The sequence below is a fragment of the Maribacter spongiae genome, assembly GCF_047345125.1.
In the GTDB taxonomy this organism is placed as follows: domain Bacteria; phylum Bacteroidota; class Bacteroidia; order Flavobacteriales; family Flavobacteriaceae; genus Maribacter.
Genome location: NZ_JBLFEQ010000004.1, coordinates 140,640 through 356,723, shown reverse-complemented (window position 1 = coordinate 356,723; position 216,084 = coordinate 140,640). Strand labels below are relative to the sequence as shown.

The 216,084-nt window shown below is 40.2% G+C and carries 183 protein-coding genes, 4 tRNA genes and 1 riboswitch (1 of these 188 cut by a window edge); of the genes, 109 read left to right on the top strand and 78 right to left on the bottom strand.

Going from position 1 to position 216,084, the window contains the following annotated elements:
* Positions 1–758: 758 nt before the first annotated feature.
* From ACKWB9_RS08145 to dnaE, 13 genes are all read right to left on the bottom strand, one after another.
* Positions 759–959 (bottom strand): hypothetical protein, encoded by a 201-nt coding sequence (locus ACKWB9_RS08145; protein ID WP_414002517.1) that lies wholly within the window; start codon positions 957–959, stop codon positions 759–761.
* Positions 960–968: 9 nt separating this feature from the next.
* Positions 969–2,444 carry a hypothetical protein gene (locus ACKWB9_RS08140; RefSeq protein WP_414002516.1) on the bottom strand — a complete coding sequence of 492 codons (1,476 nt, stop codon included), beginning with the start codon at positions 2,442–2,444 and terminating at the stop codon, positions 969–971.
* A 61-nt stretch (positions 2,445–2,505) separates the two neighbouring features.
* On the bottom strand, positions 2,506–2,955 hold the full coding sequence (locus tag ACKWB9_RS08135) for a DUF6730 family protein (protein ID WP_414002515.1): 450 nt from the start codon (positions 2,953–2,955) through the stop codon (positions 2,506–2,508).
* 10 nt (positions 2,956–2,965) lie between these two features.
* On the bottom strand, positions 2,966–3,823 hold the full coding sequence (locus ACKWB9_RS08130; protein WP_414002514.1) for a relaxase/mobilization nuclease domain-containing protein: 858 nt from the start codon (positions 3,821–3,823) through the stop codon (positions 2,966–2,968).
* Entirely contained in the window at positions 3,820–4,428 is a 609-nt protein-coding gene (gene mbpA / locus ACKWB9_RS08125) for a mobilization protein MbpA (protein ID WP_414002513.1), read from the bottom strand. Before mbpA ends, ACKWB9_RS08130 begins: the two co-directional genes overlap by 4 nt.
* Positions 4,419–5,081 carry a toprim domain-containing protein gene (locus tag ACKWB9_RS08120; RefSeq protein WP_414002512.1) on the bottom strand — a complete coding sequence of 221 codons (663 nt, stop codon included), beginning with the start codon at positions 5,079–5,081 and terminating at the stop codon, positions 4,419–4,421. Before ACKWB9_RS08120 ends, mbpA begins: the two co-directional genes overlap by 10 nt.
* Positions 5,082–5,479: 398 nt before the next feature.
* On the bottom strand, positions 5,480–6,685 hold the full coding sequence (locus tag ACKWB9_RS08115; RefSeq protein WP_414002511.1) for a VapE domain-containing protein: 1,206 nt from the start codon (positions 6,683–6,685) through the stop codon (positions 5,480–5,482).
* A gap of 10 nt (positions 6,686–6,695) precedes the next feature.
* Entirely contained in the window at positions 6,696–7,016 is a 321-nt protein-coding gene (locus ACKWB9_RS08110) for a helix-turn-helix transcriptional regulator (protein ID WP_414002510.1), read from the bottom strand.
* Between the two features lie 140 nt (positions 7,017–7,156).
* Positions 7,157–7,801, bottom strand: a complete 645-nt coding sequence (locus ACKWB9_RS08105; RefSeq protein ID WP_414002509.1) for a hypothetical protein — start codon at positions 7,799–7,801, stop codon at positions 7,157–7,159.
* A gap of 122 nt (positions 7,802–7,923) precedes the next feature.
* Positions 7,924–7,997, bottom strand: a tRNA-Asp gene (locus ACKWB9_RS08100).
* A gap of 74 nt (positions 7,998–8,071) precedes the next feature.
* A complete protein-coding gene (locus ACKWB9_RS08095; RefSeq protein WP_414002508.1) occupies positions 8,072–9,001 on the bottom strand; it encodes a DUF58 domain-containing protein in 930 nt (309 codons plus the stop codon).
* A 188-nt stretch (positions 9,002–9,189) separates the two neighbouring features.
* Positions 9,190–9,507, bottom strand: coding sequence for a thioredoxin (trxA, locus tag ACKWB9_RS08090; protein WP_414002507.1), 318 nt, complete (start codon positions 9,505–9,507; stop codon positions 9,190–9,192).
* A gap of 106 nt (positions 9,508–9,613) precedes the next feature.
* Complete coding sequence (dnaE, locus tag ACKWB9_RS08085) at positions 9,614–14,011, bottom strand: DNA polymerase III subunit alpha (RefSeq protein WP_414002506.1); 4,398 nt, start codon at positions 14,009–14,011, stop codon at positions 9,614–9,616.
* A gap of 248 nt (positions 14,012–14,259) precedes the next feature.
* Between dnaE and ACKWB9_RS08080 the strand changes: the two genes are divergently transcribed.
* The 4 genes from ACKWB9_RS08080 (at position 14,260) to rimM (ending at position 18,214) form a co-directional block, all read left to right on the top strand.
* Positions 14,260–16,188: a sensor histidine kinase gene (locus ACKWB9_RS08080; protein ID WP_414002505.1), complete on the top strand. Its 1,929-nt coding sequence runs from the start codon at positions 14,260–14,262 to the stop codon at positions 16,186–16,188.
* The gene (locus tag ACKWB9_RS08075; RefSeq protein ID WP_414002504.1) at positions 16,178–16,948 is read left to right on the top strand and encodes a LytR/AlgR family response regulator transcription factor; all 771 of its coding nucleotides are present in this window, start codon (positions 16,178–16,180) and stop codon (positions 16,946–16,948) included. Before ACKWB9_RS08080 ends, ACKWB9_RS08075 begins: the two co-directional genes overlap by 11 nt.
* A 124-nt stretch (positions 16,949–17,072) precedes the next feature.
* Positions 17,073–17,660, top strand: coding sequence for a 30S ribosomal protein S16 (locus ACKWB9_RS08070; RefSeq protein ID WP_414002503.1), 588 nt, complete (start codon positions 17,073–17,075; stop codon positions 17,658–17,660).
* Between the two features lie 26 nt (positions 17,661–17,686).
* Positions 17,687–18,214, top strand: a complete 528-nt coding sequence (gene rimM, locus ACKWB9_RS08065) for a ribosome maturation factor RimM (protein WP_414002502.1) — start codon at positions 17,687–17,689, stop codon at positions 18,212–18,214.
* On the opposite strand, the gene ACKWB9_RS08060 is transcribed toward rimM, so the two are convergent.
* From ACKWB9_RS08060 to ACKWB9_RS08020, 9 genes are all read right to left on the bottom strand, one after another.
* Entirely contained in the window at positions 18,207–21,533 is a 3,327-nt protein-coding gene (locus tag ACKWB9_RS08060; RefSeq protein WP_414002501.1) for a VCBS repeat-containing protein, read from the bottom strand. The genes rimM and ACKWB9_RS08060 overlap by 8 nt on opposite strands.
* 138 nt (positions 21,534–21,671) lie before the next feature.
* Positions 21,672–23,393: a SusD/RagB family nutrient-binding outer membrane lipoprotein gene (locus tag ACKWB9_RS08055; RefSeq protein ID WP_414002500.1), complete on the bottom strand. Its 1,722-nt coding sequence runs from the start codon at positions 23,391–23,393 to the stop codon at positions 21,672–21,674.
* An 11-nt stretch (positions 23,394–23,404) separates the two neighbouring features.
* A complete protein-coding gene (locus ACKWB9_RS08050) occupies positions 23,405–26,545 on the bottom strand; it encodes a SusC/RagA family TonB-linked outer membrane protein (protein WP_414002499.1) in 3,141 nt (1,046 codons plus the stop codon).
* 205 nt (positions 26,546–26,750) lie between these two features.
* Complete coding sequence (locus tag ACKWB9_RS08045; protein WP_414002498.1) at positions 26,751–29,021, bottom strand: GH92 family glycosyl hydrolase; 2,271 nt, start codon at positions 29,019–29,021, stop codon at positions 26,751–26,753.
* Between the two features lies 1 nt (position 29,022).
* Entirely contained in the window at positions 29,023–31,356 is a 2,334-nt protein-coding gene (locus ACKWB9_RS08040; RefSeq protein ID WP_414002497.1) for a GH92 family glycosyl hydrolase, read from the bottom strand.
* Positions 31,357–31,361: 5 nt separating this feature from the next.
* A complete protein-coding gene (locus ACKWB9_RS08035) occupies positions 31,362–32,477 on the bottom strand; it encodes a putative glycoside hydrolase (RefSeq protein WP_414002496.1) in 1,116 nt (371 codons plus the stop codon).
* Positions 32,467–33,555, bottom strand: coding sequence for a carbohydrate-binding family 9-like protein (locus tag ACKWB9_RS08030; protein ID WP_414002495.1), 1,089 nt, complete (start codon positions 33,553–33,555; stop codon positions 32,467–32,469). The genes ACKWB9_RS08035 and ACKWB9_RS08030 overlap by 11 nt, the downstream gene beginning before the upstream one ends.
* Positions 33,556–33,561: 6 nt before the next feature.
* Positions 33,562–34,527 (bottom strand): glycoside hydrolase family 130 protein, encoded by a 966-nt coding sequence (locus ACKWB9_RS08025; RefSeq protein ID WP_414002494.1) that lies wholly within the window; start codon positions 34,525–34,527, stop codon positions 33,562–33,564.
* Between the two features lie 54 nt (positions 34,528–34,581).
* The gene (locus tag ACKWB9_RS08020; RefSeq protein WP_414002493.1) at positions 34,582–36,459 is read right to left on the bottom strand and encodes a sodium:solute symporter family protein; all 1,878 of its coding nucleotides are present in this window, start codon (positions 36,457–36,459) and stop codon (positions 34,582–34,584) included.
* A gap of 188 nt (positions 36,460–36,647) precedes the next feature.
* Here ACKWB9_RS08020 and ACKWB9_RS08015 point away from each other — a divergent pair, with 188 nt between their 5' ends.
* The 5 genes from ACKWB9_RS08015 to ACKWB9_RS07995 all read left to right on the top strand — a co-directional run bounded on the left by ACKWB9_RS08015 (position 36,648) and on the right by ACKWB9_RS07995 (position 41,990).
* Entirely contained in the window at positions 36,648–37,739 is a 1,092-nt protein-coding gene (locus ACKWB9_RS08015; protein ID WP_414002492.1) for a sensor histidine kinase, read from the top strand.
* Entirely contained in the window at positions 37,736–38,452 is a 717-nt protein-coding gene (locus tag ACKWB9_RS08010; RefSeq protein ID WP_414002491.1) for a LytR/AlgR family response regulator transcription factor, read from the top strand. Before ACKWB9_RS08015 ends, ACKWB9_RS08010 begins: the two co-directional genes overlap by 4 nt.
* Before the next feature lie 141 nt (positions 38,453–38,593).
* A complete protein-coding gene (locus ACKWB9_RS08005) occupies positions 38,594–40,045 on the top strand; it encodes a sulfatase family protein (protein ID WP_414002490.1) in 1,452 nt (483 codons plus the stop codon).
* On the top strand, positions 40,042–40,755 hold the full coding sequence (locus ACKWB9_RS08000; protein WP_414002489.1) for a tRNA1(Val) (adenine(37)-N6)-methyltransferase: 714 nt from the start codon (positions 40,042–40,044) through the stop codon (positions 40,753–40,755). Before ACKWB9_RS08005 ends, ACKWB9_RS08000 begins: the two co-directional genes overlap by 4 nt.
* A gap of 56 nt (positions 40,756–40,811) precedes the next feature.
* A complete protein-coding gene (locus ACKWB9_RS07995) occupies positions 40,812–41,990 on the top strand; it encodes an acyl-CoA dehydrogenase family protein (RefSeq protein WP_414002488.1) in 1,179 nt (392 codons plus the stop codon).
* A gap of 529 nt (positions 41,991–42,519) precedes the next feature.
* Here ACKWB9_RS07995 and ACKWB9_RS07990 read toward each other — a convergent pair.
* Genes ACKWB9_RS07990 through ACKWB9_RS07980 form a run of 3 tightly spaced genes read right to left on the bottom strand, consistent with a single transcriptional unit; the run spans position 42,520 to position 45,132 of the window.
* Entirely contained in the window at positions 42,520–43,119 is a 600-nt protein-coding gene (locus ACKWB9_RS07990) for a precorrin-2 dehydrogenase/sirohydrochlorin ferrochelatase family protein (RefSeq protein ID WP_414002487.1), read from the bottom strand.
* Positions 43,120–43,177: 58 nt separating this feature from the next.
* Positions 43,178–44,257, bottom strand: coding sequence for a phosphotransferase enzyme family protein (locus tag ACKWB9_RS07985; protein ID WP_414002486.1), 1,080 nt, complete (start codon positions 44,255–44,257; stop codon positions 43,178–43,180).
* Positions 44,248–45,132, bottom strand: a complete 885-nt coding sequence (locus ACKWB9_RS07980) for a nucleotidyltransferase family protein (protein WP_414002485.1) — start codon at positions 45,130–45,132, stop codon at positions 44,248–44,250. The genes ACKWB9_RS07985 and ACKWB9_RS07980 overlap by 10 nt, the downstream gene beginning before the upstream one ends.
* A 138-nt stretch (positions 45,133–45,270) precedes the next feature.
* Here ACKWB9_RS07980 and ACKWB9_RS07975 point away from each other — a divergent pair, with 138 nt between their 5' ends.
* From ACKWB9_RS07975 to ACKWB9_RS07965, 3 genes are all read left to right on the top strand, one after another.
* Positions 45,271–46,623: a Gfo/Idh/MocA family protein gene (locus ACKWB9_RS07975; protein ID WP_414002484.1), complete on the top strand. Its 1,353-nt coding sequence runs from the start codon at positions 45,271–45,273 to the stop codon at positions 46,621–46,623.
* Positions 46,624–46,705: 82 nt separating this feature from the next.
* Positions 46,706–48,067, top strand: coding sequence for an oxygen-independent coproporphyrinogen III oxidase (gene hemN, locus ACKWB9_RS07970; RefSeq protein ID WP_414002483.1), 1,362 nt, complete (start codon positions 46,706–46,708; stop codon positions 48,065–48,067).
* Between the two features lie 24 nt (positions 48,068–48,091).
* Positions 48,092–48,913, top strand: a complete 822-nt coding sequence (locus ACKWB9_RS07965; protein ID WP_414002482.1) for a universal stress protein — start codon at positions 48,092–48,094, stop codon at positions 48,911–48,913.
* A 62-nt stretch (positions 48,914–48,975) separates the two neighbouring features.
* On the opposite strand, the gene ACKWB9_RS07960 is transcribed toward ACKWB9_RS07965, so the two are convergent.
* Both ACKWB9_RS07960 and ACKWB9_RS07955 read right to left on the bottom strand, forming a co-directional pair.
* Positions 48,976–50,373 carry a Gfo/Idh/MocA family protein gene (locus tag ACKWB9_RS07960; protein WP_414002481.1) on the bottom strand — a complete coding sequence of 466 codons (1,398 nt, stop codon included), beginning with the start codon at positions 50,371–50,373 and terminating at the stop codon, positions 48,976–48,978.
* 235 nt (positions 50,374–50,608) lie between these two features.
* Positions 50,609–51,040, bottom strand: a complete 432-nt coding sequence (locus ACKWB9_RS07955; protein ID WP_414002480.1) for an RrF2 family transcriptional regulator — start codon at positions 51,038–51,040, stop codon at positions 50,609–50,611.
* Between the two features lie 125 nt (positions 51,041–51,165).
* On the opposite strand from ACKWB9_RS07955, the gene ACKWB9_RS07950 reads away from it, so the two are divergent.
* From ACKWB9_RS07950 to ACKWB9_RS07880, 15 genes are all read left to right on the top strand, one after another.
* Positions 51,166–51,669, top strand: coding sequence for a c-type cytochrome (locus ACKWB9_RS07950; RefSeq protein ID WP_414002479.1), 504 nt, complete (start codon positions 51,166–51,168; stop codon positions 51,667–51,669).
* 96 nt (positions 51,670–51,765) lie between these two features.
* Positions 51,766–52,347 carry a fasciclin domain-containing protein gene (locus ACKWB9_RS07945; RefSeq protein WP_414002478.1) on the top strand — a complete coding sequence of 194 codons (582 nt, stop codon included), beginning with the start codon at positions 51,766–51,768 and terminating at the stop codon, positions 52,345–52,347.
* Between the two features lie 27 nt (positions 52,348–52,374).
* Positions 52,375–54,336, top strand: a complete 1,962-nt coding sequence (gene nosZ / locus ACKWB9_RS07940) for a Sec-dependent nitrous-oxide reductase (protein ID WP_414002477.1) — start codon at positions 52,375–52,377, stop codon at positions 54,334–54,336.
* Positions 54,337–54,567: 231 nt separating this feature from the next.
* A complete protein-coding gene (locus tag ACKWB9_RS07935) occupies positions 54,568–55,194 on the top strand; it encodes a hypothetical protein (RefSeq protein WP_414002476.1) in 627 nt (208 codons plus the stop codon).
* A gap of 11 nt (positions 55,195–55,205) precedes the next feature.
* Positions 55,206–55,637 (top strand): nitrous oxide reductase accessory protein NosL, encoded by a 432-nt coding sequence (locus ACKWB9_RS07930; RefSeq protein WP_414002475.1) that lies wholly within the window; start codon positions 55,206–55,208, stop codon positions 55,635–55,637.
* 21 nt (positions 55,638–55,658) lie between these two features.
* Positions 55,659–56,111, top strand: coding sequence for a pyridoxamine 5'-phosphate oxidase family protein (locus tag ACKWB9_RS07925; RefSeq protein ID WP_414002474.1), 453 nt, complete (start codon positions 55,659–55,661; stop codon positions 56,109–56,111).
* A gap of 36 nt (positions 56,112–56,147) precedes the next feature.
* Positions 56,148–56,441 carry a cupin domain-containing protein gene (locus ACKWB9_RS07920; RefSeq protein WP_414002473.1) on the top strand — a complete coding sequence of 98 codons (294 nt, stop codon included), beginning with the start codon at positions 56,148–56,150 and terminating at the stop codon, positions 56,439–56,441.
* A gap of 6 nt (positions 56,442–56,447) precedes the next feature.
* Positions 56,448–57,836, top strand: a complete 1,389-nt coding sequence (locus ACKWB9_RS07915) for a nitrous oxide reductase accessory protein NosL (protein ID WP_414002472.1) — start codon at positions 56,448–56,450, stop codon at positions 57,834–57,836.
* A 13-nt stretch (positions 57,837–57,849) separates the two neighbouring features.
* Positions 57,850–59,088: a nitrous oxide reductase family maturation protein NosD gene (locus ACKWB9_RS07910; protein ID WP_414002471.1), complete on the top strand. Its 1,239-nt coding sequence runs from the start codon at positions 57,850–57,852 to the stop codon at positions 59,086–59,088.
* On the top strand, positions 59,085–59,795 hold the full coding sequence (locus ACKWB9_RS07905; protein ID WP_414002470.1) for an ABC transporter ATP-binding protein: 711 nt from the start codon (positions 59,085–59,087) through the stop codon (positions 59,793–59,795). Before ACKWB9_RS07910 ends, ACKWB9_RS07905 begins: the two co-directional genes overlap by 4 nt.
* Entirely contained in the window at positions 59,788–60,570 is a 783-nt protein-coding gene (locus ACKWB9_RS07900) for an ABC transporter permease (protein ID WP_414002469.1), read from the top strand. Before ACKWB9_RS07905 ends, ACKWB9_RS07900 begins: the two co-directional genes overlap by 8 nt.
* 123 nt (positions 60,571–60,693) lie before the next feature.
* The gene (locus ACKWB9_RS07895) at positions 60,694–61,149 is read left to right on the top strand and encodes a c-type cytochrome (protein ID WP_414002468.1); all 456 of its coding nucleotides are present in this window, start codon (positions 60,694–60,696) and stop codon (positions 61,147–61,149) included.
* 29 nt (positions 61,150–61,178) lie between these two features.
* Entirely contained in the window at positions 61,179–62,519 is a 1,341-nt protein-coding gene (locus ACKWB9_RS07890; protein ID WP_414002467.1) for a cbb3-type cytochrome c oxidase subunit I, read from the top strand.
* A 100-nt stretch (positions 62,520–62,619) separates the two neighbouring features.
* Positions 62,620–63,447, top strand: a complete 828-nt coding sequence (locus ACKWB9_RS07885) for a CbbQ/NirQ/NorQ/GpvN family protein (protein ID WP_414002466.1) — start codon at positions 62,620–62,622, stop codon at positions 63,445–63,447.
* Between the two features lie 17 nt (positions 63,448–63,464).
* On the top strand, positions 63,465–65,282 hold the full coding sequence (locus ACKWB9_RS07880) for a nitric oxide reductase activation protein NorD (protein ID WP_414002465.1): 1,818 nt from the start codon (positions 63,465–63,467) through the stop codon (positions 65,280–65,282).
* Between the two features lie 94 nt (positions 65,283–65,376).
* Here the strand turns inward: ACKWB9_RS07880 and ACKWB9_RS07875 are convergent, their stop codons facing one another.
* Together ACKWB9_RS07875 and ACKWB9_RS07870 are read right to left on the bottom strand one after the other, a co-directional pair.
* On the bottom strand, positions 65,377–65,640 hold the full coding sequence (locus tag ACKWB9_RS07875) for a hypothetical protein (protein WP_414002464.1): 264 nt from the start codon (positions 65,638–65,640) through the stop codon (positions 65,377–65,379).
* Complete coding sequence (locus ACKWB9_RS07870) at positions 65,633–65,875, bottom strand: hypothetical protein (protein ID WP_414002463.1); 243 nt, start codon at positions 65,873–65,875, stop codon at positions 65,633–65,635. Before ACKWB9_RS07870 ends, ACKWB9_RS07875 begins: the two co-directional genes overlap by 8 nt.
* A 465-nt stretch (positions 65,876–66,340) precedes the next feature.
* On the opposite strand from ACKWB9_RS07870, the gene nrdG reads away from it, so the two are divergent.
* Both nrdG and nrdD read left to right on the top strand, forming a co-directional pair.
* A complete protein-coding gene (nrdG, locus tag ACKWB9_RS07865; protein ID WP_414002462.1) occupies positions 66,341–66,790 on the top strand; it encodes an anaerobic ribonucleoside-triphosphate reductase activating protein in 450 nt (149 codons plus the stop codon).
* A gap of 4 nt (positions 66,791–66,794) precedes the next feature.
* On the top strand, positions 66,795–68,681 hold the full coding sequence (gene nrdD / locus ACKWB9_RS07860) for an anaerobic ribonucleoside-triphosphate reductase (protein ID WP_414002461.1): 1,887 nt from the start codon (positions 66,795–66,797) through the stop codon (positions 68,679–68,681).
* Between the two features lie 46 nt (positions 68,682–68,727).
* On the opposite strand, the gene ACKWB9_RS07855 is transcribed toward nrdD, so the two are convergent.
* On the bottom strand, positions 68,728–69,174 hold the full coding sequence (locus tag ACKWB9_RS07855; RefSeq protein WP_414002460.1) for an RrF2 family transcriptional regulator: 447 nt from the start codon (positions 69,172–69,174) through the stop codon (positions 68,728–68,730).
* A 119-nt stretch (positions 69,175–69,293) separates the two neighbouring features.
* Here ACKWB9_RS07855 and nadA point away from each other — a divergent pair, with 119 nt between their 5' ends.
* Both nadA and nadB read left to right on the top strand, forming a co-directional pair.
* A complete protein-coding gene (gene nadA / locus ACKWB9_RS07850; RefSeq protein WP_414002459.1) occupies positions 69,294–70,223 on the top strand; it encodes a quinolinate synthase NadA in 930 nt (309 codons plus the stop codon).
* Between the two features lie 2 nt (positions 70,224–70,225).
* On the top strand, positions 70,226–71,797 hold the full coding sequence (gene nadB, locus ACKWB9_RS07845) for an L-aspartate oxidase (protein WP_414002458.1): 1,572 nt from the start codon (positions 70,226–70,228) through the stop codon (positions 71,795–71,797).
* Between the two features lie 69 nt (positions 71,798–71,866).
* Here the strand turns inward: nadB and ACKWB9_RS07840 are convergent, their stop codons facing one another.
* Positions 71,867–73,678, bottom strand: a complete 1,812-nt coding sequence (locus ACKWB9_RS07840) for a hypothetical protein (protein ID WP_414002457.1) — start codon at positions 73,676–73,678, stop codon at positions 71,867–71,869.
* Positions 73,679–74,081: 403 nt separating this feature from the next.
* On the opposite strand from ACKWB9_RS07840, the gene ACKWB9_RS07835 reads away from it, so the two are divergent.
* A complete protein-coding gene (locus ACKWB9_RS07835) occupies positions 74,082–75,287 on the top strand; it encodes a hypothetical protein (RefSeq protein WP_414002456.1) in 1,206 nt (401 codons plus the stop codon).
* A 4-nt stretch (positions 75,288–75,291) separates the two neighbouring features.
* Here ACKWB9_RS07835 and ACKWB9_RS07830 read toward each other — a convergent pair whose 3' ends face one another.
* The 10 genes from ACKWB9_RS07830 to ACKWB9_RS07785 form a co-directional block, all read right to left on the bottom strand.
* On the bottom strand, positions 75,292–75,684 hold the full coding sequence (locus ACKWB9_RS07830; RefSeq protein ID WP_414002455.1) for a group III truncated hemoglobin: 393 nt from the start codon (positions 75,682–75,684) through the stop codon (positions 75,292–75,294).
* A gap of 99 nt (positions 75,685–75,783) precedes the next feature.
* Complete coding sequence (locus ACKWB9_RS07825; RefSeq protein WP_414002454.1) at positions 75,784–76,278, bottom strand: GTP-binding protein; 495 nt, start codon at positions 76,276–76,278, stop codon at positions 75,784–75,786.
* A gap of 8 nt (positions 76,279–76,286) precedes the next feature.
* Positions 76,287–76,991: a sulfite exporter TauE/SafE family protein gene (locus tag ACKWB9_RS07820; protein ID WP_414002453.1), complete on the bottom strand. Its 705-nt coding sequence runs from the start codon at positions 76,989–76,991 to the stop codon at positions 76,287–76,289.
* Positions 76,992–76,993: 2 nt separating this feature from the next.
* Positions 76,994–77,440, bottom strand: a complete 447-nt coding sequence (locus ACKWB9_RS07815) for a FixH family protein (RefSeq protein WP_414002452.1) — start codon at positions 77,438–77,440, stop codon at positions 76,994–76,996.
* A gap of 76 nt (positions 77,441–77,516) precedes the next feature.
* Positions 77,517–78,935 carry a cytochrome c oxidase accessory protein CcoG gene (gene ccoG / locus ACKWB9_RS07810; protein WP_414002451.1) on the bottom strand — a complete coding sequence of 473 codons (1,419 nt, stop codon included), beginning with the start codon at positions 78,933–78,935 and terminating at the stop codon, positions 77,517–77,519.
* Positions 78,936–79,061: 126 nt separating this feature from the next.
* Positions 79,062–79,949 (bottom strand): cbb3-type cytochrome c oxidase N-terminal domain-containing protein, encoded by an 888-nt coding sequence (locus ACKWB9_RS07805; protein WP_414002450.1) that lies wholly within the window; start codon positions 79,947–79,949, stop codon positions 79,062–79,064.
* Positions 79,946–80,137, bottom strand: coding sequence for a CcoQ/FixQ family Cbb3-type cytochrome c oxidase assembly chaperone (locus ACKWB9_RS07800; protein WP_414002449.1), 192 nt, complete (start codon positions 80,135–80,137; stop codon positions 79,946–79,948). The genes ACKWB9_RS07805 and ACKWB9_RS07800 overlap by 4 nt, the downstream gene beginning before the upstream one ends.
* 3 nt (positions 80,138–80,140) lie before the next feature.
* Positions 80,141–82,342 (bottom strand): cytochrome-c oxidase, cbb3-type subunit I, encoded by a 2,202-nt coding sequence (gene ccoN, locus ACKWB9_RS07795; RefSeq protein WP_414002448.1) that lies wholly within the window; start codon positions 82,340–82,342, stop codon positions 80,141–80,143.
* 6 nt (positions 82,343–82,348) lie between these two features.
* The gene (gene ccoS, locus ACKWB9_RS07790; protein WP_414002447.1) at positions 82,349–82,552 is read right to left on the bottom strand and encodes a cbb3-type cytochrome oxidase assembly protein CcoS; all 204 of its coding nucleotides are present in this window, start codon (positions 82,550–82,552) and stop codon (positions 82,349–82,351) included.
* A gap of 72 nt (positions 82,553–82,624) precedes the next feature.
* Complete coding sequence (locus ACKWB9_RS07785) at positions 82,625–85,021, bottom strand: heavy metal translocating P-type ATPase (protein WP_414002446.1); 2,397 nt, start codon at positions 85,019–85,021, stop codon at positions 82,625–82,627.
* Between the two features lie 117 nt (positions 85,022–85,138).
* On the opposite strand from ACKWB9_RS07785, the gene ACKWB9_RS07780 reads away from it, so the two are divergent.
* From ACKWB9_RS07780 to ACKWB9_RS07770, 3 genes are all read left to right on the top strand, one after another.
* Positions 85,139–85,825, top strand: coding sequence for a Crp/Fnr family transcriptional regulator (locus ACKWB9_RS07780; RefSeq protein WP_414002445.1), 687 nt, complete (start codon positions 85,139–85,141; stop codon positions 85,823–85,825).
* Between the two features lie 75 nt (positions 85,826–85,900).
* Positions 85,901–86,605, top strand: a complete 705-nt coding sequence (locus tag ACKWB9_RS07775) for a Crp/Fnr family transcriptional regulator (protein ID WP_414002444.1) — start codon at positions 85,901–85,903, stop codon at positions 86,603–86,605.
* 92 nt (positions 86,606–86,697) lie between these two features.
* On the top strand, positions 86,698–87,600 hold the full coding sequence (locus ACKWB9_RS07770; protein ID WP_414002443.1) for a universal stress protein: 903 nt from the start codon (positions 86,698–86,700) through the stop codon (positions 87,598–87,600).
* Here the strand turns inward: ACKWB9_RS07770 and ACKWB9_RS07765 are convergent.
* The 5 genes from ACKWB9_RS07765 to hutH all read right to left on the bottom strand — a co-directional run bounded on the left by ACKWB9_RS07765 (position 87,593) and on the right by hutH (position 94,992).
* Entirely contained in the window at positions 87,593–88,786 is a 1,194-nt protein-coding gene (locus tag ACKWB9_RS07765; protein WP_414002442.1) for a hypothetical protein, read from the bottom strand. The two genes, ACKWB9_RS07770 and ACKWB9_RS07765, sit on opposite strands and share 8 nt — an antisense overlap.
* A 352-nt stretch (positions 88,787–89,138) precedes the next feature.
* Entirely contained in the window at positions 89,139–90,104 is a 966-nt protein-coding gene (gene hutG / locus ACKWB9_RS07760) for a formimidoylglutamase (protein ID WP_414002441.1), read from the bottom strand.
* Positions 90,105–90,112: 8 nt separating this feature from the next.
* Positions 90,113–92,113 carry a urocanate hydratase gene (locus ACKWB9_RS07755; RefSeq protein ID WP_414002520.1) on the bottom strand — a complete coding sequence of 667 codons (2,001 nt, stop codon included), beginning with the start codon at positions 92,111–92,113 and terminating at the stop codon, positions 90,113–90,115.
* 29 nt (positions 92,114–92,142) lie between these two features.
* Entirely contained in the window at positions 92,143–93,390 is a 1,248-nt protein-coding gene (gene hutI, locus ACKWB9_RS07750) for an imidazolonepropionase (RefSeq protein ID WP_414002440.1), read from the bottom strand.
* A 27-nt stretch (positions 93,391–93,417) separates the two neighbouring features.
* Positions 93,418–94,992 carry a histidine ammonia-lyase gene (hutH, locus tag ACKWB9_RS07745; RefSeq protein ID WP_414002439.1) on the bottom strand — a complete coding sequence of 525 codons (1,575 nt, stop codon included), beginning with the start codon at positions 94,990–94,992 and terminating at the stop codon, positions 93,418–93,420.
* 73 nt (positions 94,993–95,065) lie between these two features.
* On the opposite strand from hutH, the gene ACKWB9_RS07740 reads away from it, so the two are divergent.
* Positions 95,066–95,962 (top strand): LysR family transcriptional regulator, encoded by an 897-nt coding sequence (locus ACKWB9_RS07740; protein WP_414002438.1) that lies wholly within the window; start codon positions 95,066–95,068, stop codon positions 95,960–95,962.
* A gap of 34 nt (positions 95,963–95,996) precedes the next feature.
* Here the strand turns inward: ACKWB9_RS07740 and ACKWB9_RS07735 are convergent, their stop codons facing one another.
* Complete coding sequence (locus ACKWB9_RS07735) at positions 95,997–96,506, bottom strand: DUF456 domain-containing protein (RefSeq protein ID WP_414002437.1); 510 nt, start codon at positions 96,504–96,506, stop codon at positions 95,997–95,999.
* Between the two features lie 219 nt (positions 96,507–96,725).
* Here ACKWB9_RS07735 and ACKWB9_RS07730 point away from each other — a divergent pair, with 219 nt between their 5' ends.
* The 20 genes from ACKWB9_RS07730 (at position 96,726) to ACKWB9_RS07635 (ending at position 115,376) form a co-directional block, all read left to right on the top strand.
* Positions 96,726–97,088 carry a BlaI/MecI/CopY family transcriptional regulator gene (locus ACKWB9_RS07730; RefSeq protein ID WP_414002436.1) on the top strand — a complete coding sequence of 121 codons (363 nt, stop codon included), beginning with the start codon at positions 96,726–96,728 and terminating at the stop codon, positions 97,086–97,088.
* Positions 97,085–98,596 (top strand): TonB family protein, encoded by a 1,512-nt coding sequence (locus ACKWB9_RS07725; RefSeq protein WP_414002435.1) that lies wholly within the window; start codon positions 97,085–97,087, stop codon positions 98,594–98,596. The genes ACKWB9_RS07730 and ACKWB9_RS07725 overlap by 4 nt, the downstream gene beginning before the upstream one ends.
* An 11-nt stretch (positions 98,597–98,607) precedes the next feature.
* Positions 98,608–99,750 carry a tetratricopeptide repeat protein gene (locus tag ACKWB9_RS07720; protein ID WP_414002434.1) on the top strand — a complete coding sequence of 381 codons (1,143 nt, stop codon included), beginning with the start codon at positions 98,608–98,610 and terminating at the stop codon, positions 99,748–99,750.
* Between the two features lie 41 nt (positions 99,751–99,791).
* Positions 99,792–100,271, top strand: coding sequence for a hypothetical protein (locus tag ACKWB9_RS07715; RefSeq protein ID WP_414002433.1), 480 nt, complete (start codon positions 99,792–99,794; stop codon positions 100,269–100,271).
* Position 100,272: 1 nt separating this feature from the next.
* Entirely contained in the window at positions 100,273–100,827 is a 555-nt protein-coding gene (gene ruvC, locus ACKWB9_RS07710; protein WP_414002432.1) for a crossover junction endodeoxyribonuclease RuvC, read from the top strand.
* 180 nt (positions 100,828–101,007) lie between these two features.
* Positions 101,008–102,147, top strand: coding sequence for a radical SAM family heme chaperone HemW (hemW, locus tag ACKWB9_RS07705; RefSeq protein WP_414002431.1), 1,140 nt, complete (start codon positions 101,008–101,010; stop codon positions 102,145–102,147).
* A 163-nt stretch (positions 102,148–102,310) separates the two neighbouring features.
* Entirely contained in the window at positions 102,311–103,063 is a 753-nt protein-coding gene (locus tag ACKWB9_RS07700) for a cyclase family protein (RefSeq protein WP_414002430.1), read from the top strand.
* Complete coding sequence (locus ACKWB9_RS07695; protein WP_414002429.1) at positions 103,060–103,419, top strand: DUF4260 domain-containing protein; 360 nt, start codon at positions 103,060–103,062, stop codon at positions 103,417–103,419. Before ACKWB9_RS07700 ends, ACKWB9_RS07695 begins: the two co-directional genes overlap by 4 nt.
* Positions 103,412–104,035 (top strand): DUF4230 domain-containing protein, encoded by a 624-nt coding sequence (locus ACKWB9_RS07690; protein ID WP_414002428.1) that lies wholly within the window; start codon positions 103,412–103,414, stop codon positions 104,033–104,035. The genes ACKWB9_RS07695 and ACKWB9_RS07690 overlap by 8 nt, the downstream gene beginning before the upstream one ends.
* Positions 104,036–104,108: 73 nt before the next feature.
* Positions 104,109–104,504 carry a Dabb family protein gene (locus ACKWB9_RS07685; protein ID WP_414002427.1) on the top strand — a complete coding sequence of 132 codons (396 nt, stop codon included), beginning with the start codon at positions 104,109–104,111 and terminating at the stop codon, positions 104,502–104,504.
* A gap of 41 nt (positions 104,505–104,545) precedes the next feature.
* Positions 104,546–104,905, top strand: a complete 360-nt coding sequence (locus ACKWB9_RS07680) for an MmcQ/YjbR family DNA-binding protein (protein WP_414002426.1) — start codon at positions 104,546–104,548, stop codon at positions 104,903–104,905.
* Between the two features lie 84 nt (positions 104,906–104,989).
* Entirely contained in the window at positions 104,990–106,762 is a 1,773-nt protein-coding gene (locus ACKWB9_RS07675) for a MutS-related protein (RefSeq protein ID WP_414002425.1), read from the top strand.
* A gap of 115 nt (positions 106,763–106,877) precedes the next feature.
* Complete coding sequence (locus ACKWB9_RS07670; RefSeq protein ID WP_414002424.1) at positions 106,878–107,279, top strand: response regulator; 402 nt, start codon at positions 106,878–106,880, stop codon at positions 107,277–107,279.
* Between the two features lie 77 nt (positions 107,280–107,356).
* Positions 107,357–107,899 (top strand): heme NO-binding domain-containing protein, encoded by a 543-nt coding sequence (locus ACKWB9_RS07665; protein WP_414002423.1) that lies wholly within the window; start codon positions 107,357–107,359, stop codon positions 107,897–107,899.
* Complete coding sequence (locus tag ACKWB9_RS07660) at positions 107,892–109,484, top strand: sensor histidine kinase (RefSeq protein WP_414002422.1); 1,593 nt, start codon at positions 107,892–107,894, stop codon at positions 109,482–109,484. Before ACKWB9_RS07665 ends, ACKWB9_RS07660 begins: the two co-directional genes overlap by 8 nt.
* Before the next feature lies 1 nt (position 109,485).
* Complete coding sequence (locus ACKWB9_RS07655) at positions 109,486–109,806, top strand: Hpt domain-containing protein (RefSeq protein ID WP_414002421.1); 321 nt, start codon at positions 109,486–109,488, stop codon at positions 109,804–109,806.
* Position 109,807: 1 nt separating this feature from the next.
* Positions 109,808–110,515 (top strand): LytR/AlgR family response regulator transcription factor, encoded by a 708-nt coding sequence (locus tag ACKWB9_RS07650; protein ID WP_414002420.1) that lies wholly within the window; start codon positions 109,808–109,810, stop codon positions 110,513–110,515.
* 433 nt (positions 110,516–110,948) lie between these two features.
* Positions 110,949–113,450: a DUF4114 domain-containing protein gene (locus tag ACKWB9_RS07645; RefSeq protein WP_414002419.1), complete on the top strand. Its 2,502-nt coding sequence runs from the start codon at positions 110,949–110,951 to the stop codon at positions 113,448–113,450.
* Positions 113,451–113,643: 193 nt separating this feature from the next.
* Positions 113,644–114,624, top strand: a complete 981-nt coding sequence (locus ACKWB9_RS07640) for a DNA cytosine methyltransferase (RefSeq protein WP_414002418.1) — start codon at positions 113,644–113,646, stop codon at positions 114,622–114,624.
* Positions 114,624–115,376, top strand: a complete 753-nt coding sequence (locus ACKWB9_RS07635; protein WP_414002417.1) for a hypothetical protein — start codon at positions 114,624–114,626, stop codon at positions 115,374–115,376. The genes ACKWB9_RS07640 and ACKWB9_RS07635 overlap by 1 nt, the downstream gene beginning before the upstream one ends.
* A gap of 69 nt (positions 115,377–115,445) precedes the next feature.
* Here ACKWB9_RS07635 and ACKWB9_RS07630 read toward each other — a convergent pair whose 3' ends face one another.
* Entirely contained in the window at positions 115,446–117,512 is a 2,067-nt protein-coding gene (locus ACKWB9_RS07630; protein WP_414002416.1) for a tetratricopeptide repeat protein, read from the bottom strand.
* Between the two features lie 225 nt (positions 117,513–117,737).
* Here ACKWB9_RS07630 and ACKWB9_RS07625 point away from each other — a divergent pair, with 225 nt between their 5' ends.
* From ACKWB9_RS07625 to ACKWB9_RS07615, 3 genes are all read left to right on the top strand, one after another.
* Positions 117,738–118,040, top strand: a complete 303-nt coding sequence (locus ACKWB9_RS07625; protein WP_414002415.1) for an STAS domain-containing protein — start codon at positions 117,738–117,740, stop codon at positions 118,038–118,040.
* Complete coding sequence (locus ACKWB9_RS07620) at positions 118,027–119,265, top strand: MATE family efflux transporter (RefSeq protein ID WP_414002414.1); 1,239 nt, start codon at positions 118,027–118,029, stop codon at positions 119,263–119,265. Before ACKWB9_RS07625 ends, ACKWB9_RS07620 begins: the two co-directional genes overlap by 14 nt.
* Before the next feature lie 198 nt (positions 119,266–119,463).
* A complete protein-coding gene (locus ACKWB9_RS07615; RefSeq protein WP_414002413.1) occupies positions 119,464–120,693 on the top strand; it encodes a glycosyltransferase in 1,230 nt (409 codons plus the stop codon).
* Here ACKWB9_RS07615 and ACKWB9_RS07610 read toward each other — a convergent pair.
* Genes ACKWB9_RS07610 through ACKWB9_RS07600 form a run of 3 tightly spaced genes read right to left on the bottom strand, consistent with a single transcriptional unit; the run spans position 120,683 to position 126,586 of the window.
* Positions 120,683–122,269, bottom strand: coding sequence for a cellulase family glycosylhydrolase (locus ACKWB9_RS07610; protein WP_414002412.1), 1,587 nt, complete (start codon positions 122,267–122,269; stop codon positions 120,683–120,685). The two genes, ACKWB9_RS07615 and ACKWB9_RS07610, sit on opposite strands and share 11 nt — an antisense overlap.
* 2 nt (positions 122,270–122,271) lie before the next feature.
* Positions 122,272–123,456 (bottom strand): hypothetical protein, encoded by a 1,185-nt coding sequence (locus ACKWB9_RS07605; protein ID WP_414002411.1) that lies wholly within the window; start codon positions 123,454–123,456, stop codon positions 122,272–122,274.
* Positions 123,457–123,499: 43 nt separating this feature from the next.
* A complete protein-coding gene (locus ACKWB9_RS07600) occupies positions 123,500–126,586 on the bottom strand; it encodes a hypothetical protein (RefSeq protein ID WP_414002410.1) in 3,087 nt (1,028 codons plus the stop codon).
* Between the two features lie 222 nt (positions 126,587–126,808).
* Between ACKWB9_RS07600 and ACKWB9_RS07595 the strand changes: the two genes are divergently transcribed.
* Complete coding sequence (locus tag ACKWB9_RS07595; protein WP_414002409.1) at positions 126,809–127,948, top strand: response regulator; 1,140 nt, start codon at positions 126,809–126,811, stop codon at positions 127,946–127,948.
* A gap of 286 nt (positions 127,949–128,234) precedes the next feature.
* Here ACKWB9_RS07595 and ACKWB9_RS07590 read toward each other — a convergent pair whose 3' ends face one another.
* Complete coding sequence (locus ACKWB9_RS07590; protein ID WP_414002408.1) at positions 128,235–129,335, bottom strand: DUF4407 domain-containing protein; 1,101 nt, start codon at positions 129,333–129,335, stop codon at positions 128,235–128,237.
* Between the two features lie 156 nt (positions 129,336–129,491).
* Between ACKWB9_RS07590 and ACKWB9_RS07585 the strand changes: the two genes are divergently transcribed.
* The gene (locus ACKWB9_RS07585) at positions 129,492–130,070 is read left to right on the top strand and encodes a PhnA domain-containing protein (RefSeq protein WP_414002407.1); all 579 of its coding nucleotides are present in this window, start codon (positions 129,492–129,494) and stop codon (positions 130,068–130,070) included.
* A 63-nt stretch (positions 130,071–130,133) separates the two neighbouring features.
* On the opposite strand, the gene ACKWB9_RS07580 is transcribed toward ACKWB9_RS07585, so the two are convergent.
* Complete coding sequence (locus tag ACKWB9_RS07580) at positions 130,134–131,525, bottom strand: dipeptidase (protein ID WP_414002406.1); 1,392 nt, start codon at positions 131,523–131,525, stop codon at positions 130,134–130,136.
* Positions 131,526–131,740: 215 nt separating this feature from the next.
* Between ACKWB9_RS07580 and ACKWB9_RS07575 the strand changes: the two genes are divergently transcribed.
* Positions 131,741–131,822 (top strand) — tRNA-Leu (locus tag ACKWB9_RS07575).
* Positions 131,823–131,995: 173 nt separating this feature from the next.
* On the opposite strand, the gene ACKWB9_RS07570 is transcribed toward ACKWB9_RS07575, so the two are convergent.
* Together ACKWB9_RS07570 and ACKWB9_RS07565 are read right to left on the bottom strand one after the other, a co-directional pair.
* Entirely contained in the window at positions 131,996–134,371 is a 2,376-nt protein-coding gene (locus tag ACKWB9_RS07570) for a S8 family serine peptidase (RefSeq protein ID WP_414002405.1), read from the bottom strand.
* A gap of 126 nt (positions 134,372–134,497) precedes the next feature.
* Positions 134,498–134,860: a hypothetical protein gene (locus tag ACKWB9_RS07565; protein WP_414002404.1), complete on the bottom strand. Its 363-nt coding sequence runs from the start codon at positions 134,858–134,860 to the stop codon at positions 134,498–134,500.
* Between the two features lie 631 nt (positions 134,861–135,491).
* On the opposite strand from ACKWB9_RS07565, the gene ACKWB9_RS07560 reads away from it, so the two are divergent.
* The 10 genes from ACKWB9_RS07560 (at position 135,492) to ACKWB9_RS07515 (ending at position 145,751) form a co-directional block, all read left to right on the top strand.
* A complete protein-coding gene (locus ACKWB9_RS07560) occupies positions 135,492–135,779 on the top strand; it encodes a helix-turn-helix domain-containing protein (protein WP_414002403.1) in 288 nt (95 codons plus the stop codon).
* Positions 135,780–135,784: 5 nt separating this feature from the next.
* Positions 135,785–137,041, top strand: coding sequence for a type II toxin-antitoxin system HipA family toxin (locus tag ACKWB9_RS07555; protein WP_414002402.1), 1,257 nt, complete (start codon positions 135,785–135,787; stop codon positions 137,039–137,041).
* Positions 137,042–138,411: 1,370 nt separating this feature from the next.
* Positions 138,412–138,504: riboswitch (TPP riboswitch) on the top strand.
* A 123-nt stretch (positions 138,505–138,627) separates the two neighbouring features.
* Positions 138,628–138,831 carry a sulfur carrier protein ThiS gene (gene thiS, locus ACKWB9_RS07550; RefSeq protein ID WP_414002401.1) on the top strand — a complete coding sequence of 68 codons (204 nt, stop codon included), beginning with the start codon at positions 138,628–138,630 and terminating at the stop codon, positions 138,829–138,831.
* Positions 138,832–138,872: 41 nt separating this feature from the next.
* The gene (gene thiC, locus ACKWB9_RS07545) at positions 138,873–140,732 is read left to right on the top strand and encodes a phosphomethylpyrimidine synthase ThiC (RefSeq protein ID WP_414002400.1); all 1,860 of its coding nucleotides are present in this window, start codon (positions 138,873–138,875) and stop codon (positions 140,730–140,732) included.
* Positions 140,732–141,337: a thiamine phosphate synthase gene (locus ACKWB9_RS07540; RefSeq protein ID WP_414002399.1), complete on the top strand. Its 606-nt coding sequence runs from the start codon at positions 140,732–140,734 to the stop codon at positions 141,335–141,337. Before thiC ends, ACKWB9_RS07540 begins: the two co-directional genes overlap by 1 nt.
* Positions 141,334–142,104 carry a hydroxymethylpyrimidine/phosphomethylpyrimidine kinase gene (locus ACKWB9_RS07535; RefSeq protein ID WP_414002398.1) on the top strand — a complete coding sequence of 257 codons (771 nt, stop codon included), beginning with the start codon at positions 141,334–141,336 and terminating at the stop codon, positions 142,102–142,104. Before ACKWB9_RS07540 ends, ACKWB9_RS07535 begins: the two co-directional genes overlap by 4 nt.
* A gap of 1 nt (position 142,105) precedes the next feature.
* Positions 142,106–142,756, top strand: coding sequence for a thiamine phosphate synthase (thiE, locus tag ACKWB9_RS07530; protein WP_414002397.1), 651 nt, complete (start codon positions 142,106–142,108; stop codon positions 142,754–142,756).
* Positions 142,757–142,760: 4 nt separating this feature from the next.
* On the top strand, positions 142,761–143,534 hold the full coding sequence (locus ACKWB9_RS07525) for a thiazole synthase (RefSeq protein WP_414002396.1): 774 nt from the start codon (positions 142,761–142,763) through the stop codon (positions 143,532–143,534).
* 4 nt (positions 143,535–143,538) lie between these two features.
* Complete coding sequence (gene thiH, locus ACKWB9_RS07520; RefSeq protein WP_414002395.1) at positions 143,539–144,651, top strand: 2-iminoacetate synthase ThiH; 1,113 nt, start codon at positions 143,539–143,541, stop codon at positions 144,649–144,651.
* Positions 144,652–144,656: 5 nt separating this feature from the next.
* Positions 144,657–145,751 (top strand): ThiF family adenylyltransferase, encoded by a 1,095-nt coding sequence (locus ACKWB9_RS07515; protein WP_414002394.1) that lies wholly within the window; start codon positions 144,657–144,659, stop codon positions 145,749–145,751.
* 574 nt (positions 145,752–146,325) lie between these two features.
* Here ACKWB9_RS07515 and ACKWB9_RS07510 read toward each other — a convergent pair.
* Genes ACKWB9_RS07510 through kduI form a run of 3 tightly spaced genes read right to left on the bottom strand, consistent with a single transcriptional unit; the run spans position 146,326 to position 149,174 of the window.
* The gene (locus tag ACKWB9_RS07510; protein WP_414002393.1) at positions 146,326–147,498 is read right to left on the bottom strand and encodes a DUF4861 family protein; all 1,173 of its coding nucleotides are present in this window, start codon (positions 147,496–147,498) and stop codon (positions 146,326–146,328) included.
* A 19-nt stretch (positions 147,499–147,517) separates the two neighbouring features.
* A complete protein-coding gene (locus tag ACKWB9_RS07505; protein ID WP_414002392.1) occupies positions 147,518–148,312 on the bottom strand; it encodes a gluconate 5-dehydrogenase in 795 nt (264 codons plus the stop codon).
* A gap of 19 nt (positions 148,313–148,331) precedes the next feature.
* A complete protein-coding gene (gene kduI / locus ACKWB9_RS07500; protein ID WP_414002391.1) occupies positions 148,332–149,174 on the bottom strand; it encodes a 5-dehydro-4-deoxy-D-glucuronate isomerase in 843 nt (280 codons plus the stop codon).
* Positions 149,175–149,298: 124 nt separating this feature from the next.
* On the opposite strand from kduI, the gene ACKWB9_RS07495 reads away from it, so the two are divergent.
* The 8 genes from ACKWB9_RS07495 to ACKWB9_RS07460 all read left to right on the top strand — a co-directional run bounded on the left by ACKWB9_RS07495 (position 149,299) and on the right by ACKWB9_RS07460 (position 164,312).
* Positions 149,299–150,510, top strand: coding sequence for a glucuronyl hydrolase (locus tag ACKWB9_RS07495; RefSeq protein ID WP_414002390.1), 1,212 nt, complete (start codon positions 149,299–149,301; stop codon positions 150,508–150,510).
* Between the two features lie 117 nt (positions 150,511–150,627).
* Positions 150,628–151,650, top strand: a complete 1,023-nt coding sequence (locus tag ACKWB9_RS07490; RefSeq protein WP_414002389.1) for a LacI family DNA-binding transcriptional regulator — start codon at positions 150,628–150,630, stop codon at positions 151,648–151,650.
* 46 nt (positions 151,651–151,696) lie between these two features.
* The gene (locus tag ACKWB9_RS07485) at positions 151,697–152,290 is read left to right on the top strand and encodes an RNA polymerase sigma-70 factor (RefSeq protein WP_414002388.1); all 594 of its coding nucleotides are present in this window, start codon (positions 151,697–151,699) and stop codon (positions 152,288–152,290) included.
* A gap of 41 nt (positions 152,291–152,331) precedes the next feature.
* Entirely contained in the window at positions 152,332–153,507 is a 1,176-nt protein-coding gene (locus tag ACKWB9_RS07480) for a FecR family protein (RefSeq protein WP_414002387.1), read from the top strand.
* Positions 153,508–153,736: 229 nt separating this feature from the next.
* Positions 153,737–157,075 (top strand): SusC/RagA family TonB-linked outer membrane protein, encoded by a 3,339-nt coding sequence (locus ACKWB9_RS07475; protein ID WP_414002386.1) that lies wholly within the window; start codon positions 153,737–153,739, stop codon positions 157,073–157,075.
* A gap of 9 nt (positions 157,076–157,084) precedes the next feature.
* Positions 157,085–158,836: a RagB/SusD family nutrient uptake outer membrane protein gene (locus ACKWB9_RS07470; protein ID WP_414002385.1), complete on the top strand. Its 1,752-nt coding sequence runs from the start codon at positions 157,085–157,087 to the stop codon at positions 158,834–158,836.
* Positions 158,837–158,937: 101 nt separating this feature from the next.
* Complete coding sequence (locus ACKWB9_RS07465; RefSeq protein WP_414002384.1) at positions 158,938–162,822, top strand: FG-GAP-like repeat-containing protein; 3,885 nt, start codon at positions 158,938–158,940, stop codon at positions 162,820–162,822.
* 299 nt (positions 162,823–163,121) lie between these two features.
* Positions 163,122–164,312 (top strand): glycoside hydrolase family 172 protein, encoded by a 1,191-nt coding sequence (locus ACKWB9_RS07460; RefSeq protein WP_414002383.1) that lies wholly within the window; start codon positions 163,122–163,124, stop codon positions 164,310–164,312.
* Between the two features lie 175 nt (positions 164,313–164,487).
* On the opposite strand, the gene ACKWB9_RS07455 is transcribed toward ACKWB9_RS07460, so the two are convergent.
* The 3 genes from ACKWB9_RS07455 to ACKWB9_RS07445 all read right to left on the bottom strand — a co-directional run bounded on the left by ACKWB9_RS07455 (position 164,488) and on the right by ACKWB9_RS07445 (position 166,691).
* The gene (locus tag ACKWB9_RS07455) at positions 164,488–164,610 is read right to left on the bottom strand and encodes a hypothetical protein (protein WP_414002382.1); all 123 of its coding nucleotides are present in this window, start codon (positions 164,608–164,610) and stop codon (positions 164,488–164,490) included.
* A 514-nt stretch (positions 164,611–165,124) separates the two neighbouring features.
* Complete coding sequence (locus tag ACKWB9_RS07450; RefSeq protein WP_414002381.1) at positions 165,125–165,436, bottom strand: hypothetical protein; 312 nt, start codon at positions 165,434–165,436, stop codon at positions 165,125–165,127.
* Between the two features lie 19 nt (positions 165,437–165,455).
* On the bottom strand, positions 165,456–166,691 hold the full coding sequence (locus ACKWB9_RS07445) for a 3-deoxy-D-manno-octulosonic acid transferase (RefSeq protein WP_414002380.1): 1,236 nt from the start codon (positions 166,689–166,691) through the stop codon (positions 165,456–165,458).
* Positions 166,692–166,782: 91 nt separating this feature from the next.
* Between ACKWB9_RS07445 and ACKWB9_RS07440 the strand changes: the two genes are divergently transcribed.
* The 6 genes from ACKWB9_RS07440 (at position 166,783) to odhB (ending at position 174,652) form a co-directional block, all read left to right on the top strand.
* Positions 166,783–167,937, top strand: a complete 1,155-nt coding sequence (locus tag ACKWB9_RS07440; protein WP_414002379.1) for a DegT/DnrJ/EryC1/StrS family aminotransferase — start codon at positions 166,783–166,785, stop codon at positions 167,935–167,937.
* Between the two features lie 41 nt (positions 167,938–167,978).
* Positions 167,979–168,995 (top strand): UDP-glucose 4-epimerase GalE, encoded by a 1,017-nt coding sequence (galE, locus tag ACKWB9_RS07435; protein ID WP_414002378.1) that lies wholly within the window; start codon positions 167,979–167,981, stop codon positions 168,993–168,995.
* Between the two features lie 127 nt (positions 168,996–169,122).
* On the top strand, positions 169,123–169,479 hold the full coding sequence (locus tag ACKWB9_RS07430) for a hypothetical protein (protein ID WP_414002377.1): 357 nt from the start codon (positions 169,123–169,125) through the stop codon (positions 169,477–169,479).
* Positions 169,480–169,637: 158 nt separating this feature from the next.
* Positions 169,638–172,439: a 2-oxoglutarate dehydrogenase E1 component gene (locus tag ACKWB9_RS07425; RefSeq protein ID WP_414002376.1), complete on the top strand. Its 2,802-nt coding sequence runs from the start codon at positions 169,638–169,640 to the stop codon at positions 172,437–172,439.
* A gap of 3 nt (positions 172,440–172,442) precedes the next feature.
* Positions 172,443–173,408: a DUF3887 domain-containing protein gene (locus ACKWB9_RS07420; RefSeq protein ID WP_414002375.1), complete on the top strand. Its 966-nt coding sequence runs from the start codon at positions 172,443–172,445 to the stop codon at positions 173,406–173,408.
* A gap of 26 nt (positions 173,409–173,434) precedes the next feature.
* A complete protein-coding gene (gene odhB, locus ACKWB9_RS07415; protein WP_414002374.1) occupies positions 173,435–174,652 on the top strand; it encodes a 2-oxoglutarate dehydrogenase complex dihydrolipoyllysine-residue succinyltransferase in 1,218 nt (405 codons plus the stop codon).
* A 78-nt stretch (positions 174,653–174,730) separates the two neighbouring features.
* On the opposite strand, the gene ACKWB9_RS07410 is transcribed toward odhB, so the two are convergent.
* A complete protein-coding gene (locus ACKWB9_RS07410; protein ID WP_414002373.1) occupies positions 174,731–175,177 on the bottom strand; it encodes a retropepsin-like aspartic protease in 447 nt (148 codons plus the stop codon).
* A 37-nt stretch (positions 175,178–175,214) separates the two neighbouring features.
* Here ACKWB9_RS07410 and ACKWB9_RS07405 point away from each other — a divergent pair, with 37 nt between their 5' ends.
* The 10 genes from ACKWB9_RS07405 to ACKWB9_RS07360 all read left to right on the top strand — a co-directional run bounded on the left by ACKWB9_RS07405 (position 175,215) and on the right by ACKWB9_RS07360 (position 181,746).
* Positions 175,215–175,982 (top strand): TatD family hydrolase, encoded by a 768-nt coding sequence (locus ACKWB9_RS07405; RefSeq protein WP_414002372.1) that lies wholly within the window; start codon positions 175,215–175,217, stop codon positions 175,980–175,982.
* Between the two features lie 10 nt (positions 175,983–175,992).
* The gene (locus ACKWB9_RS07400; protein WP_414002519.1) at positions 175,993–177,027 is read left to right on the top strand and encodes an asparaginase; all 1,035 of its coding nucleotides are present in this window, start codon (positions 175,993–175,995) and stop codon (positions 177,025–177,027) included.
* Positions 177,028–177,096: 69 nt separating this feature from the next.
* A tRNA-Ser gene (locus ACKWB9_RS07395) sits at positions 177,097–177,184 on the top strand.
* A gap of 168 nt (positions 177,185–177,352) precedes the next feature.
* On the top strand, positions 177,353–178,102 hold the full coding sequence (locus tag ACKWB9_RS07390; RefSeq protein ID WP_414002371.1) for a MotA/TolQ/ExbB proton channel family protein: 750 nt from the start codon (positions 177,353–177,355) through the stop codon (positions 178,100–178,102).
* A 24-nt stretch (positions 178,103–178,126) separates the two neighbouring features.
* Positions 178,127–178,558 carry a hypothetical protein gene (locus ACKWB9_RS07385; protein WP_414002370.1) on the top strand — a complete coding sequence of 144 codons (432 nt, stop codon included), beginning with the start codon at positions 178,127–178,129 and terminating at the stop codon, positions 178,556–178,558.
* Between the two features lie 18 nt (positions 178,559–178,576).
* Entirely contained in the window at positions 178,577–179,197 is a 621-nt protein-coding gene (locus ACKWB9_RS07380) for an ExbD/TolR family protein (RefSeq protein ID WP_414002369.1), read from the top strand.
* A gap of 20 nt (positions 179,198–179,217) precedes the next feature.
* Positions 179,218–179,700 (top strand): ExbD/TolR family protein, encoded by a 483-nt coding sequence (locus tag ACKWB9_RS07375; protein WP_414002368.1) that lies wholly within the window; start codon positions 179,218–179,220, stop codon positions 179,698–179,700.
* A gap of 77 nt (positions 179,701–179,777) precedes the next feature.
* Positions 179,778–180,464, top strand: a complete 687-nt coding sequence (locus ACKWB9_RS07370; RefSeq protein ID WP_414002367.1) for a porin family protein — start codon at positions 179,778–179,780, stop codon at positions 180,462–180,464.
* Between the two features lie 190 nt (positions 180,465–180,654).
* On the top strand, positions 180,655–181,251 hold the full coding sequence (locus ACKWB9_RS07365; RefSeq protein WP_414002366.1) for an ExbD/TolR family protein: 597 nt from the start codon (positions 180,655–180,657) through the stop codon (positions 181,249–181,251).
* A 12-nt stretch (positions 181,252–181,263) separates the two neighbouring features.
* Positions 181,264–181,746, top strand: a complete 483-nt coding sequence (locus ACKWB9_RS07360) for an ExbD/TolR family protein (RefSeq protein ID WP_414002365.1) — start codon at positions 181,264–181,266, stop codon at positions 181,744–181,746.
* A 32-nt stretch (positions 181,747–181,778) separates the two neighbouring features.
* Here ACKWB9_RS07360 and ACKWB9_RS07355 read toward each other — a convergent pair whose 3' ends face one another.
* The 6 genes from ACKWB9_RS07355 to pyrH form a co-directional block, all read right to left on the bottom strand.
* Complete coding sequence (locus ACKWB9_RS07355; protein ID WP_414002364.1) at positions 181,779–182,384, bottom strand: hypothetical protein; 606 nt, start codon at positions 182,382–182,384, stop codon at positions 181,779–181,781.
* Positions 182,384–183,841, bottom strand: a complete 1,458-nt coding sequence (gene rpoN, locus ACKWB9_RS07350) for an RNA polymerase factor sigma-54 (protein WP_414002363.1) — start codon at positions 183,839–183,841, stop codon at positions 182,384–182,386. The genes ACKWB9_RS07355 and rpoN overlap by 1 nt, the downstream gene beginning before the upstream one ends.
* 38 nt (positions 183,842–183,879) lie before the next feature.
* Positions 183,880–185,313, bottom strand: coding sequence for an asparagine--tRNA ligase (asnS, locus tag ACKWB9_RS07345; RefSeq protein WP_414002362.1), 1,434 nt, complete (start codon positions 185,311–185,313; stop codon positions 183,880–183,882).
* Between the two features lie 96 nt (positions 185,314–185,409).
* The gene (locus ACKWB9_RS07340; protein WP_414002361.1) at positions 185,410–187,797 is read right to left on the bottom strand and encodes an efflux RND transporter permease subunit; all 2,388 of its coding nucleotides are present in this window, start codon (positions 187,795–187,797) and stop codon (positions 185,410–185,412) included.
* Positions 187,798–187,924: 127 nt separating this feature from the next.
* On the bottom strand, positions 187,925–188,479 hold the full coding sequence (gene frr / locus ACKWB9_RS07335; RefSeq protein ID WP_414002360.1) for a ribosome recycling factor: 555 nt from the start codon (positions 188,477–188,479) through the stop codon (positions 187,925–187,927).
* Positions 188,480–188,518: 39 nt separating this feature from the next.
* Positions 188,519–189,226 (bottom strand): UMP kinase, encoded by a 708-nt coding sequence (pyrH, locus tag ACKWB9_RS07330; RefSeq protein WP_414002359.1) that lies wholly within the window; start codon positions 189,224–189,226, stop codon positions 188,519–188,521.
* 161 nt (positions 189,227–189,387) lie between these two features.
* Between pyrH and ACKWB9_RS07325 the strand changes: the two genes are divergently transcribed.
* Complete coding sequence (locus ACKWB9_RS07325) at positions 189,388–189,588, top strand: hypothetical protein (RefSeq protein ID WP_414002358.1); 201 nt, start codon at positions 189,388–189,390, stop codon at positions 189,586–189,588.
* A 56-nt stretch (positions 189,589–189,644) separates the two neighbouring features.
* Here ACKWB9_RS07325 and tsf read toward each other — a convergent pair whose 3' ends face one another.
* The 4 genes from tsf to rplM all read right to left on the bottom strand — a co-directional run bounded on the left by tsf (position 189,645) and on the right by rplM (position 192,791).
* On the bottom strand, positions 189,645–190,469 hold the full coding sequence (gene tsf, locus ACKWB9_RS07320; RefSeq protein ID WP_414002357.1) for a translation elongation factor Ts: 825 nt from the start codon (positions 190,467–190,469) through the stop codon (positions 189,645–189,647).
* Between the two features lie 108 nt (positions 190,470–190,577).
* On the bottom strand, positions 190,578–191,681 hold the full coding sequence (gene rpsB, locus ACKWB9_RS07315) for a 30S ribosomal protein S2 (protein WP_414002356.1): 1,104 nt from the start codon (positions 191,679–191,681) through the stop codon (positions 190,578–190,580).
* 266 nt (positions 191,682–191,947) lie between these two features.
* Positions 191,948–192,334, bottom strand: coding sequence for a 30S ribosomal protein S9 (gene rpsI, locus ACKWB9_RS07310; protein ID WP_414002355.1), 387 nt, complete (start codon positions 192,332–192,334; stop codon positions 191,948–191,950).
* A gap of 1 nt (position 192,335) precedes the next feature.
* Positions 192,336–192,791: a 50S ribosomal protein L13 gene (rplM, locus tag ACKWB9_RS07305; protein ID WP_414002354.1), complete on the bottom strand. Its 456-nt coding sequence runs from the start codon at positions 192,789–192,791 to the stop codon at positions 192,336–192,338.
* 179 nt (positions 192,792–192,970) lie between these two features.
* Between rplM and ACKWB9_RS07300 the strand changes: the two genes are divergently transcribed.
* Both ACKWB9_RS07300 and ACKWB9_RS07295 read left to right on the top strand, forming a co-directional pair.
* Positions 192,971–193,126, top strand: coding sequence for a hypothetical protein (locus ACKWB9_RS07300; RefSeq protein WP_414002353.1), 156 nt, complete (start codon positions 192,971–192,973; stop codon positions 193,124–193,126).
* Positions 193,127–193,136: 10 nt separating this feature from the next.
* Complete coding sequence (locus ACKWB9_RS07295; protein WP_414002352.1) at positions 193,137–193,637, top strand: hypothetical protein; 501 nt, start codon at positions 193,137–193,139, stop codon at positions 193,635–193,637.
* Between the two features lie 47 nt (positions 193,638–193,684).
* Here the strand turns inward: ACKWB9_RS07295 and ACKWB9_RS07290 are convergent, their stop codons facing one another.
* The 3 genes from ACKWB9_RS07290 to ACKWB9_RS07280 form a co-directional block, all read right to left on the bottom strand.
* Positions 193,685–194,014, bottom strand: a complete 330-nt coding sequence (locus tag ACKWB9_RS07290) for a T9SS type A sorting domain-containing protein (RefSeq protein WP_414002351.1) — start codon at positions 194,012–194,014, stop codon at positions 193,685–193,687.
* 104 nt (positions 194,015–194,118) lie between these two features.
* Positions 194,119–196,953 (bottom strand): DNA polymerase I, encoded by a 2,835-nt coding sequence (gene polA / locus ACKWB9_RS07285; protein ID WP_414002350.1) that lies wholly within the window; start codon positions 196,951–196,953, stop codon positions 194,119–194,121.
* A gap of 143 nt (positions 196,954–197,096) precedes the next feature.
* The gene (locus tag ACKWB9_RS07280; RefSeq protein ID WP_414002349.1) at positions 197,097–198,095 is read right to left on the bottom strand and encodes an isoaspartyl peptidase/L-asparaginase family protein; all 999 of its coding nucleotides are present in this window, start codon (positions 198,093–198,095) and stop codon (positions 197,097–197,099) included.
* Between the two features lie 180 nt (positions 198,096–198,275).
* On the opposite strand from ACKWB9_RS07280, the gene ACKWB9_RS07275 reads away from it, so the two are divergent.
* From ACKWB9_RS07275 to ACKWB9_RS07265, 3 genes are all read left to right on the top strand, one after another.
* Entirely contained in the window at positions 198,276–198,998 is a 723-nt protein-coding gene (locus ACKWB9_RS07275) for a copper homeostasis protein CutC (protein ID WP_414002348.1), read from the top strand.
* Between the two features lie 54 nt (positions 198,999–199,052).
* Positions 199,053–200,282 carry a metallophosphoesterase gene (locus tag ACKWB9_RS07270; protein WP_414002347.1) on the top strand — a complete coding sequence of 410 codons (1,230 nt, stop codon included), beginning with the start codon at positions 199,053–199,055 and terminating at the stop codon, positions 200,280–200,282.
* A gap of 92 nt (positions 200,283–200,374) precedes the next feature.
* Positions 200,375–200,671, top strand: coding sequence for a thioredoxin family protein (locus tag ACKWB9_RS07265; protein ID WP_414002346.1), 297 nt, complete (start codon positions 200,375–200,377; stop codon positions 200,669–200,671).
* A gap of 141 nt (positions 200,672–200,812) precedes the next feature.
* On the opposite strand, the gene ACKWB9_RS07260 is transcribed toward ACKWB9_RS07265, so the two are convergent.
* Positions 200,813–204,136 carry a glycosyltransferase family 117 protein gene (locus ACKWB9_RS07260; RefSeq protein ID WP_414002345.1) on the bottom strand — a complete coding sequence of 1,108 codons (3,324 nt, stop codon included), beginning with the start codon at positions 204,134–204,136 and terminating at the stop codon, positions 200,813–200,815.
* Positions 204,137–204,411: 275 nt separating this feature from the next.
* Between ACKWB9_RS07260 and ACKWB9_RS07255 the strand changes: the two genes are divergently transcribed.
* Positions 204,412–204,482, top strand: a tRNA-Gln gene (locus tag ACKWB9_RS07255).
* Positions 204,483–204,709: 227 nt separating this feature from the next.
* Positions 204,710–205,048 (top strand): hypothetical protein, encoded by a 339-nt coding sequence (locus tag ACKWB9_RS07250; RefSeq protein WP_414002344.1) that lies wholly within the window; start codon positions 204,710–204,712, stop codon positions 205,046–205,048.
* A 78-nt stretch (positions 205,049–205,126) separates the two neighbouring features.
* On the opposite strand, the gene ACKWB9_RS07245 is transcribed toward ACKWB9_RS07250, so the two are convergent.
* Positions 205,127–206,437, bottom strand: coding sequence for a cation:proton antiporter domain-containing protein (locus tag ACKWB9_RS07245; protein ID WP_414002343.1), 1,311 nt, complete (start codon positions 206,435–206,437; stop codon positions 205,127–205,129).
* Between the two features lie 217 nt (positions 206,438–206,654).
* On the opposite strand from ACKWB9_RS07245, the gene rimP reads away from it, so the two are divergent.
* The 3 genes from rimP to infB are packed head-to-tail and all read left to right on the top strand — an operon-like array spanning position 206,655 to position 211,110.
* Positions 206,655–207,116 carry a ribosome assembly cofactor RimP gene (rimP, locus tag ACKWB9_RS07240; protein ID WP_414002342.1) on the top strand — a complete coding sequence of 154 codons (462 nt, stop codon included), beginning with the start codon at positions 206,655–206,657 and terminating at the stop codon, positions 207,114–207,116.
* 12 nt (positions 207,117–207,128) lie between these two features.
* On the top strand, positions 207,129–208,361 hold the full coding sequence (gene nusA, locus ACKWB9_RS07235; RefSeq protein ID WP_414002341.1) for a transcription termination factor NusA: 1,233 nt from the start codon (positions 207,129–207,131) through the stop codon (positions 208,359–208,361).
* 43 nt (positions 208,362–208,404) lie between these two features.
* Positions 208,405–211,110 carry a translation initiation factor IF-2 gene (gene infB, locus ACKWB9_RS07230; protein WP_414002340.1) on the top strand — a complete coding sequence of 902 codons (2,706 nt, stop codon included), beginning with the start codon at positions 208,405–208,407 and terminating at the stop codon, positions 211,108–211,110.
* A gap of 37 nt (positions 211,111–211,147) precedes the next feature.
* Here infB and ACKWB9_RS07225 read toward each other — a convergent pair whose 3' ends face one another.
* A complete protein-coding gene (locus tag ACKWB9_RS07225) occupies positions 211,148–211,546 on the bottom strand; it encodes an SPOR domain-containing protein (RefSeq protein WP_414002339.1) in 399 nt (132 codons plus the stop codon).
* A gap of 204 nt (positions 211,547–211,750) precedes the next feature.
* On the opposite strand from ACKWB9_RS07225, the gene ACKWB9_RS07220 reads away from it, so the two are divergent.
* Positions 211,751–213,097: a cytochrome c3 family protein gene (locus ACKWB9_RS07220; protein WP_414002338.1), complete on the top strand. Its 1,347-nt coding sequence runs from the start codon at positions 211,751–211,753 to the stop codon at positions 213,095–213,097.
* A gap of 33 nt (positions 213,098–213,130) precedes the next feature.
* A protein-coding gene (locus tag ACKWB9_RS07215; RefSeq protein ID WP_414002337.1) for a TAT-variant-translocated molybdopterin oxidoreductase crosses the window boundary here: on the top strand, positions 213,131–216,084 show its 5' portion. 178 nt of this gene lie beyond the right edge of the window; 2,954 of the gene's 3,132 nt are visible here — the first part of the coding sequence; its start codon is at positions 213,131–213,133; the stop codon falls past the right edge of the window.

Sequence of the window (216,084 nt, the reverse complement as noted above, 5' to 3'; positions counted from 1 at the left end):
CAGTATTCTTTCGTAAATTTCATCAAAGTTGTGCATCTTAATTGTTTTGTCGTTATTACAATTTACTGCCATTGAGCAGTTTGCACAACTTTTTATATCTCAATCAAAATGCACAACGGGTTACTATAGATTATGTATAAATAGTATACAGATTTAAATTTATAAGATTTAAATCAAATTGACCAGTTTTTATTGTAAGAAAAATTACACGTGTTAAAAAAAAGAAATCTCGTCATATGAAAACCACATATTTTTGGAGGTTTTACTTTTATTTTTCTTGTTTTTTGCAATATGTTTCATCTTATTTAAAATTATGATTGATAATAAAGAACACTTTTAAGCTTTTGTGGTGTTGATGAAAATAAAAGGAAATTAAAAATCTGATTTTGATATATTCATCTCTAGTGAAGATTTCTCCAATACCACTTATCCAAGTAGAAACATAAAAGTCTTAGAAGAAAAAGTGACAACCTAATAGTTTAATGAATTTCCCGAAGGAATTAATATTAGTATAGCTTGAGAATTAATGAAATTTATTGCCCCAAATCTTACCCAAAAACTTTGCGCGTGGATCCTGTCCGGTTTTTGTAGTGTTCCGGTAGATAAACGTTAAGCAAAAACCGGATAGGGCGCATCTACTAATGCTAAATCAAAAGTGTTATTTAGATTTTGGAATAATAACTTGTTTAAATAGGGAGTGATTGAGTATCACATCAGCAAATAAAAAAAGCCGCAATTAGCGGCTTTAGTTTTTTCTTTTACGCTGTGAAAACAACGTTTGAAATGTCTTCTTGGGAATCTTTAATTCGCTGTTGATTTTCAAATCTATATCCTTCTAGGTCTTCTTCAATACTATCGAATATAATTTTTGTAGTAGCCTCATCTACGATTGTTACTTCGGCTTCGGCTTTTAACTCTTTAATCAACAACTCATAATACTCTTTGATAGATTGTGTCATATTACTCTACTATCTTAAATTATTGTTGAAGTTCTTAAACGGTGACAAAGGTACATTTATTTGCACAATTTCATTTAAATTTTCTGTAAGGTAATAATTTCCTACCAATCCAGCAATCAAGCCCTGACGATTAGTCTCTGTAGCATCCAAGATAAAAACACCGTTTACATGGTTCTTTTTAATCAATTCTTTAGTACTTAGTTCAGCTACCCATATAAATTTTGGCATAGGTAAACGTAATAAAAGTTCTCTCGGTAATGTTTCTAAAGAGTCATTAGCTGTTAGCTCATTCTTATAAGACCTAGATGATGCTAAAAACACTTTTAGTATCACATCAGTATCCTTAAGCACATTCAACTGAGTTATATATCTTTTAAGAACAGACTTCGCAAATGCCCTAGCCTCACCTGCATCCATATAAATTTTTGAATACAAGGGAACGATAAAACTTTTTATTTCACAGCCAGCCCAATTCGCTTGTGGATAAAAACTAGAAGGTGTCTCTAACTTACTATGCATGTAAGGAGGATGATTATCATCCATAAAAACATAATCCACTTTAATATCCTCAAAATCATATACTAGAACATTATTTCCATAATCTTCAGGATTTGCCAAAGCATCTACATCAGCATCTGAAAAACGTGACCTACCAATTATACTTTGAGCATGCCCTATGCCTTGAGTGTTTTGTATTGCACTTACCACAGGAATACCTGATTCGATATACATTTTTAACAACTTCAAAAATTCACCACCATAAGCATCTCTTGAATAAATCTTGACACCAAAACCTAATTCCCTAAGAGCAAATGAAATTTGCTGGGCAGTAAGCCCTTTCGATGGCAACAAACGCTCAAAAGATTGTGAAGCAAGAATAGCTCCTATCTTAGAGGGTAATGTCGGTCTATATTCCGGATAGCGCATGCCAAAATATTCCATTATACACCATATTGTGGTTTCTGCACAAGTAATAGTTTCTGAATTTTGAGATGCATGTGGAAAGCCAGTAACTGAAGTTTTCAAGCTATTAGCAGTCACATCTACAGTTACCGAACAAATTCTAAAATTATTTCTCTTTATTGCCTGAGGAGATATTACTGACCTCCCAATTACTTGAGGAAACGTGGGTCTTATAATAGTGAAACCTAAATAACTTTCTCTTATTTCGCCATGTAATTTGACATTTCTAAAATCTTCAAGCTTTAGCTCTTTTGAAAAAAAAGAAATACGCGCACAGTCCCTATGATATTCTTGATTTTTTGAAGAGTAATAGTGATAGTACGAATCTCTGTAGACCTTGTCTACATAAGGGTGTTCCACTAAAACATAGATATCATCTTTTAGATGATTTAGATAACTGTTTAAAACACTTATACTGGAAGTTCTAGGATACTGATGAAGCTGATACTGTTTCTCAAAAAGCTCATTGAGATAAATACCTACTTTATTTATCGGTAAAAACTGTGTTGTGATTAATTGCATATAGCTAAACTCTTACGCTAAAATGAGTAAAAAAAGACAAATTGCCAACTTTTGTGTTTAATTACTCGTTCTTGTTTTGCCATGCTTCAAACTGTTTTTTGGCATTTGGGTACTCCTTAAAAAAATCAATCATATAGTTTCCATAGGTATTAATACCTTTTTGATGAGCTTCTTTTTCTGATGCTAATGCTTCTGTTTTTATTGTATAGGCATAAAACGAGATGAAGCAACACATCAAAATCATGCTCATAAAAGTGATGATAGCCCATTTAGGATAAAAGCTAGCACCCTTAACAACTGATTGTAATCGATATAAATAAGATTCTTGCACACTCTTACTTTCGCTAATAGCATTCTCTTGGGCTTGCAGTAAGGGTTTGAGTTCTTTTAAATTCAGTTCCACTTTCGTGTTGCTTATTTTCGTTTCCAAAGCTTCTAGCTTGGTTATTCCTTTTTCAAAACCTTTTAATTCTGAGACCAATAGTTCGGCCAATTGTTCAATTTTTGTCATGTTTTCTATTTTAGTATCCGATTCCTCGGGTTATTGTTTTCTTAATAACTGTTTTTGCTATGCTTAATAGCATATTGGCTGATAGCTCAATTGATTTGCCCACCAGGTTGAGATTTTTACTTTGCTTGATAAACTTTTCTACTCCAGTATTTTGAGCTAGTTCCTTGCCAATATTCGAACCCCTCATCGAACGATGAACTTCACTTCCTTTTAAATTATGCCCGTCAAACTCAAATCGGAATCCTTGTAATTTATTTGCTTTGTTGATAGACGGAATTACTTTTACCCCATTGCTTGCCATAGCATCCATATATTGCTGAAAAGATTTTGGTTTCATTTGGCTTATAATCACTTCATGTCTTCTTTTCATCTCCATTCGAACTGCCTTTAGATTAAACTCCTTTTCAAACTGCACTTGTTTTACTGTTGTCAATTGCATTTTCTCCGCAACAGCTTGAGCTGCTCTCTGACTACGAATACCAATAAGCCTGTCTTTAAATGCAACTCCTTTGAAATCAATACGATTCACATACAAGTGAATATGTATATGTTTTTTGTCACGATGTACAAAGGCAATTGCTTGCCGTTCTCTTAAATTAAGTTCCTTCATAAATTTTTGGCAAACGGTATTGAGTTCTTTATTACTTAGCTTTTGACCGTCCTTAATAGTGGGGCTGATAACAAAAGAAAATGTGTTCTTTTTACAATGGTAATTTTGAGCTTGCACCAATTCAAATTCCTTGGTAATTTCCTTTGGGTTCTCTCCTACCAAATGCTGTTTAAAAACTATCTCTGCATTTTTCTCTTGATTCCATCCATACGCAATTGATGCGCTTGTATGTGATATCGCTTTTCCTTTTCCAATCATGGGTCAAACTTTTTTAACTGTTCTTTGATTTGTCTGGCGACTTCCAATACTTCCTCACTAAGGTTTGGGTTTTTCTTTTTAAACAGATTGCTTATAGCTTTAAAATTGTTGTGGTATTTCACCAACATCTGGTAGATTTCAATTTCTGAATCTGATAGACGTTCTACAATTTTTTGCTCAAAAGCTACACGTCTGAAATATTCGCTTAAGGTCAATCCTGCAGCTTTTGCTTTTAGCGTAAGTAACTTCTTTTCATAAGTGGTACATCTAAACTTTATGATTTCATCCTTTATGATAAGTTCCTTTTTTTTGCTGTGACCATCGGGAGTAGCCAAGATTGTGTCCACAGACACCCATCTTGACTTACCTCCCGCCGATTCATTCCGCTCCATATGGTCCGGTCCTATTTGCAAAGTCAAACAATCTTGTTCTAAAAGGAGTTCATTTGAAAGGTGTATTGTATGCAGCTCTTTATATCTAGCATCTTCCTCTAGTTTTAACTTTCGTTCCAAATGCCTTTTTCGTTCACCTTCACGTTCCAATTTCAAATCACGTTCTCTTTTCAAACCTCTATTTCTTGGGTCAAATCCTCGTCCTAGTTCCATGCCATTAATTTTTCATTTAAATCTTTGTAGCCTTTATACTCATCCCTGAAATCAACTGCAGTATTATGTTGATGCATCAAAGTTTCAGTTGCTGAATCACCCGCATTGTCATTATCTAGATACAATCTTACTTCATCATAATTGGATAGTAAGATTTCGACATCAGGGAGAAACGCAACGGAGTTTAAAACCAAAATATCCGATTCATAAACGGCAATGGGGCTAATGGTTGCTATTGATAGAAAATCGAACATCCCTTCCGTAAGTATGAGCTGTTTTTTATCTCTTTTAAGCCATGTATACGATTTTGGAGAGCTAGATGTTTTTTGAAACTTATTTCGAAGTTCCCAACCACCTAAATGGTTTTCAAGGCCTAAAGCAAAAAAGGTTTTATCATTACGCTTATAGGTTACTTCTTTCAAATGCTGCTTTCCGATAGCTAATGGTATCTTCCTTGCTTTTAAATAACCAATCATTGCAGGGTGAATTATTGTTTGAATCTCCATTATGTGATTGTTTTTAGGTTTATTAATTCTGAGAGGTGGCTTATGAAAAGAAAAAGCTAAATCATTGCTTAAATATGCCAGGACTTCTTTTACCGATAAGTTCAAAAGCTGGACCAATAGGTCAATGCTATTTCCTCCTTTTCCCATTCCGTGGTCGTACCATCGATTGAGCGCCAGAGATATCTTAAAAGAGGCTTGGGTTTCTGACCTGAAAGGACTCAGAAACCCAAGCTTCTTTTTCCGTTTTCCTTGTGGGGAAGTGACCTAAATTTTCTAGTATTTTCACTAGACAAAAATTTCGGGCGCTTCTGCACGTTATTATTTTTGTTTTCATCAGCGTTTTATTTTTATGATATTCTCCTACCTTCTTACCTAAGTCACTATTTGTAAGGGCTTGTGCTTTAGGTAAACTTTAAAAACATCTTACCCATCTTATACTAAAAGGTAGGTTAGGTAATACCTAGGTAGCATAAGGGTTATACATCTTACCTAAAGGGTTAGCCCTGTTCTTAGGGTATTTAAATTAATAGGTAGTTAGGTAGGTACTATTTCTTCTTTTTAGATAATTCCATTTCCCAAGGAGTGTCCTCAAACAGCGATTTTGCCAAATATCCATAGACCTGTCGCTTGGGATGTTTCACCTTTTGGTAGTTGAATCCAGACAAGGCTCGTCCAAGGTTTATTTGATTCAGTCGCAAGTTCAAACAGGACAAGCTAATTAGCACATCGGACGCAGTAACAAAGTCCTTTATATCATTCGACTTCTCATAATACTTAGCAACCAACTCCTGTTCCGTTGTGAGCTTTGTATACTTCTTGTTGCGCTCCTCATTTTCCATGATATCCTTTAGCGTTAACTCAGGATTGAAATTAGGGTCGTGGTAGGCTAGATGATACGCTTGTGCCCAAACATTTTTGATTTCGATTTCTTTGGAATAGGCAAAATCGATTTTATCCATCAGTTCAAAACACAACCAACGCACCGAACCCGTTTCGTCATTCAAAAAAGAAGACATATTCGTGGAACCTAAAAAAGAACAGATTCTAGGGAGTGTCGTATTCTTTTTATCATAGGGCAAACGCTCATTAATAAATGTCTTAGAAAAGAATGACTTTAATGCATTTACATCCTTCTTAGAAAGTACAGCGAGCTCATCCAGATTGTAGAGAAAGTTCCGGCACAATTGAATACGGGCATCCTTATCATTACTAATATCCTCAGCCATATATTCCGATAGCTCAGGCGGACAAATAAATCGACACCAGGTAGACTTTCCAGAACTCTGCCCTTTATGACTAATGATAAGAGCCTGTTTATTAAAGTAAGTGGTTTCCAATCCACATTTGATGGCTCTTACCAACCATTTTCTAAAATGATACAGAAAGGCTTTGTTGTCATATGTCGGCACATAGGAAACCAACTTAGCAATGTAATCCTCACCATCCCATTTGTCAAGTGATTCGAAGTACTCCTTTACAGGGTTGTATTTTAGAATCAATTCCGACTTCAGCAAAATTTCTAGTTTGCTAGTGCTTACTTCAATTCCAGCTTTCGCCAACTCAATGATTAAGGAATTCAGATTAAGATAATGCCAACTCTTTTGATTGAGAACTGAAATCTGAAAGTCGTGGGATATCTCATTGTACATGATGTTGTACTTTTCATCCAAGTACTCAATCGTATAATCATAGATAGTTTTCTTCTTAGGGTCTTTAACATGGTAAAGCCCTTTTTTATCTTCAGTAGCCATATCGAAAAACTTATCGTTTGTTTTTCAATAGCTTCTCGTTGAACAACTCCTCAAAGTATTCATCAGAAACATCTGGCTTACCCAATAACCAGGCATCAATTCTATCTTTTTCAAAAAAGAGTTTACGGATTCCCTTATTATCTCCTTTGGGAATCATATCTAACCTAGACAGTTTGTAAATGGTGCTTTCAGATAAACCTGTATACAATACAAGGTCTTCCACGTTAAGTACCTTCTTATTAAAAGCCATTAATGACTTTATGTCTTTAAGTATTCGCAGGACTGGTGTGTCCACATTTAAATCGGACAATGATTTTGTTTGCTCATTCATGTTTTCGTGTATTAGAAATTAATGATGAGTAAAAGGCCTTTTACAATTTTGAATTCGAAGACCAAAGTAGCCAGATAGCTTTAGATAACAGAGTGGATAGGGATATACACCTCTTTTATTTTCAAATATCCCCTTTCATTTTAAGGAAGACATTTATCGATTCTTTCGATGAAGTAATCTTCAGGGTTTGTTCTTAAACCATTATTTGAAATTGCCTTTGCAGTAATTAATTGTTCATTTCGATATATCTTTTCTGAAGCTTCAAAGACAGCATAACCAATTCCGAATCTTTTTTTAAACGTTTCAAGCACATAGCGTAACTCTCCCCATGTTATTGAAATAAAAAATATTTCTGAATTATGGTTCTCAAATGGAAGTGTTAAAACATTATAGAAGTCATTTATATCAGTTTTCTCAATATCGATTTTATCCATATTCTTTAGAGCATGAAATAAATTATCTAAGATTGGACGATTAAAATTAACTCCTATTGTTTTTACTTCATGAACTTGCTCTTGGGCTTTAGTATTGATTTTCCTTTCTTTCTGGGTGATTTTGCCAAGTATTAAGAATACAAGAAACACAATCAATATGACGGGTACAAAATACCAGTACCATGAAAATCCAGCTTGATATAGATTATTAAGGACAGCAGATAGTAAGATAAAAAACATCACCACTACTATTATCTTTTGTGTGTTTTCGCTCAAATACCAACTCTTTGAACGATTTTTTAGTTCGTCAAAGGTATCAAGCCAATCTGCTATTTTATCTACTATCTTCAAATCTCTAGAAGTTGAGTTGAAAATAAAGATAATGAAAATGAAAAATAGATTTGTTGTACCTATGTTGTACCCGTAAAAAAGAAAAAGCCCTTCAATTACTTGAAAGGCTTATCTTTACTTAGCGGTCTGGACGGGACTCGAACCCGCGACCCCCTGCGTGACAGGCAGGTATTCTAACCAACTGAACTACCAGACCGTGGCGTTTAGCGTGTGCAAATATACATCGCTAATCCAATTCCACAAACAATTTTCTTTAAAATATCTTTGTGCCTAAATGAATTTCTGTCGTTCTACCAAAAACGTATTTAAAACCGTGGAAAAATCCGAGTGTACATCCACATCTACATATTTAATTCGGTATTGTGCGCATTTGAGTTGTATGGCTTTCAGATATTTTGAAACTTCCTTTTTATAAGCTTCCTTTATGTTGTCCGAATACAGGTCCAGATACTCACCCGTTTCTACATCCAGATATCGTTTTGGGGCGTTTTTAAAATTAAATTGTATTTCCTTTTCCTTATCCAATACATGAAATAGCACTACCTCGTGCTTGTTGTATTTTAAATGCCGTAAAGCATCAAAGAGTGCTTCATCCGTTTTTTCGGTCTGGAGCATATCGGTGAACAAAAAAATAAGGCTACGTCTCTTTATTTTTTCCGCAATCTGGTGTAAATAGGTATATGTGGCGGTCTTTTTTGAAGGCTGCGAGACCGTATATATCTCGTTTAACTTGGCCCGCAACATTTGAAAATGGCGTTCGCTTCCTTTTTCCGGGGCATAATAATTATAATGATCCGAATAGATGCTCAGCCCAACGGCATCCCGTTGCCTTTTGAGGACGTTCATTAATGCGGCCATGGCCAGGACCGAAAAACCGATTTTGTTCAAATTTTCTATTCCCAGACTCCCAACTTCGGGATAATACATAGAAGCGGAATTGTCCAAGATCATATGGCACCTCAAATTGGTCTCTTCCTCGTAACGTTTGGTGTATAGTTTATCTGTTTTGGCGAATAGCTTCCAATCTATATGTTTGGTGCTTTCTCCGGTATTGTATATTTTATGTTCCGCAAATTCCGCAGAAAATCCATGAAACGGGCTTTTATGGATACCGCTGATAAAACCTTCTACCACTTGATTGGCCAGAAGCTCCAGGTTCTGAAAAAGGACGGATTTATTTAATTGCGATTGGATGTTCATCGTATCTAAGATAGGAAAGTAATTTTGAGTCTATGTTAAAAGACCCCCAAAGTCCTGTTTCAACAAGTGCGGGATATTGCCTCAAGGGAAAAATTTAATAGTTCCCTAAAAAGCTTTAAATAAAAAATCCTGCTATGTTGCAGGATTTTTTATCGTTTTTATTTCCTTATAGGGAAGGAATAACGGGCTTACAATAGCGCATCAATAGCGTCCGTATATACCTGCTTGGGAGAAACCCCTACTTGTCTGTTCACGATTTCACCGTTCTTGAAGACCAATACGGTCGGAATATTACGAACCCCGTATTTTGCCGCAAATTCTTGATTGGCATCAACATCTACTTTGCCAACAACGGCCTTTCCTTCATATTCATTGCTTACTTCATCTATAATTGGGCCGACCATTCTACAAGGTCCGCACCATGCCGCCCAAAAATCTACGACCACAGGTTTATCACTTTTTAAAACTACTTCGTCAAAAGTAGCATCTGTTATCTCTAATGCCATTTTAATTTACTTTAAATTGATTATGCAAAGTTAGTCAAATATTCTACGGTTTCCTTACTAACGCCATATACATTCTATCTATTGTTATATTGACAAATTTTATGTTTTAATTTAGTTTGAAATGTACTTGATTTTCTTCCAGTTGCTGTAATAATTCACTGGAAATCTGCACTTTTTGTTTTCTGCTGGACAGGTTTACCTTAATTTCCTCTTGCATTTCATAGACTACAAAATTTAAGGAGTGGTTTCCTTTGTGCGATACCAAAGTATCCTTGAGCTTTCGGACATTTTCTTCCTTTAATTTATCGATATTCAATTTAATGGTCAACTTTTTAGCATAGGCTTCCATGACTTCCTGTAGTAGCATAAAACTATTGAACTGAATTCGGGGTTCCCCTTTCTTGCCCGTTTCACGGTTTACCCACCCATCCCTAACGAATGCCTTGACATAGGCAAAAGAGTTGATCATTAGGAAATGCCTGAATTTTAAATATTCCTCCCCAAAGATTCTGAATTCATAGGAATCCGTATAATCTTCCAGGGTAAAAGCGGCCCAGCCCTTTCCGTTTTTTGATATGCGATGTTGTACGTCCGTAATGACCCCTGCAAAAGAAAGTTCGCGGTTCACGTAGTTTTCCAGTTCATTGGCACATGAAACATTGGCATTGCAAAAAGTACTCATTTCGATCTTAAAATCGTCCAGGGGGTGCCCGGAAATATAGATGCCGACCACTTCTTTTTCCCGGCGAAGTTTTTCCATGGTCCCCCATTCCCCGCATGGAGGGACGATAGGTTCGGGAATCTGGGCTTCGCTCATGCCTCCGAACATATCCATCTGGGACGAGTTTTTGTTTTCCTGATATTTGGATGCCGATTTGATTACTTTCTCCAAAAAGGTTATTCCATCACCCTCGTCATGAAAATATTGCGCTCTATGGGTGGCCCCAAAAGAATCGAATCCGCCCGCTACGGCCAGGTTTTCAAATGCCTTTTTGTTTGCGGCCCTTAAATCTACCCGCTTTGCCAAATCGAATACGGATTTAAAGTTCCCTTCTTTTTTTCGATGCGCCACAATGGTCTCCACAGCGGCACGTCCTACCCCTTTTATGGCTCCCATACCAAAACGGACGGCACCTTCTTTGTTTACGGCAAATTTGTAGTATGATTCGTTTACATCTGGCCCCAACACCTTTAACCCCATCCGTTTGCACTCTTCCATGAAGAAAGTGACCTGTTTAATATCGTTCATGTTATTGGATAATACCGCTGCCATATATTCGGCAGGGTAGTGGGCTTTTAGGTAAGCGGTCTGGTAGGCAATATAGGCATAACAGGTAGAGTGGCTTTTATTAAAGGCGTAGGCCGCAAATGCTTCCCAGTCTTTCCAGATTTTTTCAAGAATTTCTTCAGGATGCCCATTAGCAGTTCCACCTTTCAAAAACTGCGGTTTCATCTTTTGTAGTACTGCAAAGATTTTTTTTCCCATTGCTTTTCGCAGTACATCGGCATCACCTTTAGAGAAGCTGGCCAACTTTTGCGACAAAAGCATTACTTGCTCTTGATATACCGTAATACCATAGGTTTCTTTCAAATACTCCTCCATCTCAGGAAGGTCATATGAAATTTCTTCCTGTCCATGTTTACGGGCTATAAAGCTTGGTATGTATTCCATTGGCCCAGGTCGATAAAGGGCATTCATCGCAATAAGGTCATCAAACACGGTAGGTTTTAGGTCCTTCATGTGCTTTTGCATTCCCGGGGATTCGTATTGGAATATTCCAACGGTATCTCCTCTTTGAAAAAGCTCATAAGTTGCCGGATCGTCCAATGGAAAATCATCCGGAACGAGTTCGATACCGTGTTTTGCCTTTACAATTTTGACCGTATCCTTAATAAGTGTCAGTGTTTTCAATCCCAAAAAATCCATTTTGAGCAGCCCGGCACTTTCCACAACGGAATTGTCAAATTGGGTCACGTATAAATCGGAATCCTTTGCAGTGGCTACGGGAACAAAATTGGTGATATCGTCCGGGGTGATGATGACCCCGCAAGCATGGATGCCTGTATTTCTTAACGAACCTTCCAGGACGCGGGCCATTTTCACGGTTTGCCCTTCCAGGTCATCGCCTTCGGAAATATTCAATAGTTGATGGACTTTTTCCAAATCGTCCGCCCTGAACTTCTTTTTTAAATCGGTTTCCGAAACCCCGAAGATTTTCCCGAGTTTGGACATAGTGGGAATCAATTTGGCGATCCGATCGGCATCGCCCAGGGGCAGGTCCAAGACCCTGGCCGTATCCCGGATGGAAGATTTTGCTGCCATGGTACCATAGGTGATAATTTGTGCTACCTGATTGGCCCCATATTTATTGATAACATAGTCCATTACCCTTCCGCGTCCCTCATCATCAAAATCAATATCGATATCGGGCATGGATACCCTATCCGGATTTAGGAAACGTTCAAAAAGTAAGTCATACTTTAACGGATCTATATTGGTAATGGTCAAACAATAGGCCACTACCGAACCTGCTGCCGAACCACGTCCCGGCCCTACGGAAACCCCCATGTTTCGAGCTTCGCGTATAAAATCCTCTACGATCAGGAAGTATCCGGGATACCCGGAATTTTCAATGGTCTTTAGCTCAAAATCGATACGTTCCGTAATCTCGTCCGTAATTTGGCCGTAGCGCTTTTTGGCACCTTCATAGGTAATATACCTTAAATATGCATTTTCTCCATCCCGATAACTATCGCCCCCCCCATCGGTAGTATCCTCGGCTACTTTAAATTCTTCGGGGATGTCAAATTTGGGCAAGAGTACATCACGGGCCAGTTCAAAAGGTTCAATTTTATTTACGATTTCCTGGACGTTCAAAACAGCATCGGGCACATCTTTGAACAGTTCCTTCATTTCCTCCTGGGACTTAAAGTAATATTCTTGGTTGGGCAACCCATAACGATAACCACGCCCACGCCCTATGGGAGTAGCCTGCTTTTCCCCGTCTTTTACGCACAATAAAATATCATGCGCCTCCGCATCTTCTTTTGCACAGTAATAGGTGTTGTTCGTCGCCACCAATTTAACATCGTGCTTTTTGGCAAATGCGATCAAGACCTGGTTTACACGGTTTTCATCTTCCTGATCGTGGCGCATCAGTTCAATATATAGGTCGTCCCCGAACACCTCTTTCCACCATAACAGGGCCTCTTCTGCCTGGTTTTCTCCCATATTCAATACTTTTCCCGGAACTTCGCCATAAAGGTTTCCGGTGAGGACGATAATGTCTTCCCTGTATTGCCGGATAATTTTTTTATCGATTCGGGGAACGTAATAAAATCCATTCGTATAGGCTATGGAAGACATTTTGGCCAAGTTGTGATAGCCATTTTTATTTTTTGCCAGAAGGACGATCTGGTATCCATAATCCTTTACATTTTTGTTGGTATGGTCTTCACAAACAAAAAACTCGCACCCGACAATGGGCGTAATTTCCTTTTCTGTAGGTTGTTCCCCTTTTTCTAAGGCCTCGGCGTTCCTTTCTTTAACGGATTTGTTGTGGGTACCTATTTCCTTTACAAAGTGAAAGGCCCCCATCATATTTGCATGATCCGTTAAGGCTACTGCCGGCATTTGGTTTTTGGCAGCGGATTTTACAAGAGATTTAATATTGATGGTGGACTGCAGTACGGAGAACTGGGAGTGGTTATGAAGGTGTACGAATGTGGCGTTCTCCAGGGTTTTGATATTCTCTTTTAGCTCCTCTTGGGAAACCCCGCCCGTATCCTTTTCCCATAGGGCATCCGCAATTTTTTTGGAAGCTTTTTTTAGATTGATGTGTTTTAGGCCAATGAGCTCGATCGCCTGTGGATTGGATTCCGAAAAATTTTGAAAATAATCCGGTTGAACATCCAATTGCGCTGTGGTGTACTGTTGCTGGCGCACCAATTCCAAAAAACATCGGGTAGTGGCCTCAACATCGGCCGTTGCGTTATGGGCCTCTGCAAAAGGTGCCGCAAAAAGATATTCATGTAGTTCCGTAAGTGTAGGTAGCTTGAATTTTCCGCCACGCCCTCCGGGTATTTGGCACAATTGGGCCGTATGTTCGGTACAGGTATCCAAAACGGGTAGTTCCTGTAGTGGGTTCTCCACGTTCATCCTATGGAATTCGGCACCCATGATATTCACATCAAAACCTACGTTCTGCCCCACGATAAACTTGGTCTTGGACATGGCGATATTGAATTTCTCCAGAACTTCTGATAACGGAACACCATCCTGTTCTGCCAAAGCCGTGGAAATACCATGTATTTTTTCCGCATCGTATGGGATGTTAAAGCCATCCGGTTTTACCAGATAATCCTGATGCTCGATCAAATTTCCCATATCATCGTGCAGTTGCCAGGCTATTTGGATGCAGCGGGGCCAGTTGTCTGTATCGGTAATGGGGGCATCCCAACGTTTGGGAAGGCCTGTAGTTTCGGTATCGAAGATAAAATACATACGATCAAATTCTATTGGTTCGGGCTTTTTGACCTATTCAGGACACACTACGTATAGGAGTGGGCTAAAAGCCAATGGATAAAATTACTTAAAACTGGTATTGGGACGAAATGGAGTTTTGAGGAGTTATTAACGGTCATGAAAATGCATTTTGTCACCCCGAAATGCATTCGGTCGGAAACGGCTAGAATTTAAAGTCTTTAGGTTTGACATTTGGGGCAATAAACAACTTTGATACCTTTACCGTAATGAAAAAATTGAGCTTCCTTGTACTACTTTGCTTAAGTATTTTTACTGGCACTTGTACACATGCGCAAAAAGAGCCTATTGATTTAACCCCTGAAAAAGAAGTCGAATATTGGGCGTATTTTGTCAAGAATTTTTTTCCGAAGGGTGCCCAGGGGGGCAACCACCCCGGTAAATTTTATGACGATATAAGAATTCAGTTGATCAATGCCTCCGGAACCGACAGTTTGGCGGCATTCCAAATCATTGGCTCCCTTGATTCCCTAATCCCGAACAACATTGGATTGGAAAGCACCAAGGAAAATGCCAATCTGATCATAGAAATCCTTCCCGAAAATTATCTGGAGACGGGCCTTAAGATTCAGGGACCCAACGGTAACATACACGAAGGGGCGTTACACCGCAAGCAAAGTTTCACGGTTCAGAGGAAGAACGACAACAGGCCCGAGATTAAACAAAACTACTTCTCCACCATTTTAAGCGATGCGGTAACCCCGGAAGAAAGAGGCAAGATCTTGCGGTATTTTATTGTTTTTGGAATTACCCATAGAAAACACATTGTACATTCATCCGGTCAATGGGACATGTTTACACCGGACATGTACCAGGAGGTGACCGACAGGCCGCAACTTTATATGTACTTTACCCCAAAAGACCGATTTTGTGTTGCAAAATTATATGCGCCAGACCTCGGCAAGCAACTTAAGGAGTACGTGCTCCAGCATCATGGCCTTTGGTATTACATCAACCTTACCGTTGACGGGGGAATTGTAGTGGGGGTAAAGATCGTTCTTTTTATCCTCTGTTTTTTGTTGCTGATCGCCCTTTCCTATGCCACCGTGCTATCCAAAAGGTTCAAATATCCGTATTTGGGATATCTGGCCAATGCCTTATTGTTGGCGGTGGCCTTGGCTTTGGCCCTTTATATAAATCGGTCCCTACCCCTGATCAAGGATTTTACCATTAACTTTTCTCCGGTCCGTTTTCCTCTCACTCCTTTGGAAACGATCATGATTTCCCTATTTTTTGCCGTGGTGGCCAGCCTGCTCTTCTTTCTGGAGAAATACCTGATCAAAAACAGTTACAGGCTGCTCCATCGCATCATCCTTAAAACATGCCTTACCTTGGTGGCCCTCGCCCTGACCCTGTTCCCTTTGTTGTTGTCCGAACGTATCAAGACCGGTAATATGCCCTTCTTTGCATTACTGGTCTCATATGGCTATGGCCTTGCCGTGGCCCTGTTCCGGGGCATATTCCTCTATTTTAAAGAGCGTTCCGATGCCCTTTTGCGTCAAAAAGATGTAGAACTTAGCAAACTTAAAGAGTTAAAGGCAAAAGCAGAGGTTGCCTCGTTACATGCGCGCATCAATCCCCATTTTTTGTACAATTCGTTAAACTCCATTGCGGGCCTTGCACATAATGATGCAGATAAGACCGAAAAAATGGCTTTGTCCCTTTCCGATTTGTTCCGTCACAACATTAATCGAAAAAATAAGACCACGAGTACCTTAAAAGATGAAATGGATACCATTAAAGCCTATCTGGAAATTGAGCAGATACGTTTTGGGGAGCGTATGCAGTTTTCCATTGAAATGGATAAGGAATCCGAAGCATTGAAAATTCCAAGGAACCTTATACAGCCTTTGGTTGAAAATGCCATAAAACATGGTGTTTCCCAAATACAGGGAAAGGGAACTATCGCGGTGTCCGCTAGAAGAAATGCAAAGGGCCTTACCATGGCCGTGCATGACAATGGCCCCGAGTTTCCCGAAGGATTGGTAAGTGGTTACGGCCTTCAGAGCATCCATGATATTCTTAAACTCAGTTATAAAGACGAAGCCCTGTTCAATATGGAAAACAGCCCCAAGAAACGAATCTGGATCAACATCACCGAAAAAGGATTGCAAAAAGATATTGAAAATGAACAATAGACCCTATAAAACCTTGATTATCGACGATGAACCTCCCGCACGCCAGCGGCTCATGGATTTATTATCCCACTTTAAATCCATTTTTGAAATCATTGGTGAAGCGGCCAATGGTACCGAAGGACTTAAAAAGATAAGGACGTTACAGCCCGATATTATTTTCTTGGACATACAGATGCCTGGAATGACAGGTTTTGAAATGCTGCGCTCACTTAAGGAACCTCCCATGATTATTTTCTGTACTGCATACGACAGTTTTTCCCTGAAAGCCTTTGAGACCAATAGCTTGGACTATCTTTTAAAACCTGTAAAAAAGGAACGATTGGCACTTACCGTTGAAAAACTGAAGTTTTTTAAAAAAGAACACCAATCAGAACATCTGATGAATCTTTTAGAGCAACTTAAGGATACCACGACCTTTAACAAAAAACCAACTTCCATTACTGTTCGTAATGGAAAAAAAATTACATTCATCAAATTAGAGAGCATTGTCTATTTTAAAGCTAACGATAAATATGTGAGCTTGTTTACCGTAAATGGACAGGAATACTTGACCGATCTCACATTAACGCAATTGGAAATACAACTGTCCGACCATTTTTTACGGGTACATCGCTCCACTATAATCAATACCGATATGGTCAAAGAAGTACAACCGTATTTCAGTAGTCGATATGCTATTGCTATGAACGATCGCAATGGCACCAAAATAATCAGCGGTAGAAGTTATCTTTCGAGCCTAAAATCCTGGATGGGTCTATAGAGTACCTGTTTTTCTGAAAAATGCTTGTCCAATCGGATAGAAGTCATATATTTGCAGCCCTTTTTAAAAGGAAAAATGTAGAATTAATAATCAAGGGTCGGGCACCCTACAAAATTAATGTGATATGCCAGTTAAGATTAGATTACAGAGACACGGAAAAAAAGGAAAACCTTTTTATTGGGTAGTAGCTGCGGATTCCCGCGCTAAAAGAGACGGTAAGTTCTTGGAAAAATTAGGGATCTATAATCCTAATACGAACCCTGCGACCATAGAGATCAATGTTGACAACTCCGTTAAATGGCTGCAAAATGGCGCACAACCTACGGATACGGCCAGAAATATCCTATCTTATAAGGGAGTATTGTTGAAGCATCACCTTTTAGGAGGTGTCCGTAAAGGAGCTTTGACCGAGGAGCAGGTAGAGGAAAAATTCAACGCCTGGTTGGCCGAAAAGGAAAAATCCGTTGCTTCTAAGGTGGAAGGTCTTGATAAAGTTAAGGCAGAGGCAAAAGCTGCCGCATTGGCCGCTGAAAAAGAGGTGAATGAAAAGAGGGCCGCCGAAGCTGCCGCGGCCGCATTGCCGGAAGCGACCGAAGGTGAGGAAAATGCAGGGGAAATAGAAACTGTTCCGGCCGATGAGACCGCTGTTGCCGAAACTCCTGCTACGGAGGAAGCCCCGGAAGCAGAAGCTACATCTTCTGAGGAAGAATAACCAAATTAATTAATATTGAGGAAGCGATGGACAAGTCAGCTTGTTTCTACTTGGGCAAAATCGTTTCAAAATATAGTTTTAGGGGAGAAGTACTGGTAAAGCTGGATACGGATGACCCTGAAATTTACGAAAATATGGAATCGGTATTTGTTTCGTTAGGAAACAATCTGGTTCCATTTTTTATTGAACGATGCAGGTTGCATAAATCGAATTTACTTCGAATAGATTTTGAAGAAGTAAAAACGGAATCCGATGCCGATCGGATCATGGGTTCTGAACTGTATCTTCCGCTCACGCTTTTACCAAAACTTACGGGAAACAAGTTCTACTTTCATGAAGTGATCGGATTTACCATTATTGATGCGCACCATGGGGATATTGGAATTATTACAAGTGTTAACGATGCTACCTCACAAGCCCTATTTGAAGTATTAAAAGAGGACAAACAGCTTCTTGTTCCTATCAATGATCAGATTATCACCAAAGTGGATAGGGAGGCAAAACGAGTATATGTAACTACCCCGGAAGGGTTGGTGGATTTGTATATTAATTAGATCGTATTTTAAATATACCTAGTCTATCATTGTTGTTGCCAACTAAAATATGGGGATTTCCGTTAATTGTTATAGTCGTTAAGACTTTAACGTCATTAGGTAAAAAAAGACCTGATTTTTCCGCATTTAAATATGAAAATTCTCCCATACCTTTATTTAAGAGAACCATCCCATATCCGGCATCGTTTCTAGGGGTTTCAATTTCCGATACAAATATATTTCCGGCTATTATTAAATCTTTTAGGCCATCTTTGTTCAGGTCCTGTAAAAGAATGTCATTAATGGACGATATTTGAGCAATATCCGGAAAACCCATAAAATCAAAATTTCCATTTCCATTGTTTTTTAGTATCCCGCTCTTAAAATTATAACTGGACAAATGCAAGGCATTTTTTAGTTTGCCCACCCCATAGATATCCATGAGAGTTGACTTGCCGAACTGATCATATGTAGGCGTTATTTTTTTTATACTGGGCATTTGTTGTGAGGAACATTCCCTACCCCGAACAGGGAACAACTCCCCAAAATTGTAATACCCCAACACCAAATCTTTTTTTCCATTATCGTCAAAATCGGAGTAATACACTTCAAAAGGTTCATCTTTACTGGCCTTGTATTTATAATTTTCCCCTAGATTGCCCAATAGATAATCATCGTCACCATCTTCATCAATATCAAGGGGCGTAATGGAAAAATACCACCCGGTAAGGCTATCCAGGGGTTTTGAAACTATTTTTTTGAAGGTGTTATCGTTGTTTTCAAAAAAGGTGGGTGCCATCCATTCACCTACTACGGAGATATCCATATCACCATCGCTATCAAAATCGGTCCATCTGGCATCCGTCACCAAACCAAGATCAATTAACTCGGGAGCGGACGTCTTGGTAATATCCTTAAATATGCCTTTCTCGTTTTTTAACAAGTAACTTGTCTGGGGAGTAGGATAATCATGGGGTTTATGTCTTCCTCCTACAAAAACATCCATATAACCATCATTGTCAAAATCAATTGTACGTATTATAGAACTGCTTATGTTCAAATCTTTAGGAAGTAAATCCATTCTCTTTTTATACTTACCTCCTTTATTTTCATACAAGCGATCTGCATAGTTTGAAGAATTCGGGTCAAATTCATTTCCGCCACTTGTTACAAATAGATCCAGATCCCCATCATTGTCAAAATCGAAGAATTTTGCATTTACATCTTCATATATGGCATCTTCTTCAAAAGATTGATGTTCAATAAATTCCCCGTTGGATTTTTGAATATAAATAATAGATGTTTCACCGGTACTCTGGCCAAAATAGATATCTTCTTTTTTATCGCCATTTACATCTCCTACCGCTAGAGCAGGGCCAAATTGGGACATTTTATGAGGCAATAGCAGTTGTACCCCATAATCATCAAAATAATTTTCACGATGGGCAATGCCCAAGGGTTTATTTGTAGGAATGAAAAGCTTTTTTTGAGATTCATGGGTCTTGCCTTTAGGATATGTTTCCTCATTGTAATCGACGGTTATTGATCTATTGATTTTAGGGTCTATAATTTTTTGGGCCTTTCCGTCCGGCCAATGTACGATCAACGAATCTACTTTGCTTTTCTCTCCAAGTCCTATATGTATTTTTGGTGGTATGGATGATTGATAGCCCCTTACCATATAATTTTCAAAAACTTGTATTTCATCATCGTAGTGGACGATTACTTTAGCACCAATACCTTTACTATTGTTAGTAGGGCCATTAAATTGTAAACTTATAAAGTTCGAGGAAAACGTATCGGAATTGTTTTGAAGTATCATAGCTTCTTCATCCACATTGTTTATGACCAAATCCAAATCCCCGTCATTATCCAAATCGGAATAAGCGGCTCCGTTAGAAAATGTGGCGTAATTCTTTGGAAACCATTCCATGGATCTATTCGTGAAATTTAAACCTCCTTCATTTTTATAGAAATAATTTTTATGCGGTCTTTTCGGGGTTTTTGCCACTAAAGAATTTATCTTCTTTTTATTGGTCAAAGCATCGGAATTTTCTTTTCTGAAAAGCTTCATTTCAGCAAAAAAATCTTTGTTCCTAAAATCTTTCTTAATTCCGTTTGTTATAAAAATATCTTTTAGGCCATCATTGTCAAAATCCGCTAGTAAGGGTCCCCAACTCCAATCCGTATTGGAAACTCCAGTTATTTGGGCCACATCTGAAAAAAAGGGAATACCCGTGCTGTCTATATAAGTGCTATGTTTTTGCAGACCGTTGTACATGTATTGAAAATGGCGACCCTTCTCAACGTTTCTTCTAAACTTTTCAGGATTCATGCTGGCCATACTTGTTTTCATGCCATAGTTATCCTCTGAGACCATATCCAAGGTCATTATGTCCATAAAACCATCATTGTCAAAATCCGCAATATCATTTCCCATTGAAAAATTTGAAATATGATTCGTGGCTTTTTTTATGACTTCCTTGAATGTGCCGTTTTTTTGATTTATGTATAAATAATCCCTTTCGTCATAGTCATTGGAGATATAGATGTCGGGCCATCCATCCATATTCAAATCACTTATACCAATACCGAGTCCATAAGAAATGGCATTGCTATAAATGCCGACTTCTGCTGTACGGTTTACATATTTACCGTTTTCATTAACATAGAATTTATCCCCTAAGGGTGAAACGGTCTCTGTTCCTCCTGCTCCAAAAGATTTTGGATTATGATTCATTAAATACATGTCCAAATCTCCATCCAGATCAAAATCAAGAAAGGCGGATTGAATGGAATAACTGGCATCATTTAAGCCATAGGAACGAGCCGATTCTTCAAAATGAGGAATTCCTGAACTATTGAAACCTTTGTTAATGTACAGCTCGTTTTCAAGTAAAGATCTTTTTTCATAAGGTCCGGACTTGCAGATATAGATATCCAATAAACCATCACTGTTAATATCTACCATATTCACTCCTGTTGTCCATCCTCTTTTGCCCTTGGTATTGGAATTTTTGGTAATATCCTCAAACTTTAGGTTCCCTTTGTTCAGGTAAAGTGCATTGGAACTTAGGTTAGAGGTGAAATAAATATCATCTAAACCATCGTTATCTATATCTCCAACGGCAACACCCGCACCATTGTAAACATATTCATAGATAAATGAATTGGTCAATTCATTTTCGGTTATCTTATTGATAAAGTGAATATTGGTTATATCACTATTCAGGTTTTCAAAAAGGGGAGATGGCCCCGATTTTTCTGTTTTACATGAAATGGCCAGCATAATGGCAGCCATAAAAGAAACTTGTGTTTTAATTGTGGCTTTTCTTTTCATTGATTAAACAATAAGCGATCCGTGATTAAGATGGTCAAATATTATGAAATGTATTTAAAAGAGTAAAGGAAGAATTGCTCTTCCTTTACCCAACTTAACTACTTAAAACTAACTTAATTTAAACTATAAAATAATTCATTATTGTGCAAACCATAAAGTGGTTCCTTGTCTGTCTTCTCCTTGGATAGGCTCTACGGCAGAAAAATTAGGGTTGTCCTGAGCTCCTGAACCATAACGTAATCTTTGAGGATAATCTCCATCTAAAGTTCCAAGCCCAAAAATAATAGGGTCGGACACTCCCGCTGCCAAGTCACTTGGATAACCGGTATCCCGTACTACAGTCCATGCTTCGAACCCATCAGTATAGCTTACCAACCAACGTTGTAAAGCTATTTTTTCAAGCTTTTCATCTACAGTGCCCGTTGAAATATCGGCGATAGTTTCAGTAGCTATATAGGTTTCTGCATCTCCATCTGGAATACTCCATAACTTCATGGCTTCCCTTATTCCGTCTGTAAATAAAGCTTGGGCATCACCACCCGATAATCCTCTTACTGCTGCTTCAGCCTGTAAGAAATAGGATTCTGCACTTGTGAGAACAATTTCAGGATAGGCGTCTACTTGAGAACCCTTAGGTTGAATCACCCGATCACTGGGTGTACTGAACAAATCATAACGTACATAAGGATAAGTGTCTCCATTAATTCTTGTGGGTTGTCCAATAAACTGTCCTGCAGGGACTTCTAAAAAAGTAGTATCTGCGACTGTGGAAGTTGTATAAGTCGCACCGGCAGTATCAAGTGTTTCAAGAATAAAATCAAGACGTACTTGGAAATTTGGATCAATTCGAGAACCATCATCAGGGTCTGTGGCATCAATAAATCTAAACTCTCCTCCTTTTGCTGGTTTTGCATAAGCTGATAATCGGGGATCATTATAATCTTGTAATAAATTGATAAGAGTAGCTCCTATTGTCCAATCAGAACCTCCTCCAAAATTGTGCCAAACATCTCCATAGGCAGCTGCTGCCCATTGGCTAATGACAAAATCTTTTTTCATAACTACATTTCCTCCCCATAAATCTAAGTCACTTCCACTAATCCTATCCAAAAGTGGTGCTGATAAAGCCTCAGAAATTGTTTGAGAGGCAAAATTTTCACCTGGAGCTCCCAACGCACGCATACCGATTCTAAGTTTAAGTGTATTGGCCAATTTTTTCCATTTTTGCAAATCACCTCCCAAATAAATATCATTTTCTCCAACATCATCGACCCCAACTCCGGTTCTTTCTGTGGAACCTATGATATCCATGGCCTTATTCAAATCAGCTATAATACCTTGGTAGATTACAGACTGTTCGTCATACTTTGGCGTTAAGATTCCATCAACACCGGCTTCGGTAAATGGTACCATTCCAAAGGTATCTGTGTACATTTGATAATACAATCCTTTTATAATCAATGCCATGGCGAACATAAATTCATTCTCCAGTTCTGCTCCTTCTTCCACTTGCCGACTAAAATCCAAGACATTACCAAGATAACCGGACAACCAACCAAAAGAAGCATCAGTGAATCCAGCACTATAACTATATGCTAGTTCATCTGGCCACCAAGAAGAATTGTGGCCAAAAGTAAAATGACCGGCATAGCGATCCGAATGAATCAAATGTGCTCTCCAATACGGAAAACGATCAGGAGAATATAATCGGAACTGAGTGTCCGTTAAAAAGAATTTGGCACTTACCTCTTCGGTAAGAAATCCATTCTGGTCCGTGTTCAATTCATCAAAATTTTCGGTACAGGACGATATCAAAATCAGACATAATAGTCCAAATACCATTAATTCAATTTTTTTCATCATACAATTTTTTAAAAGTTAACATTTAAGCTAAGTCCAAAACTTCTGGTTGTTGGCAGGGCATAAAACAAAACTCCTTGGCTGAAGTTGGATGTAGAGTAACTCGATTCCGGATCGAAATTTTCAGCGTCTTTATATAAAAATAATAAATTTCTTCCAACAGCGCTCAAAGATGCACTTTGTATAAATGTATTTTCTAAGAACTTTTGCGGTACATTATAAGTCAAACTTACTTCACGTAATCTTACATTAGTTTGGTCAAAAACATATTCTGATCCAATATTACTGACCGCACCCCAGTAGTCCTGAGCACTTATAGTAGTGGTATTTGGCGAAAAAGTACCATCATCATTTTCCACGACACCATCGACCAAAATACCACTTTCACGGAATTGTAATGATCTTTGGGATACCCCTGAAGCATCCAATGCAGCATCTGTAAACGAATATACCTCACCTCCTATACGGAAGTCAACGAGGGTATTCAACGTGAAATCCTTATAGCGGAAGGTATTGGTAAACCCTCCTGAAAAATCAGGTTGGTAATTGCCAGATTTTTCCCGTTGCGAAGTGGCCTGTGGACGGCCTTCGGCCGTAACGATCAACTGCCCGGCATCATTGCGCAACCATGTAGTCGTTTCAATATCACCAAAGCCTTCCCCGGCTCTACCTACAACGGCAACGGTACCTCCATTATCAGAACTAAAATTAAATAGATCTTGTCCTTCAATCAAGCTCACGAGTTTATTTCTATTTCGTGAAATGTTTCCAGAAACATCCCATGAGAAGTTTTGAGTACGGATCGGAGTTCCCCCAATCAATATTTCAAAACCTTTGTTGGTAATCTCACCCACATTTGTTCTAAATTCATCAAACCCAGTTCCGGGATCTACGGGCACATCAAAAATCAAATCCTTTGAATTGATATCATAATAAGAGATATCGGCAAAAAAGCGATTCCCAAAGGCTCTAAGTTCCAATCCTATCTCTGATGAAGTCACGTCTTCAGGGCGAAGATCTTCACTAAAAAGTATTCTTTCCCTATTAACTACAACATTATCTAAAAACCCGTTGGCAGCAACCCTAAAAACATTTACCAGTTGTTGGGGGTCGGTATCGTTACCAACTGTTGCCACACTACCTCTTAGTTTTAATAAATCTATAGAATTGCCCAAATCGAACATTTGGTCGAGCAGTACACTCAAACTTGCAGAACTATAAAAATAAGAACGATTGCCGGCAGATAAAGCGGATGACCAGTCATTTCTTCCTGTTATATCCAGATACAACATATCATTATAGGACAAAGAAGCTGAACCATATATTGAGTTTACACTTTTACGGACTCTAGCGTCTTGACTGGCAAATAAATCTTCAGTATTGTCTAAAAATGTCCTTCCAGGTATTTTGAAATTCTCTCCTCTAGTAGTTGATCGCAATGCTGAAAACCGAAGTGCATTGGCTCCTACATTAGCCGTTAAATTAAATTTGCTGCTTAAATCTTTATTGAACATTAACAAGAAATCATAGTTGGTCTCTGTTCTGTCGTTTCTTTCAAAATCAATATTACCACCCTGAAAGAAATGATGCCCTACTTGGGTTACTTTTTCAACATCCTGGGTAATATCATCTGTACCTGCTCTTACAAAGATGGACAACCAATCATTAAATTCATATTGTAATTTAGCGAAACCGGTGACACGGGATCTTCTATCTTCATTGGAATCATGGTTTAAAATCCAGTATGGATTACCTCCTGCTGAAGTAGGGGCGATTACCCTATATATGGCTAAAGGATTGTTAGGGTCTACGGGTCGAATCGGGCTTTGCAAATCCTGGAACACCTGTAGGTCCGAGAGTCTTACATTTCTTGCCAGTGGCCATAGATAAGCCGCCACCCCTTCTGTTCCTTGATTCGGCCGATTACGTGCCGTCTGTTTAAAATAGGTAACTCTGGCATCCAAGGTCAATTTGTCCGATAAATTGGTAAATGCCCTTAGATTGAAATTATCTCTTTGGACCCCTGAATTGGGCAGAATAGATTCGATATCCGAGTTGGTATAAGAGAATCGAATGGATGATTTTTCAGTGCCGCTACTCAATGCCAAAGTATTTACAAAACTAGTTCCTGTCTCAAAAAAGTCTTTCACATTGTTTGGTTGGGCCACATACGATCTTTGTTCTCCATTGTAGGCCAATTGCGAAGACCCATCAAAACGTGGCCCCCAAGAACCTGCACCGGCCACTGTATTTGCCTGTACCGATAACGGATCACTTGCATTAATTTGAGGAAAAACACCATCAGTACCTCGTCCATATTCATTTTGATATTCCGGTAATACCAAAGGGGTATCGAAAGTGGCATTAGAGGTAAATGAAATCCCCAGACCTTTTCCCAAGGTTCCTTTCTTAGTAGTGATAATAATGACCCCGTTACTGGCTCTTGAACCATATAAAGCGGCTGCGTTAGGTCCTTTTAAAACAGATAATGATTCAATGTCATCTGGGTTAATATCTGAAATACCCGAACCTAAATCACCAATATTAAACTGTCCTGCACCCGTTGGAGCTCCCAAAGCGGAATTGTCGATCGGCACACCATCGATAACATAAAGGGGTTGGTTGTTTCCCGTAATGGAGTTATTACCCCTGATTACCACACGGGTACCTCCACCAGGGCCCGATGTTCCTTTTGAAACCACTACTCCTGCAACCTTACCGGCCAAAGAGTTGACCACGTTAGCTTCTTTTGCCAAGGAAACGGCATCTCCATCAACTTTGGTAACGGCATAACCCAAAGATTTTTTCTCTCTGCTGATACCCAAAGCGGTAACCACCACTTCATCCAATTGACTGGCATCCTCTTCTAAAGAAGTGTCTATTGTGGATTGCCCGTTTACCGCAATTTCAATGGACTTATATCCCAATGAAGAGAAGACCAAAATTGCGTTGTCGCTTACATTGATGGCGTAGTTTCCATCAAAATCCGTGGAAGTTCCGTTGGAAGTTCCTTTTTCAATAACATTGACACCCGGCAAGGGAATGCCGGACTCATCCGTTACAGTCCCTGTAACGGATCCATTTTGCGCTATTATACCCTGTGTAAAGAGCAATAATAGCACAGTCAAAATACTAAAGACTTTTTTGTTCATAAATTTTGAGTTTAGTTAGGTAATATAAATATGACAGTGAAAATCCTGACTGTAGAAGGGATATGAAAAATTATTCGACTAATAACTAGCGTGAAAAGCTAAATAACAATTTCTTAAAAATGTTTTAACTTCTTTAACTGAACTTATTGGTAATGAAGGGTTGTGGTGCTAAGACGAGAAAAGAACGGATACACGTACAAATTCCTTAAGGTCTTAAATAGAATTTTAATGCATTTGAATTCACCAAATCTTGATGGCTTATAAAAAAAATGGGTAGCTTTTGATCTCCCGCAGTAATCTGTTTTATTTGGCCCTTACCATTTTTTGAAATTACTATTTTATCCTTATGGTAATACTTTTTGTTCAGATGTAGGGTAATTTTGTTAAAACTAGGTGTTGTCAAGGCATAAACGGGGTTTGCCGGGTTTATAGGATATATGCCCATCATGGAAAATACTGCCCAGGCACTCATTGTTCCCGTATCGTCATTTCCGGGTAAGCCCTCAGGTAGATTTTGATAATGCTTGGTCAAAAGTTCCTGAACTTTTTCCTGGGTCTTGAATTCTTGCCCGGGAACATAATTGAAGAGGTACGGGTACATAATGTCCGGTTCGTTGGCCATGTCGAACTGTTCGGAATCAAAAACTTTTTCTAGTTGCCGAACAAACTTCTTCTTTCCGCCCATAAGCTTTATAAGGCCAGGTATGTCATGGGGTGCCATGAAGGTATATTGCCAGGCATTGCCCTCAATAAAGCCTAAATTTTTAACAAAGTTGGCACCGTTATTCGGATCATAAGGTGTAACCCAACTGCCATCTTCATTTTTAGGCCTTAGTAAATTTAAGTCCTTATCCAATAATTTACGATAGGAGATGGAACGCTTTGAGAAATGTTTGAAATCATTTTTCTTTCCCAATTTTTTTGCGAGCTGGGCAATGGCGTAATCACTTATGTTGTATTCCTGGGTGGTGGAAACGGAGCCGCTGTTTGTGGTGGCCGTGGTAAGATATCCATATTTTAAATAGTCTTCCAATCCGGGCCTGAGAGGGTTGTTTCTGATTTGTTTTGCACTTTTCAACATAGCTTCATATGCTTTTTCAACATCGAAATCCCGTATTCCCTTGAGGTACGTATCCGCTATAATGATTCCTGCCGGATCCCCGACCATAGTAGTTGTTTCCGTAGCGTTCAGTTCCCATTTGGGGAGCCATCCCGATTCGTCATAAATCTGTAACATGCTTTTGATCATGTTGGATTGTTGTTCGGGATATACCAAGCTCATTAGTTGGTGTAAATTTCTATAGGTGTCCCAAAGCGAAAAAACGGTATATCTGGTCCCGTCCGTCTTTAATGTTTCCCTTGTACCCATTTTGGGATATTCCCCATTGGCATCGTTTAATGTATTGGGATGTATCAGGGTGTGGTAAAGTGCGGTATAAAATTTAACCTTATTTTCTTCACTCCCTCCTTCAACTTCTATCTTGGCCAAATGCTCGTTCCATTCTTTTTCCGTATTTTTTAAAACTTCATCGAAGGAATTGCCATCGGTCTCTTTTTTAAGGTTTTTCCGGGCGTTTTCTATGCTTATATAGGAAACCCCTATACGCATTTCTATCGTAGTGGGAGCATCGAAGTTGTAGTGTACAAAGGCCCCGATGCTATCACCGACTACTTCTTGCATGAATCCTTTTTTGATGAGCGGTTCACCATTATAATTTTTTCCATGGGACTGCATCCATTGTGATTCTACTCCGGTAATTTTAGACGACTTTTTCCAAGTGCCATATTCGGTCGCCGGCTTTGAAAATTTAGCCACAAAATAAACAGGATAGGCTTCTTCGGGTTTGTAATAACAAAAAGAACCTACGGTTCTGACACCTTCAATTTCAGTAGGTGATATGACCCTGACCCTCGCACCCTGTTCATTGGTAAGCCCCAATCCTAAATTTAAAAGAATATTGGCCTTGCCTTTGGGAAAGGTGTATCTGCTTATTCCTGTGCGTGTAGCTGTGGTAGTCTCGACTTTTACATCATACTTGTCCAACCGATTTGAATAATAGCCTACTTTGGAGATTTCATCGGAATAGGTCGAACCGTATTTCAAATGATCTATTTCCAATTCCCCGGTCGTAGGCATGGCTAAAATAACGCCTAGTTCCGGGCAACCAACACCACTTAAGTTTACATGACTGAATCCCGTTAAAAATTTATTTTCATGAACGTAAGGAGTGGATAGCCACCTGCTATCTTTTTCCAGAGGCAGATTCTGATCGCCGGCAACATTAAAAGGGGAAATGTTTACCATTCCCCTTACGGCGATGGGACCGGGGTTGGTAGTTCCAAAGTTGGAAGTGCCAATAAAGGGATTCACATATTGTATATAATTTTTGTTCTCAACAGATTGAGCTTGAACGTTGTTTGTGGCCAGGATACATAAAAATAGAAACCAGGGTATGAGGTTGAATCGTAATTCCATATTAATTAAGGTTTTTGGCGAGGCTCAGGGAATAGGGGATGTCTTTTTCTCCAGAGGCCCAATTCTTGTTGGGGTCGGAATCCATTGAAAAATAGAGTTCACCGCCATTTTGTATGCTATCGTATTTCAGAAAGGTTTTGCTATAATCCTTCCCATTTAATTTAGCTGAATTTATGTAAAAGTTGTCCTTTGAATTTTTAGGAGCTTTGATCGTAAAAGTATTTCCATTATTCAAGTTTATGGTCGCTTTTTTGAACAGGGGACTGCCGATTACATATTCATTAACGCCCGGGGTCACCGGATAAAAACCCAAAGCACTAAATACGTACCATGCGGATGTTTGCCCATTGTCTTCATCGCCACAATAGCCATCTGGATCGGGGGCATATAATTTGGTCAGTACGGTTCTGATTTTTTCTTGCGCCTTATGGGAACTATTTACGTAATTGTAGAGGTAGATCATGTGTTGAATGGGTTGATTTCCATGGGCATAGTTCCCCATGTTCATTATCTGCATTTCCCTGATTTCATGAATGGTGAACCCATAATAGGAATTGTCAAAATCCGGGGGCATATCAAAGACGGAATCCAATTGGTTTTCAAACTCTTTTTTTCCGCCCATTAAATGTATGAGGCCATTAATGTCATGAAAAACGGACCATGTATAATGCAGGCTGTTCCCTTCGGTAAAAGCATCGCCCCATTTTAATGGATTAAAGGGACTTTGAAAGCTACCGTCTTTATTCTTTCCACGCATCCATTTGGTAACGGGGTCAAAGAGGTTTTTGTAGTTAAGGCTTCTAACATAAAACTTTTCGGCTAGTTGCGTATCTCCAAGTTTTTCGGCCATTTGGGCAATGGTGAAATCCGCATAGGCATATTCCAGTGTTCGTGCTGCATTTTCATTGATACCTACATCATAGGGCACATAGCCCAATTTATTGTAATAGTCTATTCCTTCCCTCCCAACGGATCGTATAATAGTGCCATTGGAGGTAGGCCTGTTTGCCGAAGTTTCTGCATTTTTGACCATGGCTTCCAGTAAGATGTCCCGATCTTTTATAGAAATCCCTTTTGCGTAAGCATCCGATATTATGGGGGCCGAATTGGAGCCGATCATACAATCCCTGTGGCCGGGACTGGCCCATTCCGGCAGCCAACCGGACTCTTTATAGGTATTTGCCAGACCTTCCATGATATTGGAGTTCAACTCCGGGTAAACCAAGTTGAAAAATGGGAAAACGGCCCTAAATGTGTCCCAAAACCCATTGTCCGTAAACATATATCCGGGTAAGACTTCCCCGTTGTATGGACTGTAATGGACTATTTCATTGTTCCGGTCGTATTCATGGAGTTTTCTGGGAAATAATAAAACACGATAAAGACAGGAGTAGAAGGTTCTTATGTTGTCAACATTATCATCTTCAATTTGAATTTTACTTAATTCATTTTCCCAAACCTTTGTGGCTTTGGACAACGTTTCATCAAAATTGTCCGAGCCTATCTCCCTGTCCAAGTTCAATTGAGCCTGCTCTGGACTTATAAAAGAAGAGGCAACTTTTACATGTACCTGTTCCCCTCTTTCTGTATTGAAACCAACGATGGCTCCTGAGTGTTCTCCTCTATTCTCGATAGTATTAGGGTGTAATGCCCAGTTATCTCCCCAAGTATGCGTCAATTCAAAATCCTTATCAAATTCGGCCACAAAATAATTATGAAAATTTTCTGGAACACCTCCACTGTTATTTCTGCAATAGCCGATAATTTTACGTTCCTCGGGAATGATTTTTACCATGGAACCCTTAAAAAAACCATCCAATAGAATGTATGAGCTATCTTTTGGAAAGGTGAATCTAAAATGTGCGGCCCGCTCCGTTGGCGTAACCTCTATTTCGGTATCATAGTCCGCAAGATAAGCTTTGTAATAATTGGGTTTAACGGTTTCCGATTTATGTGAAAACCACGAGGCCCGCTCGTCTTCCTGAAATTTAAGCTCACCGGTAACGGCCATGAGCGAAAAGGCGGCATAATCATTTATCCAAGGGCTTGGCTGATGCGTTTGCTTAATGCCCCGTATTTTATTGTCATCATATTTGTAGGTCCAACCGTCTCCCATTTTTGAGGTCATGGGTGTCCAAAAATTCATGCCCCAAGGCGTTGCGATCGCCGGATAGGTATTTCCGTTTGATAATTCAAACGAGGAATCGGTGCCCATTAGTGGATTTACATGGTCCAGCAAAGAAACGTCTTGATCTGATGTTAATCCGATGCTCTCCGTTTTACATCCTTGGAAGCATATCAAAATTAAAAGCAGATGAATAAATGACCGGTGCATAATTGTTAGTTGTTAAAATTCTTGATAACACCCCATTGTTCATCGGTAATGGCAGGTCCATCAAAAAAGGAAACGCCTTTTGCCCCGTTCTTTTTGGCCAGCATCATGGCGGTCCTTAGTTCATCTGCTTTCATGTCGGGAACATAAATTCCAGTATGTAGTTCTGTATTTTTCCCCTTTAAATCCCTTACACCTTGCCCCGTAGCATAACCGATCCAGTCTATTTCTTCATTATAAAAATTGTGATAGATCATAGGTAGCACCACGTCAATATTCCATTTGTCCCATCGTTGACGTACCATATGGTCGGCCATCTCCGGATATGGAAATACTGCTGCGGTCAATATTTTTCCATTTTTATGGGCAATTTTATGGGCATCGTCCACAATGGCCTTTATTCTATTCAACCTAAAATTTTTCCATTCCATGTCTATGGATGGATTTTTTGATTCTTTTGGACTTTTATGATGTATTTTTTCGAACTCGGAAACACAGACATCACAATAGCAAAAATCAAATTCTGGCAACTCCGTATCCTGGGTAAGATCATATTTGGGCAAAAGGCCAATAGGCAAGAATATGTCCGAATAACGAATGTAATCCAGATGTACGCTGGCAACGCCCTTTACTTTTGCCAAGCCTTCGACCAGGCTTAATATGTGTTCACGAGATTCTTTTCTGGTAGGGCAAAGCCATTTGTAATAATCCACGTAGGGAGGTTCATCATGACAGGATTTGCCTTCTTCCCTGCTTACGGCATACCAGTCCGGATGTTGCTCGGCCACCTTATCTCCGGGCCTGTTAACCGTAAACATCCAAGCGTGTACCTCTAACTTGAATTTTTTGGCAATGGGTGCCAATCGTTCCAATAGCTTTGGATTGGCGTAGGTATTGATCAGAACGGCATCGACTCCATTGGCCGCATACTTGGCAAATTCCTCCGAGAAAGAACTGTCCGTTCTTTTTTCATCAGCCGTGACCCATGTCCAAATTTTAAATTTTGATTCAGTTTGCTCTACAACGGAAGTTGATGTTGTCGCTTTTGTATTCTTTTGATTTTGACAGGAGGTCAAAGAAATGACCGCAAATAGGCAAATCGTTTTAACGAATTTACTGTTCATAAGTTTCAAATTTTCCATCATTGTGAATTACTAATTTTTTGTTGGTGAACGGGCTTTTTGCCCAAATATCAAACCCAAAGGCGTTCTTTTCCAAGATGGGGAAAACCGATTTTCCCAATATAATTTTAGCATCGCTTTGTAGCCGGCCATCTATGGATTTCCAGATTGTTTTCCTTTGGTTTTCATCCCTGTAATCCCTAAACAATTTATACAAATACCATTTTATGTGTTCGTCCTCGGGAATTTTAAAATTGGAATCCGCTCCCACCTTGTCCGAAGAGAAATACACATAACCCCAGTGCTCCGGCTCATGCATATTTATGACCCCTTGTGGTGACCATACCCAATTATGTTCATGCAGATACTTTCCGGAACTATCCTTTTTTCTGGAGTATCTGCCATTTTTTAGATCAAAGTCCCAATTTACCCGGGAAAAGTTTATCCTCCAATATTTATTTTTAGGGATAACGGTCTTTCCACCAGGTTCGGTTACAAAGGACCAGGGTATGGCAATTTCCACTGTCCACCCTTCGTCAATGTCAGATGGGTTATTTAAAGTCCCATTAATATGAACGGCCGATCGTAAGCCCTTAAAATCCCATCCGCCCAAAATTCTTCCTTTATTCCGATAGGGTTTGGAAAGGAACAGGTCCCAAATAGTATTCAGGGCGTTCATTTCGTATTCAAAATAATTATGTGTATCGCCTTCGGGGTCTATGAAAATTTCAAAATCGTTATTGTAAAAAATAATGGTGTCCCTTTGTTTTAAGGTCGCCCAAACATGCGGTTCTTTAATTTCGGCGAGAAAATAGAGATATTCCGTATCCCACACCATCTTAACACGTGTTTGATAGGTAGCTGCCTTATCCCCTTCAATATCCTTAAAAACTTGGGACCATTTGGCCTTTTTCCAGGAAGTCTCCTCCATTTTGCCATCGATTTGTATCGTTTCAATCGTGTTTTGGGCAACGTAGCTTCTGGGAACGTTCTGGGCATATAAAGAAATACAGCCAAAATACAAGGCAAACAGAAGGAATAAGGTTGTGCTATTTTTTAATTTTGAGTAAGGACTTTTCATACTATACTAAATACTATTTTTCTTTGTGAAATCTATAATTTCCGAGAGCCTTCCAAAGGCTATTCCGACTACTGTATCCGCGGCACCATAATAAATGGCCACTTTGTCCTCTTCATGGGAGTGTAGGGAGGCACAGGGGAAAACTACATTGGGCACGTCGCCCATACACTCATACGGAGTCTGGGGCGATAACAGGTATTGCCGTGTTCTGTATTTTACCTGATTAGGGCGGTCTTTGTCCAATATGGCCGCACCCATGGAGTATCTAAAGCCGTTACAGGTATTTATAACACCGTGGTAGAACATAAGCCAACCTTCATCTATGCGAATGGGCACGGATCCCGCACCTATTTTTGTACACTGCCAGGCACTATCCGTAAATGGGGTTACTTTCATAACACAGCGGTGTTCTCCCCAATACTTCATATCCGGACTGTAGCTTATATAGATATCTCCGAAGGGGGTATGCCCATTGTCACTTGGTCTGCTTAACATGGCATATTTTCCATTTATTTTTTCGGGAAACAGTACACCGTTCCTGTTAAAGGGCAAAAAGGCATTTTCACATTGAAAAAACTCCTTGAAATCAAAGGTATATCCTATGCCAATGGTAGGCCCGTTATAACCATTACACCAGGTAATCCAATAACGGTCCTCAATAAAAGTGACCCTGGGATCGTATTTGTAATCCGAGTGGATCATATTGGTATTCCCTTCTTGGAAAATTATGGGTTTATGCTCAATATCCCAATGGAGCCCATCTTTGCTAAATCCTGCAAATACGTTCATTTGCACTGCTTTGTTATCACATCTAAAAACTCCGGCATAACCATTGTTAAAGGGTACTACGGCACTGTTGAAAATACTGTTGGAAGTTGGGATGGCATCTCTTTTGATAATGGGATTTTCAGAATACCGCCATAGAACTTCCGAATGGTCTTTTGGTTTTTCTTGCCAGGGAATAGAAATCACTTTACTATTTTTTTAAGTGTTAATGAATTGAAAATGGAATTTAAGTCAAAATAATTAATCCGGGATTTTCCTTATTTGATCCAACCATGTATACTTAAGCAGTATTGATGTGCCTAAAAATATAAATAGGGCGATAAGGGTTTTTGGATAGTCCCGTATCATGAAATAAATAGGTAAAACGATCATACTGGATTGCCATACGATTCCAATGATACAGTTCATCATGTCCCCATAGAATTTTTTATTTGGTTTTATCCGGTCGTCATCTTGTTTTAATCGTTTGTAAACCGGTTTCCAAAACCCCCAGGGGCGGACATTTTTATAAAAAGACTTGAGTACGTCCATTTCCGTAGGCTGTGTTAAATAAGTACCTAAAAAAGAACCTAAAAGGGAGAAACCAAAAATAATGGGGAACAGATAAATGGCATGCATATGGCATAGATCGAACAATAGTGTTCCCTCTGCAATATTTCCTTTGTTCTGATCCAATATAAATTGTAGTGTGGCAATGAGCAGCCCTGCCAGCATTCCCCAAAAGTACCCCCATCCATTAAAACGCCACCAAATCCATTTTAAAAAATTGGAAGCTACATAGCCCCCAAAAAGGGCACTCGTGATCCATAGGGTCAAAGAATTGATGGATTCTGCAAAGAACCCCATAAAAACCCCTAAGAAAACTACTAAAAAAGATGCTATGTGGCTTACTTTTATATAATGCTTGTCAGAGGCTTCCGGCTTAAAATATTTTTTATAGATATCATTTACGATATAGGCGGGACCTGCATTTACAAAAGCCGAAAAAGTAGACATGAAAGCTGCCAGTAATCCAGCCAGGAGCAATCCTTTGATGCCCACGGGTATATGGTTGTTGATTACTTTGGGGAGAATTATTTCCAGGTCGGCACCTTTTAGATCGGGGTTGGCCGCCATTTCAGGCCCCAATACGATCAATGCAATGACTACGATTCCCGTTATAAGAAGGTATCTGGGAATAAAAAGCACCAAATTGGTGAATCCGCTCATATAGGCCGCTTCTTTTACGGATTTAGTGGATAAAATCCGTTGCAGGTCATAACTTGGGGTAGGGCCCGCCACACTGGCAAAAAAACCTTTAAAAAGTGTCATGCCTATTAAGGCTCCGAACATTTTATAACCTTCGGAATCAATAAGGTCATTAAAGGCCTGAAATTTTTCGCCCCAATGTGTGCCGAGTTCTTTACCAAAAAAAACGTTTTTCCATTCGGCAGATACAACCGCATTTAATTCGACATCCGATATTGTAAAAAAAGCATAACCGGCCACTAATAAACCCGCTACCACCATAATCGCATACTGTAAGACCTCTGTGGCTACAACAGAGAACATGCCTCCTTTTATCGTATAAACGGTCGTTAAAAAAATAATGATCAGTGCGTAACTTTGTTCGGAATCCAGGAGAACGGTATTCCCTATCTCCAATGCCAAGTCCCATGGAAGGATAACGGTCATAAATTTACCGATCCCCTCAAAGAAATACGCAATAAAACCAACGGCGGCAACTATGGCGAAAACAGCAACGATACTATGTGAGGCCCTGCCGGCCCTATCATCCCCAAAACGTGTTAAGATCCATTCCGATCCTGTCATAATATTTGAACGCCTTATCCATACGGCCAGGAACATCATTACGAATATTTGATTCCAAATAGGCCATAACCACATGAACATAAAGCTTTTGGCCCCATATAAGAATAGTAATCCTACCATCCATGCCGTTCCGGAAACATCGAACATGCCCGAACCATTGCTCAACCCCAAATAATACCATTTGATGTTGTTGCCCCCCAAAAAATAAGACTTAAGGCCTTTAGAGGCTTTTTTAGAAACCCAGATACCCACTGTTAGGGTCAATAGTATATAAACAAGGATAATAAAGACATCGATTAGATTCATTCCTGCCGGGCTAAACTTTTTTTCTAAGGTTTTTGACTACTTTAGTGTCTATAACATCTCCTTTATATTATTTGGAGCGGTATGTTAACAGTTGGAAATGTTAATAAATTTAACTTTATAAGGAATAAAATTAGACCAACAACTAATGGTCAAGGCCAAACGTCATAAAAATAGAAAAAAGCAAAAACATGTATGTGAATAGTAAAATCGAATATTTTTTAGGAAAGGACAAAGATTCTGATAAGTATCGTATAAGCTTTTGGCATCATGTTATTTTCTGGGGATTTTATTTTGTGTTCAATACGATAAGATGGAGTAGTGTACATGATGATTTTATATATTCCTTGAAAACGAATTTGATCGGATTTCCCATCCATATTCTGCTGACTTATTTTAATGTTTATTATTTAATGCCCAGATTTGTATATACCAGAAAATATTTTACATATGCTTTTCTCGTCTTGGTGTCTCTTTTCGTCATGTTGTTGGCAAAATATAACCTAACGTATTATTTGGTAAGCACAAATGTATGGCCGGAAGGCCCCGAAAATATAGATAGTTTAACTTTTGATTATGCGTTGCAGACCATGATAGGGGAACTCTACGTAGTATCTTTCTTTACCGCTATTAAGTTGACTATAGACTGGCTAAGGGAAAACAGTAAATTGTATGACCTGGAAAAAAGGCAGCTGACCACTGAGTTGAGGTTCTTAAGGTCTCAGGTATCACCACATTTTTTCTTTAATACGCTCAACAATATTTATTCATTGACCTTGGAAAAGTCCGACGAGGCACCGGAAGTTATCCTTAAACTTTCCGATTTAATGCGGTATCTTTTGTATGCCACCAAAAAGCGTCGGCAGGACCTGAAAAGCGAAATAGAGTGTATACGAAATTATATAGATTTGGAAAGGATCAGGTTTGACGATACTTTAAAAATTGATATGCGTATTTCCGGTGACTTGGAGAATTATAAAATAGCTCCAATGCTATTGGTTCCTTTGATAGAGAATTGTTTTAAGCATGGTGCCAGTAAGAATATCGGGGAAATGTTCATAAATATCGATCTGGCCGTTTCCGATGGTTTTATGACCTTTGAAGTGGCAAATACGATTCCCAATGCAAAAGCAAAAAAAGAATTGCCCACCAGATCTGGAGGAATCGGTTTGTCCAATGTTAAAAAGAGGTTGGAACTGGGCTATAAAAAAGAAGATTATAAACTGTCTATTTTTGAGAAAGATCAGATGTTCAATGTTATATTAAAACTTAAGGTCATATGAAACTTAAAGTAATAGTGGTAGATGATGAACCGTTGGCGATAAATGTGCTTAAAAACTATATAGGCCAGGTCAAGGAACTTCAATTGGAAGGCACTTTTTCCAATGCTATGGAAGCATCGTCCTTTCTAAGGGACCATGTAGTGGATATTATATTCTTGGATATTAATATGCCCTATTTGAACGGATTGGAGTTTTTAAGTACGCTTCATGTAAAACCTTTTGTAATTATGATTACGGCACATGAAGAACATGCCTTGGAGAGTTTTGATCTGGAGGCCATAGATTATATGGTAAAACCCGTCTCCTTGCCCCGGTTTTTAAAATCCGTGGACCGGGTTATCGGTCTAAAGCAGGGAAGTATCGTATCTGAGGAGAATGTTAAGAATGAAAAACCCAGCATTTTTGTCAAAGTAGATAAAAAAAGGCTTCAGAAAATTTTTCTGGACGAAATTATGGTCGTGGAGAGTCTAAAGGACTACATCCGTATAATTACGCCGACGGCAAAATATATCGTTCATAGGACCCTAAGCAGTTTTACGGAAGAACTTCCATCGGAACACTTTATAAGAATACACAGGTCATATACCATAGCAGTTGGTAAAGTAAACGCAGTAGAAGGTAATAGTGTAGAAATAGGCGGTATTAGGTACACTATAGGACGAAGTTATATAGAGGATGCAAAAAGTAGGATCCTAACGAACTTGAAAAGGTGAGATGAACATGAATTTTTTAATCAAAAACCACATAGCGATATGATCAAAACAAATTTATGGGAGAGCGGGTTCAGCATATAATTGCATGGGTTCTTAAGTTTTTAGATAGCTTGTTCATAAATGGTTAAAAAATTCAAACACATGAAAACTATCGTTCTTTATAAGATAAATATTGAAAGGTTATTGCCGTTACTTCTTTTGGTTCTGTCATCCTGTGGAAACAGGGAACAAAATAAAAATACAGAAAGGGTGCCCAATGTTGTACTGATTTTTACGGACGATCAGGGCTATAATGATGTTGGTGTTTTTGGAGCAAATGATATTGCTACCCCCAACTTGGACCAAATGGCCCGGGAAGGTGCTATGTTGACCAGCTACTATTCCGCCCAGGCGGTTTGCTCGGCTTCAAGGGCGGGTATTTTAACAGGTTGCTACCCAAACCGTATCGGTATTCATAATGCCCTGGGGCCGGACAATACCCATGGTATAAACGCTTCCGAGACTACATTGGCCGAAATGCTCAAGTCAAAAGGCTATAAAACAGGCATATTCGGTAAATGGCATTTAGGACATCACCCGAAGTTTCTGCCCACTAGACATGGGTTTGATGAATGGTTCGGGATACCCTATTCAAATGATATGTGGCCTTATCATCCGCAGCAAGGGCCAATTTTTAATTTTCCAGATCTGCCCCTGTACGAAAACGAGACGGTTGTAGATACGTTAACGGAACAATCACAATTGACCACCCGGATTACCGAACGTAGTGTCGATTTTATCCATCGCAATAAGGATGAACCATTTTTTTTATATGTGCCGCATCCGCAACCACATGTGCCGTTATTTGTGTCGGACAAGTTCAAAGGGAAATCCAACAGGGGGTTGTATGGTGATGTAATCATGGAACTGGACTGGTCCGTAGGGCAGATTATGGAGGCGTTAAAAAACAATGGATTAGAGGAAAATACGATTGTTATGTTTACCTCGGATAACGGCCCGTGGCTATCTTATGGGAACCATGCCGGGAGCGCATTGCCCTTTAGGGAAGGAAAAGGAACCGCCTGGGAAGGTGGACAGCGAGAACCGTTTATCATTAAATACCCGAAAGCGATTCCGGCCGGGAAGACCATTGCCGTCCCGATCATGGCCATAGATATATTGCCCAGTATTGCCGAAGTAACCCAGGCAGAACTACCAAATAGAACCATTGATGGTAAGAGTGTGTGGAAGGTGCTTACGGGAGAAAGTAATGAAAGCCCCCAAGAAGCTTATTTCTTTTATTATAGGGTGAACGAGCTTTTTGGTGTACGTTATGGAGAATGGAAATTGTATTTTCCACACCGGTATAGAACGATGATCGGACAAGAACCGGGTAAGGATGGATCGCCGGGAAATTACAAAATGATAGACATGGAGGAAATTGAACTATATAATGTGGTCAATGACGAGAGTGAGATCAAAAATGTGGCCGCAAAATACCCTAAGATAGTTGCCGAGATTAAGTTATTGGCAAATAATATGCGCTCACGTTTGGGGGATTCGCTTTTAGAATTGGAAGGCTCGGAGACCAGACAAGCGGGGCAATTGGAATGAGCGAATCGTTTAAATTCAAACAATTCAGCATACATCAAGATCGTTGTGCCATGAAAATTGGTACGGACGGGGTGTTATTGGGTGCATGGGCTTCTTTGGATAAAAAACCCAATACTATTTTGGATATTGGTGCAGGAACCGGACTCATTGCCTTGATGATGGCACAACGAAGCGATGCCGAAATAATTGATGCCATAGAAATAGAAGAAGCGGCCTACGAACAATGTGTGGAAAATTTGGAAAACTCCCCATGGGGTGATCGGTTGTTCTGCTATCATGCTGGCCTGGACGAATTTGTTGATGAGGTAGATGATAAATATGATCTTATTATTTCCAACCCACCTTTTTATTCGGAAGATGTTTCAAGCGGAGATAAAGCAAGGGACAGGGCAAGACAAAATAATTCTTTGCCTTTTGATGAGCTTTTGGAAGGTGTTCGGAGACTCTTGTCCAAGAACGGTGTCTTTTCGGTCATTGTTCCCCATAAAGAAGAAAGGCTGTTTATTACAGTGGCTGAGAAACAGGGTCTTTATCCGAAACGGATTACCCGTGTAAAGGGAAATTATGAATCGCCCGTGAAACGAAGCCTATTGGAGTTCGGTTTTGCGAGGATCAATCTAACGACAAACGAACTTGTTATCGAAATAAGCAGGCAAAAATACACTTCTGAATATATGCGATTGACAAAGGCATTTTATTTAAAAATGTAACTTTTCAAGGTGTCATCGTTATATTTCTTTAATTACCTTTGGTAAAATTTATTGCTATGCGACCGGATTTATTCGAAGCTCCCGATTATTATCTTTTAGACGATCTACTGTCCGAAGAACACAAATTGGTGCGTGGTGCCGCCCGCCAATGGGTAAAACGGGATATCTCCCCCATCATTGAGGAATATGCCCAAAGGGCTGAATTCCCAAAACAAATCATTGGTGGTTTAGCAGAAATCGGGGCTTTTGGTCCCTATATTCCGGAGGAGTATGGAGGGGCCGGTCTGGATCAGATAAGCTACGGCCTTATCATGCAAGAAATTGAGCGAGGCGATAGTGGCGTGCGTTCAACTGCTTCCGTGCAATCTTCATTGGTTATGTACCCCATTTTTACTTATGGGACAGAAGAACAACGCAAAAAGTATTTGCCCAAATTAGCCACTGGTGAATGGATGGGGTGTTTTGGGTTGACTGAACCTAATCATGGTTCAAATCCGGGTGGAATGGAAACCAAGTATAAAGACATGGGTGACCATTATTTGCTAAATGGCGCCAAGCTCTGGATATCAAATTCCCCTTTTGCAGATGTTGCTGTGGTATGGGCAAAAAATGAAGAAGGACGAATACATGGTCTTATTGTTGAACGTGGTATGGAGGGTTTTTCTGCCCCGGAGACCCATAACAAATGGTCTTTGAGGACCTCTGCCACAGGAGAGCTTATTTTTGATAATGTCAAAGTTCCAAAAGAAAACCTTTTGCCGGGAAAATCCGGTTTAGGTGCTCCGTTGGGTTGTTTGGATTCTGCGCGTTACGGTATTTCTTGGGGAGCTATAGGTGCCGCAATGGACTGTTATGATACGGCACTAAGATATGCCAAGGAACGTGTACAGTTTGGAAAACCCATTGCCGCCATGCAATTGCAGCAAAAGAAGCTTGCGGAAATGATAACGGAAATTACCAAAGCACAGTTGTTGGCCTTTCGGTTGGGGCAATTAAAGAACCAGGGGAGGGCCACTACGGCACAAATCTCCATGGCCAAGCGCAACAATGTAGAAATGGCCGTTAAAATAGCCAGAGAGGCAAGGCAGGTTTTGGGAGGAATGGGGATTACCGGGGAGTATAGTATTATGCGCCATATGATGAATTTGGAAAGTGTAATTACCTATGAAGGTACCCATGACATTCACTTACTGATTACAGGTGCGGATATTACAGGGCATCAGGCATTCAAATAATTTAACCTATTCCTTAGATTGGCTTAACATTAATACAGAATCGGCAATCTATTTTTGCCGTGTTCTTATGGAGCACGTGTTAGTATTTTTGAGTTAGTTAGTTTAAGCCGATAGGAGTATCGGCTTTTTTTATTTTTTTGCAGAGAATAAAGTTATGGCTTTTTGATCTGTATTTTGCCGTACTTGGGTTGCGTGCGTCTTAAATTATACCTGTAAAACATAAATCGTAACCTTTACCACATATTCTCTGGTGTTCACAACAAACCTTTTTAGGAAAGGCATTGCTTTTCTATTTTTACAGTGTTAGAAAAAGAATTAAATTTTTTCATTTTCATATAGTGTTCTCGTAAAAGAGTCCGATCTTGATTGATCGGGCTCTTTTTAGTTTTAAAGAATGGTCAGGTATCGAACCGGTACTTGTGAGTGGGATAATTGTCCGGTTTGTTTTCTGTGGTATCATCTGGACAACTAAAATCTTTTGTCCGGTGTTATGGTGGATGGAGACTTTTCCCGATTTTATGAAAAGTAACTACTTCTGATTTTTATTTTCCCCGGTTTTGTTGACCAAACCTTTAGTGAATTCGTTTAAGGCTTCTACTTTTTCCTCAAAATTCCCTTTGATGGTTTTTCTGTATTCGTTCAGGTTTTGGACAAGATCATCAATATTTTCCGGAATTACATCTTCAAAAAACTGTCTTAGACGTTTTGCCGTGGTCGGTGATTTTCCATTGGTGGATATGGCTACTTTTACATTGCCTTTTGTGACGATCCCACCCATATAAAAATCGCAAAAAGGAGGATTATCGGCTACGTTCACTAAAATGCTTTGTGCCCTACAGTCATAATAGACCTGCTCGTTAACGGCTGCCTTGTCCGTAGTGGCAATAGCAATATGTTTCCCTTTTAGATATTTCTTGTTATACACATCCGTATGCATAATGATTTTATACTCTTTGGCGAGTGCAACGGTTTCTTTCCGAAACATGGGAGATACTATTTCTACCTGTGCATTGGGGCTGGATTTCAATAAAAAAGTAAGCTTTTCCAACGCAACATTTCCGCCCCCTACGATCAATACATTTAAATTACTGACTTTTAAAAAAACAGGATATAATTCGTTCTTTTCCATAAGCTTATTTTCTAAAGAATAAAGATACGTGATATTCCCATGGTGGTTTGGATCTATGCTAATCTGTCTCCAATCTGTTTTTAAAGACTTCTTTCATAAAATCCAGCTGATCCAACGCTTTTTTTGTAAAATCGAATAAGCTCAGTGCGCGATCCAGGTTTTGGTTTTCATAGGATACCTTGTAATAGATGTTATTGTTGAGGTAATCCGTTAATGCCCTTAACCCATGGATAAAAGGCATAAAAGCAGTGCCCAGGGGAAGGGATTTTAATTCCCGTTCGGTCAAAAAAGGGCCATTATGCGCCAAACCTTCAACAAAGGCATTAAAAAGGGTTTGATCAAAGGTTATTTTGTCGTGATCTTGTTCATCCTCTGGAGCAGTATTCACAATAGTTCTGATGGCATCGCCAAAATCATAAAAGAAATACCCGCCCATAATGGTGTCCAGATCGATCAGGCACAGTGCCCTGTCCGAAGCCTTGGAAAACAAAATATTGTTGAGTTTGGTATCGTTATGGCATATACGGAACGGTAGGTCGGACGTATTGATGCCTTCCAGTTTTTTAAGGGTTTCCTTTGCAAAATCCAAAGTGTTTTTTGCAAGGTCAAGCTTGGATTTTTCGGCAGATCCTAATGCTTCGTGAAATTGTATTTTGCGGAGGTTCAAATCATGGAACTGCGGAATGGTGTCTACAAATACCGAAGATTTTTCATTCTTTAACAGCAAATGGAATTTTCCGATGATCCTTCCCGCTTCAAAAGCGATTTTGGTATTTGTAGTAGTATTGAAAGTGGTACTTTCCGGAATATAGCTCATAAGCCGCCAATAACTTCCAGAATGTTGCACGTAGGTTTCCCCCATGCCTGTCTTTTGGAGCTTTATAGTGTTGTAATCATTTGCCATTAACGCATCCAGGGCTTTTGCAATATTCTGCATTAACCCTTTAACGTCTTTAAAGACATTATGGTTTATTTGCTGCAAAATATACAGGGGCGTATGTTCTTTAAAGACCAGAAAAGTATCGTTTATATAACCTGCCGTCAAAGGCTGTAATGAAAAATGACCCTGTTCAATGGAAAAATACCCCAGAATATGTTGAAGTTCTTCCGGGGTATATTTACTGTTTTTTAATCCCATAAGGGTGAGGTATATTGACCTTCGTTTGTTTTGTCCTGAAGGCTTTTCATTGCTTTTTCCTTATCGCTTGCGTAGGTAACCCCGAACCACTCTCCGCCAGAAGGAATGCATTTTACGGCAACTTCATTGGCCTGGAGCATTTCTTGGATGGTAATGGGCAAATAAAGTTCGCTGTTGGCTATGCGATCGTCATCGTTCAAAAATATCCTGAATTCCGATTCGATTTTATCAAAGACCGATGGTCTGCAAACCCAAAAGTTCATGCTCGCCTGTTCGTCTCCCGTAAATCGCAATCCGGTATCTTCGTCTATGATGGCCTCTTCCTTTTGTATTAGCTTTAACCGTTCCTCTACGGAAAGCAGGTCCTCGCCGTCTACCTTGCAAACCCCTCTTGAAACCGAACCGTGTTCAGAGAGTGTATCCTTTAATGTATATCCCAATAGGGCATAGACGTCGTCATTGCCGTTGGAGTTCATAAACGCTGCAGCGTTCCTGTATGCGGATTGTCCGTAGAAATCATCAGCGTTGATTACAACAAAAGGACCATTGATAACGTTTCTTGCGGCCCAGACCGCATGTGCCGTTCCCCATGGTTTCTTGCGTTCCCCAGTAAAGGTAACACCATCGGGTAAATCCGTTAGTTCTTGCGCCAATACGTCCAATTGAATATTTTTTGGAAGTCTTTCGTTCAAATATTCCTGTAAAAAGGAAACATTTTCGGCTTTGGTAATGATAACGATTTGTTGAAAACCATTTTTAATGGCATCATAAATAGCAAATTCCATTAAAAATTCGCCCCTTGGTCCCAATTCATCAAATTGTTTTAGCTTTCCGTATCTACTGCCACTACCGGCAGCCATTAAAAGTAGTGTCATGGTTTTGTTTTAAGGCCCAAAAATAATGATTGTCTTTAAATTTTTTAGGGTAATCGGTCATATGATTATTAAATCCGATAAGAACTTATCAGGTTCGCCGACTTTTTCATATATTTCCTTCAATAATTATAGATTTTCATGACTACAAGAAGAAATTTTATCAAAAATACGAGTCTGGCCGGTGCCGGACTTTTTACTGTACCTGGTTTTGCGACAAAAAGATTTGGTGCGAACGACAAATTGAACATAGGGATGATCGGTGTAGGTTTACGAGGCACCAACCACCTTAACAACCTGTTGTTAAGAAAGGATGTTTCTATTACGGCCATTTGCGATATAGACCCTGCACGGATAAACCTGGCAAAGAACCTTATTTCAAAAGCAGGATTTAAAGCTCCTCAGGTTTTTGGAAAGGACGATTATGACTATCGAAATCTTTTAGAGCTAAAAAATGTGGATGCCGTTATTATATCCACGCCCTGGCTTTGGCATACGCGCATGGCGGTAGATACCATGAAAGCGGGAAAGTATACGGGAGTGGAAGTCTCGGCTTCCAATACTTTGGAAGAATGTTGGGATTTGGTGAATACGCATGAGGCCACCGGAACGCATATGATGATTTTGGAGAACGTAAATTACAGAAGGGATGTTCTTGCGGTATTGAATATGGTAAAGCAGAGCGTATTTGGAGAGCTGGTACACTTTAGGTGTGGATATCAGCATGATCTGCGCCATGTAAAATTAAATGATGGAAAAACAGCGTATGGAAAGGGAGTGGAGTTTGGGGAAAAAGGAATCTCGGAATCCAAATGGCGTACAGAACATGCCGTTAAAAGGAATGCGGACGTATACCCGACCCATGGTCTGGGTCCTATTGCCGTAATGGCGGACATAAATAGGGGCAATCGTTTTGTTTCCCTTACATCACATGCAACAAAGTCTATCGGTCTCCATAATTATATCGTTGAGGTAGGTGGAGAGGACCATCCAAACGCCAAGGTCAAATTCAGGCAAGGGGATGTTATCACTTCAACGATCAACACGGCCAATGAAGAGACCATAATCATAACCCTTGATAGTAATTTGCCAAGACCATATTCGTTGGATTTTAGGGTGCAGGGAGCTAAAGGTCTTTGGGAAGTTAATGGCAACAGAATCTATGTAGAGGGAAAATCGGAACCGCACAGATGGGACAAAGCCACCGAATGGCTTACCAAATACGACCATCCGCTTTGGAAAAAATATGGGGAATATGCCGTAGGTGCGGGTCATGGTGGTATGGATTTCTTTGTCCTCAATTCCTTTGTAGAGTCGGCAAAAGCCAATATAGCACCGCCATTGGATGCATATGATGCTGCGGCATGGAGTGCCGTAACCCCTTTGTCAGAAGCCTCTATAGCCAATAATGGCGAACCCCAGGATTTTCCGGATTTTACACGCGGGAATTGGATAAAAAGAAAACCCTATAATTGGATGAAAGAGACCTACTAAAATTACGGTGGTCTTCATAAGCTGATATTTATCATATTTTTTTAGGATATAGAATTATAGGTTTGTACAAACCTTATAATCTATGTGCAGTCTTGTTCAAAAGTATAATGTAGCCGGTCCCAGGTATACGAGCTACCCCACCGTTCCCTATTGGGATATCCCATCCTTTTCGGGAAAACAATGGGAAACCAGTGTTCAAAAAAGTTTTGCCCGAACCAATGGGAAAGAGGGGATAAGCCTCTATGTTCATCTGCCTTTTTGCGAGAGCATGTGTACTTTTTGTGGCTGCCATAAACGTATTACCAAACGGCATGAAGTGGAGTTGCCCTATATCCAGAACTTGTTAAAGGAATGGGAACTTTATTTAAATCTTTTCTCGGAAAAACCGATTATCAAAGAATTGCATCTGGGTGGCGGAACCCCTACTTTTTTTAGTCCGGATAACCTAAAACATCTGATTCATGGGTTGCTCGGCAAAGCGATAATGGCCGAGGATCATGAGTTTAGTTTTGAGGGCCATCCGAACAATACCACAAAGGCACATTTACAGGCTTTGTATGATGTTGGTTTTAGGCGTGTCAGCTATGGTGTTCAGGATTATAACGAAACCGTTCAAAAAGCCATACATAGGGTGCAACCTTTTGAAAATGTGAAACGTGTGACGCAATGGGCAAAGGAAATAGGATATACCTCCATCGGACATGATATTATTTTTGGACTGCCGCATCAAACTATGGAAAATGTTGAGGCCACCATTCAAAAAACAAAGGAATTGATGCCGGATCGATTGGCATTTTATAGTTACGCCCATGTACCCTGGTTAAAAGGAAACGGCCAGCGTGGTTATAAGGATACCGATCTCCCTTCCGGTGCAGAGAAAAGAAGGCAATATGAAAATGGCAAGATACTGTTGGAGGAGGCAGGATATACGGAAATAGGAATGGATCATTTTGCCCTGGCAACGGACGAGCTTTATAAAGCCATGAAAGAAGGTGGGCTGCATCGGAATTTTATGGGATACACGGCTTCCAAAACACAATTAATGATCGGTTTGGGCGCTTCGAGCATAAGCGATAGTTGGTATGGTTTTGCCCAGAACGTAAAAAGTCTGGAAGAATACCAACACTTGGTAAAAAACAATATCATCCCCATTTTTCGTGGACACATGCTTACCATGGAAGATGAAATTGTTAGAAAACATATTTTAAACCTTATGTGCCATATGGAAACTTCATGGTCTACAGGAGAAATGCTGTTTGAGAACCTGCCCGATGTTTTGGACAGGCTATCTGAAATGCGTCAAGATGGTTTGTTGGAGATAACCGAAGATCAAATTAAAATAACGGAAAAAGGAAGGCCTTTTGTACGGAACGTATGTATGGCCTTTGATTTGAGATTGCATGAAAAAGCACCGGAAACACGGTTGTTTTCCATGACTGTTTAACTAAGAACATCTAAATCCGCTAAAATGAAAAATATTATTGTTCCCATAGATTTTTCAAATCAATCCGAATATGCCATACAAGTAGCGGCTTCGATTGCAAAAAAGAATAAATCCACCCTGTTCGTATTGCACATGTTGGAGCTGAACCAGGCTATATTAAGTTCCAGCCAGGGCGCACATCCGGAGCAAACGGTCTTCTTTATAAAATTGGCGGAAAAGCGGCTAAAAGAGTTCCTGGATAAACCTTATTTAAAGGGAATCAAAGTAGTCTCGGTCATAAAACACTTTAAGGTCTTTAGTGAAATAAGCGAGGTTGCGGAGGAACATGATGCGGATTTGATCGTTATGGGTAGCCATGGAACAGAGGGAGTCAAGGAGCTATTCGTGGGATCCAATACGGAAAAAGTAGTTCGTAACTCGAATATACCCGTTTTGGTCATTAAAACAAGGTTCAAGGATTTCAACCCGCAGCAAATGGTTTTTGCATGTGATTTAAAAGAAGAACATATACATGCATTCCAAAGGGCAAAATTTATAGCGGACGCCCTTTCCATGGAGCTAAAATTGATTTATGTTAACACCCCTGGGGCCGGCTTTCTTAATACCGCCGAAATTCAGGAGAAAATTGAGGCATTTTGCAGTACGGTAGGGTTTGATCCGCTCATTGCCATCTACAATGATTATTCCGTGGAAAACGGGATTCTGAATTTTGCGGAAGAAATGGATGCGGATGTTATCGGTATTTCTACCCATGGACGTAAAGGACTGTCCCATTTCTTTATGGGCAGCATAGGGGAGGACATTGCCAATCACTCCATACTACCGGTAATTACCTTTAAGATTTAGGTGAGTCCATGAATTTCGTCATTAGTTGAAATCCACCTTATTTTAATCTTTAACGGTTCAGTTTATGATTGGATCAATTTCATGGTCTTTGGATTCCATAGGGCCGGTTTTTCCGTAAAATAACTCTCGTTGGCCAATAAGGCCGCTCCCGATGCCCTTAATCCAAATGTTGGGTCTTGGATCACTTTTTTATTTTCCCTGATAGCGGTAAAGAAATTATAGAAATGATCATAATGGCCACCTTTATAATCGTTAGGGGCTTCCCATGTGGTTATGCCCGTATTCAAATTGGATGCCCGTGGTTCCAAATTTTGTTCTTTATATATAGCATTGATTTTTTCCTGTGTAGCCTCGGTATATGCAACCATGGCATAGGCACTCGGAAGCCTGCCCAATTTAGAACGTTTTAATTTGACCCGGTTTTGGCCTACTTCCATTTCTCCCTCGGTTCCGATCAATTTAAAGCCACCGCCACCACCGTTCCCGGCAATGAAATTTATTCGGAACGCTGCATTAAAAGCGGCATGTGTATCTGTCTTCGGATAGTCGTACAAGGTCATGGTGACATCGGGAACATCACGCCCATCTTTCCAATAGCGCAACCCTCCGGTAGATAAAGCCCGGTTGGGACCATGGGAACTTAAGATATGGTTAAGGGTAGAAAAGGCATGTACGAAAAGGTCCCCGGCCACTCCGGTACCATAATCCTGATAGTTTCTCCACCGGAAAAAACGGTTTAGTTCATAAGGAACTTTAGGGGCGTTGCCCAAAAATTCATCAAAATCTATGGTATTGGGATTGGCATCCGGTGGAATGGGATATTGCCATGCGCCTTGGGCCGAATACCGATCGTTGTACATATCTAACATCACAATATCTCCAATGGCCCCTTCTTCATAGAGTTGTTTCGCTTTTTCATTGCCCAGGGAGGACATTCCCTGGCTCCCGACCTGACATATTTTTCCACTTTTCTTCTGGGCTTTAATAATAGCCTGGCCTTCTCCGAACTTTTGGACCATCGGTTTTTCACAATAGACATGCTTTCCGGCCTTTAGGGCATCTATGGTGATTTTTTGATGCCAATGATCGGGAGTGGCCACGATTACGGCATCTATATCTTTTCGTTCCAGGATTTTACGATAGTCCCTGGTTGTATATAAAGATGTTCCCCATAATTCCATGGCGCGATCTAGTCTGCCCTCATAAAGATCGCAGACCGCTACCAGTTTTACACCGTCTACACGTAATGCTGTTTGCGTATCATAAATTCCCTGGATACCAGAACCGATAAGGGCCAGGTTGATATGGTCATTGGCCAAATAGTTTTTGGGGGTATAGGTACGGGATAAAATTATTTTTTCCTCAAAAGAAGCTCCCATAATCATTGGTGCCGTAGTAAGGGCGGCCGAGGTAAGCGTAGCTTTTTTTAAAAACGACCTTCTTGTACTTTTCTTTTTCATTTTTACAGTTTTCCTATGGAAATAAACGAAGGGCCAATTTACGTTTTTCCATTAGACTAAGTAGCTGCGCTATTAAAATAAATAAAGCTGTATTTGTTATATTTTGATCAAAAGCCAAGTCTGTTTCTTGCATTGGTTTTCTAAAAGTTCATTTTCCTTTCTCATTACATTGAAAGAGTATAAACGATTTCATTATATAGGTTAGATGGAAGTAAGCACTATTTGTCCATGAATACTAAATAGGCAAAAATGCCTTTTTATCCCTTAATTCATGGGATAGATCTTCTATTGTCTTATTTTCCAGGCCATTGATCAGTTTTGACCGTGCGGGCACGAATAATTGGTGCAACGGGCATGGTTTTTCTTGGTCGCAATCTTCCAGACTCAACAAACAGGATTCCAAGCGCTTCTTGCCATCGATAATGTCAATGATCCTCGATACGGGCTGCAACTTATTCTTTTTACTGATATAAAAACCGCCTTTTGGCCCCTTGATGGAAGAAACGATACCGTGCCTGGCGAGTTCTTGTAAAAGTTTTGCCAAATAGGTCTTGGGAACGTTTATGGGCCCATGAATATCCTTGACCATTAATCTTTTTTCCTCGTTGGAATGTAATGCCAGATAAAGAATAGCTTTCAGGGCATATTTTGCAGAATTTGAGAACATTTTTTCATTTTAAAAATCCAAATATAATATTAAAAAGATTTTTTTATCCTAAATATGATAAATATCATATTATAAGACTTGTAGCGATTATATTTTTGATCAATAAACATGTAAACCAACATATAATGAAAATAGTAATTAGAAGTTTAGCAATCATTTTTTCCGTGTTTTTAATAGGCTGTGGAGGAAAGGAAAAAAAGAAAGAGGAAGGGTTTAGCGTGAATCGTGCCAAAACGACCGAAAAATCCGAAGTTGCTCCTACAACCGATGAAGTTCCGGCCTCTGAACGTATCACCTTGGATAATAAAGGGGTGGGTCAGATAACGTCCATCACATTAGATCCGGAAATTGATACCGAGATGGCCGCTGCCGGGGAGGCACTTTATAAGACCAATTGTACAGCCTGCCATAAACTGGACAAAAGATTTATTGGACCTTCCCCAAAGGGTATTATGAAAAGAAGAAGCCCGGAATGGATCATGAACATGATCTTGGATCCAAAGTTGATGACGGAGCAGGACCGTTGTGCCAAGGATTTATTGATAGAATTTAATGGTGCCGCAATGGCCAACCAAAATCTTACGGTAGAAGAGACCCGATCAATTTTGGAATATTTTAGAACCCTATGAATAGTTGGCATAGGGCATAGCAATTTTTGGATACTTGCTTAGATTGTTAGGGCGAACCCTGTGAACATCATTTAAAAATAATTAATACATGACACTATGAAAACAAACAGATTGAAGTTACTATTGGGTTCCTTTGTGTTACTGTTCTTGATCGGCAGTTGTAAAAATGGAACCAAAACCGAGAATACGACGGCTACCGCTACGACTTCTAAGACAGCGGACACGGAAAAGAAAGGTCAGGCCTTTATAAAAGATGATGGGTCAACACCCAATATACTTCAGATCGCCATTGGCTCTCCGGACCATACCACTTTAGTGGCAGCGGTACAGGCGGCAGAATTGGAAAACGCCTTGGTCAATGCAGGCCCATTAATGGTCTTTGCTCCTACCAATGCCGCTTTTGAGGCATTACCTCCGGGAACGGTCGAAGATTTACTGAAACCCGAAAACAAGGATGCCTTGGCAAATATTCTAAAACACCACGTTACCCCTGGTAAATACTCCAAGGATTTTTTAAAGAAGTTTAAAAAATTGGGCCAGGCCAATGATCAGAACACAATAGTTGAAACTAAAGGTGATGATGTATTTATAGGCGGTGCCAAAATTATGGCAAGCATTTCTGCCGGGAACGGAATTATACATGTTGTGGACAAGGTAATCTTGCCACCATCCGAATAATCAAAATAACCAATTAAAACAGAACAAATGAAAAAGTATAGTTTTTACGTATTAATGTTTATCGGCCTTGGTGCGCTCTTGGGCAGTTGCGGTAATCAGGGGGATGGTAAATCTTCCAGTGGTGCCTTATCTTCCAGTGCCGCTGAAAAGGCTTATGTACCACCTGGGGAGCATGACGAGTTTTACGCCTTTATGTCGGGGGGCTATAGTGGTAATATAACCGTTTATGGCCTGCCTTCAGGTAGAATGTTCAAGGAAATCCCGGTGTTTTCACAATTTCCGACCTCGGGATTTGGATATTCCGAAGAAACAAAGCCTATGTTGAATACCTCTTTTGGGTTTGTCCCCTGGGATGATGCCCACCATCCCGATATTTCCCAGACCAATGGTGAATTGGATGGCAGATGGATTTTTATCAATGCGAACAATACACCCCGTATTGCCCGTATAAGTTTAAGTACTTTTGAGACCGAAGAAATTATTGAATTGCCCAATAGTGCAGGTAACCATAGTTCTTCTTTCGTTACTGAAAATACAGAATATGTGGTGGCCGGAACCCGTTTTTCGGTTCCTATTCCACAGCGCGATATGCCCATTAAGGATTACAAGGGCAATTTTAAAGGCTCACTTTCCTTTATTAGCGTGGCTCCCGATAGTGGCCGTTTAAATTTGGAGTTTCAATTGATGATGCCCGGTTTCAATTACGACCTTGCGCACCCGGGGCGTGGAAAATCCCATGGATGGTTCTTCTTTACAACGTATAATACCGAAGAGGCCAATACATTAATGGAGGTGAACTCTTCCCAGAACGATAAGGATTTTATCGCTGCCGTAAACTGGAAAAAAATTGAGGAGTATGTGAAAAATGGGGGCGGTACAAAAATGGCTGCCGAATATGCCCATAATGTATATGATGAGCATACCCATACCGGGACCTCTACCATGAAAAAAGAAGTGTTGACAGTAGATCCATTGGATGTACCTGGAGCTGTTTTCTTTATGCCTACGCCAAAATCACCACATGGTGTCGATGTAGATCCCAGTGGCCAATACATCATAGGTAATGGTAAGTTGTCCGCCGATTTGACCATACATTCCTTTGACAATATGTTAGCTGCAATCGAAGCTAAAAAGTTTGATGGAGAAGCCTATGGCATTCCGATATTAAAATTTGAAGATGTATTGGGAGGTGTTGTAAAAAGTGGTGGATTGGGCCCGCTGCATACTGAATTTGATGGAAAGGGAAATGCCTATACGACCTTTTTCATTTCTTCCGAGGTCGTAAAATGGAAATTGGATACATGGGAAGTGTTGGATAGAAAACCTACATTTTATTCGGTTGGTCATTTGATGATTCCAGGGGGCAACTCTGCCAAACCCTTTGGGAAATATGTAGTGGCCCTGAACAAGATTACCAAAGACAGGTATCTGCCCACAGGTCCCGAAATGGAGCATTCTGCCCAGATCTATGATATTTCCGGTGACAAGATGGAGTTGATCTATGATTTCCCGACCCATGGCGAACCACATTATGCCGCTGGTTGTCCGGCCGATCTGTTGGCACCAAAATCAAAGAAGATCTACCGTTTAACGGAGAACAAACATAAATATGCCGTGCTGAGTCCGGATCAAGCCAAAGTAGTACGTGAAGGTAATGAAGTCCATATATATATGTCGACCATCAGAAGCCACTTTACACCGGATAATATTGAGGGTATAAAAGTGGGAGATAAGGTGTATTTCCATATTACCAATCATGAACAGGATTTTGATGTACCTCACGGATTTGCCATGATAGGCCAAAATACTTCGGAGCTGCTGATTATGCCCGGACAGACCAAAACATCACTTTGGGAGCCTAAGAAACCGGGGGTATGGCCATTTTATTGTACGGATTTCTGTTCGGCATTGCATCAGGAAATGCAAGGTTATGTGAGGGTTTCCCCTGCAGGATCCAATGTACCACTTACCTATACCTTGGGCGAATAAATTTTTAGCGATTGTTTTTTTCAGATAAAAGCGGGCTGTGCCCTGTGCCGGCCCACTTTTTTTAGGAAACCTGAACAGTGTCGATGCCATTGAAAGGCACTGGAAGATGAGATCGGTATGATCGGATAATCCTTAAATACGACACCGTAACTATATAAAGTTGTCAAGCCCGCTCAAAATATCTGGGGGATAGATAGATTATGGTCATTGAAAAGCACTAAAAATAAACGCATGAAAAAAGCAAGTATCTTAATGATATTAGGGCCATTGTTCTTGTTGGGGCTGTTCTTCTTCCCGTTATGGAACATAATGTTGGGCGCTCCGCAATATCCGGAACCTTTGGGAATGAACATCCATATTAATGGGATTAGGGGAGCCAGCGAATTCGACATTCAGAACATAGACGGCCTTAACCACTACATTGGTATGCGCAAACTGCCAAAGCCTGAGGAAATGTGGGAGTTTAGCACCTTTCCCCTGATCATAGGCGGAATGATTGCCTTGGGGGTACTAATTGGGATGCTCGGTTTTTTTAAAAAAATAAGTTACAAATGGTACATGGGCTGGTTTGTACTGATGAGTGTTCTGGGAATCCTGGGAATGTATGATTTTAATGCCTGGATGGTGGATTATGGCACCAATTTAGATCCCAATGCCATTATGAAACTGGCCAATCCGGACGGAACGCCCATGACCTATAAACCGCCTTTGTTCGGTCATGCCAAAATGTTGAATTTTGATGTTACCTCCCTACCGTCTACAGGTGCATGGATGATGTTTATAGGGATGATGTTGACCGTGGCGGCCTATTTTATGGGATGGAAAAATAACAAGTCCCAGAAACCTAAAATCAATTAAACCAATACCCTATGAAAAAGATTTCATTTGTGTTGCTCTTTATTATGTGTTCCCTTTTGGGGTGTACCCATAGCCCCAAACCGGTTGCTTATGGTTCGGATGGCTGTCATTTCTGTAGCATGACCATAGTGGACAAACAACATGCCGCCCAGTTTATGACCCAAAAAGGCAGGACGTATTCTTTTGATGCTACGGAATGTATGTTAAACCATCTAAAGGAAATAGCTATAGAAACCGTTGCCCTTTACATGGTCAATGATTACAATATGCCCGGAGAATTTATAGATGGCGAGCAGGCCGTATATCTTATCAGTGAAAATATACCAAGCCCTATGGGAGAATATTTGACCGCTTTTGCTACCGAACAAGATGCAAAAAATGCCCAAATGAAAAACGGAGGGGAAATTTTTACATGGCAGGAACTACGGGAAAGATTCAAATAAACATTTAACAGGAAACCTATTATGCCACAATACCTATCAAAAGAAGAAAGTATTCAACTTGCCAAAGAGAACTATATCGGTAGGCTGGGATTCATTTCCGGTCAAAGTCCCTTCATAGTGCCCATAACCTATTATTATGATGACGAGGAGAATAGCATTATCGGTTTTACTACCGAAGGCCATAAAATTGATAGTATGCGCGAGAACGGATCGGTTTGTCTGTTGATAGAAGAAATCAATTCCTTAAAAAGATGGAAATCGGTATTGATCCATGGTACGTTCGAGGAGCTTCAAGGTATTGATAGCAAGTATTTTTTAAACCGGTTTACCAAAGGGGTCAAAAATATTCTGAAAGCCGAAACGAAAAAAGCGGTTACGTTCATAAGTGACTTTTCCAACAAAAAATATTCAAGGAACAACGCTATAGTCTATCGCATTAAGATATGGGATGTTATAGGGCGATTTATGGAATAGGAAATCATTGTTCAAATCTGTTTAAACAAGAATGTTATGTATGAAATAAACGATCAGATCAATACACAGGAATACGATCAACTCAAAATACACAAATTTAAAAAAATAGGGGCCATAGAAGTCTTGAGTATCAGTTTAGAGAAAGATGCCATATTCCCTGAGCATACCTCCCCAACGGATGCCCAACTGATCCTATTGGAAGGGGCAATCGATTTTCATATCAATGGGGAAACCTTTCATCTAAAAAAACAACAGCATTTTAGCTTTCCCCAGGAAGAAGAACACTGGGTAGAGGCCATTGAAAATTCCAGGTTTTTAATCATTAGATAACCAGGCATGAAGTGTATAAAAAGAATGTATGTGCTATACCTATGCCTAATTTTTACACAGTTGAGCTATGGCCAGATTTTCTCGTGCGGCCAGTGTAAAATGGATATAAACGATCAGGCTTTTAAGGCACAGCTCGTATCGGATTCTGAAAAAATAGTACAGTTTGATGCCATTGAATGTTTGGTTAATTTTTTAAAGACAAAGGAAGAGGCCAATTTTAAAAAAATATTGATCACCGATTACCATAGTGGAGAATTAATCGATGCCATAGATGCGTATTATGTAAAGAGTAAGGCCGTACCCAGCCCAATGGGAGCCAATCTGTCCGCATACAAAAGTAAAACGGATGCACTGGCCGTAACAAAAAAGAACGGGGGCGAGGTCTATACGTGGACAGTACTTAAATCCAGGTTCGTTTCGTCCAATTTTGGTGGCGTACACCATAAGCATCACAACCGTCCGGATGCCTATGCACCGTCAGGTATTATGGGCGATCATTTACACCCAAAAGGAGGATTGATGGTTTCCGTACGTTACATGAATATGGGTATGGAGGGCAACCGTGATGGCAGGGACAAAATTACGGATGAAACCATATACCGGCGTTTTATGGTCGCCCCACAGGATATGACCATGCAAATGTATATGCTGGGAGTAATGTATGCGCCATCGGATAGGCTGACACTCATGTTGATGCAAAATGTGGTAAAAAAAGATATGGATTTAACGGCACGTATGATGATGGAGAACGGTATGCCCATGTTACGCGATTTTTCAACCTCCTCCAATGGTCTGGGCGACTTAAAAATGGGAGTGTTGTATGGCCTTCTGGCCAATGAAAAGATCAACCTCCATACAAATATCAAGCTCAATATACCCGTAGGAGATATTAAGAACAGAGATGCAACTCCCATGATGGCCAATGCCAAATTGCCCTATGCCATGCAATTGGGTTCCGGTACTTTTGATATTACCATCGGGGGTACATTAAAAGGAACGATAGCGGATTTTTCCTGGGGAATCCAACAGTTAAACACTTTTAGGACCGGTGGGAATAGTCAGGGTTACCGTTTTGGAAACCTACATGAACTGCACATTTGGGGAGCTTATGCATTATCCCAAAAAGTGAGTGCTTCCCTAAGAACTAGTGGCAGTAGTGAAGGTAGGATAACCGGTGTCGATCCAGAATTGAACCCAATGATGGTAACCACCGTCGACCCCGATAATTATGGAGGGGAACTGTTGCGGGGTGCAATTGGCATAAATATATTATTGGCAAAAAATAAACTTGTCCTTGGCACAGAACTGGGTACCCCGCTTTATCAAAATTACAACGGTATCTTCATGAACGAAACCGTTAATTTTAGCGGAAGCTTAAAATATACACTGTTATAAACGATACAGAACAATGAAATTAGCCTTTGCCCTTATTTTAGTTTTCAATTTCTCGCAATGTGTTGCAGGGCAAAGTAAGGTTATTGCCATTTGTCAAAAATGTGAAATTAAAACAATTAAAGAGGGAGTGGCAAAGGCTTCTGATTTTGACACCCTATTAATAAAAAAGGGGACATATAAAGAATTCAATATCCTTATTGATAAACCCTTGGTCCTGGTGGGGGAAAACTACCCGGTAATAGATGGAGAAGATCAGGGTGAAATTATAAGGATCGTATCCGATAATGTTACTATTGATGGCCTGTTCATTGTTAACGTGGGTACAAGTTACACCACGGACCATGCAGCGATCCGTGTGGTAAAAAGTGAAAAATTTCTCATACAGAACGTGGTTTTGGAAAAGTTGTTTTTCGGTATTTATTTGGAAAAATCGAGCAAAGGCCGTGTATATCATAACAAAATCATTGGAGATGCCATAGACGAATATAATTCCGGAAACGGTATTCAATTGTGGTACTCAAAAGATATAGTGGTCGAAAAGAACATTGTACAGCATGTACGGGACGGGATTTATCTGGAGTTTTCGGACAATATCAATATCAAGGATAATATCAGTACCGATAATTTGCGTTATGGGCTACATTTTATGTTTTCCAATGACGACGTTTATTCCCATAATACTTTTGAAAACAACGGGGCCGGTGTTGCCGTAATGTTCTCCAAACGCATAAAAATGGTTGGAAATACGTTTAAAAAAAATTGGGGAACAGCAGCTTTTGGCATGCTCTTAAAAGAAATCAATGATGCCGAAATAATGGATAATACCTTTGAGGAAAATACCATAGGTATCAATATAGAAGGGTCCAATCGAATTACGTACACCAACAATAACTTTATTAAAAACGGATGGGCCGTAAAGATCTTAGGTGCTTGCTATACCAATAGGTTTACAAAGAATAACTTTTTGTACAACTCCTTTGATGTTTCATACAACAGCAAACTGAACGACAATGTATTCGATCAAAATTTTTGGAGCGATTACACCGGGTATGATCTAAATAGGAACGGTGTGGGCGATGTACCGTATAGACCCGTAAAACTCTTTTCATATATCGTAAACAAAACCCCCGAGACCATTGTATTGTTACGCAGCCTGTTTATGGATATTATTGATTTTTCCGAAAAAGTATCTCCCGTATTTACTCCGGACAATCTTCTGGATGCGAACCCGCTAATGAAAAAAACACGATGATCAAGATAGAGAACCTCCATAAAAAGTTTGGAAAGAACAAGGTGCTTTCCGGTCTGGATTTAAGTATAGAAAAAAGCGGGATTTTTGCCGTATTGGGACCTAATGGATCCGGTAAGACCACATTGATCAAAACCATTTTAGGAATGGTCGTACCCGATGAGGGTAGGATTATGGTAGGGGACAAGCCCATTAAGGGAAATTGGAAATACCGTCAAGAAATAGACTATCTGCCACAGATCGCCAACTTTCCGGGAAACTTGAAAGTAAGGGAATTGATCCGAATGATCAAAGACCTTCGCCAAGTGCCCAGTGAGGCAGAAAAATTGATTTCCCTCTTTAAATTAGAACCTTTTTTGGATAAAAAACTGGCCACGCTCTCCGGGGGAACAAAACAAAAAGTGAACATTGTACTGACCTTTATGTTCGATAGTCCCTTACTTATATTGGATGAGCCTACAACAGGATTGGATCCGGCTTCTTTAATACATTTAAAACAATTGATAAAACGGGAAAAAGATAACGGGAAAACCATTTTGATCACATCCCATATCATGCACTTTGTAGCTGAGGTGGCCGATACCATTATATATCTACTGGAAGGGGAAATATATTTTAATGGCAGTATAGCGGCATTACAGCAGAAGACCCAACAAACCGATCTTGAACATGCCATTGCGGCCATAGCAACCTCACCGACCGATGTTTAAAATATTAAAATACAGTTTTTACGATCTGATACGAAGCCGTTGGAGCTACATCTATTTCTTGTTTTACCTCATACTGGGTTTTGTGCTCCTGTTCCTGAACAATGATGTTTCCAAAGCCGTCATTACCCTAATGAACATTATTATAGTGCTCGTACCGCTTATCGGTACCATTTTTGGGGTAATGTATTTTTACAATGCCAAAGAATTTACGGAACTCTTATTGGCACAGCCTATAAAACGTTCTTCCATCTTTTTGGGACAATACTTGGGGGTGGCCGGTTCGCTGACCATGAGTTTGGTATTGGGCCTGGGCATTCCCTTTGTACTTTACGGACTTTTTAAAAGTGATGCCATTTTCAACTTTTCGTTGCTGCTGGTGACCGGTGGATTTTTAACCCTGATCTTCACGGCCCTGTCCTTCAATATTGCGCTTTCCAATGAAAATAAGATAAAAGGTTTTGGCTACGCCGTATTGTTGTGGTTGTTCATGGCCGTAATCTATGACGGACTTTTTTTGATGTCGCTCATTGTTTTTAAGGAATATCCATTGGATAGTTTTTCTCTGGGAGCTACCATGTTGAACCCTATAGACCTGTCACGCACCTTGATACTTTTAAAACTGGACATTTCTGCATTGTTAGGATATACGGGGGCTGTTTTCAAACAGTTTTTTGGAACGGATCAAGGGTTTTTGGCTTCGATGGTTATGCTGGTCTTGTGGACGGTCTTTCCCATTTGGCGGCTGGTATACAAATCAAAACGAAAGGATTTTTAAAGAAAAATTTTAAAAAATGATCTTGGAATTATGACCGATATCATAGATTAAGGGAGGAAACATATTTAATTTTCAAATGAAAGATAAAAAAATCTTTTTATACTAATTTAAACAACAACCAATATGCTATCAAAAAAACAAGCACGTGCGTTTTTTCTTGGGGGAACGTTGGTCACTTTCCTGGTATTTATAGGATTGACCATCTATTCGTTCAGTAAAGAACAAGATCAGTCCAATTATGGGAACATTACCGAGCAGGTGGTGAGAGGAAAAGAAATATGGGAAGCCAACAATTGTATGGGGTGCCATACCATTTTGGGAGAAGGGGGTTACTACGCCCCGGAATTGACGAAAGTCTTGGATCGTAGGGGTCCCGGTTATGTAAAAGCGGTACTGATGAACCCCATTCCCTGGGAACCGAACGGAAGAAAAATGGTAGCCTATGGCTTCACCGAAGAGGAAGCCGATGATGTCATTGCCTTTTTTGATTGGATCGATGACATAGACCTTAATGGTTTTGACCGTGTCGTATCCCCTTTGGCCAAAGGAGAGGATCCATTGGCAACGGATAAGGAATAACTAACTAATCAACTTTATAAATTACTATTATGAAATATAAATCACAAAAAGTAGCCTATTGGTTTTTTGCCTTATCCATGCTGCTATTGGTTCTTCAGCTTACATATGGCTTTATCATGGGTTTTGCCCGTATAGGGATGGATGGCCTGCATGATTTTATTCCTTTCAATACGGCCAGGGCCGTTCATACCAATCTATTGGTGGTCTGGCTTTTGTCCGGTTTTATGGGAGCGGCCTATTATATTATCCCCGAAGAAGCCCAGCGGGAACTGGTCAATGTAAAACTGGCATATGTACAATTAATTTCCCTTGCACTGGTAGGCGTTGCGGCCATAATCGGATACCATTTTAATTGGTGGGAAGGTAGAAAGTTCTTAGAAATCCCCAGACAACTTGACTTTTTGGTGGTCGTTAATGTACTGTTGTTTCTCGGATTGATTTTAATCACCCTTTTTAAGGGGAAACGGAAAACCACTACTGCCCTCGTACTTTCCATGGGGCTGTTGTTTGCGGCATTGCTCTACTTGCCGGGCATGTTGCCATTTGACAGTCAGGTGATGGATTCCTTTTTCCGTTGGTGGGTGGTCCACTTATGGGTAGAGGGTGTATGGGAATTGATCATGGGCGGTATTCTCTCTTTCCTATTGATCAAACTCACAGGGGTTGATCGTGAAGTGATCGAGAAATGGCTCTATGTTATTGTAGGCCTGACCTTCCTTTCAGGGGTATTGGGTACTGGTCATCATTACTATTATATAGGTGTCAATAAAATCTGGCTGATCGTTGGGGGCATATTTTCCGCCATGGAACCTTTGGCTTTTTTGGCAATGGCCCTTTTTGCCGTGAACATGTACCGAAAAGGAGAAAAAAAACATCCGAACAAAATGGCATTGTTCTGGACCTTAGGTTCTGCCATACTTTCTTTTGTAGGGGCCGGATTGTTAGGTTTCGCGCATACATTGCCCCAGACCAACTTATATACCCATGGTACCTTGGTTACCGCCATGCATGGCCATTTGGCCTTTTGGGGAGCTTATGCCATGATCGTTTTTGCCATTATAAGTTATTCCCTGCCCAACATGACGGGGAGAAAGCTCTATGATGGTACAACAGGACGGGCGGCGTTCTGGTTATCCAATATTGGAATGATAGGTATGACCATAGCCTTTGGGGTCGCCGGGGTCGCTCAGGTGTATATGGAACGCAAGCTTAAAATGGATTTTATGATCGTGCAGAACGAAATCAGTATCCATTTTGTAGTATTGATTATTTGTGCACTGTTATTTACGACCGGAATCATAATGTATATTATAGACTTTGTAAAACATGGTCGTCCTACCGATGAGGCTATGGAAGTTTCGGAAGTATGACCATAAAATATACGGAGCCTGAAAAGGATAGGATATTCAAAACACCAAAGGTGAGTGAGACCTGCCCTTTTCAGGCTCTATTAAAAATTAGGATAAAAGAATGAATATATTAGAGGATACATCGTCCAGGACATTTAATAATATTCCGGACAAAGAAGGCATCCCTTTTTATAAACCTGTTTCCAAAGAAATAGAGGTTTTTAGACATGCCTACAAGAATAAATTGCCCATACTTTTAAAAGGCCCTACGGGTACCGGAAAAACCAGATTTGTGGACTATATGGCCCATCAATTGGGGAAAAGATTGATTACCATTGCCTGTCATGAAGAAACTTCTTCTACCGATTTAATAGGTCGTTTCATTATTAAAGGAGCGGAAACGGTTTGGATAGATGGCCCCCTTACCCAGGCCGTAAAACATGGTGCTATTGTATATTTAGATGAAATAGCCGAGGCTAGGCCGGATATTGTCGTTGCCATCCATTCTTTAACGGACCATCGCAAAGAGCTGTATATTGATAAATTGGGAGAGACCATTAAGGCACATCAAGATTTTATGCTGATCGCCTCTTTCAACCCCGGTTACCAGAAAGGGTTTAAAGAACTAAAACCATCTACCCGGCAACGGTTTATTGCCTTGTCGTTCAATTATCCAAAGCCAAAGGATGAGGCCCTTATTTTAGCTGCCGAAACGGGAATAGATGAAGGCGTGGCAAAGAAATTGGTCAATATTGCCAATAAGATCCGGAACCTGACCGATCTTGGTTTAACGGAGACCGTTTCTACACGTCTTTTGGTAGATGCGGCAAAATTGATCCATTCAGGCTTGCCCAAACGATTATCCGTTCGGGTAGCGGTAGTGGAACCTTTGACAGACGATCCCGAGATTATCGAGGCCCTTGCAGATCTTTGCGATCTAATGATATAAAAAGATGTTCTTTACTATTGACCCTATCATTTCACGGAATACGAACCATTGTTTACCAAGAGGCCATGTTTGAACCGGATGAATATATCTTCGGCAAATTCGTAAAATTCCTAAAAAGGCGAAGACAAGATGCCCAGGAGGCTATAGCCCATACCGTAAAATTGTCAGACATAAAACCGCACCTTACCATATTTGCGAGGGCCATAACGGGTAAGCCCATTGAAATTTTTGAAGCGGAACGTGAAGGGGGCTATAAGAACGATAGTTTTTTTCTTCCCTCCCGGTTTTCCGAATTTACCGATATCGATAAAAACCACTCCTTTTACTTGTTCAGGATCCTTTACCTGTCCGTGCAAAAAAACCTTGGATTTAACTATGTCAAGGGGGATGAATATACGTTAGAACAGGCAAGGGAAAAGGCCCTGGAGTCATCCGATAGCATTTTGAAAGAAGTTTTTGATCAATTTCCTATCGCTAAGGATATCCATTATCAATTAACTTCTCTTTTTTTTGGAAAATCTACAGAAAAAAAACCGGTAGACTACTCGTTTATTTATGGGAAATGGATGCGTAATGATACCTCTGCCCCTGAAAAGAACAAGCTTAAAAATATTTCCGAATTGGCCAAAAAAGCCATCCAAAACGAAATCAATACCATTCTAAAAGCCAATGCCGTTGAGGAGCTGAACGCTCTACAAATAGATAAAAAAGCGCAAGAAGATTACGTACTCACCCATAATTTTGAAAAAGCGGAAACCGCAGAGGAGTGGGAGGGAGGTTGGCGCGATTTTGATGGGGACGATGATTTGGAAGACCATGCCAATGCCTTGGAAGAACTGAATATGAAACATGCCGTTCGGGTAGATGACCCGGTACACTCGGTATATCAGGCGGATTTTATAGAGAATGCCACCATAGCGGAAAGTGAGGAGATAAATACGGAGGAGTTCCATTTAACATACGATGAATGGAATTTTAGCAAACGAGCCTACAGACCGGATTATTGTAAAGTTTATCCAAGAGAACAGGTCAAGACCAATACCGATTATTACAAAAAAACCTTGAGACAGAATGCTTCTACCTTAATGGGGCTGCGAAAAATGCTGACTTCGGTCAACAACAAATACCAACAACAACGCAGACAGGCGGAAGGTGGGGAGTTTGATCTGGATGCCATTACAAATCTGTACGTTGATGTACACTCCGGGCATACCCCTTCCGAAAAGATATACCTGAGCAAACGTAAAAAAGAAAAAGACCTTTCCATTTTAATAGTATTGGATGTTAGCTTGTCCAGTGATGGCTACGCCGCCGGGAATAGGATTATAGATGTTGAAAAACAGGCTTCTATTATTTTTGGGGAGATATTGGATGAATTCAATGTAGATTTCTCCATAAATTGTTTCTATTCCAAAACCCGGAACTATACCACCTACTTAAAACTAAAGGGTTTTGATGAAGATTGGAACAAGGCCAAACATAAAATAGGTGGAGTAGAACCCAGTGGTTATACCCGTATTGGGGCCGCTCTGCGCCACTCTGGCGCATTGTTGGATGAAAGGGACACCAAGAATAAATGGGTCATTTTAATTTCGGACGGTAAGCCCAATGATTATGACAAATATGAAGGCAAATATGGAATCAATGATGTAAAACAGGCCTTAAGGGAGCTTAACCAACGCCAGATCAATTCCTATGCGCTGGCTATTGAGGCGCAGGCAAAATATTACCTGCCACAGATGTTCGGACAGAACCATTATCAAATTTTGACCACACCGGTGGAGCTGTTACAGTCCCTGGTTAAATTATACGAGAGAATTAAATATCAGAGTTGATAAAATTCTGGTCAATTTAAAAGAGTTCATCAAGGCTTGCCCCGGATAGTCGGGAAATAATGATTCAGAATAAGAACCTGAAGAGAATTGATTCTTAACTTGGTTTCTTTTGCCTATTATCTTTCATAGCGATTACAGTCGCCGTGTTTTTATGGATGACCGCTCTTCGTATTGCTTTCTTAGCTTTGGACTCCGGATATAGGGTGGGAAAGTTTGATATCGTAATCTCAAACTCTTTAAGTGATTGTTCAAACTTAAGAACCTCTTTTTTGCTAAATTTGGTCAGGATATATTTTTTAATTCCAATTGCATTTGATAGTGATTTTCTGGTCCATTTAACTTTAACAGGTTTATGCATTGGCAAGCCTGTTCCAAAAATCCTTTGAGTCTAATGTCTCATCCTGCTCATAATCTCTGATTCCACTTAGGATATTAACCCTGTCACTTTCGGTAAGTTCTTCCCACCAAGCAGAAGATTTACCTTCACTTGACAATTTTACAGAGTTAAGCAATCCTAAAATTGAACCGTCTGTAAGCGACTGGATCCATCCTACCAACTCTTTCCTGGTATTGTCTAGTTCTGTTGTGCTCATTTCTTCGTCGTATTTATGATTAAAGTTACAAAAACCGTGCTAAAGCTTTCTATGTGCTTCCAATTTAGATCCGATCGATTAAATTATCAGGGTTATTGTTACCTGAAAAAGGAATATTCATTTTCTTTACTCGTGTAACGGCCAATTCTTTCCATTGATTATGTTCGTGCCCGAGAGCGTTCACTTAACCTTTTTAACTCGAGCAATATTGAGTTTAATGCTTTTATTTCATCCTCACATTCTTTCTCTCTTTTTTTAAAACCGTATTCGTACATTTTTCAACGATTGGAGAATTGCCCGATTAAGATGTATTGCGCAAAGTCGAGAACTGTTTCCCCTCTGGACCTTACCATTTCCCTCAATTGTTAATAAGATCTTTGACAACTAGTTTTTCAAAATGAAAAGATTGGTTTAGAACATAATAATTTTATAAATGATAAAAAGGTCTTTTAATAATCATAATTGATGAATTGCCATAATTTTCAGATTGTACTGCAAGAAGTGCCCGGGGAAATAAGCCTCTGTTTTAGTATATCTGGCTGTTCCCTGCACTGTGAAGGGTGTCATTCCCCATTTCTATGGAAAAAAGGAAGTGGAACAAAACTGGACCATAACATTTATGCCGGTTTACTCCATAAATATCATGGGTTTGCCTCCTGTGTACTCTTTATGGGCGGTGAATGGCATGAACAAGAGTTGATACAGAAGCTAAAATATGCCAGGAGAAAAGGCTATAAGACATGCCTCTATACGGGTGAGGAAGAGGTAGTTCCAAAAATAGGGGAACAATTGACCTGGCTCAAAACAGGAAGATGGATCAAACCTTTGGGCGGCTTGGACCAAAAAAGGACCAATCAACGGTTCATAGAAGTGAAAACGAAGAAACAACTTAATCATTTATTCATAAAAACCTAAAACCATGATACGACTTTCAGAAAATCAAATCGCAAAAAAAATTGATTTTATTCAGCATTACGTAAATTCCGGGAATGCCGCAGATGGCTCCAAGGTAGATGCCAATGCCAATGTTACCTCCAAAAATATCGCGACCATGGAGGCCGAACTCAATAAAGACATCAATATTCAGGTCAATAGGGCTTTGGTAAAGCAAAAAATAGCGACCCTTTTCGGTGAAGATCTGGCCCTTGAATATATACGGCAGATCGAGTCCCATGAAATCTATGTACATGATGAAACTTCGTTAAAACCCTATTGCGTATCCATAAGCATGTACCCTTTTTTATTGGACGGTCTTACCAAACTAGGGGGCGAAAGCCGAGCTCCCAAGCATTTGGAGAGTTTTTGCGGAGAATTCGTCAACCTTGTCTTTGCCATAAGTTCACAATTTGCCGGAGCATTGGCCACGGTAGAGTTTCTAATGTATTTTGACCATTTTGCGGCCAAGGATTACGGGAAGGACTATTTGGAACACCATGGAAAACTAATAGCCAATCACTTGCAACATGTAGTGTATGCCATAAATCAACCCGCGGCCGCAAGAGGCTATCAATCTGTATTCTGGAACATCTCTATATATGACGAAATCTACTTTAACAGGATGTTCGGGGATTTTGTATTTCCGGATATGACCAGGCCACAATGGGAAAGCGTAAGGAAATTACAGGCATTCTTTATGAGTTGGTTCAATGAAGAGAGGAAAAAGGCCGTACTTACCTTTCCAGTAGTAACGGCGGCCATGTTGGTAAAAGAAGGCGCCCCCGTTGATACGGAATTTACCGGGATGTGCGCCCAGGAATTAAGTGAGGGCAATTCGTTCTTTATCTATCAATCCGAAAATGCGGATAGTTTGGCCTCTTGTTGTCGTTTACGGAATGAAATAAATGATCATACCTTCAGCTATTCATTGGGTGCCGGGGGTGTGGCGACAGGTTCCATAAACGTAATCACACTTAATTTGAACAGGCTGGTTCAGAAAAAGGCCAACATTGTAGAGGAGGTTCGGAAAATACATAAATATCAAGTAGCCTATAGAAAACTTATGGACGAGTATCACGGGGCGGGATTACTGCCGGCTTATAAGGCAGGTTTTATAGCACTCGAAAAACAGTTTTTGACCATAGGGATCAATGGAATGGTGGAAGCAGCGGAAAGCCAGGGTGTCGAGGTGGGCAACAACGATCGGTACAAGCAATTCGTAAATGCGCATTTAAAACAGATCTATAATGAGAACAGGGTGGCCAAAGAAAATTATGGCTATATGTTCAATACAGAATTTGTTCCCGCAGAAAACCTGGGCGTAAAAAATGCCAAATGGGACCGGGAAGACGGTTTGTTCGTACCACGTGATTGCTACAACTCCTATTTTTATGCGGTAGAGGATAACAAAACAAACGTTTTGGATAAAATAATCCTGCATGGGGAAGAAACCATAAAATACCTGGACGGCGGATCGGCCCTTCATTTAAACCTGGAAGAAACCCCCAATAAGGATGGTTTTATAAAACTTATCCATAATACGGCCAGGGCCGGATGCAACTATTTCTGTTTCAATATCAAGATTACTATTTGCAACAAATGTGCCCATATAGATAAGCGTACCCTGCTTAAATGTAGTAAATGCAAATCTAGGGACATAGACCATGCCACCCGTGTTATCGGATATCTAAAAAGAATATCCAATTTTAGTTCCGGGAGACAGGATGAGCATGGACTAAGGCATTATCATTTTTCTTATGGCCGAACGAACGAACTTATGGATAAAAGGGCATGCACATTGAGACAGGCACAAATACCTAGCAAAGTAAAAAACCCGACCATATCCGATTTAAAAACAATAGAACTATAGGTGGAATCACTTTTAAAAGGAGATTGTCCATACTATGCGGTAGAATTTATAGATCAAAACCCTTTAAGGAAATTACGGTTCCTTTTGTTTTAATTTCCTTGACCAACATGGTAATGGTTTTGTCCCTAAAATCGCCCAGAATCTTTTTTTTAAAGGGGGAAACGATATAATGGGCGGGGCAGGGATTATCGTCGTTGCATTCGGCTAATCCCATAAAACAGGCATCGAATTTATAAGTACCGTCAATGCATACAATTACGTCCCAAATGGATTTTTCCCTATTGGCCTTGTCAAGGAAAAACCCTCCATTGGGACCCTTGGTAGACGATATTAGCCTATTAGTGGCGAGTTGCCTTAATAATTTGGCTAAAAAAGGTGGAGGGGTTTGCAATTCCTCGGCTATTTTAATACCTCCTATTTTATGGGTTTCATCCGTATGGATCGCAAGATAGAGGATGGCCCTGATTGCATATTTACTGGCGTTTGATAGCATGTTCAACTGTAAGGAAGTAAATATAACAAAAAGATTATTTTATCTTCTAAACTGACAAATATCATATAATGTGCTTTTGGATAGTAGTAATTTTGCCCTCTTTTATGAACTAGATCATTATGGACCTAAAACAGGACATACTACAATTAAAACGTGAAAAAAATGCGGTGATCCTGGCACATTATTACCAACGGCCGGAAATACAGGAAATTGCCGATTATGTGGGCGATAGTCTAGGGTTGTCACAAAAAGCTGCCGAGACCCATGCGGATATTATTGTCTTTGCAGGGGTACGTTTTATGGCAGAAACGGCAAAAATACTTAATCCGGATAAGAAAGTGATCTTGCCCGATCTGGATGCAGGTTGTTCATTGGCCGATTCGTGTGTCCCGAACGATTTTGCCACTTTTGTAAGAGCACACCCCGATCACACGGTAATTACCTATATCAACTGTTCGGCAGAAATCAAGGCGATGAGCGATTTGGTGTGTACCTCTTCCAATGCGTTGAAAATTGTTGGATCGGTGCCAAAGGACCGTCCTATTATTTTTGCCCCGGATAAAAATCTAGGTAAGTATATTGAAGAACGAACAGGGAGGAATATGGTACTTTGGGACGGTAGTTGTGCGGTGCATGAGGCCTTCTGCATAGATAAATTGATAGAAGTACACCAAAAACATCCCGAAGCATTGATCATAGCCCATCCGGAATCGGAAGAACATATCTTAAAAACGGCAAAGTATATTGGTTCTACTGCAGGGATGATACACTATGTGGAGCAGCATCCCGATAAGAAATTCATTGTGGCCACAGAAGTGGGGATCCTGCATGAGATGAAGAAAAAAGTGCCCGGAACTGAATTGATTCCCGCCCCTTCAAAAGAGGATAATACCTGTGCTTGCAGTGAATGTGGTTTTATGAAACTGAACACCTTACAAAAAGTGTACGACTGTTTATTTTATGAGACCCCCCGAATTAATGTTGCCGAAACAATTCGAAAAAAGGCCTTGATCCCGATACAACGTATGCTAGAACTCTCTAAAGCTTAAAAGTGATATCGACAGATTATTTGATAATCGGTTCGGGAATCGCAGGACTCACTTTTGCCGTTAAAATTGCGGAAAAATTTACAGATAGGACCGTTTGCATTATAACCAAGGCGGACGATAGCGAATCAAATACCAAATATGCACAGGGTGGGGTAGCCGTTGTACAGGATGCCCTCGAAGATTCTTTTGAGAAGCACATTCAAGATACCCTAAATGCCGGGGCCGGCCTATGTGACGGGCAAGTCGTTGAGATGATCGTGAAAGAAGGCCCTAAAAGACTTAATGACCTGATTGTCTGGGGTGCTAATTTTGACCTGAGCCCTAACGGGAAATTGGACTTGGGCAAGGAAGGTGGGCATTCGGAATCCAGAATAGTACATCATAAAGATGTTACGGGCCTTGAAATAGAGGAAGCACTCCTAAACCGTGTTGGACAATTGTCCAATATTAATTTTTTAGACCATCAATTCGCGATGGATCTAATAACGGAATGTCACGCATTATCACCTCAGCATCAGGGCCAAACGTGTTTCGGGGCTTATGTGCTAAATAAAAAAAATGAAAAAGTAGAAACCATAAGAGCGGGTGCGACAATATTGGCTACCGGGGGTATAGGAAAAGTTTATGGACATACGACCAATCCCGATATAGCAACGGGAGACGGTATTGCCATGGCATCCAGGGCCGGGGCGCATATCCAGGATATGGAATTCGTTCAATTTCATCCAACGGTGCTATATGATGGTAAAGGAGGGCGGTCCTTTCTTATTTCAGAAGCGGTACGCGGTTTTGGTGCCTATCTGAAAAATAAAGAAGGGCATAGATTCATGTTGGATTATGATACCCGAGCAGAACTCGCCTCACGGGATATTGTTTCAAAAAGTATAGACCAAGAATTAAAAAAATCAGGAAATCCATGTGTATACCTGGATTGTACACATCTTGATATTGACGATTTTAAGACCCATTTTCCAAATATTTTTAGCGAATGCGAAGCTCGGGATATTGCTATTGACAAAGATTGGATTCCCGTAGTCCCCGCCGCACACTATATATGTGGAGGTATAACGGTAAACAAAGAAGGGAGGACCTCTATCGGGAACCTTTTTGCTTGTGGCGAATGTACAAGGACCGGACTGCACGGAGCCAATAGATTGGCTTCAAACTCTTTGTTGGAAGCATTGGTCTATGCACACAATATATACGAATATCTTGGCCAGCAGCCTGTTCCGTCGATTACTTCTACTACCCGTCAACATAATATGGAAAGCCGTCCGGTTTTAACGTATGATATTGTGAAATGGAACACTACATGGAATAGGGCAAAGTTACAAGCTTTAATGCGTAGTTATGTGGGTATTGTTCGCAACGATGACCTGCTCAGGGCAGCAACTGAACGATTGGCGGAAATGTATGAAGAAATCGAGGAATTATACGAAAAATACAAATTGGATACCTCTTTATGCGAATTGAGAAATATGATTACCATAGCACGCTTAATCGTTGCACATTCTTTGGAAAGAAAAGAGAATAAAGGAGGGTTCTTCAATATAGACAATGAACCATCTACCTAAAAACAAAGATGATCGAAGGTGAAACATTGGGAGGGGAGGTCAATATGGCTTTCATTTCCCCTTTTTCTTTTATAGGTCTTTGATTTTCAGTTTTTCTATTTCCCCATGCAAATCGTTCAACGTAATCATATTTTGTTGTAGGTCGTGGAGCATTCGATCCAGGGTATTTTTAAAATATTCATTACCGGTATTGAATAAATTTTGATAATAGGAAATCCCTTCTTTAAGATTGTTTGTAAAAGCGGTCAAGTATTGCTTTTGTTTATCGGTTATCTCTTTTTTGGTTTCTGCTATTCTACATTTTAGAAAATCGATGTAAATGCTAAGCTCCTTTATGAACATATTGGGCCGATCCGTTCGTGAAATCATATTGGTTTTTCCATAAATATGATCTGTAATTTCCCTTAAGGACATGATTTTAGAGAAATAGGCCATATTTGGACCTGGACAAATGGAGACCCCTTCTCCTTCGGTCTTTGTATCCAGACCATAAGCTAAAAGGGCGGATGTTCCCAAACCTACACAAGTACACGATTTTTCGGTTATTTTATTGTATTGAGCGGTATATTCTTCGGCAGAGAGTGCCATACCCTCTAGCTCTTTAAGCTTTAAATGCTGATATTGTCGTGATGCCGTGCAGATACCTTTATCCGTGAAGACCTTGTTAAGGGCAACAAATTTTTTGGGACAGGAACTGCCCGGCCTGCCCTTACTGATCAGGGCGAACTTCTCATCATCTTTGGTATTGCCCTTAAGGCTGTGGAAAGGAATTCCCAACGGGGAGATATCGCTTAGGTATAGATCTTTTTCTTTGGCATGGACCAATTGGTCACGGGTATGATCGTCTACCGTTGTTGCTTCGGGGACCAAAAGGAACGGAGTGCCCCAACCTACGGAATCCACATCGTAATGGTCCAGTATGAATTGATGTTCCTCTGCCGTACCTACCCCGCCCTGTGCCGTAATCTTAAGGGGTAAGGTCATATTGGGAACGTGGCGTTCTTTTTGGGCAAGTGCCCTTACCAATACCTCATGTACCGATCGTATAAGTTCTTCTCTGTTTTCCTTAAATTGCTCCAGGATGGGACCCATTAAATAACCATCTGTAGCAAAGGCATGGCCGCCACAGTTAAGTCCCGATTCAATTCTGTACTCGGATACCCAAAGCCCTTTTTTGGCCAGGAATTTACCTTGGATCATGGCGGAACGGTAATCACTTACCTTTAGGACGATTTTCTTTTTGATTACGTTGTTCCTATCCGGATAAAAATCTTCGAACCGTTCCAAATAACTATATAACCTTGGGTTCATTCCTGCCGAAAGTATTACCGATGAACGCAGGTTGCTGTTCGCATAACCCCTGAGTGCGGCATGCGCATCATTGTATTCGGCAGGGAGTTTTTCCGTTTTAAGGTAATTGTCCTTGTCTACCTTGGTCATGATGTTTACATCTATGCTGCCCATAGACATTTGTTCCTTTGCCCAATTTCTAATTTCATCCAGGTTAAAGTAATCCTTGGTCAATTTTTTGAACTCTTGTTTTGCGGCAGAAGAATCCGGCAACATATTAAAATATTCCTTGATCCCGTTGGCCGTTTGAATGGTCGTATTTTTAAATTCTTCAAATTTCTTTTGGGCAAGATCATGCATCAGGTCCAGATAAGAGGTAATTCGTTTTGCCCTAAAATCCTCTATTTTTTCAGTGATTTCAGTATAAGTGATTTCAAACTTTTCACAGTACATCTTCCTCAATTTTTCAAGAAGGATATCGTCCACCAGAGAAATCACGGAGTCCATACCAAAATGTGAAACCTTTAATGGAGTATCTATGGTGAACCCTATTCCCATCACGGGAATATGGAAAGAATGTGCATGAGCCATATTTAAATTAATTTAAAGTCATTCGATAACGATCGTTTATACACTGAACTTGGATAAATATTTGTTTTTATAGCCAGCATTCAAACAGATTCCTTTGAAGAAAACAAAACAGGCGAGTATAACGTTGTTGGAAGATGTCTTGAAACCATGATGGTATTCAAGATAAGGGCCTGGTCTTGTATCTACGGTTATTTGTGCATTTAAACGCACGACAAACAGGATAAATAATAGAAACAGAATCTTTTTTGCCGTCTTCACAGAATCCGTTTGAAATTTGGACGAGGCAAAATACGGGCTAAAAAAACTGCCATACTATGACATTTGTCATGTATTTGGGAATGGTTGATTAGCAGACCATACCCGGTATTTTAGATTAAATTAGCGTTTGTAAAAATAACTGGCCATGAGTCCTATAAAATTACATGCCAAGACGGCGTTGATCTATTTTTTACTGGCCGCTATCTTTGGTGTAGTACTAAGGTCTTTTGGCTTGTTGGAGCTTCCTGTCAACTATAAATTCCTAATTCATACCCATTCGCATATTGCGCTATTGGGATGGGTGTATGGTGTGCTTGCTACCATATTGTACAAATTGTATTTGAGCAAGTTGGGTCTTGATAAAAAATATGGCAATATTTTTTGGTTTACCCAATTAACATTGGTGGGGATGTTATTGACCTTCCCTTTTCAAGGATATGGTGTATATTCCATTATTTTTTCTACGCTGTTCCTGTTCGCTTCATATAGATTTGCATGGTTCTTTTTTAAGAACGTTCCTGCATCGTTTAAAAAAAATGCTTCCTATAAATGTATACGGGTTGCCCTATGGTATCTTATTATTTCCAGTCTGGGGCCATGGGCCTTGGGAGCTATAATGAATACCTTGGGGGCGGCATCCGTTTGGTATCGTTTGGCTATTTATTTTTATTTGCATTTTCTCTATAACGGATGGATGATGATGATTCTGTTCGGGTTGTTTTTCTATGTCCTGGAACAAAATCAAAATGAGCTATCCGATAAAATGTTCCGACGGTTCTTTTGGACCGTCAATTTGGGCATACTGCTTTCCTTTTTCTTATCTGCCCTATTTGCGCATCCACCCCGGGTTTTAAACTTTTTGGGAGGATCGGGAGCTCTTTTACAATTGATGGCTTTTGGGATATTGTTGAAAACCATAAAAAATTTTGGAAAAACATTCAAAACGTCATTTTCCTTATTTCAGAAAGAACTGTTAAGGGTCATTATGGTCTTATTGATCATTAAACTAGTATTCCAATTGTTGACGGCGTTTCCCTATTTTGCCCATTTGGCCGCTACAATACTAGATTTTACCATAGGGTACCTGCACCTGACATTTTTGGGAGTGGTTACTCTGGGTATTTTCTTTTTTCTGGATTACTTTAAGCTGATCCACATTTCCAGAAGGAGCTATTATATTTACCTAGGTTCCTTTTTGGGAACGGAATCGTTAATTTTTTACAAAGCGATAATGGCCTGGAAAGGGGCTTTGTTGTTCAGTGGATATTTTGATCTATTGCTAATTCTGAGTGCCGGTATTCCCCTGGCCATACTACTATTGTTGATCGGTAATTTAAAACTTAAGACTTAGGAGTTTACTTCTTCTTTCGCTGTTGATATATATGCATGAACAACATGGTACTCATCTTTTGGGCACGGTTTTTTGCTATCCAGGCCGTTTCACCTAAAAAAAGTTCATCTATGGTGGCGAACCACAGGTTTAGCCATAGTCCAAAATGCTCCGATGTAATGGAACCCTCTATTTTTTCGTCTACATGCTGATGGGCGATGACGGGGTTCCCATGGTACTTGCGCTGTAAGAAAAGCTGGGTTTCCCAGAAATCGGTAAGCAGCTCTAAATGTTGGCCCCAATTAGAAATAATACTATTGAAAATAGGGCCAAGAATTTCATCCTTTCGGATTTTTGCATAGAATGTTTCCACTAAAAGTTTTACATCCGATCTATTTTTTATATCCTCTTTTTTCAATTTTCCGTATTTAATTTATAAATCCTGCATGGGTATTTTTTTTAAAATATGATGTTTTTTACCTTTTTCTGATAACCTTTCCCGAGGAAAATAAAGGAGTCAATCATCATTGAGGGTTTCGATCATAAAATCGTACAATTGTCTCATTTGAGGTTTTCCTTTATGTTTTCCCGCCCTTCCAAAGGCATAGAGTATAAACCAAACAACGATCATAAATACCATAAGGCCCATTTGAACACCATATGGTTTGTTTAACGAGGCACTGGAATACGCCCATATTCCCAAAATGATGAAAAGGGTGGCAACACCAAAATGGAGGAACATAAAGAAAGTCCATAATGTTGGATTTGGTCCGAAAAGCCCATAAAGTTTACAGCTTTTATCATCAATTTCATTGATTTCCAAATGCAATTGTGGGGACCAGAAGTGGAGTTCATTTTTATTGAACTTGATAAAAACATGGTCATCGATCCGATGGGTCAAAAAAGGGGAACGTACAGATTTTTCAAAAGCCTCCAGAATGGATTCCTTGTTGCCCGGTAGTTCAAACTGGAACCGGGGCCTAAGGACGATATCATTGGGCAGTACTTTCATAAACTACATCATGGATGACATTCCATTTGTGGGGATATTGTTTCTGTGGCCGGTTTTGGCGACACATACGGGATTCCAAGGCCAAGACCGCGGAGAATGAACAATGTTCCCATAAGCACAACAAAAACCGGAATAAGTCTTTGCATTTTTTGTTTGGTGACATTTTTCAATAAACCGCTAAAATAAATAGTCAATGTCATCAATGGAACGGTACCCAGGCCAAAAAGGGCCATAAACAAACTTCCTTCCCACGGATTGCCCATGGCAATTGCCCCAAAAAGGGCCATATAGACCAGGCCACAAGGAAGAAACCCATTTAAAAAACCTATGGTCAAGAAGGTATCGGGAGTTTTCTTTTTCAGTTCCCGTCCTAATCTGTTCTTTAGTTTTGAAATGATACGATGAATAGGTTTGGAACCGTTATATTTATTAAAGACCCGATAAGGAAGCAACACGATTAAAATCATCAATATTCCAATACCGATAGAAAGTTTTTGTTGCATTCCAAAAACGTACAATCCCTTTCCCAATAGCCCAAAGATCAATCCGATAATACTATAGGCCGTGAGCCGACCCAGGTGATACAATAAGGTCTGCCCAAGCCCTTTTATAGTATTGCCCCTATCCACCGGTAACATAAAAGCGATGGGCCCGCACATTCCAACGCAGTGGAGACTACCCATAAGACCCAATAAAATGGCGGGGAGTATCATTTTTAATAGATTATACGTTCTTTATGCAAATACGCTTCCCCTTGATATTCCCAGGAAACGGTAATGTCCCAACGGCCACCCAACAAACGTTCGTCAGGTATGAGCAAATGTGAATTGGACAAACGTATAGGTAAGTCAAAATCCAGGTGTTCATTGGATGGCCTGTAAAAGGACACAGTTCCTTTAATTAAATGGGGAGATACATCTTTTGGGAATTGAAGTCGGATACCTTTATTCACCTTGGTAATATATAATCTTACATTATCGGCGGCCGCATTGTTTTGGGCATTTATTTCCTTCTGATATTCCAATTCCTTTTTGTAATAGTCTTTGGTGACCAGCTCATGGCTGGATTTATTGTTCATGGACATTTGGACAACAAAAAATAGAATGAAACCTATAAAGCCTATAAAGGCCAAAACCACTCCCGTTCCCCAATTTAGTTTCATAATCGTATTTTTATTTTATTGCTATTGACCTCTATTGTGCTTGAAGGGACTGGCATTGCTTAAATTTACTTGACCATTACCTATAACTACGAGGGGCCATAAATGCCGTCATAGTGGTTTCTATCAATGTATTACCACTGTATATCCCGACCTTGATCTTTTCCTTATCACTTTTTACGGCGGCATTATCGATCTCTATAAATAAGGTGCCTTCCGCTAAATCCTGTGCAGGTACTTCAAAATTTTCATTCCGCACCAATTTTATCTTCCCTTTGTGTGAGAGGAGTTTAAAGTTAACATTTTCTACGCCTTTCGTTGTTTTATTGACCAATTTATAGGTGTACACATTGCTAATGATGTTTCCTTCCTTATGCTCGTACAATTGACCGGGCAACCGTAGAATATTGGCCTCCAAATCGTTTCGGAGAAAAAGCATTCCTGCCAGAACACCTATCAATATGGTCAATACGGCCGTATAACCCTTTAATCTTGGTGTGAACTTGAATTTTTCTTTTTTTACGATCTCAGCTTCACTTGCATAGCGAATCAATCCTTTGGGAAGGTTTACTTTCTCCATGATTGTATCGCACTCATCTATACAGGCGGTACAATTTACACACTCTAACTGGGTTCCATTTCTTATATCTATTCCAGTAGGGCATACGTTTACACATTGAAAGCAATCAATACAATCCCCGTGGCCCAATGCTTTTCTATCTTCGTTCTTTCGCCATTTTTTTCTTCCATTTTCAGCTTCGCCCCGTTTATGGTCATAGGCCACGATAATGGATTTGTTATCCAGTAAGACACCCTGCATTCTCCCATAAGGGCAGGCAATGATACAGACCTGTTCCCTGAACCATGCAAAGATAAAATAGAACACGGCAGTAAAAACGAGTAACGAGATCAGGGTACTCAAATGTAGCAACGGGCCATCCGTTATATATCTTATCAAGCGATCACTTCCTATCAAATAGGCTAAGAATACATTGGCTATCAGAAATGAAATGACAAAGAAAATACTCCATTTTAAGGTTCTTTTTCTTATTTTTTCAGCGTTCCAGGTTTGGCGGCCCAGCTTTATTTGTGCCCCTCTGTCGCCCTCTATCCAATATTCGATCCGCCTAAATACCATTTCCATAAAAATGGTCTGGGGGCACATCCATCCACAGAATATACGTCCAAAGGCTACGGTGAACAAAGCAATAAAAATGACCCCGATGATCATTGAGATGACAAACAGGTGAAAATCCTGGGGCCAAAAGGGAAAACCAAAAATATTGAATCGACGTTCCAATACATTGAACATCAAAAATTGATTGCCGTTAATTTTGATGAAGGGACCAGCAAAGAGAAAAGCCAACAAAAAATAGCTTACATATTTTCTATAATCATAATAACGGCCACTTGGCTTTTTGGGGAATACCCAAGCCCTCTTACCTTCTTCATTAATGGTTCCTATGGAATCCCTAAAATGTTCACTATCCTGGGCCATTTTCTATTGATGGTATGATTTGAACGACTTAAACCGCTCTCCCGTTATTTTGGATAGTGTTTAAACGTTCAATTTTGAATTTTTGTCCAAAATAAATTGAACCTTTTGTCTGGTTGAAGGGTTTTCCTATGGATTATCCTCTTCTACCCAGATATCGCCTTCGGGGGGCTTGGGGTTGGCAGGTGTTTTTCCATTGATTTCCGTTAGGATGTAGCTGGATACCTGGGCCATTTCCACAGGTTTTAAAATCTGTTTCCAGGCGACCATTCCCTTGCCGTCCCGCCCTCCTTCTGAAACGGTGTTAAAAACATTTTTAATGCCACCGCCCAAAATCCAGTATTCGTCCGTTAGGTTGGGTCCTATACCACCACCGCCATCGGCCATGTGACAGGCCACGCAATTGGTTTCAAAAATAGTTCTACCGGCCGAAATATCGGACGGTTCCTCTAGTAGGGTCACGGTATTGGCATCGACCAGATCTTTTGCGGTCAATTTATAGGCTTCCACGGCCAGTTTGGCTTCCGCCATTTTTTGTTCGAACTCCTGATCTTGGTCGTAATCATTGAATACATGGAAACGAACAAGGTATATGACCCCGAAAATTATGGTGGCGTAGAACATATAGACCCACCATGGTGGTAATTTATTGTCCAGTTCTTTGATGCCGTCATAATTGTGGTCCAAAATAATCTCCCCTTCTTCTTCTACCGGTCTTGACCCTAAAAGTTTTTGATAGGTCTTCTTGCCCCAGGTCCATTCCCATTTTTTAGATGTGGATGCCAAATATCGTTCTTTGGCTTCCTCCGAAAGTGTTTGGAACATTATATTTTCTATAGAGGCCAAAATAAGCTCTATCCCGATTAACAGCAGGAGCACGAACACCAAGAATAACGCGGCCATAGGATAGGCTATAAAGGCAGGTTGCTCCCCGGAGTCGATAAAGTACTCCATTAATCCAAAAATGGTAAAGAAAATAAGCGGAATTCGAATCCACCAAAGCGATGTGTTTTTCATGACTGATTGTTTTGTTGGTTGGTATTGTCCAATGGGAGTTCGCTAACTTCTTTTATATATGCTTTTGAAGCGGTAAAGACCCACCAGAAAAGGATTATAAAAAAAACGAAGAAGATTAATAACGATAGCATGGGATAGGTGGCTACCCCTTCTATACTTTCCATATATCCTTTTACGAATTTTAACATAATCTATTTATTTTCGGATAATAATTCGTCTGTTCCCTTTATTTTAATATCCGTCCCCAGACGTTGTAAGTAGGCTATCATGGCAACGATCTCACGATCTTTCATTGCAATGAATTCCTCGCCGTTTTCAGCCGCATATTTCTTATCCGCCTCGTAAGACTTCACAAAATCGGGATCAGTATAAAGGTTTTTTTCTATTTGTGCCGCCTGTTCGTCCATATGGCTTTGGGCATTGGCAATATCTTCTTCGGTATAGGGTACGCCCAGGCTTACCATGGCCTTCATTTTATCCACTACCTTGCTGCGATCATGCTTGTTTCGTACCAGCCAGGCATAGGCCGGCATAATGGAGCCTGATGAAGTAGTTTGTGGGTCGTACATATGGTTGAGGTGCCAGTTGTCCGAATATTTACCACCTACCCGGAGTAAGTCGGGCCCGGTACGTTTACTGCCCCAAAGGAAAGGGTGGTCGTAAACAAATTCCCCTGCTTTGGCGTATTCCCCATAGCGCTCTACCTCGCTCCTGAACGGCCGCACCATTTGTGAATGACAGCCAACACAACCTTCCCGGATATAAAGGTCCCGTCCTTCCAGTTCCAAAGGCGTATAGGGTGTTACACTGGTAATTGTAGGGATGTTGGATTTGACCAGGATAGTGGGGACAATTTGGATGATCCCACCAATTAGAATGGCAACAGTGGCCAAAATGGTCAACTGAATGGGTTTGCGCTCCAACCAGGTATGAAACGTTTCCCCAACGGTTCTTTTCTTGGAGACCCGGGTCAATGCGGCGGCTTCGGCCAATTCATCTTCTACTTTCTTGCCGGATTTTATTGTGATTACGATATTATATACCATTACAAGGGCCCCTACGATATAAAGACTGCCACCGATGGCCCGCATCCAGTACATGGGAATGATTTCGTTTACGGTTTCCAAAAAGTTACCGTAGACGAGTGTGCCGTCCGGATTAAAATCGTCCCACATAAGGGCCTGTGTAAAACCGGCCACGTACATAGGTAATGCGTAGAGTATAATCCCTAACGTACCTATCCAAAAATGGAAATTGGCCATTCCTGTGGACGCTAGTCGTGTCTTGAACATTTTGGGAACCAACCAATAGATCATACCAAAGGTCATAAAACCGTTCCATGCCAGGGCCCCTACGTGCACATGGGCAATGATCCAATCGCTAAAATGTGCAATGGCATTTACATTTTTGAGCGATAACATAGGCCCTTCAAATGTGGCCATACCATAGCCTGTAATGGCAACCACCATGAACTTCAGGGTCGGGTCCGTACGTACTTTGTCCCAGGCCCCACGGAGCGTCAATAACCCATTGATCATACCGCCCCAAGAAGGAGCAATAAGCATAATGGAAAAGGCTACTCCCAGGTTTTGGGCCCAATCGGGTAAAGAAGAGTATAAGAGGTGATGCGGTCCGGCCCAGATATAAATAAAGATCAGGGACCAAAAATGTACGATGGACAATCGGTAGGAATACACAGGCCTGTTGGCAGCTTTGGGTACAAAATAGTACATAAGGCCCAAAAAAGGCGTGGTCAAGAAAAATGCCACGGCATTGTGGCCGTACCACCACTGGACCAAAGCATCCTGTACACCGGCATAAACCGAATAACTTTTTAGGGCACTGACCGGCAGCTCCAGACTATTGAAAATATGAAGTACGGCAACCGTGACAAAAGTGGCCAAATAGAACCAAATGGCAACATACAAGTGGCGTTGCCTTCTTTTGATCATAGTGCCGATCAGGTTTGCACCAAAGGCCACCCAGACCAAAGCAATGGCGATATCTATGGGCCACTCCAATTCTGCATATTCTTTGGAAGTGGTATAGCCCAACGGCAATGTAATGGCAGCGGCCACGATAATGAGCTGCCATCCCCAAAAGTTGAAATTGCTCAGAAAATCACTGTACATCCTGGCTTTGAGGAGCCTTTGCGTAGAGTAATATATGCCTGCAAAAATAGCGTTCCCCACAAAGGCAAAGATGACCGCATTGGTATGTAGCGGCCGTAGACGCCCAAAACTAAGCCATGATATGCCATCGGTCAAATTGGGGAATAAGAACATAAAAGCCAATAAAAGGCCTACCGCAAATCCTACGATGCCCCAAAGCATGGTTGCATAGAGGAACTTTTTTACAATTTTGTTATCGTAATAAAATTGTTGCACTTCCATAATTGATCAGTTATTTGGTTTTATTGGTTTATCCATTTTTACTTTATCTTTTGATGTTGTCTTTTTTACGAGTTCATCTTCAAAAAGCATTCGTACAGAAGGTGTATAGGCATCATCATATTGTCCACTTTTTACGGACAATATGAAGGCGATAAAAAAGAGAAGTGCCACGGTAATACTAATGGCCAACAATACGTATATTACACTCATGCCTTTTTATATTCGGATGTAAAACTACTTTTGTCCAGATAAACTAAATATGACATTTGTCATGTTTCATCATTAATTTAATCTACGGCCCAACAGATTGGTCATGACCGTTGTGAATAACACTATGCTAATGGAGCTCAATGGCATTAATATGGCCGCTATGACCGGTTGCAATTGCCCCGTTACTGCATAATAAACGCCAATAATGTTGTAAACGAGCGATAAGGCAAAGCTCAGTTTTATGATTTGTACGGCTTTTTTGGAAATCATGATATAATCGTACAATTGCCGAAATTTAGAGGCATCCAGGATAGCATCACAGGCAGGGGAAAAGACATTTATATTTTCTGAAACGGCAATGCCCACATCACTTTGTGCCAATGCACCGGCATCGTTAAGGCCATCGCCTACCATAAGTACCTTTCTGCCCTCTTGCTGTAATTTTTTCACCACTTGCATTTTGTCCTTCGGTTTTTGATGGAAGAACATAGGGGTGGCCATTGGAATCAATTGCTCCAATCTGGACTTATCCCCTTCATTATCTCCGGAAAGTATGGCCATTTTAAAGGTATTGGCCATTTTTTGAAAAAGCGGTTTTATGCCCGTTCTGTATTGGTTTTGAAATATATAGCTTCCTTTATAATTTTCATTACTGCTAATGTGGACCGCAGTTCGTTGTGTGTCATTCTGGGCCGTATTTCCCACGAAATCGGCAGACCCTATGCGGATACTGGCATCCCCTCGGGTACCCTGAATGCCTTGACCGATATGTTCCTGATAATCATCCAAGGTATCGATATCATGTTCGGTCAACAGATCATATAATTTTCGGCTCAGTGGATGGTTGGATGCCCTGAGCGTATTTTTCATAAGGGATTCCTCCTCAATGGTCAATGGCATTCCTTCATAAGAGGCCATGCTCTTTTGATTGGTGGTGATGGTTCCCGTCTTATCAAAAATTGCGGTATCGATTTGTGCCAGACGTTCAATGGTCTGCGCATTTTTTAGATAGAATTTCTTTTTGCCAAAAATGCGCAGCATATTCCCCAGGGTAAAAGGAGAGGCCAGGGCTATAGCACAAGGGCAGGCGATAATAAGTACCGCTGTAAATACATTAAGTGCCATGCCGGGTTCTTTCCACGACCAAAATAAGGTTGCGATAATCGCAATGGATAACACCGCAACAGTAAAACGTTTTCCAATACTATCGGTCAGGGTCTGGAATTTGCTCAGTTTGTCCTCTTGAAAGATGGTATTGCTCCATAACCCGGTCAAATAGCTTTGGGAAACCTGTTTTAATGCCTCCATCTCAATGGCCCCGTTCATTTGCCTGCCACCGGCGTATATTTTTTCACCTGTCCGTTTGGTCACAGGCTCCGCTTCCCCGGTAACAAAACTATAATCTATTTGTGCCTTATTGGTCAGTAACAGGCCATCTACGGGAATGATTTCCTCATTACGGATCAATAGCCTATCCCCTTTTTTTATTTGATGGGCGGGAATCGCTTTTTCTTTGCCGTTGTTAAAAATTTGGGTGACGGCCATGGGGAAATAAGATTTGTAATCCCTTTCAAAAGAAAGAAAGGAATAGGTTTTTTGTTGAAAGAATTTCCCCAATAACAAGAAGAAGACCAGGCCCGTTAGACTATCAAAAAAACCAGGCCCCCAATTAAAAATAATTTCCAGGGTGCTCCTAATGAACAATACGGAAATTCCTAAGGCGATAGGTACGTCTATATTTAGGAATTTGCTCTTTAACCCTTTATATGCGGAAGTGAAATAATCTTTTGCCGCATAAAATACGACAGGAACCGAGAAGGCGAACATTAACCACCTGAAGATATATTGATATTGGTTCAGCCAGAATTCCCCACCGGAAACCCTGCTGCTCGCCAAATCAAAATATTCGGGAAAGGACAAAAACATAACATTGCCAAAAGCGAACCCGGCCACCCCTAATTTATAGATAAGACTACGGTCGACACTGTTTTTTTTTGTTTCCGTATCCTCTAACGAAATATAAGGTTCATAACCGATACGACACAGTAATAGAACGAGTTCCTTTAAAGAAAAACCTGAAGTGGTATAGTTGACGCGCAACATTTTTTTAGGAAAATCTATTTGAGAGTTCGTGATGAACGGGCTGAGCCTGTTCAAGTTTTCCAATAACCAAATACAAGAACTGCAATGTATGTGGGGAATGTAAAGGCGCACTACCTGTTGATCATCATCATTGAACTCAACTAACTTTTCGGCAATGGTTTCAGTGTCGAGAAAATCGTATTTCCCCTTAATGTTCTTTGGAGTGGCACCCGCATTGGATTGAAGGTCGTAGTAATAGGATAGGTCATTGTTGGAAAAAATTTCATAAACGGTTTTGCACCCGTTACAGCAGAAGGTCTTCCCGTCAAATTTAATTTGAATACGGTCACAATCGTCACCGCAATGATAACAGTTTTTCCTATCCATACATTTACCTATACCCGTTAACAAAGGTTGAAATAAATATAAGCTTAAAACATGACAATTATCAGGTTTTGGGATTTTGCTTAGCGGTAACTTTGAATAGATTTAAATATCCAAAAAATGGAAAAGTATAAAATCTGTAATGTTTCCCAATTGGACTATGCCCGCAGTCTTTCCAAAAAGGAGAAGGACGAGGTTGAAAAGACAAGTTCTTTGATACATATAGAAAAGGGCGATGTGGTTTTTTTGGAAAATGAGAAACTACAAAATTTGTATTGTATCCAAGATGGAATCTGTAAGTTCTATACTATGGATGAAAAGGGCAAGGAACATATTACCAAGTTATTGGGAGAAGGCGAACTCATGGGAAGGCGTTCCATCATCAATGACGAGGGAGCGGCCGTTAGTGCAAGGGCGATTACGGATGTTACCTTGTTCAAGATCCATAAAAAACCGTTTTTACAAAGCTTAAAAAAGAACAGTTCCTTTTGTTTGGATGTCTTAAAGGGTTTTATGAGGGATGTTAAGGTGGAGGAAGAAATTAAGAAGACTTTTTATGGCCAAAAGGGTATCAAGAGAAAACTGGCCTCCCTGCTATGTTATTTGTCCGATAAATACGGTGTTGAAAAGAACGGAAGTCTCCGGGCAAAATTAAGAAGAGCCGATATGGCCGGTATTATTGGTACTTCAAGTGAATACGTTATTAATATTCTAAAATATTTTAAGCAACGGAACCTTATAGTAATGGAAGGGCGTGCCATACAGATCGTGTCTAAGAAAAAACTACGGTCTTTCGCTATAAATTAACCCTAAACCTAAAAAATTACAGGATTTCTTTTTTTTGTAACTTGTACTTTTACTCGGTCAGGTAAAATTTCGGAAATGGAAAATAAAGAGCTCACGAGCAGATGTGAAAACTGTATTGTAAGACAGTTCAATTCTTTGCGGGCTATGACCAAAGAGGAATTAAAGTGTGTTTCGGACACTAAGATCAATAAAAAGGTCAAAAAAGGTGAAGCCCTGTTTGCCGAAGGCGATAAGCTGGATGGTATCTATTGTGTTCGCAACGGTGTTTCCAAATTATCAAAGCTCAGTGCCAATGGCAAGAACCAGATCGTAAAATTGGCCAGTAAGGGAGAGGTTATCGGTCAACGATCTGTAGTTGCCGAGGAACATGTAAACTTAAGTGCTACCGCAGTAAGCGATATGGAAGTTTGTTTTATCCCTAAAGACAGTATTGTAAAGACATTGCATACCAATCCAAATTTTACATTGGAAGTATTGCGCCATATGGCCCATGATTTGAAAGAGGCCGATGACGTTATTGTAAATATGAGCCAAAAAACGGTAAAACAGCGCATAGCCGAGGCCTTGTTATATCTCAAAGATAATTTTGGCACCGATAAAGATGGTTTTTTGAACCTGACCCTTTCCCGAGAGGACATTTCCAATGTGGTAGGTACCGCTACAGAATCCTGTATCCGAATTATCTCCGAATTTAAAAAAGGAGGTTTTATAAAGACTTCAGGAAAAAGAATAGGCATTATCGACGAGAAATCTTTAAAAAACCTGATCGAAGGTTTTTGATCGATATCCTCCTTATTTTGAAACCTGATAATTATCATAGTTTCTAGTATTTCTGGGCCTTAGTTTTATGGTGTTAAAACAAAGAGGCAAGAATGAAAAGAGTTTTGATTCCCACGGATTTTTCAGAAAATGCATGGAACGCGGTGCGCTATGGCTTGGAATTATTCAAAGACGAAGAATGTGTTTTTTACCTCTTAAATACCTATACGCCAAGAATAGCTAGTAGTAGGTTTATGGCCGTATCCACAGAAAATGGACAGTCCGCCACATCGTCGCATGACTGTTCCAAAAGAGGGCTCTATGCTTTGACATCTCGAATAGGGAAAAGTTTTTCCAATCCAAAACACACGTTCAAGACGATATCGTCCTTTTCCCTTTTGGTGGATGAGGTCATGGAGGCGGTTCGCAAATATGGTATAGATCTGGTGGTCATGGGTACTAAGGGAGCCAGTGGTTTGGAAGAAGTTTTTATGGGAAGCAATACCGTTCGGGTCATTAAGGCGGTCAAAAATTGTCCTGTATTGGTCATCCCAGAAAAGTTCGAGTATAAAAAACCAACGGAAATAGCCTTTGCTACGGACTTTAATCGTTTTTATACCCATTCCGAACTAGAACCTCTATTGGAAATGGCAAAATCCTTCAAGTCTGTCATACGGATCGTGAATGTGCAATATGAAATAAAAACGTTGACAGAAATGCAGCAGTTCAATTTAGGAATGTTGCGAAAATACCTTAAGGGAGTAGAACATTATATACATACGGTCTCGGAATTGAATTCCGTTTCAAAGACACTAGAGCTTTTTTCAAGTGAAATGGAGATACACTTGTTGGCCATGTTGAATTATCGACATAGTTATATGGAGCGTTTAACACGGGAACCCATAGTTAAAAGAATGGCCTTCCATACCAAAAACCCTTTGCTTATCATTCCAGAACTGAGTATGAAAATAGTACCAAAAACGGAAAGCGAAGGTGAAATTTCCTTTTCTAATTGATCGTGTTCTCTACCCAAAATTTATTTTGGGCGGGAATTGCTTTTTGATGGTTCAATGACAATGGATCAAAGTTCTTCTTGGCAAAGAGATACCAGATCGTTGAGGATAAAGTAGGGGTGATATCGGCATGGTCCCACAAAAGACCTTCTCCATAAGATGTTCCTTGGTTTGTTGTATACGGAATGCCTTTTGAATTGTTATAGCTGGAACTTTGGATAAACGTTTTTTCCAGATTGGTGAGTATGGTATTGGATGTGTCTAACCGATTGTTGGATTGGAAGGCTAAGGCCATTTGGGCCGTTCCCTCCAGCCAAACCACGTCTTTGTCCTCATCAAAACAATAGCCGGAAATATTTTCTCCGTTGAGGGTGAAGGTTTGATTGTTCAGGAACCTATTCGTTTCTTCTAAGAGGTTATGTGACAGCTCGGGAAATATAGCGCTTCCTAATGAATGCAGATCCAGGGCATAGGCGTGTTTCGGATTTTCCGGCCATGCCAAAAATATGTGGTTTTCCGCATCCCAACGTTCGGTTTCAATAAATTGCAGTATTTTTTGATGAAAATCGTCAAAACCTTTAATGGCGTTATAGGCCGTAATAATACCTTCCGTTACTTTGGGAATAGCGGAACCATCTTCATTATAACCACCTTTAAGGGCACCATTTTCTTCCTGTAGAGAACGGATCCAAATATTTAAATGATCAGTTAGTTCATCGTATTTGTTAGAGCTATAATATTCATGGTAATGATTAAGGGCTATCAGCAACCATGCATTATCGCCCAGCCAAACCCTGTTTCCGTTTTCTCCCTTTATATTCCTAAATTGATAAAAACCGCCCGTTCCGGAAAGCAGTTCGGTTTGCATATTATCATTAAAAAAATCGAGTATTTGTTCGGCGTTTTCTCTTTTGCCCTCACTGATAAAGAAGATTGCGGCCAAGGCATTATCATATAAGGATACAAAATTGGAATTTTCGGAACTTTCCATTAATCCGCTGGGACGTTGCATGTTATAGATCCAGTTTTTAGCGGAATCTCCAATAAGCGTTTCAGTATCCGATTCATTCTCATTTTCAGCAAGTACGACCTCTGGAAGAATATTTTCGTTTTGGGTCAAAAGCCCCTCTTTTTGGCAAGCATTTAAGAGAAGTCCTAAGACTGTTGCGTATAATAATCTTTTTGACATTTGATCGTACAGCTGTGATATGGGATACCAAATTAATGTCTTTTTGGTTGACGTTTTGTATAATACGATTATAAGGCACCTTTATCGTCGAATGTCATATACAGGAACGATTGGCCCTGTTTTCGGGTAGATGGTCTAAAAGAATGTTGACCTTGAATAGCTGTTAGCAGAACAAAAAGTGGATTTGGCCGATGATGAATTTAAGAGGGTAAAAAAACTATCAGGTAAAAAACCTTTGCTATCTTTGTATCGTTGTGTTGTGCTTCAAACTTGTTTGGGGCATTTGTGTTTATCGAAACAGTATCGATAAAACCAATGAAAGGCTTTCCATTTGGGAGGCTTTTTTTGTTTCTCAGCCTTCTTGGGAATTATGGATTACATAATGGGCCAAAGAGGCGGCCAACTTGGCCGTTTGGTGGTCCACATCATATTTAGGGTTCATTTCGGCAATATCCAGACTTATTAATTTTTGGGAATCCAGAATAAGTTTAAGGCATTCCAAAACAATATCCGGGGAGAATCCCATAGGGGAAGCTGCGCTAACTCCCGGGGCAAAGGCAGATGAGAATCCGTCTAAATCTATGGTGGTGTAGATATGATCTACATCTTCAATAAATTGCATAAGCCGGAGTTGTACATGCTCCAAATAGTGCATATTAAAATGTTTTTCTTCTATATAAAAAACTTTTAATTGATCGGCCGTCTCAAAAAGGATTTTGTCATTCGCATTTTTTCGTATGCCCAAACACAAATAGTTAAAGTCAAGATTATCACTTTGACAATCTTGCGCAATTTGATAAAAAGGGGTCCCGGAATTGTTCCTTTTTTTATTGGAACGTAAATCAAAATGAGCATCAAAGTTGATAATCCCCAATGATTTGCCTTTCGGAATATGTTTTCTTAGTCCCTTAAAATGACCATAGGCCACATCATGCCCTCCGCCTAGGACAATGGGAAGTATACCTTTGCCCAAAAGTTGATCGGTCATTTCCGATAAACTTTTTTGGGTGGCTTCCATATCGCCATCTTCACATACTACCGTTCCAACATCAATAAGTTGGGTATTTTCATTCAAATGGTTCGGCATTTTGGCGAGTTGTGTCCGTATAACGTCCGGGCCTTTTACCGCTCCTATTCTGCCTTGGTTCCGTAGTACGCCTTCATCACAGGCATAACCTAAAATGGCTACCGTTTTTTGGGTATTTGTTTTTTTAAGGATATCGGCATGGGTGCATAAAACCTTTTCATGCAGATACGACCTGGCATCGGATTCCCTACCTGTCCATAATGTTGAATCGGGTTTAATGAATTGTGACATACCCAAATTTAAAATAGATGTTCCAATAATGAATCTTCCACTAAATTAGGTAAAGTTATTTTGAGTTGGGGCGTTCTGGCCATTTCTCGTTCAATAGCGAAAATAGCTTCTTTATTTCTGGCCCAGCTTCTTCTTGAAATCCCATTATTTACATCATAGAACAACATATTTTTTAATTTTCTGGAAGCTGTTTCAGAACCATCCAAAAGAAGTCCGAACCCACCGTTCATTACCTCGCCCCAGCCAACACCGCCACCGTTGTGTATGGATACCCAGGTGGCCCCGCGAAAACTATCGCCAATAACATTGTGTATGGCCATATCTGCCGTAAATTTACTTCCGTCATAAATATTACTGGTTTCCCTGAACGGGGAATCCGTTCCACTTACATCATGATGGTCCCTGCCCAGAACAACGGGTGCCGAAATATTACCCTTCTTGATCGCCTCGTTAAAAGCTTCCGCTATTTTGGCCCTTCCTTCGGCATCGGCATATAAAATCCTGGCCTGTGAGCCTACTACTAATTTATGCTGCTCGGCCTCTTCTATCCATTTGATATTATCCTGCAATTGTTGTTTGATTTCGGCCGGAGCTTCCTTTTTTATTCTTTGCATTATTTTAAGGGCAATGGCATCGGTTTTTTGCAGATCCTCTAGATTGCCGGAAGTGCATACCCAGCGAAAAGGCCCAAATCCATAATCAAAGCACATGGGGCCTAAAATGTCCTGTACATAGGACGGGTATTTAAAATCGATATTGTTTGTGGACATTATATCTGCCCCGGCCCGTGATGCCTCCAATAAAAAAGCGTTTCCATAATCAAAAAAATAGGTTCCTTTTTCTGTGTGTTTGTTCACGGCCGTTGCATGTCTACGTAAAGATTCCTGAACTTTTGACTTAAAAACATCGGGATTGGAACTCATCAATCTATTGGATTCCTCAAAAGACAGGCCTACGGGATAATAGCCCCCTGCCCATGGATTGTGCAAGGAAGTTTGGTCGGATCCCAAATGCACAAAGATTTCCGCTTTGTAAAATTGCTCCCATACCTCTACTACATTACCTATATAGGCCAGGGAAACGGTTTCTTCATTTTCTTTGGCGGTGATGGTCCTTTCAATAAGAATTTCGATATCATCGATCAGTTCATCCACCCAACCTTGTTCATACCTTTTGACGGCGGCCAGGGGGTTGACTTCTGCACAAATAGTGATACATCCGGCAATGTTTCCAGCTTTGGGCTGTGCACCGCTCATGCCTCCAAGTCCGGCGGTCAGAAATATTTTTCCATTTGGACTTTCTTTTTTCTTCAGCACCTTGCGAAAGGCATTCATAACGGTAATGGTGGTGCCGTGAACGATGCCCTGCGGACCAATATACATATAGGAGCCTGCTGTCATCTGCCCGTATTGGGTAACGCCGAGCGCATTGTATTTTTCCCAATCATCGGGTTGGGAATAGTTGGGAATCATCATACCATTGGTAACCACTACCCGGGGAGCTTCCTTGGATGAAGGAAAGAGCCCCATAGGGTGACCTGAATATATGTGAAGTGTTTGGGTTTCGGACATTTCTGCCAAATACCTCATGGTTAAGAGATATTGGGCCCAGTTTTGAAAAACGGCACCGTTGCCACCATAGGTAATTAATTCTTCGGGATGCTGGGCAACGGCCGGATCTAGATTGTTCTGTATCATCAACATAATGGCCGCTGCCTGTGCGATACGGGCCGGATATTCGTTTATGGACCGTGCATGCATTTTATAATCCGGCATAAATCGATACATATAGATACGCCCATATTTTTTTAGTTCCTCGGCAAATTCCCGTGAGAGTTCCGCATGCCAAGATTTTGGGTAGTACCTTAAAGCGTTTTTTATGGCCAATTTCTTTTCTGAAAGGGAAAGGACGTCCTTTCTTTTGGGGGCATGGCTTAGGTTTATAGAAGGTGTCTTTTTTTTTGGCAGTTCTGTTGGTATGCCCTGTTGAATTTGTTGCTTAAAGTCCATTTCCGATTTCATGTTTAACCCTCGTATTTTCAACTGTGTTTATTATAAATATTTTTACCCTTTTTCCATACCATACAAGGCTTAAAACTGCCTTGGTTATAGAGTACTTCTTTATAATTGTTGGTGTGGAACAAGGAGAAGTCGGCCAACATTCCTTTTTTCAGCATGCCTCTGTCCTTGAGGTTTAAGGCGGCGGCGGCCCTAAACGTAATTCCCGCTAAGACTTCGGCATTGGTCAATTTTTCAAAAGTCCCCAATACGCTGGCCTGCATTAAAAGGTCACCCATGGGTGCAGATCCGGGATTATGATCGCTTGCAATGGCTAAAGCCCCGCCCGCATCTAAAATTTTTCGTGCGGGGGTAAAATTACAGCCCAATCCAAGCGAAGCTCCCGGTAAAGCGGTCGCAATAACATTACTTTTGGCCAAAAACGCTATTTCACGTGGGGTACTCGCTTCCAAATGGTCTGCGCTCAGGGCTTTGAATTTTACGGCTATGGCACTTCCTCCGGTACTGAATTGATCGGCGTGGACCGTAATGTCGAACCCCGCTTCTTTGGCTTTTTGAAAATAGGGTGTTATCTGTTCGGGAGAAAAAGCGCTTTCCTCTATAAATGCATCGATTCTGTTGGATAGTTTCTCTTCCTTTAATTTAGGGAAAAGCGTAAGACTTATTTCTTTCAAATACGCTTCCGCTGTTCCCGAATAATCCCTGGGGAGCATGTGTGCCGCCAGGCAAGTAGGGATAAGGTCAAGAGGTGTGGCCGAGTTTACTTCTTTTATGGTTCTGAGCATTTTTAGCTCCTCGGCTATGGATAAACCATAACCACTCTTTACCTCAATGGTGGTAACACCATTTTTTAGATGTTGTTTTACCCTTTTGATCGTTTTTTTTGCGAGTAGCTCCTTGGAAGCTGTTCTGGTCCGTGTAACGGTATCCCAAATACCTCCGCCGGATTTTGCTATTTCCAAATAGCTTTTTCCGGCATTGCGCATGGCATAGTCGTTGGCCCTGGAGCCTCCAAAACAGATGTGGGTATGGGCATCTATAAAGCCCGGAAAGCATACGTGATCTCCTTCCAAGCGATAAACCTTCGCTTTTTTATAGGAAACCAAAAGTGTTTCGAATTTTGCTATGGCAATGATTTTTTCATCTTGGATAAGAATCCCGGCATCCTCCATAACAACAAGCTCCGAATCCGATATGGGACCTTTAAGGGATAACCCTGTCATGGAAACCACTTGTTTTATAGGGCCTATAAGTTTTAGGTTTTCCATTTCTCGCTATTTTTTTTGGTATTTGTGTTAGTAAATTTCAAATTCTTCGGAATATTTCGTTTTGAGGAAGGTGTTTTCCCGCTTTTCAACTTCCCGGATTACTTTGATGACCCTTTTGTCTTGTACCATTTTTATTCCTTTCTGGATATCATCGGCAAAAACCCTATCCTGTTCGGCAAAGTCCACTTCCTTACGTATTTCCTTATGGATTTCATCCAAAAACACCCCTGACTTCATGGGCTTTCTATACTCAAAAGCCTGTGCGGCGGTCAATAGTTCTATGGCCAATATCTTTTCAACGTTCGCAATGACCCGTAATGCTTTCCGTCCTGATATAGATCCCATACTCACATGATCTTCCTGCCCCAAAGATGTAGGGATACTATCTGCACTGGACGGAAAACATAGCCCTTTATTTTCGCTTGCCAATGCTGCCGTAGTGTATTGAAGGATCATATATCCCGAATTAATACCGGTATCCTTCATAAGCAATTTAGGTACTCCGGGGCTGTTTCCTTCCAGGGCCAGATAAATTCTCCGGTCGGAAATATTCCCAATTTCCGATGCCGCTAAACAAGCATAATCCAAGGCCATCGCCAGAGGCTGCCCATGAAAATTACCTCCGCTTATGGTCAGGTCTTTATCTATAATGACCGGATTGTCCGTAACCGAATTCAATTCTATTTCCAATAATTCCTTAAGATGCAGCCATGCGTTTCTTGATGCTCCATGTACCTGTGGGATACACCTTAAGGAATAGGGGTCCTGTACTCTTTCACAGTCGATATGGTCTTCCATGATCTCCGAGCCTTTGAGAAGCCTTTTCACCCTTTTTGCTACATGCAGATTGCCCTTGAACGGGCGTAAGGCATGGAGTTCGTTGTAAAAAGGTTTGACGGAACCTTGGAGTCCCTCGATCATCATTGCCCCAATAACGTCTGCCTGGGATAGTACGGCATGCAGTTGTTCCACGACTTTTACAGCATGTGCGGCAATAAACTGGGTGCCATTGATAAGTGCCAGACCTTCTTTTGGGCCTAAATGCAAGGGCTTTAACCCCGTTTTTTCAAAGAGTTCCGATGTAGGAATCGTTTTGCCCATATAGGAGACGTTTCCAAGCCCGATCAAGGGGAGGAACAAATGCGAAAGTGGTGCCAGGTCTCCGGAAGCACCCACCGAACCCTGGGAGGGCACTTCGGGTATGGCATCGTTTTGTATGTGCCACAGAATACGTTCCAGGGTTTCCAATCGGATGCCTGAAAACCCCTTGGCCAGGGAATGTGCCTTAAGGATAAGCATGAGCTTGGAAAGCTCAGAGGCGATCGGTTCCCCTACACCAACACTGTGGCTTTTAAGTATATTCTGCTGGAGAATCTTGGTTTCTTCTTTAGAAATCGTAGTTGTGCATAACGGACCAAATCCCGTATTGATGCCATAAACCACATCGCCTTTGGCAACAATATCGGTAACAATGGTTGCGCTGGAATTGACTTTCTTTCGAGTGGGTGCTGACAATGCACAAACAAGTTGCCCCCTGGCTATATGTAATGCCTTTCCGGCGGTCAAATGACCTTCACCGAGATTAAATACTGTTACGGACATATTTTTTATTATAGGAAAATCAAAGTTATTGATTAGTTTTGATAATTACCAATACCATTAAAGTGAACAATCAATGCTTGAAAGTTATCAATTAGAAGTAAGACATTTAGCCTATTTTTTGGCCGTTGCTGAGGAATTACACTTTAGGAAGGCCGCTGAAAAACTATATATATCACAACCCGGCTTGAGCAGACAGATCAAACAGATGGAAAACCGGTTACAGGCACAATTGTTCGTTAGGGATAAAAAAAGAGTATCGCTTACCCCTGCCGGACATTATTTAAAAAGACAGGCCAAATCCATATTCCGGGAGCTAAAAGAGACTAAAAGGCAAATACAATTGATCGGGGCGGGAGATACGGGAGAAATAAGAATCGGGTTTTTAGGTTCTGCCATGCAAAATGTAATTCCTTCATTATTGCTAAAACTGAAGGATGCTTTCCCAAAAATTAAAACATCTTTGGAAGAACGTTCCAACTTAAATCAGGTCGATGCCGTTTTAAAGGATGATTTGGATATTGGCTTTGTTCGTTTGGCCAAGGTACCCGATGAATTATATATGAAAACGGTTTATGAGGATACGTTTTCCCTGGTCCTTCCCCAAAATTACCCCATGCATGCACGGGAATATACGGGAATGCATCAATTTGCCGAAAATGAATTTATCCTTTTCAATCAGGAATACAGCCCTTATTATTATGAAACTATTATGAGTATTTGTGCGGATGCGGGATTTAAGCCTAGAGTTTCGCATAAATCCGTTCATGCACAGACTATTTTTAAATTGGTGGAAAACAATATGGGCGTTGCCATTGTACCAACGGCACTTCAGGGCGGTTTTCAAATGGCGGTTAAATTTATCGAGTTGAAAACGTTGCCACAACGAGCCGTTTTATCCGTAATCTGGAAAAAGGAAAATGCAAACCCCGTATTAAAAAATTGTGTAGACCTGCTATTGGACAAATCTTAAAACGAATTTAACCCAATGTGAAGATTGTTGTTTTTTAATTGAAAAATGGAAATAATCCGGACCGATGTTCCCATACTTTAGAAACAAACAGGCCCAAAAAGATTATAGCGACAACGAACTTCATAAAAGTCCCTGTCAGAAAACCCAAAAAAGAGCCAAAAGCTGCCTTTAGTGCCGTTTTATTATCGGCCTTGGCAGAAAGTTCGCCTAAAAAGGCACCTAAAAAAGGACCGATAATAATGCCTCCCGGAATCGGTGCCAATAGCCCTATAATAAGCCCAATGGTGGTGCCTATCATACCTGCCCTGGTACCTCCAAATTTTTTAGTGCCGATTGCGGGAATAATATAGTCCAACGCAAATATGATCAGGGCTATCCCTAAAGTAATGCCCAAAAACCACCGGTTCATGGGAACAGCGTTGGTCAAGTGCAATAATAAAAGCCCGATCCAGCTAAGGGGCGGTCCCGGAAGAACCGGTAAAAAACTCCCTAGAATACCTATAAGCATAAAAAAGAATCCGAGGATTAACAATGTAAGGTCCATTCAAGATATTTTTTATGTGACGAAGATAGCACGGTTTTGTTACAGTTCTTGATTTAGATCGATGGGTAATAATCGATTTATTAACTAATAAATTAGTTTTAACTAAATTTTTAGTTATATTAGCATTGTGATTTTGAAACAAAGATGCGATGCCCGATTTATTTAGGTGCCCTTGCAATGATAGAATATGATAAAGATGTTAAATTAAATTTAGTACTCATGAAACAATTGACAAAAGCGGAAGAAGAAGTAATGCAGGTGCTATGGCAACTGGAAAAATGCAATGTGGCCGCGATTATTAACAAACTCCCGGAGCCAAAACCGGCGTACAATACCGTTTCTACTATAGTCCGTATATTGGAGAATAAGGGTTTTGTAGACCATGAACAAAAAGGAAAGGGATATAACTATTTTCCGTTGGTGAAGAAGTCCGATTACAGTTATCAATCCATCAATAAATTGGTAGAGGGTTATTTTCAGGGTTCCTATAAGAGTATGGTTTCTTTTTTTATGAAAAAGAACGATATGAGCCTTTCCGAGCTGGAATCCATTTTAAATGAAATCAAAAAAGAGAAGAAATGATACAGTATATCTTGGAATGTATCGCCTTTCAGTTGGTGTTCCTCGTCGTTTATGATTTCTTTCTAAAAAAGGAAACGTTCTTTCAATGGAATAGAACTTATTTGATCGGCTCCTATTTATTGTCATTGGTTTTGCCATGGATAAAAATAGAGGCCCTCCGGAAGGAAATACCGGAAACGTTTTACGGGTATCCGGAGTTTCTTTGGAATTTTCAACAATCGGAAATAGCGGTATCGATAGAGACTGCCGAAAAATTTACACTTACCTGGCAAGAGAGCATTTTCTTGGGAGGGATGTCTTTGGCCCTTATTTGGTTTGTTATTAAACTATGGCGATTGGTCCAGCTTCGTAAAAAAGGGGAGATTACCTATTTTAAGGATTTCACCCAAGTATTAGTGCCGAAAAGCAGTTTGGCATTTTCTTTTTTCAAATCTATTTTTTTAGGCGAAGAGGTGGCCAAAAAAGAATACCCGATCATCATATCCCATGAATTGGTGCATATCAAACAAAAGCATTCATTGGACCTTTTGTTTTTTGAGGTAATGCGAATCGTAGGTTGGTTCAATCCCCTAGTATACGTCTATCAAAACAGGGTTGCCGAATTGCACGAATTTATTGCTGATGCACATCTACCTGTGGGGGAAAGAAAGGCGCATTATGAGCTGTTGTTGTCCCAAATTTTTCAGACCCGGAATATCTCTTTCGTAAATCAATTTTTTAAAAAATCATTACTAAAAAAACGAATAGTCATGTTACAAAAAAACGAATCAAAAAAAATACTTCGAGTAAAGTACCTGTTGTTAATGCCTATTATAGCGATGATGTTAGTTTATTCATCTATAGAGGCGCAAAAAAAGGAAAAAAACCAAAATGAACAGACTGCTAATACAAAGAACGATAAAAATACAGATAATAAAATTTTTAGTGCAACTAGGGATTCTCTTTTAGATGTTCCTTTTGCGATTGTTGATCAGGTTCCCATTTTTCCAGGGTGTGAAGATGAGGACGATAAACGTACCTGTTTTCGAAAAATGATACAAAAGCACATCTCCAAAAATTTTCAATACCCCCAGGAGGCCCAAGAAAAAGGGATACAGGGGAAGGTTAGTATCATCTTTGCAATCGATGCCGAAGGCAATATAATCCATATTGAAAAACGTGGTCCAGATAAATTATTGGAGGATGAAGCAGAGCGTATTATCAGAAAATTGCCCAGAATGACCCCAGGCGAACATAAAGGAAAAAAAGTAAATGTTCCTTTTTCCATTCCAATAACATTTAAGCTGGAAAGTAAAGAGTTGCAGAATGATATGATAATTCGTTTCGTAAATGGAATAGCCCCCCTATACTTTGTTAATGGCGTAGAATATACCAAAAAGGATGTGGAAGCCATAGATTCCGATCATATTGAGTCCATTAATGTTAGAAAAGGGGAAGAAGCTATAAAAAAGTACGGCCCAAAAGGGAAAGATGGCGTAGTTGAGATAAAAATGAAGAAGATCAATTAAGGTCATACCCAATGCGAATAGTATTTATAGTTCTTTTGTTGTTCAATCTAAAGGCCGAAGCCCAAAATTCGACCTTGATCATTGCCGATAGCCTCTATGCTACTGGAAATTATATCAAGGCGATCAATACGTATGCCAAAGTTGGTAGTACCCAATCTGGATTACAAATTGCCCGTGCCTATAATACCATGGGTAATTTTGAGAAGTCCGTATTACAATATGAGGGGGTAATGGGCAAAAACCCGCAAATGGAAATTGCTCGATTTGAGTTGGGGAAACTATTGTTAAAGATTAATAAGCATAACAAGGCGCAAGGGTTATTTATGGCATTGATCGCCAAAAACCCCAATAACCCCGAATATCATTATCAACTGGGTCGAACCTTGCAAAAAATGGATAGTTTAGATCAAAGCATCCCTCATTATAGTAAGGCGGTAGTAATAGATTCTACACATCTTAGAAGTCATTTTCAATTGGCGAAATATTACCTGATCAAACGCGAAAAAGATTCCGTTATGCATTATGCGGATATGGGGTTGGTATTTTACCCAGAAGATGTTTCCCTGATCAATTTTAAAGCATTGGGATACTTTAATAATAAGGAATATACGAAGTCCATTCCCTTTTTTGAAAAACTTTTGAAATTGGGCGAACAAAAGAAATACGTTTATCTAAAATTAGGCTATGCCTATTTTAGGGGTTGGGAATTTGAAAAGTCCAAAGAAGCTTACAAAACTGCTATTGGGATGGATGAAGATGAAAACAATGGGGATGTTTATTATGAATTGGGGCAGGTTTTTAAGAAGGGTAGGGAACTGGATAGTGCCGCTTATTATATTAAAAAATCCATAGCGATCCAAAAACCATATCTGGCCGAAGAATATGAAAGTTTGGCGCAGATATTCGGAGCTAAGGAGCATTTTAAAGAATCCTTGGAGTATTATAGATTGGCCCATAAAGAAAATCCTGAGGAATCCCGGCTTTATTATCAGATTTGCTCTACTACGGATCGAATTGTCAAATCATTGGATAGGAAATTGGAGTGTTACAAAAGCTTCATTAAAAGGTATGGTCGTGAACGGCCTTATATTTCTCGAATAGTGCAAAAACGGATTAGGGAATTAATGGCTCAAATCCATTTTGAAAAGGAATAAAGTCCTTAAAAAATCGTAATTTCCGTTATAGTTTTGGCAGAATGAAACGGTTTTTGGTCATGTTGGTTTTTGGGATCTTGATTTCTTGCAATTACTTTGAACCCAAAGAGGAACGAACGCAAAAAATCATCGCTTCGGAATTGGAGCAAATAGATTGGAATACCGTAGATGCCTATCCGCTCTTTTACGATTGTGACGAGTCTGCTGTAAAAGAGGAACAGCGTAGCTGTTTTGAAAGTAAGTTGACGTCCCATTTTAAAAATACCCTAAAGGAGTTCGAATTTACCATAGATGCAGATACAGATCCGAAAGTCAATGTTATTTTTGTGGTAAATTCCAAAGGAAGAATAATCATTAAGCGTATAGAAAAAGATCCGTCCGTTATAAAACAGATGCCGGAGTTTGACGGTATTATTTCACAAAGTTTAAAAAACTTACCTACTATTGCACCTGCGATAAAAAGGGGGATTCCGGTAAGTACAAAATTCAGTATTCCCATAAAACTAAATAGGAGAAAGTAAATTGGCCAAAGAAAAAATTATATTGGGAATCGATCCCGGTACTACGGTAATGGGTTTTGGCATCATAAAAGTGGTCAACAAAAAGATGGAATTCATTCAAATGAACGAATTGCTCCTTAAAAAATACAATGATCCCTATACGAAGCTCAAACTCATTTTTGAGCGCACTATTGAACTGATCGATTCCTATCACCCCGATGAGATTGCCATTGAAGCTCCTTTTTTTGGTAAAAATGTACAGTCCATGTTGAAATTGGGTAGGGCACAGGGTGTAGCTATGGCAGCGGGACTTTCAAGACAAATTCCCATTACGGAATACCTTCCCAAAAAAATAAAGATGGCCATAACGGGCAATGGAAATGCCAGTAAGGAACAAGTGGCAAAAATGCTCCAGGGGCTTTTGGGGTTAAAGACTTTACCTAAAAATTTGGATAGTACGGACGGTCTGGCCGCTGCCGTTTGTCATTTTTACAATGAAGGCAGGGTAGAGGTAGGCAAGAGTTATACGGGATGGGCTTCCTATGTGAAAAATAACCCTAAAAAAGTAGGTAAATGAATAGTATGCAGAGGACAGTTGCGGTTGGCAGTGAAGATAGTATTTATTCGGTTCTGAGATTGTTTGCTTGTGAATATATCGATCATAAAGCTTTTGATGAATTATTAAGGAATAGTAAAAAGGTTGATAAGTTCAGTGCTGGGTGACTGCTAACTGTGACTGCCAAATGAACACCGAATTATGAGCGGAATCTACATCCACATTCCCTTTTGCAAACAGGCCTGTCATTATTGTGATTTTCATTTTTCGACCAGTATGGGAAAGAAAGAAGCTATGATCGGGGCCTTATGTAAGGAGTTGGAGCTTAGGAAAAGTGAATTTAAGAATATAAAAGTCGAAACTATTTATTTTGGCGGGGGAACCCCTTCCATGTTGGATACCGATGAAATTCTGAGAATTCTGGATTCGGTCTATTCAAATTATCAAGTAATCGAAAACCCGGAGATTACATTGGAAGCCAATCCAGACGATCTGTCCGAAGAAAAAATACTTCAGTTGGCCAAAAGCCCGATAAATCGTTTAAGCATTGGTGTACAATCGTTTTTTGAAGACGATTTAAGACTGATGAATCGTGCGCATAATGCAACCGAAGCAGCGGAGTGTATTGAACTTGCGATTCGCCATTTTGATAATATTTCCGTCGATTTAATATATGGCATGCCCAATATGACCAAAGAAAGGTGGGAAGAGAACATCAATAGAACACTTTCGTTCAATATTCCCCATATTTCAAGTTATGCGCTTACCGTGGAACCAAAAACGGCCTTGGCCAGATTTGTGGAAAAGGGAATTGTAATACCTATTGAAGATGAGGTGGCCCAGGAACATTTTAATGTTCTTTTAGATAAAATGGAAGCCGCCGGATACGAAAGCTATGAGATTTCCAATTTTGGAAAACCTGGTTATTTTTCAAAAAACAATACGGCCTATTGGCAGCAAAAAAAGTATTTAGGTATTGGCCCCTCGGCACATTCTTATAATGGGGAACAACGGGCCTGGAACATCAATAACAACATAAAATATATCAAATCTATTGAGAAAGGGGAACTGCCTATGGAGGCCGAAATACTTTCTACAACGGATAAGTATAACGAATATGTAATGACAGGCCTTAGAACTGTTTGGGGTGTTTCCCTATCAAAAATTGCATCCAACTATGGAGAAGCATATAAGGAATATCTAATGCACCGATCGAAAAAGCATGTAGAGGAACATCTGTTGCATTGGAACGGAGATACCCTGTTGGTCACCAAAAAAGGAAAGTTTTTGGCCGATGGGATTGCCGCAGATCTGTTTTTCCTGAACTCGGACAAGGATTAGAATCCTATGAAGAATTTAAGAAACAGGGATTATTTTCAAAAGAACACCGGATAACGTTTGGAAAAAAGATTGAAAATGGCTTTTATCAAAAAGAGTTCAGAAAGTGAATCCAGATTTGTTAGATTTGAATGATGCTTTGCCCGGATATTGAAACAAGTTCCGTATGAAAACCAGGATTGAACATAACAAAAAAGAATATGAGGTAGATCTGTCCAAACCCTTGGATATTTCCATTTCGTTACGAGGCGATGCGTCCAATGTAAGTGCTTGGTATATGGACCATCCTAAAATAGCACCACATCGGGAAGGGGAATTTGTGGGGGCGGTCTCTAAAGGGGCGGCAGTTAATTTTAATAATATATGGTTCAGCCCCCATGCCCATGGTACACATACGGAGTGTGTGGGACATATTACCGGGGATTTTCATTCGGTCAATAAGAATTTAAATCGGTATTTCTTTTTGGCCGAGTTGATTACCGTTGCTCCTGGAAAAGTGGGCACAGATTTCGTTATTTCCAAAAAACAATTGGAAAACGCATTACGGCATACCCCTTGTGATGCCATTGTTATACGTACATTGCCCAATACCGATGCTAAAATAACACGGTGCCATTCGCATACGAACCCACCTTATCTTTTAGAGGAAGCCGCCTCATATTTAAGGGATATCGGTGTACGGCAACTGTTGATCGATCTTCCTTCGGTGGATAAAGAAAAGGATGAAGGGGCGCTTTTGGCCCATAAAGCTTTCTGGAATTTGGAGGGGGAAATCCGTTATAAAGCCATGATCACGGAATTTATATATGTTCCGAATACCATTATGGACGGCCTTTATTTTTTAAATTTACAGGTAGCTCCTTTTGAAAACGATGCCAGCCCCAGTAGGCCCGTACTCTATAAAATAAAAATACCATGAAGAACCTTATAAAACTGGAAGAAGTAGCCCTGTTTGTTCTCGGAATTTTCATGTTCGGACTTTTAGGGTATCCGTGGTGGTGGTTTTTGTTGCTGATCTTAGCACCGGATATCGGTATGATAGGATATGTTTTTGGTAATCGCACAGGTGCTATTGTGTACAATGCATTTCATCATAGAGGGCTGGCTATCGCAATTTATTTTTTGGGGATGTACCTTTCCCTGCCGATAATTCAGTTGGTCGGTATTATACTGTTTTCGCATGCTGCCATGGATAGGATATTTGGCTATGGACTTAAATATGATAAAGGTTTCAAATACACTCATTTGGGTGAAATAGGCAAGGGGAATGGATAATATTTTAGAGATTTTTCTGGGCCTTGTTTTAGGTGCGATACTCATGTACTGGTTTTTTTCTTTTTTTAGAAAAAAGAAAAATAAGGAGTTGACCACACATCAATCCACGGTATTATTGGAGAAGATCAAGAGCGTATGTAAGCTGATTTCCGTTGAGGGCGATTTTGCCGAAATCTATAAATATGAAAACACCAAAGAACGCTTTATGAGCCTGGTGAGCAGTAAAAAGAAGGCCCTGATCGTTATAAAGGCCAAGGCACAAATTGGCTATGACCTAAAAAAGATCTTCATGCATGCCGATGAGGGGAAAAAGAAAATCGTACTCACAAATTTTCCACGGCCCGAAGTTCTTTCCATTGAACCCGAACTGGATTTTTACGACATTAAAAATGGAATGTTCAATACCTTTACGCCGGCCGATTTAACAAGCCTGAACCAAGAGGCCAAAAAACATATCAGGGAAAAAATTCCCGAAAGTGGATTAATGGAAACGGCCAAAAAAGAAGCTTGGCAAACGGTATTGCTTATTGAAAAAATTGTGGAGACCATCGGTTGGAAATTGGATTATTCGGCATTAAAGATTCCTGAAGAAAAAAAAGAACTGTTGGAAGAGTAGCAAAAGAACAAACATTGCTTTAGAGTCTCGATAACCAAAGGGATAAGGAGCGTTTTTAAAATAAATTTGAAAAATGAGAATAATTCCAATTTTATTATTTTTGACCCTTACGTTAACGGGGTTTGCCCAAACTGAACAACCTATGCAACAATTTGATTCTAATTTTGCCCATACCGTCTATTTTTGGTTAAAAGACCCGGACAATACCCAAGACCGAATGGCATTTGAAAAATCGCTAAAAAAATTCCTGGACAATTCCGCTTACGCCAAGACCAATTTTATAGGAGTTCCTCCAAAGGCGAACAGGGATGTCGTAGACGGTTCCTTTACCTATTCATTGATCGTTACTTTTGAATCGGCAGAAGCACAACAAAATTATCAGGATGAAGCACCTCATAAATTGTTTATAGAGGAATCGAGCCATTTATGGACAAAGGTTATCGTTTATGATTCAAAAGGAATTAACTAAAAGTTTCCCTTGTATAAAAAGAGGGTTTAAGCACTGGGTCTATGAACATTGAAGCATTCAGGGAATATTGTATTGCAAAAAAAAGCGTAACGGAGGAGTTTCCTTTTGATGAACAGACTTTAGTGTTTAAAGTTATGGGAAAAATGTTCGCTTTGTCCGCACTGGAAAGAATGCCTCCACAAGTGAATTTAAAGTGTGATCCGGAAAGGGCCATTGAGCTACGTGAAACGTATGACGGTTCAATAATCCCCGGTTACCATATGAGCAAGGTACATTGGAACACCGTTTATCTTGAGGGCGTCCCTCCCAAACTTATTTGTGAGTTGGTTGATCACTCCTATGATTTGATCGTTTCAAAATTCACCAAGAAAATGAAGTCGGCGTTCGATGCGCTTCCCTAAGGATCGAATCCATATCTTTACGCCCCAATCAATACTTAATTTTCCGAGAGCCATCGGGCAGTATCAAAAATGCACGTTTTACAGATGCAGGAATTAGTTTCCTTTTATAAAGACCAGATCAAGAAAAATACGGCCTTGCTGGCTGGGGTAAAGAAACAATTATTTAGTTCCAGTATGCTTAGACTGGGCATTTTTTTAACAGCGGCCCTAGGCATATACCTCTTTTATGACAACACCAAAATAGTTGCGGGAATTATAATCTTTACCATTGCGTTATTCCTTTATTTGGTTTCTAGGCATTCAGGTTTGCAATACAAAAAAGCAAAGCTCCGGTCGCTTATAAAAATCAATGAAACGGAATTGGAAGTCCTGGGGCGAAATTTCCATCATTTGCCGAATGGCAATGAGTTCAAAAATCCGGAGCATTGTTTTAGTCAGGATATAGACTTGTTCGGGCGAGGTTCTTTTTATCAATATGCAAACAGGACGGCCCTAAGACAGGGGAGCGAGGTCTTTTCATCCCTACTTTTGGAAAACGCCATTGAGAATATTCCCCTAAAACAGGAAGCGATAAAAGAATTGGGCCAAATGCCCGAATGGCGTCAAAACTTCTCGGCCATTGCTACATTGGTCAAAACAGAGGTGTCTTATACCATTATCGTAAATTGGTTAAATGCATATAAAGGTTTTGTTCCAAAATACATGCAAGTACTGCCCATGCTATTCTCGTTTGTGTCCGTGTTAAATTTTGGGCTGTATTTTATGGATATCCTTAACGGGTGGGGAGTTGTTCTATGGTTGTTTGTTGGATTGGGGATTACGGGGACTTACCTAAAAAGGATCAATAAATTATCGGCCCATACCTCTAAAGTGCAAAGTACCTTTCAACAGTACTACAGGTTGATCTTGGAGTTGGAGAACACCAATTTTAAATCACCATGGTTAAAGCAGCAACAATCTATTGTTATAAACGACGTTGCAAAGACTTCAAAAAAGCTATCTGAATTTTCCAAGATTCTAAATGCGCTCGATCAACGAAACAACATGCTTTTCGGAATTGTAGGGAATGGATTCCTATTATGGGATTTACAGCAATGCGTTAAGATCGAAAAATGGATACAAAAATGGGGCAACAAGGTAGCGGATTGGTTTGAGGTCATCGCCTTTTTTGATGCCTATAACAGTTTAGGGAATTTTGCCTTTAACCATCCTCAATTTACTTATCCCGTTTTGGTCGATGGTCCTAAAATTTTGAAATCCGAAAGGGCGGGCCATCCCCTTTTAAATCCGGAGAAAAGTATTCTTAACGATTTTGAGATAGGTAAGGAACAGTTCTTGATAGTCACCGGAGCCAATATGGCCGGGAAAAGTACCTTTTTAAGAACCGTTTCCCTGCACATTGTAATGGCCAATACCGGACTTCCCGTATGTGCTTTCCGGACCGAATATGTGCCGATCAAGCTGATTACCAGTATGCGTACGTCCGATTCGCTGACCGATGACGAATCGTATTTCTTTTCCGAATTGAAGCGATTGAAGTTCATCGTAGATGAGATTCAAGATGACCGTTATTTTATTGTTTTGGACGAAATCCTAAAGGGGACGAACAGTACGGACAAGGCCAAGGGATCCCGAAAGTTTGTAGAACGCTTGGTAGGGTCTAATTCAACCGGGATTATTGCTACCCATGATCTGAGTCTTTGCGATGTTGCCCAAGAAATGCCACAGGTAGAAAATTTTTACTTTGATGCCGAAATCATTAACAACGAATTACATTTTGATTATAAATTCAAAAAAGGTATTTGCCAAAACATGAATGCGTCATTCTTATTGAAGAAAATGGAGATCGTGGAATAATCGGTTTGTCTACATTTATTTTCCATTCGGCGACACTTTTTTTTTATTCACCTATTCTAATCCGTAAATTACAACTTTATTGGGCATATTTGAAGCTCTTAAAGGCATCGATCTCATGAACATTCTATTTATTGAAGATGACACTATTGAAACCATGAAACTTCAAAGAACGGTTTCAAAATTCCAATTGAAGCATACTATTATCGAGGCAAGAAATGGAGAGGAAGCCTTAAAGATTTTAAAATCGGACGCGGAATTACCCGGGATTATTTTATTGGATCTGAATATGCCAAGAATGAACGGTATTGAGTTCCTTCGAGTCCTTAAAGAAGACGATAAGTTAAAATACCTTCCTACCATTATCTTGACAACATCGGAAAACAGGGCCGATTTATTGGAATGCTATAGAATTGGTATTGCGGGATACATCATTAAACCACTTAAATACGAAGACTACGAATCTAAATTGCAAAAGGTTCTGGCCTATTGGGACATCAATGAATTGGTAAAAGCCTAACAAAAAAGCACATTTCACAACAAATAGTATAGTCTTCGTATTACTTTTCTTACTTTTAATCCGTAATCATATCGCATATGAAAGGAATTGTATTTACGGAGTTCTTGGAAATGGTCGAGGTCAAATTTGGCCTGGAGACCGTGGACAATATCATTGAAAAAACGGATTTGCCTTCTGATGGAATTTATACCTCGGTGGGAACCTATGATTTCAATGAGATGGTAGGTTTGTTGACAGGGCTTAGTGGAGAGGTGAATTTACCCGTCGATGATTTGATCTATACCTTTGGACTTTATCTTTTTACCAGTTTAGGAAAAGCCCATCCGGAGGTAATAAAGAGTTATAATTCCCCTTTGGGGCTATTATATTCCATTGAAGATCATATCCATGTACACGTAAAGAAGTTATATCCGGATGCGGAATTGCCCACTTTTAAAATCTTGGATAAGACCGATACCTCAATTTCAATGATTTACTCCTCTTCAAGGGGATTGTACAGATTGGCCCATGGACTTATGGAAAAAACGTTCGAACATTTTAACGGTAGCGCCAATATTACCTATGAACTTATAAAAGAGGACGGTACCGAAGTAAAATTTGATATTACCCAGAATGGATAACAAAGAAGTTATACTTCTTAAAAAAGCACTGGACAGGCAAAAAAAAGCACGTATTCAGGCGGAAAGGATTCTGGAAAGCAAGTCCAAGGAACTCTATGATGTTACCCGGCACCTTAAACAGGCCAATAGCAAGCTGGAAAGTTTATTGAGCAAGAAAGCCTCTGAACTGGATGGGGTCTTCATAAACATTATTGACCCTTATGTGGTCATGGACCTTAAATTCAATGTAATTAACATGAACAGTTCCGCAAAGGAATTTTTAGGGTATGACCATACCAAAGAGGCGATAAACCTGGCCAAGTTGGTACACGAAGATTATCTGCAGTATACAACTACTTCTTTTAAAACATTGATTGAGGTCGGCATTCTAAAAAACTACACGGCCAGGATTATTGTTAAGGATGGATCCGAAAAATATGTGCAGATCAATAGTAGCTTAATATATGACAAGGAGAGAAAACCGATAGCGGCACAAGGAATCATACGCGATATTACCAGGGATAACGAGGTAAAGAAATTGTTGGCCGACCAAAAGACCCAGCTGGATATTATTGTGGAAAATTCCCCGTTGGGAATTGTCCTAACCGTAGATGGTACTATTGTAAAAGCCAATAAGGCCTTTGCCGAACTTTTGGGATACGACCGTTCGGAAATAAAGAAATTTCATGTGAAGGATATTTCCAGCCCGGAAGATGTTCCCCTGTCCAAGGGACTTATGGAACAAATGGACACCGGGGAAATCAACAACTTTGTTATTAATAAAAAATATATTAAAAAAGATGGTTCGTTTCTTTTGGCAAAGACCAATGTAAGTGCCGTGAGGGACTTGGAAGGCAGGATAGATTATCAGGTGGCCCTTATAGAGGATATTACCGATCAGCGAAATCTGGAACTGCAAAAAGAACATTTGATGAAAGAGCTGGAGGCGAGCAATCAAGGGTTACAGGAATATGCCCATATCGTTTCGCATGATTTAAAATCCCCCTTACGGAGTATTAACGCCCTGGCTACATGGCTAACCGAGGATTATAAGGATGTGTTGGATGGAAATGGGGTGTTTAATCTGCAACTGATGCAGGAAAAAATAGCGGGAATGGACAAGCTTATTGATGGCATATTAAAATATTCAAGCATCAATAGTGACCATTTGGAAAATTCGGCGGTCGATTTGAACGAAGTCATAAATGAAATACGTGAGATTATTTTTATTCCGGAAAATGTTGATGTGGTCATTATGAACACCCTGCCCGTAATCAATGTGGATAAGACCAAGATCCATCAATTGTTTCAGAATCTGATCGCAAATGCCGTAGTCAATATAGAAAAGGAAAAAGGTCTTGTCCAGATAAACGCATTGGAGTGTGATGACCATTGGCAGTTTGCTATAGAAGACAATGGTGTGGGTATACCCAAAGAATATCATGAAAAAATATTCGAGATCTTTCAGTCTATGGGTAACGGTGAACGCTCAACAGGAATCGGCCTTTCCATCGTTAAAAAAATCATTGATCTTTATGAAGGGCAAATTTGGTTGGAAAGTACGATAGAAAAAGGAACCACCTTTTATTTTACCTTAAAAAAATAAGATGAAAGAGCAACCTAACCTGAATTATGTAAAAAAGCTGGCGGGCGATGACATTGACTTTGAAAATGAGTTTATTGCCCTTATTAAAGAGGAATTTCCCATAGAAAGGAATACATACCTTGATCATATAGAAGGGGAACAGCTCCGGGAAGCATCTGAAATTGTACATAAACTAAAGCATAAATTCAACATTTTGGGTATGGAAGGTGCCTATAGGTTTGCGGTTCTTTATGAAGAACGATTATGTACGGGAAACATTGAAATGGATATGGATTTTAGAACAATATTAAAAACAATAGAAACCTACCTAAAAACCATTTGATATGAACTGTATTATCATAGACGATGAGGCTGCCGCAAGGGCGATCGTAAGGCAATTATGTTCCAAGGTGCCGGAACTGGATGTTATCGAAGAGTTCGACAATGCCATTGATGCCATAAAATTTCTGAATCAACAGGCTATCGATATCGTTTTTCTGGATATTCATATGCCCGGTTTTAGCGGTGTTGATTTTGTACAGACCTTAAAGGATCCCCCACGGATCGTTTTGACTACTTCCGATACCAATTTTGCCATTGAAGCCTATCAATATGAGGCCATTGTAGATTATTTGGTAAAACCTATAACTTCTGAGCGCTTTGAGATTTCAATGCAGAAAATTCAGAACGCATTGGCGAAACGGCCCAAGGCCGCCACGGCAGAAGGAACTTCTGACCTGGGGGAAGATCTGTACATAAATATAGATAGACGCCTGATCAAATTAAAGTTCAAGGAAATCTTGGTTATCGAGGCTAAAGGCGATTATATAGATATAAAAACCGAAAAAGAATCGTATCGTGTGCATACCACGTTAAAGAAAATAAAGGAAAAACTACCGGAGAGAACCTTTTTACAGATTCATCGTTCCTATATCATTAATTTCACCAAAATCATTGATATAGAAGATAATAGTGTGTTGATCGAAAAAAGTGTAATACCTATTAGCCGCTCAAACAGGCCGGAACTCATGCGTAGGTTAAACCTGCTGTAATTCCTTCCCCTATACTATAGAACGATCCGCCTACGGTAAACGGCCATCTACCGAAACCACCCCCCTTTTTGCCACAGGGAACAGGTACTTTTAGGTTATATATCAAAAGAAGTTTAATCTAAAATATAATAATATGAAAGCGGATTTTATTTTACAGTATGCTTTGAGAGCTTTGGTGACGGGATTAATGAGTGTAATATCCACGGTCGTGATTTGTACATCACTGGCATTGACAGGAATAATTTAATTTAATCTGAAAATTGTTTAAAAGCACCCGATCGGGTGCTTTTTTTATGGAGGATTATCGGTTGATCAAATCTTTTGGCTTGATAGTTGTTCCATCCGTCTATACCATTTTTCCATTCACCGAACGGGGCCGTTGCTTCAATGGACAAGTTTGGATATTTGCCCCATAAACGTAAACCTACAAACCATGAAACGATTACTACTTGTGCTTTCAACAATGATATCCGTGCTATTGGGTTCTGCCCAGGACTATAATTACCTGGGGACCTATACTTCAGACGGTACTCCCGAATACCTGGTGGAGTCCGATGTAATTTCCCAGGAAACACTACAAATGATAAGCGATGCCCTGCCCGAGGGATTTCCTGTACCACAATACAATCCGCAGTACATTTCATCGGGCTATGATACCGATATTATTCTTGAGGATGTGGCCGAGGTATGGGTAACCTTTGTGGGAGAGGGTGCCGGCTATAAAAATGTGTTGGGCTTTTATACCTATGATAGCAGCGAAGCCCCTCCAACTACCCCGGATCCGGAAGACATAACCATTGTATTCCCAAATGTTTCGGCATTGGGAAGTGGTGGTGGTCTGGAAGTAGGGAATAAAGTAAGAATAGGGCAATTTTCGGCCGGTACGGGCATAGGATGGGTACTTTTGGCCAATGGCTGGAAAAATAAGGTAACCCCCGGTTTATGGCAGTTGTTTTCAAATCCCGATTATAACCCGGAGGCCGATGAAAACCTGCGCTTTCACAATGTACTTTTAAGCGACCCGGACAATGAACGGATCGTTTTGGGGTTTGAGGATATTAGAAGGGATTATAGCAATTGCGATAATGACTTTAACGATGCCCTGTTTTATATAACGGCCAATCCATATACGGCGATTAAAGTTACCAATTACAATACCATTACCGACCATGCCGATGTGAGTTCCGGTAATGACGGTGGTTTGGAGAGCAATGGTGATTTGGCACGTCTTATCGCCAAAAGAAACTTTGACCGCAATAAGTCCAACACCTTTAAGAACACTCAAAAAAGACAGCAAAAATATAACAGGAAAACCTATAAGTCCCTGAATGCGAAATCAGGGAATTTAACTGCCCTGTTCCCGGAGACGGGGATGTTCGGTACCGAAACCACCTATGTTTCCAGTCCAGAAGATCTTTTGGCCATTACCAATGCCGAAAATGTCTTTTCCATTGATTATTATGAAGGGGAAAACCGTGTTTCCGCTGCCTTGGCGGTCGAGACCAAAGGAGGGGTATACAATCATACCAAGACCATTTGCGATCGTCTCAACAATGCCCAATTGCTGGATGTGCGTACCGTTGCCCTACAAGGGTATAAATTGGTCTATACTCAATTGCAAAGGGCCAATGGGGCCCTGGAATATGCGTTGACCTTTTCGGTAAAGGATGAGGGGCGTTCCCAACGGGTATTCAGCCTTTGGAATTTGGACGAATACCCAATAGGGGATTATACTAACTTTCAGGTATGGGGCAGTACTATGGGACAAGTGACCACTTTGGTCAATCATATATTGACGTCACTGGCTGAAAAAAAGGAACTGAACGATTATAAGGCCGAAAATATTTTACCCACGGTTTTTATCAAAAGTGGTTATTACAAACAAGGAAAATTGCACCTGAATATTGTAAACAAGGTCAGGGCCGGGTGGTTGAATATAGATGGTAATTACAAGGCCACGGAACAGGACAAGCTTACCAATTGGAACAAAACCATAGCCCTAAACGGAGCCTGGGAAGAAGAGGTAACGGTGGATACCGGCTATTTGTTTGATATCGGGATTTCCATTCTGGCCGAGAATTCGTATCAGTTTGATACCATGTACTTGGCCGACGGCCCCTGGGGCGTGGATTTTAATAAAGCTGTCGATGCCGTTGCGGATTTTACCGTAATCGCACAAGAGGAAAATGAGACCTCAATTTCTGGGCATAGGGTAGAACGTGGTATTGTGGCCAGGGGCGAAGTAAGGGAAACCATTAATATTTTCCGGAACCTTATGGCCGGGGACTTGCAACTGAATAGTGAGGGTTATAAAAACCTCCAGTTGAAGATCAAAAGCGATGTTCCCTTTGAGGTGAGTTTGGTGACCGATGCCACGGATCGTTGGGAAGAACGTTTACGCTATGTCCTGGATCCCGAAACCGAAGGTAGTTTGCAGCATATTCCTTTTAAGGATTTTAAAAACCATGAAGACAGACCTATGGACTTTACCCGGTTAAAAACCATTGTGTTTTCCGTACAGGGCGATTATGCGAATTATACACCTTTCAACCTAGAAATATTCCAGGTGGCCTTAACAAACGATACCCGGGAGGAAGTGCCCAAGATCGGGGATGTGGTTTGGGAAGCACTTGAAATGGGCGAAGTTGTACAAAGTACACCACAAGGGACCGTTGAAGAACCTTTAAAAATAATGGGCTATCCCAACCCCTTTGTGGAATATGCCACAATTACGTTCCCGGAAGCCACCCCCAACGTAAAAACAATATTGACCAACATGGCCGGGCGAATAGTGTACCAAGACACCTTATCTACCCTGACTGATAATAGATCTATACAATTAAGGGTGCAGCACTTGTCCAGGGGCATCTATATCTATACTTTATGGGATGCACGGAACGGGAAAACCTACTATGGAAAGTTGATTAAGAATTAAATAAGAAATGTTTTTTTGTTAAGGATAATCTTATGTGAGTATAGGGTTGTCCTTATTTTTGTTTTAAGCTTATAAGTGGGATATGGTTATTGACTATATATAATTGTTCTACGCAATTTTGATTAACATTCGGCTGTTGATTAAAATCTTGGAATTTCGACAAGTTCATGGAATAGATAATTAACTTTACGATATGTATAGAGAAAAACTGAAATTTATCGATCTTTTTTGCGGAATTGGTGGTTTCCGAGTAGCTTTTGAAGAGGCTTGTGAAGAAAATGACGTTCAGCCTGAATGTGTACTTTCATCAGATATTGACAAATATGCCCAAGAAAGTTACGAGGCCAATTTCGGCGAAAAACCTTTTGGCGACATTACACAAATTGACGAAAAAAAAATACCTGACCACGATATACTTTTTGCTGGATTTCCTTGTCAACCTTTCAGCATCATTGGACAAATGAAAGGGTTAAGTGATATTCGAGGAACTTTGTTTTTCGACATTGCGCGTATACTTAAAGAGAAGCAACCAAAAGCATTCATTTTAGAAAATGTAAAACAGCTTGTTGGACATGACAAAGGAAAAACTTTGAAAGTAATAGTTCAGTCACTAAAAGATTTGGGTTATCACATTCAATATAGCGTTTTAAACGCATTGGATTATGGATTGCCACAAAAGCGCGAACGGGTTGTAATTATTGGACATCGTGAGTCAATTATGTTCACTTTCCCAAGTCCTGAAAAGCCTTATAAAGCACTTACAGAAATTTTAGAAAATAAAGTTGACGAGAAATATTTTGCTTCTGAATATATAAAACAGAAAAGAAAAGATAAACACCAATCATCATTTTATCCTTCGATTTGGCATGAGAACAAATCGGGTAATATTTGTTCTTATCCTTATTCTTGTGCACTTCGTTCAGGGGCATCTCACAACTATCTTTTGGTTAATGGCGAACGAAGGTTGACACCACGAGAAATGTTCAGATTACAAGGTTTTCCTGATTGGTACAAGATTGTAGTAAGTGATGCACAAGCAAAGAAACAAGCAGGAAATGCTGTCCCGGTTAATATGATTAAAGCAGTTGTAGAAAAGTTTTTGCCTTATATAGCTACAAGTTTAGACCAGGCTACAGTTTTGAGAGAATATGATTTACAATATAATCCGAGTTAATGGCAAAACGTAAATCACCAAGATTAAGAACTGTAAACAAGTCTGTTTCGGCTTATCCGTTAAATCAATTCAATTCAGAATTTCCTTATATTCTTGGACAAGAAATCGTTTATCTTTTAGCAAGCAAAGGTCGAGCAGATTTGCAAGGCAATGAATGGGAACAGATTTTTGCGCTTTGTATCGGAGCAGAATGGAAACCATCAAATGTTGGGCTTGACGATGTAGTAATGGGAAATACAGCTTGGGGAGCGAAAACAGTAAAATCTGGAATTAAGGATTTTACAAACCTAAAACAAGTAAGATTAATATCAGGTCGTAATTCGCCAGTATATTCTTATGGCGGAACAATCGACACAACAGCTGATCCGAATTTGATTGGTGAACAGGTTTTAGAAATTTGGAACGAGAGAGTTTCTGCAATTCGAGAAAAATTTAAACACTTACGAACTGTTGTTTTGGTAAAATCCAATGACCTTTCTCAAGTTGCAGTATTTGAATTTGATACTATTCGATACGATACGGAGCTTTTCGACTTTGTGTGGAACCCACGAGGAAATTTAGAGGGATTTGTAAAAGGCACAAAGGACAAACAATTTGTGTGGCAACCTCACGGCTCACAATTCACGATTATCGAAAAAGTGCCAGAACAAACGTTGATTTTGAAAATCAAACGGCCCGAAGTTTTAGATAAAGAAAAGATTTTGAACGCTATCGGATTTGATAAGTCTTGGGTTACAATAAAACACAAGTAAAACTGTGTAGAACAATGGTTTATAAATGAAGGGTTGGGCGGACATCTGGATAACTTATTAGGTAAACGGTTATTCAACTAAATTTTTATAAAACAAAGGTTTTTGGGTCAACCTCCATTTTAGTTTAAAGCCAAGTTCGGTAAATTCAAAACCCGTAGCGGTGGAGGATGCAATATTACTGTACTTTCCATAGAGGTTTCCGCTTAACCGCTTGGAGAATTGGTGTTGTATACCTGCCTCTGCCCTAAAGATGGCCGTGTTGGGATTTTCTTCCACTTTTTGAAAACCTGTTGCAACACTGGCCCTATACCTGGTTTTTTCCGAAACCCTACCACGTATATCGGCAAATACTTCTACTGCCTCATAATGGTCCGGGCTAAAATAAATGTGGGGTACCTGATCCTTAAAAGCAATATACTGATAATTAAACCCCATTTTAAAGGCCGGTTTCCGCAATAGCGTGTAATACAAGGAGGTGAATAAAAGATTGCGTGTATTGGCATCACTTTGTTGGGTATGCCGTAGTTGCGTGTACCAACCTAGATTAAAATTAGTACCCAGATGGTAATTGAGTCCGTAATGGTTCATCACGATTTCACGCTCGATCAGGGCCGCATTAAAATTCTGAACCTCACGTTGGTAGCCCAACTCCATGTTCTGAAGTTTAAGGGGCTGCCATAGCAACTTGGTCTCCAAAATAGCCTGTGTATAGGCATCTTCCATAAATCGGGAATTGTTTAACCCAAGAATACCTTTTAAAAGGGTCTTGGGTAATAGCTTGTATGCTGCCCCGATCAGGAATACGTGCGAGTTGGCCTTGTTTCGGCTGACCGTATTTTCCGTAGTACGGTATACATACGAAAAGGTAGTGCTGAACTTTGTGGTAAAAGGCACTTCTATATGGGTTCTGGTATAAAAAGCAAGGTTGTTGCCATTATCAACAGTGCAGGAGGCATGCTCTTCGATAGTCGGGGTGTGTCGGGCATTCAGTTTTTCAATAAGACCAATGGCATCTTTTTGGTTCCCATAACTTTCCAAGGTTTTGAATACCGCGGTATAAGCTTCATTTATTCGACCGGTGGCAAATAGCGCATTGGCCCTGCCCAGATTTCCATCAAAAGAGGTGCTATCCCGGGCCAGGATGGCATCATAGTTTTTAAGGCTCATTTTTGTGTCGGAAGTATATGATCCTAAAGTGGCCTTTAACGCAAGTACCCAATTTTTATAAGGAAATACCCTAAGCAAACTATCGATCTGTTGCTTTGCGGTTTTAAACTTGCGATTCCAGATCAGAGCCTGTACATAACGGTCATAAGTACGTTCTACCAGTTGGGGGTCATTGGATTTCGCTGCTTTATTCCTGGCCATGATAGCTATGGCAAGGGCTCTTTTGTCCTTTTTGCCAATATGTTCCGCCAAAGCCATTCCCTGCAATGCGGTGATGGAATCTTTGGACGAAACAGCATACCGCCGGTAGGTGATTTTTGCGCTGTCCACCGCCTTGGAGATCAAATACAGATTGGCAAGATTCAACAAGACATCTTTATCATTGGGGAAATCGATAAAAATAGCGTCCAATAACGCTTTTCCCTTTGTATAATCCTGTTTGTTTACAAACTGGTTGGCGTATCCCAATCTTATGTATTTTCTGGAAAGTCTGGCATTTTGATTGCCGGGCCGTATTTCCAATGCTTTTTCGATCCATTGCAGAGCCTCTTTATATGCTTTGAGGTTGCTCAAAGTATTGGCATACCCTAAAGCGGCCCCAAAGTTCCCGGGATGGTCGGCCACTAATTTGGCATATAGGGGTTTAGCGATTTCGTATTCCCCGTTCCATAAGAAAGACTCATTATAGTTGATCCGTATTTCAAGGTCGTTGGGGTGGGTTTGCAATAGTTCAGCGAAAAGGACATTTGCTTTTTGGGGTCTCCCGTTCAATCCTACGGCCCTTCCATAACAGATTTGTGCCGTCTTGTTACTAGGGTCCGTGTCCAAATAGGATTTGAAAAATAGTTCGGCATCCGAAAACCGTCCGGATTCCAAAAACAGAAACCCTTTTTTCATGGGATTTTGTGCCGTTGCAAAAAAGAAACCAAGCAATACTAATGATAGAAGGTGAAAACGGTTAAGTTTCATGGTCAAGTAAGATTATTACGCTAAATACATCACGAAATAGCAATGCATTTATGAGTATGGTTAAGCTTTAGTAAAGGTAAAACAGGCATTTCCACCCCGGAAGTGTGATACGTGCCATTCACCTACAGTAAACTTCCATCCACCTTAAAACAAGATTTTAAAACGCCGGTCTAAAGGATATTTGGGACATAAGAAAAATAAATTGTAACCTAAAAATCGAAGATTATGGCATTACAGATCAACCACGGACCGCGCATGTTGAAAGTAGCGGGACAACTTACCGCACAAAACACAAAATCACTTAAAAGACATCTCAAATCATTTTTGACCGGAGTGGATCACCTCTTGTTGAATATAGAAAAGGTGACCTATATGGATGAAGGCAGCGCCTTCTCATTGGAACAAATGTATTTGGATGCCGTTCGGAATAACAAGGTGCTTGTTATCATAGGTATGGAAAACAATCGCATTGCCTCGGTAATGAAAGACACAAAAACCTCTTACATTCTTAGTCATGACCGTGTTTAGGGTAGCATTAAGGAGAATTTCCCCCGAACAGTTGTTTATGGGTAGTGTGCTTCTGGTAAATGGGGGCAACTACCTGTACAACTTGATTTTGGGCAGATTATTGGGGCCTGAAGCCTTTGCGGATGCCGCTCTGTTGGTAACCTTGTTATTGGTCTTGTCCTTTTTGGGAATGACCTTTCAATTGGCGACGGCCAAATTCGCCGTTCTTTTTTCGGAAGGACAATGGGAGGCTTTTCAAAATTTAATGTACCGCTATGCGGGTTTCTTTGGATTACTTGTAGGGGCAATACTCATAGGCTTTTCATCGAATCTTCAGCAAATATTCCATACCGGGACCCAATGGATGTTCACGGTTTTTGGCGTGGCGATTCCGTTATACTTTTTTATGTCGGTCAACCGGGGTAAATATCAGGGAAGGCAGGAATTTGGAAAACTGTCCATCACCTACCAAACTGAAATGTGGAGCAGGTTGTCCATTACCTTGGGTCTGCTTCTGTACGTACCTGTGGAACCTGCTTTATTGGTGGCCATTGGGATAGCCCTGTCCTTTGTTTTTGGATTGGTTCCCTCCGATTTTCGAGGTGTTTCGATTCTGAAGCCCAAAATGCTGGCCCCGGAACATAAAAAGAGTGTTTCCAATTTTATAGTACTTACCGCCTGTTATGAACTCACACAGATTATGATCAACAATAGCGATGTGCTCCTGGTAAAACATTATTTTGACTCTTTGGATGCTGGGCTTTATGCCTCGTTGGCACTTATAGGCCGTGTAACCTATTTTATGACATGGATGTTCATTATGTTGCTGTTGCCTGTTGTGGTTCAAAAACAAAAGGACGGGGAGGCCACGGCCCCCGTACTTTTTAAATACGCAGGCTATGTGGGGCTGTTGTCCCTGATGATCGTAACCACTTGTTATGTATGTCCCGAGTTGATAATTGAACTCATGTTCGGGAAGGTGTACATTTCCATGGCTCCTTTGTTATGGCAATATGCCTTGGCCACATCACTTTTTGCGATATCCAATATTTTTGCCTATTACTTTTTGTCCCTAAACCATTACATACCCGTAATCCTATGCGGGATTCTAGGACTGTCACAGCTTGTACTGATCACTTTTTTTCACCGTAGTCTGGCCATGGTGGTGCAAATGCAGATTATGGCAATGATCGCATTGTTGGTGGCACAACTGCTCTATTTTACCCGAAAAGAATTAATGAAATAAGAAGGAACTACACTACTTATGTGGGTTTGTCCTAAAACTCCGAAAACGCCCAGGTTTTCGGAGTTTTTGTTTTGACGAAACACTTTTTCCATTCATCTATATCAATCTTCCACCCGCCGTAAAACAGTAATAAAAATGGGGCCTTAAAGGGATATTTGTATCAATACGATTACCCATATCAATTTAAAACTTAACCTTATGAGATTAGCTATTGTAACGGCCTACCCACCCAGTAAAGTAACCTTGACCGAGTACGGATATCACTTGGTAAAGCATTTTAGGGTTCAAAAAGAAATAAGTGAGATTATCTTGATTGCCGACAAGACCGAAGGGAAAAAAGACCTTTCATTTGAGGAGGATGGATGTAAGATCACTTTAAAGGAATGTTGGAATTTTAACGACTACCTGAACCTTTTCAAAATCAACCATGTTATCTCGGAAACCAGGCCCGATGCGGTATTGTTCAATCTCCAGTTCTTAAAATTCGGGGATAAAAAGATACCTGCCGCTTTGGGGCTTATGCTTCCTTTAATATGCAAACTTAGGGGGATTCATACCATTTCCTTATTGCATAATATTTTGGAACAGGTAGATTTGGAAAAAGCCGGGATTACAAAAAACAGGATGCTACAATGCGGATACAACTTTATAGGAAAGATGCTGACCCGTTTTGTTTTGGCCTCTGATGTATTGGCGGTGACCATAAGCAAATACAGGACCATTCTGGAAAAGAAATACAATGCCCGTAATGTTGCCTTGATACCCCATGGTTCATTTGAGTCACCACCAGAACCCGATTATAGTTTACGGGAAGGCCCAAAACAGGTCATGGCTTTCGGGAAGTTTGGATCATATAAAAAAGTAGGAATACTGATCGAGGCCGTGGAAATGATTCGCCAGCGGACAAATGAAGATATAGAGATTGTGATTGCGGGAACGGATAGCCCCAATACACCTGGGTATTTGGAAAAAGTCAAGGAAAAATATGACCACGTGGAGAAGTTGCGATTTACCGGCTATGTAGCCGAGAATGATGTGCCGGGAGTATTTGGGGAGAGTGCCGTGGTCGTATTCCCTTATACCTCTACTACGGGCAGTTCCGGGGTATTGCACCAGGCGGGTAGTTATGGAAAGGCGGTAGTACTTCCTGATTTGGGTGACCTGAGTATACTGGTGAACGAAGAAGGATATAGGGGCGAGTTCTTTGATCCCGCAAGTATTGAATCATTGGCAGATGCCATTCAGAATATTTTGATTCATGATGCGTACCGGGTTCATTTGGGAATGACAAATTACAGAGCGGCCTGCTCACTCCCTATGTCGAGCATAACACAAATGTATGTCGATTTTTTTAAGGCGATACAAGTATCGAGATCAACGGGCTTTACCCTGGATATTCCAAAATTGGAAAAAGAGTTTATGGCATAGATTTTAGGTTGGGTTGAGCGGAGAGGGGAACAGTTTGGTTAGCTGTTCCCTTTTCATTTTTGACGCTTTTGCCAATAATGGCATGCGATGTTTTGGGGTTTCTATCACTGTCCAGAATACCGAAGTATTTTTGGCGTGCTTTACGCCACGGCAATTTGCCCACCACGGAAGTGGGGATTTCCTTAAAGTCGTACAACGTCCAAAAAAGAAAGGGAATATGTTCTTCTTTCAGGATTTTTTGCATTTCCTGATGATAGGTCGCCTGATCTTTTTCCGAACCTGAAAAGGCATTCCAAATGCCATCATAAGAGGAATATCCAAATTCTTGCAGTACCAAAGGCCTGTTCGGCACTTTATTTCTAAGGAATTGGAATGCCTTTGAAAAACCGGATGCCTCCCTATAGTAATGAAAGGAAACAAAATCTACTTTTTGAGATAGATTGGTCGCCGCTTCCGGGTTTGACCATCCGATGGTTACGGGATGGGAATTGTCCCACTGGTTCATGTTGGAGATCATTTGTTCCAACCAGGCAAGGACTTTTTCTTTTCCCCTGGTATCAAAATCCAGATCCGGTTCGTTTTTAATGTCCCAGGCCAATAACGCCTTATGGTTTTTTAATCGTGTTACAATTTGCTCCGCATGCCTGTGGGTCAATGTCCAGTCCCGAACCCCATAATCCCCATAAAAATCAAAGAGGGTAATAATTACTTTTAAATCAAAGGCCTGCGCGATATTTAAGGTATGCTCCAGTTGATTCAATTTTTGGGGTTCAATAGTTGCTTGCCCAAACGCTTCGTAAGGAACAAAGAGCCTAAGGGTATTAAGGCCTAATTCCTGAACGGTTCTAAAATCTTCTGAAACCACCTCTTTGTTATAGGATGTCCCGTACATGTTCCATGGGGTTTGTTGTGGATAATAGTTAACACCCCTGATTTTTGATATAGATTCTAGTTTAAGGTCTTTTTGTACCTGTTCAAGTTGATTTTCATTAGGGATTTTTACCATATGCCTTATGCGCCAAAAGCCGTCTTCCAACAGTAGCATTACCTGATAGGTGGCAATGCTTTTTCCTTTTGATATTGGGACTCCAGCGGAATATACCTCTTGATAGGTCAGGACATTTTTATCGGTAAGCACTACCAGTTTGCCATCTTCACTATAAAATTCCAACTTGGGACGGTGTTCGATAGTGGTTGTTTTTAGGTTTGTTCCGGATTTTCTGTTAATATCCAGAATATCGTGGAGCTTTAAGCGGGCACTGTCGGTATAGTAATCCGCGATTCCAAACAGACTGTTGGTTTCCAAGGCGATGTTTCGAACGTACCAAGCGCTCAGATAGTCTTTTTCAATAGCTTCGCGGGTTTGCCTCTCCATAGGGCGACCTTCATTTTTCGTATCCTCCCAAGTGATTTTTGGCCGATATACCTGGTTTAGTTCTTCTTGTACATGAAGAATGGAAGCCCTATCCGCACCTGTATTGAAGTAGGACCAGATTGAACCGATACCGAATAAGATTATCGCATTCAACCCCAAGAAGGATACAATAAGCAGCGCACGATATAAGCTCCTGTTCATTTTCATTTTAAGGTAACGGTTTGTTTTTTAACGATTCCCGCAACTTCTACCCGGACGGAATAGTTTCCGTTGGGGAAAAAATTAGGTTCCAATACAAATATGCCCAGACCTTTTTGGCTGGTCTCTTTTTTGGTTTCCAATAGACTGTGAAAGTCATCGTAAATTTCCAACTGTATTGAAATCCCATCGGGAACCAACTGCTTCATGAAACTCCGTAAAGGGCCAACTTTGATTTCCCTGTTATTTCGGGAAAAATGCATTTCAAAATCCGAAACGGCGGTTTTAAAACCTATCGTTAGCGCATTGCTTTTTGCAGCACCTATAACATAAGCTACAAGACTCCATTCCGCTTTATGGTCCGGGTGTAATAAACGGGCTTTGGCAATTCCGTTTAGGGTAGTGCCCATTGCCTGAAGTTTTGTGCCATTTGATTCAGTGATATTGAAATAGACCAAAGTGCCATCACTGATTATATTCCCATAGTTATCTTTGATTACCGATGTGGAGAACGTAATTATTTGATTTCCATCTGCAAAGTCATGATTACGCTGGTACGAGATACTGAAATTAGAGGCTTTGCCCGGAAAGACCATACTGGTCATTTCTTTGGAATGGGTGCCGTTGCAGGATGCCGATATTAAAATACGACCTGATTTTTTCGTGGATTTGATATTCTTCCAGGCCAGTAGATTATTGGTTTCTATGCTATTTTCATTGATGCTGCCTTCAAATTGATGTTTTTCAAGTATTGGGGTTCCGTTGCCCAGGGGATTGTCATATACATCCGTGGGAACAACGACCAGCATGGAATGATCCATATTGTCGACAGATATATTTCGGGGGCCTAAATAGGTTTCAATAGACGTATTTTTTTCTATGTTCGGAACAATATTGATTTCTCCCGATAGCCGTGTTTTTTTGTTTGAAATCAATTGCCAATGGCAAATCCCTGCACTATTTGAATAGGTGGACGGTAAATTGAATGTAAGGATTGAATTTTCAAAGGAAGGAAGCAGTACGGATGTTCCCCATACATTTTTTACCGTTAAAATAGCATCTTCTTTCTGTTTTGATTCAAACTGAAGCATTATCACTTCACCGGCCGTATAATCCGTTTTGATCGTTTTGATTTCAAACGATGGGGCCATGGTCGATTTCTTTTGGTCCGTTACCTGTTTGCAGGTCACAAGACTTAAGAATAATAATACTATGTTGAATTGTTTTTTCAAATTATTTGGGATTTCCTATGTAGCCGTTAACATCCAACTTTATAAATTCAAACCCATTACCGGAAAGAAGTTGCAATTGTTCCCTGGTATGGGAGGCTTGTCTATCGGGGAATATTTTATCGCTAATTGTTGCATTTGGGAGACCATTTACAAAACAATTGTTTAGGTTGGTATTGATTATCCGGAGTTCTTTAAGTTCCATAAGTTTATAGTCAAAGGCCTGTTTTCGCTGAATGCGTATCCCTTCGGTCATAAAGGTATGATCCACCCAGATCAATTCTTTTTTGGAATTGTAGTAGGAAACGAGCAATTGTGGAATGGTAACCTCTTCGATACCGGAATTGAAAAGTGTACCGTTTATACCATTTGGCCCAATGTTCAATTGTTGGATTACAATATCTTTATACAGATCTGTATGTGCCACATTGCCTGCACATTGAAGGTTGAATTTGGTCGGCACCTCTTCTAAATCGATAGGTGTAAAGGTATCGGGGTCGAAAGTGGGTGGCATCGTGTCTTTTGTTGAAGCCCATGCAATGCCCTCAAAATTAATTTTAAAGGGAGTGGTCTCTTTGGGCATTAGTTTATGCTTTATGTGATATTTGGCATTGTAATTGGCCAGTTCCTTGTCATTATCATTATACAGTGTGGCTTTGATGACTACATCGGAAGGAATATTATCTACATTCTGCAATTCACCAATAATGCTGTAATGTCCTCTATATTGAATCAATTTGGCCGATAATATTTCTAGAACGGGCTGTTTGAGTACGTCTTCGTGATGGGTTTGCTGGGTACTTATCTTACGTCTGCCATGACTGTAAAAAGAAGTGGAATTGGACGAAAATAATTGATCGGGCGGTAGGTCATTGTCAAAATCGGTTGGTTTTATATACCATTTCCCTTTGTTTTTTACAAGGGTGTGATAATCGTGTTTTTCGATTTTTTCCAAGGGCGTGATCCAGCGTGTGCTTACTTTTACTTTAGCACGCAATGGGGTCCCATCCAAAAAAATAATGCCAATGGAGTCGAGTTTGCCATAGGAACTTAAAATACCGTCGGTCACGGATACTTCCAGCATATATTGCGAAAGGCTTATACCACCGTTGGGATCCAGATAGGAATATGCCCTTTCAAACTCTTTGAAATCCAGGGCATCGTAGTACGCATTTATTACATTGTCAGGAGCTATTTGTGCCGTATTTTTTAGATAAAATGTATATATGCCATAGGATAAACAACAGACCACCAAGAATCCCCAAAGGTGATTTATCTTTATCATCAGACTCGGAAAATGGTCATAGGTGACGGCATAATTAAAAAATCCGTTCTTTGGTAAATCCTGTGATTTGAGTATGCGCCACCATACCCATTGAATATTTATGATAAAAGCTATTATAACAGTGAGGATGGGGATGATTCCCCACATCATTTTCAGAAAGACAGGAACATCTTCCTTGGGCAGGACCGATGAAATTGGGGGAACATTTAGTTTTTCCCAGACTATGATACCGTTTTCCAATTGCTGCAAGCGTTGCCATCCACAGAAATAGAGAATGGGATCATAGAACTTATCGTTCGAGAAAATGTATTTAAGATGGTATTTTTCGGGTACGGTAAGGAACTGTTGGAGAGAGCCAATGCCTTCCACGCCCTTGAATTTAGAGTTTTCCAAACGTTCGATGGCCCTGGTGGTCAACTCGGGCAATCTTCGGGCGGAATGGTAGTTGCCATCCACGGTCATTGCCTTTGTCTGTGCGGACAACCAGGCCATTTGGTCCCCGAACCCCAGGGTTAGATAACGCCATTGATCATGTTGGTCTTGATTCAGAAAATTAACAATGGGCAGCATTTTGATTTTTTGGGGCTGGGAAGGCCTAAAATACCCGAGGCTCATGGTGAGAATGACCATGAATAGGATTCCACCTGCGAAGAAGCCACCGAGCATACGATGATAAACAACTCCAAACCTGTTCTGAATCTTCAATTTTAAATCCCCCTCCACCATTCTATAAGCAAATTCCCCAAATAGGGGCAGGGCCATAATAGTTGCCCAAAATGTAAAACGATCCAATGTTAAAATGTTGAAAGCGGTTTCTCCCAGTATTTTTTCGGGTATTGGCGTGATACCGCCGGTGCCTAAAACCGTCAATATGGAAAACGAAAGCCCAAAGAAAAAGTAACGCTTGCTAAAAAACCGATAAAAGATATAAGGTAAAATAAGGAGGAGTATGCCCCACGGGATTATGAAAAATACCAACCCGGAAGAGGTTACTTCCAAAAAGTTGTCCCTTGATCCATGGGGAATGGGAACCTGGGTAATCGGATTTTTTTTAGAGTTTATCCAATAGGGTAAAATACAAACAATGATCAAGGCCAGGGAAGAACATCCAAAACCCGCAATACGCCAAAAGAGTTTTTTGAATTGTGTAAAGAATATTTTAAAGGTAATGGCAATATTTTGCTTGACGTTATTTTTGGCGGTATCCATGACCGCCATCCCGATCAAAGGAAAAATAAAGAACACCATTCCAAAAATGGGGGTCACGTGATGTGAAGTTACGGTAACCGCAATAAGGGAAAGGCCAGTGGCCAGATACCATGGTTTCCCCGTTTTGATCCATAGGTAAATTTCGGGAAGGGAGTGCATCAAAACAGAAAGGCCTATGATACTGGGCAATTGTCCAAATAGGTGCAAGGTTTCAATGAAAGTTGACGAAAAAACGGCCAATAATGCGGCATATCCTGCAATTTTTCTATTTCCGATCAGCAAGAACGCAAAGCGATAGATTCCGGTAATGAAGAGTACCACGGCCAGTATAGCCACAGTGATCAACCCGAATTTAAGTCCGCCCAAATAAGATAAAAGCGCAATGGATTGATGTACTAATGGAGGATATGCCTGTACTGTAAAGCCCGTATACCATCGGTAATCCCAGGGCTCAAACCAGCTATTTGCATAGTGGTCCGCAAAAAATAGGTGAATTAAGGCATCATAGGTGGTTTCCAGGGTAAAGAATATACTGGAACCATGAAAGGCGATACCTATTAGCAAGGCCAATACCAGTAAAGTGTTGGTACGTTTCATAACCATAATCCTGTAAGAAAATATAACAATATAAAGGTAGATATATTGTACTCTTTCGGTGAAATAGACCATCGAACATAAAAATCCATTCGTCTATAGAAAATTGCCATTCGACATTTTCCAGCAAAACAGGGCGGCAAGTGGATATACATTTGATATGGAAATCAGGAATAACATAAACGATTTTGAATAACATAACTGGAAACAATAAATACTTGACCTATGAAAATTTTAGCCATTGATGATCAGCAATTGATATTGTTAGCTGTTGAAAAAAGATTGTCCGAATTAGGATATGAAGTAAGAACGGCCAATTGTGGCCAAAGAGGAATTAAACTGTTTGATACACTGAAACCTGATTTGGTCATTGTGGATATAAATATGCCGGATATGTCGGGATTGGAAGTCGTAAAATATATAAGGAAAACCAAAAAATCGGATACGCCAATACTGGTAATGTCGGGAAATACCAACGAGAAGGTTATCGTAAACGGATTTAATCTTGGGATAGATGACTATATGAAAAAACCGGTAAGTCTGGACGAAATGGTCGCAAGGGCAAAAAGGATATTGGGGGCCACCACGGGTTTTACACCTGTCAAAAACCAGGAAAACACACAGATGCTCCAAAAGTATTGCGTGGGCATAGTGATACCCTGTTATAATGAGGAAGAACGACTCTCTCGAAGCGTATTCCAAGATTTTGCCAATAAAAACTTGGGTTACCATCTGTGTTTCGTGAACGATGGTAGTACGGATAATACATTGGCCTTGTTGAAAACACTCAGGGAAGGAAACGAGGATAGGATAAGCATATATGATTGTAAAGAGAACGGAGGTAAGGCAGAGGCCGTAAGGCAAGGTATTCTTTATTTGTCAAATGACCCACAATTAGATTATATAGGCTATTTGGATGCTGATCTTTCTACAGATTTTAGGGATTTTGATGAATTGGTACAAACCTTGGAAAAATCGAAATTCAAAATTGTAAGCGGTTCTAGAATTAACAGGATGGGAGCGAACATTGCCAAAGGGTCGGCCAGAAAAATAATTAGCACCATAATAAACATGGCGATCAAAAGGATATTGGGAATGTCCTTTAAAGATACCCAATGTGGTGCAAAAATTATGGATCGGGAGATAGCATCCGGTATGTTCAATAAAAAATTCATTACCAGATGGCTGTTCGATGTGGAGATTTTTATGAGAATACGTAAGCGCTATGGAAAAGATAAGGCACAAAAAATGATTTGTGAACAACCTTTGAATAGATGGGTACATGTAGACGGTTCCAAACTATCAATGAAGGATTCCGCTAAAATTGTTGGTCAACTTGCCCAAATAGCGGTTCACTATAGATGATAATATGCACCGCGGCATTGATTGGAAAGAAGTACAAAGAATTTTTAAACCGATAAACTAATTTAAAACTTGAAATGATGATAAAAAAAGCAAAAAAAAGAATGAACAAAGGATTTATTCAATTGGATTCCTCCAGGGAAATCTATCAAATTTGTGATATAAGCATAAATAAGAAAGAGCTTATTCTAAGCGTTCTAACACCAACAATATTTCAGTTGGTATAGCAGATTAAAAGTAAAAAAACCATCCTTTTTTAACGGATGGTTTTTTGTTGTTCTTTTTCGGCTTATAGCCTCTTTATCTGTATCTCGTGAAATTTATCGGCCTGCAACCGCATTAACTCTTCCGCTTTCTTTTTCTTATAAGCATAAACGGCTTTCTCTTCTTCAATTTCGTTATATATTTTATTGTTCAAGGCCAAATCGGTGGCAACTATTTTATTTCGTTCGGCCACTTTTTGGGTTACCCAGGACCTGACTATGCTTTCCTCTTCTTCTAGTTTCAGGTCATATTCCCCTTTGGGCGCCAGAATTTTGACAATAATGGGCGAGGTTTCTATGGCCAGGAACAAAAGAAAAATAAAAAAAGAAGGAAACCAGGGCAATTTCCCTAAGGCATCGATACGTGCCATAAGCCCGTCAAAGCCATCGATAATGGACTGGGAATTGTCAACCGAATTTTGATATTCCAAGCTTAGATTTGCAATTTGAGCCTCAATATCCGTTATTTTTTGTGCATTCGCCTGTTTCAGTTGTTGCAGCTCGGTCAAGGTCGCATCATGCTTTTCACGCTTCTCTTTATAAACGGGCCCCTTTCCCAAAAGTTTTGTGCCTGCCGTACCTTCAGCTTCTGAAATATAGACGTCGTAAAGTGCATTGGTTTCAGCTTCCTTGGTGATTATTTCGCTTTTTAAGGCTGCGATCTCATGATTTAGTTTTTCGATGGTCGGGGTGTATTGCAAAGCGATCTGGTCTTTGTTGGCCAGTGTCAATTCGTTCTTTTGTTCCAACAACACCTGATTTATTTCCTTTTCAAAAATCTTCATTTCCAGTGGTTTGGAAATAACCACGGCAATAATGACCGCCAAAATAATTCTGGGAGCGGCCTGTAAAAGTTCATTGCCAAAACTGCCCCTTTTTTTAATGGTGGAAACGATAAAGCGGTCTAAGTTGAAAATTAATAAGCCCCAAATGAGCCCAAAGAAAATGGCCGTATAAATGGTGTCGAATACGGTGTAAAGGGCATAGGCACTCGCCAAAAAGGCCATAACGGCTGTAAAGAAGACTGTAGCGCCAATACCGGCGTACTTGTTCCGCTCTCCTAGGGAGCAGGTTTTAAGCAAGGAAGCATCCGCCCCGGAGCAGAGGATAAAAAAGTACTGTAACATAGTGTTCTGATTTGATCGATGATAGTATTAGAACGCATTTTACAGTGATTTGTTACAACAAAAGCCTTCATTTTTAAAGCTTTAATCAAAAAGAATTTCCCAAGGACCTGCCCCGAGGATATTTGCTGTAGCTTTGACCCTATTAAAATATATAACATGGGATTATTGGAAGATTTGCAGTTACGAAGCGGGAATAAGTGTGAGCTATGTTCGGTAACTGAAAATTTAAAAGTTTATGAAGTCCCACCAAAATCTACTGGTGGGGTAGACGGAAGTACTTTGACTTGTGAGATCTGTATTGGACAAATTGAAAATCCCGATACCGTTGATCCCAACCACTGGCGTTGCCTTAACGACAGTATGTGGAACGAACATGACGCTGTTAAAGTTGTTGTTTGGCGAATACTTTCTCGATTAAAATCGGAAGGTTGGCCCCAGGATTTATTGGATATGATGTATTTGGAGGACGAAACTTTAAAATGGGCGAAAGCAACGGGAGAAGGACTGTCTGAGAATGAAAAAATTATTCATAGAGATGTAAACGGTGTTGTTTTGGAAAATGGGGATAATGTGGTATTGGTAAAGGACCTTAAAGTAAAAGGATCCAGTATGGTGGCCAAACAAGGTACCGCGGTTCGCCGAATCTCCTTAGATCGTGAAAATGCGGAATATATTGAAGGCAAAGTAGGGGCACAGCAAATTGTGATCATTACCAAGTATGTTAAAAAGTTATGAATGTTGACTCAAGAATTATAGGTAAGAATATGTCCTTAAACTATTGAATCCCAAACCATTAACTTAAGAAGTGCTCATCTCCGTAAAATATTGATAGAAATAAGGAATGGTCTCGATGCCTTTCAGATAGTTCCATACCCCGAAATGTTCATTGGGGGAGTGGATGGCATCACTATCCAGACCAAAGCCCATTAAAATGGTTTTACTTTCCAGTTCCTGCTCAAAAAGGGCTACGATAGGAATACTGCCACCGCCACGTTGCGGAATAGGTTTTTTACCAAAAGTAGTTTCATAGGCCTTGGAAGCGGCCGTATACCCAACAGTATCGATGGGGGTAACATAAGCCTGTCCTCCATGGTGCGGAATTACCTTTACCTTGACTCCCGTGGGGGCAATACTTTCAAAATGGATCTTGAAAAGTTCCGTAATCTCCTTCCAATCCTGATCGGGTACCAATCGCATGGATATTTTGGCATAAGCCTTACTGGCGATCACGGTCTTTGCGCCTTCTCCGGTATAGCCACCCCAGATACCATTGACATCCAAGGTAGGGCGAATGGAATTTCGTTCGTTGGTGGAATATCCTTTTTCTCCATAAACGGATTCAATGTCCAAGGCTTTTTTATAGGTATCCAGATCAAATGGAGCTTTGGCCATTTCAGTCCTTTCCGCCGGGGAAAGTTCTTCCACTTTGTCATAAAAACCCGGAATTGTGATACGGTTGTTTTCATCGTGTAGCGATGTGATCATTTTTGTTAAAATGTTTATCGGGTTGGCAACGGCTCCTCCGTATAGGCCCGAATGAAGGTCCCGGTTTGGCCCGGTTACCTCAACTTCTACATAGCTTAACCCCCGTAAGCCTGTAGTAATGGAAGGGACATCATTGGCTATCATCCCCGTATCCGAAATCAATATGATATCATTCGCCAGTTTTTCTTTATGATTCGCCACAAAAATACCGAGATTATCACTGCCTATTTCTTCTTCGCCTTCGATCATGAATTTTACATTGCAGGGGAGTTGATCGGTTTTCACCATAAATTCCAAAGCTTTTACGTGCATGTACATTTGACCCTTATCATCACATGCGCCACGGGCAAAAATAGCTCCTTCCGGGTGCAGAGCCGTTTCCCTGATTATCGGTTGAAAAGGTGGTGAATCCCATAGGTCCAAAGGATCCGGTGGTTGTACATCATAATGGCCGTATACCAATACCGTGGGTAAGTCGGCGTTGATTATTTTCTCACCATAAACGATAGGATAACCGGCCGTTTTATGAATTTCGACCAAATTACATCCAGCATTTTCCAATGCTTCTTTTACGGCATGGGCCGTATTAAATACGTCCTTTGAATAGGATGAATCCGCACTTATGGAAGGAATTTTTAAAAGCGTAATAAGTTCGTTGATAAACCTATCTTTATTGGAATTGATGTAATCTTTGATCTGGTGCATATCCTGTTTTAAATGAGGGAATAAATCTACGAAAAAGAAGTTTTTGAAAATGTAGCTATCACAATTAGAAAATTGGATTATATTTGCACTCCTTTTGCAGAGATTTTGATGTTCTTGTAAAAGTATTGTAGCGAGCGTGGTGGTCCCGGTAGCTATCGGGAGGCAGAAACGTTGAGTATTTATAGCTTAATGAAAGTTCTTAAAATATTGAAAAAGCGGGCGTGGTGGAATTGGTAGACACGCTAGACTTAGGATCTAGTGCCGCAAGGTGTGAGAGTTCGAGTCTCTCCGCCCGCACTTATTTATTTCTTAAATAAATGTTAAAAGCTTCTCATTTTGGGAAGCTTTTTTTGTTTGTAAATCTTCAACTAAAAGTGGACTAAATCCATGTTTAAATAGCCTGCATAGAATGAAATTGTAAAAAAGGCTAAGTGTTAAACTTAGCCTTTTTTGAATACAATTTGACTTTGTTATTCTATAATTATCTGATGGGTTTTGGTTTCTTGTCCAAGTTTTATCTTTAGGAAATAGATACCCTTTTTCAAATTAGAAACATCTATTCTTGTCAGGTCATTGTTTAAAAGTCCCTTAAACTTTTCAATTCCATTAAAATCATAAATACTATAATTACCATCTGGTCGAGATGTTGTATTTGCGGTATTTATAGTGGATACTATACTTGATTCATCATCTGCCAATTGAACGTTTATAAAATCAGAGGCAGGATTCGGGTAAACCGAATATGAAAAGAAAGAACCGCAATTTACAAACTGTAAATTGGCTATTACCAAATTTACCCCACAACTACTGTTTGCTGCTATTATCGCAGTATATATGCCAGGAAAGCTAGAAGTGAACTGTACGCCAACAGTTCCATTAGGCAATGGCACGTTGAGCGGTACATTCATGTTTAAGCCAGGTGAAACATATACAACCGTATAACTTATTGCAACAGGATCATTCGGTAACCAAAAGAGGTTTGCTGCTGGAGGGAAAGAACCAGATGGTCCAGTACAATATAAAGGGTCGCCTATAATTGGTGGCGCTATAAAAACACCTCCAACATATACAAGTTTAGTTATATCCCAGGTACCACACGTTCCTTGAATTGTGGCGGTCACCGTGGCATAGTCACTATAGGATCCATTTCTAGTAGCAGTTACCGTTCCATTACTTTGTGACGAAAAAGTAAGAGCGTTAGAAGGAGTCGAGGACCATGTTACGGCTGTTCCCGCAGGAAAATCATTAAAGTCGTAGACGCTTAAACTTGTTGAATTACAGACAGAGGCATTACCGTCAATTTTCAATAAGTTTGGATTTGCTGCTTTGTCTACCGCTTTTTTTGCATCTATTCGTCCAAAACCAAAAGTGTTGTCAAAACCGGCAGGCCCCATATCAGTAACTGACGACAGTAAAATATTTTCTATTGCATTACCCGACCGTCTTGGGTCAATTGACAAACAGAGTGCTGCAACACCCGCTACTTGAGGGCAAGCTGCAGATGTTCCACCAAAAGCATCTGTATAATCCCCAAAATCAATACCTGAAAAACCTTCTCTATCTAGTGTAGTCAGATTACCTTGCAATAATGTTGTCGATGAAGGGGCAACCAAATCTATTTTTGGTCCCCTACCACTATAATTCGTAATTAAACCTTGATTACTGACAGCGCCGACAGCAATAACTCCATCAACATTTGCAGGGAATGCCACACCGTTAAATTGAGTGTTGTTTCCACCTCCAGGATGGCTATTACCAGAAGAGAAAACAACGACCGATCCCAATCCTCCTCTTCCCATAGTTCTCGCTCTTCCTATTGCCAATATAATATTATCAAATCCAGGTTGTGTGGTAGATGTTGTTCCATAAGTCCAAGAATTGCTTAATACATCTGCTTCTCCATCATCCCAAGCCCAGTCGATAGCCTCCTCAATTTCAGCTGCATCAGCTCTTGGATTAAATATTTTAACCGGTATAATATCAGCACATGGTGCAATACCTGCAATCCCATCTATATTATCCTGTGTAGCCCCAATGATCCCGGCACAAGGTTGTCCATGCCATGATGCCGCTGCTGGTGCCCCAAATCCAACAGTTGGACTGGTAGCTGTATATCCCGGGAGGACTCTACCGTCCAAATCTTCATGGTTTTCAACACCATCATCAATAACTGCCACTCTCACATTATGCACCCCAGTAGATACAGCCCAAGCTTGAGGTGCGTTAATATCTATTCCCGCTGTGCCCCCAAGTTGCCCAGTGTTGTGTAAATAGTACTGATCATCATATAGGTCATCATCAGTGTCCTTATTAATGGGTATTTTAAAATTAGGGTGACTATAAATAACTAGCCCACTTTCATATAGACTATTTGCCAGATCCATAAGTTTTGAATAATCTTCTACATGAACTTTAAAACTGTTATAATTTTCCCTTACAATTTCCAATGTTCCATCTGCAAATTTGTTTATTTCTTCAAAACCAACACCTTTTTTTGGCATAAACAAAAGCTCCCCGGTGGGAATTATGTATTCTCCCGATTCCGTTTTATATGAAATCATGCTATTCTTGAATTTTGAAGATAGTTCATTGCTTATTGCCCGTTGGGGGAACTTGCTTCTGACTATAACCGATTTTGAGTTGGTTCTTTCGATGCTATAATTAGTACTTTCCTTTAGAAGTTCTCTTTCGGTTACTGAATTTTCGTGAGCCTTAACCACTATTGCTTCATTGTCCTTTATCAATGGAATTTTCCTGTTATCTGACCAGTAATAGTCTTGTGCATTAATTAGGTTAGAAAACCCAATGAAAATTAAGAATAACGAAAAGATGGATTTTGTTTTCATAGATTTTAATATCTTAAATGGTTATTATTTATATTCGATCTTTAATCTATTTGAATCATTGAAAATGTGACACAGCTTCTCCAACTTTTGATTCAAGCCATTAAACTACCATAACAATGTCTGTTATCATTCAATAAGAGTTACATTCGTTAGTTTATATGGTGTATAAGGGTTAAAGGCACATGCATGGCCTTCAAATTCTACGTTTGACTGTTCCATATCAAATTTTATTTTGATGCCAGATACTGCAAGCTCAGGTTCTATAGCTGCTGAAATCTGTCCCTCAATACCTTCTACGTCAATTTGTACTGAGAATCCTGTGGTTGTTCCACATGGTAAAACTCTTATAATTGTCCCAATTCTATCCCTTAAAATAACTGGTTCATCATCACTGCTACAACCAAAAATTAATAAAGAAACAATTACAACCCCAATCTTAAAAGCATTGTTCGTATGGAGTCTGTCTAAGTAAAATTTTATGTTCGCCATTTTTTAAGTTTTTATTATAGTTAACTATAATAAAAGATTCAATTTATGCAATTTGGTTGCGTAATTTTGTCAAGTAAATAATATAATTACTACAATATTAATAAATAATACGAATTAATAATTTTTTTTTTCCCACAAAATAAATAAGATTTTATAATAACAGATAAAATTAATATGTATTCATGTGTAGTTATTCCATGTTATCATTTTATGAAATTAAATATTTGTATTTGCTCATAAAGGAGTAAAACTTGTCTGTAAAGGATTTTTAAGAACACCAAGATAGTGTAGCCTATCCCCTTTAAGGAATTAATGTATTTTATTTTAAAGAAATTATGAATAAAAAGGAAGTGATGAATGCATTAATGGAAGATACACTAAGAGTTTTGAGAAAGTGTTAGAGTACAATAGTCAGAAGTATATATTATAAAATGAATAAAAGTAATCCGGTCCGATTACGAAAAATATCATTATCTAAAATTTGTATTCGTATTTTACGAAAAATAACTTTTATCATTTATCGTATTTAATTTCAAAATCAAACAATTCTCTAGGTTGTACATCTGGATATTTCATTTAATGTCGTTTATTTACAATAAAAATATTAATTTTGTCTCAAATAAACAACATCATGAATTCAAAAAAAGCAATTGTATTGCCTAAGTTCAGGAAAATTTTTGAACAGATAGGAGAGAATATAAAGCTTGCTCGTAAAAGGAGGAAACTCACAACGGAGCAAGTATCCGAACGTGCGGGGATACATCGAGCCACCCTATATCGAATCGAAAAAGGCGATCCATCTGTCGCCCTGGGATTGTATTTCAATGTTTTTAGGGTTCTCAACCTACAGGATGATTTTCTAAAGCTTGGGGTTGATGATGAATATGGACGTAAGCTCCAAGATCTTAATTTATTGTAATCAGCATGACAAAAGGAAAGACTGATATATTCGTTTTTGCCGATTGGATTGGATTAAATGGCTCCAGATTGGTTGGAATTCTCTCTGCTCATTTTGCAAAGGGTAGGAAGGCGTTTAGTTTTGAGTATGATAAAGAGTGGTTGGAAACAGATGCTCAAAGATTGTTGGATCCAGATATCCAGTTTTATTCTGGACCTCAATTTCCAGTTAATAAGGAGAATTTTGGATTGTTTCTTGATAGTATGCCAGACACTTGGGGTAGGACTCTTATGAAACGACGGGAAGTACAAAATGCCAGGACCAATAAAGAAAAAGCAAGGACACTTTATGATATAGATTACCTGCTCGGGGTGTATGATGAAACCAGAATGGGAGCACTGCGTTTCAAGACCGAGATCGATGGCCCGTTTTTAGACTGTGATAACCAAAATCCAACACCACCATGGACTTCACTTGGAGATCTTCAAGAAGCGGTAAGACATTTAGAAAATGATGAACAAAGCCAGGCCATAAGAAAATGGTTGGCTGTTTTAGTAGCTCCAGGTTCTTCTTTAGGTGGAGCCAGACCTAAGACCAACGTTTTCGATACAGATAAAAATCTATGGATTGCAAAATTCCCATCAAAAGCTGATACTATTGATAAAGCTGCTTGGGAATTTTTGACCTACCAACTTGCAATAGCTTCCGGAATTGAAATGGCAGAGTCCAAAATAGAAAAGATAGGTAGCCGATACCATACATTTTTGACCAAGCGTTTTGATAGGGTAAAAGACCAGCGCATCCACTTTTCGTCCGCCATGACCATGACAGGAAATACAGAAGAAGCCATTAAAGATTTTGCTCCCAGTTATTTAGAGATTGTTGAATTTATTGAAACTTATGGTGTGGATGTCGAAAAAAACTTGCATCAATTATGGCGTCGGATCGTATTCAATATCGCCATTTCCAATACAGATGACCATTTACGCAATCATGGTTTTATATTGACCGAAAAAGGATGGATACTCTCACCTGCCTATGACATGAACCCATCAATAGAAAAAGATGGTCTTTCACTGAACATTGATATGGACGATAATGCGCTTGATTTTGAATTAGCAAGAAGTGTGGGCGAATATTTCCGATTAAACGATAATAAAATGGAGATCATTTTGAATGAAGTGTTATCTCAAGTCGGTAAATGGAAATCCATTGCAGATCAAATTGGAATTCCTAAAAAGGAACAGCAATTAATGGAAAAAGCATTTATTATCGAACCATAGAAAAAGAACCAAAACTTAACATGGATTACCGACTTTACGATAGTATAGAAAAAATAAAAAGAATTCTAAAATCATACAAACCTGAACCTTTTCGACATCGAAATGAAAAGGTTCAAGATGCTAAACTACTTTGGAATGCTTCCGTGTTTTTCAGTAAAGTTGTGATGCATTCTGAACCACGAAGGAATTTGTGGACAGAGAAAGAAGTTTAAGACTTTACAATCAATTATAATGCTTTCAGTCCTTCCAATGTCGATTTGAACAACTTTTATGAAGGACAATGGTTACGTAAAGTCATAGGGTTTGTAGAAATCCCATCGGCAGTCCGCTCGGTGATTTTTGATTATAAAAAAATAAAGAGTATAGATACGAACTACTTTTTTTAAAAAACCTCGTCCAAAAGTTTCCGAAAAAAGAAATCAAAACTGACAAATACTCTGAATCAATTCTTGATTTTGAAAATGAATACAGAGTTTCATTGAACAAGAGTTGGATCATTTTGTAGAATGCTGATTCTTTGTAATGCGAATGGCCAAGGGGAATAGTCCTGCCTTGTTAGGTTTTTTTCGTAATACTATTTGTATACTAGTAGCTATTGGTGTCCAGTTTGTTTGCAGAAATCAAATCTGGCACAATGTTTTACAAAATGCTTCCTTCAGGGTAGGAATTTTTAATGAGTTTGGTGGGTACAACATAGGTACAACAATCTTTAATTTTAAATGTGTTTAGATAATACCAAATCACAATAAATAAAATTAAACGTGGTTTTAAATATTACAAATCAGCCTATTTTAATTGGCCGGCAAAATTAGAAAAAACTTAGGATCTAGTGCCGCAAGGTGTGAGAGTTCGAGTCTCTCCGCCCGCACTTTTTCAACTACAAATAAGTAGTCAAAAGCCTCTCAATTTTGAGAGGCTTTTTTTGTTTAGGTACAGCATATTATCATTTTCCAATCCATGTTATATGTTGTGATGTTTTTAAATATCACTATGTTTAACGTTGGTATAAACGAACATATTTTCATTGAATTTAATGTTGATATTTGTCCTCATTCTTTTATACATCCAAACTGGAGAAAATCCGATCAACATTATTGAAAGCTAAACCTGTAAACTGTTCTCTTGGTCCAGGTCGAAGTATAACCCATAAAAAATTGACAAGTCCTAAATAACCTTTTTGGGTTGTCAGTTCCATTTACGGACAAATGGCTTCTTTTGTATTCAATCCTTTTGATGGGATGGTGAAGATATAAGAGATCAAAGGATTTATACAGGTTCTTAAAACATCTTAAATAATGGATGCCTTTCATTTTTTTTTGATAAAACAACTTTTTACTGGTGTTTAATTATTTTATTTTCAGATATTTGTAATGAAACTTTAGGTGTAGCTAGTAATAGTTTGAGAAACAGCCTTTGAACCTGATTTGGTTAAAACCAACGTAGGGAAAAGTTAGAGTCTTTATGGATATTATATTTTCTTTGGGCTTCTGACCTCTTCTCTCTTATTCTCTGCTTTTTTGGCACTACAAACTAATTGGTTCTATTTTTTATATTGATTTTTATACGTGAATTATAGATAATACCATATGATAAATATTAGCATAAATGGAGATACACATACTTTTGACAAGCAGGTATCTTTACAATTAGTAATAGAAAAATTAAAAATTGATACCGACGGAATTGCTGTGGCAATAAATCAACATATTATTTCAAAATCAAAATGGAATAGCACAACACTTAACAATAGTGATAATGTATTGATTATTAAAGCAACCCAAGGCGGATAATCTTATAAACCAAATATTAAAGACGTTAAAACAAGTGCATAATGAAACAAAAAGATACAGCACCAAAGCAAGGAAAGATTACTAGAAATCCATTTCCCAATTCTAAAAAAATATACGTTAACGGAGAAATTCATCCTAATATTCGTGTGGCTATGCGCGAAATTGAATTGAGCGACACCATTGATTCTATGACTCAAAAGCGCACGCCAAATGAACCTGTTACCGTTTACGATACTTCTGGCCCATATACCGATATGTCTATTGATATTAATATTCATAATGGAATTGAACGCCTTAGAGAACAATGGATATTAGACAGAGGTGATGTTGAAGAATTGAGTAGCTTTTCTTCTGACTATTGTAACGAACGTTTGAGCGATGCCAGTTTAGACCATTTGCGTTTCAATCTTAAAAACTTGCCTAAAAAAGCTAAAGAAGGAAAAAATGTTTCTCAGATGCATTATGCGCGTCAAGGCATTATTACTCCAGAAATGGAATATGTGGCAATTCGTGAAAACCAACGCATCGATGAAATGACGCGCTTGTCAAAACAACACCCAGGACAAGATTTTGGAGCAAATATTCCACAAAAAATTACTGCAGAATTTGTAAGAGAAGAAATTGCAAAAGGTCGTGCTGTTATTCCTTCCAATATCAACCACCCTGAAGCAGAACCAATGATATTGGGTCGTAATTTCTTAGTAAAAATCAACGCTAATATCGGAAACTCTGCAACCACATCCTCTATTGAAGAAGAAGTAGAGAAAGCTGTTTGGGCTTGCCATTGGGGTGCCGATAATATTATGGATTTATCTACTGGAAAAAACATACATGAAACCAGAGAATGGATTATCCGCAACTCTCCTGTACCAATAGGTACCGTACCTATTTACCAAGCTTTAGAAAAAGTAAATGGCGTTGCCGAAGACTTAACTTGGGAAATTTTTAGAGACACACTTATCGAGCAAGCAGAGCAAGGTGTGGATTATTTTACAATACATGCAGGCGTACGTTTACGCTATGTCCCAATGACTGCAAAACGAATTACAGGCATTGTTTCTAGAGGAGGGTCTATCATGGCAAAATGGTGCTTGGCACATCATAAAGAGAGTTTTTTATACACTCATTTTGAAGAAATTTGTGAAATCATGAAAGCTTACGATGTCGCTTTTTCTCTTGGAGATGGTTTAAGGCCAGGCTGTATTGCAGATGCTAATGATGAAGCGCAATTTGCAGAATTGGAAACCTTAGGAGAACTAACTAAAATAGCTTGGAAACACGATGTGCAAACCTTTATTGAAGGCCCTGGACACGTGCCAATGCACATGATAAAAGCTAATATGGACAAGCAATTAGAAGCTTGTGGTGAAGCACCTTTTTATACCCTAGGGCCACTAACTACGGACATTGCACCGGGTTATGACCATATTACATCAGGAATTGGAGCGGCTATGATTGGATGGTACGGTACGGCAATGCTATGTTATGTTACACCAAAAGAACATTTAGGACTACCTAATAAAGCAGATGTAAGAACAGGCGTAATCACCTATAAGTTAGCGGCTCATGCTGCCGATTTGGCAAAAGGACACCCTGGAGCACAACACAGAGATGATGCCTTAAGTAAGGCGCGTTTTGAATTCCGCTGGGAAGACCAGTTTAATTTAGGCTTAGACCCTGAATTAGCTCGTGAATACCATGACGAAACCCTACCGGCAAAAGGGGCTAAAATTGCCCATTTCTGTTCGATGTGTGGGCCTAAATTTTGTTCTATGAAAATTTCCCAAGAAGTACGGGATTTTGCTGCCGAAAATGAAATAAAAGAAGATGTTGTTTTTGAAAAAGGCATGGAAGAAAAATCTAAAGAATTTAAAGATAAAGGTAGCGAAGTGTATCTATAATGCTCATTGTACTAACATCTGAACGAAATCTAAAAAATGAAGCGACACTTTTAAATCAATTATTTAAAAATGGTTTGGAAGTGTTGCATTTACGCAAGCCCGGTTTTAACGCAGAGGCTTATAGCACATTGCTTTCTGATATAGATTCGAGCTATTACAAGCGTATTGTGATACATGAACACCATGAGTTATGTAATACGTTTAAGCTCAAAGGCATTCATATTCAAGAGCAATATCGCTTAGAGTTATCGGCAGATTTGGAAGCTTATGTACAAGAATTTCAAGACCAAAAATATCTGGTAAGCAGTTCCTTTCATGAACCCGAAATATTGAATGCCTGTTCAACCGATTTTGATTATCATTTTTTGAGCCCTGTGTTTTCTTCAATTTCAAAACAAGGCTATAAAGGCAGAGGTTTTGATGTGAATTCGAGCTTAAAAAAAATTATTGGCATGGGTGGTATAAATTCAGAAAACATCACAAAAACAATTGCATTGGGCTATCAAGGAATTGGCGTGTTAGGTGGTATTTGGAATACCGATAAGTATTTGGATAGCTTTTTAAACATAAAAAACGCATACACTAGCGAAATAAGTAAACGTTGAAAATAAACCAGCAAATAGCAGACAGACCCTACGTCTTGACCATTGCAGGCTTTGACCCTTCTGGTGGTGCTGGACTGACTTCGGATATTAAAACCTTTGAAGCCTTGAAATGCTATGGGCTAGCTGTTTGTACGGCAAATACCATTCAAAATGACATAGAATTTACGACTTGCCATTGGACAACGACCAATATTATTATAGCACAATTAGATATTCTTTTTAAACGGTTTGAAATTAATGTTGTAAAAATAGGCATCGTAAAGAATTGGCAGGTACTTTCTGAAATTATAACAACACTATTACATTATAATCCTAATATCAAAATAATATTGGACCCTGTATTGAGGTCAAGCTCTAATTTTGAATTTCATGCTTCAGATGAAAATATTCTAGATGAGATTCTTGATAAGCTACATCTTTTAACACCAAATTTTCAAGAGATTAAACAGTTATATCATCATAAAAATACAGACGAAACTATTCAGCATATATCAAGCAAAACCAATCTATTGTTAAAAGGCGGCCATAGACCTGATAATTTAGGCCAAGACGTATTAGTGACTTTAAATGGAAAACAATACGATTTGAATCCAGGAGCTATAAACCACAAAGAAAAACACGGTAGTGGTTGCGTGCTATCGTCAGCAATTTCGAGTCATTTAGCATTAGGTGAGCCGCTATTAACCGCATGCAGTAATGGCAAACGATATACAGAGCAATTTTTAAGCTCTTGTAAGCACTTATTAGGATATCACACAAGCAATTAGTATGATTTCAAAATTACAATATATCACTCAGGGAGACACGCCAGAAAAGCACTTAGAACACATCAATAATGCTTGTAGCGCTGGTGCAGAATGGGTACAACTTAGGCTTAAGAATATGACTGAACAAGTCATGTTAGAAACGGCAACAAAAGCAAAAGAAATTACAAGCCATTATCAAACCCGATTAATTATCAATGACCACTATAAAATAGCTATTGCTGTAAAAGCAGATGGTGTTCACCTAGGAAAAAAGGATACTTGTCCTACAATAGTTAAAAAAACATTAGCGTCTTGGCAAATAATTGGAGGTACTGCCAATACGCTTGAAGATTGTCAGAATCTTATAAAGAAAGGTGTTAATTATATTGGTTTAGGCCCTTTTAAGTTTACCAATACTAAAAAGCAGCTTAGTACCATTTTAGGCAATGACGGCTATAAAACTATTATGGATAAATTAAATACTAATATACCAATTATTGCAATTGGAGGTATTGAGGTTGCCGATACGAAACAACTCTTAGATACTGGCGTTTATGGCATTGCTGTTTCAGGTGCTATTACTACTAATTTTAATGCTATTTCTAAATTTAATAACATACTAAAAGGCCCTATAACAAACGAACAAGTTTGGAAAGTGCCAAACGAAAAATAAAATCATGGCGAGTACACTAAAAATTGCAGATAAAACATTCAATTCTCGATTATTTACGGGAACAGGCAAATTTAGCTCTACACCCTTAATGAGAGAAGCTTTATTGGTTTCGGAAAGCGAACTTATTACAGTGGCCCTAAAAAGAGTGGATATTAAAAACGAAGAGGACGATCTAATCAAACACTTGGCACACCCTAACATTAATTTGTTACCAAATACTTCAGGTGTTCGTGATGCTAAAGAAGCTGTTTTTGCAGCACAATTATCCAGAGAGGCCTTAAATACCAATTGGATAAAATTAGAAATTCATCCAGACCCAAAATATTTATTACCAGACCCTATAGAGACTTTAAAAGCAGCTGAGGAGCTCGTAAAACTTGGTTTTGTAGTCATGCCTTATATTCACGCAGACCCTGTATTATGTAAACGCTTAGAAGATGTTGGCACACAATGCGTCATGCCTTTAGGCGCACCAATAGGAAGCAATAAAGGCCTAAAGACATTAGAGTTTTTAGAAATAATCATAGACCAGAGTAATGTTCCTGTTGTTGTAGATGCTGGTATAGGAAGCCCTAGTCATGCCGCACATGCTATGGAATTAGGTGCGGACGCCGTATTGGTAAACACTGCAATTGCCGTATCTCCTAATCCAAAGAACATGGCGATAGCATTTAAACTCGCTGTAGAAGCAGGACGAATTGCCTATGAAGCAAAATTAGCTCCAATAGTTAACAAAAAAGCAGAGGCCAGCAGCCCTTTAACTTCATTTTTGAACTAAAATCATGCAGACGTTTAAAAACTTATTTGATACGTATAATTGGGAAGATGCCCTAGCAGGTATTTTAAACAAAACAGAAGCTGATGTCTTAAAAGCATTGCGTAACACTAAACGTGATTTAGAAGATTTTAAAGCCTTAATATCCCCTGCTGCTAAGCCATTTTTAGAAGAAATGGCACAACAAAGCAGAATGCTTACACAAAAAAGGTTTGGGAATACCATACAAATGTACGCGCCCATGTATCTAAGTAATGAGTGCCAAAATATCTGTACCTATTGTGGGTTTAGCATGACCAATAAAATTCCACGACGCACCCTAAGCGATTCAGAAATTCTAAAAGAAGTCGCGTATCTAAAAAACAAAGGGTATGACCATATTCTTTTGGTCACTGGAGAAGCTAATAGAACCGTTGGGGTTGATTATATTAATAATGCCATAACATTAATTCGGTCTCACTTTTCTAATATTACCATAGAAGTACAACCGCTAGACCAAAATGATTATGAATTATTAATAGAGAATGGCCTGTATGCTGTTTTGGTATATCAAGAAACCTATCATCGTGAAGAATATAAAAAACACCATCCCAAAGGACGAAAATCTAATTTTGATTACCGATTAGATACGCCAGACCGATTAGGAAAAGCAGGTATTCATAAAATAGGATTGGGTGCTTTATTTGGATTAGAAGACTGGAGAGCTGATAGTTTTTTTACAGCCTTGCACTTAAAATATTTGCAAAAAAACTATTGGAAAACTAAGTATTCTATCTCTTTTCCTCGATTACGTCCACACGCTGGAGGCTTAGAACCAAAAGTAGAAATGACCGATACCGATTTGGTACAGCTTATTTGTGCGTATAGATTATTAGATGAAGATATAGAATTGTCTATGTCTACTAGAGAAAGTGAGGTGTTTAGAAATCATATTATCAAATTGGGCATTACATCTATTAGTGCAGAATCAAAAACCAATCCGGGAGGTTATGCCGTAGAGCCTCAGTCTTTGGAACAGTTTGAAATTTCTGATGAAAGAAGTACCGAAGACATCGAAAAAATGATTCAATCTCAAGGCTACGACGTTGTTTGGAAAGATTGGGAAAATAGCTGGGCTTAATACAAATGATAACACAAGAAGAACAAATACAATACAGCCGACATCTACAATTGGATGCCATTGGTTATGAAGGACAAAAGCAATTAAAAAACGCTCGTGTTTTAGTGATTGGTGCTGGTGGTTTAGGCTGCCCCATATTGCAATATTTAGTTGCTGCTGGAGTCGGTCACATCGGTATTGTAGATGATGATATCGTACAACGATCCAACTTGCAACGCCAAGTCTTATTCACGTATTCCGATATTGGGGAACACAAAGCAAGCGTCGCCAAAAAGCGAATGGAATTGCTAAATCCTTTCATTAAGATTGAAGCTTATATCACAAGATTAAGTCCTGAAAATGCTAAAGAGCTTTTTGAAGCTTATGACATTATTGTTGATGGTACAGATAATTTTCCATCACGCTATTTAATTAATGATGCTGCCTGTTTATATGCCAAGCCTGTTGTTTATGGCTCTATATATAAGTTTGAAGGACAAGTTTCGGTGTTTAATTATCAAAACGGCCCTACGTACAGATGCTTATTTCCAAAACGTCCAAAAATTGGCAGCATGCCCAATTGCTCTGAAATAGGTGTTATGGGGGTTTTACCGGGAATTATTGGTTGCCTTCAAGCAAATGAAATCATTAAAATTATTTGTAAACTCAACGGTGTCCTTTCTGGAAAACTATTAACCTTTGATAGCATTTCACTATCCCAAAACATATTGCATTTTGATAAGACCGAAAACGCTAATATTATTGAATTGCAAAACTCCTACGAAGCCACGTGCACAATTTCAGATAAGATAAAAGAAATAGAAGCGCATCAATTAGAACAGTTGAAAACTTCCCACACCTTGTTGGATGTAAGAACAGCATTAGAACGCCAAGAATTTCATATTGGAGGGCTGCATATTCCATTAGATAAATTGGAACACCGCATTTCTGAAATTCCACTAAACCAACCCATAATTGTTTATTGCCAATCTGGAATACGAAGTCAAAAAGCTATTGAAAAAATGTTAGAGTTAGGGTTTGCCACGCCTCTATTCAACTTAAAAAATGGGATTGTCAAACTCATATGTTTTAAGGAAGGTTACACAGGTCTAAACAATTAATTGTATAGTCTTCCGTCGGAATATTTATTGTTCAAAATAGCGGACGTACAAGAAAAAAATGAAATCTGTTTGAGGTGAATTTTAAATGGGCCGTTTATTACCTGTCCCGATATTTGATCTAGATTTTCTATTTTATTGAAAAAGCTTCAATCATTTATAGCTCATCGTATTGACCCTATAGAAAATCAAAAAGAAAAGTTTAAATAGGTGTTAGGCATACAAATAATACACATTTTTACATAAAACACACACAACTTTTTGCTTAATTATTTAGTATCCTTGTATGGAGTTAAGTAAGGTAAATATTATTGACCTAATGAAAATAACAATTGAACTATTTAAACCATGGTTTAAATAGTTTGAGTTAGTTTTTTAAGTTCAGGTGAGAGGGGGGATATTATATCTCCCCTTTTAATTTTTTAACTGTTCGAGTTTTGACAAAATGAGGGTTGCTTTAACAACAGTTGATCGGGTGGCGATATAATTTAAATCGGTCAAGGTTATGATATAAAGTATCCCTGCCGTTACCTGATAATGGCTGCAAATATATGGTATAGGAGGTGTAGGATATATTTTATGGGACCAACTCAATTTTTATGGGCGAATTGATTTTTTTTGAGTACAGGTCCAAATAGTGTTCCCATGCTTCCCTGGTCTTGAAATGGCCGCTTTCTTTCCACCCAAATCCGGTATAATAGGTTACTTTACCATTATTTGTCCGTAGGTGTACATAGAGATTGCTCAAATCCAGGGTTTCGGTCTGGTAATTGTCAACATCTAAAAAAGGATGTTCGCTAACGATTCCTGTCCCAAGTTCGGAACCCTCATGTGGTTCCCAATGACTGGCCCATGTGTTGCTTGTCCCAATATTGATTGTTCCCTTTTTCTCATGTAATGTCAGTCCAGCGGCTAATTCATCCATACCCGTTACGGTTACTTCAATTTTTGAGAGGTTGCTGCCTCGATCAAGACTAATGGTCTTGTATTCTTTGATGGTTCTTCCGTTTGCATCCCATGCGTCGTACACTAACATAAAACTGGTCCGTAAAGGCCCCGTGCATATAGTTTTGAAATCGATATAATTTTTTGAAAAATTGTAGTTATCCCCATTTTTAATTGCGGTACCTCCAACACCTCTACTTATGCCCACATGGAAATTGTCCAGTCCTTCTCCTGTATCTTCATGGTAGCTCCCAACGCCTTGGGTCGCCTTTCTATACCATTTATTTATAATGGGGTATTCCACTTTTTTTAACCATGCATCCACTCCGCTCGAAAGTGTACCGCCCCCAATACCGTTTTCATGCATACGCTGGGCCGTTGGCCCAAAGACCCTAAATGCGACACGATCGTTTTCCCAGGCATAGTCGTCTGTACGTTCCGGTACAAATCTGGAATAGCAATATTCTATGGTTTTTTGATTCTTTTGCTCCGTACGCGCTATAATTTTAAAATTCTTTTTGGATTTTGGCGCTAAATTCGGTTGAAACAAAAGAACATCCATGGTTCCATCATTATCCGTATCCACTAATTGGGTAATCAATTCCTCCCCGGTTTCCATATCCAAAATTGCCAAAGCCCGTAAATCTTCGATCCCCAAAAAATTGGTTGTGAGTTCCACGGTTTCGTGGGACCGCTCCACCTCAAGGGTATTTATGGCAGATATGATCATCGTTTTTTGGTGATCTGTACATGCCAATGTTAGCAGGGCACCCAACATGATGCCGATAATTCTAGATGATTTCATTTTGTTCGGTATTTAATGATCAGTTTTCATTATGGGGTTTGCCAATAGTGGCCAGTATGCCCCCATCAACATAAAGAATGTGTCCATTTACAAAGTTACTTGCCCTGGAGGCCAAAAAAATGGCCGCTCCTTGTAGGTCATCCGGGTCGCCCCAACGTGCCGCCGGGGTTCTGTTGATAATAAAATCATTGAACGGATGTCCGTTTACCCGTATGGGAGCGGTCTGTTCGGTAGCAAAATATCCAGGACCGATTCCGTTGACCTGAATATTATGTTTGGCCCATTCCGTAGCCATATTCCTGGTCAACATTTTTAACCCTCCTTTGGCGGCGGCATAGGCACCGACCGAATTTCTGCCCAATTCACTCATCATGGAGCAGATATTGATAATTTTTCCACTTCCTTTTTTGATCATGTCATGAGCTACATATTTTGACATAATAAAAGGGCCCACAAGGTCTACGTCTACCACGGCCTTAAAATCGGATACCTCCATATCCGCCATAGGGGTTCTTTTGATAATGCCCGCATTATTGACCAAAATGTCGATGCCGCCGAGTTCTTTGTGGATGATTTTGACCGCCGATTTAACGGCCTCTTCATTGGTGACATCAAATAAATACCCATGTGCATTGATTCCCAGGGATTGGTATGCTTTGACCGCAGCGGCAATTTTTTCTTTTGATGAATGCCCGTTCACGGCAATTGTAGCCCCGGCGTTGCCCAAACCTTTGGCAATGGCCATCCCCAACCCATGTGTGGCCCCTGTAACGAGCGCTATCTTTCCTGTAAGGTCGAACATATCTGTTTTCATATATAAGAAGGGTATTGGGTTATCTTAAATCTTTTATATCGCAAAAATCCATATCGCCATAATCCAAATTTTCACCGGCCATTCCCCAGATAAAGGTGTAATTACTGGTGCCTGATCCGGAGTGGATGGACCAGGGCGGGGAGATTACGGCCTGATCGTTTGCCATCCATAGGTGCCTGGTTTCTTGGGGAGTACCCATAAAGTGGCATACGGCCTGGTCTTCCGGAACCTCAAAATAAAAATAGACCTCCATACGCCTGTCATGTGCATGTGCGGGCATGGTATTCCATACACTTCCTGTTTTAAGTTGGGTCATGCCCATTTGAAGTTGGCAGGTTTCAACAATACTGTTTACGATCAATTTTCTAATAGTACGCGCATTGGCGGTCTCCATGGATCCCATTTCAACGATTTCCGCTTCATCCGGACCTACTTTTTTGGTCGGGAAGGATGTATGGGCAGGAGTGGAGTTCAGATAAAATTTTGCAGGAGCGTTCACGTCATCGCTCTCGAACAGGACGTTTTTATTTCCCCGGCCTATGTAGAGCGCTTCCTTATGTTTTAAATGGACTTTTTGATTGTCCACGGTCACGGTCCCATTGGCACCGACATTGATGATTCCCAATTCTCTTCGTTCCAGAAAATAATCGGCTTTTAAAGGATCGATGGTTTCCAGGGCCAAAGCCTGGTCACTAGGCATGGCACTGCCTACCATAAACCTATCATAATGGGAATATACCCATTTAACCTTATCTTTTTGCATTAAATCCTGCACCAAAAATTCATTTCTAAGTTCTTGGGTATCAAGTTTTTTTGTTTCCTTAGGAGATGCGGCGTACCTAACTTCGTAATCAGTTGTCATTATTGATCGAGATGTTTTAATTAATTGATGTAAAAGTAAAAAAAATATACAATCGATTGTATTATTTGATGGGTTTATTTACATTTGGGTCTACGGTATTGTTCAAATAAACACAATGAATATTATGAAACGTTTAAAAAATGGGGTTTTAAGTCTACTGTCTGTACTTGCGGTTTTAAGTTGCGGTGAGAAAAAACCGGCCCAGGAGGTAAAGCTTACCGATAAACAACTACTAATTGAAATTGAAGGGCAATATGAAATGTTGCATACCACGGCAACTCCCCATATTTCAGAAGAAAATTATATTCCAAGAACGATCAATGATGATGGTACCACGAGGTTTGTGGGCAATTACAACTGGACCAGTGGTTTTTACGCAGGTTCATTATGGTATTTATATGGCCTTAATAATGACGCTAAATGGAAGAAAAGAGCTATTGAGTATACTGAAAAGTTAGATACGATACAGTATTGGGGAGGGAATCATGATGTTGGTTTCATTATGGAATGTAGTTATGGGAACGGAATCAAATTTTCAAATGATAAAGCCGAAACATATGATAAGATCATTGTACAAACGGCCAAGTCATTGGCCACACGTTTTGTTCCTAAAGCCGGGATTATCCAATCATGGAACAGCAGCAGTCGATGGGATTGTCCCGTAATTATAGATAATATGATGAATTTGGAACTCATGTTCCATGCCACCAAAATATCCAGGGATTCTACCTATTATCAAATTGCCGTATCGCATGCGGATAATACGATTAAAAACCATTATAGGGAAGACAATAGCTCAATACATGTATTGGATTACGATAGGGAAAATGGTGAAATCCTTCAAAGGAAGACAGCTCAGGGCTTTAAAGACGATTCTGCCTGGGCCAGGGGACAGGCTTGGGGATTATATGGATTTACTGTATGCTATAGGGAGACTAAAAACGAGGCATACTTGAAACAGGCCAAAAAGATAGCCAATTTTATTAAAAGCCATCCCAATCTTCCCGAAGACCAAATACCGCTTTGGGATTATGATGTAACCGCTGAACCCGATACGGAAAGAGACGCTTCGGCGGCGGCCATTGCCGCTTCTGCCATGATAGAGCTTAGCACTTTTGTTCCCGAGGAAGAATCAAAAGAATATTTGCAATGGGCCTACAGAATATTGGAAAGCCTTACGTCCAAGGCCTATAGGGCCGAGGTAGGGACCAACAATGGATTTTTATTGAAACATTCTGTTGGGAGCATCCCCCACAACGTAGAAATAGATGTGCCCTTGAACTATGCCGATTATTATTACCTGGAAGCGCTGTACCGAAAAAAATTCTGGTTTTGATTTATAGGAACATCCAAACCATTTATTTAAAAAAGCATGAATTCTAAGGGAATACTGTCCATTATAAAAACATACAGAAAATAATCGTGATTAGGTAATTGGGTGTTAAAGGCGGGAATGCAAAAAAAAAGGGTAAGCATACACGAAATAGCGAAATTGTTGGACATTCACAGTTCAACGGTTTCCAGGGCATTGAACGATAGCCAAAAAGTGGCTCCCAAAACCAAGCAACTTGTTTTATCAAAGGCGGAAGAACTGGGTTACAAACGTAATCTAATCGCTTCCAATCTTCGTAAAAATAAGACAAACACCATAGGGGTAGTGGTTCCCAGGATATCACGTCATTTTTTTTCGTCCACTATTGCAGGTATTGAAGAAGTCGCCTATAAATCTGGATATCAAATTATCATCTGCCAATCTTTGGAAGAACTGGATCGGGAAAAGAAAATCATCAATAACCTTATCTCGAACCAAGTAGATGGGATATTGATCTCATCCTCTATGGAAACTACCGAACATGCACATATACAATTGGCAAAGGATTATGGGATTCCCATCGTGTTCTTTGATCGTCATGTGGAAGGTTTTGATAGCAACAAGGTACTTATTGATGATTACCGGGCCGCTTTTATGGCAACGGATCATTTGGCGAAAAGGGGATGTGTATCCATAGCGCATTTTGCCGGCCCTCAGGGGCTTGAAATTTATAAAAACAGGCTTAAGGGCTATAAGGAAGCTTTAGAAGAAAATAGGATCCCCTATAAAGAGGATTTTGTGCTGTTATCCCGATTGATGGAGAAAGATGGGGCCAACTTGGCCAAAAAACTGCTAAAATTAGAACCTGCCATAGATGGGTTGTTTTCCGCCAATGACACGGCGGCCATGGGGGCAATGAAATATTTTAAACAAAAGAACATCCGCATTCCGGAAGATGTGGCCATTGTAGGATTCAGTAATGAACCGGCCTCCGAAATAATAGACCCTCCATTGACTACGATCGATCAATCCGGTATGACCATGGGCAAGATGGCATTGGATCTGTTGCTGGATCAAATAAATGGGAAAGTGACCGCCCACAAGACCATAATTATGCAATCCAGATTAATTGAACGGGGTTCAACCGGTAAATTTAATATGTAATTGATCGTCTTGCATGTTGTTTTAAATATTTCAACCAAACCTAATTATGGAGCAAATAGAACTTCATACATTAACGGATCATCAGCTTTTATCTTTGGTAAAAGGAGGAAACCAACTCGCTTTTAGTCAAATTTATGATAGATATTGGGAAAGATTATATTCGTCTTCTATAAATGTTCTTAAGGATAAAGGGCAGGCAGAGGATGTTATCCATGAGGTATTTATTAATATATGGACAAAAAGAGATAAAGTTGAAATTCATAATTTGAAGAACTATCTTTTTCGTGCCGTCAAAAACCAGACACTTTTAAAAATCCGGAATGAAAAGTTTTTGGAATTGCATGAAGAAATGATCGTTAATTTATGCTCGCCTCCTATTATAGAAGAAAAGTTAGCTCATAAAGATCTAAAATTCAAAATTGAAATAGCCGCAAAATATCTTCCGCCACGTTGCAAAGCTATATTCTTCATGAGTCGTTATCAGGAGTATTCCATAAAGGAAATAGCTGAACATTATAATATATCGCATAGAACCGTAGAGAACCAATTGCATATTGCGCTTAAACATTTGCGCAATAAATTGGGTGATATAATATACCAACTCTTGTTCTTTTCCTATCTATTGGCCAATACCTTTTAGAGGTGATTCCGGCCTATTTATGTTAAAATTTATTTTTTTATGTGAGTCTTAACCTTGTTTTTGCATCATATACAAAAGATGCCATGACTAAAAGAGATTTTTTTGATTTACTTGTTAAGTTCGAGAAAGGTAAATGTTCCAAAAAGGAAGAAGATTTACTTTTTGCGTTTTACGAAACTTTCCAAAAGGACAATGTAATGGACTCATGGAGTTTGTCCGATAAAGAACAGACAAGAATTAAATTGTTTCACAGAATCAATAAGAGTATAAGGGATGAGAAGCGCAATAAAACAATAAGACAAATATTGGTCCGGTCTTTGCGCATTGCAGCACTTTTTATTGGTCTTATAGGGATAGGCTATGTTTATGAAAAGATTTCATCATCATCTACGGTAACCATAACGCCCACAGATGCCATAACCTTAGAATTTGAAGATGGGAATATTAAAACCATACTGGAGGACGGGAGTGAGAAGATTTTGGATAGCCATGGAAATATAGTTGGTCAACAAAAAGACGGCCAGTTGGTTTATAAACAAACCAATGTATATAAAAAATTGATATACAATACGTTGACGGTTCCTTATGGAAAAACTTTCAAACTTCTTTTGTCCGATGGGACCGTTGCTCATTTAAATTCCGGTTCATCGCTTAAATATCCTGTCCAATTTTTGGAAAACATGGAAAGAAAAGTATTCGTTACGGGCGAAGCGTTTTTAGATGTAGCAAAAGACCCTGAACATCCATTTACCGTACATGCAAACAATTTGAACATAAGGGTATTGGGAACACGATTCAATGTCAATGCTTATCCGGAGGATGAAAATACCCGTGTTGTACTGGTGGAAGGCTTGATCGGATTGTATGTAGATGCGGAAGAATTTAGCACCGAAGAAAGTACATATGTAGAACCCGGACATCAGGCCAGTTTGGATAAGAAAAGTAACGAGATTAAGATCAGTCAGGTATCGACGGATATTTATACTTCCTGGGTGAATGGGGAATTGGTTTTTAGGGATATGACTTTTGACAACATCCTTAAAAAGATGGAAAGACATTTTAATGTGAAGATCATTAATAAAAATAAAACACTTTCAAAAGAAAAATTCAATGCCGGCTTTGGCCTTAAACCCAATATTTATGAAGTTTTAGAGGAATTGAAAACGATATACCACATTACGTTCACGATAGAGGACAATACTGTAATCATCAACTAATAAACTAAATAAAAAAGCCTATGTAAAAAAATCATAAAATAAAATACCAACGATTTGAGGATTACATTGGTTTCCGGATAGTTCTGGAAAAAAAATCGGAAAATGAGGCAACATTTTCCGATTGTACAAATGTGATCAAATTAAAACAACCACAATTTAACACTGTAAAAGTATGAAAAAACCACCTATATCTAAAGATTGGTGCTACCTATTAAAGTTTGATCTTAAAATGAAAATTGGCTTACTATTGTTTCTTGCAAGCTTGTTTACGCTACAAGCCAATGAAACATATGGGCAAGGCGCAGAAATTTCACTCAATCTCAACAAAGTTTCTGTTGGTGAATTTTTGGATGAAGTTGAAAATAGAACGGAGTATCGTTTTATTTATAAAATCAAAGATGTTGATTTGAAGCGCATTGTGACGATCAATGCGAATAAAGAGCAGATATCCACTATTTTAAATAGCATTTTTGGAAGTTCGGAAACTGCCTATAACATTGTAAGAAAGAGAATTTATCTCACACGGCAATTTAATAAAGACGTACCTGAAAGAAAGGCTAATGAGCAAGCAAGTAATCCCGGGCCAACGCAGGAGCTGACCATTACCGGAACCATTAAAGATAACCAAGGTCAGCCATTACCGGGTGCCAGTATTATTGAAAAAGAAACGAAGAATGGCACCCAAACCGACTTTGATGGGAATTATTCCATTACGGTCTCTGGCGAAAATGCCGTTTTAAGTATTTCCTATATTGGTTTTGTGACCAAAGAAGTTATGGTCAATGGGCAGAGTACCATTGATATTACCTTGGAAGAGGACACCGCTAAGTTGGATGAGGTCGTCGTACTTGGTTATGGTGCCACGAGCAAAAGAAAAGTCACATCGGCTATATCTACAATACAGGGGAAAGAATTGGTAAAGGCACCTGCGGCAAACCTTGCGGCATCTCTTGCGGGAAAACTATCAGGGGTAATTACCAATCAAGGGACCGGCCAACCGGGTTTTGATAATGTTGAATTTAGGATTAGGGGGATAACTTCGTTTAGAGGAGGACAAACACCATTAATTATTGTAGATGGTATTGAAAGGCCTTTCACCAGGATCAACCCCAATAACATTGCCAGCATTTCCATTCTAAAAGATGCTTCGTCAACGGCTGTTTATGGAAGACGTGGGGCAAATGGAGTAGTTTTGATTACTACAAAAAGAGGCTTGGAGGGTAAACCAAGTTTTGAATATACGGGTCGGTTTGGGCTACAATCCCAAACCAGAAAAGTTGAGCTAATGAATGCGGCCGAGTATTCCCGATACCTAAATGAGGCAAAAGTCAATATTGGGGAAGAACCTTTATTTACCGATGAGCAAGTAGCGGGTTTTGAAAATGGAACATTGCCATCTTACGATTGGTTAGATGCTCTTTTAGGCGGTTCGGCCGCACAGCAACAACACAATGTAAGTGCCAGTGGAGGTAATGAAAGTACCAAATACTTTGCATCTTACGGATTCTTAGATCAATCGGGCTTGTATGGCGCATCCTATTTTAAACAACATAGCTTACGTCTTAACATTGATACTGATTTTACCGATAATTTCCGGGCCGGTTTAGACCTATTAGGACGTTTGGAGGATAGGAGCACCCATGCCGGGGCAGGCTCATTATACCAGGGAGCGGCTTTATCGAATCCTACCTTAAACCCTTTTCCCGATGTTCCGGGTGTTCCGGATGCGCTCGGGCCCAACGGTTTTAGCGGATCGCCCATTGGACAGGGGGAAAGAAGTGGTACCAGCGAAAGGGATAACAATGTTTTTCAAAGTAATATAAAATTTGAATATGATGTTCCGGGTATTGATGGGTTATTGGCAAAAGCTTTATATTCTTACGATTATACGACCACCAAGAGCAACTTATTTCAAATACCCTATACCTATTATGCGTTCGATGGAACAACAGAAGAATATGTAGAAGTTTTAGCGGGGAGCAATGAGAACATTTTATCCTCGGAATCAAGAACCGAAAGCATAAGACAAACGTTACAATTAAGTCTGGATTATAAAAAAGAATTTGGAAATCATGATATTGGAGCCTTGGTATTATATGAGCAAATAGAAAATGATTTTAATCTTCTATCGGCATCCAGAAGAGGTTATATTTCTACTGCCATACCATCGTTGTTCGCAGGTAATGTAAATAACGACAGTAATAATTCTTTTGCCAATGAATCGGCCTCGAGAGGTTGGGTAGGAAGGATCAATTATGGTTATAAGGACAAATACCTCATTACGGCCGCTACCAGAGTGGATGAATCGTTCGCTTTTGCCGAAGAGTTTCGTACAGGGATTTTTCCTTCCATATCGGCGGCATGGGTCCTTTCGGAAGAACCTTTTCTTGTTGATTCCAAAGCGATCAATTTCTTAAAGTTGCGAGGATCCTGGGGAGAGGTTGGAAATGATGCGGTAAATCAGTTCCAATACCTTTCTACATTTAGTTTTAACGGAGGGACCATTGTGAACGGCATTTTTAACGATGGTATTTCAAGTAACGGCATTCCTAACCCGAGCATCACCTGGGAAACGGTGACCAGTACCAATATTGGGCTGGATGGTAATTTTTTGGATAATAAATTTGCATTGGAATTCGATTATTTTTGGAGGAAGACAACAGATATCTTGGATACGCCCACGGGAGTCGTTCCGGCAACCTTTGGCGCGGGAATATCGCCGAGACCATTGGGGGAGTTTGATTCATGGGGGTTCGAGACCGTATTATCACACTATAACAATATTGGTGATTTTAATTTTAGTTTGGAGGCAAATGTAAGTTGGTTTAACAATAAGATCGTTAAGTTTAATGAACCGGGCGACATTAACCCCGCTTTGTCTAGAATAAATAGAAGATTTGGGGAACGAATCGGATATATAGCGGAGGGTTTATTTCAGTCACAAGAAGAAATAGATGCACATGCCACCCAATTTGGGACACTGGCACCCGGCGATATTAAGTATCGTGATATTAATGGTAGGGACGAAGAAGGTAACCTTACCGGATTGCCGGACGGGCAGATAAATCCGGATGACAGAACGGTGATCGGTAAACCAGGTTTTACCAACTTGACTTTTGGCTTTAATATAACCGCAGATTATAAAGGAATTGACTTTCAGGCCAATTTTCAGGGAGCTTCGGACTTTACTAGGGATATTAGGCCCTTCCCATTTGAAAGGGATGGCAATTCCTTAAAGATACTTGTTGATTCCTGGAGGCCCGGTAATGAAGATGCGGCATATCCAAGACTTACTGCCGGTGATTTAACACCTAATAACGGACAAGCCAGTGACTTTTGGCTAACAACCGTACACTACCTCAGATTAAGAAATTTGGAAATTGGGTATAATTTTGACTATAGCCTAGTAGATAATTTGGGTATTCAGAGTCTAAGGGTTTATTTTTCCGGAAACAACCTGCTCACCTTCTCCAACTTGGATTGGAGAGACCCTGAAGGATTCTCTTCCAATCTTCCTTTTTATCCTCAGGTTAAAGTAATATCACTTGGTTTAAATGTTAAATTTTAAAAAAAAATCATGATAAAGAAATTATTGATAAAAAAAGCATTTATCGTGGCGTGCCTAAGTATGCTCTTTACGGCGTGTAGCGATGATTTTCTGAATAAAGTTCCATTGGACAGTATAAATTCCGATTTAGTGTTCACTGATAAAGCATTGGTACAGGCCAATTTGAACAACCTGTTGGGCAGGTTGCCTAGTGGTCAGTATAATGGGGGATCGGCAGGATACGGCAACAATTATATGTTGGCAAGTATTTGTGATGAGGCCCGTGCTAAAAGTGGATGGATTCCGGCGAACAATGTTATTATTGCGGGGTCTTTAAGCCCTTCGAACACAGCAGGTTTTGGTAATTGGAATAGTTCCTATAGTAATATAAGAGTGGCCAATGATATTATAAAGGGATTGGAAACCTCGCCATTGGATGAAGAATTTAAGGCAGGTATTGCGAATCAGGCCCGTTTTATGAGAGCCATTTTTTATTTTGATTTGGTAAGGCGATATGGTGGTGTACCCTTGGTAAAAGAGGCGCAGGAACTGACCGAAGATTCTGATGAATTATTTATTCCAAGATCATCACAGGCAGAAAGCTATGCCTATATCAGTGCTGAACTGGAGGCCATTACCGATATGTTGCCCGATCTATCCGAGTCACCTTCGGGTAGTATCACCAAGCAAGCAGCCATAGCGTTGAACGCTAGGACATTACTGTATGCGGGACAATTTTCTGCCGCAGCCGCAGCCGCCGACAGGTTGATTACCGGTGGTGATAATGACGGATTGGATCTTTTTGGTGCAAATCCCGCGACGGCCGATGAAGCAGAAAGCAATTTAAGGGAACTATATTTATCGCATGGAGGAAACCCAGAGACCATTCTTGAAAAGCTATTCGATAATGAGATTCGATGGCATCAATTTGGTAGGGGCAACTGGCCTTTACGTTGGAGATCGGGTAACGGAGGGCAAACATGTCCGGTACAAGAGTTGGTGGACGATTTCCAAATGGTGGAAAATGGGTTGGATATTGAAAACCCTGCTTCGGGCTATGACCCCGATTTTCCATATGATGGCAGAGATCCCCGTTTTTATGTAAACATTTTTTACCATGGATCTGAAGGGTTGGAAGGAATTGCACCCAGCCAAGGGGAACCTTTTATAGACATGGAATGGAATACGACGGGCGCTTTTATTGAAGGGCCTGGTCCGGCAAAAAACGGACTTGCCTCTATTACAGGATATCTGGTAAAGAAATTTGCCGATCCCAGTGATGGTTTTGGACCTGAACGCAGTGATCTTTCATATCAAAACATTCGATTTGCAGAAGTTTTGTTAATTTATGCCGAAGCTGAGAATGAAGTCAACGGTCCTTCGGCCAAAGTTTATGACGCCGTTAATCGTATTCGTAGAAGGGCCGCACTTCCCGACCTTGCTCCAGGACTATCAAAAGATGAGATGCAAGAAGCTATTCGTCAGGAAAGAAGAATCGAATTGGTATTTGAGAATCACCGTTATTTTGACTTGATTCGATGGGGCATTGCAGAAGAGGTATTGAATGGTTACCAACCAAAGGGGATGCGCGTTGAGCGCAGGCCAGGGGCTCCTTCCAAAGATGATGTCGCCCAAATATTTGACCCTTTGCAGCTTACGTACACCCCTTTTGATGTTTTGGGGAGACAGCAAACGTTTCCGGCCAGCAATAACTTATTGCCCATACCCCAAAGTGAAATCGATAAATTTCCAACGCAGTTGGAGCAAAACCCCGGTTATTGATATTATTAGGGGTTTTAAATGATAAATTTTGAGTTTGGTTTTTTTCAAAAGAGGGAGGAAGTATAAGTCTCCCTCTTTTATCGTACATAAAATTAATACAAGTGAAAAGTATATTTAAGATCTTCTATTTGCTTTTTTTGTTTCCGGTGATGGTTTCTTCCCAGATTTATAAGGAAATGGCTTTTGATATGGGTATAGACCATTATTCCTATGATCCCAATGCCATGGGCGGGGGTGTGGTCGTTTTTGATTTTAATGGTGACGGATTTGAAGACCTTTTTTTTACCGGGGGATTAAATGAAGATAGATTATATGAGAATATAGGCGGAGAGTATTTTAAGGATGTTTCTTCTGAAATGGGTATAACAACAGCTTTATTTGGAGCAAAGACCATGGGTGCCGTAACGGGAGATATAGATAATGATGGGTATCTTGACCTATTGGTGACCACGGCAGAAAATGAACGTTGTTATTTGTTGAAAAATAATAACGGGACATTCTTTCAAGATATATCTATTTCAGCTGGGATTACCCATAAGAACTGGAGTAGTACCGCTACCATGGGCGATTATGACTTAGATGGTGATTTGGATGTTTATGTTGGAAATTATGTGAGTTATAGCGCATTGCCATTTGAACAAAACATCATCGCACCACAAAAAGATTTTTTTTATCAAAATAATGGGAATGGCAAATTTACACTGATAAACGATCTTTTAACGAATGAAGAAGTCGGCTGTACATTGGTAGCATCTTTTTCGGATATAGATCAGGACGGCGATTCAGATTTGTTTTTACTGAACGATTTTGGTGATTTTTATCAGGGCAATAAATTATTGCTGAACAATTACCCCCAGAATACCTATCAGGAAATAGCATCATCTGTTGGAATCGATATTCAAATTAATAGCATGGGAATAGCATGTGGTGATTATGACGAGGATGGTGACTTTGATTATTATATCACCAATATTGGGGAGAATTTTCTTTTTGAAAAACAAGATGGTTTTGATTTTGATAATGTGTCCCATATCAAGAATGTAAACGATGGTACCGGATTTAGTTGGGGTACTGCTTTTATAGATATTGATAACGATAGTTATTTGGATTTGTTTGTCGCCAAGGGCACCATATTGCCCCAAAACAATCCACAGGGAAATAAACTCTTTCAATATGACCGGACAACAGGGAATTTTTTGGATAGATCTATTGCCGAAGGAATGGCCGAAGAAAATAGGGCTAGGGGAATGGCCTATGGCGACTTCAATAATGACGGTAAAATCGATTTTTCAGTTGCGAATATTAAAGTGGACCAGGCCAATGATGGTAAAGCATTATTATATATTAATGAGGGTGATTTTGAAAATAATTGGGTTCGGATAATATTGGAAGGTACTACCTCGAATAAAAGTGCATATGGAAGCAATGTTGTAGTATCTGCCAACGGACGGAGTTTTGTAAAAGAACTCACGGGCGGCAGTAGTTATTTGTCTTCACATAGCAATGTGGTACATTTTGGACTTGGAGATATAGAGACCATTGATGAATTGGTCATAAGCTGGCCTGGAAATAGAAAAGAGGTTTTTACCAACCTTAAAGTAAACAGGACCTATAAGATTATAGAAGAAGGGCGTATTCATCTTCAAACATCAAATTATGTGGAACTGTGCCGGGGGGAAACTATTTTTCTTGAAGGGGCGGAAAGGAATGAAGCAGGTATATATACAGATGTTTCCCAGGTTTCAGGGGGAATGGATGAAATTGTAATAACCAGGTTGGTTATTAATGAATCCGATGATTGTGGTGATACGGTAGACGAACCCGATAATCCGGATACATCTAAATATTCCGTTGCCAGAAAATGGAATGAACTATTATTGGAATCTATAAGAAAAGACTATGCCCGTCCTACGGTACATGCCCGAAATTTGTTTCATACATCAATTGCCATGTACGATGCATGGGCGGTATACAATCGGAATGCCCAAACTTTTTTTCTTGGAAATACTATAGGGGACTTTACATCTGTTTTTGATGCCGTTCCATCACCACAAAATATAACTTTGGCTCAGGAAGAAGCCATGAGCTATGCATGTTTTAGGCTATTGTCCCACAGGTTTGAAAATTCTCCCGGATTTGCGGAACTTCATCAGGATTATAACGACCTAATGGTTGCCCTTGGTTATGATGTATCCTATGAAGCCATGGACTATCAAAATGGTTCCCCTGCGGCTTTGGGGAATTATTTGGCCCAACAGATAATATTATTTGGTCATCAAGATGGTTCCAATGAAATTAATGACTATCGGAATAATTTTTACACTCCATCGAATATGCCATTGGTCGTGGATGAATCGGGAAACCCTAATCTGACATACCCTAATAAATGGCAACCTTTAACATTGAGCATATTTATAGATCAAAGCGGAAATGTCATAGGAGATGACACTCCGGGGTTTTTGAGCCCGGAATGGGGCCAGGTCGTTCCATTTGCCTTAAATAAAGAAGATGCCTCCATAAATAGTAAGGACGGTTTTGATTATTGGATATATGACGATCCCGGGAGTCCGGTAGAAATAACAGCTGAAAAACCTGGATTGGAAGACCCTTACAAATGGGGTTTTGCAATGGTAGCCGTTTGGTCGTCCCATTTAGATGCTAAAGATGAAATAATGGTGGATATATCACCATCGGCGATGGGAAATATAGATATTTCGGATTTTCCTAAAACGTTCCAGGAATATAAGGCCTTCTATAATTTTATGGAAGGAGGGGATATAGGTAAAGGTCATCCTATAAACCCGATCACCCAAAGTCCGTATACTCCACAGATAGTTCCTAGAGGGGATTTTGCCAGAATTTTGGCCGAGTTTTGGGCGGACGGGCCCGATTCGGAAACTCCGCCGGGACATTGGTTCAGTATCTTGAACTATGTGAGCGACCATCCGCTGACTATAAAAAAAATCTCTGGCGAGGGCGAAATTTTGGGTAATCTGGAATGGGATGTCAAGTCTTACCTAGCTCTTGGAGGTGCTATGCACGATGCGGCAATTTCGGCCTGGGGCATCAAAGGATATTATGATTATATACGGCCCATTTCGGCCATACGCCATATGGCGGATAAGGGGCAGAGTACGAACGAGGCATTGGATAATTATGATCCAAACGGGCTTCCTTTAATTTCAGGATATATAGAGATTGTTGAAGAAGGGGATTTATTGGCAGGTGAAAATGGGGAACATGTTGGGGAAATTAAAATTTTTGCTTGGCAGGGTACACATTTCATAGATAATCCCAATGTTGATGTAGCCGGGGTAGATTGGATTTTGGCAAAGGATTGGGTACCCTATCAAAGGCCCTCTTTTGTAACCCCTCCCTTTGCCGGTTATGTTTCGGGCCATTCCACGTTCTCAAGAGCAGCGGCAGAGGTATTGACTCTGTTGACGGGAAGTGAATTTTTTCCCGGAGGAATGGGAACTTTTGATACCAAGAAAAATGAATTTTTGGTTTTTGAAGATGGGCCGAGTACGGATATAACTTTACAATGGGCAACATATCAAGATGCTTCAGATCAATGTAGTTTGTCCAGAATATGGGGAGGAATCCATCCTCCGATCGATGATATCCCCGGACGATTGATAGGGCATAAAATTGGTGTTTCCGCCTTTGAACGTGCCAAAATATATTTTACGGGTAGTCAAGACGGTACAAATGTAAATTTTAATGCAAAAGTTTACCCAAATCCTGTAGGTTATGATCAAATTCTCAAAATTATCCCCAACAATACAATTGAAGGAAAGTTACAATTACAGCTGATCGACCTCGGTGGTAAAATCGTTTGTGAACGTGAAACAGAGATGAATAAAGAAAAGAGAATGGATTTTAATCTCTGTGCGCCAAGTGACGGCCTTTATATATTGGTAGTGAAAAAAAATGGGAACCTCTTGTTTTCAAAAAAAATAATAATAGCCCGTGTTATGCATTAGATTTTATAGAATTAGTACCCCTGTTTAGGCATAATGATGTATTCAGGTACGCTTTGTTAAGTGTCGGCAAAATTCTTCCTTGTCAGTATACAATACACAATTAAGCAATTATTGAATTGGAGACGACCGCATAAGATGTTATAAATATTTATGCGTAAAAAAATATGGCCCATATCGGATCGAATTAAGAAATTTGAATGGTATATTTATGGATTGGAGAGTGATGCCGAAGAAGGGATATAGGATATTCTTATATAAAGGTATCGGGTGAGTTCAATAAAAACAAGAAAATAAGTCATATGAGAAAAATTAAGTTTGTGGTTATCGGTTTAATGTTTGCTTGTCATTTGGGATGTGAACAAGAGGGTAAAACGGCATCTGTAGAAGAAAACGCCCCGTCATCCGTATTGGTACCTGGGATGAATAATCTATTCCTTATGAGCGATGCGCAGACCCGTTCCGTTAGTCCGGAAAACCTGACCGGAGAAAAAGGACAAGGGGGGCGTATCAGCGCTGAAAAAGGGAACGCCAAACGAGCAGCGAACAAACATGGTTGGAAGGCCAACCCATATGTTTTTATAGAACCGGGAGAGGAAAAAGTGCTGGCGGATATTAACGGTTCGGGTATTATAAACCATATTTGGATGACACCGGGCAGAAATCAAAATGACCGTTTAAGAATAATCCGTATTTTTTGGGATGGTGAAGAGGAACCCTCGGTAGAAGTTCCCGTAGGTGACTTTTTCTGCAATGCTTGGGGGAGTAAGAACCAAACCAATATTAATTCCTTGGCCGTTTGTGTAAACCCTCTGAACGGTTTTAATAGTTTTTGGCAGATGCCCTTTCGCAAGCAATGCAAGATTACCATGGTCAACTTGTCCGATACCCAAACCACGCTATATTATCAGGTGGATTACACCGTTACGGGAGTGCCTAAAGACGCCGCCTATTTTCATGCACAGTTCCGCAGGGTAAAAAAAGTGCCTTTTAAGAAAGAATATGTGATCGTGGACAATATTAAGGGTCGGGGCCAGTATATCGGCACCTTTCTTTCAAGGGGAACACATAGTAAACGTTGGTGGGGAGAAGGTGAAGTACAGATGTTCATTGATGGGGATACGGAATATCCGACCATTAACGGAACCGGGGAAGAAGACTATTTCCTTGGCTCATATGCCTATAAAAAGTTTTTTGACGAGGGTTGGAAGAATTTTGAATACGTAGATTACAATACACCCTATTCCGGGTTTTATGAAGCGGAACACAAAGGTGGGTTTGTTGGCAGGTTTGGACAATACCGATGGCACATTTATGACCCTATCCGATTTAGGTCAGATTTTAAGATTCAGATTCAGTGTTTGGGTTGGGACGATGACGGCAATTATTTACCGCTGGAAGATGATATGTCATCCGTTGCATTTTGGTATCAAACCGAACCACATGCCAAATTTCCGGAATTACCGCCTAAAGAGGTGCTAGAAGTGGAATAAGTTACGTCAGCTAATTAATGTAGTACCCAAATCGATGCAATCTTTCACCTAAAATGAAGAAAATCACGTGTACTGGATAGCTTTGTTTTTCAACAGGTGATAAAAACAAAGACCCCTCGAATTCGAGGGGTCAGTTTTTAAGGTAATTTTTTACGTATATGCACTGATTTAGGGGTTAAATAATACCTACAAGGGCAAGTAAAGTTCCAACGGCAACTACGGCCAAAAAGGCGTTCATTGCGATAATGAGTACGGATAGATAAGAATCTACCCCGGTCTTAAAAGATAAATGGTTCATAAAATACCTACTTTAAAAGTTATTTCCCATTAAGTTAAAGGTTGTTCGGGTACAACTTTAAAAAAATGTTGTAAAGCCTTGCAGGGGCGTGGTATTTACACTGCTTTTTGTGGTTTAAAGTGCTTATAAAGTGTATTTTATCGATGAATTTGGTAGAATATCGATTTAAGATCAATGCCCTTATACCGTATTCAAAACATAAAAAAACACCCATAGAAAGAGTGTCTTATAGTATATGAACCCGTTTAATTTAACGATGCTGTCGAATTAAAAAATTCCGATCAAGTCTAAAATTAAAGCAAGGGGAATAGCGACCAAAATGCCGATTAGGCAGGCAATCATTAATTTAAGAAATCCGTTGAGCATTTTTGTGCCCGAATTTAATTCCTGTTCCATAATCATAGTGTTGTTTCCCCTAAGATATGGATTCTGAACTAAAGTGTTGTAAAATAGGCAAGTAAATCGATTAAAGTCTAAAAATAATCCATCAAATAATTTGTCAGATCCGCTATGATCAAGAAAAGTAATTGTTGAAAAATGAATCAATGTTCGAAGTGGTTTTTTCGGTTTGCTCCAGATGGGTTTCCTTAAAAAGGGCGACCCTTGGCCGCAAGGTATCCAAAGGCTTATTTTTTTTGGAACGCTTTAAAGGTTTTTTTGGTTTTGTAAGAATAGTGTCCCGGGTGGTGGGTTTGTTAAATTGTTGTTCTTTCCCTGGCTTCCCATCGTTCTTGGGTTGGGATTTTTTGGACTTGACAATAACCTCCCGACACGAAAAACCGAAAACAATGATCAGAGAAAGTATAAAGGCTTGAGGCCATTTCATTATCGTACATAAACTATGGTTATAATAATGTACGGATGTGATCCATGATCTGGATGCTGGCCCCTTTGTTGTTTAGAATATAATTAACGTTGATACCCCCTGTCTTTTGCAGTAATGGTGTATTGTTCAGTAAATTGTTCATCGTGTTGGAAAACTCTTTTTCGTTCTGAACAGGTAAAACACCCCCTAGCTCTACAAGTTTCTCGGCTTCAATAAACCCCGAATAATTGGGCCCGATGATGACGGGCATCCCGAAGACGGCAGGCTCCAGGGTATTGTGAAGCCCCGTGGCAAATGCGCCTCCTACATAGGCTATGTCACCATAACTGTAAATCTTGGTGAGTAGGCCAACAGTATCGATAAGGAGGACATCAAAATCTTGCACATTGTTATCCGCTAAATGGGAATATAGCAAGGTCGGTTTTTCAAGCGAAGCTTTTAAGGTGTTGCTATGTTCTTTTTTAATGTTGTGGGGCGCTATGACAAATTTTAAATTCCTGTCGGAATTGTTGATAAAATCGATCATCACTTTTTCATCTTCGGGCCATGTGCTTCCTGCAATAAAACAAAGCTTGTCCTGTTTGAAATTTTCCATAAAACTCAGGGAATTGTCCCTGTCCAAAATCTCCGATACCCTGTCCAATCGGGTATCGCCCGCCACGGTAACGTTCGTTAACGCTATGGAATTTAGCAAACGCTTTGAATTTTCGTCCTGAACATAAAAATAACTGAACTTTGAAAGAGCCTTTCGCATAAAACCGCCATAAGGTTTAAAATAGACCTGATGTTCCTTGAATAGCGAAGAAATTAAAAGTGTGGGTACATTTCTATCGTTCAAAGCGTTCAAGTAATTGGGCCAAATTTCATATTTAACGAATATGGCCAATTCCGGATGTGCCAGACCTAAGAATTTCCCAACTCTTTTTTTAGTGTCCAATGGCAGGTACGCAACAACATCCGCGACAGTGGTATCTTTTTTTACTTCGTATCCCGAAGGGGAAAAAAAGGTCAGTAATAATTTGTGGGAAGGATATTCTTTTTTGAGTCGTTCCATAATGGGGAGTCCCTGTTCATATTCTCCCAATGATGCGGCATGTACCCAGATTACCTTATCGGATTTGGTTATCGTGCGTTCCAATATCCCGTAAGTACGTTGCCTTCCAGTAACGAACAAGCCCAATTTGGGATTCGCAAAAGAAATCGAACGGATGAAAAACCAGGAAACGGAAACAAGAAAATTATATAGAACGGACAAACCAACGGATTTGCAGCTAAATTACATTTCTTTCTAGAAACCTATTGACCATGGTTTCGTATTTTTGCCATGCATTAGGTAATCCTTGATAATGAAAAAGATCCAAATGGTAGACCTCAATGGTCAATACCAAGAAATAAAGGGGCAGGTAAATGCTTCCATTGCGGAGATTCTTGAGACATCTGCATTTATAAACGGCCCCGAGGTCCACGCTTTTCAAAAAGAATTGGAAGCATATTTAGGGGTGAAACACGTAATACCATGTGCCAATGGAACGGATGCCCTCCAGATTGCGATGATGGGCCTGGGTTTAAAACCTGGGGATGAAGTTATAACGGCAGATTTTACTTTCGCCGCTACGGTAGAGGTAATTGCCCTGTTGCAATTGACCCCTGTTTTGGTGGATGTGGACAAGGAGACTTTCAACATAGACATCGAGGCCATTAAAAAGGCCATAACCCCAAGAACAAAAGCCATTGTTCCGGTGCATTTATTTGGTCAATGTGCGGACATGGATGCCATTATGGCGTTGGCAAAGGCACATGATTTATATGTGATCGAGGACAATGCCCAAGCGATCGGTGCTACTTATTCATCCAAAGACGGACAGAAATATATGGCCGGGAGCCTAGGGCATGTTGGGGCTACTTCCTTTTTTCCGTCCAAAAATTTGGGTTGTTATGGGGATGGCGGTGCCATTTTTACAAATGATAGTGATTTGGCCCATATCATTAGAGGTATGGTAAACCACGGTATGTACGAGCGTTACCATCATGATGTGGTGGGCGTAAACTCAAGATTGGATTCCATTCAGGCAGCGGTATTGAGGGCGAAACTACCTAAACTGGATGCTTATTGCGATGCCAGAAGAACGGCCGCAAAAAAATACTCCGGTGCTTTTCAAGGTCAGGCCCATATAATCGTACCGGTAACCGTAAATGGATGTAAGGGCATATGTGATACATGTGATTGCCACGTTTTTCATCAATACACATTACGGATCACCAATGGAAAAAGAGATGCCCTAGTAAAGCATTTACAGGAAAAAAATATTCCCTGCGGGGTTTATTACCCCATTCCTTTGCACAGGCAGAAGGCCTATTTGGATGCACGTTATAAAGAAGAGGATTTTCCTATAACCAATCAATTGGTTCAAGAGGTTATTTCACTTCCCATGCATACGGAATTGGATGATGAGCAAATCGATTATATTACGACTACGGTTATTGATTTTGTTAATGGGTAGTCAATCTCTATATGGAATTTCATAAAAAAACAAAATAAGAAATGAAAATATTGGTAACGGGAGGTTTAGGTTTTATAGGTTCCCATACGGTGGTCGAGCTACAAAATAGGGGCTTTGAAGTGGTGATTATAGATGATTGCTCCAACGCTCAGGAAGATGTTTTGGACGGTATAACGGCCATAACCGGAAAACGACCACTTTTTGAAAAATTGGATTTAAAGGAAAAAAATAAGGTAGAGGACTTTTTTAAAAGATATGCCGATGTAGTTGGAGTCATTCATTTTGCCGCTTCAAAAGCTGTGGGAGAAAGTGTGGAGAAGCCTTTGTTGTATTATGAGAACAATATTGGAACCTTGGTCTATATCCTTAAGGAGCTTTGTAAGAAGAATAAGGCCAGCTTTATTTTTAGCTCGTCCTGTACGGTATACGGACAGGCGGACAAAATGCCAATTACAGAAGATGCCCCGGTAAAAGAAGCGGAATCCCCCTATGGGAATACCAAGCAAATGGGCGAGGAAATTATTAGGGATACCTGTAAGATAGCCCCAAACCTCAATGCCATAGCATTGCGATATTTTAATCCCATGGGTGCCCACCCAAGTGGAGAAATCGGGGAACTCCCCATAGGCGTACCTCAGAATTTAGTGCCGTTTATTACCCAGACCGGTATTGGACTGCGGGAACAACTGTCCGTTTTTGGAGATGATTACCCTACACCGGACGGAACCTGTATTAGGGATTATATTTATGTGGTGGATCTAGCAAAGGCGCATGTGGTGGCATTGGAACGTCTATTAGACGGCAAGAACCCCCAGAACTATGAAGTATTCAATGTAGGTACCGGTAAGGGGAGTTCCGTACTAGAGGTCATACAGAGCTTTGAGCGGGTATCCGGTAAAAAATTAAACTATAAGGTCGTTGACAGAAGACCGGGGGATATAACATCGGCCTATGCGGATACTACTAAGGCCAATGAGGAGTTGGGATGGAAAGCGGAATACCCCTTGGATGAAGCCATGGAATCCGCTTGGGTTTGGGAACAAAAGATACGGGATTAAATCAGATAAAAAGTTTAAACGAGTTCAATAAGGGGAAATATTATACATATATTTCCCCTTATCCGTTTGATGAAAGAAGGTAGGATTTACAAAAATTAAAATAAAAGCTTAGGTAATTTAAAGGCTTGTGACTTCAAATTTTATAAACAGTTCCCAATTGCTTCAATATGTCGTGGAGAATTCCCTTTATGATCCATTGGTTTCCCAGCTTCGTAAGGACTTTTCCTTGGCGAATATTTATATCGACTTACCCGAGAATATTAAACCAAATCTATTGGGGAATATCATCCAGGAAAAGATTTACGTATTGATAATGGAGCGCTTTTCGGAATATTTAAACTTGCTTTACATAATCGATATACCGGAACGTTCCTTCAAAGGTATTCAGGTTACGGATGCTGTTGAAGTTTCGGGGCAAGTAACTTTTCTGATTTTGAAAAGGGAATTCCAAAAAATCCGATATAGGGAAAAATACAAGAAATAAATATGGGAAATAACGGATGAATAATTTTTTTAATGGTATTCTAAGGATTTTGTTTTAATGATCACCTATTTTCAATAATACCTCGGTATGTTCCGTTAGGTATCGTAAATGTCGTATTTTTGATGAAATTTATTCTAAAAAGATACAGGAAGTGATATATGGATAAATATTCCTTTTTGAATACAGCCCATACCTCTTTTTTTTCGGAGATGTATGACAGGTATTTAGCGAGTCCGGATAGTATAGAGCCCAGTTGGAGGGCTTTTTTTCAAGGTTTTGATTTTGGAGTTGAAAGTTCCTTGGATGAATTAGGTTTTGATAAGGGAGAACGTATTGCCTCTTTGGTGAACGATAGCAAGACGGAGCTTCCGGAATCCCTTCAAAAAGAGTTTCAGGTTATTCGCCTAATAGACGGTTATAGAGGCCGTGGCCATCTTTTTACCGAAACCAATCCGGTCCGGGAAAGACGAAAGTACAGTCCCACCTTGGAAATAGAAAACTTTGGTCTGGAACGATCGGATATGGAAACCGTTTTTAATGCCGGGGACATTATCGGTATCGGACCGAGTGCACTCAAGGAAATAGTTCGGCATTTAAAAAGGATTTACTGTGATGCTATTGGTGTAGAGTATATGTACATCCGCAAGCCCGAACGTGTGAAATGGATCCAGGATTGGATCAATGTAAATGACAATCACCCCAGCTTTGATCCACAGCAGAAAAAACATATTCTTAAAAAACTGAATCAGGCTGTATCCTTTGAAGGGTTTTTGCATACCAAATACGTAGGGCAAAAAAGATTTTCGTTGGAGGGCAATGAATCTTTGATTCCCGGACTTGACGCTATTGTGGAACGTGCCGCCGAAATGGGGGTAGAACAATTTGTTATGGGAATGGCCCATAGGGGACGTTTGAATGTTTTGACCAATATTTTCGGGAAATCCGCCAAGGATATTTTTAGCGAGTTTGATGGCAAGGATTATGAACAGGAGATTTTTGACGGCGATGTAAAATACCATTTAGGGTGGACATCCGATCGCATGTCCGATAACGGCAATAAGATAAAAATGAATATTGCGCCCAACCCTTCCCATCTAGAAACGGTCGGAGCCGTAGTGGGAGGAATCGCCCGCGCAAAACAAGATGCCAATTATGCCGATGATTTTTCCAAAGTACTGCCTATAGTCGTACATGGCGATGCCGCAATTGCGGGCCAGGGGCTTGTTTATGAAGTAATACAAATGGCACAGTTGGATGGGTATAGGGCAGGAGGTACCATTCATATTGTGGTAAATAACCAAATAGGGTTCACCACCAACTATTTGGATGCCCGATCGTCCACGTATTGTACCGATGTCGGAAAAGTCACCCTAAGTCCCGTTTTGCATGTAAACGCAGATGATGCGGAGGCTGTTGTACATGCTTCACTTTTTGCTCTGGAATACCGTATGCGTTTTTCCAGGGATGTTTTTATCGACCTTTTGGGGTATCGAAAATATGGTCATAATGAAGGTGATGAGCCCAGGTTTACCCAACCTAAATTATATAAGGCCATTGCAAAACACAAAAACCCAAGGGATATATATGCCGAACGGCTTTTAAAGGAAGGCGTTATCGACGAAGGATATGTAAAGGAACTGGAAAAACAATATAAGGCCTCTTTGGAAGAAAAGTTGGAAGATTCCAGAAAAGAGGATAAGACTATAATTACCCCTTTTATGGCCGATGAATGGAAGGGCTTTGAGAATGTGCGCGAATGGGAGATGATGGAGGCCGTAGATACCAGTTACGACAGGGCCAAACTTACGGATATTGCCAAGGTAATTACCCAATTGCCGGAAGGTAAAAAGTTTTTAAGGAAGGTGGAGCGGCTCATCAACGATCGTTATAAAATGTTCTTTGAGCGAGACGCTTTGGATTGGGCCATGGGCGAGTTATTGGCCTATGGAACACTTTTACAAGAAGGCTTTGGTGTGCGTATGTCTGGACAAGATGTGGAAAGAGGTACGTTTTCCCACCGTCATGCCGTAATGAAAGTAGAGGAGAGTGAAGAAGAAGTATTGTTGTTGAACCATATCTCCGATGAACAAGGAAAATTCCAAATATACAATTCGCTCTTGTCCGAATATGGGGTCGTCGGGTTTGATTATGGATATGCTATGGCCAGCCCGAATACATTGACCATATGGGAGGCGCAGTTCGGGGATTTCAGTAACGGGGCGCAGATAATGTTGGATCAATATATTTCTGCTGCCGAGGATAAATGGAAACTCCAAAACGGACTGGTGATGTTGCTGCCCCATGGCTATGAAGGTCAGGGAGCGGAACACTCCTCTGCACGAATGGAACGTTACCTGCAATTATGCGCCAGGGATAATATGTACATTGCAGATGTGACCACCCCGGCACAGATGTTCCATATTATGAGGCGACAAATGAAAGTAAAGTTCAGAAAACCTCTTGTTATCTTTACACCAAAAAGCCTGTTGAGGCATCCAAAGGCCGTTTCATCCGTTGAAGATTTTGCCAATGGAAGTTTTAAGGAAGTCCTGGATGATACTGCTGCCGATGCTGAAAAGATAAAGAGCCTGGTTTTCTGTACCGGTAAATTCTATTATGATTTATTGGCGGTCAAAGAAGAGTTAGATCGAGATGATGTGGCCTTGGTACGGATAGAGCAATTGTTTCCCTTGCCGGAAAAGCAAATGAACGAACTCATTGCAAAATATAAAAATGCCAAGGATATTGTTTGGGCACAGGAAGAACCTAGGAATATGGGTGCATGGAGCCATATGATGATGCATTTTAAAGATGCCCATAAATTTAGGGTGGCATCCAGACGTTTTTATGCGGCCCCGGCCGCAGGGAGTGCCGTGCGTTCTAAAATGAGGCATCAACAGATCATCGATTATGTTTTTGATAAGAACAAGGATAATATGACCAGGCCAAGTAAGGATTAGATAATGAAAAAAATCCTTCTCCCCTTATTCGTTACGATCGGTCTTGCCGTGTATGGACAAGAAGAACAGGGCAATTATTCCGCTATTGCCAAAAGGTTCATGGATCTGTATAACGGGAGCGATTATGATGGTATTTTCAAGCTTTTTGATGCGGATATGAAAAAAGCGTTGCCGCAAGAAAGGACACTTCAATTCTTTTCCGATAATGTAAATAGGAATATGGGTGCCATAAAGACAATGGAATTGAATAGGTTGCACAACGGAGCCCATGTATACAGGACTATTTTTGACAAGGCACTTGCGGACATATCCATTTCCTTGAACCCCAATAACGAAATAAACGGACTGTATATATCACCCGTTAGAAATATTGAAAATCCTATTTTAGAGCGAAACACTACGCAAATGATCCTGCCTTTTAAAGAAGAGTGGTTTGTTTTTTGGGGTGGGACCACGGTAGAACAAAACTATCATATAAATTACGATGATCAAAAATACGCCTATGATATTTTAATGGTCAAGGACGGTGTTTCCTATCAGGGCGATGCCAAAAAAAATGAAAGCTATTATGTTTTCGGGAAGGAGATTATCGCTCCCTGTGATGCACGGGTAGTGAAGGTCATTACAGGGGTCAAGGATAATGTTCCAGGTGATTTAAACCCCGGGCATTTGACGGGGAATACCATTGTGCTGGAAACTGTGAATAAGGAATACATTTTGTTCGCACATTTAAAGGAAAATTCCATTCTTGTAGCCAAGGGTAATGATGTACGGCAAGGTGAAGTCATGGCTCAATGTGGAAATTCAGGAAATACCACGGAACCCCATTTGCATTTAAGTTTGCAAAATGCCGTTGAAATGGAAAACTCCGTGGGCGCAAAGTTATTTTTTAACAAGATTTTGGTCAACGGTGAAGAAAAGGAAGATTACCTTCCAGTTAAAGAAGATTTCATACAGAATATAAACTAAATTTATACATCAAAAATCATAATAGAATGATGCTAGAAATGAAAGTTCCCTCACCGGGGGAGTCCATCACCGAAGTGGAAATAGCGGAATGGTTGGTATCCGATGGAGATTATGTAGAAAAAGATCAGGCCATTGCGGAAGTAGATTCGGATAAAGCAACATTGGAACTTCCTGCGGAGGAAAGCGGAACCATAACCTTGAAAGCGGAAGAAGGCGATGCCGTCGCCGTTGGTGACGTGGTTTGTTTAATAGATACCAGTGCCAAAAAGCCGAACGGGGAGGATACGGCAGCAGCAAAACCGGAAGAAAAAAAGGAAGCCCCTAAAAAAGAAGAACCCAAGCCCGTTGAGGTTAAAAAAGAAACTTATGCATCGGGAACGGCTTCTCCCGCCGCCCGAAAAATATTGGACGAAAAGAATATTTCCGCATCGGCCATTACAGGTACGGGACGTGATGGCAGAATTACCAAAGATGATGCGGTCAAAGCAGTACCGGCTATGGGGTCCCCAACGGGAGGTAACCGAGGGGAAACACGTTCCAAACTCTCTATGTTGAGGAGAAAGGTTGCGGAACGTTTGGTCGCTGCCAAGAACGATACGGCCATGTTGACCACTTTTAATGAGGTGGATATGTCGCCCATATTCGAGTTGAGAAAGCAGTACAAAGAAGCCTTTAAAGAAAAGCACGGGGTAGGTCTGGGTTTTATGTCCTTTTTTACAAAGGCCGTGGTCAGGGCATTGGAAATGTATCCTGCGGTCAATTCCATGATCGATGGGAAAGAAATGCTAACCTATGATTTTTGCGATATTAGTATTGCGGTTTCCGGACCAAAAGGCTTGATGGTCCCGGTCATTAGAAATGCGGAAAATTTAACTTTTAGAGGTGTGGAAGCGGAAGTGAAACGGTTGGCGATTCGTGCCAGGGAGGGTGAGATTACCGTGGATGAGATGACTGGAGGTACATTTACCATTACCAATGGCGGTGTATTTGGCTCCATGCTGTCCACGCCGATCATTAACCCGCCACAAAGTGCTATTCTGGGGATGCACAATATTGTAGAACGTCCTATCGTAAGGGATGGAGCCATAGTTGTTGCCCCCATTATGTATGTGGCCCTTTCCTATGACCATAGGATTATAGATGGAAAGGAATCCGTTGGGTTCTTAGTAGCCGTTAAAGAAGCATTGGAAAACCCAGGGGAACTGTTGATGGACAATAATGTAAAGAAGGCCTTGGAAATGTAGTTTCTTGGGCCATACAAAAAAGACCCCGTGGATTTTTTTGAAATCCACGGGGTCTTTTTATTTTCAACATCAAGCATATTACCTTTTCAATTTTAAATACACACAGCTTTTGTTGTAATCGATAACGGCTTTCGTTTTTTTAAGAATATCGGCGCCGATAATGCCATCTACGGGCAAGGCTTTATGGGAGGTAAGGGCTTCGTTTACATGCATCAGGTCAAAAAGTACGATTTTCAATTTCTTTTTGTGCCATTTCCCGATTTCGATCGTATTTTTTTTTGAGATCAATGTTTCCATATTCGTGGCCCCGGCACCTGCGGCTTTTATTTTGGAATTTTTGGAGACCAGATTAAAATACGCTGTTTTATCAAAGCCGACACAGGTATTGGAAGCTCCCGTATCCAATATGAACCTGCCTTGTATGCCATTGATTTTAGCAACAATTTCAAAATGGTTCGTAGCGGTAAATACCAGTGGTATACGATCGTATCCTTTTGACTTCAAGAATTTTTTAAGTGCGGCCATATCGATTTTTTGTCAAAGATAAACCTATTTTTGCCACATGATCATTACAGATACGCATACGCACTTATACAGTGAAGCTTTTGATGAAGATAGGGCAAGAGTCATGGAAAAGGCCATGGATTTGGGAGTGAAGCGATTCTTTGTCCCGGCCATAGATTCCTCTTATACGCAAAACATGTTGACATTAAGGAATAAGTACCCTGAAAATGTGTTTTTGATGATGGGGCTTCACCCTACGCATGTAAAAGAGGGCTTTGAACAAGAGTTGGAGCATGTAGAACAAATGCTCGGGCAGCATCAATTTTACGCAGTTGGCGAAATAGGAATCGATCTCTATTGGGACAAAAGTTTTCTAAGGCAGCAACAAGAGGCCTTTAGATATCAAATAAGGTTGGCTAAACAATATAAATTGCCCATTGTTATTCATTGTCGAGAAGCTTTCGATGAAATTTTTGAGATATTGGAAGAAGAAAAAGGTGATGGTCTATATGGAATATTTCATTGCTTTACAGGTGACCTGGAGCAGGCCCATCGGGCAATTTCATACAATATGAAATTGGGAATAGGAGGCGTGGTTACTTTTAAGAATGGGAAAATCGATACTTTTTTGGATGAAATCAATATAAAACATATTGTTTTGGAGACAGATGCCCCGTACTTGGCCCCGGCCCCTTATCGTGGAAAGAGAAATGAAAGTGCTTATATTATACACGTTTTGGAAAAGCTGGCCGGGATATACAAGAGGAGTAAAGCGGAGATTGCAGCTGTGACCACTCAAAATTCCAAGGAGGTGTTTGGCATATAAAAATCAGAAAATCTTGAATTCGAATAAAAGTAAAATATTATTGGTATATACCGGAGGCACCATCGGTATGGTCAAGGATTATGATTCGGGAGCGTTAAGGGCCTTTAATTTTGATAAGCTGTTAAAGAGCATACCGGAATTAAATCAATTGGACTGTGGGATAAAGGCACTTTCTTTTAAGGAGCCTATAGATTCTTCCAATATGGACCCGCAACACTGGATTAAAATTGCGAAGATCATTGAGGAAAATTATGAAGATCATGATGGTTTTGTTGTTTTGCACGGTAGTGATACTATGAGTTATACCGCTTCTGCGTTAAGTTTTTTATTGGAGAACCTTTCCAAGCCCGTAATACTTACAGGTTCCCAATTGCCAATAGGTGATTTGAGAACGGATGCCAAGGAAAATTTGATTACGTCAATCCAGATTGCGGCCTTAAAAGAAAAGGGCAAATCGGTCGTTCAGGAAGTAGGTCTTTATTTTGAGTACAAGTTGTATCGGGGAAATAGGACGACCAAAATCAATGCAGAACATTTTCAGGCCTTTGCCTCTTTGAACTTTCCACATTTAATTGAATCCGGGGTGCACCTGAATGTTTTTAAAGAATATTTATACCGTCATAAAAACCGTAGACAACTTGTAATCCATGAACAAATGGATAACAATGTGGCCGTTTTAAAACTTTTTCCGGGTATTGGCGAAAAAGTACTGTACAGTGTCTTGAATACAGAAGGTCTCAAGGCCCTGATCTTGGAAACGTATGGTTCGGGCAATGCCCCTACGGAGACCTGGTTTTTGGAAGCGATCAAAAAAGCGATCAAAAAAGGAGTACATGTTATAAATGTAACACAATGTTCCGGAGGAAGTGTCATCATGGGGCAATATGAGACCAGTGCACAGTTAAAAAAAATACAAGTGATTAACGGAAAGGATGTTACGACCGAGGCCGCGGTAACCAAGGCCATGTACATGCTAGGTGCCGGAATATCGGATAAATTGTTCAAAACAATTTTCGAAACTCCGCTACGTGGAGAAATGCATTAAAATTAACCACTTTAATTTTCCTAACTAATATTTTTTTTGTTATTTGCCCACCCTTAAAAAGGATGAACTAGAGAGGTGGCCGAGTGGTCGAAGGCGCACGCCTGGAAAGTGTGTATACACCAAAAGTGTATCGAGGGTTCGAATCCCTTCCTCTCTGCAAATTTCTGGCCGCACAAGTTTGGCTAAAGAATGCTTTTTAAGACGAACGTAGAGGTATGGGGAATGGCAATGCCTATTCCCTGAGCTTTGCGGGGAAATTTTACTTTTTTTATGTTGATTTTTTTTTATCTTTAACCCAATTACTAACTAATTTAAGTTTGAAAAAATGAAAAAATTATTCCCAAGCCTGGCAGTTGCTGGGGCATTTGTAGCAGGTACAAATATGGTAAGTGCAAAGGTGGCGGCTGTAGCTATGATTGTACAGGATGCAGCTCCTGAGGCGGAGAAAGGATTTACACAAGTATTGAAGGAAATGTTTATTCAGGGTGGTGCCGGATTTATGGGTATTGTACTGTTGTGTTTGATCCTTGGTTTGGCCGTTGCTATAGAAAGAATTATCTATTTGAATATGGCCAGCACAAATACTGCCAAGTTGAAACAACAAGTTGAGGATGCCTTGGCTTCCGGTGGTGTTGAAGCGGCAAAAGAAGTTTGTAGAAATACAAAAGGGCCTGTTGCTTCCATTTACTATCAAGGTTTGGACAGGGCCGGTGAAAGTGTTGAATCTGCGGAAAAAGCGGTTGTAGCTTACGGAGGTGTACAAATGGGACAGTTGGAGAAAAACGTATCTTGGTTATCCCTTTTCATTGCTATTGCACCAATGCTTGGTTTCATGGGGACGGTTATCGGTATGATTCAGGCCTTCCAAAAGATTGCGGCAGTGGGTAATTTAAGTGCATCACTTATCGCAGGAGATATTCAGGTGGCATTATTAACGACGGTATTCGGTCTTATTACGGCGATTATTTTGCAAATTTTCTACAACTATATCATTGCGAAAATCGATAGTATCGTAAACGATATGGAAGATTCATCGATTACATTGATCGATATGTTGGTAGATCACAAGAAATAAGTCGCACATTTAATACCTAATATTATGCAAAAAATTGTAAAAATAGCATTGATAGCCATTGGCTTGATTGGAGCGGTGCTGTGGTTTATGCTTCCCGAAAGGGACATGCCTGCTGCAGAAGCTGCTCAAAGTGGGGCTATGAATGCCATGTTTATCATCACCTATTTGCTTTTGGCAATAGCGGTCGTGGTAAGTTTGTTGTTCACGCTAAAGAATTTGTTTTCTAATCCCCAAGGGCTTAAAAAGACATTGTTTGTGTTGGGCGGATTGGTGATCGTAGTAGGAGTTTCCTATGTACTGTCCAGTTCTACGGATGTTTCTGATGAGTTCATGGCGATGTCGGATGAAAGTACCGTCAAGAATATCGGTATGGGATTAAATATGTTTTTTATACTTACCGCAATAGCGGTTGCCCTTTTGATCGTCCCGGGGGTGAAGAGATTATTCAATAAATAAATAATACTATAAGAGATTATGGCTAGAAGAGCGGGAGCACCAGAAGTAAATGCGGGTTCCATGGCGGACATAGCTTTCTTATTGCTTATCTTTTTCTTGGTAACGACTACCATTGAAACGGATGCGGGATTAGATCGTATGTTGCCTCCAATTGAACCGCCTGATCAAGATGTGGTAATTAAGCAAAAGAATATCTTTCAGGTCAATATCAACAAAAGTGGTCAACTATTGGCCGACGAGGAATTGATCGAGCTTAAGGATTTAAGGGAAAAAGCGGTGGCTTTTTTGGATAACGGCGGTGCACCGGCGGGAAGTCCGGATTATTGTAGTTATTGTAAAGGTTCCAGGGACGCTGCTTCATCGGATAATCCTACTAAGGCAATTATTTCCTTAAAGAACGACCGTGAGACTAAATATAGTACCTATATTACCGTTCAGAACGAATTGGTGGGTGCTTATAATGAATTAAGGAATAGGGAAGCCCAGCGTTTGTTCAATAGGGACTTTACGGATATGGAAGCGGAGTATTTGAACCCTGAAACGTCCTCGGACTTAAAAGATGAATTAAAGGAAAAAGTAAAGCGTATACAGGACTTGTTCCCTCAGAAATTATCCGAAGCTGAAACTTCTTCCAACTAACAGATCATAAATATAGAACTATGTCAAAATTTGCAAAGAAAAAAGAGGGTGATTTACCTCCAGTATCAACGGCATCCTTACCGGACATTGTATTTATGCTTTTGTTTTTCTTTATGACCGTAACGGTAATGAAAGACAGTTCGCTTAAAGTAGAGAACATACTTCCCAATGCCACTGAAATAAAGAAATTGGAGAAGAAAGATCGGGTTATTTATATTTATGTGGGAAAACCTACCAAGGAATATGAGAAGGTTTTTGGAACGGAACCAAAAATACAATTGAACGACAAGTTTTCAAGCCCTTCCGAAATAGGTTCTTATATATTGGCGGAACGCGCCAAAAAGGCACAGGAACTACAGAATGTATTGACTACGGCTTTAAAGGTGGATAAGAATGCCAATATGGGCCTTATTTCCGATATCAAGCAAGAACTGCGTAAGGTAAATGCGCTAAAGGTAAATTATACTACCTATGAAGGGGATGCATTTAGAAACCTTCAATAATTAGTTATACAATTTTCAAACTTTAAAGAACGCTCCAATCTATTTGGGGCGTTTTTTATTTGATTAACTTTATATTCATGAAGCGTTTTTCTTTACTCTTTTGTTTGCTGCTCACATTATTCGTAAATGCCCAATTGGAAGGTGTGGATAAAAATGCGAATGAGCGTTATTTTGAAGATCAGTTTTATTTGGGGATAACCTATAATTTTGTCCGTAACAAACCTGTGGACTTTACCCAACGTAGTTTGTCTTACGGACTCCAAGGAGGTTTTATAAAGGACGTGCCTTTAAATAGGGCGGGAACAAAGGCCATTGGAATAGGAGTGGGCCTGGCATTGAATGCGTATTATTCCAATCTGGTGGTTCGGGAAAATGCCCCGGGATTTACCTACCTTTTTGATAACTCCATACCTGATTTTAGGCGAAGCAAGTTAGAAACGCATTTAGTAGAGTTTCCCTTGGAGTTCAGGTGGCGTACCTCTACGGCACAAGAATATCGTTTTTGGAGAATATATGCGGGTATTAAAGCAGCTTACGTTATCGGGGCCAGGTCCAAACTTGTAACCGATACCTTTAAAGATGGATTTTTTAATACCCAGATCGAGGGTTTTCAATATGGTTTAACCTTCAACTTTGGTTATAATACTTTCAATATTCATGCTTATTACGCTTTGAGTGACCTCTTCAAGGATGAAGCAGTGGTAAATGGTGGACCAATTGGTTTTAGACCACTTAGAATCGGCCTGATTTTTTATATTCTTTAGTTGAAAAGTAAGATTGGTATTAACCTCTTCATATACTCATCTTTAACTTTATTTTAAGACTGGCATGCTTCTTGGTAATTATAAATAGAGATTGGTTTTTCAAGTTTTATCAATATTAGATAGCTCCAAACCTATGTAGAACTTGTTTGTGTTGGCAATTTATACCGTTCAATATTTAAAACATATAAACATGTCAAAAAGAGAAGAAACTCTAAAAGTGAATGCAGGTTCCATGGCGGATATTGCATTTTTACTACTCATCTTTTTTCTGGTAACGACAAGTATTGAGACAGATGCGGGTCTGGATCGTATGTTGCCCCGGGAAAATGATGTTTCAAGCCCGATTTCGAAAAGAAATATATTGTCTATTTTGATCAATGGCGAAGATGATTTGATGGTCAATGGCGAAATAGTTGAAATCAAAGATTTAAAAGAGCTGGCCATAGCCTTTTTGGACAATGGGGGAGTGAAATCGGAATGTGATTATTGCCAAGGGGAAAACGATCCAAAATCTTCGGACAATCCCCATAAGGCAATTGTTTCTTTACTCAGTAATCGTGAAACCAGTTATGGCGTTTATGTAACCGTTCAAAACGAATTGGTAGCGGCTTATCATGTGTTACGAAATAGGGAGGCACAAAGACTTTACAAAACAGATTTTACGGCAATGGAGTCTTTGTATTCCAATCCGGAAACGTCCCATGAGCTTAAAAAGGAATTGAAACTAAAAATACGTTTGATCCAAAAGTTATACCCTATGAAATTGTCGGAAGCCGAACGTAGTTAAAAATATAAAATCATGTCAAAATTTAAACTTAATAAAAGAACAGGCAAACCAGAAGTATCCACGGCTTCCTTGCCGGATATTGTTTTTATGCTATTATTTTTCTTTATGACCGTGACCGTAATGAAAGATGATACCCTTAAAGTGACCAATGAATTGCCTAAAGCTAGTGAAATTAAGAACCTGGATAAGAAAGATCGGGTTATTACCATATACATTGGTGAACCGGAAAAACCTTTTGAAGATGTATTTGGCTCTGAACCTAAAATTCAGATTGACGATAAGTTTGTTTCCTTGGCAAATTTTAAGTCGACCGTATTGGAAAAAATCAATGAAAAATCGGAGTTCCTTCGCCCTTTTATTACCGTTTCATTAAAAATAGATAAAAAAACATCAATGGGGTTGGTCTCAGATGTGAAACAAGGGCTTCGTGAAATCAATTCCTTAAAAATCAACTATACGACTTATAAAGGCGATGCTTTTCGGAATCTTGAATAGGAAAAAGAACCCATCTTGACTTTTTCTATGCCCTATAACCAAAATTTTACGGTCAAAAGCTGTGAAATTAACCCAATAAAAAGCCCAATGAGCAATTCTGGTTTGGTATGTGCCCTTAAATATAGTCTTGAGGTGGCAACAACTCCAATGATCAATGTAAAAAGACTAATGGGCATAATTACATTGGTTTCAAAATGAATACTAAGGCTTACAAGGTACATGAACAAACCTCCTGCGCCCACCATATGTAAACTTGCCTTGTAATTGAAAAAAAGTAAAAATAGACTGGCAAAGGCGGCACCAATAAGTCCCACAAAAAAGAAGTACAGTTCGGTAATATAATTATTGGGGATTACCTTGTATAAAATAAGTATTAGTAGACTTATATGGATATACATAGGATATTTTCGCTCTGCTAAGGAAGGCATGAAAACCGAACTGACTATACCCAGATTCCTCAGAATAAAATAAGCTATAATCGGTATGATTACCGTTAGGATAAAAATGGGAAGGACATTTCCGCTCTGTATCTCTAAAGAACTGTACTTGGGTGTTATGATAAAATAGACCATTGTACCCGCTATTGGAATGAACAATGGATGAAAGAGGTATGAGATAATCTTAGAAAAAACCCGCATTATATTTGTTTTCGGAGTCTTGCCACGGGTATTCCCAGTTGTTCCCTATATTTAGCAACGGTCCGTCTTGCAATGGGATACCCCTTCTCTTTTAAAATAGTGGCAAGTTTATCATCGGTCAGTGGTTTCTTTTTTTTCTCTTCACCTATAACGGTCTCCAAAATCTTTTTGATCTCTTTTGTAGAAACGTCTTCACCCTGTTCATTTTTCATGGACTCGGAAAAGTACTCTTTGATGAGTTTGGTACCATAGGGAGTATCCACGTATTTGCTGTTGGCAACCCGTGAAACCGTTGAAACGTCCATATCGATTTCATCGGCAATATCCTTTAATATCATAGGTCTTAGGTTGCGTTCGTCCCCGGATAAAAAATATTCCTTTTGATATTGCATTATGGCATTCATGGTAATATAGAGCGTTTGCTGTCTTTGTCTAATGGCATCTATAAACCATTTTGCGGCATCCAGTTTTTGCTTGATGAACAGAACGGTATCCTTTTGCGATTTTGATTTCTCCTTGGACTCTTTATAGCCTTTCAGCATATTGCTGTATTCCCGGGACACATGTAATTCGGGAGCGTTTCTGCCATTAAGTGTTAGTTCCAGTTCCCCGTCCACTATTTTTATGGAAAAATCAGGTACAACATGCTCCACGATCCTGTTATTGCCCGAATAGGCACCTCCTGGCTTTGGGTTTAATTTTTCAATTTCCGCAATGGCCTCCTTTAATTCGTTTTCCGAGATATCGTGCTTTTGAATTAGTTTTTGATAGTGTTTTTTAGTAAACTGTTCAAAAGATTTTTTTAATATGGAAATGGCCAGTGCTATGCTAGGGGTCGTTTCCTTGCGTTTCAACTGAATGGTCAGGCATTCCTCCAGTGAACGTGCGCCAACGCCCGGGGGGTCCAGGTCCTGAACGGTGTTTAGAACTTTTTCAATGGTTGTCTCGTCCGTATATATGTTCTGGGTAAAGGCCAGATCGTCCATGATATCGGTAATGGGTCTTCTAATGTAACCGCTTTCATCTACGCTCCCTACCAAAAATTCCGCAATGGACCACTCTTTATCGTTCAGATAGACGGTGTTGAGCTGATTTAACAAATATTGATTGAAAGAGGTGCCGGCTGCATACGGAACACTTTTTTCATCATCGTCGGAACTATAGTTGTTGGCCTGTGTGCGGTAATCCGGAATCTCGTCATCACTTAAATAATCATCAATATTGATGTCCTCGGCTGCGATCGTTTCATTATCGGATTCCCCTTCGTACGTCTCTCCGAATTCATCGCTTAAATTATCCGGTTCTTCCTTACCGTTTTCCAAGGCCGGATTTTCTTCCAGCTCTTGTTTAAGCCGTTGTTCAAAAGCCTGCGTAGGCAATTGGATCAACTTCATCAACTGTATTTGCTGAGGTGATAGTTTTTGGGATAATTTAAATTGTAAGTGTTGTTTTAACATGGTTTGCTCCAACTAACTATAAAAATAAGGAAATACCCTTAAAATTCGGCATTTTGGGGTGTTCTTGGAAACGGTATGACGTCCCTGATATTTCCCATTCCCGTTGCGAACAAAACAAGCCTTTCAAAACCAAGGCCAAAGCCACTGTGTTCCGCAGTACCGAATTTGCGTAAATCCAAATACCACCAAAGTTCTTTTTCGTCAATATCAAGATCGGCTATTTTCTGTTTTAAAACATCCAAACGTTCTTCACGTTGGGAACCGCCTACAATTTCACCAATACCCGGAAAAAGGATATCCATGGCCCTGACCGTTTTTCCGTCTTCGTTTAAACGCATATAAAAGGCCTTTATTTTTGCGGGATAATCAAAAAGAATGACAGGACAGTTGTAATGCTTCTCAACTAGATAACGTTCGTGTTCACTCTGTAGGTCCGCTCCCCATTCATTTATGGGATATTGGAATTTCTTCTTTTTGTTGGGCTTGCTGTTTTTTAGAATGTCAAAAGCTTCTGTGTAGGTTACCCTTTTGAAATTATTGTCAACTACAAACCGTAATTTTTCCAAAAGTGGCATGGTGCTCCGTTCTGCCTGCGGTTTGGACTTTTCTTCATCCAAGAGTCGTTTCTCCAAAAATTCCAGATCTTCTTTGCAGTGCTCCAATACATAGGAAATAACGTTCTTGATAAAATCTTCGGCCAAATCCATGTTGGCATCCAGATCATGAAAAGCCATTTCGGGCTCAATCATCCAAAATTCTGCCAGATGTCTGGAAGTATTGGAATTTTCTGCCCGGAAGGTAGGGCCAAAAGTATATACCTTTCCAAGTGCCATGGCATAAGCTTCAGCTTCCAATTGCCCAGATACGGTCAAGTTGGTTTCTTTTCCAAAGAAATCCGATTTATAGTCAACTTCACCATTGTCCGCAAGTGGTGGTTTTTTAGCATCCAAAGTAGTTACCCTGAACATTTCCCCGGCTCCTTCGGCATCCGAGCCCGTAACAATAGGGGCATGAAAGTAATAAAAACCATTGTTCCTAAAATAATTATGGATGGCAAAGGCCAATGCGGACCGTACCCGCATTATGGCGGAAAATGTATTTGTACGGATTCTCAAATGTGCTTTTTCCCTCAAGAACTCTAAAGAATGTTTCTTGGGTTGAATGGGATATGTATCCGGATCGGCATTGCCATGGACGAAAATATCGTTTGCCTGAATTTCAACGGATTGCCCACGTCCCTGACTTTCCACCAAAGTGCCGCTAATACGAAGTGCGGTGCCCGTATTGATTTGTTTTAATATAGACTCGTCAAAATTTTCAAAATCCACGACACACTGGATGTTGTTGATCGTAGATCCATCATTAAGGGCGATAAAACGGTTGCTTCTAAACGTTCTTACCCATCCGTTCACTCTTACTTCTTGTAGCAATTGTTTTCCTGAAAGTAGTTCTTTTATGGTAGCCGTGTGCATTATAATTCAGTTGAAAATTAAAAGGTCAAAGATAGCTTTTTGATAAAAAAGAATGCGTAATAGCCAATTTAAAAAGGGACGGATACATTAAAAAAACTAATCGTTATCCTCTCCTTTGGGCAAGATATCGATCTGTGGTTTTTTGAGTACTTCTTTATTCGCAATGCTCTTTTCCAGGGACAATAGGAGAGAGGGCAACAAAATCAAGTTCGCCAACATGGCAAAGAGCAAGGTAGCGGATACCAAAGACCCCAATGCCACCGTACCGCCAAAATTGGAAATGACAAAAACAGAAAAACCAAAGAATAATACAATGGATGTGTAGAACATGCTAACGCCCGTTTCCCGCAAGGCCGCATAAACGGATTTCTCTATTTTCCATTTACTGGCGGTGAGTTCTTGCCGGTACTTGGCTAAAAAGTGGATAGTGTCATCCACCGAAATACCAAAGGCAATACTGAATACCAAGATGGTGGAAGGTTTTATAGGGACACCTACAAAGCCCATAATCCCGGCCGTAATCACCAACGGGAGCAAATTGGGTATGAGCGAGATGATGATCATTCTAAAGGAACGAAACAGATAGGCCATGAACAGGGCTATTAACCCTATGGCCAGGGCCAATGAAAGAATCAGGTTTTTGACCAGATATTTTGTTCCCTTCAAAAATAATAGTGCGCTCCCCGTCATATAGACCCTAAAGCGTTCTTTTGGAAAGATCTTGGCAATATTTTCCAAAAGCCGTTCTTCTATTTCTTCCATACGATCTGTTTTTACATCGCGCATAAAAGTGGTCATACGTGCTATTTGACCAGTGCTGTCCACGAAACTTTTTAGCAGATTGCCATTATCCGCAGATTTACGGGCAACGTCCATGATAAAATTATTTTCCTGGCTCGTGGGCAGTTGGTAATATTTAGGAAGGCCATTATAGAATGCCTGCTTGGAATATTTCACCAGATTAACGACGGATACCGGTTTGGAAAGTTCCGGAACTTCATTGACCACTTCCCCCAACTGGTTGATTCGTTTTAGGTTGGCCGGTTTTAAAACACCCTTGGGATTTTTGGTGTCTACTATGATTTCCACGGGCATAATTCCGTCAAACTCTTCTTCAAAAAACCGTATGTCCTTAAAGAACTCGGCTTTTTTGGGCATGTCCTCAATAGGGCTACCGGAAATATTTATTTGGTAAATCCCTATAATGCTGATGACCAAAAGCGCTACAGAAACAATGTAAACGGTAATCCTTCTTTCCCGAACGATTGTTTCCATCCAGTTCACAAAAGCATCGATCCACCTTTTGTTCAGATGTTTTAAATGTCTGGTCTTTGGTAATGACAGGAAGCTGTATATAATAGGGATGATTAACAGGGAAAGTATAAATATCCCGATAATATTTATGGAAGCTACTATGCCAAATTCCTTGAGTAACTTACTGTCCGTAATGATAAACGTGGCAAAACCGGATGCCGTGGTCATATTGGTCATTAAAGTAGCATTGCCAATTTTGGAAATGACCCTTTGTAAGGACAGTGCCTGATTGCCGTGTTTTTTAACTTCTTGCTGATATTTATTGATCAGGAAAATGCAATTTGGTATTCCGATGACAATAATTAACGGTGGAATCAGGGCGGTCAGCACCGTGATTTCATATTGTAACAGCCCCAAAATCCCAAAGGCCCACATGACCCCTATGATAACTACGCACATAGATATGAACGTTGCCCTAATACTTCTAAAGAAAAAGAAGAAAATAAGGGAGGTCACTACAAGTGCGGCCAGGATAAATTTGCCGATTTCATCAATGATGTTCTGCGAATTTAAGGTGCGTACGTAAGGCATGCCAGAAATGCGTACATCCAACCCTGTTTCTTTTTCAAAGTCCTCAACAAGACGGGTCATGTCCTTTAGGATAAAATCCTTGCGCACCGTCGTGTTAACAATATCCTTGTCCAAATACATTACGGTCCTGACCGTACTACTCCCCCTATTATAAATGAGATTTTCGTAAAAGGGTAAATCGTTGAAAAGATGATCGGTTATACTGTCAATTTCCTTTTGTGTCGATAATTTTTCACGGATCAAAGGCCTTAGAACAAATTCTTGTTTTTCATTATCTTTTATCAATTCCTGAAGGTTATCCGTAGAAAGCACAAAATCTACTTCGGGGAACGCACCCAATTGCTTACTGAGTTTATTCCATCGATTGAAGTTGTCGGGAAGGAACAATGCACTATCGCGAATGGCGAAGACCACGGTATTGCCTTCCTCGCCAAACTGCTTTAGAAACTCTTGATATTCCACATTTACGGGATGCCCATCCGGTAAAAGATTGGCTTGGGAGCTGGAGAAACGCATATACTGCCACTGTAAGCATAAGAACACGGTAAATGCCGCTACAAGTGCCAATATCAGAATCCTATTTCTTAGGATAATTCGCGCTGTTCGGGACCAAAACCCTTCCGTAAGTTTTTTTACCATGAGTGTTTTTAGCAGGGTGCAAAGGTAACCAATGCATACAAGTGTTCCTAGGCGGTACTTTAAAAATGGAATAAAGGCCAATAAAAAAAACGGTCCGTCAACCGCTTCAGTATTTTGGCCGATTTCTTTAGACTTTCATGATTTCAGCTTCCTTTACTCCTAGAAAATCATCTATTTTTTTACTGTATGCATCCGTTAGGTCCTGTACATCTACTTCGGCATTTTTCTGCAGATCTTCAGAGATATCCAAATCCTTTATTTCCTTATTGGCATCCTGTCTGGCACTTCTAACACCAATTTTTGCATGTTCTGCCTCCGCTTTGGCCTGTTTGGTCAATTGAATTCTTCTTTCTTCGGTAAGTGGAGGAACGTTGATAATGATCAAATCCCCATTATTCATTGGGTTAAAACCCAGATTGGCGTTCATGATGGCCTTTTCTATTTCCGGTAACATTGCTTTTTCCCAAGGTTGTACGGAAATGGTACGACCATCCGGAGTATTTATATTGGCCACTTGGGATAATGGGGTCTGAGAACCATAATATTCCACTATAACCGATGAGAGCATGGCGGGACTGGCTTTTCCTGCCCTTATCTTTCCAAATTCACGCTCCAAATGCGCAATGGCCGCATCCATACTTTCTTTTGTGGTATCTAAAATAAATTGTATCTCTTCGTTCATAATCAAAATTTTCTATCGCACTTGTAAACTGTGCCAAATTTAAATGTTAACCGTGGTGCCTATAGTTTCGCCATCCACAATTTTCAGTAGATTGCCTTTGGTGTTCATATCAAAGACTACAATGGGCAACTCATTTTCCTGGCTCAGTGTAAAAGCGGTCGTGTCCATCACCTTAAGTCCTTTTCTGAGTACATCTTGAAAAGAAATGGTATCGAACTTGGTCGCGCTTTTGTCTTTTTCGGGATCGGAAGTATATATGCCATCTACCCTTGTCCCTTTTAAGATTACGTCTGCCTCGATCTCTATGGCCCGTAAAACAGCGGCGGAATCTGTAGTAAAATAAGGATTTCCCGTTCCTCCTCCAAAAATGACCACTCTCCCTTTTTCCAAATGCCTCATGGCCCTTCTTCTGATAAAGGGTTCGGCGACTTCATTGATTTTAATGGCAGATTGCAATCTTGTTTGTACTTGTTGCATTTCCAAAGCACTTTGCAGGGCCAACCCGTTAATAACGGTCGCTAACATTCCCATATGGTCGCCCTGTACACGATCCATACCTGTAGCAGCTCCGGCGAGACCCCTAAAAATATTTCCGCCTCCTATTACAATGGCGACCTGGATCCCCTTATCGACTACTTTTTTAATTTCTTCTGCATATTCATCGAGCCTTTTGGGATCAATACCGTATTGCTTCTCTCCCATTAACGCTTCACCACTAAGTTTTAAAAGTATCCTTTTATATTGCATGCTTGTTTTATTTCGAAACAAAAATAATGAAAAAATCGATGGCCTTATCGGTCAAAAAATAGCTATAAAACATAATAATTTCTCAAATCTGTGTCGTAGATTTTTATTTTTGATATGCTTGTCCAAATTTTGATTTCTTACTATTCCATAGATGTTTGCTTATGAAACAAACCATAACGGATAAGCGGAGGTTAACGGAATTATCTATGAACAAGATAGAAGGTCCATGTACGCGAATGGCAATCTTTGATAAAATTGCCAAGCTTGTTCCAATGGAAGGGGTTTCAGGGAATTTTATTCGGTTAAGGGAAATTTGGTTAAAGAATAGAGTCGATTGGTTTTCCGCTTACTCCCAAATATAAAAACCCGTTATGCAATGCACAACGGGCTTTATGTAAGTTAATTTGTCGGTTTGTAATTACCCTAAGGCAACTCTTTTGAATCCTGTTACTTCCAAACCTGTATCAACGGATTTTACGTATTGGGCGACACTTTGCTTACTGTCTTTGATAAAATCCTGATTTACCAAAGTATTGTCCTTGAAAAAACGTTTTATTTTTCCCTTGGCAATATTATCCAACATAGCCTCTGGTTTTCCCTCTTGACGCAATTGGTCTTTGGCAATTTCAATTTCTTTATCAATAACGGATTGGTCAACGCCATCTTCGTTCAACGCTACCGGATTCATGGCGGCGGCCTGCATGGCCACATCCTTTGCAACGGTATCAGCACCATCAACAGATGCCGAAAGACCGGTCAATACGGCAATTTTGTTACCTGCATGAATGTATGACCCAACAAATGGTGCGCTCAAGGTTTCAAAACCGCCGATCTCGATTTTTTCCCCAATTACCCCTGTTTGCTCCGTTAATTTGTCTTGAACGCTCATTCCATTGAAGTCGGCTGCCAAAAATGCTTCCTTGTTATCAAAGCCTAAAGCTACTTCGGCCAAATCATTTGCGAGCGTTACAAAAGTATCGTTCTTGGCGACAAAATCGGTCTCACAATTTAGGGAGATAATAACCCCATTGTTGTTCTCGGCATTCACCTTTGCGATTGCCGCACCTTCTGAAGAGTCCCGGTCTGCTCTTTTGGCCGCAACTTTTTGTCCTTTTTTGCGAAGGATTTCTATTGCTTTCTCAAAATCGCCGTCGGCCTCGACCAAGGCTTTTTTGCAATCCATCATACCGGCACCGGTAGTCTTCCTTAATTTATTTACTTCTGCGGCTGTAATCTTTGCCATTGTTTTAGTATTTGTTGTGCCTCAAAGGGCTTTTTATTTTTAATTCTATGCTTTGTTCTATCGCTCTTGTGGAGCGAGGCAATTTATTTGGGCGGGTACGGATAGTGTTTATTCTATACCGCCTTTAACATTATCCTGCCATTCTTTTAGCTCGTCCCATTTGCCATCGGCGGCCATTTGGGCTTGTTTAGGCCATGATGTTGGATCTAAATGGGCCATTCTAGAACTGGCTTCGGTCAGGATTTCCTTCATGTTATCCGCATTGGCTTTTGCTATTTCGGTAAAGGTTTCCAATCCTGCGTTGACCAGTGCCTCCGCTGCTTTTGGTCCAACACCCTCGATTTTGGTCAAATCGTCCCCGGTCGTTTTTTCTTTTTTGGTTTCCTTTTTTGGAGCGGCCTTTTCCTCTGTAACAGCTGTATCTTCAGCTTTCACCTCTTCTTTGGGAGTTGTTTTCTCGGTCTTTGGAGCTTCTTTCTTGACTTCGGCCGCAGGCTTCGCTTCCTTATCCCCTTGTTTCTCCGCTTTGCGTTCCGCCAAACCTTCTGCAACCGCATCGGTCACTTGTGCCATAATAATATCAATGGACTTGGAGGCATCATCATTGGAAGGAATCAAGAAATCTACGTCCCTGGGGTCCGAATTGGTATCTACCATTGCGAATATTGGAATATTCAATTTCTGTGCTTCCTTTACCGCAATGTGCTCACGCATGGTATCCACAATAAAGATCGCACCTGGAAGACGCGTCATATCGGCTATGGAACCTAAGTTCTTTTCCAATTTTGCACGAAGACGATCTACTTGAAGACGCTCTTTCTTTGAAAGGGTAAGGAAGGTGCCATCTTTCTTCATTCGGTCAATGGATGCCATTTTCTTTACCGCTTTACGGATGGTTACAAAATTGGTCAACATACCACCTGGCCATCTTTCCGTAATGTAAGGCATATTTACATTGGCCGCTTTTTCGGCAACAATGTCCTTGGCCTGTTTTTTTGTGGCGACAAAAAGGATTTTTCTTCCGGAAGCTGCAATTTTGCGCAAGGCTTCATTGGCCTCGTCCATCTTTGCAACTGTTTTGTACAAATTGATTACGTGAATTCCGTTACGCTCCATGTAGATGTAAGGAGCCATGTTCGGATTCCATTTTCTGGTTAGGTGCCCAAAATGTACACCTGCTTCTAATAATTGTTTTACTTCGACTTTTGCCATTTTTAAATTTAGTTTACGTTCTTTTGAATTAGCAATGATAAAGTGGTACCGTGTCCAAGACGTGGAGCCTTCACCATTTAGATGCTAAACTAATTTACCTTGCTCCATAAAGCTGTGGAACAAAGGATTTTTAATTGCCCTTTGATAAAAAGGACTTTCAATGAACTTTGTTATGCCCTGAACTTGTTTCAGGATTTAATTAATTAATTTGGATGCTATAAAAAAATCAGCACCCGTTTAAAGATGCTGAAATATAGATACTTTGCTTAACGTTTGGAGAACTGGAATTTCTTACGGGCTTTCTTCTGTCCGAATTTCTTACGTTCCACCATCCTTGGGTCCCTTGTCAACAAACCTTCGGGTTTAAGGGTTTCCCTGTGTTCGGCATCTATTTCACAGACTGCTCTGGAAATAGCCAATCTAATGGCTTCTGCCTGGCCGGTAATACCACCGCCGTAAACATTTACCTTAACGTCAAAATTGTCCTCATTTTCCGTAAGGGCAAATGGCTGTTTTACTTTATACTGTAATGTAGCGGTAGGAAAGTAATCTTTTAGTTCCCTGTCGTTTACCGTAATGTTTCCTTTTCCTTCTGAAACATAGACACGGGCCACGGCCGTTTTTCTTCTCCCTATCTTATGAATTATTTCCATATTATTTAAGGTCTTTTAAATTTACTGCGGTTGGTTTTTGTGCTTCTTGCCCGTGATCTGGACCTGCATATACTTTAAGATTCCGGAACATATCCGCTCCCAATCTGTTTTTGGGCAACATCCCTTTAACCGCTCTTTCAACAATACCTGCTGGATTTTTATCCAATAATTCTTTGACGGAAGTGGATCGTTGGCCACCTGGATAACCTGTGTATCTCAGATAAACTTTATCGGACCATTTATTACCGGAAAGTGTAATCTTTTCCGCATTGATGATAACCACATTGTCCCCACAATCTACATGTGGTGTGTAACTTGGTTTGTGCTTTCCTCTCAATAGACCGGCTACCTTAGAAGCTAAACGCCCCAAGGTCTCTCCTTCTGCATTAACCAACAACCATGCTTTGTTGACCGTAGTTTTATTGGCCGAAACAGTCTTATAACTTAATGTATCCACTACTGCTTATTTTACTTAATAAATACTTCAATCCCGTTAAACGGGGTGCAAATGTACAATTATTAAGTTGAATTCCAAATGGTTGTTTTTAATTATTTTTCGGTTTTTTTAGTAATTGTCCAATTCCAAATCATATTTAAAATATTACCGTACTTTTTTCGTTTAACACTTCGCGAACAATGGGTATTGTAGCAAAATGGGCCAGATTAATTAAATTAATGCTGATCGATACGCCAATTGGTAAAAACGAGGATTCACGGGCACCAACAAAAATTGATGAAGAATGTGAATATTTGCATTTACTTGCCTGCAAACCCGATTTTAAAAACAAATAAATAACAACAGATGAAAAAATATTTCCTTTCACTCATTATGGTAAGCCTACTATTATTTTCGTGTAGTTCGGATAAAGACGAGAATAATATGGATGATCCTTCCACTTCCATTGTAGGCATTTGGGATGCTACGGAGCTTGTAATAAATGATGCTACGGCCAGTGATGAAGCAATATTTGGTAGAGAGATCCTGGATTTTCTTACGGATAGGAATTGTACTATCATAACGCTCCGGTTTAATGAGGATTTAACGGCCGAGGCTTCCAATTCCGCCAATTATGTAGAGGTAAATGCTACTTCTTCGGGTTTGGATATTCCTTGCCCCAGCCAGTCGGATGTAGAGTCCAGTACCTATACCTATGACGGATCCGTTGTTAGTTTTGTAGATCTTGATGGAGCAACGGTTAATGTAGATGTTACTATAGAAGATGATGTCATGACCGTGGATGCTGCCGATTTGGAAATCCCAAATTTTAATGAAAGTGGAAATCTTATTTTTAGAAAGAGATAAATTTTGTGCTATAGCGTATAAGGCCTTCTTTATTAAGAAGGCTTTTTTTATTGCTTATAGAACTTTTTCCGTACCGTCTGTTCTTTGGATCGAATGGAGATCGAATGAATGCCTTTTAGAAGATGAGCCACAGGTATGTTCAACGCCTTGTTCTTGATTTCCCATTGATGTTCTAGAATCGTATTCCCATAAGTGTCCGTAATGATGATCGAAGCTTTGTTTGAATTTTGTAATCCCAGAACATTGAGGACATTGGTGGCGGGATTTGGAAAGACTTTTACCTTTTCGGCCCTGGTGTTGAAGTTATTTTCTTGGGCATGGCCCAATAAGGTGAAAACAAAACATGCAATAACCGATATTGTTCGTATTTTTCCCATTGTTTCGACCTGTCCCCAAAATATGTTCTTTAGGAGCGGTATGTATGCAACGGGATAAAATTGCCTTTTAGTGTGATTTTTAGGACGGATTTAACATAAAGCTACTAATGTGCTTCCAACCAATTATCACCAAGCCCGACTTCCACGTCCAAAGGAACAGCAAGTTTGTAGGCATTTTCCATTTCTGTTTTGATGAGCTTTTTCACGGTATCCAATTCCGGTCTGTAACAATCAAAAACCAGTTCATCATGTACTTGTAAGAGCATTTTGGTTTTATAATTGGCTTCCGATAATTTCTTATGGATGTTGATCATCGCTATTTTAATGATGTCCGCGGCACTCCCCTGAATGGGCGCGTTAACGGCATTGCGTTCTGCGGCACCACGAACAATGGCATTACTGCCGTTAATATCCTTTAAATAACGTCTTCTTCCTAAAACCGTTTGAACATAACCATTGTCTCGGGCAAAGTCTATTAATTCCCCCATGTAGTTCCTGAGTTTTGGATAGGTTTTGTAATAGGTGTCTATAAGTTCTTTGGATTCTGCCCGGCTAAGATCCGTTTGATTGCTCAGGCCAAAGGCAGATACCCCGTAGATAATCCCAAAGTTTACCGTTTTGGCATTGCTGCGCTGCGCGCGCGTTACTTCATTTATAGGTACGTTAAATACCTTTGAGGCCGTTGAGGTATGAATGTCCTCGCCGTTTTTGAACGCTTCGATCATGGTGTCTTCTTCGCTCAGGGCCGCTATGATCCGTAGTTCTATTTGAGAGTAATCCGCTGCCAACAACGTATAGTTTTCATCTCTTGGAACAAATGCCTTGCGCACTTGCCTTCCCCTTTCTGTACGGATGGGGATATTCTGTAAATTTGGATTGTTGCTACTTAGTCTGCCCGTGGCGGCAACGGTCTGCATATAATCGGTATGTACCCGTCCCGTGGAGATTTCCACTTGCTCGGGCAATGCATCCACATAGGTGCTTTTTAATTTGGCCAACCCGCGATAATCCAGAACATTTTGAATGATCTCATGGTCTTTGGCTAAATAGGAAAGTACGTCTTCTGCCGTGGAATATTGACCGGTCTTGGTCTTTTTGGGCTTGTCTATCAACTTTAACTTGTCAAAAAGAATTTCCCCCAATTGTTTTGGTGAACCAATGTTAAATTCTTCACCGGCGGCTTCATAAATTTTTTGTTCTAGTGATATAATATCATTATTCAATTCTTCGGATAATGATTTTAAGAAACCCTCGTCTAGACGGATACCTTCCAGTTCCATGTCCGCCAAAACTTTCAATAATGGAATTTCGATGTCGTTAAAAAGCCCATCGGTTTCGGCCGCCGCCAGTTCCGGTCTAAAATGACGTGCCAATTGAAAGGTGATATCGGCATCCTCTACGGCGTATTCCGTTTGTTTTTCCAGGGGAACGTCGCGCATGGAAAGCTGGTTCTTTCCTTTTTTTCCGATGAGTTCCGTAATGGAAACCGGCGTGTAGTTCAAATAAGTTTCTGAAAGCACATCCATATTGTGTCGCATATCCGGATTAATAAGATAATGCGCCAACATGGTATCAAAGAACTTACCTCTGACCTGAATGTTGTATTTGTGAAGTACCTTAATATCGTATTTTAAATTTTGACCGATTTTCTCGATCGTCGTGGATTCAAAAAACGGGCGAAGTTGCTCTAAAATTTCCTGTGCCTCATCTTTATTTTCAGGGATGGATATATAGAACCCTTTGGTGGCTTCCCACGAAAAAGCGATTCCTACTAACGCTGCGGTCAAGGGGTTTAAACCGGTCGTCTCCGTATCAAAGCAAACGGAGGTCTGCTTCATTAAATTTTGAAGAAACAGTTTCATGGCCATTCCGGGGGCCACGCTTTGATAAACGTGTGGAATATCGTTGATCGTGTTTCTGCTCGAGGCATCTTTTATGGTAGCCGGGCTGGCCCCGTCATTGCCAAAAAGGGAAAATTGTCCGCTTCCGGCGGATGTAGTGGCTTTTGGAGCGATCTTTGTACCTGTAACTTCCGTTTGAGGAACTTCTTCCTCCTTGGAAAATATTTTCAGAAATTGCTCCTTGAGCCTTCTGAATTCCAATTCTTCAAAAACCTCCTGTACTTTTTCGGAATCGGGTTCGGACATTTCATAATCATCGGCATTAAAAGTAACGTCGCAATCAATTTTGATTTCCGCCAGTTTTCTGGAAAGGCGGCCCAGAGCTGCGTTTTCCTCTACTTTCTCCTTCATTTTGCCCTTCAATTGATCCGTATTGGCCAAAAGACCTTCCATGTCGTCAAACTGTTCCAGGAATTTTTTTGCGGTCTTATCGCCTACTCCCGGCAGCCCGGGAATATTATCACTGGCATCGCCCATCATTCCCAAATAATCGATTACCTGTTCGGGGCGTTTTACGCCAAAACGTTTTTGTACCTCGGGAATACCCCAAATCTCTATACCGTTCCCCATACGAGCGGGCCGGTACATAAAAATATTTTCCGAGACCAATTGTCCAAAATCTTTGTCCGGGGTGACCATAAAGACTTTATAATCTTCCTTTTCGGCCTGTTTTGCCAAAGTGCCTATAAGGTCATCGGCTTCATAGCCTGCCAGCTCCACCACAGGAATTTTCATCGCCTTTAGAATGTTCTGGATATAGGGTACCGCAATGCGTATGGCATCCGGTGTCTCATCACGATTGGCTTTATATTCCTCGAACAGTTCTGTCCGTTCCACGCTTCCCCCCTTGTCAAAGGCCACGGCCAAATGGTCCGGTCTTTCCCGTTTTATAACATCGAAGAGGGAGTTCATAAACCCCATAATGGCGGAAGTGTCCATGCCTTTTGAGTTGATTCTTGGATTCTTGATCAAGGCATAGTACCCACGGAAAATCAATGCATAGGCATCAAGTAAAAAAAGTCTTTTTTGGTCAGGCATAATTGAAAATTAGAAATACGGAATTGTAAGTTCAAAGTCTCTAAAAATACGAAATGGAGTAGAAAAAGAACTAAAAAACGAGCTGTTAGGTGAAAGAGTTTTTAACAATGGCCTTGTCCTTGATTTTCAACGGCAAAGCGATTTTAGGGCTTTAAAAAGCTCTTCGACGGATTATTGTCATGCCCCTTTCCCGAATAGGTCCGATACGTAAACCCGGGATGAATGCAATAGCCTCCGGTTTCACCTTTCTTGTTAATGGCTATAAACCCTATCTGAAAATCAAGTTTGCCCTTGTTCTTGGCAATAATACGTCTTATGCCTTCCTCGCAAGCTTCTTGGGGCGATTTCCCCTGCCGCATCAGTTCCACGATCAAAAAACTGCCCACGGTACGTACCACTTCCTCGCCAACGCCTGTTGCCGTGGCTCCGCCCACTTCATTATCCACGAACAATCCTGCCCCGATAATGGGAGAATCCCCCACGCGGCCGGCCATTTTATAAGCCATGCCACTGGTAGTGCATCCCCCGGCGATATTACCATTTTTATCAATGGCCAACATACCAATGGTATCGTGGTTTTCAATATTGATAATAGGTTCATATCGAGATGTCTTTTTCCATTCCAACCATTCTTTTTTGGATTGTTCCGTTAACAGGTCCATTTTTTCAAACCCTTTTTCATAGGCAAACTGCTCTGCGCCTTTTCCCGCCAACATGACATGGGGGGTGTCTTCCATTACTTTTCGTGCTACGGAAATGGGGTTGGCAATATGCTGCATGGCCAGCACGGCACCACAGTTTCCATCCTTATCCATAATACAGGCATCCAAGGTCACGCGGCCATCCCTGTCCGGTCGCCCGCCCCTACCAACAGATTGGTTGTTCACATCATCTTCCTCTACCTTTACGCCCTGTTCAACGGCATCTAGGGCACTTGCCCCCGAGCTTAGGACTTCCCAGGCTTTGGCAGAGGCATTGTGAAAATCCCAGGTACAGATTACAATGGGCTTTATGGTTTCCGTATGTCCTTTTAAGATGCTTTTCTTCTCTTCTTCGTTCGCTTTGCAAGAAGTTAAAAAAGGGGTCGATAGTACCCCGGCAGTGGCTACACCGGAATTTTTAAGGAAGTTTCTTCTTTTCATATCTTGTTTAAAATATTAATTGATCTGATAATGCCTGTTGTAAGCATTTATTGTATGGATTGACTATTATATTTTAGCATAGAAAAATGATTGTTTCTGTGGGTATGCAAAAAAAATAATTTTGTTTATGTCCGTTTCATTCGTTCGGTTCTTTATTTTTAGAGGATTAAATATAACAATATGATCGTTGAAGTTTGTGCCAATTCTTTGGAATCTGCATTAAATGCGCAAATTGCCGGTGCCAATAGAATTGAACTTTGTGCTGAGCTCGGCGTTGGCGGTATTACACCTTCTTATGGACTTTTAAAAACGATACGTGAACAGGTTCGGATTCCTGTTCATGTACTTATACGGCCCAGAAGCGGGGATTTTACGTATTCCGATATTGATTTTGATATTATGAAACGGAACATAGCACTGTGTGCGGAGCTTGGTTTTGATGGCATTGTCTCGGGAGTATTGTCTCGGGATTTCAGGTTGGATGTAAAACGGACCGAGCAGTTAATAAAAGCATCGGGCACTTTAAAATTCACCTTTCACAGGGCCTTTGATTGGATCAGGGATCCTTTTGAAACCTTAGAACGGTTGGAAAACCTGGGAATTGATTATATATTAACCTCGGGACAGCAAAAATCCGCTTTGGAAGGCATTGATTTATTAAGTCGATTAAAGGAAAAGACCAATAAAACGGTTATAATGCCGGGTGCCGGAATTAATGCCGAAAATGTGCATCAATTCAAGGAGAGGGGTTTTAACGCTGTTCATTTATCCGGTAGCCGATTTGAGCAAGGACTTGAAGAATTGCCAAAAATACCTATGAGTTCCCCTTCTTTTTTACGGGACGACAAAATTCCCGTAAGCAATGTGGGGGTCATTAAAGCGGTAGTGGATAAGGTTAAATAAAATGCAAAAGAGAACGGCATGAACCGCTTTAAAATATCTTTGTAAAAAACGTTTATGTTACGCTGGATCATCTTTATTGCAATTTATATAGGGTTAAGTATTTACGTGCTTCAAGCACTTAAAACAGTGGTGAAACAGCCCTGGGCATATTATTTGTACATGGGTATTGCCACTGTGGTCCTGATCAATTTTGTATATCAGTTTACGGCAGGGGGGGAGGTAGGAAGAATATTGAGCAGGCCAAAAAGCTATGCTTTTGGTTTTTTGTTGACCATACTTACCTTTAAGGTCATTACCATTTTTTTTCTGTTTTCGGAAGATATGTTCAGGGTGGTGACGGGTATCTATCAGAGGGTTTTTGGTGCCTCGCGGGAATTTAGCCTGCCGCAGCGAAGGCAGTTTTTAAGTTTAATGGCCATGGGCATCGCCTCCATTCCTTTTGGGGCACTTTTGTATGGGATGTTCAAGGGAAAGTATAATTTTAAGGTGCTTGAATATGAGTTGGAGTTCGATGATCTGCCCGATGCTTTTCATGACTATCGGATTACACAGATATCGGATATACACAGTGGTAGTTTTGACGATCGGGAAAAAATCGAATATGCCATTGATCTGATCAATGCACAGCAAAGCGATGCTATTTTATTTACCGGCGATATGGTCAATAACAAAGCGGAAGAAATGAAACCGTGGGCCGACCTTTTTGGAACCTTAAAGGCCAAGGACGGAAAATTTTCGGTTTTGGGCAATCATGACTATGGCGATTATATCCCTTGGGATACCCAAGAATTAAAAAGGCAAAACCTTAAGGACCTAAAGGACTTGCAAAAACAAATGGGGTTTGATCTTTTATTGAACGAACACCGGTACCTTGAAAAGGGCACGGATAAAATTGCCCTTATCGGTGTAGAAAACTGGGGAAAGGGAGGCTTTAAAAAGGCAGGGGATTTGAAAAGGGCAGCGGCCCATGTTTCCCATGACGATTTTAAAATATTGATGAGTCACGACCCGTCCCATTGGGAGGAGGAAGTGATCCATGACGATATGCATTTTCATCTTACGTTGAGCGGGCATACCCATGGTATGCAATTTGGCATAGAAATTCCGGGGTGGATCAAATGGAGCCCCGTAAAATGGCGTTATAAATACTGGGCGGGGATTTATGAGGAACTCGGACAATTTATCAATGTAAACAGGGGTTTTGGTTTTTTGGGGTATCCGGGAAGGGTAGGTATTTGGCCGGAAATTACGGTTATCACTTTAAGAAAAAGACAATTAACATGATTTTAACCTAGCGATTGGTCTACAAAACCCCCGCTATTGTTAGTATTTTAACATTTTTTACTACATTTGGCGAATCTAGCAAAGCTATTGATATGTCTAAATTTGGTGAACTAATAGATTTAAATGTTCCTGTTCTTTTGGATTTTTATGCAGAATGGAACGAGCAGTCTACTGCCATGCATCCCGTATTGAGAGATGTTGCCGCCGCACTTGGTGATAGAGGTAAAGTAATAAAGATCGATGTGGACAAGAATAAGGAGCTTTCCCAGGCTTTGCGTGTAAAAGGACTTCCTACCTTAATGATATACAAAAAAGGTGAAATGGTATGGCGTCAAAGTGGTGAGCAGGATGCCAATACCCTTATTGGTATCTTGAACGAATACGTCTAGTTTCTACTGTTCCTTGCTTTGTAATTATTCTACATTTTGCAAAGGGAATATATTTTATCTTATAGATTCCTTTTTTCTTTATTGAAATTAAAAGGTTTGGCTATTATGGCCTAAAACGGCTTTCATTTTGGTTGGGGATCCCTAGGGAGTGTCGATTCCTGTACTGCCCGTTTGTACGGTATCTGAAATGGGTAGGGTATCTCTCATGTCAGGATTTCCTTCCAGGTCCGTGGCGGGTATTTCCATATCATCCTCGTCTCTATAGAAATGTTGGAACTTGTCTATGTACTCATTAAAGATCAAGGTTTCTTTTTCTGCCATTTCCCTGTCGTCATTGGAGATTAACATATCAATATTTCTGCGATAGGCTTCCATATCCGCTATAATATCATCTATATTGCCATACTGCTCATCTAGATTGGTACCTGCATAATATTCCAGGCGTTCCTGATATTTTGTTTTTAGCTTATTGAACAGTTCCCTTGCTTTTTGAGTTTCCCCCACCTTGTAATAACCATCTACAAAGGGTTCTATCAGGGCGTAATAACCAAAATGGTCTATAGGCATATTGTTCAGGGAAATCTCGATGATTTCCTTGGCTTTGTCCATTTTGTTTTCCGCAATGAGCTTTTCCATTAGGCGTGCCAAATTGCCCCGGTAAGAAACACTTTGGATTCTCGTTTGGGTATCGTGATATATGGTCGTGTCGCCCGAATTTCCCCAATCCCAATTTTTGACGATATCATACATTAAATCGGTATCGATCCTACCCATTTCAAAAGAATTTGGTCTTTCCGTGCGTATGGGAACCAGTTTGTAGGCCAAACCGTCCAATTGCAGGTAATCCTTCATCCATAGGTATTCGGCATTGTCAAAGCTCCCCCCAGAAAAATAGAGCGGTCTTTTCCAGTCGTTATTGGCCAGTATGTCCAACATCATCATGCTTTTCTTAGTGATGACACCGGGCAGGTCAATATCAATATAATCAACGATCAGGGCCGAATCCTTTTCCTTTACCAGGCCACTGGCCAGGGCATTTTTCTTATTTACGGGCACCCGTATTTTATTGGTGGGGTAGTACACGTAATTTTGAGTGTCCTCTGAATAATTGCTGAGGTCGGTGCCGTTCTGTTCCAGGAGATATTTGAACTTGGTCCTGGGTTTATCGCTATCGATCCAGTTAATAAAATCCTTTATAGGCCATCTGTTTTCGGTAATACCTTGGTGGTAGAGCACGTCCCTGTTGCCCCAACGATATTTTTCATGGGTGATCTGTGAGGGAATGGGATTGCTTTCATACGCTTTTTGTTTCATTTGATCTACATACCAATCCGTTTCAAAAAGACTTGTACATACAATGCGGATATCCGTTCTGTATCCTTCTATTTCCTGGGCGTACCAAAGTGGAAACGTATCATTGTCGCCAATGGTGAACAGTATGGCCCCGGCATCTTTCTGGCATGAATCCAAATAGGCCTTGGCCGAAGCATTTGCGGTAAAACGGTCGGATCGGTCATGGTCGTCCCAGTTCTGTACGGCCATCACCGTAGGAACGGCCAATAAGCATGCGACTACAACAATAGGGGCTAGTACCTTGGGGGTAAGCCAGTCTTTAAAACCATCATAAAGGCCATAGACACCAAGCCCGATCCATAAAGCAAAAACATAAAAGGACCCCACTAAGGAATAATCCCGTTCACGGGGCTGGAATATGTAGGGGTTTGTGTAGAATTGAATGGCAAGACCTGTAAACAGGAAAAAGATCATCAATACCCAAAATTGTTTTGGGTTTTTGGAAATTTGGAATACCATACCAATGATCCCCAGCAATAAGGGTAAAAAGAAATAGGTATTTCGCCCCTTGTTGTTCTCAATATCACTTGGTAGGTTGTCTTGACTGCCCAATCGCCAGCTGTCAAAGAATTTTATACCGCTCAACCAATTTCCATTATCGTTATAGCGCCCTTGCACATCATTTTGTTTGCCTACAAAATTCCACATAAAGTAACGCAGGTACATATAATTGAATTGAAATTCGAACATATATTTGATGTTGTCCCAGACCGATGGCGGTTCTATCTCCAGATAATCTTCAAACCGCTTTAAAAAACTTATATACTGATCGGCATCTATTTCACCATTGGCGAATCCCGTCTTTATTTGGCTCACGGCCTGACGAAGTTCTTCGTTGGATTGCGTCATTCTAAAATCCAAGGGGCCAAAATACTGCATATAGTTTTCGGCATGCTGGGAACTCCACATTCTGGGCAACAGGCCCTGGTGATTTGGATTTGCGCCCTGTTCGGCATCTTTGTATTTGTTTACAATGATATATTTGCCCAGAGTGTAGTCTTTTTCATATTTAGGTTTGCCGTCTCGGTCCTCACCCGGATCTGCGAACATACTGGAATAATAGGTTCCATAAATAGGACTGTCCACACCTGGATATTGTTCTCTGTTATAATAGGCCAAGAGGGCCCTGGCATCTTCGGGGTTGTTTTCATTGATAACAACTTTGGCATTGGCCCTTATGGGGAGCATTAACCAGGAAGAAAATCCTATGAAGAGAAACATTAGGGATAAAACTATGGTATTGGCCGTTCTGTAGTTGTTTTTTCTGGTATATCTAAGACCAAAGTAGAATGCTGAGATAAACAGTATGCCTATAATGATGGAGCCCGAGTTAAAGGGCAGGCCGATACTATTGATGAAAAACACCTCGCCCCAACCGAACAGTTTTAAGACATAGGTAAGGGAAAATTTATAGACCAACATCAAAATACCGATTACCACAATATTGGCGAGCAGGAAATTCTTGACCGTTGTTTTCCTGTATGTTTTAAAATAGTACAATAATCCCACCGATGGAATGGCCAAAAAGCCCATGAACTGTATCCCAAAAGTAAGTCCGATAACGAATGAAATAAGGATGATCCAACGGTTGCCCCTTGGGTCGTTCAGGTTATCCGTCCATTTCAGGCCCAGCCATAGTAACAGTGCCATGATAAAACTGGCCATGGCATATACCTCGGTCTCTACCGCATTGAACCAGAAACTATCGGAATAGGTAAATGCCAAAGCACCGACCAAACCACTTCCCAGAATGGCAATGGCTTTACTGTTGGTCAGTTTTTCATCCTTATCCAATAATTTTTTGGTGATATTGGTGAGTGTCCAGAACATAAAAAGTACAGTAAACGCGCTGGAAACCCCGGAAACTAAATTGACCATCATGGCCACTTGGCCGGGTTCTAGGGCGAACATGGCGAAAAATGCACCGATCATTTGTAATAATGGGGCCCCTGGTGGGTGGCCCACCTGCAATTTTGCGGCCGTGGCTATATATTCCCCCGCATCCCAAAAGCTATTGGTGGGTTCAACGGTTATAAAATAGGTGATAAACGCTATGAAAAATACGGCCCACCCAAGAAAGGTGTCCCATTTCTGGAAGTTCTTTAAAAACATGTAACCCTGGTTAAAGCTATGGGGCGAATTTACTAATTAAAATAGATAACGAACTACATTTTTTATAAACCTTTAACAGGACCTTCCCCGCCTCGTCAAGGGAAAAGAACACATTTAATTAGCCTATATCCGAGATGGAAAAACAAGAATGACCAAATCTATTTACGTAAATTTGTTTTTTGCATTATTGTAGGTGAAAATGTTTGTGCAAACCAAACTTTGTTTTAAATTTGCACGCTCTTTGCTGAATCACTTTCAGTCATAAGAAATGGTATTGGCCCATGGTGTAATGGTAACACTCCGGTTTTTGGTACCGTCATTCTAGGTTCGAGTCCTAGTGGGCCAACAAAATAAAATGTAACAAATCCCGATTTCTGCTAGATTTCGGGATTTTTTATTGACGGTAATTTCGACCATTTATCGGTATAAAGGAGCCTGTTGTACGTCTTTTTATTGTGAATTCCCGATAATTTGTATATTGTCAGGGATATGAGCTATGATTGGTTTTGTAAAAGAATACTTGATCTGGCCGGTCTCTGTTAGTTTTACCCCGCCCCTTTAAAGCTAATTTGTATGAAATTAACCGTAAAAAAGTTGAAGATTATTTTGGTGCTGGTCATCGCAGGTTTTGGTATCGGCATCTATCTTCAAGATTTGGAACATCGGAAAAGCACTGCGCACGCCTGGAAGGCGAACCGGTATAATCTTTCCCGCTTCAATAAGATTACCGATTACAATAAAAAAATGAACGCCCGTAATTGGCGCGCCATGAAAGATAGTATTAACGATCAGTTAGATACCCTTATGATCTTAAGGTTTAGAAGGGAAGTGGATAGTATGAACAATGTTGATATTCCGATCAAAGCGCAAAAGGCCGCTGTTCTGGGGTCATCTTTTTTAAACGCAAATTAATTATGATTCCTTTTATCTAGAGGAGGTCACTTTGTTTTTAGTGTCATTCCGGAATATTGGAAATTTTTGAAAGATCATTCATTTTTCGGGCTGGCCTTCTATTTCGGTTTCTCCGTTAAGTGCGGCTTCCGTTCCATTCCTTAACAAATCCTCAGCTTCGTTTCTTTCTGCATATTCTTCATCAATTTCGTCCAATAAGGTATTCATTTTGCGTTTGTCCTTGATCATGGCCCAGGTCATTACAAGACTGGTGGCGATAATGACGAACAACAAAATACCCGATTCAAAATTGGGTACTTGTGCCTCTGTCGGTATCGCATAAAAGAGTAGTACGGTAATCAAGCCTCTTGGCGCTACATACAATTGGGGCAATATGTCCTTTCCCATAAATATGCGAAGTATCAAAAACCGGATCCCATAAATGGAAAGTACTATCAAAATACTTATGAGTGCTACATTAAGGCTGAAAAGCGAAGTGATGGCAATGCTCAACCCAAAGACCACAAAGAAAAAAGTGCGTACCACAAAAGCGGTTTCTAAAGTGATGATATGTAATTCATGATAGATTTGGCGCAGTTTTTCATTTTCCAGAAAAACAGCCATTTTTCCGGGAAAGAATAGTTTTACATTGGCAATGACGAGGCCGAAAATGAGGATGATGATCAAGGAGGATAAATGGAATTTTTTTCCAATGGCATATAGCAATAGGAGTACGGCGATCAATAAAAATAATTTGGCCTGACTCTTGATCTGTTGGAAAATTAGGATAATGGCATAGCTGGTCGCCAAGCCAATGCCAATGGTCAGTGCCAGATTGCCCACGAACCCGGACATTCCCGTATCTTCCGCAGGGTTCAACCCGCCGATCAGGTAGTAAAACATCATAATTCCCATAATGTCGGAAAAGGTGCTTTCGTAAATGTGGAATTCCTTTTTAACTTCAGAAAGTCCGCTAACACTGGGGATGATAATGGCACTGGAAAGAATGGACAGGGGGGTGGCATATAACCATGCGGATTGCATGGACATCCCCGGAGTGAATTGATATAAGATTAAAGCGGCAACATAAGCAGAACCTACAAGTCCGATCAGGGCAATGGCCATGGATTTTAAAATGGGGACTAATTTTTCCCGTTTTAACTCCAGCTCCAAAGCGGCTTCAAGCACGATCATTATCAAACCTATAATGCCTAAAATTTCCAGTCCCCCGGAAAAATTCGGTGTTTCTGGAACAAGATACTTCAATACGTATTGTAGAATGAGTCCCAGGACAATGAGCATAAGTACTGACGGAATGTTGGTTTTTTTAGAGATTCCGTTAAACCAAAAAGAAAGAATAATAATGACCGATGCCCCTATAATGAGATTGTAAGAAGATAAAATATCCATGTTGCGTTGGTTTGGTTCTTAAAAATAAAACTATTTCGATTAATACGTTCAAGTCTCCCTGTAAATTCCGGTAGGTAATGCAGTGTTCGTTTATCTTATTTAAATAGAGGATTTTGGATTGTTCTTTAAAACAAAATTATTGTATATTTGCACCACTGAAAGGATATCGGGATATTCATGAGGGGACAATTTGTCCCCTCTTTTATTACTTGGTTTTATGTTAAAGGAAAACGTAAAAAAGTTATTGGACGAAGGATTGGAGCAGGACGAATCACTTTTTTTGATCGATTTTACCGTAAGTCCGGACAATGGGATAAAAGTGATCATAGATGGGGATAATGGCGTTACCGTTGAAGATTGTATAAGGATCAGCAGGGCCATTGAGCATAATTTGGATCGGGATGCCGTTGATTTCTCATTGGAGGTCGCCTCGGCGGGAGCTACAGCTCCAATGGTCATGCCCAGGCAGTATAAGAAGAATATAGGGAGAAAGCTAGAGGTGGAGACCCTGGAATCAAAATATGAGGGGAAACTTACCGAGGCCAACGCCGAGCATATTGTGCTGGAATGGAAAGCTAGGGAACCCAAACCCATAGGAAAAGGGAAGGTTACGGTTCAGAAAAGGAAAACATTGAATTTTTCTGAAATAACAAAAGCAAAAGTTGTATTAAAATTTTAATTATAGGTACTAATGGAAAATATTGCGTTAATTGAATCTTTCTCGGAGTTTAAGGATGATAAATTCATAGACAGGGTGACGCTAATGGCAATTTTGGAAGATGTTTTCAGAAATGCATTAAAAAAGAAATTCGGTTCGGATGAGAATTTTGATATCATTATAAATCCGGATAAAGGGGATTTGGAGATTTGGCGTAACCGTATTGTTGTAGAGGATGGGGAAGTAGAGGAGCCAAATGAGGAAATCTCTTTGACCGAAGCCCGTAGGATCGAGCCCGATTTTGAGGTTGGCGAAGATGTTTCGGAGGAAGTAAAATTGATAGATTTGGGTAGAAGGGCCATTTTGGCATTGCGTCAAAATTTGATCTCTAAGATCCATGAGCACGATAATACCACCATTTACAAGCAGTTTAAGGATTTGGAAGGAGAGATATATACGGCCGAGGTGCATCACATTCGCCATAAGGCAATTATTTTGCTGGACGATGAGGGCAATGAGATCATTCTTCCAAAAGATCGCCAGATCCCGTCCGATTTCTTTAGAAAGGGAGACAACGTAAGAGGGGTCATAGAAAGTGTGGAATTAAAAGGGGCCAAGCCTACTATCATTATGTCCAGAAGCTCCCCGATATTTTTGGAGCAACTGTTTTTTCAGGAAATCCCGGAAGTTTTTGATGGTTTGATCACGATAAAAAAAGCGGTCCGTATCCCGGGAGAAAAAGCAAAGGTTGCCGTGGATTCCTATGATGACCGTATTGATCCGGTGGGTGCCTGTGTGGGAATGAAAGGTTCTCGTATACATGGTATCGTAAGGGAGCTGGGCAATGAGAACATAGACGTTATCAACTGGACCAATAATCCGCAATTATTAGTGACCAGGGCCTTGAGCCCGGCGCGCGTCTCTTCCGTTAAATTGAACGACGAGAAAATGACCGCTCAGGTGTACCTGAAACCGGAAGAGGTTTCCAAGGCTATTGGTAGGGGCGGACATAATATTAGATTGGCAGGACAATTAACGGGTTATGAGATAGATGTGTTCCGTGAAGGTGTGGAAGAAGATGTGGAATTGACCGAATTCTCGGATGAAATAGATGCTTGGATCATAGAGGAATTCAAGAAAATTGGTTTGGATACCGCAAGAAGCGTATTGGAGCAAGATGTGGATGATTTGGTAAAACGTACCGATTTAGAAGAGGAGACAATTTTGGAAGTTGTGCGTATCCTAAAAGAAGAATTAGAAGATTAGCTATATATTAGCAGGTAAAATTAAAGAACGGGAATCAGTATTTATGGCAGATAATGCAACAATAAGACTTAATAAAGTTCTTCGTGAACTTAATATTTCCTTGGATAGGGCAGTGGATTTTTTAAACACCAAAGGACATGATGTAGAGGCACGACCTACTACAAAGATCTCCAGTGAAGTGTATCAGGTCCTACTGGATGAGTTCCAAACGGATATGAGCAAAAAAGTTGCATCCAAGGAAGTAGGTGAAGAAAAGCGTAAGGAGAAGGAAGCCATAAGGATTCAGTTGGAGCAGGAACAGGAAGAGCGCAGATTGGCAAGGGAAAGGAGGAATGCTGCCTCTGAAAATGTGATTAAGGCGAAGGCGGAACTTTCCGGACCCAAGACCGTGGGTAAAATAGATTTGGACCCAAAGAAAAAGACTGCTGAGGCCCCGCCAAAAGAAGAGGTTGAAAAAACCAAGGAAACGCCTGAAGTATCCGAGGTTAAAGTGGAAACGCCCGAAATAGAGGAGAAAAAACCAGAGAAGGAAAAGAAAAAGACCGAAACCGAAACTGAGGCCGAGGTCGAGGAGGTGAAGCCCGAAGAGCCCAAAACATTGGAGACCCAATATCAGAAATTATCGGGTCCAAAGATTACCGGGGATAAAATAGATCTGACCAAATTCCAGAAACCAAAGAAAAAGAAAGAAGAGGATAAGCCTGCGGCCAATTCGGATAGAAAAAAGAGAAGAAAACGTATCGTCAGTAAAAATCCCTCAGGTTCGGGGCAGCAATCCGGGAAAAATGATAGGAGGGGCGGAAACAGACGTTTTGCACAGGCGAACAAAGTAGAGCCTTCCGAAGAGGATGTGCAAAAACAAGTACGGGAAACCCTTGAAAAACTTCAGGGGAAATCCAAGAAGGGGAAAGGTGCCAAATATAGAAGGGACAAAAGGGATCAGCACAGGCAGCAGACCGAAGCTGATCTGGAGCAACAAGAACTGGAAAGCAAAATCCTGAAAGTGACCGAGTTTGTTACGGCAAGTGAAGTTGCTACCATGATGGGTGTTTCCACAACGGAGATTATTTCGGCCTGTATGTCCTTGGGTATTATGGTGACCATGAACCAGCGTTTAGATGCGGAAACGTTAACGATAGTTGCCGAAGAATTTGGATATGAAGTAGAATTCGTAACGGCGGATATCGAAGAAAGTATCATTGAAGAAGAGGACGATCCAAAAGATTTAAAACCAAGGGCCCCGATCGTGACCGTAATGGGACACGTGGACCATGGTAAGACCTCCTTGTTGGATTACATCCGTAAGGAGAATGTGATTGCAGGAGAGAGTGGTGGAATTACGCAACATATCGGAGCGTATGGAGTGACCCTTGAAAACGGACAAAAAATATCATTTTTGGATACACCGGGTCACGAGGCCTTTACCGCTATGCGTGCAAGAGGTGCCCAGGTAACGGATATTGCAATTGTAGTTGTGGCAGCGGACGATGATATTATGCCACAGACTAAAGAAGCCATAAGCCATGCCCAGGCAGCGGGGGTTCCTATCGTTTTTGCCATCAATAAAATAGATAGGCCAACGGCCAATCCGGATAAGATCAAGGAAGGTCTTGCCGGTATGAACCTGTTGGTAGAGGATTGGGGCGGTAAAATCCAATCCCATGATATTTCTGCCAAAACAGGAGAAGGAATAAAAGAACTGTTGGAGAAAGTGCTTTTAGAAGCTGAACTATTGGAATTGAAGGCCAATGCGGATAAATTGGCGGTCGGTACGGTCGTAGAGGCGTTTTTAGATAAAGGAAAGGGGTATGTGTCCACAATTTTGGTTCAGGCAGGTACCTTAAAAATAGGGGATTATGTATTGGCCGGAACATGTAGTGGAAAAGTCAAGGCCATGCAGGATGAGCGGGGCAAGGATGTAAAGGAAGTTGGCCCTTCCCAACCCATTTCAATTTTAGGATTGGATGGGGCGCCACAGGCGGGTGATAAATTCCATGTGTTGGACGATGAGCGCGAGGCCAAGCAAATTGCTGCCAGAAGATCGCAGTTGCAGCGAGAACAATCCGTTAGGACCCAACGACATATTACCTTGGATGAAATCGGAAGGCGAATTGCGCTGGGAGACTTTAAGGAATTGAATATTATCCTTAAAGGGGATGTGGATGGTTCGGTAGAAGCATTGACCGATTCTTTCCAGAAATTGTCTACAGATGAAATTCAGGTAAATATTATTTATAAGGCGGTCGGCCCCATCACGGAATCCGATGTGTTATTGGCTTCCGCTTCCGATGCCGTTATTATAGGATTTAATGTTAGGCCAATGGGTAATGCGAAGTCCATTGCGGAAAAAGAAGAAATAGATATCCGCATGTACTCCATTATTTATGATGCGATCAATGATTTGAAAGATGCGATGGAAGGTATGCTTTCTCCCGAAATGAAAGAGGAGATTACCGGTACGGCGGAAATTAGGGAGACCTTTAAGATTTCCAAGGTCGGTACCATTGCGGGTTGTATGGTCACCAGTGGAAAAATATTCAGGAATTCCAGCATCCGTTTGATTCGTGACGGTGTCGTTATCTATACGGGGGAACTAGCTTCTTTAAAACGCTTTAAGGATGATGCAAAAGAAGTGTCCAAAGGATATGATTGTGGTCTGCAAATCAAGAATTATAATGATATTCAGGAAAGTGATATTGTAGAGGCTTTCCAGGAAGTGGCGGTAAAGAAGACCTTAAAATCCAAATAGGATATTTATTTGCAAAACAAGAATAAAAAAAATCGACCTACTTGGTCGATTTTTTTGGTTTTAAGAGCATGGCGTCCGGATATTTTGCCCGTACTTCATTGAATTTTCGTTCCGCTTCTAACTTGGTTTTGAATCGGCCTATGCGAACCCGATATGTTGGGGAGTCGAAATCAATTTTAGAGGGAAGTTCGGGAAAATCCTGTTCCACGTCGGATTTGATCGATCGGGCCTTGTCAAAATCACCAAAACCTACCTGGATCCTATAATACTCGTTGTTTTTGAGCACACTTTTGTAGATATTCAAAAGCTGCGTTATTTGCTCGTCCTGTTGTATGTTTATTTGACCTTCCTGTCCGTGTGAAAAATGGAGGACAAAAAGAAAAACGGGTATTAAAACGATTTTTTGCATAACATAAAATTGAAGTGTTTTCCGCATTTACAAATGTAAATTTTTAAAAGATAAATGGTTATGATTTCAATTTATTTAGAAAAACTCTAAATTATAAATTATAAATACATTAACACTTTTTCAAACAAAGTCTATGTCGTATTTTTGCCTTCGATTTTGGCATGTGCCTCATATTTACCTACTAAAATTGGGCTAAAATCATGCCAAGATTCCGATTGAAATATTCGATATATGAAAAAGGTTCCATACCGCAATCAGTTTTCTAAATTTTTAGGGTTTAGTCTCTCAGCCTTCTTGCTTTTTTCGGTTTCAATAGTTGCTCAGGATGCTGCTGCTTCAACGGAATCCGGTGATCCGGCCAAAGGCAAATCGCTCTTTAATCAAAATTGTGCCGCTTGTCATGCGTTGAACAGGAAGATGACGGGGCCTGCTTTGGCCAACGTAGAGGCTCGTTTGTCCGATGAGGAAGGATTGGATCGTGAATGGTTGTACGATTGGATCAAGAATAGTCCGGGTATGATCAAATCGGGAGATGCCTATGCCAATAAAATTTATGCAGCGTATAATCAAGCGGCTATGACCGCTTTCCCTACGTTGTCCAATACCGATATAGACGATATTTTGGCCTATACCGCGGCTCCGCCTCCGGCGCCTGTGGCTGCTGCCGCAGGAACGGTGTCCGCTGATGGGGCGGGCGGGGATGCATCGGGAATTTCCAATGAGGTGATTTTGGGTGCCCTTGTCCTGGTTTTTGGTTTGTTGGTCATTATGCTGTTTCTTGTCAATAATACGTTGAGGCGCATTGCGGAGGCCAATGGTGTTTCGGTCGAAAGGGAAAAAGCGGAGAAAAGGACTCCTTTGTGGAAGGCTTTTGCCCAGAACCAATTCTTGGTGCTGGTCGCGGCAATATTCCTTTTGTTGGGAAGTGCTTATTTTGCCTATGGATGGATGATGCAGGTGGGCGTGGATCAGGGGTATGCCCCAATTCAGCCTATACACTATTCGCATAAAATACATGCTGGCGATAATAAGATAGAGTGTAAATATTGCCACTCTTCGGCCCGGGTCTCGAAACAATCGGGGATTCCGTCCTTGAATGTTTGTATGAATTGCCATAAATCCATTTATGAATACAAAGGGAATCCTGAAGGGCCTTCTCAAGAGGATTTGGCCAATGGGTATACCAATGAATTTTATACCAAAGAGATTAAAAAGTTGTACAAGGCTGTAGGTTGGGACGAGGAGAACCAGAAATATACCGGAGAGAGTCAGCCTGTGGAGTGGGTAAGGGTTCATAACCTGCCGGATTTTGCTTATTTCAACCACTCGCAACACGTTTCCGTGGCAGGAGTGGAATGTCAGACATGTCATGGTCCTGTTGAGGAAATGGAGATTATGTATCAGTATTCGCCTTTGACCATGGGGTGGTGCGTCAATTGCCATAAGGAGACCAATGTTAAGGTGGAAGGCAATGAATATTATGAAAAAATCCACTCGGAACTTTCCAAAAAGTATGGGGTAGAATCGTTGACGGCAGCTCAAATGGGAGGCCTGGAATGTGGAAAGTGTCACTATTAATTAAGATAAAGAAGCTAATTATAGGTATTGCATATGGCATCAAACAAAAAATATTGGAAAAGCGAAGCGGAGTTAAATCCCAACGATTCCATTGTTGAGACGCTAAGACAGAACGAATTTGTGGAGGAAATTCCGGTCGATGACTTTTTGGGGGATAAAGAAACGCTTTCATCTACGAATACCAATCGTCGGGACTTTCTAAAATATGTCGGTTTTAGTACAGCTGCAGCTTCTTTGGCGGCATGCGAGGGACCGGTCATTAAGTCCATTCCCTATGTTGTCCAACCTGAGAATATTGTTCCCGGTGTTGCCAATTACTATGCTACGACCATAGCTAACGGATTTGATTTTGCGAACATTTTGATAAAGACCCGGGAGGGTAGGCCTATCAAGGTAGAGAACAATACCATGGCAAAAGTGGGCGGAACCGCAAATGCCAGGGTTCAGGCTTCCGTTTTGTCACTTTATGATAGTACACGATTGCAGGGGCCTGTGGCCAATGGCGAACCTGTTGAATGGGATGTGTTGAATGCGGCCGTAAAGTCAAAAATGGCCAGTTTGAAGGGTTCTTCTAAAAAAATCGCCTTCTTAACGCAAACTTACGCAAGTCCTTCTACGGATAGATTGGTCGGTGAATTGAAGGTGGCCAATGAAAATGTAGTTCACGTTGCTTATGACGCTATTTCCGAAGATGCCGCACTTACCGCTTTTGAGAATAAATACGGCGAACGGGCTTTGGCGGATTATGATTTTGAAAAAGCAGGTTTGATCGTGTCCTTTGGAGCGGATTTCCTTTCGGATTGGCAAGGTGGCGGTTACGACAGTGGATATTCCAAGGGACGAGTGCCTAAGAAGGGAAAAATGTCCAGGCATATCCAGATAGAGGCCAATATGTCTCTTGCCGGTGCAAATGCGGATAAAAGAATTCCGCTTAAACCAACGGCGCAAAAAATTGTTTTGGCCAAGCTGTATGGTAAGTTGAATGGAACCAATGTTGGAGGGAGTACTTCGGATTATGATGTTATTGTGGATCAGATAGCCGCTGAGGTGCGCAAGGCAGGTTCTTCTGCAGTTGTGGTTTCCGGTCTGGATGATGTAAATGCGCAAGCCGTGGTTTTGGCAATTAATGAACTGTTGGGGAGTAAAGCTTTTGATGCGGCTTCACCAAGATATACAAGACAGGGAGATACTAAGGCTGTGAACGCCCTTATTGCAGATATGAAAGCCGGTAAGGTCGGAGCTTTGATCATGGATGGGGTGAACCCTGTGTATTCCTTGCCGAATGCTTCGGAATTTAAGGAAGGTTTGGAAAAAGTGGATTTGTCCGTGGCGTTCTCCACTAATTGGAACGAGACTACGGAAGCCGTTCAATATACGGCCGCTGCAAACCACTATCTGGAGTCCTGGGGCGATGTGCAGATAAAGAAAGGGCATTATGGTTTAACGCAGCCCGCCATAAAGGAATTGTTCGATACCAAACAGTTTCAGGGTGCTGTGTTGAATTGGATGGGGAGTGATAAATCCTATTACGATTATATAAAGGAAACTTGGGAGACTTCTATTTTGAATGGAGCGGACTGGAACCAGACCTTGCAGGACGGTGTTTTTGCTGCCGTTGCTGTAGTGAATGAAACCGAAATGGCTTCCGAGGATACGGAAACAGAGGTTCAGGAGGTATTTCCGATAGCGTCCGCTATTAGAAATTTGGCGAATACTACGAGTAGCGACATGGAGTTGGTGCTGTATTCCAAGGTGGGAATGGGAGATGGTCAACAGGCCAATAACCCATGGTTGCAGGAGTTTCCAGATCCAATTACCAGAGTTTCCTGGGATAATTATGTTACCATATCCAAAGCCGATGCGGAAAGACTGGGAGTTGAAAACGTGAACGTGGCCAATGGTGGTATGGACGGGAACTATGTGAGCCTTGCCGTTAATGGAATCACTTTGGAGAACGTTCCCGTTGTGGTTCAGCCCGGTCAGGCCAAAGGTTCCGTTGGGTTGTCTTTTGGTTATGGCAAGAAAATAGGAATGAAGGAGGAGATGAGAACAGGTGTCAATGCGTTTGTGTTGTACGATGGTTTTTCGACCCATCAATCCGTAAAAATCGAAAAAACAGCGGGCAATCATGAATTTGCCTGTGTTCAGTTGCATAAAACCTTAATGGGGCGTGGGGATATCATCAAGGAAACCACGTTAGAGATATTCAATACAAAAGACCATGCGGAGTGGAACCACGTGCCTCAGGTATCGTTGAACCATCAGGAGGTTCCCGCAACTTCGGTGGATCTTTGGGACAGTTTTGACCGTTCCATAGGACATCATTTTAATATGTCCATAGATTTAAATGCCTGTACCGGATGCGGTGCCTGTGTCATTGCCTGCCATGCGGAGAACAATGTTCCCGTTGTCGGTAAGGAAGAGGTTCGAAAATCCAGGGATATGCATTGGTTGCGTATTGATCGGTACTATTCTTCCGAAGATACTTTTGAGGGGGATAATACTGAGAAAGAAAGTTCAGATGGAGTAGGGTTGGGCGATTACATGTTTGGCGATCGTGAAGGAGATGGTTCTTTGTCTACATTCGATAGATTGGAAAAGCCTGCTGATAATCCACAAGTGGCATTTCAACCGGTTATGTGTCAGCATTGTAACCATGCACCTTGTGAAACGGTATGTCCGGTTGCGGCAACCTCACATGGAAGACAGGGACAGAACCAGATGGCGTATAACAGATGTGTGGGTACAAGATATTGTGCCAACAACTGCCCGTATAAAGTGCGTAGGTTCAACTGGTTCCTTTACAACAATAATGACGAGTTCGATTTTCATATGAACAATGATTTGGGTAAAATGGTATTGAACCCGGATGTTAATGTTCGTTCCAGAGGTGTTATCGAAAAATGCTCTATGTGTATCCAAAAAACACAAAAGACCATTTTGGATGCCAAAAGGGAAGGAAGGATTATTGAGGATGGTGAGTTCCA

Excerpts from the sequence above, each read along its gene's own strand:
- ACKWB9_RS08145 (WP_414002517.1), bottom strand. The coding sequence starts at position 959 with ATGACACAATCTATCAAAGAGTATTATGAGTTGTTGATTAAAGAGTTA.
- ACKWB9_RS08140 (WP_414002516.1), bottom strand. The coding sequence starts at position 2,444 with ATGCAATTAATCACAACACAGTTTTTACCGATAAATAAAGTAGGTATT.
- ACKWB9_RS08135 (WP_414002515.1), bottom strand. The coding sequence starts at position 2,955 with ATGACAAAAATTGAACAATTGGCCGAACTATTGGTCTCAGAATTAAAA.
- ACKWB9_RS08130 (WP_414002514.1), bottom strand. The coding sequence starts at position 3,823 with ATGATTGGAAAAGGAAAAGCGATATCACATACAAGCGCATCAATTGCG.
- mbpA (WP_414002513.1), bottom strand. The coding sequence starts at position 4,428 with ATGGAACTAGGACGAGGATTTGACCCAAGAAATAGAGGTTTGAAAAGA.
- ACKWB9_RS08120 (WP_414002512.1), bottom strand. The coding sequence starts at position 5,081 with ATGGGAAAAGGAGGAAATAGCATTGACCTATTGGTCCAGCTTTTGAAC.
- ACKWB9_RS08115 (WP_414002511.1), bottom strand. The coding sequence starts at position 6,685 with ATGGCTACTGAAGATAAAAAAGGGCTTTACCATGTTAAAGACCCTAAG.
- ACKWB9_RS08110 (WP_414002510.1), bottom strand. The coding sequence starts at position 7,016 with ATGAATGAGCAAACAAAATCATTGTCCGATTTAAATGTGGACACACCA.
- ACKWB9_RS08095 (WP_414002508.1), bottom strand. The coding sequence starts at position 9,001 with ATGAACATCCAATCGCAATTAAATAAATCCGTCCTTTTTCAGAACCTG.
- trxA (WP_414002507.1), bottom strand. The coding sequence starts at position 9,507 with ATGGCATTAGAGATAACAGATGCTACTTTTGACGAAGTAGTTTTAAAA.
- dnaE (WP_414002506.1), bottom strand. The coding sequence starts at position 14,011 with ATGTATTTTATCTTCGATACCGAAACTACAGGCCTTCCCAAACGTTGG.
- ACKWB9_RS08080 (WP_414002505.1), top strand. The coding sequence starts at position 14,260 with ATGAAAAAATTGAGCTTCCTTGTACTACTTTGCTTAAGTATTTTTACT.
- ACKWB9_RS08075 (WP_414002504.1), top strand. The coding sequence starts at position 16,178 with ATGAACAATAGACCCTATAAAACCTTGATTATCGACGATGAACCTCCC.
- ACKWB9_RS08070 (WP_414002503.1), top strand. The coding sequence starts at position 17,073 with ATGCCAGTTAAGATTAGATTACAGAGACACGGAAAAAAAGGAAAACCT.
- rimM (WP_414002502.1), top strand. The coding sequence starts at position 17,687 with ATGGACAAGTCAGCTTGTTTCTACTTGGGCAAAATCGTTTCAAAATAT.
- ACKWB9_RS08060 (WP_414002501.1), bottom strand. The coding sequence starts at position 21,533 with ATGAAAAGAAAAGCCACAATTAAAACACAAGTTTCTTTTATGGCTGCC.
- ACKWB9_RS08055 (WP_414002500.1), bottom strand. The coding sequence starts at position 23,393 with ATGAAAAAAATTGAATTAATGGTATTTGGACTATTATGTCTGATTTTG.
- ACKWB9_RS08050 (WP_414002499.1), bottom strand. The coding sequence starts at position 26,545 with ATGAACAAAAAAGTCTTTAGTATTTTGACTGTGCTATTATTGCTCTTT.
- ACKWB9_RS08045 (WP_414002498.1), bottom strand. The coding sequence starts at position 29,021 with ATGGAATTACGATTCAACCTCATACCCTGGTTTCTATTTTTATGTATC.
- ACKWB9_RS08040 (WP_414002497.1), bottom strand. The coding sequence starts at position 31,356 with ATGCACCGGTCATTTATTCATCTGCTTTTAATTTTGATATGCTTCCAA.
- ACKWB9_RS08035 (WP_414002496.1), bottom strand. The coding sequence starts at position 32,477 with ATGAACAGTAAATTCGTTAAAACGATTTGCCTATTTGCGGTCATTTCT.
- ACKWB9_RS08030 (WP_414002495.1), bottom strand. The coding sequence starts at position 33,555 with ATGAAAAGTCCTTACTCAAAATTAAAAAATAGCACAACCTTATTCCTT.
- ACKWB9_RS08020 (WP_414002493.1), bottom strand. The coding sequence starts at position 36,459 with ATGAATCTAATCGATGTCTTTATTATCCTTGTTTATATACTATTGACC.
- ACKWB9_RS08015 (WP_414002492.1), top strand. The coding sequence starts at position 36,648 with ATGTATGTGAATAGTAAAATCGAATATTTTTTAGGAAAGGACAAAGAT.
- ACKWB9_RS08010 (WP_414002491.1), top strand. The coding sequence starts at position 37,736 with ATGAAACTTAAAGTAATAGTGGTAGATGATGAACCGTTGGCGATAAAT.
- ACKWB9_RS08005 (WP_414002490.1), top strand. The coding sequence starts at position 38,594 with ATGAAAACTATCGTTCTTTATAAGATAAATATTGAAAGGTTATTGCCG.
- ACKWB9_RS08000 (WP_414002489.1), top strand. The coding sequence starts at position 40,042 with ATGAGCGAATCGTTTAAATTCAAACAATTCAGCATACATCAAGATCGT.
- ACKWB9_RS07995 (WP_414002488.1), top strand. The coding sequence starts at position 40,812 with ATGCGACCGGATTTATTCGAAGCTCCCGATTATTATCTTTTAGACGAT.
- ACKWB9_RS07990 (WP_414002487.1), bottom strand. The coding sequence starts at position 43,119 with ATGGAAAAGAACGAATTATATCCTGTTTTTTTAAAAGTCAGTAATTTA.
- ACKWB9_RS07985 (WP_414002486.1), bottom strand. The coding sequence starts at position 44,257 with ATGGGATTAAAAAACAGTAAATATACCCCGGAAGAACTTCAACATATT.
- ACKWB9_RS07980 (WP_414002485.1), bottom strand. The coding sequence starts at position 45,132 with ATGACACTACTTTTAATGGCTGCCGGTAGTGGCAGTAGATACGGAAAG.
- ACKWB9_RS07975 (WP_414002484.1), top strand. The coding sequence starts at position 45,271 with ATGACTACAAGAAGAAATTTTATCAAAAATACGAGTCTGGCCGGTGCC.
- hemN (WP_414002483.1), top strand. The coding sequence starts at position 46,706 with ATGTGCAGTCTTGTTCAAAAGTATAATGTAGCCGGTCCCAGGTATACG.
- ACKWB9_RS07965 (WP_414002482.1), top strand. The coding sequence starts at position 48,092 with ATGAAAAATATTATTGTTCCCATAGATTTTTCAAATCAATCCGAATAT.
- ACKWB9_RS07960 (WP_414002481.1), bottom strand. The coding sequence starts at position 50,373 with ATGAAAAAGAAAAGTACAAGAAGGTCGTTTTTAAAAAAAGCTACGCTT.
- ACKWB9_RS07955 (WP_414002480.1), bottom strand. The coding sequence starts at position 51,040 with ATGTTCTCAAATTCTGCAAAATATGCCCTGAAAGCTATTCTTTATCTG.
- ACKWB9_RS07950 (WP_414002479.1), top strand. The coding sequence starts at position 51,166 with ATGAAAATAGTAATTAGAAGTTTAGCAATCATTTTTTCCGTGTTTTTA.
- ACKWB9_RS07945 (WP_414002478.1), top strand. The coding sequence starts at position 51,766 with ATGAAAACAAACAGATTGAAGTTACTATTGGGTTCCTTTGTGTTACTG.
- nosZ (WP_414002477.1), top strand. The coding sequence starts at position 52,375 with ATGAAAAAGTATAGTTTTTACGTATTAATGTTTATCGGCCTTGGTGCG.
- ACKWB9_RS07935 (WP_414002476.1), top strand. The coding sequence starts at position 54,568 with ATGAAAAAAGCAAGTATCTTAATGATATTAGGGCCATTGTTCTTGTTG.
- ACKWB9_RS07930 (WP_414002475.1), top strand. The coding sequence starts at position 55,206 with ATGAAAAAGATTTCATTTGTGTTGCTCTTTATTATGTGTTCCCTTTTG.
- ACKWB9_RS07925 (WP_414002474.1), top strand. The coding sequence starts at position 55,659 with ATGCCACAATACCTATCAAAAGAAGAAAGTATTCAACTTGCCAAAGAG.
- ACKWB9_RS07920 (WP_414002473.1), top strand. The coding sequence starts at position 56,148 with ATGTATGAAATAAACGATCAGATCAATACACAGGAATACGATCAACTC.
- ACKWB9_RS07915 (WP_414002472.1), top strand. The coding sequence starts at position 56,448 with ATGAAGTGTATAAAAAGAATGTATGTGCTATACCTATGCCTAATTTTT.
- ACKWB9_RS07910 (WP_414002471.1), top strand. The coding sequence starts at position 57,850 with ATGAAATTAGCCTTTGCCCTTATTTTAGTTTTCAATTTCTCGCAATGT.
- ACKWB9_RS07905 (WP_414002470.1), top strand. The coding sequence starts at position 59,085 with ATGATCAAGATAGAGAACCTCCATAAAAAGTTTGGAAAGAACAAGGTG.
- ACKWB9_RS07900 (WP_414002469.1), top strand. The coding sequence starts at position 59,788 with ATGTTTAAAATATTAAAATACAGTTTTTACGATCTGATACGAAGCCGT.
- ACKWB9_RS07895 (WP_414002468.1), top strand. The coding sequence starts at position 60,694 with ATGCTATCAAAAAAACAAGCACGTGCGTTTTTTCTTGGGGGAACGTTG.
- ACKWB9_RS07890 (WP_414002467.1), top strand. The coding sequence starts at position 61,179 with ATGAAATATAAATCACAAAAAGTAGCCTATTGGTTTTTTGCCTTATCC.
- ACKWB9_RS07885 (WP_414002466.1), top strand. The coding sequence starts at position 62,620 with ATGAATATATTAGAGGATACATCGTCCAGGACATTTAATAATATTCCG.
- ACKWB9_RS07875 (WP_414002464.1), bottom strand. The coding sequence starts at position 65,640 with ATGCATAAACCTGTTAAAGTTAAATGGACCAGAAAATCACTATCAAAT.
- ACKWB9_RS07870 (WP_414002463.1), bottom strand. The coding sequence starts at position 65,875 with ATGAGCACAACAGAACTAGACAATACCAGGAAAGAGTTGGTAGGATGG.
- nrdG (WP_414002462.1), top strand. The coding sequence starts at position 66,341 with ATGAATTGCCATAATTTTCAGATTGTACTGCAAGAAGTGCCCGGGGAA.
- nrdD (WP_414002461.1), top strand. The coding sequence starts at position 66,795 with ATGATACGACTTTCAGAAAATCAAATCGCAAAAAAAATTGATTTTATT.
- ACKWB9_RS07855 (WP_414002460.1), bottom strand. The coding sequence starts at position 69,174 with ATGCTATCAAACGCCAGTAAATATGCAATCAGGGCCATCCTCTATCTT.
- nadA (WP_414002459.1), top strand. The coding sequence starts at position 69,294 with ATGGACCTAAAACAGGACATACTACAATTAAAACGTGAAAAAAATGCG.
- ACKWB9_RS07840 (WP_414002457.1), bottom strand. The coding sequence starts at position 73,678 with ATGGCTCATGCACATTCTTTCCATATTCCCGTGATGGGAATAGGGTTC.
- ACKWB9_RS07835 (WP_414002456.1), top strand. The coding sequence starts at position 74,082 with ATGAGTCCTATAAAATTACATGCCAAGACGGCGTTGATCTATTTTTTA.
- ACKWB9_RS07825 (WP_414002454.1), bottom strand. The coding sequence starts at position 76,278 with ATGAAAGTACTGCCCAATGATATCGTCCTTAGGCCCCGGTTCCAGTTT.
- ACKWB9_RS07820 (WP_414002453.1), bottom strand. The coding sequence starts at position 76,991 with ATGATACTCCCCGCCATTTTATTGGGTCTTATGGGTAGTCTCCACTGC.
- ACKWB9_RS07815 (WP_414002452.1), bottom strand. The coding sequence starts at position 77,440 with ATGAAACTAAATTGGGGAACGGGAGTGGTTTTGGCCTTTATAGGCTTT.
- ccoG (WP_414002451.1), bottom strand. The coding sequence starts at position 78,935 with ATGGCCCAGGATAGTGAACATTTTAGGGATTCCATAGGAACCATTAAT.
- ACKWB9_RS07805 (WP_414002450.1), bottom strand. The coding sequence starts at position 79,949 with ATGAAAAACACATCGCTTTGGTGGATTCGAATTCCGCTTATTTTCTTT.
- ACKWB9_RS07800 (WP_414002449.1), bottom strand. The coding sequence starts at position 80,137 with ATGTTAAAATTCGTAAAAGGATATATGGAAAGTATAGAAGGGGTAGCC.
- ccoN (WP_414002448.1), bottom strand. The coding sequence starts at position 82,342 with ATGGAAGTGCAACAATTTTATTACGATAACAAAATTGTAAAAAAGTTC.
- ccoS (WP_414002447.1), bottom strand. The coding sequence starts at position 82,552 with ATGAGTGTAATATACGTATTGTTGGCCATTAGTATTACCGTGGCACTT.
- ACKWB9_RS07785 (WP_414002446.1), bottom strand. The coding sequence starts at position 85,021 with ATGGATAGGAAAAACTGTTATCATTGCGGTGACGATTGTGACCGTATT.
- ACKWB9_RS07780 (WP_414002445.1), top strand. The coding sequence starts at position 85,139 with ATGGAAAAGTATAAAATCTGTAATGTTTCCCAATTGGACTATGCCCGC.
- ACKWB9_RS07775 (WP_414002444.1), top strand. The coding sequence starts at position 85,901 with ATGGAAAATAAAGAGCTCACGAGCAGATGTGAAAACTGTATTGTAAGA.
- ACKWB9_RS07770 (WP_414002443.1), top strand. The coding sequence starts at position 86,698 with ATGAAAAGAGTTTTGATTCCCACGGATTTTTCAGAAAATGCATGGAAC.
- ACKWB9_RS07765 (WP_414002442.1), bottom strand. The coding sequence starts at position 88,786 with ATGTCAAAAAGATTATTATACGCAACAGTCTTAGGACTTCTCTTAAAT.
- hutG (WP_414002441.1), bottom strand. The coding sequence starts at position 90,104 with ATGTCACAATTCATTAAACCCGATTCAACATTATGGACAGGTAGGGAA.
- ACKWB9_RS07755 (WP_414002520.1), bottom strand. The coding sequence starts at position 92,113 with ATGGACTTTAAGCAACAAATTCAACAGGGCATACCAACAGAACTGCCA.
- hutI (WP_414002440.1), bottom strand. The coding sequence starts at position 93,390 with ATGGAAAACCTAAAACTTATAGGCCCTATAAAACAAGTGGTTTCCATG.
- hutH (WP_414002439.1), bottom strand. The coding sequence starts at position 94,992 with ATGTCCGTAACAGTATTTAATCTCGGTGAAGGTCATTTGACCGCCGGA.
- ACKWB9_RS07740 (WP_414002438.1), top strand. The coding sequence starts at position 95,066 with ATGCTTGAAAGTTATCAATTAGAAGTAAGACATTTAGCCTATTTTTTG.
- ACKWB9_RS07735 (WP_414002437.1), bottom strand. The coding sequence starts at position 96,506 with ATGGACCTTACATTGTTAATCCTCGGATTCTTTTTTATGCTTATAGGT.
- ACKWB9_RS07730 (WP_414002436.1), top strand. The coding sequence starts at position 96,726 with ATGAAACAATTGACAAAAGCGGAAGAAGAAGTAATGCAGGTGCTATGG.
- ACKWB9_RS07725 (WP_414002435.1), top strand. The coding sequence starts at position 97,085 with ATGATACAGTATATCTTGGAATGTATCGCCTTTCAGTTGGTGTTCCTC.
- ACKWB9_RS07720 (WP_414002434.1), top strand. The coding sequence starts at position 98,608 with ATGCGAATAGTATTTATAGTTCTTTTGTTGTTCAATCTAAAGGCCGAA.
- ACKWB9_RS07715 (WP_414002433.1), top strand. The coding sequence starts at position 99,792 with ATGAAACGGTTTTTGGTCATGTTGGTTTTTGGGATCTTGATTTCTTGC.
- hemW (WP_414002431.1), top strand. The coding sequence starts at position 101,008 with ATGAGCGGAATCTACATCCACATTCCCTTTTGCAAACAGGCCTGTCAT.
- ACKWB9_RS07700 (WP_414002430.1), top strand. The coding sequence starts at position 102,311 with ATGAAAACCAGGATTGAACATAACAAAAAAGAATATGAGGTAGATCTG.
- ACKWB9_RS07695 (WP_414002429.1), top strand. The coding sequence starts at position 103,060 with ATGAAGAACCTTATAAAACTGGAAGAAGTAGCCCTGTTTGTTCTCGGA.
- ACKWB9_RS07690 (WP_414002428.1), top strand. The coding sequence starts at position 103,412 with ATGGATAATATTTTAGAGATTTTTCTGGGCCTTGTTTTAGGTGCGATA.
- ACKWB9_RS07685 (WP_414002427.1), top strand. The coding sequence starts at position 104,109 with ATGAGAATAATTCCAATTTTATTATTTTTGACCCTTACGTTAACGGGG.
- ACKWB9_RS07680 (WP_414002426.1), top strand. The coding sequence starts at position 104,546 with ATGAACATTGAAGCATTCAGGGAATATTGTATTGCAAAAAAAAGCGTA.
- ACKWB9_RS07675 (WP_414002425.1), top strand. The coding sequence starts at position 104,990 with ATGCAGGAATTAGTTTCCTTTTATAAAGACCAGATCAAGAAAAATACG.
- ACKWB9_RS07670 (WP_414002424.1), top strand. The coding sequence starts at position 106,878 with ATGAACATTCTATTTATTGAAGATGACACTATTGAAACCATGAAACTT.
- ACKWB9_RS07665 (WP_414002423.1), top strand. The coding sequence starts at position 107,357 with ATGAAAGGAATTGTATTTACGGAGTTCTTGGAAATGGTCGAGGTCAAA.
- ACKWB9_RS07660 (WP_414002422.1), top strand. The coding sequence starts at position 107,892 with ATGGATAACAAAGAAGTTATACTTCTTAAAAAAGCACTGGACAGGCAA.
- ACKWB9_RS07655 (WP_414002421.1), top strand. The coding sequence starts at position 109,486 with ATGAAAGAGCAACCTAACCTGAATTATGTAAAAAAGCTGGCGGGCGAT.
- ACKWB9_RS07650 (WP_414002420.1), top strand. The coding sequence starts at position 109,808 with ATGAACTGTATTATCATAGACGATGAGGCTGCCGCAAGGGCGATCGTA.
- ACKWB9_RS07645 (WP_414002419.1), top strand. The coding sequence starts at position 110,949 with ATGAAACGATTACTACTTGTGCTTTCAACAATGATATCCGTGCTATTG.
- ACKWB9_RS07640 (WP_414002418.1), top strand. The coding sequence starts at position 113,644 with ATGTATAGAGAAAAACTGAAATTTATCGATCTTTTTTGCGGAATTGGT.
- ACKWB9_RS07635 (WP_414002417.1), top strand. The coding sequence starts at position 114,624 with ATGGCAAAACGTAAATCACCAAGATTAAGAACTGTAAACAAGTCTGTT.
- ACKWB9_RS07630 (WP_414002416.1), bottom strand. The coding sequence starts at position 117,512 with ATGAAACTTAACCGTTTTCACCTTCTATCATTAGTATTGCTTGGTTTC.
- ACKWB9_RS07625 (WP_414002415.1), top strand. The coding sequence starts at position 117,738 with ATGGCATTACAGATCAACCACGGACCGCGCATGTTGAAAGTAGCGGGA.
- ACKWB9_RS07620 (WP_414002414.1), top strand. The coding sequence starts at position 118,027 with ATGACCGTGTTTAGGGTAGCATTAAGGAGAATTTCCCCCGAACAGTTG.
- ACKWB9_RS07615 (WP_414002413.1), top strand. The coding sequence starts at position 119,464 with ATGAGATTAGCTATTGTAACGGCCTACCCACCCAGTAAAGTAACCTTG.
- ACKWB9_RS07610 (WP_414002412.1), bottom strand. The coding sequence starts at position 122,269 with ATGAACAGGAGCTTATATCGTGCGCTGCTTATTGTATCCTTCTTGGGG.
- ACKWB9_RS07600 (WP_414002410.1), bottom strand. The coding sequence starts at position 126,586 with ATGAAACGTACCAACACTTTACTGGTATTGGCCTTGCTAATAGGTATC.
- ACKWB9_RS07595 (WP_414002409.1), top strand. The coding sequence starts at position 126,809 with ATGAAAATTTTAGCCATTGATGATCAGCAATTGATATTGTTAGCTGTT.
- ACKWB9_RS07590 (WP_414002408.1), bottom strand. The coding sequence starts at position 129,335 with ATGTTACAGTACTTTTTTATCCTCTGCTCCGGGGCGGATGCTTCCTTG.
- ACKWB9_RS07585 (WP_414002407.1), top strand. The coding sequence starts at position 129,492 with ATGGGATTATTGGAAGATTTGCAGTTACGAAGCGGGAATAAGTGTGAG.
- ACKWB9_RS07580 (WP_414002406.1), bottom strand. The coding sequence starts at position 131,525 with ATGCACCAGATCAAAGATTACATCAATTCCAATAAAGATAGGTTTATC.
- ACKWB9_RS07570 (WP_414002405.1), bottom strand. The coding sequence starts at position 134,371 with ATGAAAACAAAATCCATCTTTTCGTTATTCTTAATTTTCATTGGGTTT.
- ACKWB9_RS07565 (WP_414002404.1), bottom strand. The coding sequence starts at position 134,860 with ATGGCGAACATAAAATTTTACTTAGACAGACTCCATACGAACAATGCT.
- ACKWB9_RS07560 (WP_414002403.1), top strand. The coding sequence starts at position 135,492 with ATGAATTCAAAAAAAGCAATTGTATTGCCTAAGTTCAGGAAAATTTTT.
- ACKWB9_RS07555 (WP_414002402.1), top strand. The coding sequence starts at position 135,785 with ATGACAAAAGGAAAGACTGATATATTCGTTTTTGCCGATTGGATTGGA.
- thiS (WP_414002401.1), top strand. The coding sequence starts at position 138,628 with ATGATAAATATTAGCATAAATGGAGATACACATACTTTTGACAAGCAG.
- thiC (WP_414002400.1), top strand. The coding sequence starts at position 138,873 with ATGAAACAAAAAGATACAGCACCAAAGCAAGGAAAGATTACTAGAAAT.
- ACKWB9_RS07540 (WP_414002399.1), top strand. The coding sequence starts at position 140,732 with ATGCTCATTGTACTAACATCTGAACGAAATCTAAAAAATGAAGCGACA.
- thiE (WP_414002397.1), top strand. The coding sequence starts at position 142,106 with ATGATTTCAAAATTACAATATATCACTCAGGGAGACACGCCAGAAAAG.
- ACKWB9_RS07525 (WP_414002396.1), top strand. The coding sequence starts at position 142,761 with ATGGCGAGTACACTAAAAATTGCAGATAAAACATTCAATTCTCGATTA.
- thiH (WP_414002395.1), top strand. The coding sequence starts at position 143,539 with ATGCAGACGTTTAAAAACTTATTTGATACGTATAATTGGGAAGATGCC.
- ACKWB9_RS07515 (WP_414002394.1), top strand. The coding sequence starts at position 144,657 with ATGATAACACAAGAAGAACAAATACAATACAGCCGACATCTACAATTG.
- ACKWB9_RS07510 (WP_414002393.1), bottom strand. The coding sequence starts at position 147,498 with ATGAAATCATCTAGAATTATCGGCATCATGTTGGGTGCCCTGCTAACA.
- ACKWB9_RS07505 (WP_414002392.1), bottom strand. The coding sequence starts at position 148,312 with ATGAAAACAGATATGTTCGACCTTACAGGAAAGATAGCGCTCGTTACA.
- kduI (WP_414002391.1), bottom strand. The coding sequence starts at position 149,174 with ATGACAACTGATTACGAAGTTAGGTACGCCGCATCTCCTAAGGAAACA.
- ACKWB9_RS07495 (WP_414002390.1), top strand. The coding sequence starts at position 149,299 with ATGAAACGTTTAAAAAATGGGGTTTTAAGTCTACTGTCTGTACTTGCG.
- ACKWB9_RS07490 (WP_414002389.1), top strand. The coding sequence starts at position 150,628 with ATGCAAAAAAAAAGGGTAAGCATACACGAAATAGCGAAATTGTTGGAC.
- ACKWB9_RS07485 (WP_414002388.1), top strand. The coding sequence starts at position 151,697 with ATGGAGCAAATAGAACTTCATACATTAACGGATCATCAGCTTTTATCT.
- ACKWB9_RS07475 (WP_414002386.1), top strand. The coding sequence starts at position 153,737 with ATGAAAATTGGCTTACTATTGTTTCTTGCAAGCTTGTTTACGCTACAA.
- ACKWB9_RS07470 (WP_414002385.1), top strand. The coding sequence starts at position 157,085 with ATGATAAAGAAATTATTGATAAAAAAAGCATTTATCGTGGCGTGCCTA.
- ACKWB9_RS07460 (WP_414002383.1), top strand. The coding sequence starts at position 163,122 with ATGAGAAAAATTAAGTTTGTGGTTATCGGTTTAATGTTTGCTTGTCAT.
- ACKWB9_RS07455 (WP_414002382.1), bottom strand. The coding sequence starts at position 164,610 with ATGAACCATTTATCTTTTAAGACCGGGGTAGATTCTTATCTATCCGTA.
- ACKWB9_RS07450 (WP_414002381.1), bottom strand. The coding sequence starts at position 165,436 with ATGAAATGGCCTCAAGCCTTTATACTTTCTCTGATCATTGTTTTCGGT.
- ACKWB9_RS07440 (WP_414002379.1), top strand. The coding sequence starts at position 166,783 with ATGAAAAAGATCCAAATGGTAGACCTCAATGGTCAATACCAAGAAATA.
- galE (WP_414002378.1), top strand. The coding sequence starts at position 167,979 with ATGAAAATATTGGTAACGGGAGGTTTAGGTTTTATAGGTTCCCATACG.
- ACKWB9_RS07425 (WP_414002376.1), top strand. The coding sequence starts at position 169,638 with ATGGATAAATATTCCTTTTTGAATACAGCCCATACCTCTTTTTTTTCG.
- ACKWB9_RS07420 (WP_414002375.1), top strand. The coding sequence starts at position 172,443 with ATGAAAAAAATCCTTCTCCCCTTATTCGTTACGATCGGTCTTGCCGTG.
- odhB (WP_414002374.1), top strand. The coding sequence starts at position 173,435 with ATGATGCTAGAAATGAAAGTTCCCTCACCGGGGGAGTCCATCACCGAA.
- ACKWB9_RS07410 (WP_414002373.1), bottom strand. The coding sequence starts at position 175,177 with ATGGCCGCACTTAAAAAATTCTTGAAGTCAAAAGGATACGATCGTATA.
- ACKWB9_RS07405 (WP_414002372.1), top strand. The coding sequence starts at position 175,215 with ATGATCATTACAGATACGCATACGCACTTATACAGTGAAGCTTTTGAT.
- ACKWB9_RS07390 (WP_414002371.1), top strand. The coding sequence starts at position 177,353 with ATGAAAAAATTATTCCCAAGCCTGGCAGTTGCTGGGGCATTTGTAGCA.
- ACKWB9_RS07385 (WP_414002370.1), top strand. The coding sequence starts at position 178,127 with ATGCAAAAAATTGTAAAAATAGCATTGATAGCCATTGGCTTGATTGGA.
- ACKWB9_RS07380 (WP_414002369.1), top strand. The coding sequence starts at position 178,577 with ATGGCTAGAAGAGCGGGAGCACCAGAAGTAAATGCGGGTTCCATGGCG.
- ACKWB9_RS07375 (WP_414002368.1), top strand. The coding sequence starts at position 179,218 with ATGTCAAAATTTGCAAAGAAAAAAGAGGGTGATTTACCTCCAGTATCA.
- ACKWB9_RS07370 (WP_414002367.1), top strand. The coding sequence starts at position 179,778 with ATGAAGCGTTTTTCTTTACTCTTTTGTTTGCTGCTCACATTATTCGTA.
- ACKWB9_RS07365 (WP_414002366.1), top strand. The coding sequence starts at position 180,655 with ATGTCAAAAAGAGAAGAAACTCTAAAAGTGAATGCAGGTTCCATGGCG.
- ACKWB9_RS07360 (WP_414002365.1), top strand. The coding sequence starts at position 181,264 with ATGTCAAAATTTAAACTTAATAAAAGAACAGGCAAACCAGAAGTATCC.
- ACKWB9_RS07355 (WP_414002364.1), bottom strand. The coding sequence starts at position 182,384 with ATGCGGGTTTTTTCTAAGATTATCTCATACCTCTTTCATCCATTGTTC.
- rpoN (WP_414002363.1), bottom strand. The coding sequence starts at position 183,841 with ATGTTAAAACAACACTTACAATTTAAATTATCCCAAAAACTATCACCT.
- asnS (WP_414002362.1), bottom strand. The coding sequence starts at position 185,313 with ATGCACACGGCTACCATAAAAGAACTACTTTCAGGAAAACAATTGCTA.
- ACKWB9_RS07340 (WP_414002361.1), bottom strand. The coding sequence starts at position 187,797 with ATGGTAAAAAAACTTACGGAAGGGTTTTGGTCCCGAACAGCGCGAATT.
- frr (WP_414002360.1), bottom strand. The coding sequence starts at position 188,479 with ATGAACGAAGAGATACAATTTATTTTAGATACCACAAAAGAAAGTATG.
- pyrH (WP_414002359.1), bottom strand. The coding sequence starts at position 189,226 with ATGCAATATAAAAGGATACTTTTAAAACTTAGTGGTGAAGCGTTAATG.
- ACKWB9_RS07325 (WP_414002358.1), top strand. The coding sequence starts at position 189,388 with ATGAAACAAACCATAACGGATAAGCGGAGGTTAACGGAATTATCTATG.
- tsf (WP_414002357.1), bottom strand. The coding sequence starts at position 190,469 with ATGGCAAAGATTACAGCCGCAGAAGTAAATAAATTAAGGAAGACTACC.
- rpsB (WP_414002356.1), bottom strand. The coding sequence starts at position 191,681 with ATGGCAAAAGTCGAAGTAAAACAATTATTAGAAGCAGGTGTACATTTT.
- rpsI (WP_414002355.1), bottom strand. The coding sequence starts at position 192,334 with ATGGAAATAATTCATAAGATAGGGAGAAGAAAAACGGCCGTGGCCCGT.
- ACKWB9_RS07300 (WP_414002353.1), top strand. The coding sequence starts at position 192,971 with ATGGGTATTGTAGCAAAATGGGCCAGATTAATTAAATTAATGCTGATC.
- ACKWB9_RS07295 (WP_414002352.1), top strand. The coding sequence starts at position 193,137 with ATGAAAAAATATTTCCTTTCACTCATTATGGTAAGCCTACTATTATTT.
- ACKWB9_RS07290 (WP_414002351.1), bottom strand. The coding sequence starts at position 194,014 with ATGGGAAAAATACGAACAATATCGGTTATTGCATGTTTTGTTTTCACC.
- polA (WP_414002350.1), bottom strand. The coding sequence starts at position 196,953 with ATGCCTGACCAAAAAAGACTTTTTTTACTTGATGCCTATGCATTGATT.
- ACKWB9_RS07280 (WP_414002349.1), bottom strand. The coding sequence starts at position 198,095 with ATGAAAAGAAGAAACTTCCTTAAAAATTCCGGTGTAGCCACTGCCGGG.
- ACKWB9_RS07275 (WP_414002348.1), top strand. The coding sequence starts at position 198,276 with ATGATCGTTGAAGTTTGTGCCAATTCTTTGGAATCTGCATTAAATGCG.
- ACKWB9_RS07270 (WP_414002347.1), top strand. The coding sequence starts at position 199,053 with ATGTTACGCTGGATCATCTTTATTGCAATTTATATAGGGTTAAGTATT.
- ACKWB9_RS07265 (WP_414002346.1), top strand. The coding sequence starts at position 200,375 with ATGTCTAAATTTGGTGAACTAATAGATTTAAATGTTCCTGTTCTTTTG.
- ACKWB9_RS07260 (WP_414002345.1), bottom strand. The coding sequence starts at position 204,136 with ATGTTTTTAAAGAACTTCCAGAAATGGGACACCTTTCTTGGGTGGGCC.
- ACKWB9_RS07250 (WP_414002344.1), top strand. The coding sequence starts at position 204,710 with ATGAAATTAACCGTAAAAAAGTTGAAGATTATTTTGGTGCTGGTCATC.
- ACKWB9_RS07245 (WP_414002343.1), bottom strand. The coding sequence starts at position 206,437 with ATGGATATTTTATCTTCTTACAATCTCATTATAGGGGCATCGGTCATT.
- rimP (WP_414002342.1), top strand. The coding sequence starts at position 206,655 with ATGTTAAAGGAAAACGTAAAAAAGTTATTGGACGAAGGATTGGAGCAG.
- nusA (WP_414002341.1), top strand. The coding sequence starts at position 207,129 with ATGGAAAATATTGCGTTAATTGAATCTTTCTCGGAGTTTAAGGATGAT.
- infB (WP_414002340.1), top strand. The coding sequence starts at position 208,405 with ATGGCAGATAATGCAACAATAAGACTTAATAAAGTTCTTCGTGAACTT.
- ACKWB9_RS07225 (WP_414002339.1), bottom strand. The coding sequence starts at position 211,546 with ATGCGGAAAACACTTCAATTTTATGTTATGCAAAAAATCGTTTTAATA.
- ACKWB9_RS07220 (WP_414002338.1), top strand. The coding sequence starts at position 211,751 with ATGAAAAAGGTTCCATACCGCAATCAGTTTTCTAAATTTTTAGGGTTT.